At 67.9% G+C, this 226,426-nt stretch carries 219 protein-coding genes, 3 tRNA genes, 4 pseudogenes and 1 riboswitch (2 of these 227 running past the window's edge); of the genes and pseudogenes, 125 read left to right on the top strand and 101 right to left on the bottom strand.

What is annotated here, in order from left to right; genetic code table 11:
- The 5 genes from ssd to EV648_RS09295 all read left to right on the top strand — a co-directional run.
- Positions 1–828 carry the 3' portion of a septum site-determining protein Ssd gene (gene ssd / locus EV648_RS09315; protein WP_241994993.1) on the top strand. Its footprint begins 219 nt before the window's first position, so 828 of the gene's 1,047 nt are visible here — the last part of the coding sequence; the start codon falls outside the window, past its left edge; it ends in the stop codon at positions 826–828.
- The gene (locus EV648_RS09310; RefSeq protein WP_132287715.1) at positions 825–1,988 is read left to right on the top strand and encodes a TadA family conjugal transfer-associated ATPase; all 1,164 of its coding nucleotides are present in this window, start codon (positions 825–827) and stop codon (positions 1,986–1,988) included. The genes ssd and EV648_RS09310 overlap by 4 nt, the downstream gene beginning before the upstream one ends.
- 8 nt (positions 1,989–1,996) lie before the next feature.
- On the top strand, positions 1,997–2,842 hold the full coding sequence (locus tag EV648_RS09305; RefSeq protein ID WP_241994992.1) for a type II secretion system F family protein: 846 nt from the start codon (positions 1,997–1,999) through the stop codon (positions 2,840–2,842).
- Positions 2,843–2,903: 61 nt separating this feature from the next.
- The gene (locus tag EV648_RS43920) at positions 2,904–3,671 is read left to right on the top strand and encodes a type II secretion system F family protein (RefSeq protein WP_241994991.1); all 768 of its coding nucleotides are present in this window, start codon (positions 2,904–2,906) and stop codon (positions 3,669–3,671) included.
- 82 nt (positions 3,672–3,753) lie between these two features.
- Positions 3,754–4,542, top strand: coding sequence for a DinB family protein (locus tag EV648_RS09295; protein WP_132287709.1), 789 nt, complete (start codon positions 3,754–3,756; stop codon positions 4,540–4,542).
- Here the strand turns inward: EV648_RS09295 and EV648_RS09290 are convergent.
- Positions 4,539–5,606 carry a DUF5937 family protein gene (locus EV648_RS09290; protein WP_132287706.1) on the bottom strand — a complete coding sequence of 356 codons (1,068 nt, stop codon included), beginning with the start codon at positions 5,604–5,606 and terminating at the stop codon, positions 4,539–4,541. The genes EV648_RS09295 and EV648_RS09290 overlap by 4 nt on opposite strands.
- Positions 5,607–5,720: 114 nt before the next feature.
- Between EV648_RS09290 and EV648_RS09285 the strand changes: the two genes are divergently transcribed.
- The 4 genes from EV648_RS09285 (at position 5,721) to EV648_RS45135 (ending at position 7,806) form a co-directional block, all read left to right on the top strand.
- Positions 5,721–6,560, top strand: a complete 840-nt coding sequence (locus EV648_RS09285) for an aldo/keto reductase (protein WP_132287703.1) — start codon at positions 5,721–5,723, stop codon at positions 6,558–6,560.
- A gap of 100 nt (positions 6,561–6,660) precedes the next feature.
- Positions 6,661–6,870, top strand: coding sequence for a DUF4244 domain-containing protein (locus EV648_RS09280; RefSeq protein WP_132287700.1), 210 nt, complete (start codon positions 6,661–6,663; stop codon positions 6,868–6,870).
- Positions 6,871–6,952: 82 nt separating this feature from the next.
- Positions 6,953–7,423 (top strand): TadE family type IV pilus minor pilin, encoded by a 471-nt coding sequence (locus tag EV648_RS09275; protein WP_132287697.1) that lies wholly within the window; start codon positions 6,953–6,955, stop codon positions 7,421–7,423.
- Entirely contained in the window at positions 7,420–7,806 is a 387-nt protein-coding gene (locus EV648_RS45135; RefSeq protein WP_132287694.1) for an Rv3654c family TadE-like protein, read from the top strand. Before EV648_RS09275 ends, EV648_RS45135 begins: the two co-directional genes overlap by 4 nt.
- 75 nt (positions 7,807–7,881) lie before the next feature.
- Here EV648_RS45135 and EV648_RS09265 read toward each other — a convergent pair whose 3' ends face one another.
- The 9 genes from EV648_RS09265 to EV648_RS09225 all read right to left on the bottom strand — a co-directional run bounded on the left by EV648_RS09265 (position 7,882) and on the right by EV648_RS09225 (position 18,484).
- Positions 7,882–8,289 (bottom strand): NYN domain-containing protein, encoded by a 408-nt coding sequence (locus EV648_RS09265; protein WP_132287691.1) that lies wholly within the window; start codon positions 8,287–8,289, stop codon positions 7,882–7,884.
- A 67-nt stretch (positions 8,290–8,356) separates the two neighbouring features.
- Positions 8,357–8,977, bottom strand: coding sequence for a response regulator transcription factor (locus EV648_RS09260; RefSeq protein WP_132288693.1), 621 nt, complete (start codon positions 8,975–8,977; stop codon positions 8,357–8,359).
- Between the two features lie 204 nt (positions 8,978–9,181).
- Positions 9,182–10,432: a CehA/McbA family metallohydrolase gene (locus EV648_RS09255; protein WP_132287686.1), complete on the bottom strand. Its 1,251-nt coding sequence runs from the start codon at positions 10,430–10,432 to the stop codon at positions 9,182–9,184.
- A gap of 10 nt (positions 10,433–10,442) precedes the next feature.
- Complete coding sequence (locus EV648_RS09250) at positions 10,443–11,534, bottom strand: ABC transporter ATP-binding protein (RefSeq protein ID WP_132287683.1); 1,092 nt, start codon at positions 11,532–11,534, stop codon at positions 10,443–10,445.
- Positions 11,535–11,574: 40 nt separating this feature from the next.
- The gene (locus EV648_RS09245) at positions 11,575–12,396 is read right to left on the bottom strand and encodes a carbohydrate ABC transporter permease (protein ID WP_132287680.1); all 822 of its coding nucleotides are present in this window, start codon (positions 12,394–12,396) and stop codon (positions 11,575–11,577) included.
- Entirely contained in the window at positions 12,393–13,316 is a 924-nt protein-coding gene (locus EV648_RS09240) for a carbohydrate ABC transporter permease (protein ID WP_132190342.1), read from the bottom strand. Before EV648_RS09240 ends, EV648_RS09245 begins: the two co-directional genes overlap by 4 nt.
- On the bottom strand, positions 13,316–14,743 hold the full coding sequence (locus tag EV648_RS09235) for an extracellular solute-binding protein (protein WP_132287677.1): 1,428 nt from the start codon (positions 14,741–14,743) through the stop codon (positions 13,316–13,318). The genes EV648_RS09240 and EV648_RS09235 overlap by 1 nt, the downstream gene beginning before the upstream one ends.
- 908 nt (positions 14,744–15,651) lie before the next feature.
- Positions 15,652–16,134, bottom strand: coding sequence for a hypothetical protein (locus tag EV648_RS09230; RefSeq protein WP_132287674.1), 483 nt, complete (start codon positions 16,132–16,134; stop codon positions 15,652–15,654).
- Between the two features lie 43 nt (positions 16,135–16,177).
- Positions 16,178–18,484: a DEAD/DEAH box helicase gene (locus tag EV648_RS09225; RefSeq protein WP_132287671.1), complete on the bottom strand. Its 2,307-nt coding sequence runs from the start codon at positions 18,482–18,484 to the stop codon at positions 16,178–16,180.
- A 217-nt stretch (positions 18,485–18,701) separates the two neighbouring features.
- Between EV648_RS09225 and EV648_RS09220 the strand changes: the two genes are divergently transcribed.
- From EV648_RS09220 to EV648_RS09195, 6 genes are all read left to right on the top strand, one after another.
- Positions 18,702–19,031 (top strand): STAS domain-containing protein, encoded by a 330-nt coding sequence (locus tag EV648_RS09220; protein WP_132190555.1) that lies wholly within the window; start codon positions 18,702–18,704, stop codon positions 19,029–19,031.
- Between the two features lie 248 nt (positions 19,032–19,279).
- The gene (locus tag EV648_RS09215) at positions 19,280–21,583 is read left to right on the top strand and encodes a sodium-translocating pyrophosphatase (protein ID WP_132287668.1); all 2,304 of its coding nucleotides are present in this window, start codon (positions 19,280–19,282) and stop codon (positions 21,581–21,583) included.
- A 439-nt stretch (positions 21,584–22,022) separates the two neighbouring features.
- On the top strand, positions 22,023–23,024 hold the full coding sequence (locus EV648_RS09210; RefSeq protein WP_132287665.1) for an ABC transporter ATP-binding protein: 1,002 nt from the start codon (positions 22,023–22,025) through the stop codon (positions 23,022–23,024).
- Between the two features lies 1 nt (position 23,025).
- Positions 23,026–23,790: an ABC transporter permease gene (locus EV648_RS09205; RefSeq protein WP_132287662.1), complete on the top strand. Its 765-nt coding sequence runs from the start codon at positions 23,026–23,028 to the stop codon at positions 23,788–23,790.
- Between the two features lie 137 nt (positions 23,791–23,927).
- Positions 23,928–24,734: a DUF2785 domain-containing protein gene (locus tag EV648_RS09200; RefSeq protein ID WP_132287659.1), complete on the top strand. Its 807-nt coding sequence runs from the start codon at positions 23,928–23,930 to the stop codon at positions 24,732–24,734.
- A 5-nt stretch (positions 24,735–24,739) separates the two neighbouring features.
- Complete coding sequence (locus EV648_RS09195; protein ID WP_132287656.1) at positions 24,740–25,528, top strand: class I SAM-dependent methyltransferase; 789 nt, start codon at positions 24,740–24,742, stop codon at positions 25,526–25,528.
- Here EV648_RS09195 and EV648_RS09190 read toward each other — a convergent pair.
- The 3 genes from EV648_RS09190 to EV648_RS09180 form a co-directional block, all read right to left on the bottom strand.
- Complete coding sequence (locus EV648_RS09190) at positions 25,504–26,307, bottom strand: alpha/beta fold hydrolase (RefSeq protein WP_132287652.1); 804 nt, start codon at positions 26,305–26,307, stop codon at positions 25,504–25,506. The two genes, EV648_RS09195 and EV648_RS09190, sit on opposite strands and share 25 nt — an antisense overlap.
- Positions 26,308–26,314: 7 nt before the next feature.
- Complete coding sequence (locus EV648_RS09185; protein ID WP_132287649.1) at positions 26,315–27,550, bottom strand: serine hydrolase; 1,236 nt, start codon at positions 27,548–27,550, stop codon at positions 26,315–26,317.
- Positions 27,551–27,835: 285 nt separating this feature from the next.
- Positions 27,836–29,212 (bottom strand): hypothetical protein, encoded by a 1,377-nt coding sequence (locus EV648_RS09180; RefSeq protein WP_132287646.1) that lies wholly within the window; start codon positions 29,210–29,212, stop codon positions 27,836–27,838.
- A gap of 129 nt (positions 29,213–29,341) precedes the next feature.
- Here EV648_RS09180 and EV648_RS09175 point away from each other — a divergent pair, with 129 nt between their 5' ends.
- Positions 29,342–30,802: a methyltransferase gene (locus EV648_RS09175; protein WP_132287643.1), complete on the top strand. Its 1,461-nt coding sequence runs from the start codon at positions 29,342–29,344 to the stop codon at positions 30,800–30,802.
- 16 nt (positions 30,803–30,818) lie between these two features.
- Here EV648_RS09175 and EV648_RS09170 read toward each other — a convergent pair whose 3' ends face one another.
- The 4 genes from EV648_RS09170 to EV648_RS09155 form a co-directional block, all read right to left on the bottom strand.
- Positions 30,819–32,396, bottom strand: a complete 1,578-nt coding sequence (locus tag EV648_RS09170; protein ID WP_241994990.1) for a diguanylate cyclase — start codon at positions 32,394–32,396, stop codon at positions 30,819–30,821.
- Positions 32,397–32,419: 23 nt separating this feature from the next.
- The gene (locus EV648_RS09165) at positions 32,420–33,973 is read right to left on the bottom strand and encodes a diguanylate cyclase (RefSeq protein ID WP_132287640.1); all 1,554 of its coding nucleotides are present in this window, start codon (positions 33,971–33,973) and stop codon (positions 32,420–32,422) included.
- 728 nt (positions 33,974–34,701) lie between these two features.
- Entirely contained in the window at positions 34,702–35,919 is a 1,218-nt protein-coding gene (locus EV648_RS09160) for a cytochrome P450 (RefSeq protein ID WP_241994989.1), read from the bottom strand.
- Positions 35,920–36,273: 354 nt separating this feature from the next.
- Positions 36,274–39,969, bottom strand: coding sequence for an NPCBM/NEW2 domain-containing protein (locus EV648_RS09155; protein ID WP_158293950.1), 3,696 nt, complete (start codon positions 39,967–39,969; stop codon positions 36,274–36,276).
- A 355-nt stretch (positions 39,970–40,324) separates the two neighbouring features.
- On the opposite strand from EV648_RS09155, the gene EV648_RS09150 reads away from it, so the two are divergent.
- From EV648_RS09150 to EV648_RS09100, 11 genes are all read left to right on the top strand, one after another.
- Positions 40,325–41,581, top strand: a complete 1,257-nt coding sequence (locus tag EV648_RS09150) for a lipase (RefSeq protein WP_132287634.1) — start codon at positions 40,325–40,327, stop codon at positions 41,579–41,581.
- Positions 41,582–42,030: 449 nt separating this feature from the next.
- Positions 42,031–44,790: a type I DNA topoisomerase gene (gene topA, locus EV648_RS09145; protein WP_132287631.1), complete on the top strand. Its 2,760-nt coding sequence runs from the start codon at positions 42,031–42,033 to the stop codon at positions 44,788–44,790.
- The gene (locus EV648_RS09140) at positions 44,790–45,233 is read left to right on the top strand and encodes a Fur family transcriptional regulator (protein ID WP_132190326.1); all 444 of its coding nucleotides are present in this window, start codon (positions 44,790–44,792) and stop codon (positions 45,231–45,233) included. Before topA ends, EV648_RS09140 begins: the two co-directional genes overlap by 1 nt.
- A 708-nt stretch (positions 45,234–45,941) precedes the next feature.
- Positions 45,942–48,803, top strand: a complete 2,862-nt coding sequence (locus EV648_RS09135) for a glycoside hydrolase family 2 TIM barrel-domain containing protein (RefSeq protein ID WP_241994988.1) — start codon at positions 45,942–45,944, stop codon at positions 48,801–48,803.
- Between the two features lie 406 nt (positions 48,804–49,209).
- Positions 49,210–50,052, top strand: a complete 843-nt coding sequence (locus EV648_RS09130) for a hypothetical protein (protein WP_132287628.1) — start codon at positions 49,210–49,212, stop codon at positions 50,050–50,052.
- A 619-nt stretch (positions 50,053–50,671) separates the two neighbouring features.
- Complete coding sequence (tmk, locus tag EV648_RS09125) at positions 50,672–52,642, top strand: dTMP kinase (RefSeq protein WP_241994987.1); 1,971 nt, start codon at positions 50,672–50,674, stop codon at positions 52,640–52,642.
- Positions 52,639–53,808: a DNA polymerase III subunit delta' gene (locus EV648_RS09120; RefSeq protein WP_132287622.1), complete on the top strand. Its 1,170-nt coding sequence runs from the start codon at positions 52,639–52,641 to the stop codon at positions 53,806–53,808. The genes tmk and EV648_RS09120 overlap by 4 nt, the downstream gene beginning before the upstream one ends.
- A gap of 355 nt (positions 53,809–54,163) precedes the next feature.
- Positions 54,164–54,832 carry a DUF4190 domain-containing protein gene (locus EV648_RS09115; protein WP_132287619.1) on the top strand — a complete coding sequence of 223 codons (669 nt, stop codon included), beginning with the start codon at positions 54,164–54,166 and terminating at the stop codon, positions 54,830–54,832.
- A gap of 58 nt (positions 54,833–54,890) precedes the next feature.
- Entirely contained in the window at positions 54,891–55,904 is a 1,014-nt protein-coding gene (locus EV648_RS09110; RefSeq protein WP_132287616.1) for a DUF4190 domain-containing protein, read from the top strand.
- A 37-nt stretch (positions 55,905–55,941) separates the two neighbouring features.
- The gene (locus tag EV648_RS09105) at positions 55,942–57,051 is read left to right on the top strand and encodes a regulatory iron-sulfur-containing complex subunit RicT (protein WP_241995038.1); all 1,110 of its coding nucleotides are present in this window, start codon (positions 55,942–55,944) and stop codon (positions 57,049–57,051) included.
- A 20-nt stretch (positions 57,052–57,071) separates the two neighbouring features.
- Entirely contained in the window at positions 57,072–58,586 is a 1,515-nt protein-coding gene (locus EV648_RS09100; RefSeq protein WP_241994986.1) for an alpha/beta hydrolase, read from the top strand.
- A gap of 37 nt (positions 58,587–58,623) precedes the next feature.
- Here the strand turns inward: EV648_RS09100 and EV648_RS09095 are convergent, their stop codons facing one another.
- Entirely contained in the window at positions 58,624–59,241 is a 618-nt protein-coding gene (locus tag EV648_RS09095) for a hypothetical protein (protein ID WP_132287610.1), read from the bottom strand.
- A 127-nt stretch (positions 59,242–59,368) separates the two neighbouring features.
- Here EV648_RS09095 and EV648_RS09090 point away from each other — a divergent pair, with 127 nt between their 5' ends.
- The 6 genes from EV648_RS09090 to EV648_RS09065 all read left to right on the top strand — a co-directional run bounded on the left by EV648_RS09090 (position 59,369) and on the right by EV648_RS09065 (position 65,839).
- Positions 59,369–59,728, top strand: a complete 360-nt coding sequence (locus EV648_RS09090; protein WP_241994985.1) for a sterol carrier family protein — start codon at positions 59,369–59,371, stop codon at positions 59,726–59,728.
- A gap of 77 nt (positions 59,729–59,805) precedes the next feature.
- Positions 59,806–61,104 carry an MFS transporter gene (locus tag EV648_RS09085; RefSeq protein WP_132287607.1) on the top strand — a complete coding sequence of 433 codons (1,299 nt, stop codon included), beginning with the start codon at positions 59,806–59,808 and terminating at the stop codon, positions 61,102–61,104.
- A gap of 33 nt (positions 61,105–61,137) precedes the next feature.
- Positions 61,138–62,862, top strand: coding sequence for a thiamine pyrophosphate-dependent enzyme (locus EV648_RS09080; RefSeq protein ID WP_132287604.1), 1,725 nt, complete (start codon positions 61,138–61,140; stop codon positions 62,860–62,862).
- Between the two features lie 25 nt (positions 62,863–62,887).
- A complete protein-coding gene (locus EV648_RS09075; protein WP_241994984.1) occupies positions 62,888–63,862 on the top strand; it encodes a hypothetical protein in 975 nt (324 codons plus the stop codon).
- Positions 63,863–64,113: 251 nt separating this feature from the next.
- Positions 64,114–64,548, top strand: a complete 435-nt coding sequence (locus EV648_RS09070) for a CBS domain-containing protein (RefSeq protein ID WP_241994983.1) — start codon at positions 64,114–64,116, stop codon at positions 64,546–64,548.
- Between the two features lie 4 nt (positions 64,549–64,552).
- A complete protein-coding gene (locus EV648_RS09065; RefSeq protein ID WP_132287601.1) occupies positions 64,553–65,839 on the top strand; it encodes an ArsB/NhaD family transporter in 1,287 nt (428 codons plus the stop codon).
- On the opposite strand, the gene EV648_RS09060 is transcribed toward EV648_RS09065, so the two are convergent.
- Positions 65,812–66,336: an SPFH domain-containing protein gene (locus tag EV648_RS09060; protein ID WP_158293949.1), complete on the bottom strand. Its 525-nt coding sequence runs from the start codon at positions 66,334–66,336 to the stop codon at positions 65,812–65,814. The two genes, EV648_RS09065 and EV648_RS09060, sit on opposite strands and share 28 nt — an antisense overlap.
- Before the next feature lie 285 nt (positions 66,337–66,621).
- Between EV648_RS09060 and EV648_RS09055 the strand changes: the two genes are divergently transcribed.
- Positions 66,622–67,623: a histidine kinase gene (locus tag EV648_RS09055; RefSeq protein WP_241994982.1), complete on the top strand. Its 1,002-nt coding sequence runs from the start codon at positions 66,622–66,624 to the stop codon at positions 67,621–67,623.
- Complete coding sequence (locus tag EV648_RS09050; RefSeq protein WP_199234509.1) at positions 67,620–68,264, top strand: response regulator transcription factor; 645 nt, start codon at positions 67,620–67,622, stop codon at positions 68,262–68,264. Before EV648_RS09055 ends, EV648_RS09050 begins: the two co-directional genes overlap by 4 nt.
- 12 nt (positions 68,265–68,276) lie before the next feature.
- Here the strand turns inward: EV648_RS09050 and EV648_RS09045 are convergent, their stop codons facing one another.
- Positions 68,277–69,821 carry a PLP-dependent aminotransferase family protein gene (locus tag EV648_RS09045; RefSeq protein ID WP_132287595.1) on the bottom strand — a complete coding sequence of 515 codons (1,545 nt, stop codon included), beginning with the start codon at positions 69,819–69,821 and terminating at the stop codon, positions 68,277–68,279.
- A 28-nt stretch (positions 69,822–69,849) separates the two neighbouring features.
- On the opposite strand from EV648_RS09045, the gene EV648_RS09040 reads away from it, so the two are divergent.
- Genes EV648_RS09040 through EV648_RS09035 form a run of 3 tightly spaced genes read left to right on the top strand, consistent with a single transcriptional unit; the run spans position 69,850 to position 72,373 of the window.
- The gene (locus tag EV648_RS09040; RefSeq protein ID WP_132287592.1) at positions 69,850–70,680 is read left to right on the top strand and encodes a methyltransferase domain-containing protein; all 831 of its coding nucleotides are present in this window, start codon (positions 69,850–69,852) and stop codon (positions 70,678–70,680) included.
- On the top strand, positions 70,671–70,835 hold the full coding sequence (locus EV648_RS43110; RefSeq protein WP_199234508.1) for a hypothetical protein: 165 nt from the start codon (positions 70,671–70,673) through the stop codon (positions 70,833–70,835). Before EV648_RS09040 ends, EV648_RS43110 begins: the two co-directional genes overlap by 10 nt.
- A gap of 47 nt (positions 70,836–70,882) precedes the next feature.
- Positions 70,883–72,373, top strand: a complete 1,491-nt coding sequence (locus EV648_RS09035) for a CYTH and CHAD domain-containing protein (protein WP_132287590.1) — start codon at positions 70,883–70,885, stop codon at positions 72,371–72,373.
- Between the two features lie 163 nt (positions 72,374–72,536).
- Here the strand turns inward: EV648_RS09035 and EV648_RS09030 are convergent, their stop codons facing one another.
- The 9 genes from EV648_RS09030 to EV648_RS08990 form a co-directional block, all read right to left on the bottom strand.
- Entirely contained in the window at positions 72,537–74,171 is a 1,635-nt protein-coding gene (locus tag EV648_RS09030) for a cation acetate symporter (protein ID WP_199234537.1), read from the bottom strand.
- 8 nt (positions 74,172–74,179) lie between these two features.
- Complete coding sequence (locus tag EV648_RS09025) at positions 74,180–74,524, bottom strand: DUF485 domain-containing protein (RefSeq protein WP_132190308.1); 345 nt, start codon at positions 74,522–74,524, stop codon at positions 74,180–74,182.
- A gap of 202 nt (positions 74,525–74,726) precedes the next feature.
- Positions 74,727–76,262, bottom strand: coding sequence for a cation acetate symporter (locus EV648_RS09020; RefSeq protein WP_241994980.1), 1,536 nt, complete (start codon positions 76,260–76,262; stop codon positions 74,727–74,729).
- Between the two features lie 12 nt (positions 76,263–76,274).
- On the bottom strand, positions 76,275–76,655 hold the full coding sequence (locus EV648_RS09015; RefSeq protein WP_132287584.1) for a hypothetical protein: 381 nt from the start codon (positions 76,653–76,655) through the stop codon (positions 76,275–76,277).
- Positions 76,656–76,665: 10 nt separating this feature from the next.
- The gene (locus EV648_RS09010; RefSeq protein ID WP_132287581.1) at positions 76,666–77,412 is read right to left on the bottom strand and encodes a LytTR family DNA-binding domain-containing protein; all 747 of its coding nucleotides are present in this window, start codon (positions 77,410–77,412) and stop codon (positions 76,666–76,668) included.
- A gap of 10 nt (positions 77,413–77,422) precedes the next feature.
- On the bottom strand, positions 77,423–78,553 hold the full coding sequence (locus EV648_RS09005) for a histidine kinase (RefSeq protein ID WP_132287578.1): 1,131 nt from the start codon (positions 78,551–78,553) through the stop codon (positions 77,423–77,425).
- A gap of 17 nt (positions 78,554–78,570) precedes the next feature.
- A complete protein-coding gene (locus EV648_RS09000; protein WP_132287575.1) occupies positions 78,571–79,308 on the bottom strand; it encodes a metallophosphoesterase in 738 nt (245 codons plus the stop codon).
- Positions 79,309–79,368: 60 nt separating this feature from the next.
- Positions 79,369–80,556, bottom strand: coding sequence for a hypothetical protein (locus tag EV648_RS08995; RefSeq protein ID WP_132287572.1), 1,188 nt, complete (start codon positions 80,554–80,556; stop codon positions 79,369–79,371).
- Complete coding sequence (locus EV648_RS08990) at positions 80,553–81,794, bottom strand: hypothetical protein (RefSeq protein WP_132287569.1); 1,242 nt, start codon at positions 81,792–81,794, stop codon at positions 80,553–80,555. The genes EV648_RS08995 and EV648_RS08990 overlap by 4 nt, the downstream gene beginning before the upstream one ends.
- Positions 81,795–81,917: 123 nt before the next feature.
- Here EV648_RS08990 and EV648_RS08985 point away from each other — a divergent pair, with 123 nt between their 5' ends.
- The gene (locus EV648_RS08985) at positions 81,918–83,366 is read left to right on the top strand and encodes a serine/threonine-protein kinase (protein ID WP_132287566.1); all 1,449 of its coding nucleotides are present in this window, start codon (positions 81,918–81,920) and stop codon (positions 83,364–83,366) included.
- Between the two features lie 3 nt (positions 83,367–83,369).
- Here the strand turns inward: EV648_RS08985 and EV648_RS08980 are convergent, their stop codons facing one another.
- The gene (locus EV648_RS08980) at positions 83,370–83,978 is read right to left on the bottom strand and encodes a hypothetical protein (protein ID WP_199234507.1); all 609 of its coding nucleotides are present in this window, start codon (positions 83,976–83,978) and stop codon (positions 83,370–83,372) included.
- Positions 83,979–84,235: 257 nt separating this feature from the next.
- On the opposite strand from EV648_RS08980, the gene EV648_RS08975 reads away from it, so the two are divergent.
- From EV648_RS08975 to EV648_RS08955, 5 genes are read left to right on the top strand one after another with little or no spacing between them, the layout of a single operon-like run.
- A complete protein-coding gene (locus EV648_RS08975) occupies positions 84,236–85,561 on the top strand; it encodes a dipeptidase (protein ID WP_132287563.1) in 1,326 nt (441 codons plus the stop codon).
- Positions 85,562–85,613: 52 nt separating this feature from the next.
- Entirely contained in the window at positions 85,614–86,738 is a 1,125-nt protein-coding gene (locus EV648_RS08970; protein ID WP_132287560.1) for an NAD(P) transhydrogenase subunit alpha, read from the top strand.
- Positions 86,735–87,040 (top strand): NAD(P) transhydrogenase subunit alpha, encoded by a 306-nt coding sequence (locus EV648_RS08965; protein WP_132287557.1) that lies wholly within the window; start codon positions 86,735–86,737, stop codon positions 87,038–87,040. Before EV648_RS08970 ends, EV648_RS08965 begins: the two co-directional genes overlap by 4 nt.
- A complete protein-coding gene (locus EV648_RS08960) occupies positions 87,037–88,407 on the top strand; it encodes an NAD(P)(+) transhydrogenase (Re/Si-specific) subunit beta (RefSeq protein WP_132287554.1) in 1,371 nt (456 codons plus the stop codon). Before EV648_RS08965 ends, EV648_RS08960 begins: the two co-directional genes overlap by 4 nt.
- A 57-nt stretch (positions 88,408–88,464) precedes the next feature.
- Positions 88,465–88,803, top strand: coding sequence for a hypothetical protein (locus EV648_RS08955; protein ID WP_132287551.1), 339 nt, complete (start codon positions 88,465–88,467; stop codon positions 88,801–88,803).
- A 653-nt stretch (positions 88,804–89,456) separates the two neighbouring features.
- Here EV648_RS08955 and EV648_RS08950 read toward each other — a convergent pair.
- Positions 89,457–90,311: a helix-turn-helix transcriptional regulator gene (locus EV648_RS08950; RefSeq protein ID WP_241994979.1), complete on the bottom strand. Its 855-nt coding sequence runs from the start codon at positions 90,309–90,311 to the stop codon at positions 89,457–89,459.
- Between the two features lie 427 nt (positions 90,312–90,738).
- Here EV648_RS08950 and purF point away from each other — a divergent pair, with 427 nt between their 5' ends.
- Positions 90,739–92,301 (top strand): amidophosphoribosyltransferase, encoded by a 1,563-nt coding sequence (gene purF, locus EV648_RS08945; protein ID WP_132287548.1) that lies wholly within the window; start codon positions 90,739–90,741, stop codon positions 92,299–92,301.
- 75 nt (positions 92,302–92,376) lie between these two features.
- Positions 92,377–93,453, top strand: a complete 1,077-nt coding sequence (gene purM, locus EV648_RS08940) for a phosphoribosylformylglycinamidine cyclo-ligase (protein WP_199234506.1) — start codon at positions 92,377–92,379, stop codon at positions 93,451–93,453.
- A gap of 245 nt (positions 93,454–93,698) precedes the next feature.
- On the opposite strand, the gene EV648_RS08935 is transcribed toward purM, so the two are convergent.
- The 3 genes from EV648_RS08935 to EV648_RS08925 all read right to left on the bottom strand — a co-directional run bounded on the left by EV648_RS08935 (position 93,699) and on the right by EV648_RS08925 (position 95,848).
- On the bottom strand, positions 93,699–93,890 hold the full coding sequence (locus tag EV648_RS08935; protein ID WP_132287542.1) for a DUF3073 domain-containing protein: 192 nt from the start codon (positions 93,888–93,890) through the stop codon (positions 93,699–93,701).
- 215 nt (positions 93,891–94,105) lie between these two features.
- Complete coding sequence (locus EV648_RS08930) at positions 94,106–94,921, bottom strand: ABC transporter permease (RefSeq protein WP_132287539.1); 816 nt, start codon at positions 94,919–94,921, stop codon at positions 94,106–94,108.
- A gap of 39 nt (positions 94,922–94,960) precedes the next feature.
- Positions 94,961–95,848 (bottom strand): ABC transporter ATP-binding protein, encoded by an 888-nt coding sequence (locus tag EV648_RS08925; protein ID WP_132287536.1) that lies wholly within the window; start codon positions 95,846–95,848, stop codon positions 94,961–94,963.
- 143 nt (positions 95,849–95,991) lie between these two features.
- Here EV648_RS08925 and EV648_RS08920 point away from each other — a divergent pair, with 143 nt between their 5' ends.
- Both EV648_RS08920 and EV648_RS08915 read left to right on the top strand, forming a co-directional pair.
- Positions 95,992–97,155: a sensor histidine kinase gene (locus tag EV648_RS08920; RefSeq protein ID WP_132287533.1), complete on the top strand. Its 1,164-nt coding sequence runs from the start codon at positions 95,992–95,994 to the stop codon at positions 97,153–97,155.
- Positions 97,152–97,808: a response regulator transcription factor gene (locus EV648_RS08915; RefSeq protein ID WP_132287530.1), complete on the top strand. Its 657-nt coding sequence runs from the start codon at positions 97,152–97,154 to the stop codon at positions 97,806–97,808. The genes EV648_RS08920 and EV648_RS08915 overlap by 4 nt, the downstream gene beginning before the upstream one ends.
- Positions 97,809–97,981: 173 nt before the next feature.
- Here the strand turns inward: EV648_RS08915 and EV648_RS08910 are convergent, their stop codons facing one another.
- Positions 97,982–98,731: an NlpC/P60 family protein gene (locus EV648_RS08910; protein ID WP_241994978.1), complete on the bottom strand. Its 750-nt coding sequence runs from the start codon at positions 98,729–98,731 to the stop codon at positions 97,982–97,984.
- Between the two features lie 113 nt (positions 98,732–98,844).
- Positions 98,845–99,037, bottom strand: a riboswitch (cyclic di-AMP (ydaO/yuaA leader).
- A gap of 259 nt (positions 99,038–99,296) precedes the next feature.
- Complete coding sequence (locus tag EV648_RS08905; protein WP_132287524.1) at positions 99,297–100,259, bottom strand: threo-3-hydroxy-L-aspartate ammonia-lyase; 963 nt, start codon at positions 100,257–100,259, stop codon at positions 99,297–99,299.
- 118 nt (positions 100,260–100,377) lie between these two features.
- On the opposite strand from EV648_RS08905, the gene EV648_RS08900 reads away from it, so the two are divergent.
- Complete coding sequence (locus EV648_RS08900) at positions 100,378–100,740, top strand: YciI family protein (RefSeq protein ID WP_132287521.1); 363 nt, start codon at positions 100,378–100,380, stop codon at positions 100,738–100,740.
- Positions 100,741–100,797: 57 nt separating this feature from the next.
- Here the strand turns inward: EV648_RS08900 and EV648_RS43915 are convergent, their stop codons facing one another.
- The 3 genes from EV648_RS43915 to EV648_RS08885 all read right to left on the bottom strand — a co-directional run bounded on the left by EV648_RS43915 (position 100,798) and on the right by EV648_RS08885 (position 102,745).
- Entirely contained in the window at positions 100,798–101,418 is a 621-nt protein-coding gene (locus EV648_RS43915; RefSeq protein WP_241994977.1) for a DUF6058 family natural product biosynthesis protein, read from the bottom strand.
- A gap of 68 nt (positions 101,419–101,486) precedes the next feature.
- Positions 101,487–102,056: a GNAT family N-acetyltransferase gene (locus EV648_RS08890; protein ID WP_199234505.1), complete on the bottom strand. Its 570-nt coding sequence runs from the start codon at positions 102,054–102,056 to the stop codon at positions 101,487–101,489.
- Positions 102,056–102,745, bottom strand: coding sequence for a TetR/AcrR family transcriptional regulator (locus EV648_RS08885; protein WP_132287518.1), 690 nt, complete (start codon positions 102,743–102,745; stop codon positions 102,056–102,058). Before EV648_RS08885 ends, EV648_RS08890 begins: the two co-directional genes overlap by 1 nt.
- A gap of 89 nt (positions 102,746–102,834) precedes the next feature.
- Here EV648_RS08885 and EV648_RS08880 point away from each other — a divergent pair, with 89 nt between their 5' ends.
- From EV648_RS08880 to EV648_RS08870, 3 genes are all read left to right on the top strand, one after another.
- A complete protein-coding gene (locus EV648_RS08880) occupies positions 102,835–104,262 on the top strand; it encodes an MFS transporter (RefSeq protein WP_132287515.1) in 1,428 nt (475 codons plus the stop codon).
- 79 nt (positions 104,263–104,341) lie between these two features.
- Positions 104,342–104,545, top strand: a complete 204-nt coding sequence (locus EV648_RS08875; RefSeq protein WP_132287512.1) for a hypothetical protein — start codon at positions 104,342–104,344, stop codon at positions 104,543–104,545.
- On the top strand, positions 104,545–104,856 hold the full coding sequence (locus EV648_RS08870; RefSeq protein WP_132287508.1) for an aminoglycoside phosphotransferase family protein: 312 nt from the start codon (positions 104,545–104,547) through the stop codon (positions 104,854–104,856). The genes EV648_RS08875 and EV648_RS08870 overlap by 1 nt, the downstream gene beginning before the upstream one ends.
- On the opposite strand, the gene EV648_RS08865 is transcribed toward EV648_RS08870, so the two are convergent.
- The 3 genes from EV648_RS08865 to EV648_RS08855 all read right to left on the bottom strand — a co-directional run bounded on the left by EV648_RS08865 (position 104,786) and on the right by EV648_RS08855 (position 106,804).
- The gene (locus EV648_RS08865; RefSeq protein WP_132287505.1) at positions 104,786–105,358 is read right to left on the bottom strand and encodes a class I SAM-dependent methyltransferase; all 573 of its coding nucleotides are present in this window, start codon (positions 105,356–105,358) and stop codon (positions 104,786–104,788) included. The genes EV648_RS08870 and EV648_RS08865 overlap by 71 nt on opposite strands.
- 308 nt (positions 105,359–105,666) lie before the next feature.
- A complete protein-coding gene (locus EV648_RS08860) occupies positions 105,667–105,957 on the bottom strand; it encodes a DUF6247 family protein (RefSeq protein ID WP_132287502.1) in 291 nt (96 codons plus the stop codon).
- Positions 105,958–105,961: 4 nt separating this feature from the next.
- The gene (locus EV648_RS08855; protein ID WP_132287499.1) at positions 105,962–106,804 is read right to left on the bottom strand and encodes a phytanoyl-CoA dioxygenase family protein; all 843 of its coding nucleotides are present in this window, start codon (positions 106,802–106,804) and stop codon (positions 105,962–105,964) included.
- Positions 106,805–106,874: 70 nt separating this feature from the next.
- On the opposite strand from EV648_RS08855, the gene EV648_RS08850 reads away from it, so the two are divergent.
- The 3 genes from EV648_RS08850 to EV648_RS08840 all read left to right on the top strand — a co-directional run bounded on the left by EV648_RS08850 (position 106,875) and on the right by EV648_RS08840 (position 109,395).
- Positions 106,875–107,897, top strand: a complete 1,023-nt coding sequence (locus EV648_RS08850) for a helix-turn-helix domain-containing protein (protein ID WP_132287496.1) — start codon at positions 106,875–106,877, stop codon at positions 107,895–107,897.
- The gene (locus tag EV648_RS08845; protein WP_241994976.1) at positions 107,854–108,474 is read left to right on the top strand and encodes a formylglycine-generating enzyme family protein; all 621 of its coding nucleotides are present in this window, start codon (positions 107,854–107,856) and stop codon (positions 108,472–108,474) included. Before EV648_RS08850 ends, EV648_RS08845 begins: the two co-directional genes overlap by 44 nt.
- A gap of 117 nt (positions 108,475–108,591) precedes the next feature.
- A complete protein-coding gene (locus tag EV648_RS08840) occupies positions 108,592–109,395 on the top strand; it encodes an SDR family oxidoreductase (protein ID WP_132287490.1) in 804 nt (267 codons plus the stop codon).
- Positions 109,396–109,399: 4 nt separating this feature from the next.
- Here the strand turns inward: EV648_RS08840 and EV648_RS08835 are convergent, their stop codons facing one another.
- Complete coding sequence (locus tag EV648_RS08835) at positions 109,400–110,275, bottom strand: PD40 domain-containing protein (RefSeq protein WP_132287487.1); 876 nt, start codon at positions 110,273–110,275, stop codon at positions 109,400–109,402.
- A 114-nt stretch (positions 110,276–110,389) separates the two neighbouring features.
- Here EV648_RS08835 and EV648_RS08830 point away from each other — a divergent pair, with 114 nt between their 5' ends.
- Both EV648_RS08830 and EV648_RS08825 read left to right on the top strand, forming a co-directional pair.
- Positions 110,390–112,039, top strand: coding sequence for an FAD-dependent oxidoreductase (locus EV648_RS08830; protein ID WP_132287485.1), 1,650 nt, complete (start codon positions 110,390–110,392; stop codon positions 112,037–112,039).
- A gap of 2 nt (positions 112,040–112,041) precedes the next feature.
- Positions 112,042–113,433 (top strand): sensor histidine kinase, encoded by a 1,392-nt coding sequence (locus EV648_RS08825; protein ID WP_132287482.1) that lies wholly within the window; start codon positions 112,042–112,044, stop codon positions 113,431–113,433.
- A 26-nt stretch (positions 113,434–113,459) separates the two neighbouring features.
- Here EV648_RS08825 and EV648_RS08820 read toward each other — a convergent pair whose 3' ends face one another.
- Positions 113,460–115,121 carry a VWA domain-containing protein gene (locus EV648_RS08820; protein WP_158293948.1) on the bottom strand — a complete coding sequence of 554 codons (1,662 nt, stop codon included), beginning with the start codon at positions 115,119–115,121 and terminating at the stop codon, positions 113,460–113,462.
- 396 nt (positions 115,122–115,517) lie between these two features.
- Here EV648_RS08820 and EV648_RS08815 point away from each other — a divergent pair, with 396 nt between their 5' ends.
- Complete coding sequence (locus tag EV648_RS08815) at positions 115,518–115,709, top strand: hypothetical protein (protein ID WP_132287476.1); 192 nt, start codon at positions 115,518–115,520, stop codon at positions 115,707–115,709.
- A 62-nt stretch (positions 115,710–115,771) separates the two neighbouring features.
- Here the strand turns inward: EV648_RS08815 and EV648_RS08810 are convergent, their stop codons facing one another.
- Both EV648_RS08810 and EV648_RS08805 read right to left on the bottom strand, forming a co-directional pair.
- The gene (locus EV648_RS08810; protein WP_132287473.1) at positions 115,772–117,034 is read right to left on the bottom strand and encodes a zeta toxin family protein; all 1,263 of its coding nucleotides are present in this window, start codon (positions 117,032–117,034) and stop codon (positions 115,772–115,774) included.
- Positions 117,035–117,079: 45 nt separating this feature from the next.
- Positions 117,080–117,481: a VOC family protein gene (locus tag EV648_RS08805; protein WP_132287470.1), complete on the bottom strand. Its 402-nt coding sequence runs from the start codon at positions 117,479–117,481 to the stop codon at positions 117,080–117,082.
- A gap of 69 nt (positions 117,482–117,550) precedes the next feature.
- On the opposite strand from EV648_RS08805, the gene EV648_RS08800 reads away from it, so the two are divergent.
- Complete coding sequence (locus tag EV648_RS08800; RefSeq protein WP_132287467.1) at positions 117,551–117,856, top strand: hypothetical protein; 306 nt, start codon at positions 117,551–117,553, stop codon at positions 117,854–117,856.
- Here EV648_RS08800 and EV648_RS08795 read toward each other — a convergent pair.
- Positions 117,846–118,709 carry a nucleotide excision repair endonuclease gene (locus tag EV648_RS08795; RefSeq protein WP_158293947.1) on the bottom strand — a complete coding sequence of 288 codons (864 nt, stop codon included), beginning with the start codon at positions 118,707–118,709 and terminating at the stop codon, positions 117,846–117,848. The two genes, EV648_RS08800 and EV648_RS08795, sit on opposite strands and share 11 nt — an antisense overlap.
- A gap of 246 nt (positions 118,710–118,955) precedes the next feature.
- Between EV648_RS08795 and EV648_RS08790 the strand changes: the two genes are divergently transcribed.
- The 6 genes from EV648_RS08790 (at position 118,956) to helR (ending at position 125,862) form a co-directional block, all read left to right on the top strand.
- Positions 118,956–119,795: a pentapeptide repeat-containing protein gene (locus EV648_RS08790; protein WP_132287461.1), complete on the top strand. Its 840-nt coding sequence runs from the start codon at positions 118,956–118,958 to the stop codon at positions 119,793–119,795.
- A gap of 54 nt (positions 119,796–119,849) precedes the next feature.
- Positions 119,850–120,455 (top strand): TetR/AcrR family transcriptional regulator, encoded by a 606-nt coding sequence (locus EV648_RS08785; RefSeq protein ID WP_132287458.1) that lies wholly within the window; start codon positions 119,850–119,852, stop codon positions 120,453–120,455.
- A complete protein-coding gene (locus EV648_RS08780) occupies positions 120,452–121,825 on the top strand; it encodes a phenylacetate--CoA ligase family protein (RefSeq protein ID WP_132287455.1) in 1,374 nt (457 codons plus the stop codon). The genes EV648_RS08785 and EV648_RS08780 overlap by 4 nt, the downstream gene beginning before the upstream one ends.
- Positions 121,826–121,906: 81 nt before the next feature.
- Positions 121,907–122,191 carry a nitroreductase family deazaflavin-dependent oxidoreductase gene (locus tag EV648_RS08775; RefSeq protein WP_158293946.1) on the top strand — a complete coding sequence of 95 codons (285 nt, stop codon included), beginning with the start codon at positions 121,907–121,909 and terminating at the stop codon, positions 122,189–122,191.
- 283 nt (positions 122,192–122,474) lie between these two features.
- On the top strand, positions 122,475–123,680 hold the full coding sequence (locus tag EV648_RS08770) for a glycosyltransferase (protein WP_132287449.1): 1,206 nt from the start codon (positions 122,475–122,477) through the stop codon (positions 123,678–123,680).
- A gap of 1 nt (position 123,681) precedes the next feature.
- Positions 123,682–125,862 carry an RNA polymerase recycling motor ATPase HelR gene (helR, locus tag EV648_RS08765; protein WP_132287446.1) on the top strand — a complete coding sequence of 727 codons (2,181 nt, stop codon included), beginning with the start codon at positions 123,682–123,684 and terminating at the stop codon, positions 125,860–125,862.
- A 45-nt stretch (positions 125,863–125,907) separates the two neighbouring features.
- Here helR and EV648_RS08760 read toward each other — a convergent pair whose 3' ends face one another.
- Positions 125,908–126,279: a nuclear transport factor 2 family protein gene (locus EV648_RS08760; protein ID WP_158293945.1), complete on the bottom strand. Its 372-nt coding sequence runs from the start codon at positions 126,277–126,279 to the stop codon at positions 125,908–125,910.
- Between the two features lie 431 nt (positions 126,280–126,710).
- On the opposite strand from EV648_RS08760, the gene EV648_RS08755 reads away from it, so the two are divergent.
- The 3 genes from EV648_RS08755 to EV648_RS08745 all read left to right on the top strand — a co-directional run bounded on the left by EV648_RS08755 (position 126,711) and on the right by EV648_RS08745 (position 129,837).
- The gene (locus tag EV648_RS08755) at positions 126,711–127,700 is read left to right on the top strand and encodes a calcium-binding protein (RefSeq protein WP_132287440.1); all 990 of its coding nucleotides are present in this window, start codon (positions 126,711–126,713) and stop codon (positions 127,698–127,700) included.
- Positions 127,701–128,228: 528 nt separating this feature from the next.
- Complete coding sequence (locus EV648_RS08750; RefSeq protein WP_199234503.1) at positions 128,229–128,657, top strand: VOC family protein; 429 nt, start codon at positions 128,229–128,231, stop codon at positions 128,655–128,657.
- A gap of 745 nt (positions 128,658–129,402) precedes the next feature.
- Positions 129,403–129,837 carry a hypothetical protein gene (locus EV648_RS08745; RefSeq protein ID WP_132287437.1) on the top strand — a complete coding sequence of 145 codons (435 nt, stop codon included), beginning with the start codon at positions 129,403–129,405 and terminating at the stop codon, positions 129,835–129,837.
- 91 nt (positions 129,838–129,928) lie between these two features.
- Here the strand turns inward: EV648_RS08745 and EV648_RS44710 are convergent, their stop codons facing one another.
- Positions 129,929–130,183 (bottom strand): cadmium resistance transporter, encoded by a 255-nt coding sequence (locus EV648_RS44710; RefSeq protein ID WP_255512797.1) that lies wholly within the window; start codon positions 130,181–130,183, stop codon positions 129,929–129,931.
- Positions 130,180–130,488, bottom strand: a complete 309-nt coding sequence (locus EV648_RS44705; RefSeq protein ID WP_255512796.1) for a cadmium resistance transporter — start codon at positions 130,486–130,488, stop codon at positions 130,180–130,182. Before EV648_RS44705 ends, EV648_RS44710 begins: the two co-directional genes overlap by 4 nt.
- 215 nt (positions 130,489–130,703) lie before the next feature.
- Between EV648_RS44705 and EV648_RS08735 the strand changes: the two genes are divergently transcribed.
- From EV648_RS08735 to EV648_RS08725, 3 genes are all read left to right on the top strand, one after another.
- Positions 130,704–132,860, top strand: coding sequence for a hypothetical protein (locus tag EV648_RS08735; protein WP_132287434.1), 2,157 nt, complete (start codon positions 130,704–130,706; stop codon positions 132,858–132,860).
- Between the two features lie 470 nt (positions 132,861–133,330).
- Positions 133,331–134,404, top strand: coding sequence for a DUF2332 domain-containing protein (locus EV648_RS08730; protein WP_132287431.1), 1,074 nt, complete (start codon positions 133,331–133,333; stop codon positions 134,402–134,404).
- A 120-nt stretch (positions 134,405–134,524) separates the two neighbouring features.
- Positions 134,525–135,196 (top strand): DUF998 domain-containing protein, encoded by a 672-nt coding sequence (locus tag EV648_RS08725; protein ID WP_132287428.1) that lies wholly within the window; start codon positions 134,525–134,527, stop codon positions 135,194–135,196.
- Between the two features lie 197 nt (positions 135,197–135,393).
- On the opposite strand, the gene EV648_RS08720 is transcribed toward EV648_RS08725, so the two are convergent.
- Positions 135,394–135,624 carry a hypothetical protein gene (locus EV648_RS08720; protein ID WP_132287425.1) on the bottom strand — a complete coding sequence of 77 codons (231 nt, stop codon included), beginning with the start codon at positions 135,622–135,624 and terminating at the stop codon, positions 135,394–135,396.
- Positions 135,625–135,881: 257 nt separating this feature from the next.
- On the opposite strand from EV648_RS08720, the gene EV648_RS08715 reads away from it, so the two are divergent.
- The gene (locus EV648_RS08715; protein WP_199234502.1) at positions 135,882–136,787 is read left to right on the top strand and encodes an aminoglycoside phosphotransferase family protein; all 906 of its coding nucleotides are present in this window, start codon (positions 135,882–135,884) and stop codon (positions 136,785–136,787) included.
- Between the two features lie 56 nt (positions 136,788–136,843).
- On the opposite strand, the gene EV648_RS08710 is transcribed toward EV648_RS08715, so the two are convergent.
- Positions 136,844–137,080 (bottom strand): hypothetical protein, encoded by a 237-nt coding sequence (locus EV648_RS08710; protein WP_132287422.1) that lies wholly within the window; start codon positions 137,078–137,080, stop codon positions 136,844–136,846.
- 272 nt (positions 137,081–137,352) lie between these two features.
- Between EV648_RS08710 and EV648_RS08705 the strand changes: the two genes are divergently transcribed.
- Positions 137,353–138,273, top strand: coding sequence for an alpha/beta fold hydrolase (locus EV648_RS08705; protein WP_132287419.1), 921 nt, complete (start codon positions 137,353–137,355; stop codon positions 138,271–138,273).
- 363 nt (positions 138,274–138,636) lie between these two features.
- Here EV648_RS08705 and EV648_RS08700 read toward each other — a convergent pair whose 3' ends face one another.
- The 3 genes from EV648_RS08700 to EV648_RS08690 form a co-directional block, all read right to left on the bottom strand.
- Positions 138,637–139,026: a nitroreductase/quinone reductase family protein gene (locus EV648_RS08700; RefSeq protein ID WP_132287416.1), complete on the bottom strand. Its 390-nt coding sequence runs from the start codon at positions 139,024–139,026 to the stop codon at positions 138,637–138,639.
- 205 nt (positions 139,027–139,231) lie between these two features.
- Positions 139,232–139,639 (bottom strand): NUDIX domain-containing protein, encoded by a 408-nt coding sequence (locus tag EV648_RS08695; protein WP_132287413.1) that lies wholly within the window; start codon positions 139,637–139,639, stop codon positions 139,232–139,234.
- Positions 139,640–139,767: 128 nt separating this feature from the next.
- Complete coding sequence (locus EV648_RS08690) at positions 139,768–140,493, bottom strand: class I SAM-dependent methyltransferase (protein ID WP_132287410.1); 726 nt, start codon at positions 140,491–140,493, stop codon at positions 139,768–139,770.
- Between the two features lie 126 nt (positions 140,494–140,619).
- On the opposite strand from EV648_RS08690, the gene EV648_RS08685 reads away from it, so the two are divergent.
- The 4 genes from EV648_RS08685 to EV648_RS43910 all read left to right on the top strand — a co-directional run bounded on the left by EV648_RS08685 (position 140,620) and on the right by EV648_RS43910 (position 146,117).
- Positions 140,620–140,946, top strand: a complete 327-nt coding sequence (locus EV648_RS08685; protein ID WP_132287407.1) for a hypothetical protein — start codon at positions 140,620–140,622, stop codon at positions 140,944–140,946.
- Between the two features lie 476 nt (positions 140,947–141,422).
- The gene (locus EV648_RS08680) at positions 141,423–142,199 is read left to right on the top strand and encodes a hypothetical protein (protein ID WP_132287404.1); all 777 of its coding nucleotides are present in this window, start codon (positions 141,423–141,425) and stop codon (positions 142,197–142,199) included.
- Complete coding sequence (locus tag EV648_RS08675) at positions 142,199–145,111, top strand: hypothetical protein (RefSeq protein ID WP_132287401.1); 2,913 nt, start codon at positions 142,199–142,201, stop codon at positions 145,109–145,111. The genes EV648_RS08680 and EV648_RS08675 overlap by 1 nt, the downstream gene beginning before the upstream one ends.
- Before the next feature lie 274 nt (positions 145,112–145,385).
- Positions 145,386–146,117 (top strand): VOC family protein, encoded by a 732-nt coding sequence (locus tag EV648_RS43910; protein ID WP_132287398.1) that lies wholly within the window; start codon positions 145,386–145,388, stop codon positions 146,115–146,117.
- Positions 146,118–146,276: 159 nt separating this feature from the next.
- Here the strand turns inward: EV648_RS43910 and EV648_RS08665 are convergent, their stop codons facing one another.
- From EV648_RS08665 to EV648_RS08650, 4 genes are all read right to left on the bottom strand, one after another.
- Positions 146,277–146,669, bottom strand: coding sequence for a VOC family protein (locus tag EV648_RS08665; protein ID WP_132287395.1), 393 nt, complete (start codon positions 146,667–146,669; stop codon positions 146,277–146,279).
- On the bottom strand, positions 146,669–147,193 hold the full coding sequence (locus EV648_RS08660; protein ID WP_241994975.1) for an SRPBCC family protein: 525 nt from the start codon (positions 147,191–147,193) through the stop codon (positions 146,669–146,671). Before EV648_RS08660 ends, EV648_RS08665 begins: the two co-directional genes overlap by 1 nt.
- A complete protein-coding gene (locus EV648_RS08655) occupies positions 147,190–147,507 on the bottom strand; it encodes a helix-turn-helix transcriptional regulator (RefSeq protein ID WP_132287392.1) in 318 nt (105 codons plus the stop codon). Before EV648_RS08655 ends, EV648_RS08660 begins: the two co-directional genes overlap by 4 nt.
- 370 nt (positions 147,508–147,877) lie before the next feature.
- On the bottom strand, positions 147,878–148,552 hold the full coding sequence (locus EV648_RS08650) for an isochorismatase family cysteine hydrolase (protein ID WP_199234501.1): 675 nt from the start codon (positions 148,550–148,552) through the stop codon (positions 147,878–147,880).
- Positions 148,553–148,979: 427 nt separating this feature from the next.
- Here EV648_RS08650 and EV648_RS08645 point away from each other — a divergent pair, with 427 nt between their 5' ends.
- A complete protein-coding gene (locus EV648_RS08645) occupies positions 148,980–149,639 on the top strand; it encodes a class I SAM-dependent methyltransferase (protein ID WP_132287386.1) in 660 nt (219 codons plus the stop codon).
- A 243-nt stretch (positions 149,640–149,882) separates the two neighbouring features.
- Here EV648_RS08645 and EV648_RS08635 read toward each other — a convergent pair whose 3' ends face one another.
- Positions 149,883–152,126: an MMPL family transporter gene (locus tag EV648_RS08635; RefSeq protein WP_132287383.1), complete on the bottom strand. Its 2,244-nt coding sequence runs from the start codon at positions 152,124–152,126 to the stop codon at positions 149,883–149,885.
- A gap of 155 nt (positions 152,127–152,281) precedes the next feature.
- Between EV648_RS08635 and EV648_RS08630 the strand changes: the two genes are divergently transcribed.
- Positions 152,282–153,430, top strand: a complete 1,149-nt coding sequence (locus EV648_RS08630) for a sensor histidine kinase (protein WP_132287380.1) — start codon at positions 152,282–152,284, stop codon at positions 153,428–153,430.
- Entirely contained in the window at positions 153,427–154,083 is a 657-nt protein-coding gene (locus EV648_RS08625) for a response regulator transcription factor (RefSeq protein WP_132287377.1), read from the top strand. The genes EV648_RS08630 and EV648_RS08625 overlap by 4 nt, the downstream gene beginning before the upstream one ends.
- 1 nt (position 154,084) lies before the next feature.
- On the opposite strand, the gene EV648_RS42520 is transcribed toward EV648_RS08625, so the two are convergent.
- A complete protein-coding gene (locus tag EV648_RS42520; protein WP_158293944.1) occupies positions 154,085–154,222 on the bottom strand; it encodes a hypothetical protein in 138 nt (45 codons plus the stop codon).
- 116 nt (positions 154,223–154,338) lie between these two features.
- Between EV648_RS42520 and EV648_RS08620 the strand changes: the two genes are divergently transcribed.
- Positions 154,339–155,289 carry a CHRD domain-containing protein gene (locus tag EV648_RS08620; RefSeq protein ID WP_132287374.1) on the top strand — a complete coding sequence of 317 codons (951 nt, stop codon included), beginning with the start codon at positions 154,339–154,341 and terminating at the stop codon, positions 155,287–155,289.
- 106 nt (positions 155,290–155,395) lie between these two features.
- Here EV648_RS08620 and EV648_RS08615 read toward each other — a convergent pair whose 3' ends face one another.
- From EV648_RS08615 to EV648_RS08575, 9 genes are all read right to left on the bottom strand, one after another.
- Positions 155,396–156,310 (bottom strand): type II secretion system F family protein, encoded by a 915-nt coding sequence (locus EV648_RS08615; protein ID WP_132287371.1) that lies wholly within the window; start codon positions 156,308–156,310, stop codon positions 155,396–155,398.
- A gap of 1 nt (position 156,311) precedes the next feature.
- Positions 156,312–158,255 (bottom strand): VWA domain-containing protein, encoded by a 1,944-nt coding sequence (locus tag EV648_RS08610; RefSeq protein WP_132287368.1) that lies wholly within the window; start codon positions 158,253–158,255, stop codon positions 156,312–156,314.
- Positions 158,252–159,655 carry a CpaF family protein gene (locus EV648_RS08605; protein ID WP_132287365.1) on the bottom strand — a complete coding sequence of 468 codons (1,404 nt, stop codon included), beginning with the start codon at positions 159,653–159,655 and terminating at the stop codon, positions 158,252–158,254. The genes EV648_RS08610 and EV648_RS08605 overlap by 4 nt, the downstream gene beginning before the upstream one ends.
- Complete coding sequence (locus EV648_RS08600; protein WP_132287362.1) at positions 159,652–160,815, bottom strand: AAA family ATPase; 1,164 nt, start codon at positions 160,813–160,815, stop codon at positions 159,652–159,654. The genes EV648_RS08605 and EV648_RS08600 overlap by 4 nt, the downstream gene beginning before the upstream one ends.
- A gap of 10 nt (positions 160,816–160,825) precedes the next feature.
- Positions 160,826–161,653: a Flp pilus assembly protein CpaB gene (locus EV648_RS08595; protein ID WP_132287359.1), complete on the bottom strand. Its 828-nt coding sequence runs from the start codon at positions 161,651–161,653 to the stop codon at positions 160,826–160,828.
- Positions 161,654–161,678: 25 nt separating this feature from the next.
- The gene (locus tag EV648_RS08590; RefSeq protein WP_132287356.1) at positions 161,679–162,788 is read right to left on the bottom strand and encodes a pilus assembly protein TadG-related protein; all 1,110 of its coding nucleotides are present in this window, start codon (positions 162,786–162,788) and stop codon (positions 161,679–161,681) included.
- Entirely contained in the window at positions 162,776–163,198 is a 423-nt protein-coding gene (locus EV648_RS08585; protein ID WP_132287353.1) for a TadE/TadG family type IV pilus assembly protein, read from the bottom strand. The genes EV648_RS08590 and EV648_RS08585 overlap by 13 nt, the downstream gene beginning before the upstream one ends.
- A 110-nt stretch (positions 163,199–163,308) precedes the next feature.
- A complete protein-coding gene (locus EV648_RS08580; RefSeq protein ID WP_132287350.1) occupies positions 163,309–163,491 on the bottom strand; it encodes a Flp family type IVb pilin in 183 nt (60 codons plus the stop codon).
- Positions 163,492–163,594: 103 nt separating this feature from the next.
- Positions 163,595–163,780, bottom strand: coding sequence for a Flp family type IVb pilin (locus EV648_RS08575; RefSeq protein ID WP_132287347.1), 186 nt, complete (start codon positions 163,778–163,780; stop codon positions 163,595–163,597).
- A gap of 304 nt (positions 163,781–164,084) precedes the next feature.
- Here EV648_RS08575 and EV648_RS08570 point away from each other — a divergent pair, with 304 nt between their 5' ends.
- The 5 genes from EV648_RS08570 (at position 164,085) to EV648_RS08550 (ending at position 167,627) form a co-directional block, all read left to right on the top strand.
- Positions 164,085–164,795 carry an A24 family peptidase gene (locus tag EV648_RS08570; protein WP_132287344.1) on the top strand — a complete coding sequence of 237 codons (711 nt, stop codon included), beginning with the start codon at positions 164,085–164,087 and terminating at the stop codon, positions 164,793–164,795.
- Between the two features lie 220 nt (positions 164,796–165,015).
- A complete protein-coding gene (locus EV648_RS08565) occupies positions 165,016–165,714 on the top strand; it encodes a response regulator transcription factor (protein ID WP_132287341.1) in 699 nt (232 codons plus the stop codon).
- Between the two features lie 211 nt (positions 165,715–165,925).
- Positions 165,926–166,225: a UTRA domain-containing protein gene (locus EV648_RS45130; RefSeq protein WP_132287338.1), complete on the top strand. Its 300-nt coding sequence runs from the start codon at positions 165,926–165,928 to the stop codon at positions 166,223–166,225.
- Positions 166,226–166,552: 327 nt separating this feature from the next.
- Positions 166,553–166,777, top strand: coding sequence for a hypothetical protein (locus EV648_RS43905; RefSeq protein ID WP_241994973.1), 225 nt, complete (start codon positions 166,553–166,555; stop codon positions 166,775–166,777).
- 358 nt (positions 166,778–167,135) lie between these two features.
- Positions 167,136–167,627 (top strand): Hsp20/alpha crystallin family protein, encoded by a 492-nt coding sequence (locus EV648_RS08550; protein ID WP_132287335.1) that lies wholly within the window; start codon positions 167,136–167,138, stop codon positions 167,625–167,627.
- 33 nt (positions 167,628–167,660) lie between these two features.
- Here EV648_RS08550 and EV648_RS42515 read toward each other — a convergent pair whose 3' ends face one another.
- Entirely contained in the window at positions 167,661–167,831 is a 171-nt protein-coding gene (locus tag EV648_RS42515; RefSeq protein WP_158293943.1) for a hypothetical protein, read from the bottom strand.
- 563 nt (positions 167,832–168,394) lie between these two features.
- Here EV648_RS42515 and EV648_RS08545 point away from each other — a divergent pair.
- Together EV648_RS08545 and EV648_RS45125 are read left to right on the top strand one after the other, a co-directional pair.
- Positions 168,395–169,972: an alpha/beta fold hydrolase gene (locus tag EV648_RS08545; protein ID WP_132287332.1), complete on the top strand. Its 1,578-nt coding sequence runs from the start codon at positions 168,395–168,397 to the stop codon at positions 169,970–169,972.
- 158 nt (positions 169,973–170,130) lie between these two features.
- Positions 170,131–170,511: a hypothetical protein gene (locus EV648_RS45125; RefSeq protein ID WP_132287329.1), complete on the top strand. Its 381-nt coding sequence runs from the start codon at positions 170,131–170,133 to the stop codon at positions 170,509–170,511.
- 131 nt (positions 170,512–170,642) lie between these two features.
- Here EV648_RS45125 and EV648_RS08535 read toward each other — a convergent pair whose 3' ends face one another.
- Together EV648_RS08535 and EV648_RS08530 are read right to left on the bottom strand one after the other, a co-directional pair.
- Positions 170,643–171,398 (bottom strand): ABC transporter permease, encoded by a 756-nt coding sequence (locus EV648_RS08535; RefSeq protein WP_132287326.1) that lies wholly within the window; start codon positions 171,396–171,398, stop codon positions 170,643–170,645.
- Positions 171,395–172,294 (bottom strand): ATP-binding cassette domain-containing protein, encoded by a 900-nt coding sequence (locus tag EV648_RS08530; protein ID WP_132287323.1) that lies wholly within the window; start codon positions 172,292–172,294, stop codon positions 171,395–171,397. Before EV648_RS08530 ends, EV648_RS08535 begins: the two co-directional genes overlap by 4 nt.
- 266 nt (positions 172,295–172,560) lie before the next feature.
- Between EV648_RS08530 and EV648_RS08525 the strand changes: the two genes are divergently transcribed.
- On the top strand, positions 172,561–173,409 hold the full coding sequence (locus tag EV648_RS08525) for a fibronectin type III domain-containing protein (protein ID WP_158293941.1): 849 nt from the start codon (positions 172,561–172,563) through the stop codon (positions 173,407–173,409).
- Positions 173,410–174,007: 598 nt separating this feature from the next.
- Here EV648_RS08525 and EV648_RS42505 read toward each other — a convergent pair.
- Both EV648_RS42505 and EV648_RS08520 read right to left on the bottom strand, forming a co-directional pair.
- On the bottom strand, positions 174,008–174,157 hold the full coding sequence (locus EV648_RS42505; protein WP_158293940.1) for a hypothetical protein: 150 nt from the start codon (positions 174,155–174,157) through the stop codon (positions 174,008–174,010).
- 339 nt (positions 174,158–174,496) lie between these two features.
- On the bottom strand, positions 174,497–175,243 hold the full coding sequence (locus tag EV648_RS08520) for an MBL fold metallo-hydrolase (protein WP_199234498.1): 747 nt from the start codon (positions 175,241–175,243) through the stop codon (positions 174,497–174,499).
- Positions 175,244–175,763: 520 nt separating this feature from the next.
- On the opposite strand from EV648_RS08520, the gene EV648_RS43090 reads away from it, so the two are divergent.
- The 3 genes from EV648_RS43090 (at position 175,764) to EV648_RS08505 (ending at position 177,578) form a co-directional block, all read left to right on the top strand.
- Positions 175,764–176,039, top strand: a complete 276-nt coding sequence (locus tag EV648_RS43090; protein ID WP_199234497.1) for a hypothetical protein — start codon at positions 175,764–175,766, stop codon at positions 176,037–176,039.
- A 530-nt stretch (positions 176,040–176,569) separates the two neighbouring features.
- Entirely contained in the window at positions 176,570–177,187 is a 618-nt protein-coding gene (locus EV648_RS08510; RefSeq protein ID WP_158293939.1) for a DUF4386 domain-containing protein, read from the top strand.
- A gap of 133 nt (positions 177,188–177,320) precedes the next feature.
- Positions 177,321–177,578, top strand: coding sequence for a hypothetical protein (locus EV648_RS08505; protein WP_132287311.1), 258 nt, complete (start codon positions 177,321–177,323; stop codon positions 177,576–177,578).
- A gap of 80 nt (positions 177,579–177,658) precedes the next feature.
- On the opposite strand, the gene EV648_RS08500 is transcribed toward EV648_RS08505, so the two are convergent.
- Entirely contained in the window at positions 177,659–178,093 is a 435-nt protein-coding gene (locus EV648_RS08500; protein ID WP_132287308.1) for a hypothetical protein, read from the bottom strand.
- Positions 178,094–178,773: 680 nt separating this feature from the next.
- Here EV648_RS08500 and EV648_RS08495 point away from each other — a divergent pair.
- On the top strand, positions 178,774–179,472 hold the full coding sequence (locus EV648_RS08495) for a histidine phosphatase family protein (RefSeq protein WP_241994972.1): 699 nt from the start codon (positions 178,774–178,776) through the stop codon (positions 179,470–179,472).
- 208 nt (positions 179,473–179,680) lie between these two features.
- On the opposite strand, the gene EV648_RS08490 is transcribed toward EV648_RS08495, so the two are convergent.
- Positions 179,681–180,226 carry a hypothetical protein gene (locus EV648_RS08490; RefSeq protein WP_132287305.1) on the bottom strand — a complete coding sequence of 182 codons (546 nt, stop codon included), beginning with the start codon at positions 180,224–180,226 and terminating at the stop codon, positions 179,681–179,683.
- Between the two features lie 533 nt (positions 180,227–180,759).
- Between EV648_RS08490 and EV648_RS08485 the strand changes: the two genes are divergently transcribed.
- Positions 180,760–181,191, top strand: coding sequence for a hypothetical protein (locus EV648_RS08485; protein ID WP_132287302.1), 432 nt, complete (start codon positions 180,760–180,762; stop codon positions 181,189–181,191).
- 323 nt (positions 181,192–181,514) lie between these two features.
- Complete coding sequence (locus EV648_RS08480) at positions 181,515–181,994, top strand: potassium channel family protein (protein WP_199234496.1); 480 nt, start codon at positions 181,515–181,517, stop codon at positions 181,992–181,994.
- Positions 181,995–182,062: 68 nt separating this feature from the next.
- On the opposite strand, the gene EV648_RS08475 is transcribed toward EV648_RS08480, so the two are convergent.
- Both EV648_RS08475 and EV648_RS08470 read right to left on the bottom strand, forming a co-directional pair.
- Positions 182,063–182,473 (bottom strand): hypothetical protein, encoded by a 411-nt coding sequence (locus EV648_RS08475; RefSeq protein WP_132287299.1) that lies wholly within the window; start codon positions 182,471–182,473, stop codon positions 182,063–182,065.
- A gap of 473 nt (positions 182,474–182,946) precedes the next feature.
- The gene (locus EV648_RS08470; protein ID WP_132287297.1) at positions 182,947–183,327 is read right to left on the bottom strand and encodes a hypothetical protein; all 381 of its coding nucleotides are present in this window, start codon (positions 183,325–183,327) and stop codon (positions 182,947–182,949) included.
- Between the two features lie 1,127 nt (positions 183,328–184,454).
- Between EV648_RS08470 and EV648_RS08465 the strand changes: the two are divergent.
- Together EV648_RS08465 and EV648_RS43900 are read left to right on the top strand one after the other, a co-directional pair.
- Positions 184,455–184,781, top strand: a pseudogene (locus EV648_RS08465) (MarR family winged helix-turn-helix transcriptional regulator); the annotation flags it as partial.
- A 4-nt stretch (positions 184,782–184,785) separates the two neighbouring features.
- Complete coding sequence (locus EV648_RS43900; RefSeq protein ID WP_241994971.1) at positions 184,786–184,998, top strand: hypothetical protein; 213 nt, start codon at positions 184,786–184,788, stop codon at positions 184,996–184,998.
- Positions 184,999–185,148: 150 nt separating this feature from the next.
- Here the strand turns inward: EV648_RS43900 and EV648_RS08455 are convergent, their stop codons facing one another.
- Together EV648_RS08455 and EV648_RS08450 are read right to left on the bottom strand one after the other, a co-directional pair.
- Positions 185,149–185,793, bottom strand: coding sequence for a response regulator transcription factor (locus EV648_RS08455; RefSeq protein ID WP_132287291.1), 645 nt, complete (start codon positions 185,791–185,793; stop codon positions 185,149–185,151).
- Complete coding sequence (locus tag EV648_RS08450) at positions 185,781–187,724, bottom strand: histidine kinase (protein WP_132287288.1); 1,944 nt, start codon at positions 187,722–187,724, stop codon at positions 185,781–185,783. Before EV648_RS08450 ends, EV648_RS08455 begins: the two co-directional genes overlap by 13 nt.
- A gap of 135 nt (positions 187,725–187,859) precedes the next feature.
- On the opposite strand from EV648_RS08450, the gene EV648_RS08445 reads away from it, so the two are divergent.
- Together EV648_RS08445 and EV648_RS44695 are read left to right on the top strand one after the other, a co-directional pair.
- Positions 187,860–188,789: a hypothetical protein gene (locus tag EV648_RS08445; RefSeq protein ID WP_132287285.1), complete on the top strand. Its 930-nt coding sequence runs from the start codon at positions 187,860–187,862 to the stop codon at positions 188,787–188,789.
- 15 nt (positions 188,790–188,804) lie between these two features.
- Positions 188,805–188,924: pseudogene (locus EV648_RS44695) on the top strand (tyrosine-type recombinase/integrase); the annotation flags it as partial.
- Between the two features lie 142 nt (positions 188,925–189,066).
- On the opposite strand, the gene EV648_RS08435 reads toward EV648_RS44695, so the two are convergent.
- The 4 genes from EV648_RS08435 to EV648_RS08420 form a co-directional block, all read right to left on the bottom strand.
- Positions 189,067–189,139: transfer RNA gene (locus tag EV648_RS08435), tRNA-Phe, on the bottom strand.
- A 49-nt stretch (positions 189,140–189,188) separates the two neighbouring features.
- A tRNA-Asp gene (locus EV648_RS08430) sits at positions 189,189–189,265 on the bottom strand.
- A gap of 59 nt (positions 189,266–189,324) precedes the next feature.
- Positions 189,325–189,397, bottom strand: a tRNA-Glu gene (locus EV648_RS08425).
- A 244-nt stretch (positions 189,398–189,641) separates the two neighbouring features.
- Positions 189,642–190,841, bottom strand: a complete 1,200-nt coding sequence (locus EV648_RS08420) for a hypothetical protein (protein ID WP_132287282.1) — start codon at positions 190,839–190,841, stop codon at positions 189,642–189,644.
- Positions 190,842–191,024: 183 nt separating this feature from the next.
- On the opposite strand from EV648_RS08420, the gene EV648_RS08415 reads away from it, so the two are divergent.
- The 3 genes from EV648_RS08415 (at position 191,025) to EV648_RS08400 (ending at position 193,192) form a co-directional block, all read left to right on the top strand.
- Positions 191,025–191,375: a metallopeptidase family protein gene (locus EV648_RS08415; RefSeq protein ID WP_132287279.1), complete on the top strand. Its 351-nt coding sequence runs from the start codon at positions 191,025–191,027 to the stop codon at positions 191,373–191,375.
- Positions 191,376–191,775: 400 nt separating this feature from the next.
- Positions 191,776–192,483, top strand: coding sequence for a hypothetical protein (locus tag EV648_RS08405; protein ID WP_132287276.1), 708 nt, complete (start codon positions 191,776–191,778; stop codon positions 192,481–192,483).
- Positions 192,484–192,763: 280 nt separating this feature from the next.
- Positions 192,764–193,192, top strand: coding sequence for a hypothetical protein (locus EV648_RS08400; protein ID WP_132287273.1), 429 nt, complete (start codon positions 192,764–192,766; stop codon positions 193,190–193,192).
- A gap of 1 nt (position 193,193) precedes the next feature.
- Here EV648_RS08400 and EV648_RS08395 read toward each other — a convergent pair whose 3' ends face one another.
- From EV648_RS08395 to EV648_RS08380, 4 genes are all read right to left on the bottom strand, one after another.
- A complete protein-coding gene (locus EV648_RS08395; RefSeq protein ID WP_132287270.1) occupies positions 193,194–193,922 on the bottom strand; it encodes a polyprenol monophosphomannose synthase in 729 nt (242 codons plus the stop codon).
- Between the two features lie 311 nt (positions 193,923–194,233).
- The gene (locus EV648_RS08390; RefSeq protein WP_132287267.1) at positions 194,234–194,818 is read right to left on the bottom strand and encodes an SIS domain-containing protein; all 585 of its coding nucleotides are present in this window, start codon (positions 194,816–194,818) and stop codon (positions 194,234–194,236) included.
- Between the two features lie 22 nt (positions 194,819–194,840).
- A complete protein-coding gene (locus tag EV648_RS08385; RefSeq protein ID WP_132287264.1) occupies positions 194,841–195,872 on the bottom strand; it encodes a LacI family DNA-binding transcriptional regulator in 1,032 nt (343 codons plus the stop codon).
- Positions 195,873–195,968: 96 nt separating this feature from the next.
- Positions 195,969–196,352 (bottom strand): STAS domain-containing protein, encoded by a 384-nt coding sequence (locus EV648_RS08380; RefSeq protein WP_132287262.1) that lies wholly within the window; start codon positions 196,350–196,352, stop codon positions 195,969–195,971.
- A gap of 151 nt (positions 196,353–196,503) precedes the next feature.
- Between EV648_RS08380 and EV648_RS08375 the strand changes: the two genes are divergently transcribed.
- The 3 genes and pseudogenes from EV648_RS08375 (at position 196,504) to EV648_RS08365 (ending at position 198,417) form a co-directional block, all read left to right on the top strand.
- Complete coding sequence (locus EV648_RS08375; protein WP_255512831.1) at positions 196,504–196,932, top strand: DUF305 domain-containing protein; 429 nt, start codon at positions 196,504–196,506, stop codon at positions 196,930–196,932.
- Positions 196,932–197,674 (top strand): annotated as a pseudogene (locus EV648_RS45120) (SDR family oxidoreductase). The gene EV648_RS08375 and the pseudogene EV648_RS45120 overlap by 1 nt, the downstream one beginning before the upstream one ends.
- Entirely contained in the window at positions 197,626–198,417 is a 792-nt protein-coding gene (locus EV648_RS08365; RefSeq protein ID WP_370452708.1) for a DNA alkylation repair protein, read from the top strand. Before EV648_RS45120 ends, EV648_RS08365 begins: the two are co-directional and overlap by 49 nt.
- Positions 198,418–198,738: 321 nt before the next feature.
- Here EV648_RS08365 and EV648_RS08360 read toward each other — a convergent pair whose 3' ends face one another.
- Together EV648_RS08360 and EV648_RS08355 are read right to left on the bottom strand one after the other, a co-directional pair.
- Positions 198,739–200,238 (bottom strand): DHA2 family efflux MFS transporter permease subunit, encoded by a 1,500-nt coding sequence (locus EV648_RS08360; RefSeq protein ID WP_132287256.1) that lies wholly within the window; start codon positions 200,236–200,238, stop codon positions 198,739–198,741.
- Between the two features lie 53 nt (positions 200,239–200,291).
- Positions 200,292–201,011: a hypothetical protein gene (locus tag EV648_RS08355; RefSeq protein ID WP_132287253.1), complete on the bottom strand. Its 720-nt coding sequence runs from the start codon at positions 201,009–201,011 to the stop codon at positions 200,292–200,294.
- Positions 201,012–201,234: 223 nt separating this feature from the next.
- Here EV648_RS08355 and EV648_RS08350 point away from each other — a divergent pair, with 223 nt between their 5' ends.
- The 10 genes from EV648_RS08350 to EV648_RS08305 all read left to right on the top strand — a co-directional run bounded on the left by EV648_RS08350 (position 201,235) and on the right by EV648_RS08305 (position 210,034).
- Positions 201,235–202,047 (top strand): DUF4397 domain-containing protein, encoded by an 813-nt coding sequence (locus tag EV648_RS08350; RefSeq protein WP_241994970.1) that lies wholly within the window; start codon positions 201,235–201,237, stop codon positions 202,045–202,047.
- A 119-nt stretch (positions 202,048–202,166) separates the two neighbouring features.
- Positions 202,167–202,676 carry a class F sortase gene (locus EV648_RS08345; RefSeq protein ID WP_241994969.1) on the top strand — a complete coding sequence of 170 codons (510 nt, stop codon included), beginning with the start codon at positions 202,167–202,169 and terminating at the stop codon, positions 202,674–202,676.
- A gap of 71 nt (positions 202,677–202,747) precedes the next feature.
- Positions 202,748–204,139, top strand: coding sequence for a S41 family peptidase (locus EV648_RS08340; protein ID WP_132287247.1), 1,392 nt, complete (start codon positions 202,748–202,750; stop codon positions 204,137–204,139).
- An 89-nt stretch (positions 204,140–204,228) separates the two neighbouring features.
- On the top strand, positions 204,229–204,849 hold the full coding sequence (locus tag EV648_RS08335) for an L-threonylcarbamoyladenylate synthase (protein WP_132287244.1): 621 nt from the start codon (positions 204,229–204,231) through the stop codon (positions 204,847–204,849).
- A gap of 264 nt (positions 204,850–205,113) precedes the next feature.
- Positions 205,114–206,625, top strand: coding sequence for a carboxylesterase/lipase family protein (locus tag EV648_RS08330; RefSeq protein WP_132287241.1), 1,512 nt, complete (start codon positions 205,114–205,116; stop codon positions 206,623–206,625).
- Between the two features lie 115 nt (positions 206,626–206,740).
- Positions 206,741–207,712 carry a penicillin-insensitive murein endopeptidase gene (locus tag EV648_RS08325; RefSeq protein WP_241994968.1) on the top strand — a complete coding sequence of 324 codons (972 nt, stop codon included), beginning with the start codon at positions 206,741–206,743 and terminating at the stop codon, positions 207,710–207,712.
- Between the two features lie 39 nt (positions 207,713–207,751).
- Positions 207,752–208,396, top strand: a complete 645-nt coding sequence (locus tag EV648_RS08320; RefSeq protein WP_132287235.1) for a nitroreductase family protein — start codon at positions 207,752–207,754, stop codon at positions 208,394–208,396.
- Between the two features lie 77 nt (positions 208,397–208,473).
- Positions 208,474–209,016, top strand: coding sequence for a CGNR zinc finger domain-containing protein (locus EV648_RS08315; RefSeq protein WP_132287232.1), 543 nt, complete (start codon positions 208,474–208,476; stop codon positions 209,014–209,016).
- Positions 209,013–209,729: an AzlC family ABC transporter permease gene (locus EV648_RS08310; RefSeq protein WP_132287229.1), complete on the top strand. Its 717-nt coding sequence runs from the start codon at positions 209,013–209,015 to the stop codon at positions 209,727–209,729. The genes EV648_RS08315 and EV648_RS08310 overlap by 4 nt, the downstream gene beginning before the upstream one ends.
- Positions 209,726–210,034 carry an AzlD domain-containing protein gene (locus EV648_RS08305; protein ID WP_132287226.1) on the top strand — a complete coding sequence of 103 codons (309 nt, stop codon included), beginning with the start codon at positions 209,726–209,728 and terminating at the stop codon, positions 210,032–210,034. The genes EV648_RS08310 and EV648_RS08305 overlap by 4 nt, the downstream gene beginning before the upstream one ends.
- A 4-nt stretch (positions 210,035–210,038) precedes the next feature.
- Here the strand turns inward: EV648_RS08305 and EV648_RS08300 are convergent, their stop codons facing one another.
- The 3 genes from EV648_RS08300 to EV648_RS08290 form a co-directional block, all read right to left on the bottom strand.
- Positions 210,039–210,545, bottom strand: a complete 507-nt coding sequence (locus EV648_RS08300; RefSeq protein ID WP_132287223.1) for a DNA polymerase ligase N-terminal domain-containing protein — start codon at positions 210,543–210,545, stop codon at positions 210,039–210,041.
- 93 nt (positions 210,546–210,638) lie between these two features.
- Positions 210,639–211,466 carry a SigB/SigF/SigG family RNA polymerase sigma factor gene (locus EV648_RS08295; RefSeq protein ID WP_132287220.1) on the bottom strand — a complete coding sequence of 276 codons (828 nt, stop codon included), beginning with the start codon at positions 211,464–211,466 and terminating at the stop codon, positions 210,639–210,641.
- 267 nt (positions 211,467–211,733) lie between these two features.
- Positions 211,734–212,606, bottom strand: a complete 873-nt coding sequence (locus EV648_RS08290) for a LysR family transcriptional regulator (RefSeq protein WP_132287217.1) — start codon at positions 212,604–212,606, stop codon at positions 211,734–211,736.
- Between the two features lie 102 nt (positions 212,607–212,708).
- Here EV648_RS08290 and EV648_RS08285 point away from each other — a divergent pair, with 102 nt between their 5' ends.
- Entirely contained in the window at positions 212,709–213,530 is an 822-nt protein-coding gene (locus EV648_RS08285; RefSeq protein ID WP_132287214.1) for a trans-aconitate 2-methyltransferase, read from the top strand.
- 190 nt (positions 213,531–213,720) lie between these two features.
- On the opposite strand, the gene EV648_RS08280 is transcribed toward EV648_RS08285, so the two are convergent.
- The 3 genes from EV648_RS08280 to EV648_RS08275 are packed head-to-tail and all read right to left on the bottom strand — an operon-like array spanning position 213,721 to position 214,327.
- Positions 213,721–213,999, bottom strand: a complete 279-nt coding sequence (locus EV648_RS08280; protein ID WP_132287210.1) for a DUF4235 domain-containing protein — start codon at positions 213,997–213,999, stop codon at positions 213,721–213,723.
- A complete protein-coding gene (locus EV648_RS42500) occupies positions 213,996–214,154 on the bottom strand; it encodes a hypothetical protein (protein ID WP_158293938.1) in 159 nt (52 codons plus the stop codon). Before EV648_RS42500 ends, EV648_RS08280 begins: the two co-directional genes overlap by 4 nt.
- Positions 214,151–214,327, bottom strand: coding sequence for a phage holin family protein (locus EV648_RS08275; RefSeq protein ID WP_132287207.1), 177 nt, complete (start codon positions 214,325–214,327; stop codon positions 214,151–214,153). Before EV648_RS08275 ends, EV648_RS42500 begins: the two co-directional genes overlap by 4 nt.
- A gap of 193 nt (positions 214,328–214,520) precedes the next feature.
- Between EV648_RS08275 and EV648_RS08270 the strand changes: the two genes are divergently transcribed.
- Positions 214,521–214,892 carry a glyoxalase superfamily protein gene (locus tag EV648_RS08270; RefSeq protein WP_132189341.1) on the top strand — a complete coding sequence of 124 codons (372 nt, stop codon included), beginning with the start codon at positions 214,521–214,523 and terminating at the stop codon, positions 214,890–214,892.
- A 50-nt stretch (positions 214,893–214,942) separates the two neighbouring features.
- Here EV648_RS08270 and EV648_RS08265 read toward each other — a convergent pair whose 3' ends face one another.
- Positions 214,943–215,134: a hypothetical protein gene (locus EV648_RS08265; RefSeq protein ID WP_132287204.1), complete on the bottom strand. Its 192-nt coding sequence runs from the start codon at positions 215,132–215,134 to the stop codon at positions 214,943–214,945.
- Positions 215,135–215,508: 374 nt separating this feature from the next.
- Between EV648_RS08265 and EV648_RS08260 the strand changes: the two genes are divergently transcribed.
- Entirely contained in the window at positions 215,509–215,682 is a 174-nt protein-coding gene (locus tag EV648_RS08260; protein ID WP_241994967.1) for a hypothetical protein, read from the top strand.
- A 49-nt stretch (positions 215,683–215,731) separates the two neighbouring features.
- Here EV648_RS08260 and EV648_RS08255 read toward each other — a convergent pair whose 3' ends face one another.
- Together EV648_RS08255 and EV648_RS08250 are read right to left on the bottom strand one after the other, a co-directional pair.
- On the bottom strand, positions 215,732–216,841 hold the full coding sequence (locus EV648_RS08255) for a serine hydrolase (protein WP_132287198.1): 1,110 nt from the start codon (positions 216,839–216,841) through the stop codon (positions 215,732–215,734).
- A 238-nt stretch (positions 216,842–217,079) separates the two neighbouring features.
- Entirely contained in the window at positions 217,080–219,011 is a 1,932-nt protein-coding gene (locus EV648_RS08250; protein WP_132287195.1) for a BTAD domain-containing putative transcriptional regulator, read from the bottom strand.
- A gap of 114 nt (positions 219,012–219,125) precedes the next feature.
- Between EV648_RS08250 and EV648_RS08245 the strand changes: the two genes are divergently transcribed.
- The 6 genes from EV648_RS08245 to EV648_RS08220 all read left to right on the top strand — a co-directional run bounded on the left by EV648_RS08245 (position 219,126) and on the right by EV648_RS08220 (position 224,633).
- On the top strand, positions 219,126–220,004 hold the full coding sequence (locus EV648_RS08245; protein WP_132287192.1) for an alpha/beta fold hydrolase: 879 nt from the start codon (positions 219,126–219,128) through the stop codon (positions 220,002–220,004).
- 66 nt (positions 220,005–220,070) lie between these two features.
- Entirely contained in the window at positions 220,071–221,006 is a 936-nt protein-coding gene (locus EV648_RS08240) for a LysR family transcriptional regulator (protein ID WP_132287189.1), read from the top strand.
- Positions 221,007–221,106: 100 nt separating this feature from the next.
- Positions 221,107–221,856: an SDR family oxidoreductase gene (locus EV648_RS08235; protein WP_132287186.1), complete on the top strand. Its 750-nt coding sequence runs from the start codon at positions 221,107–221,109 to the stop codon at positions 221,854–221,856.
- A gap of 141 nt (positions 221,857–221,997) precedes the next feature.
- The gene (locus tag EV648_RS08230; protein WP_132287183.1) at positions 221,998–222,888 is read left to right on the top strand and encodes an SDR family oxidoreductase; all 891 of its coding nucleotides are present in this window, start codon (positions 221,998–222,000) and stop codon (positions 222,886–222,888) included.
- Positions 222,889–222,890: 2 nt separating this feature from the next.
- Positions 222,891–223,841 (top strand): amidohydrolase family protein, encoded by a 951-nt coding sequence (locus tag EV648_RS08225; protein ID WP_132287180.1) that lies wholly within the window; start codon positions 222,891–222,893, stop codon positions 223,839–223,841.
- A gap of 105 nt (positions 223,842–223,946) precedes the next feature.
- Positions 223,947–224,633, top strand: a complete 687-nt coding sequence (locus EV648_RS08220) for a GAF and ANTAR domain-containing protein (protein WP_241994966.1) — start codon at positions 223,947–223,949, stop codon at positions 224,631–224,633.
- Positions 224,634–224,781: 148 nt separating this feature from the next.
- Here EV648_RS08220 and EV648_RS08215 read toward each other — a convergent pair whose 3' ends face one another.
- Positions 224,782–226,185: an FAD-binding oxidoreductase gene (locus EV648_RS08215; protein ID WP_132287174.1), complete on the bottom strand. Its 1,404-nt coding sequence runs from the start codon at positions 226,183–226,185 to the stop codon at positions 224,782–224,784.
- 219 nt (positions 226,186–226,404) lie between these two features.
- On the opposite strand from EV648_RS08215, the pseudogene EV648_RS45115 reads away from it, so the two are divergent.
- Positions 226,405–226,426: pseudogene (locus EV648_RS45115) on the top strand (SWIM zinc finger family protein) (its annotated part continues 224 nt past the right edge of the window); the annotation flags it as partial.

The following is a 226,426-nucleotide window of genomic DNA, read 5'->3' as shown; positions in this document are numbered from 1 at the left end:
GAGGTCTATCGGCGCGCGCTCGCGATCGGCGCCGAGGGAGTGTTCCTGTTGCCCGATACGGAGGGCGCTCTGGGCGACAAGTTCGCGGACGCTCTGGACGGTGGTGTCCGCACTGCCGTCACCCTCGCCTTCGTCGGCGGGTGTGGGGGAGCAGGCGCGACGACCTTGGCATCGGCCGTCGCGGTGACCTCGAGCAGGCGTGGTCTTCGGACGATGCTGATCGATGGAGATCCACTGGGTGGCGGGATCGATCTCGTCTTGGGAAGCGAGAGCGGTCTCGGTACGCGATGGCCCGGGCTGCTCAACGCGGCGGGCCGGGTGAGCGCGGCGGCTCTCCGTTCCGCACTCCCGCTGATCGACGGACTCGCGGTGCTGTCGTGGGATCGAGGTGATGTCGCCGCCCTGCCGCCCGAGGCCATGCGTTCCGTGCTTGGCGCGGCCCAACGCAGCAGTGATCTGGTCGTCGTGGACCTTCCTCGCCGACCTGATCCCGCCGCTGAGGAAGCGTTCGTCCGCGCGACCGCCACGCTGGTGGTGGTGCCTCGCGACGTACGTTCTTGCGCCGCGGCGGCTCGTTTGGTCGCGCCGCTTCGCGAGGTTGCTAACGACCTGCGAGTTGTCGCGCGCGAGCCTGGACTCAACGGCCTGTCGGCGATCGATGTCGCGGATCACTTGTCGCTACCGCTGGCGGCGAAGCTGAGTGTCGAGAAAGACCTGCCGACGGTGATGGATCAGGGCCGCTTCGATCCACGGCCACGGGGAGCTCTCGGCCGAGCTGCGTCGGAGCTGCTCGATCTGTTCGGGCTCTACGGATTGATGGCAGCATGAAGTGGCTCGATGGCGGGGCGAGCGTCCCTGTCGATCTCCTCGAACGAGTCCGTGGAACCCTTGCTGCACAGGGATCCGAGCCAACCCCGGCACGGGTCGCCGCTGCCCTCCGAGTGGATGGCGCGGTCTTTGGCGACTCCACCGTGCTGGCTGTCGTAGCTGCCCTACGGCGTGAGGCTCTTGGTGCCGGTCCACTCGACGGACTCCTCTCGGAACCAGGAATCACCGACATCCTCGTCAACGGCCCGAACGAGGTCTACGTCGACCGCGGCTCCGGCCTCGAACGGATCGCCCTTCGAACCGGCGACGAGTCAGCAGTCAGACGCCTGGCCACCCGCCTCGCGGCCGCAGCCGGCCGCCGCCTGGACGACGCAACTCCCTACGTGGACGTCCGCCTGGCCGACGGGACTCGGTTCCACGCCGTTCTCTCACCGGTAGCGGCGCCAGGGACCTGCCTGTCTCTGCGGGTCCCTTCGCGCAAGGTCTTCGGCCTGGAAGACCTGGTCGCCTGCGGGTCGCTTCCTCCTGCTGGCGTAGGTGTACTGCGGGACTTGCTTGATGCCCGACTCGCCTTCTTGATCAGTGGAGGCACCGGCACAGGCAAGACAACTTTGTTGAATTCCCTGCTGTCCTTGGTGAGCACCTCTGAACGGCTGGTCCTGGTCGAAGACGCGAGCGAGCTCCGCCCCGAACACCCGCACGTGGTCCGCCTGGAAGCCCGTCCGCCCAATGTCGAAGGCACTGGCGAGATCACGTTGCGAGACCTGGTCCGCCAGGCCCTGCGAATGCGCCCTGACCGCCTGGTGGTCGGCGAGGTTCGAGGCGCGGAGGTGGTCGACCTCCTCAGCGCGTTGAACACCGGCCACGAGGGCGGCTGCGGCACAGTCCACGCGAACTCCGCATCCGACGTACCAGCCCGCCTGGAAGCTCTAGGCGCCCTGGCCGGCCTGACCCGCGACGCCCTCCACAGCCAGATCTCGTCTGCCTTGCAAGCGGTCATCCACCTGATCCGCACCCCCGACGGCCAACGCCGAGTCGCCGAGATCCGAACAATCACCCGCCTCCCCAACGGCCAAGCCACCACCGTCCCCGCCGTCGAATTCCTCCCCGACAACACCCTGAAACTCCACAACCCCAACCTCCTCCCCGGAGCAGCCTGATGCCAGTGATGGCCAGTCTGCTGGCCTTCCTAGCTGCCGTGGCCACCTTCTCCAACCCCACCCGAGGAATCCACCGCCTGAATGCCACTCCCAAACCCAACACCCTCGGCGACAGCGTGATCGAACGCCGCAAGGTGCTCTCGATCGGCGCCCCCGACCTCACCCGAACCGCCGGGCGCCGCTTGATCATCATCGCGGCACTAGTCGCCATCGGCATCTTCCTGGCCGCATCGGCGGGGCCATCGATCATCATCTCGACAGTCGCCATTGCCGCAGTCCTCGCCCTGATACTCACCCAACGCGCACGTCAAGCCCGCCAAAGAGCCACCACGAGCAGACGAGCGGCAGTCATCGAAGCGTGCGACGTCCTCTCCGCAGACCTAACCGCGGGCCGTCCACCCGCCGACGCCTTGGAAGCCGCCGCCACCATCTGCCCAGATCTACAAGTCGCCTCAGCCGCTGCCAAACTGGGCGGCGACGTACCAGCCGCTCTGGAGCTAGCCGCCGAATCTCCAGGAGCAGAAGGCCTAAAGGCCCTCTCCGCCGCCTGGCGAGTAGCCGAAGAATCCGGCGCCGCCTTCGCCCTGATCACCGAACGCCTCGCCGACTCCCTCCGAGCCGACGAAGCCATCCGTCGTCAAATCACCGCCAACCTGGCCGGCACCCGAGCAACCGCCCGCCTCCTAGCCGCCCTCCCCCTCTTCGGCACAGCCCTCGGCTACGCGATCGGCGCCCACCCCCTCGCCTTCCTCCTGACCACCCCCCTCGGCTACCTCTGCCTCCTAACCGGCCTCCTCCTAACCGCCCTAGGCCTCCACTGGACCACCACCCTCACCACCAAAGCCACCCCCTAGCCCGCCCGCACCAGACCATCCGGCTACCCACCCGTGTCGACTGTCCTTGGGAGTTCTGATCATGCGAGAGCCAAGCCTGCTAATGCCGGCGCTTGCGGCGGCAGTCGCAGTCGCGTTCCTCTTGCCCGGCCGTCCAGGACCTCGACGGCTCGGCAGAAGGCGTACGGTCCTCTCCGACTGGCAACTGCCGGGCCTCCTCAAGGCGAAGCAAGTGCCGCCCAAGACCCGACGGATGCATCGGGCGGCGGCAACAGCAGCGTCGGCAGGGCTGCTTCTCCTGCTCGGCATCCCGTGGGGAATGCTGCTAGCGCCCGTTGCCTTCGTCGGCATCCCCATCGCCCTGAGCCGCCTGGAACCGGCCGCAGCTCGACAGCGCACGGCTCGCATAGTCGCCGAACTACCACTGGCAGTGGATCTCCTCGCCGCCTGCCTGCGAGCCGGTCGCCCACCACAGGCCGCGATCGGCATAGTCGGCACTGCTCTAGGCGGCCCACTCGCCAACCTCTTCAATGAAGTCGAGCACCACCTCAACCTCGGCGCCGACCCGATCGACGCCTGGTCCTGCCTCATCGCCGAACCAGCCTGCGCCACCTTCGCCCGCACAACCCAACGGGCACTCCGTTCAGGCGCACCCCTCGCCAAGACCCTCGAACGTCAAGCCGACGACACCCGCCAAGCCCGCCGCTGGTCCGCCGAAGAACAAGCCCGAGCGGTCGAGTCCCGCTCCGTCGTACCACTGGGCCTCTGCTTCCTCCCCGCTTTCGTGGTCCTCGGCATCGTCCCCACCATCGCCGGCTCCCTCGCCGGCATCCTCGATCTCTTTGCCTGAAGCAACGAATTTCCAGCTGCAAGACCTGGCGAAGGTTGTCCGGGTTGTTGTCGCCGGCTGACTGATCCGTGAGAATGGCGCGATGGCAGCTCAGTACGGTCCCCACCGGTGGTCGGCCGGGTATCACGCCGACGACCAGCCCGACGCATTCCGCGGCGCGAAGTTCACCGTCACCGACCTCAGCGGCGCAAGGTTCGTCGACTGCGACCTGAGTCAGGTCAAGATCGTCGACTCCTGGCTCGTCGGCGTCGACATCTCCGGCTACATCGACAACCTCGTCATCAACGGCGTGGACGTCACCGAGTACGTCGCCACCGAGTTCGCGCGGCGGCACCCCGAGCGGGTGCAGTTGGAGCAGGTGCGCACAGCCGACGACTTCCGCGCGATGTGGGAGACCGTCGAGGGCCTCTGGACCGCCACGGTCGCCCGAGCCGAACGCTTACCCGAAGAGGCCCGTCACGAACGGGTCGACGACGAGTGGTCCTTTGTCGAGACGATGCGCCACCTTGTCTTCATCACGGACTCCTGGGCCAGCCGGACGATCCTCGACCAGGAGTTGCCGTACCACCGACTCGCCCTCCCGCAGACCGCCTACAACCCCACGGACGCGGCCGCCCTCGGCATGGAGGTCGACGCGCGCCCGTCGTACGACGAGGTGATGGCAGCGCGCGCCGACCGCATGTCCATGATCCGCGGAATCCTCACCGATCTCACCGATTCGGACCTCGGCCGCATCTGCACCCGCACCCCGGCGCCCGGTTATCCCGAGGAGGACCGCCCCGTCTGGGAGTGCCTCGCAGTGGTCATGGATGAAGAGTGCGAGCACCACCGCTTCGCAGTACGGGATCTGGCGATCCTGGAGGCTCGCTAGCCAGACTCGGGTTGATCGGCGGCCTCGAGCAGGGCCTCCGCCACAGAGGTTCGCGCGTAGAGCACCACTCGCCCGACGCGGTGAGGAGTGACGAGGCCGCCCGATCGGAGCGCGCCCAGGTGCTGCGACACCCCGCCTGCGGTCAGCCCCGTACGCCGGGCCAGCTCAGTAGTCGATCGAGGCGTGTCCAGCTGAGAGAGCAACTCCGCCCGAGATCGACCCAGTACTGCGCTGACGCCGGCTGAGGCGGTTCTCGAAGAGTCGTTCCACAGCGTGGCGACACCACGGGCCGGATAGGTGAGCGTGGGCTGCCACGGCGGGATTGTGCTCGAGTACACCATCGGCCAGACGAAGGCGGACGGCGTCAACAACAACCCCTCGCCCGAGAGATTCCGCAGCCCCTTGAAGCGGCGATGCTTGATGTGCAGAGCCCCGTCGCGCCATTTGACGGACTCGGCGAGATCCTCGAACAGCCCGGCGGGACCTGCCTGTCCCAGCCGCCGCCCGCGATAGAGCACATCCCCTTCGAGCAGCGCGCGGATCCTTCCCCAATGCGAAGCCATCGCCAACTCCCAGTACGCCTCGACCTGGTCGGCCAGGCGACTCATCCCGGCGTCCGGATCCGCGTAGAGGTCGGCAACTGCCTCGGTCGGCAGATCTTCCGCTCGCGCCGATCGGAGCCGGCGCGGTACCGACGCTTCCTCGAGCGACCCGATGGGATGCGTCCGCGCATAGGCAAGAACATCGAGATCGGCGCGGACCTGCTCGGCCGGCACCCGCCTCATCGCACTCAGATCGGTGGCGAGATCCGGTACTGCGCTCTGCGGCGGCGGTGTGAGGAAGTCCGCCAGGTACCAGGCGCCCGGATCGATGAGATCGAAGAGCAACTCGAGCTCGACCCCGGCCCGGGCGATCCGATCCTTCGTCGTGCGCGCCCACTCCTGGTGGAAGGTCTGTGCGCGCGGAGTCTTCAGAAGGCGGATGCTCGCCACCGTCTCCCACAACGGCGACACAGCCAGTCTCGTCCGCGCCAGATCCTCCACCGTGAACGTGATCGTCAGCATCTGCCCGTCCAGAGTCGATTCAGCTCAGACTAAATCATTTCGAGTCACTCTCCGATCGGCCCGAGCATGGCGGGGCGTCGTGCGCGGATGGCGCTGGAGAGATGGAGCAGTCAGATGACCATTGAAGCGACACTGAAGATCGGCGAGTTAACCGTTCGCAGGTTGGGGTTCGGCGCCATGCGGCTCACGGGCTACCGGCCGGAACCAGACCGCACCCAGGCGGTCCAGGTGGCGCGGCGAGCCGTCGAGCTCGGCGTCACTTTCATCGACACCGCCGACGCCTACGGTATCGGCGCCAACGAGGAACTCCTCGCCGAAGCACTACATCCGTACGCCGAAGACCTGGTGATCGCGACCAAGATCGGGCACACCCGCCCTTCGCCGGGCGAGTGGAAGCCGGTAGGTCGCCCGGAGTACCTGCGGCAAGCTGCTGAGCTGTCACTGCGACGGCTGAAGATCGAGCGGATCGACTTGTTGCAACTGCATCGGATCGATCCGGCGGTTCCTCTCGCGGATCAGCTCGGCGCCTTGGCGCAGCTTCGGCAGGAGGGCAGGGTCCGGCACCTCGGCTTGTCGGAGGTGACCGTAGAGCAGTTGGAGGAGGCGCGCCGGATGATCGACGTAGTCAGCGTGCAGAACCGGTACAACCTGACTGATCGGGAGCATGAGTCCGTTCTCGACTATTGCACGCAAGAGGGAATCGCCTTTATTCCTTGGTTTCCGATCGCCAACGGCAGTCACGCAACCTCTGTGGAACTGGCTGAGATGGCGGCTGAACTGGACGCGACTCCGGCCCAGGTGTCGCTGGCCTGGCTGTTGCATCGCTCGCCGGTCGTGGTTCCTATCCCGGGGACGAAGTCGGAGGCGCACCTGACCGAGAACGTGGCAGCCGCGCAGCTCCGGCTCTCCGCTGATCAGCTGGCGAGGCTGACGTCGATGGGCGGGCGGCGCTAGTTGTCCCCAGGTTGAAAACTCCTTTTCTACAAGGGCTTTGGCGACGGCACCTTTCTAGTAAGCCGTCCGGATCAGCCGGCGGCAGATCAGGAGGTTCGACATGTCCAAGGCGCTGGTAGCCGTCCGCCGCTTCCGCAACCCCGACGAACGCGGAGCCGCCACCGCGGAGTACGCGGTGAGCATCGTGGCGGCCTGCGGTTTCAGTGGCATCCTCATCGCGCTGCTCAAGTCGAGCACGGTGATGTCATTGCTCAAGGCAATCATCAACTACGCCCTCAAGTCCGCCGGTATCGACGGCGTCCAGATCTGACCACCCTCCTCGCTCCGGCCGCGGCATCCCCCTCAACGCCGCGGCCGGCGCGGTGGACCCACGATCCTCGAGGAGCCACGCCATGCGCACAGCCGACCACCCGACCAACTCCCGTACGCCGGACCGAGCTGTCCGGCCTCCCCGCGTACGACGGCGCCGGGGTGACCACGGCACGGTGACTGCCGAGGTCGCGATCCTCCTGCCGGTGCTGGTGGGCGTCATGATTCTCGGCCTCTCGATGGTCGGCGTGGTGACGGCCAACATCCGCTGCATCGACGCAGCCCGGGACGCCGCCCGCGCAACAGCCAGAGGCGAACCACTCGGGTCAGCCCAACAGTTGGGTCAACGCGCCGCACCACCCGATTCCACTGTCACGATCACCCAGCAAGACGCCGAGGTCCACGTCCTCGTCACCTCGAAACCCCACCTCCGCTTGCCTGTAGTAGGCGGTCTCCTGGAGATCCCGGTGAGAGCGGAGGCCACGGTTCAGACCGAGCCCGGCACCCAGACCGAGCCGGGTGCCCAGCCCGAACAGATGACGGTCGGGCAATGAAGGCGCGGCCGGATGCCTTCGGTAAGCGGAGACGGAGCAGGGACGAGCGCGGCAGCGGGACGATCTTGGCGCTCGGCATCGCGATGGTGCTGCTCGGAGCGGGAGCGGTAGGAGTTCTCTGGGCAGGAATCTCGGTAGGAATTCATCGAGCAGCCTCGGCCGCCGACCTGGTTGGCTTGAGTGCTGCCCAAGCGCTGCAATCGGGGGATGACCCCTGTGAGACGGCACAACGGATCGCAACCAACCACCGGGTGGAGTTGAAGAGGTGCGAGGTAGAAGGCGAAACCGTCTCGGTAGTGGTCGGCGTACAACTACGACTAGGCGCGCTCGGCACACCGACCCTCACCAGGCCTGCACGAGCAGGCCCGATCGGCACGCCCTGAACGCCCCCATCGCCGGTCCACACGTCGGGCTCGAATCGAGGTCGCCGGGGCCGAGTCCGTGGAGATCTCGGCGAACTACGACTCGATGCGGTCCCAGAGCCAGCGGGGGCCGACTGTGGTGGCGCCGTAGGCCTCGACTCGCTCGCGGAGGCCGCGGTCGGCGGTGACGACGGTGATCTGGCGGTTGTTGTCCTCTTCGACAGCCGCTGCCACCACCCCGACGATCGCGTCGTCTCCAGATCCGTCGGCCAACACCACGCGCACACCCTGGAGGTCAGGCTTGTCACTCTCGACCGCGGCTCGTGCCGCACCCTCGAGCACCACAGTCACCTCGACCGGTACCTCGAGCCGGAACGGAAGAACGGTCAGTTTCTGCAGTAGTCTCCGCGCGGCTCCAGCACGATCACGCCACCACCCATCGGGCCGCGACCCCACTACGTTCGCGGCATCCACCACAACCAGCCGACCCTCGTCACCCGTCACCCCCTCAGTCTCCACCTTCCCCGGGGCACGGTACGCAGGAGCATTACGAGCAAGAGGCGCTGGCAGGTCAGTCGAGGAGCCAGCCGTTGCGTTCGGCAATGGAGATGGCGTCGGCTCTGGTTCGGGCTCCCGTTTTGCCGATGGCGGACCAGAGGCGGGTTCGGACCACGCGTTCGGAGACGTCCAGCTTTCTGGCCATGAGTGCGACAGAACCACCTTCGCGAGCTGCGCGGAGGGTTCGCGTCTCGCCCTCGTTCAGGGGTGTGTCGGCGTACTGCAGGGTCTCCGCGGCCAGGTTTGCGTCGACGACACGGAGGCCGAGGTGGACGCGGCGTACGGCGTCGGCGAGTTGCGGCGCGGGACTGCCCTTGAGGGCGAAGCCCTTCGCGCCGGCTTCGAGGCCGCGGCGGAGGTGAACCGGCCGGCCATAGGTGGTGAGCATGACTACGCGGCACTCCGGCATCGAGGTGCGGAGTTCGGTGGTGACGTTGATGCTGTCGTACCCGGGACCGCCGGCGTCGAGCAGCGCCACGTTCGCGCGGTGCCGCTTGGCGGCGGTCACGACGTCGTCGGTGCGCTTGAGTTCGGCGACGATCTCCAGATCCCGCTCGCGTTCCAGACCGCTTCTGAGGACGCCTCGGCTGAGGATCTGGTCATCGACCAGCAGCAGCCGGATGCGGTCGGGCAAATGAGCCTCCGGGGTGTCCGTCCGGGCGCCGGGGAAGTGCGTCCGGGAGGAGTGAGCAGGACTTCGGTTCCAGATCATGAAGCCCCCAAACTCGCCCCGTCCACATCAACGCGGTATCTCTACCAGATTGCGACCAGATCGCGACCCACCCACCACCCACCCCGCCCGAACCGCCAACCCGCCCTGCCATCACAACAAACTCGGTTAGTTGGCGATGGAGATGAAGGTGCCCGTGTGGTCGACGAGGACGTGGCCGCCGGGGGTGTGGGCGGGGAGGGTTTCGTGGGAGGTGCGGATGGGGTGGCGGGTGCCTTCCGGGGTGATGAGGACGGTGTTGGGGGCGCCCAGAACTACGAACTCGTCCGCGTTGCGGAGGACGACCGGGCCGTTGTAGCCGGCGGAGATGGCAGTGCGACCAGCGGCCAGGCCTTCCAGTACTGCGGTGGGGAGTTCGTCGGGGCCTTCGGCGGCGGCGTCGATGGCGATCCAGGTGGTCGGGGTGCCGGGCGGGGTCAGGGAGGTGGGGTTGTGCCAGTCGCTGCCGCCGATGGGAATGGTGTTGGAGAGGCCCCAGGCTTCCCACCAGGCGACGGGACCGCCCCAGCGACGGTCGAGCCAGGAGCAGTGCCAGATCTCGGCCAGCGCGGGGCGCTCGGACAGTGGCTGCCGCCAGGAGCAGTCGCCGCCGAGCGGGTGGTTGATCGAGAGCAGGCCGCCGCGCCGGGCGACCTCCGAGACCCAGGTGGACGCCGGGCGGCGGAAGTCGATCACGCCGATGGCGCCAAACGCGTTCGCGTGCCCCGACTCCGTCGTCACCTCCTGCCCCGGGATGAGCCCGATGCCGAACTGGCGACTCAGTCCAGGCAGCTCCAGGTGATGCGCCTCGGTGTTGTGGTCGGTGATCGCCAGGACATCAAGACCAGCCGACACCCCGAGCGCGGCGAGGTTCGCGATCGGGGTCGACCCGTCGGAGTGCAACGAGTGCGCGTGGAAGTCACCCGCCACCCACCGAAGCCCATCCGCGGCCGGAAGTTCCCGCCGCGGCGGACGAGCCGGTACGCCGACAGCAGCCGTCGCCGCGGCGTACTCGGCAAGCCCGGGGATCACCGACACAGGACCAGTGGCCGCCTCGACGACGAGTTCGACGCCTTCGACGGGCACCCGGTGCAGGCCGATCACCACCCACCAGACACCCGCTTCGAGCTCACCGGCGAGGTAGCCGGGAGTGGCCGCAGTAGGGGTGATCGCGAAGGACCGCCGAGCACCTCCGGACCAACCACGCCAGCCACCGGCACCTTCGCAGCCGAGGTCGATCACCGCGCCCTCGACGTCGGGCACGGTCAGGGTGACGGACAGGCCGTCGCAGCCCGGCGGGATGTCGACCGGCAGCGAATGCCAGACCGAAGCAGCCCGGTCATCGAGAGTCCAGCGTTGCCGGTAAGTCGTGACAGCCATCAGCAGACCATCAACCGACCGGGGCAGGCTGCCGAGCCAGCAGTTCGCCCGACTCCTTGTCGTAGAGCAGCACCCGGGACTCGGAAGCGGTCAGCACCACAGTCGCACCCGGATCCGGCTCGTCCTCCTCAGGCACCGTGACCCCGATCAGCGTTCCATCGCACTCGACGCTGACCAAGGACTGCGTCCCCAGGTTCTCCGCGACCACCACCGAGCCGCGGATCGACGGACCGGACACGTCCCCGATCGACAGCGTCAGGTACTCCGGCCGCACACCGACCGTCACCTCCGCACCGACCGGCACGGAACCAGTAGCCGCAGGCAACGATCCGCCGGCGATCGACACGGAGCCACCGGAAGCGACCGAACCGGTCAGCAGGTTCATCGGCGTGGATCCGATGAAGTTCGCCACGAAGGTGTTCGCCGGCCGGGCGAAGACCTCGCGCGGGCTGCCCAGTTGACGGAGCTTGCCGGACTGCATCACCGCGATCCGGTCAGCCAGTGCGAGCGCCTCGGCCTGGTCGTGGGTGACGAAGACCGTGGTGATGCCCAGGTCCTTCTGCAGCTTCTTCAGGAACGTCCTGGCCTCCAGTCGCAACCGCGCGTCGAGGTTGGACAGCGGCTCGTCGAGCAGCAGCACCTTGCCCTTGGACGCGATCGCCCGGGCCAGCGCGACCCGTTGCTGCTGACCGCCGGAGAGCTGCCCGGGCCTGCGTTCGAGTAAGCCCTGCAAGGAGAGTTCACCTGAGGTCCGCTCCGCGACCGCCGTACGCGTCGCGGGCGCGACCCGGCGTACCTTCAGCGGGTAGGTGATGTTCTCCGACACGGTCATGTGCGGGAACAAGGCGTAGTCCTGGAAGACCATCGCCACGCCGCGCTTGCCCGGTTCGAGGCGAGTCACGTCCGCGGAGTCGATCCGTACCGTGCCCTCGCTCGCGGGCTCCAGTCCCGCGATCGTGCGCAGCAGCGTCGTCTTCCCGCACCCGGACGGACCGAGCAGGGCGAAGAACTCGCCGTGGGCCACGGTCAGGTCCAGCCCGTCGACGGCGCGGACGCCGTTCGGGTAGACAGTCGCCAGGCCTTCGATGTCGATGCCCGCCATCAGCCCCTCATCACTCCTTGATTCAGCATCACTCCGTGACTCAACTTTTGATCCCTCCGTGAAAGCGGAACCCGTAGCGCGAGTTCACCAACAGGTACAGCACAACGACCGGGATCGAGAACAGCAGCGAGAAGACCGGGATCACGGAGAGGTTGGCGCTGCCGCCCTCGTCGGTGAAGGTCTGCAGCAGTACCGCGCCCGGCTGCTTCTCGATCGACCGGATCAGCAGGAAGGGCACCAGGAAGTTGCCCCACGAGTTCACGAACGCCCAGACCAGGATCGTCGCCAGCCCCGGCCGCGCGACCGGCAGCACCACGTCCCGCAGGATCTGGCCGGTCGAGGCGCCGAACACCCGCGCCGACTCCTCGTACGACTTCGGCACCGCGTCGACGAAGTCCTTCAGGATGAAGATCGCCGCCGGCAACAGGCCACCGGTCATCACCAGCGCGACACCGAACCGCGAGTCGATCAGCCCCAGCTGGAACATCATCACGAAGATCGGCACCATCGCCGCAGTACCGGTGACCACCGACGACAGCAGCAACAGCCCGTACAGCAAGGCGTCCCGGCCCGGGAGCCGGACCCGCGAGAGCGCGTAGCTGGCCAGCGCGGCGAAGGCCGTCACGGCGACGGCGGTGGTGACGCAGATCAGCAGCGAGTTCACCATCGAGTGCATCGCATACGGATGCGCGAGCGTCTCGCGGAAGTTGTCCAGCGTCCAGTCGGGCCAGTGCACACCCAGGCCCGGGGAGGCGTCGAAAGGAGCCGACGCGAGCCACAGCATAGGTACCGCGAAGAACAGCGTGATCGCGCAGATCAGGACGTAGAAGCCGATCCGGCGGACGACATAGGCCGGAGTCACGAGCGCCTCCTCAGCAGCCGCAGGTAGAGCAGTGCCACCAGCAGGTTCGCGATCAGCAGCAGGAACGAGATCGCCGACGAGTAGCCGAGCTCACCACCCTGCAGCGCGACGTTGTAGATGTAGACCGGCACCGTCTCGGACTCGTGGTTCGGTCCGCCCTTGGTGAGCAGGAACGGCGAGAAGTCGTTCGCGGTCCACAGCGAGATCAGGAGCGTGTTCGTGAGCACGTGACCGCGGATGTGCGGGAACACCACGTCCCGCACCGTCTGCCAGCCCGACGCCCCGAACATCCGGGCCGACTCCAGCTGCGACGGTGGCACCGCCTGCAGCGCGGACGAGTAGAGCATCATCGAGAACGCGGTACCCCGCCAGGTGTTGAAGAGCACCAGGCAGACCATCGGGTAGTCGATCAGCCAGGCCGTGCCCTGCGTCCCCAGGATGCTGTTCAGCGTGCCCGTGTCCCGGTCGAAGAACGCGATCCACAGGTAGGCGACCACCGTCGAGGGCAGGATCCAGGCCAGCAGTACGAGCGCCTCGACCGTACGCCGGACCGCCGGGCGGGCGCGGCGCATCGTCCACGCCAGCGCGAAGCCGAGGATGTTCTGCCCGATGACGGCCGAGCCGAGGACGAACAGACACGTGAGCCAGAGCGCGTTGTGGAACAGCGCGTCGTTGAGGGCCTTGGTGTAGTTCGACAGCCCGACGATCGACGGGGAGACGGCCTCGACACCGGTCAACCGGTAGTTCGTGATGCCGATGTAGATCGTCCAGACCGCCGGGAAGACCAGGAAGGCCCCGATCAGCAGCAGGGCCGGCGCGACGAAGCCGAGGGCCCGGGAGATCCCGAGCCCCGCGACGTCCTGGGCCGGACCGCGTACCCGCGCCGGCTGCACCGGCGCGGGTTCGGTCGTGGTCGCCATCAGTTGCTGGAGACCTTGTCCTTGCTGCCGGCAGCAGCCTCGACGGCGGTCTGGTAGCTCTTCGCGGCTGCCTCGGTGGTCTTACCGCCGACCACGTCCGCCGTGGCCTGCTGCAGCGCCGCGGAGATCTTCGGGTACTCCGCCAGGCCCGGCCGGTACTGCGTGACCGGCAGCACCTTGGTGGCGATGAAGTTCAGCATCGGGTCGCCAGCCAGCACCTCGGAGTTGACGTCGCTGCGTTGGGTGATCTTGGCGGCGCCGTTCAGGGAGGCCTTGACCATCTCGGCCGAGTTCATGAACTGCAGCAACTCCCAGGCCTGCTGGGGGAACTTGGTGTTCGGGTTGATCGCGGTCGCGCCGCCGCCGGACATCGAGACGAAGTCCTGGCCCTTCACCCCGCCGCCGGCCTTGCCGGCCGGGATCAGCGCGTAGCCGACCGCGGTGTCGCGGTCCGCCATCTTGGCGACGCCGTCCTTCGGCTCCACCACGCTGCGCCAGAAGTAGTCGCCCTCGAGCAGGATGCCGATCTTGTTCGCGGCGAACTCGGCGAACGACTTGTCCCGGCCCTTGGCCTCACGCTGCAGCACCGGGTCGCCCAGGCCACTGCCGTAGACCTGCTTGTAGAAGTCCAGCACCTGCCGGATCTGCGGGCTGTCGCCCAGCCACTTGCCGTCGGTGTTGATGGTCGCACCGGTGCCCACCAGCAGCGGCAGGATGCCCTGCATGGTGGTCGCCTCGCCCATCGCCGTACCGGCGTTGATCTGGATCGGGGTGACGCCCTGCAGCTTCTTCAGGGCCTGGCCCGCGCTGATGATCTCGTCCCAGGACTTGGGCTGCCAGTCGGCCGGGAGCCCGGCCTGCTGGAAGAGCTTCTTGTTGAAGTAGAGCACCCGGCCGTCCGTACCAGCCGGGACGCCGTACCGCTTGCCCTCGAACATGCCGAGCTGCTGGACGGAGTCCTGGATCTGCTTCCAGCCGTCCCAGTCGTCCACCTTGGCCGTGTCGCCGACGGTGTCGGTGAGGGGCTTGATGTAGCCGGCCTGGGCGAACTCGCCGACCCAGATGCCGTCCACGCTGATCAGGTCCGGGCCGGCCTTGTTCGACAGGCTCAGCGCCAGCTTCTGCTTGTAGACCTCGTCGTCGGACCCGTCACCCTCGAACTTCACGGTGACGTCGACGCCCTTGGCCTTCTGTGCCTCGACGAACTTCGGGATCAGCACGTCCTGGGTGAACTCCGCGCCGGCGCTGTTCTTGCCGCCCTTCACGGAGTTGGCGCCGATCACGAGCTCGACCTTCTTGGCGTCGGCGTTGCGGTTCGCGTCGGTGTCCTCGGAGCCGGAGTCCGACGACCCGAGACAGCCGGTCAGCAGGACGGTGGCGGCGGAGCCGAGAACGGCCAGCCGGGACAAGCGCGAGATACGTCGCATCAGGGGGCTCCTTGCGGGGGGTCAGTGCAGCCAGTGCCGGTACACCTTGGCACTCGGAGCTGACTATGTGAAGACTTTTTAACAGCGGAGCAGAAAACGTTGTCAATTTCCTACCAGCCATCCGTACTGCGGGTCGCCGGTCCGGTACTCTGGGTCGTCGCGCCCACTCCTGGTTGCCCTCGGCTACTTCCCGGAAACGTCCCGGTGCCGTCAAATTGGATGCAGGCGGCAAACATTGCGAAAGAGTCAAAGCTCTCTCGCGCTTGGATCACAAAGAGTAGCTGACTAGGCACATACCGTCACGGTGTCAGGTAGCGTCAAAGCCGATCGGATCACTGGATCGGAGGTGACGGACATGCTTGGCGAACTGCTCCACGACCTTCTCGGTCACTGCCACCACTACTGCCACTGGCACTGCTGGTGGTGAGGCTCCGGCGGTGATCGACGGCGTTTGGACCCCGACGCGAGGAGTTCGCCGGGTCGCCCGGGAACCGCGACCAGTCCCCTTGCGCGTGGGGCATCGCGCGGGTCGATCCCCCATGAGGAGGTGGTGTGACCCGGATGGCCGATAGTGACTCAACGCGACGTTGACACCACGACCAGTAATGCACGGGAGGGTCGGTGGTGGTTATGGCCAACCTAGGGACGTTGATGCCAATGGCAACTAATTGCGAGCGGCAAACCGTTGCTCAAGGCATCGAAATCTGGCTGGGAGTTCGTTGTGCCGCGGCTGTGCGGCGGCTGTGCGCCGATCGAGATACTGCAATATACGACGGTGATGTGGGTCCCGGCGCTGTCTTACCTGGAAGCTTGTCCTCCTTCCCGGGAAGCGATCTCGCTCCCCGGGAAGGTGGGACGGACTCAGTTGCGACCGTCCCGACGGTTCTGGTGTAGCTGTCTGCGACGGATCAGTGCGGCTGCTTGGTATCGGTGCCGTCGGCAACGTTATGCCGCTCGCCCGCCAGTCGCTCGGCCTCCGTCGGGCCGCTCGCCACCTGCTCGTCGGAGCCGATCTCGACCGTCCGGCTGTCCGGATCATCCGCGGTCTCGCCGGCCGTCGCAGGGCCGGCCGTCGCAGAGTCGGCTGTCGCGGCGGTGGGCGAGGAGGCGGTGGTGGGTTCGGTCTCCGTGGCCGGAGCGGCGGCGACCTGCTGGCGGAGTTCCTTGACCTCCTTGTGGCGGCGGTAGCCGCGGCCGAGTCCCTTCTTCGTCAACCACAGTCCGATCACGAGAGCCACGCCGGCTGCCGCACCGATGAAGAACAGGGTCGGTACCACCATGCCGAAGTCGACTCCGAAGACGGACATCGTGGTCGAGTCGCTGGAGGAGACCGAGACGCCCAGGCCGAGGAGGACGGCCAGGACGATCAGGACGATTCCGAGGACCACCATGATTTGCTGCCTTTCTTCCAGTCACCACGGGGTGCTGGAGCGTTCAGGCCTCGCGTGCAAGTAATGCGGTGAGCAGCGCGACCGCGCCGCCCTTGTCGAGGGGACTGTTCCCGTTCCCACATTTGGGTGACTGTACGCACGACGGGCACCCGTCCATGCACTCACAGTGTGCAATCGCCTCACCTGTCGCGGTCAACCACTCGCGTGCCGCGGCGTACCCGTGTTCGGCGAAGCCGGCGCCGCCCGGGTGCCCGTCGTACACGAAAACGGTCAGGCAGCCGGTGTCCGCGTGCTTGGCGGTGGAGACGCCGCCGATGTCCCAGCGGTCGCAGGTGGCGAACAGTGGCAGCAGGCCGATCGAGGCGTGCTCGGCGGCGTGCGCGGCCCCCGGTACGTCGTCCAGGCCGAGCTCGGCGACCTGGGAGTCCGGCATGGTCCACCAGACCGCCTTGGTGCGCAGGGTGCGTTCCGGGAGATCCAGCGGCTGCTCGTCGAGCACGTCGCCGGTGACGAGTTGCTTGCGCTGGAACGAGATCACCTGGTTCGTCACCTGCACCCACCCGCGCGACAGTTCCGCGGCACCCCACCGCCGGGTGTCCTCGGTGGCCAGGATGCTGATCTCGGTGACGTCCCGTGCGAAAGTGGTGTAGTCCGGTGAGGCCTGCTCGACGATCGCGGCGTGGTTCTCGAGGTCGAGGGAGCGGACCAGGTAGGACTCGCCGGCATGCACATAGACCGCGCCGGCGTGCACGCTCGCGTGGGCGGAGCCGCCATCGACCGTGCCGAGCAGACGCCCGGTCTGGTCTTCCACGATCTGCACGGTCTTGCCGCCGGCCGAGCGGATGTCGATCGCGTCGACGGCCCGATCGCGCCTGGTCCAGAACCAGCCGTGCGGTCGCTCCCTCAGCAACCCCTGCCGGACCAACTGGCCGATCACGTTCTCCGTGGTGGCGCCGAAGATCTCGTAGTCCGCGGGAGTCAGTGGCAGCTCCTGTGCCGCGGCACAGAGCTGGGGGCCGAGCACGTAAGGGTTCTCGGGGTTGAACACCGTCGCCTCGACAGGCTGACCGAAGATCGCCTGTGGATGCCGGACGAGATAGGTGTCCAGCGGATCGTCGCGAGCCACGAACAAGGCCAGCGCGTCGCCACCCGACCGCCCGGCTCGTCCCGCCTGCTGCCACAGCGATGCCCGCGTGCCGGGCCAGCCGGACAGCAGTACTGCGTCCAGCCCGGCGATATCGATCCCCAACTCCAGGGCATTGGTCGCAGCGACGCCTGTGAGCTCCCCGCTCTGCAGCATCGCCTCGAGCCGCCGCCGTTCCTCCGGCAGATAACCGGCCCGGTACGCCGACACTTGCTCGGCCAACGCCGGATCCACCTCGGTGAGGTTGTCCCTCGCTGTCATGGCGACGGTCTCCGCCCCGCGCCTGGACCGGACGAATGCCACGGTCCTGACCCCGGACACCACCAGATCCGTCAGCAGGTCGGCCACTTCAGCCGTCGCGGACCGGCGTACAGGGGCTCCGTTCTCGCCGTGCAGGGCGGTCAGCGGGGGCTCCCAGAGGCCGAAGGAGATGCCGCCGCGGGGTGAGCCGTCCTCGATGACCTCGACCATCGGCAAGCCCGTCAGGCGCTCCCCGGACACCGAAGGCTCCGCGACGGTGGCAGACGCGCACACGAAGATCGGATGCGCGCCGTACTGCGCGCAGACCCGCCGGAGCCGACGCAGTACGCCGGCCACGTGTGCGCCGAACACACCTCGATAGTGGTGACACTCGTCGACCACGACGTACTGCAGGCAGCCCAGGAAGCGGGCCCAGCGCTGGTGGTTCGGCAGCACGGAGCGATGCAGCATGTCCGGGTTGCTCAGCACGTAGGTGGCGTAGTCGCGGGCCCAGTCCCGCTCGGTGCGCTCCGAATCCCCGTCGAGCGTTGTGGGCCGCAACCCGGGCACGGAGTACGCCGAGACCGCGCGTAACTGGTCGTGCGCCAGGGCCTTGGTGGGCGACAAGTACAAGACCGACGCCGTACGCCGGTGAGGTGATGCCGTCTGGGCGATGCTCAACGTGGCGAAGGCAGGCAGCAGGTAGCCGAGGGACTTGCCGGACGCAGTACCGGTGGCCACGACGACGTGCTTCCCGCTGTAGGCGGCCTCGGCCGTAGCCACCTGGTGACTCCATGGCGCGGAGATGCCGGCATCCGCCAGTTGACCGAGCACTTCCTCCGGCACCCAGCGTGGCCAGGTTCCGGTCTGGCCCAGTCGCGGGGGCACCGACTCCACGTGCGTGAGCCGCTCGCCGCGGCCCGGTCCGGCAGCGAGCCGCTTCAGCACCAACGCCGCCTCACTCATGCCTTCGACCCTAGTAGTTCCCTAGGACAAGGGATGTCTTCGCGCGGGCTGAGAGTGCACGGCCGGATGCGGAACGCGTGTGCGAATGCGGATGCACAGGTCTTTTTCACCAGGTGGGTCGACGCGGGGAGAGCCGGAATGAAAGAGTTTTCGCACACGGCCCTTCTCACGGTCCGTACATGGTTGAATGCAACAGTTCACGGGATCGGAGGCCGAAGTGGATCTGTCGCTGACGACGCGCACGGAGGGTGGGCGCACCGTCGTCGAGGTGGGTGGGGAGATCGACGTCTACACCGCACCGAAGCTCCGCGAGACCATCGTCTCGTTGGTCGACGCGGGGCAGTACCACCTCGTCGTGGACCTTGAAAGGGTGGAGTTCCTGGATTCCACCGCGCTCGGTGTGCTGGTCGGCGGACTCAAACGGGTGCGGACCCACGACGGCTCGCTGTCGCTGGTCTGTACCCAGGAACGGCTGCTCAAGATCTTCCGGATCACCGGCCTGACAAAGGTCTTCGAGATCCACCCCGACGTCGCCTCGGCGATCTGAGGCGGAGCGAAAAGGTGTCCTGAGGATCACTGACGGTGAGCGGGGTGACGGGGTGGAGAACGAATCCGGTGCCAGGTTTGCCGTCTGACGTGGGTATGGCGTAGACCACCCTGTCGTCAGGTCTGGTCGGATACCCGTTAGAGTGACCCACCGCGTCAGGCCATTGGCGCTGTGTCGTAATTCTCAACCCTATGGATGCGGCAGTACGGGGGCCGTTCAGCCCTGAGGGTTGCCAACAAGGAGGACGGATGTCCGCGCTGCTTGCTGTACAAGCGGTGGATCTTTCGTCGAGCAACACCACGCTGGTCATCATCGTCGGAGTGATCGCGATCTTCGCGGTCGCCATCGCGATGGTGTTCCGCGGTCAGGTGCTTGCCGCGAACGATGGCACCGAGAACATGAAGACCATCGCTTTGGCGGTTCAGGAAGGCGCCGCGGCCTATTTGTCCCGGCAGTTCAAGACACTGTCGGTCTTCGCCGTGGTGGCTTTCCTGCTGCTGTTCCTGTTGCCGGTGCACGGCGACGGCAACGAGACCACGCTGAAGATCTTCCGCTCGGTCTTCTTCCTGGTCGGCGCGGGCTTCTCCGCCACCATCGGCTACCTGGGCATGTGGCTCGCGACCCGGGCCAACGTCCGGGTCGCCGCCGCCGCGCGGGACGAGGGCCGCGAACCCGCCATGCGGGTGGCGTTCCGGACCGGTGGGACCGTCGGGATGTTCACCGTGGGGCTCGGCCTCTTCGGTGCCGCCCTGGTGGTGCTGCTCTTCAAGGGTGACGCCCCGACCGTGCTCGAAGGCTTCGGCTTCGGTGCCGCCATGCTCGCCATGTTCATGCGGGTCGGCGGCGGTATCTTCACCAAGGCCGCCGACGTCGGCGCCGACCTGGTCGGCAAGGTCGAGCAGAACATCCCCGAGGACGACCCCCGCAACGCGGCGACCATCGCCGACAACGTGGGCGACAACGTCGGTGACTGCGCCGGTATGGCCGCGGACCTGTTCGAGTCGTACGCCGTCATGCTGGTCGCCTCGCTGATCCTGGGCAAGGCCGCCTTCGGTGAGCAGGGCCTGATCTTCCCGCTGATCGTGCCGGCCCTCGGCGCCGTCACCGCGGTGATCGGTGTCTACCTGACCAAGCCGCGGGCCGGCGAGAACGGCCTGCGCACGATCAACCGGGCCTTCTACATCTCGGCGCTGATCTCCGCGGTGCTCTGTACGATCGCCGCCTTCGTCTACCTGCCGGCCAACTTCGGCGACCTGACGGGTGCCACCGAGGCGATCGCGGCCAACGACGGTGACCCCCGGGTCATCGCCACCGTCTCGGTGATCATCGGCATCGTGCTGGCAGCGATCATCCTGGCGCTGACCGGCTACTTCACCGGTACCGAGGACAAGCCGGTCCAGGACGTCGGCAAGACCTCGCTGACCGGCGCCGCGACCGTGATCCTGTCGGGTATCTCGGTCGGCTTCGAGTCCGCCGTCTACACCGCGCTGGTGATCGCCGCCGCCGTGTACGGCGCCTTCCTGGTCGGTGGTTCCGGTGTGGTCGCGCTGTTCGCGATCGCGCTGGCCGGTTGTGGTCTGCTCACCACCGTCGGCGTCATCGTCGCGATGGACACCTTCGGCCCGGTCTCCGACAACGCGCAGGGCATCGCCGAGATGTCCGGCGACGTGGACGGCGAGGCGGCCCAGATCCTGACCGAGCTGGACGCCGTCGGCAACACCACCAAGGCCATCACCAAGGGCATCGCGATCGCCACCGCGGTGCTCGCGGCGACCGCGCTGTTCGGGTCCTACACCGACTCGATCTACTCGGTGCTGAACGACGCCGGGGACGCCGCGTTCAACGCGGACGCGCTCGTCTTCGACCCGTCCACCCTGGTCGGCCTGATCATCGGTGCGGCCGTCGTGTTCATGTTCTCCGGGCTCGCGATCAACGCCGTCGGCCGCGCCGCCGGTGCGGTCGTCTACGAGGTGCGTCGCCAGTTCCGCGACATCCCCGGGATCATGGACGGCACCGGCAAGCCGGAGTACGGCAAGGTCGTCGACATCTGCACCCGCGACTCGCTGCGTGAGCTGGCCACCCCCGGTCTGCTCGCGCTCGCGGCCCCGATCGCGGTCGGCTTCGGTCTGGGCGCCTCGGCGCTGGCCGGCTACCTGGCCGGCGCGATCGCCACCGGCACCCTGATGGCCGTCTTCCTGGCCAACTCCGGTGGCGCCTGGGACAACGCGAAGAAGCTGGTCGAGGACGGCAACCACGGCGGCAAGGGTTCGCCGGCGCACGAGGCCACCATCATCGGTGACACCGTGGGCGACCCGTTCAAGGACACCGCCGGCCCGGCCATCAACCCGCTGATCAAGGTGATGAACCTGGTCTCCGTGCTGATCGCACCGGCCGTCGTGGGCATGTCCAGCATCGGCGAGGACACCAACACGCCGCTGCGGATCATCATCGCGGTCGCCGCGCTGCTGATCATCGTCGTGGCCGTGGTGGTCTCCAAGCGCCGGGAGTCGGTCATCTCCGACACCCCGGCCGAGGTGAACGCCGCAGCCTGATCGGCCCACGGCCTGATGGCCAGGATCGAACGACTGCTTGAACATTTGAAGCGAGGGCCCGCCGGATCACTCCGGCGGGCCCTTCGTCTTGTCCGCACAAGGTGGCGACCATCAGCTGACAGTGACCACCAGATCACTGCCGGACAAGCGGTTTCCCTGAGTCTCCGCCGTACTCCGGAACTGTTGCCGGCGTGGTCATTCGTCGATCGGCCGTCGACTTTGGTCGGATGTACCCGTCCCGCCGGTGAGGGATCGTGGGGGACGGGTCAGGGGGTTAACCGATGGCATCAGCACGATCACGGACGGCAGAATCCATCCACAGGTGGACACTGCGGATCCGCCCCGGGTTCGATGCTTTGACCCGGACCGACCTTGATACTGGGGTAGACACAGCCCGCCCGAGGACATACTGGCGCGCCACCGAACGAGGAGTACGGCGATGATCGAGGCAAAAGGCCTCACCAAGCGATACGGCGCAACCGTTGCCGTTGACAACCTGTCCTTCGAGGTCAAACCCGGCAAGGTGACCGGCTTCCTGGGCCCGAACGGGGCCGGCAAGTCGACCACGATGCGGATGATCCTGGGGCTCGACACCCCGACCGCCGGTGACGTCCGGATCGACGGGCAGCGCTACCGCGACCTGCGGCAGCCGCTGACCAAGATCGGCGCCCTGCTGGACGCCAAGTGGGTGCACCCGAACCGCTCGGCCCGCGCTCACCTGGCCTGGATGGCGGCCTCCAACAAGCTTCCCAAGGACAGCGTCGACAAGGCGCTCGAGATGGTCGGCCTGACCTCCGTCGCGAACAAGCGCGCGGGTGCCTACTCGCTCGGCATGTCGCAGCGGCTGGGCATCGCCGGCGCCCTGCTCGGCGACCCGGAGATCCTGCTCTTCGACGAGCCGGTGAACGGCCTCGACCCCGAGGGCATCGTCTGGATCCGGACTTTCATGCACCGGCTGGCCGGTGAGGGCCGGACCGTGCTGGTCTCCAGCCACCTGCTCTCCGAGATGGCGCTGACCGCCGAGGAACTGATCGTGATCGGGCGCGGCAAGCTGATCGCGCAGAGCTCGACCAACGAGTTCGTCGACCGCGCCAGCGGCACCACCGTCAAGGTGCGCAGCCCGCAGCTCGACCAGCTGCAGGGCATCCTGCAGCAGCAGAGCCTGGTGACCCGGATCGAGGACGTCGAGGACCAGGGCAAGGTGCTGTTCGTCGAGGGTGAAGTGACCACCGACAAGATCGGTGAGACCGCCGCCGCTGAGGGCATCGTGCTGCACGAACTGACGCTGCAGCGCGGCTCGCTGGAGGCCGCCTTCATGCAGATGACCGGTGACTCGGTCGACTACCACGCACATGACGAGATCGCCGCTGTCACGGACGTCGCCGCGGTTCCGCCGGTCTCCGGCGTCGAGGTGGCCGCCGGGCCGAAGGAGGACAACTGACATGTCGCTGATCACCGTCGAGCGCATCAAGCTCTTCTCCACCCGGTCGCCGTGGTGGTGCATGATCGTCGCCGCCGTGCTGTCCATCGGCCTGGCCGCCCTGGCCACCGGCTTCGCGTCCGGGCCGGACGAGTTGCGGGTGACCCCGGCCATGACGCAGTTCGGCGTCGGCCTCGGGCAGATGGTCATCATGGTGATGGCCGCGCTGGCCGTCACCACCGAGTACCGGTTCGGCACCATCCGGACCAGCTTCCAGGCCGTTCCGCAGCGTGCGGCCCTGCTGCTCAACAAGACCATCGTGGTCGCCACGCTGGCCGCTGTCGTAGGCCTGGTCGCCTCCTGGGGCTCCTGGGCGATCGGCAGCCTGCTCGCCAGCGGCGCGGACATGAAGATCGACACCGCGGCCGAGTGGCGGCTGATGTTCGGTCAGGGCCTGGTCTACGGCTTCGCCGCGATCTTCGCGGTCGCGGTCGGCATCCTGATCCGGCAGAGCGCCGGTGCGATCGCGATCCTGATCCTGTGGCCGCTGCTGGTCGAGAGCCTGCTGCCGCTGATCCCGAAGATCGGCGACGACCTGCAGAAGTGGACGCCGTTCACCAACGCGAACCAGTTCCTCAACGGTGGCCAGGACATGGGCCTGGCCGGTGCCGACGCCGCCGGCGCCAGCACCGCGCTGTCACCGTGGTGGGCGATGGCGTACTTCGCGGCCTGGAGCATCGGCATCCTGGTGATCGCCCTGATCACCGCCAGCAAGCGCGACGCCTGACGAACGGCCGCCGGGTCGCCTTGCGGCTCGGCGGTGCTGGGTCCGGCCGGGCTGAGGGGTCCTGGCCGCCACGGCCCGTGGAACATCTGGTTTTCTCAGATGTCCCACGGGCCGTTCTCTTTGTTAGCCTGCCGCGCATGACCGACTGGGCGCAGGTCCGCGCCGACGGCTTCGCCGTACCGACCGATCGTCCGCTCAGCGATCTCATCGCCGAACTCTCGGTGCTGCTCCGGTCGCCCGACCCACTGGTCCGCGACGGCCAGGCGTACGCGACGCTGGCCACCTGGATCGGCACCGGCGTACTCAGTGCCGACCAGTTGCGCTCGCTCGGCGACGAGATGGTCGCCCGGTTCGCCGACGAGGAGATCCAGGCCCGGACGTTCGCGCCGTTGATCCTGGACTCGATCGTGTCCGCCGGGGTCTTCGAGCCGAACTGGGTGCCGCCCTTCGAGCGCTGGTACGTCGCCGAGGAGGACCTGCGCGGGTTCGACCCCAAGCTGGGCTGGTTGCACGCCGTGGCGCACGGGGGTGACCTGCTGGCAGCCCTGGCGCGGATGCCTGCCGTCGAGCCGGTGGAGATGCTCCGGCTGGGCATCGGGCGGCTCCTGACGCCGACTGAGCACGTCTTCCGGGATCTGGAGGACGATCGGCTGGGGTATGCCCTCTCGGTCGCGCTGACTCGCTCTGATCTGGCCGAGGAGGAAGCGACCGCCTGGCTCGATCCCGCGATCCGGGCCGCAGCCGCGGGCCGCGCCGGCGGGTATCCCGACGGCATTCCCGCGGAGATGTCGAACACCCTCCGCACCCTGCGCGTCGTCTACCTGATGCTCGACCACGGCGTACACCTGGACGATGACAACCCGCGCACCGAGGTTCCCCATCGCGACGTGGTCAAGGCCCGCCTGGTCGAGTTCTTCCAGACCGTCACGCCGTACTACTTCTGACCGGCATGAGTACGGCTTCGATCCGGGACAACTACAGCCGCGTCGCGACGACGTACGACGGGAAGTGGGCCGACGTGCTCGCGGTGCACGCTCGGGCGGTGGCGGATCGGTTGTCGCTCGAACAGGCGCGACGGGTGGCCGAGGTGGGGTGTGGTCCGGGTCGTCTGCTGTCGCATCTCGCCGCCCTCGCGCCGCAGGCCGAGGTGATCGGGGCTGATCTGACCGAGGCGATGCTCAGGCAGGCGCCGGCTCGGTTCGACCGGGTGGTCGCCGACGCACAGGCGTTGCCGTTCCGCGCCGGAGTCCTCGACGCCGTGGTGATGCCGTTCGTCCTCTTCCATATCCCCGATCTACCTGCGGCCCTTGCCGAGGTACGCCGGACGCTGGTGCCGAGTGGTTCCTTCGCGGCGGTCACCTGGTCCGGGCACGACCCGCATCCGGCGTACGACGTGTGGGTGCGGGTGATCGACGATTTTCAGGCGCCGCCTGATCCCTCGCCCCAGATGCCGTCGAACGACACCACGTCGGATCCGGCGGAGCTCCGGATCGCCTTGCAGGACGCTGGATTCGTGTCTGTTGAGATCACGGTCGAGCGGTTTCATCACCAGCCGACTGCTGCCGAGTTTCTGGCTCACTCGCAGGTGATCGGGGCGATGGCTCGGCGGATCGACCTGCTGGCGGCGGATCGGCGTACAGAGTGCTTGGTGGCTGCCGAGAGGGAGTTGAGCAAGCTCTCGCCGGAGGCGTTCGTAGAGTCCGGCACGGTCCTCTACTCAACCGCCGTTGCGCCGTAGGCAGCCTGTCGGAGTAGGAAGGCGCGGGTGAGTCGTCGGAAGCGCTCCGGGTTTTCGAGCCACGGGTAGTGGGCTGCGTCGGGGAGGATGGCGCGCTGGGCGTTCGGTAGGGCAACCAGCAGGGAGTCGGTGACGGCTGGCGGTCGGAGGTCGCGAGCGCCGTGAATGATCAGCGTCGGCGAGGTGACCTTGCAGCAGGGCGTGATGCGGTCGGGCAATGCCCGTACTTCGGCGAGGAGGGCCTCGGCGCATACCTTGTTCGGCTCGAATCTGGGGGTGTTGAGCTGGCGCGCTTGGCTGAGTGCGGTGGAGCGATCGGCGAATCCAGTGGAGATCCGCGCTAGCCACTCGTCCTCGCAGGGCTCCGCCGCGAGGATCTCCGCAACGCGCTGCCGGTACGACGGAGGTGGTCCGTCCAGGCCGACGCTGGAGACGAGGAGGAGGCGGTCGACTCGATCCGGGTGCGCCTGGGTGTACTCGAGGGCGAGGACGGCGCCCCAGGAATGGCCGAGCAGGTGCACCTTCTCCTCGCCGGTGTGGTGGCGGATCGTCTCGAGGTCGGCCACGAATCGCGCGAGCGTGTAGGGGCCGCGGCGATCCGATCGGCCCGCGCCGCGCTGATCCCACTGGTAGACGGTGAAGTCGTCGGCCAGCATCAGCGCCAGGTCGTCGAACACGTCCCACCAGCCGGGTCCGCCGTGCACGAGCACCACCGGTGGACCCGTCCCGCTGACGCGACTCCAGAGGGCACACCCGTCGTCGGTGATCACCTGCTCCACGGCGTACTCAGTCGGTGAGGGAGGCGTAGACGGCGGCGCGGAGTTCGCGGCGGATCGGGTACGTGGCTGAGGGGCGGAGTTGGGTCAGGAAGATCGTGATCAGGTCGTCCGCCGGCGACACCCAGAAGGCGGTCGAGGCTGCGCCGCCCCAGAAGTACTCGCCTTTGGTGCCGATCGTTTGGGCCACGGTCTGGTCGAGCAATACGCCGAAGCCGAGACCGAATCCCTGGCCCTCGCGACGCGTCTCGCCACCGAAGTCGGCCATCGAGGCGAGATCGCGGCCGTCGGGCAGGTGGTTGGCGGTCATGAACTGCAAGGTCCGCGGGCCTATCACCCGAACCCCGTCCACGGAGCCGCCGCCCGCCAGCATCCGACAGAACCGCAGATAGTCACCCGCGGTCGACACCAGCCCCGCAACCCCCGACAGAAAGCTCCGCGGCCTCGTGTAGTCACTGGTCCAGGGATCATCCGCCAGCGCGAAGGCGCGGGACTGCTGCCCACCGGGTTCGGCGTACGTGTAGGCGGCGGCGAGGCGGTGGATGTTTGGTTCGGGGACCGAGAAGCCGGTGTCGATCATGCCGAGGGGGTCGAAGAGGCGGTCCTGGAGGTACTGGTCGAGTGGTTGCCCGCTGATCACCTCGCAGAGCAGGCCGACCAGGTCGGTGGAAATGCCGTAGATCCAGCGCGAGCCGGGATCGGCCTGCAGCGGGAGTTCGGCGAGTTGACGCGGTAGTTCGGCCAGGGAGGCGGTGGAGTCCATGCCGGTGAGGCCTGCTCGACGGTAGAGCTCGCCGACCGGGTTCTTCCCGTTGAGCGCGGCGAGGCCGGACGTGTGCATCAGCAGATCCCGGACCGTCATCGGCCGAGCAGGCTCCCGTACTTCGAAGCGGTCCGCGTCGCCGCCGGCGAAGACCTTGAGGTCTGCCAGCTCCGGCAGATAGGCCGATACCGGGTCGTTGAGCTGGAACAGGCCCTGCTCGTACAGGAGCATCAACCCGACGCTGACGATGGGCTTGGTCATCGAGTAGATCCGGAAGATCGTGTCCGGGCGCATCGCCTGACCACGCTCGACGTCCATCAATCCGTTGGCCTCGAAGTGCACCACCTCGCCCCGCCGCGCGACCACGCTGACCGTCCCGGCGTACCGGCCCTGGTCGACGTACCGGCGTACGAGGCAGGTGACGTTCTCCAGCCCGGCCGAGGACATCCCGACCTCCTCAGGCTTCACGGTGGCCGTCGACATCGAGCCTCCTTGTAATGATCGTTTCACGTAGGAGAATATGTGTCGCAAACGCTACAGGGCAATGCCTAGCTGGATCTTCGGGGGTCGGGCGGTGTCCGGGGAGCATGGTGGCGACGACGTTGCTGGTGCGCTGGGCGGATTCAGCCTGTCGGTTGGCTCGCCTGGTTCGAAGGAACGTGCGGACCGTCTCGTCCGCCTCCTGGTCGACGGACTGCGCTATGGAGCACCAACGACCTGACCTGCGGCTCGATCGGCATCTCCACCGACCGAGCCACTTTGGGTGGGTCAGCGGAAGGTGGCGGTGGCGGTGAGGGGTGGGTAGGTGACTGTGCCGGACTTGGGGGTGGCGCTGAGGGCGTAGCTCTTGGCGGCGAACTTCAAGTGGGCGGTGGCCGTGAGTTGTACGACCTTGGTGTGGGCTGGGACCTCGAGGGTGAGGATGTCGAAGTCTGGCTTGCCGGGAGCGGCGGGGACTGGCCGGCCGTCTGCGGTGGCGGTCAGGAACGGGGCGGTCCAGTCGATCTGGTACTGGATGGACTCGTACTTGAGGGTCGAGGCGAGTTGCACCCTGACCCACGCCTTGCCCTGCGGCGCCCAGCCGCGGGTGGGATCCCAGGGAGCCAGGACAGCCTTCTGCAAGGCGAGCGAGAAGGTGCTGGTGAAGTCGCGGCCTTGGTCGCCAGGGGTGTTCGGCAGGGACTTGTTCAGGTCGGTGAGGGTCCCGGCGCGGTAGTAGGTGGCCGCCGTGTCGGTGGTCCGCTTGCCGGTGGTCAGTGACAGTGACTGGACGACTGAACCACTGGTCGCCGTCAACAGGACGTCAGGGGTCTCCTTGGGGACTGAGACGAGCAGCATCTGGTCGCCGGTCATCGCGGAGGCGTCGCCGCGCGGCAGTACGTCGACCGGGCGCTGCTCGCCGCCGACCGTCACGGTCCACTTGGTGGTGGCGGTTGTCCCGGACGCGTTCGCGTCGAAGCCTGGGCGCTCCGTCAGCGGGTCGATGGTCGGGCTCGTGCTGAAGATCGCGGCGATGAACTTCTCACCGGAGGCTGGCGCCTTCACCTCCGTGCCACTGCCGATGGTCTCCGGTGCGGCGAGTCCCTTGATAGTCACGGTGCCGTCGGGCAAGACGAGCTTGTCCGAGGCCGGCTTCGGCTCTAAGGTCTCGCTCTTCGCGGTGACGGTGATCAGGCCCGAGGTCGCCGCTGGTGCAGGAGGAGCAGCCAGGTTGTCGGCGTTGTCGTCGGTCACCATGTCGTCCGGTCGCCACAAGGAACTGCTGTCCGGGCGAAGCTGGGACTGCTTCCAGGGCTCGTTCTCAGGGACTTCCAGGCCGGGCTTGTCGCCACCGGTGGTGGTGATCCGGACGAGGTCCCAGACCTGGCGCTCCGCAGTACCGAGGCGGCGGAGGGGGCCGCAGGCTACGGTCCCCAGCGATTGGTTGCCGTCGGCACCGGTCACGAAGTAGCAGCGGCCGTCCGCACTGAGGTTCTTGTTCGGCTCGGTGTCTACTCGTTGGTGCCAGTCGGACTCGACCGTGGTCAGGAACGCCTCGGTGGTCTTCTTCTCGACCGTCCCGGCGCCGGTCTGCAGCCCTGATGCCCCGCACCCGGTCACGAGCACCAACCCCGCGGCCAGGACGACCCCCGTTCGCATCATCATCGCGATTCCCCTTCATTTGCTGACGTCTGATGCCTGAGATCCTGTCAGGATTCGACCCCTCGCAACGGGCAGATCCGGAACCTGTGGAAAACTTCCGGGCTGGTTCCGGCGGCCTGCGAGGATGGGGTCATGGACGAGCAACAGCTGAGTGGTTCCCTGGTCGAGCGGCTCCGGGACGCCTTCGAGACGGCGGGCTACACCGTGGAAGGTGTCGCCGCGCGGCTGGGTGCCCAGGCCAACAACGCGCTCGCGCGCAACGAGACGACCCTGGCCCATCAGCGCACCACCGGCGGCGACCCGCTCGACATCATGATCCGGCTGTTCCTGCTCCAGCGCCCGGTGCCGAAATCACTGACCGCGAAGGCATTCCACGGCATCGACGACGATCTGCTTGCCCTGGGCATCTTGACGCCGCGGGGCGACGAGATCAGTGCGGCGATCGATCTGCGACCGTATGCGGAGGACGACCGGCAGTCGTGGGTGGTCGCGGATCTCACGCCCGGGCTGGATGGCCGGCGAGAGCCGATGCGGCCCGACTACGTGCTCGGCATAGCGCCCGCGAGCCTGAGTCTGGTCAAGCTGACCGTGCCGATCAAGGCCGAGAAGGCGCTCGACATCGGCACCGGCTGCGGCATCCAGGCTCTGCACCTCGCCGACCGGGTCGGCCACATCGTCGCGACCGATGTGAACCCGCGAGCCCTCCAGCTCACGCGCTGGACCGCCGCGCTGAACAGGATCGACCTCGACGTCCGCGACGGCAGCCTCTACGAGCCGGTCCGAGAGGAGAGGTTCGACCTGATCGTCAGCAACCCGCCGTACGTGATCGCGCCGCCGAGTGACGGGCGGTTGACCTATCGCGAGACGGGTTTCGCGGGCGATGCCGTGGTCGAGCAGCTCGTTCGGCAGGCACCGAGACACTTGACGGACGGCGGCTGGTGTCAGTTGCTCGCGAACTGGACCTGTGTGCGCGGCCAGGACTGGCGAGACCGGATCGCGAGCTGGACAGGTGACCGCTCGAGCTGGGCGGTCCAACGCGAGCAGCTCGACCCCGCCGAGTACGTCGAGCTGTGGTTGCGCGACGCGGGCCTGCAGGGACGACCGGAGTACACGAGCCGGTACGACGCTTGGCTGCGGTGGCTCGACGAACAGCAGGTGGAGTCGATCGGCATGGGTTGGATCAACCTCCACAACGTCGAGGGGAGCACGCTCGCGGAGGAGTGGCCGTTCGAGATCGAGCAGCCGATCGGGCCGCACGTGCTCGACAGGTTCGAGCGAACCGAAGGGCTGCCGGCGGATCTGACCCCGCTCTACCTGACGACGGCGGACGACGTGGTTCAGGAGACCGCGGGGCAGCCAGGTGCCGAAGACCCGGCGACGATCGTGCTGCGGAGACAGCGAGGGATGCGCCGGGCCGAGCAGGCGGACACCGTGCTCGCCGGGTTCGTGGGTGCGTGTGACGGAGACCTGAGCGTCGGGCAGATCCTCAACGCATTGGCCGAGCTGCTGGATCGCCCGGTCGAGGAGGTCCACACGGAGTACCTGCCTCAGATCAGAAACCTCGCCGTAGAAGGGTTCTTGACGATGGCGTGACCCCGAGCCAGCAGGACTACTGGCGAGGCAGTCCACCCGCACGACGGTGGCGCTTCTCGGCGTACATGAGGCGGTCCGCTTCGGTGAGGAGGTCCGCGACCGCGGTTCCGTCCGTGGTGGCGGCGTGGCCGATGCTCAGCCGGAGCATCGCGAACCACGGCTCCTCCGCGTCCGTGGCGACCCGCTCGGCAGCGGCTCTGATCCGCTCGACCAGTTCCCGCGCGCCACGCTCGTCCGGGTTGTCCAGCACCACCACGAACTCATCGCCACCGGCGCGGGCGACCACATCCTCGGCGCGGCACTGCTCGGTCAGCAGGTGCGCGACCCGGCGGAGTACCTCGTCGCCGCAGGCGTGACCGTGGCTGTCGTTGACCACTTTCAGGTTGTCCACGTCGATCGCGAGCACTGCGACGGAGCGACCCGAGTCGAGTGCGGCCGCCATCCGCTCGTCCAGCGCACGGCGGTTCCCCACGCCGGTCAGCGGATCTTCCCGAGCGGCCCGCCACTCGGCGTCATGCCGGATGGAGAGGTCGTGGGTGGCCAGCGCGCTGCGTACGGCGTACAGGCCGCGGAGGCGTTCGGCCCACCAGCCGCGGGTGATGGCGCGGGCGTACTGCAGGCCGGAGGCCGCGCCGGTGTCGCCGGAGTCCGCGATGATCTGTACGGCGGTGTGCCGCACCAGCGCCTCGACCGGCGGATCGGAAGTGGGGGGCAGGTCGGTGTTCGCCCGTTCGGCGGCTTCCATCGCGTCGTCGAGTTGACCCATCGCGGCATAGGCCTTGGCCAGATAGGCCCCCGCGATCGCTGCGACCTCGAGAGCACCCAGCTTCGCCAACTGGTCGCGGCAGTCCTTGAGGATGACCGCGGCCCCGCCGGGATTGACGTCGTACTCGCTGGCCGCGAGCCACATCCGTCCGGTCATCGGCCAGTAGCCGATCAGGCGGGCCCGGACGATCACCTCGTTCGCCTCGGCGGCCCACCGCTTGGCCTCGAGCCGTCGCCGCCGGATCTCCCCGTCGTGCGACGAGTCGCCCAGCCGCTCCATCTCGTGCGCCCAGCGGAGGTTGGACTCCGCCAGGTTCAGCCGGTTGATCACGGGGGACTCGGGCAGGCCGAGCGGATCCGCATCGGCCTCGGCGGCGAGTTCGAAGTGCGGGATGCACAACTCGAACAGCCGCAGCAGGTCGTAGGCGTAACCCAGACCTGTGTTGCCCCAGCTCAGCAGGCCGGGGTCGCGCGTGCGGGCGAGCGCGTTCTCGGCAGCGACCAGGTCGGCGACGGAGTCACCACCCTCACCGGTGCGGATCAGAGTGACGATGCGGACCGCGAGGGCGTTGGCCTCCCAGCCTGGTTCCTCGATCGCGCGAGCCACCCGGATGCAGCCGTCGACGGCGTCCAGGGCCTCCTCGGCGTCCATGCCGTGGTGTGCGGCGACCGCGCGGACGTACTCGGCGGCGGCGCGTTCGCTGCTCGGGTCGGGGCCGAGCTCAGCCAGCAGCCGGCGGACGTCCGCCGCGGCCTCGGCCGGGTGACCGGACTGGGCGCGGGTCATCGCCGCGGCTATCCGCGCGGTCACGCCCGACGTCTCGCGCACCCGACCTCCCCTGCCGCCGACCCTCACCTGACTCGGCGCTTGTCTTCGTACAACCGGTGGTCCGCCACCGGGACCAGGAGTTCCACCGGTACCCCTTCCGCGGTCGCGGCGTACCCGATGCTCAGGCTCAATCCGCGCAGCCACGGTTTCGCCGTCGTCCCCGCGACGATCGCGACGGCGGCTCGGACCCGCTCGGCCAGTTGGGCGCCGCCCTCCGCGTCCAGCTGATCCAGCACCACGAAGAACTCGTCCCCTCCCGATCGAATCACGGCATCGGTCGCTCGCGCCTGTTCCACCAGCAGGTTTGCCACTAGTTGCAGCAATTCGTCCCCACAGGCATGCCCGTAGGTGTCGTTGACCACCTTCAGGTCGTCGACGTCGATGGCCAGCAATGTCACCGCCCGCTGGGAGTCCCGCGCAGCCGTCAATCGCTCGTCCATCGCCCGGCGGTTGCCGATGCCGGTCAGAGGATCCTGCCGTGCCGCGTGCCATTCGGCATCATGACGCGCCGACAGATCATGCACGACCAGCGCATGCCGTACTGCGTTCAGCGCGCGCTGGCGTTCCTTCCACCAGCCACGGGCCACCGAGCGCGCATAGGCCAAGCCGGTGGCGGCACCGAACTCGCCGTTGGCCGCCGCCAGCTCCGATCTCGTTTGCAGGACAAGGATCTGGGTCGCCGGATCGGCCAGCGGGATCAGGTCGTCGGCCGCGCGTTCGGCGGCAGCCCTTGCCTGGTCCAACTTGCCCTGTGCCGCCAAAGCCCTTGCCAGGTAGGCGCCGGCGATCGCCAGCCGCTCGGTCTCGCCGAGCTTGCTGATCTGATCGCGGCAGTCCTCCAACTCCTCAACGGCTGCTGCGGGATCCCCGGCGGTCACTGCCGCGGCGAGCCATAGACGCGCGCTCAACCGCCAGTACTCCTGGCTCTCGTCGTCGACGACCACCAGCGCCGCTTCGCTGGCCCAGTAAGCCGCCGAGGCAAGTCTTTCCTCGATCTCCGCCTCGTACGCCGGGTCGCCGAGCCGCTCGAGCTCGTGGGCCCAGCGCAGGTAGGTCTCCGCGAGGTTGAGCCGGTCGATCGCGGGCGACTCCGCGAGCTCGAGCACGTCGGCGTCAATCCCGGTGGCGCTCTCGTAGTGCGGGATGCACAGCTCGAACAGCCGCAGTACGTCGTACGCATATCCGAGTCCGGTGTGGGCCCAGCCGCGCAGGCCGGGATCAGTGGTTCGTTTGAGCGCGTGCTCGGCGGCGACCATGTCGTTCACGGTGTCGCCACCGCGTCCGCTCCGGGCCAGGTTGATGATCCGGATCGGCAAGGCGTTCGCTTCCCAGCCCGGCTCGTCGATCGCGCGGGCCACGGCGAGGCACTCATCCACCGCCGCCAGCGCCTCGTCGGCGTCGCTGGCATGGTGCGCAGCCACGCCGCGGACGTACTCCGCGGCCGCCAGCTCGTAGCTGGGCACGCCGCCGAGCTCGGCGCGGATCACGTCGATCTGGTCCGCCGCGACCGCGTGTCCGCCTGATTGGGCCAGCGTCATCGCGGCGGCGATGCGTGCGGTCAGCTGCCCCGCGTCCATCCCCGCCCCTCCCGTCCGTCACCCGCTGTTCGGGTCGGACCGCCCATTGTGGTCGCGGAGGGCCCCGCTGTCACGGCCTGATCACCAGTACTCCGCTCAGCGTGGTCGTCGGTACTATTGTCAGGACAAGGAACCCTGGACGAGAACCGCCGGATCAGCCAGCCGCTGCTGGGTAAAGCATCCGGGCATCCCCGAATCGCAACCTACGACTGGAAGCGATGGGACGGCGTCGGGGTGATCTCTCCCCGCGAATCCCACATCCCCTGATCGACGGGCTCAGGTTGATGGTCGATTGGTTGGCTGCGAGTACCGTCAGACTCCGGCTCGCCCAGAAATTCCTCGGCGTATTCGCGCGCGGTATTCCGCCAGATCGGGGCGTCTGTACTCCGATCCCACCAGGCAGGTGTCGACGGCTGGAAACCGGTCGGCCGGCGTTAGGAGGTCGTACACACCGGCCGCCATCGCCACCTTGCACGGATCACGCCATTTGGATCGCCCTGGCAGGACTATCCGCTCGACGGGCTTTGCATCCGAGAGATGCGTCGGGGAACGTCTGAGCGGACACCACAGCGGCGGGACATCCCAGATGTGTGCAGCAACCACCGCGGGCGTTTTGAGCAGGCGACGGAGGAGCAGACGACCAGGGGTGAGTCGGAGCAGGCCACGAGCGAGCGACGAAGGAAGGGAGTACGTCGGCCCGTGCGGACCGACGTACAAGCCTCGTCGGATCAGCCGGCTGCCTGCTGGGTTTCGGCGGCGCGGAGCTGGACCGGGAGTGACTCGACTCCGTAGACGATGGAGAAGTCACGGAATCGCAGTTGGTCCTCAGAGACAGCGAGGGACAGGTCCGGAAAGCGGTGTGCCAGGGCGGTGAAGGCGGCTCGCAGTTCCATCCGGGCTAGCTCGGCGCCGACGCAGCGGTGCATGCCATGCCCGAACGCGAGGTGCGCGGCAGGTGCTCGCTGCGGGTAGAAGGACTCCGCGTCCAGCCCGAACACCTCCTTGTCCCGGTCCGCGCCGGACAGCGAGACGGCGACCAGGTCGCCCTTCTTGACCTGCTGGCCGAAAAGGTCCTGGTCGTGCTTGGCGAACCGCGGGAAGGCGACCTGGACGACCGTCAGGTACCGCAGGAGTTCTTCGACGATCGCGTCCACCGCGCCCGGCTCGTTGCGGATCCGGGCGAAGTTCTCCGGGTCGCGCATCAGTACCAGGGTGCCGAGGGCCAGCATGCTGGCCGAGGTCTCGTAGCCGCCGAGGAAGACGCCGTCAGCGAGCCCACCGAGCTCGATGTCGTCGATCCCGTCGCCGTGCTCGCGGATGATCGAGCCGATCAGGCCGTCGCCGGGGTTCTGGCGCTGCTTGCCGACGATCTCGAAAAGGAATTCGCGCGACTCGCTGGCCGAGCCGAAGACGCCGATCCCGCCGCCGGAGAGGTCGAAGCGGGCCGGACCCAGGGCCCGGAACCTGTCCCGGTCGGACTCCTCGACGCCGAGCAGGTCGGCGATCAGCAGGAACGGAACGTTGAAGGCGAAGTCCGCGACGATGTCGACGACCGGGCCCTTGGCCTCCATCAGGTCGAGCTGGTCGTTGACGATCTTCTCGATCGCCGGTTCCAGCCGGGCCAGCCGGCGCTTGGTGAACTCGGGGGTGAGGAGCTTGCGCAGCCGGGTGTGGTCCGGCGGATCGGTGAAGCCGAGGCCGCCGATCCCCTCGGACGGCTTGCTCGGGTCCGAGCCGACCAGCGGCCGGATGTCGTTGCTGAAGTTCGTGGTGTCCGCGAGCACCGCCTTGGCCTCGGCGTGGCCGCTGACCACCCAGACGTTCAGCCCGAACAGGTGGGCCAGTTTGTGGACCGGCTCGGTCTCACGGACCTCGCCCAGTTCCGGGGTCGGGTCCAGGCCTTCGCGGCGCAGCGGCATCGAGAGCTGGCGGGGGACGATCCGCATCTTCGACAGATTGAGACCACCTTTGCGGGTGGTTCTGCTCAAGACCCGGCTGCCGACCCATCTCTTCACATATGTCGCAACCATGACTCCCACGCGCCCTCTCTGAACAGCTGCCCCGACGGCTGCATCCCTACTTCGAAAGTAGTCGCCCCGGGGACCAGATCTGATGGTGTTGGCACTACTTCCGCAGTGGCGTTGGCACCACCATGGGAGGGGGCCATGGTCCTGCCAGGTCAGACCCTGTCATGGACGAGGGGCGGGTTACCACCGGAACCCACCTGTACCGTCCCCTGGGACGGCGATCAGGTGGGTTCCGGGGGTGCTCAGGGAAAGTCCAGCCGAAAGTCGGATGTGTCAGTTGCTCCCGCAGGTTAGGCGGGCGTCCGCCCAGTCGGCGTGGTCGCTGGTGACACCGTCGCCGGCGTCGGTCACCTGCAACGTCAGTAGCTGACCACCTGTCACATCAACCGTGACAGGCACCGTGGGCGACGTTCCGGTGAGCAGATCCGATGTGTACTTCGCCACACCGTCGACGGCGACCTTGAAGCTCACCTTGCCACGATCCTCCATCTCGTCGTCCACCCCGACCTTCGCGGTGAAGGCCGAACAGTTGCCACCGAGCCGGACGCTGACTAACGACGGCGCGTGGGTACCGAGCCCCTTGGCGTACTGCGTGCCGTCCAGCGTGAGTGGGCCGCCGTCACCGGCGCCGTCCTCGCCGTTGCTCTTGTCCCGCTCGACCGGTCCCCAGCCGTTGCTCGAGTCGATCCACTCCAGGTCGCTCACCCAGGGCTGTCCGGTGGGTGCCGGCGGTAGCGGCTTGTCCGCGATGGTCGCGGCGAAGAACCCGAGGCCGCCGCCGGGCAGCTTGATCGCCTTCACCGTCTTGCCCGGATCCAGTGCTACAGCGGTGTAGAAGACCCGGTAATCCGTTGTGGTGTTGGCCAGACCGGCCGGTGTGTACCGGCCCTTCACCGAGACCGCGAGCTTCGCGCCGCCGGTGGTCGGGTCCTGGCAACACCAGTTCGGCAACTGGAACGGAGCCTGCGACTCGGACCCATCGGTGTAGATGACGGTGACGCTCCCCTTGGCGTTCAGGCTCGCTCCCGCGCCCAGCAGGGCAAGGTGAGAACCGGTGCCGGAGACGAGGATCGGGGCCGGCTGGTTCTTCACCAGGTTCGGCGTTCCCGGAGCACCCGTGGGCCAGGTGAACTCGGCGTCCTGCACGGTGACCTTCGCGCCCGGCGTGTAGCCCGCCGCGGCGAGGGCCTCGCCGTTGAAGCTGTTGCCCGATCCGTCGAAGTTGCCCTGGGCAAAGCTCGACGCGTCGCTCACGCCGACGACGTTCGCCGCCTGCGACAAGGATGCGTAGGGCAACTGTGCCGTGGCCACCGTGCTGTTGGTGTACGCGGCGTCGTCCACCTTGTACGACGCGTCCAGCCGCAGAGTGAAACTGGCCGGTTTCACCGCAGCGGCGGGGGTCACCGCCAGCTTGGTGCTGACCGTCTTACCCGGGTCGACCTTGGCGAAGGTGCTCGAACCAGTGGCCGTCCACCCGTCCGGCAGGTCGAGAGCCAGCCGTACGTCGCGCATCGCCGTCGTACCGGCGTTCTTGAAGGTGGCGGTGACCTCGGTGGCCTGGCCCGGGGCGTTCCACAGGGACGGCGAGGAGAGCTCGGGGGTGCCGAAGGTGTCGGAGACCGCCTTGCCGCCGCCGACCGAGGTGGTGTCGTCCAGTCGCACGGTGGCATCACGAGAGGTCGACAGCGATGCCGTCTTCACCAGCACCACGCCGTTCTCGTAGTACCAGCCGGTGGAGGCCGCGAGGTACGCGTTCTTGCTGACCAGCTTGGTGAGCTTGCTCCCGTCCACGGTGACGTCGCGCGGTGCGGTGCCGGTGTGGACGGTCAGCTCGTACGGGCGGGCGCCTGGCTTGCCCGCGTACGAACCGCGGCTGGCGCCGATCTTGACGGTGACGTCGCCGCGAGCCGAGACGGGTGCCGCGACCTCCAGCAGTTGGCTGGCGGACTTGTCCAACTTGTAGTCACGGGTGACGCGGTCGTCCTCGTAGAGCGAGAAGGACGACTTGCCCTGGGGGTAGACGTCGACGGTGAGCCGGTCGCCGAAGCCCTGCTCCGCGGCCGAGTTGATGCCGCTCTTCCACATCGGGACCACCGCGCCGGCCTTGACGAACAAGGGCAGCGTGTCGAGCTTCGCGTGGTACCCGTTGACGGTCGTCGGGCCCTGGTAGACCTTGCCGGTCCAGTAGTCCACCCAGTTGCCCTTGGGCAGGTAGATGCCGCTCTTCACCTCGTCGGCGCCCCACATCGGCGCCACCAGGAACTCCTTGCCGGCCAGGAACTCGTACTTCGTGGTGTCGTCCCAGGTCTTCGGGTCGTCCGGGTACTCCAGCACCAGCGAGCGGTTCAGCGGAGCACCGGTACGGTGCGCCTCGGCGGCGTACGAGTAGAAGTACGGGAGCAGGCGCTCGCGCAGCTTGAGGTACTTGCGGTTGATCGAGGTGTACGGCTCGCCGTACGTCCACGGCTGCTTGTACGCCGGGGTCGCCCAGCCGGACATCGTCATGAAGGCCGGGTTGAACACCTTCCACTGCAGGTCCCGGGTGTAGCTGGTCGGGGAGCCGCCGAAGATGCCGTCGACGTCACCCGCGCTGTAGGCGATCCCGGAGTTGCCGGAACCGGTGATGGCCGGGATCTGCCACTTGATCGCGTCGAGGGAGCCGCTGTGGTCGCCGGTCCACTGCACCGCGCACCGCTGCGCACCCGCCCAGCCCTCGACCATCCAGGCGTAGCCGCGGGCGTTGCTGTACTGCTCGATGCCGTCATGCGCGGTGTCGCAGGCGCTGAGCGCGTACCGGTAGCCCGGGCCGACCCAGGCGACGTCCAGCTTGCGCACCCGGACTCCGGCCTCGCCCACCTCGGCCGGCTGCCGGTCGAGGGACGACTGCGTCCACAGGCCCATCTGGATGTTCCGCTGGCGCAGTTCGTCGCCGGTCTGCTTGAGCGCGGGGATCTCCCGCTTGCCCCACCAGGTGCCGTCGACCTGCTCGGAGTCGGTGTCGTCGGAGTACCCGCAGCCGTAGTCGTCGTTGACCAGCATCCAGCCGCCGGGCATGTCCTCGTCGCGGAACTTCTGCGCCACCTTGACCGCGTCCAGCGTCGTCACCTTCTCCGGGTGGACCTTCCAGTCGTTGCTGGTATCCGGGTCGGTGGCGTAGTGCCCGCGGTTGTAGCAGTCGGAGTCGCCGTACTCGAGGCCGTAGATCGGAGGCATGAACGGGCGGCCGCTCAGCTCCGTGTAGCGGTCCAGCGAGGTCTTGAGATCGCCGACGAAGTAGTACGCGTCGAACCGCTTCTCGTCGTGCTTGGCGACGACGGGGTCGGCGAAGCTGTAACTGCCCGGCGCGAACGTGTTCCGCAGTACGCCGTAGCCGGCGGTGCTCATGTAGTACGGAGAGGCGTTCGGGTTGCCGCCGTCCTCCCAGTTGAAGTCGCGGGCGACCGTGATGGTCTGGTCGCGGTGCGAGAAGCGGCCGTTCTGCATCCCGCCGCCGAAGTACTGCTCGTTCGCCCCGCGGCTCAGGGACTGGGTGGTGGAGGTGTCGTTCCAGGACAGCGGAGCCGTCTCGGACCAGATCTGCTGCCCGTTCGCCCGGTACAGCGAGAAGCGCAGCGGCGACTTGTTCGCCCGTACCTCGATGGCGCCCGTCTTGAGCGAGTAGTAGCTGCCCCGGTCGCGCCAGGACGTCTTCGGCTTCGCGTAGTCGGTCTTGGTGACGATGTTCGACGCCGGGGCGGTCGGGTCGGTCGGCGGGGTGTTGGCCGGGTCGGTGAAGGTGCCGTCCGGCGCGAGCCAGATCCGGAACACGTCGTCCTTGAGGAAGACCACGCGGACCTTCGCGGTCCCGGCGGTCAGCGTGTACTGCGCTGTCTCGGCGGCGAAGGCGGTCACCGCGCCGAGGGAGGTGTCGCCGGCAGAGGCCTCGGTGGAGCCGGCGGCAGCGGGTCCCGCGCCGACTGCGTTGACCAAGGCACCCGCGACCAGAGCCAGGGATGTTCCAGTGAGAAGGGCTGAACGTTTAACGCGGACAAAGATGCTCACGAGTGCCTCACTTCACGCATCTATGAACAGGATTGCGCTATTGATAACTCACAAGGTCGGGCTTTGTCACTAGATCGGACCCGATCCGTCGCCGAGTGGTCGTCATGAAGTCGAGACGGGTCTCCATCACACGGTGGCTCCGCGTCGGCGGTGGGGGGCGGCTTCGCGAGGAGTCGCCGGACCTCCCCGAGATGACGTTCGTCCGCTGAATCCATCTTGAGGAGGGTGTTGGTCCCTCTCCCGGGTGATCCGTGCCTGCAGCAGCGGCGGGCAGGGTCGGGGGATGACCACAGTCAAACGCCGTACCTTGCTCGCTCTGCTTGCTGCCGGGGTGACAGCCACCGCCGTTCCACAGACCGCCGGTGCGTCGCCGCCGGCATCAACCACCGCGGCGCCCACGGCGTACCGGCTGGTGTTGCCGGAGCCGACGGGGCCGTATCGGATCGGGACTACCGAGCTGCACCTGGTCGACAACTCCCGAGTGGACCCATGGGTGCCCGGCCGAAAGCGCGAGCTGATGATCAGCGTCTGGTACCCGGCAATGCCCGGCGCTCGTGGTCCACGCGCTCCGTACGCGCCCCCACATGCTGCGGTGCCGCTGGCCGACCAGGTGGGCGCTGTGATCGGGCTGAAGCCGGGGCAGATCGACTACGCCGGTACGCCGACGCACGCGCGGACGGGTGTTCCCTCCCTCGGCCGGCACCCGGTGATCCTGTACTCCCCGGGCATGGGGACTTCGCGGTTGATGGGCACGAACCACGTCGAGGACCTGGTCAGCCGGGGCTATGTGGTGGTGACGATGGACCACACAGGCGAGGCGCCGGTGGAGTTCCCAGGCGGTCGAGTGGCGCCCGCCGCCATGCCGAACTCGCAGGACGTCATCAAGCCCGCCACGGCGGTCCGGGTCGCCGACACCCGGTTCGTGCTGGACAACCTCCAGCGGCTCGAGGCGGGTGCCAACCCTGACTCCGACCACCGTCGCCTGCCGAAGGGGCTGGGGCGCGCGCTCGATCTACGCCGGACCGGGATGTTCGGCTACTCGCTGGGTGGCTTCGCTGCCGCAGAGACGATGCTGGTAGACCGTCGGATCGATGCGGGCGTGAACCTGGACGGCACGCTGCAGTACGGCCACCCGGACCTCGAGCTGAGCGAGGTGGCCAAGCAAGGGCTGGATCGTCCCTTCCTGCTGTTCGCAAGCCAGCACCACACCCACCTGCCGCAGCCCGGCTCGCCGTACGAGGACCGGTCCTGGGTCAGCTTCTGGCAGCACCAGCGAGGCTGGAAGCTCGACCTGCGGCTACCCGAGGGGACTCACGGGGCCTTCGCGGACTTCCAGTTCGCGGTCCCTGGCGCGGCGAAGGCGTACGGCGTGCCGGCGGCGGAGGTCGAGGCGCTGCTCGGCAACGTCGACCCGGACCGGAGCGTGGCCGCGCAGCGTGCCTACCTCGGTGCGTATTTCGACCAGTTCCTGAAGGGGCGTCCGCAGCGACTGCTGGTGAAGGAGTCGCCGAGATATCCGGACGTGGAGTTCGTCCGCTGAATGGACCCGGAGCGGAATGTGGCTGCGCAGCGGGCGTATCTCGGCGCATACTTCGACCAGTTCCTGAAGGGGCGCCCGCAGCGACTGCTGGTGAAGGAGTCCCCGAGGTATCCGGACGTGAAGATCGTTCGGTGACCAGGTTTCCGCGGGCCGAGGTGCATCTCACACCCCGGTCCGCGGCCGGACCGCGAGCGCGGGAAACGGGGGTGGATTTCGGGCGTCCGGCGGGGCGCGCGCGACGCGCGGGAGACGGGGTTGGTGACCACTTTCTGAAACTCTGATGAGGGTCTCGACGCTCCGAGCGGTTACCGTGCGTTGAGAAATGCGTTGCTGTCGGCCGTACTCTGTCCTCGGACGGGTCGGTCTGTGTCAAAGGTCTGCCTGGGGAATGGGCGGTCCGGCCGCAGACGTTGTGGGGCAGGACGAGAGTGGCAAGAGCAAGGAGCGCAGTGGCAGGGGCATCTGGGACCAAGGCAGCACCCGGGTCGGCGGCGACGTCGACCGGACGACGGCTGGTGATCGTCGAGTCGCCGAAGAAGGCGCGGATGATCGCCGGCTTCCTGGGGTCCGGGTACGTGGTGGAGTCGAGCTTCGGCCACATCCGGGACCTGCCGAAGGGCGCCGACGAGATCCCGGCCAAGTACAAGGGCCTGCCCTGGGCGCGGCTCGGGGTCAACATCGAGGACCACTTCGACCCGCTGTACGTCGTACCGGCGGACAAGAAGGCGCAGATCCGCAAGCTGAAGGACCTGCTCAAGGACGCCGACGAGCTCTACCTCGCCACAGATGAGGACCGCGAGGGCGAGGCCATCGCGTGGCACCTGCTGGACGAGCTGAAGCCGAAGATCCCGGTCAAGCGGATGGTCTTCCACGAGATCACGCCGAAGGCGATCCAGGACGCGGTCGGGAGTGCGCGCGACATCAACGACGCGCTCGTCGACGCCCAGGAGGCCCGGCGGATCCTGGACCGGCTGTACGGCTACGAGGTCTCACCGGTGCTCTGGAAGAAGGTCATGCCGAAGCTGTCGGCGGGCCGGGTCCAGTCGGTCGCGATCCGGATGGTGGTCGACCGGGAGCGCGAGCGGATCGCGTTCCGTAGCGCCTCGTACTGGGACCTGGACGCCACCCTGGACGCCGGCGAGGGCAAGACGCCGCGGCTGTTCCCGTCCCGGCTGGTCTCGGTGGACAGTCGTCGGGTCGCACAGGGGCGTGACTTCGCCTCGACCGGTGAGCTGAAGAGCGGGAACACCGTCCACCTGGACGAGTCGACCGCCACCGCGCTGGCCGCCGCGCTGCGGGACTCCTCCTTCACCGTCCGTTCGATCGAGTCCAAGCCGTACACCCGCAAGCCGTACGCGCCGTTCCGGACCACCACGCTGCAGCAGGAGGCAGGGCGCAAGCTCAACATGTCCGCCTCGCAGACGATGCAGATCGCGCAGCGGCTGTACGAGAACGGCAACATCACCTATATGCGTACCGACTCGGTGACGCTGTCCGACACCGCGATCACCGCGGCCCGGGCGCAGGTCCGCGAGCTGTACGGCGCGTCGTACCTGCCGGACAAGCCGCGGGTCTACACCTCGAAGGTGAAGAACGCTCAGGAGGCGCACGAGGCGATCCGGCCGGCCGGCGAGCACTTCCAGACGCCGGCGCAGACCGGGCTGAGCGGCGCGGAGTACCGGCTCTACGAGCTGATCTGGATGCGGACGGTCGCGTCGCAGATGAAGGACGCGGTCGGCAACAGCGTCTCGATCAAGATCGACGCCAAGGCCTCGTCGGGCGAGAACTGCGAGTTCACGTCGTCCGGCCGGGTGATCACCTTCCACGGCTTCCTGAAGGCGTACGTCGAGGGCGCGGACGACCCGTCCGCGGAGACCGACGACCGCGAGACGCAGATCCCGGACGTGAGCGAGGGCGACGTACTGCCCGCGACCGAGGTGCTCGCCTCCGGTCACGAGACGAAGCCGCCGGCCCGCTTCACCGAGGCCACGCTGATCGCCCAGCTGGAAGAGCGCGAGATCGGCCGCCCGTCGACGTACGCGTCGATCCTGGGCACCATCCAGGCTCGCGGCTACGTCTACAAGAAGGGCAACGCGCTGGTTCCGGCGTGGCTGGCCTTCGCGGTGGTCCGGCTGCTGGAGGAGCACTTCACGCGGCTGGTGGACTACGCGTTCACCGCGTCGATGGAGGACGTGCTCGACGACGTCGCGGCCGGGAATCTGCAGCGCGAAGGCGTGCTGGGCCGGTTCTACTTCGGAGACGACGGCATCGAGGGCCTGCAGTCGATGGTCAGTGATCTCGGTGACATCGATGCCCGGGAAATGTCGACCTTCCCGGTCGGCTCCGACGGCAGCGGGATCGTGGTCCGCGTCGGCCGCTACGGCCCGTACGTCGAGGACAAGGACGAGCAGCGCGCCAACGTTCCGGAGGACCTGCCGCCGGACGAGCTGACCGTCGAGCGCGCCCGCGAACTGCTCAGCCAGCCCTCTGGGGTCGAGCTGGAGCTCGGCCAGACGCCGGACACCGGTCTCAAGGTGGTCGCGAAGGCCGGCCGGTTCGGGCCGTACGTGACCGAGGTGCTGCCCGAGGACGCGCCGAAGTCCGCCAAGCCGCGGACCGGTTCGCTGCTCAAGTCGATGTCGCTCGACTCGGTCACGCTCGACGACGCGCTGAAGCTGCTGTCGCTGCCGCGGGTGGTCGGTAAGGACCCGGAGTCCGGGGACGAGATCACCGCGCAGAACGGCCGCTACGGGCCGTACCTGAAGAAGGGCACCGACTCGCGGTCGCTGCAGACCGAGGACCAGATGTTCGACATCACCCTCGAGGAAGCGCTGAAGATCTACGCCGAGCCGAAGCAGCGCGGCCGCCGCGCCGCGGCGCCGCCGCTGAAGGAGCTGGGCGAGGACCCGGAATCCGGTCAGCCGGTGGTGGTGAAGGAGGGCCGCTTCGGCCCGTACGTCACCGATGGCGAGACGAACGCGACGCTCCGCAAGGACGACTCGGTCGAGACGATCTCCCTGCTGCGCGCGGCCGAACTGCTCGCCGACAAGCGGGCCCGCGGACCGGTGAAGAAGATCGCCAAGAAGGCGGCGAAGAAGACGACGGCGAAGAAGACCGCCACCAAGAAGGCGGCGGCCAAGAAGACCCCGACGAAGAAGGCCGCTGCCAAGAAGACGACGGCGAAGAAAACCGCGGCCAAGAAGTCCTGATGTCCGGTACTGCGAAGGGCCCGGCCGAGGTCACCGCGCAACGGCTCCGCGAACGAGGCGAGCGGGTCACCCCGGCCAGGCTCGCCGTCGTGGAGGTGCTGGCGAGCACCGAGGAGCACCTGAGCGCGGAGCAGATCGGTGAGCGAGCCGAGCAGCTGCGGCCAGGCATCCACCGCGCGACGGTCTATCGTGCGCTCGACGCGTTGGGTGAGTTCGGCCTGGTCACCCATGTGCACCTGGGGCGCGCCGGGACGACGTACCACCTGGCAGGCGAGCTGGCGCCGCGTCACCTCCACCTCCGCTGCAGCGAGTGCGGCACGGTGGTCGACGTGGCCGGCGACATCCTGGATCCGGTGCGCCGGAAGCTATCCCGCGAACTCGGCTTCCAGCTGGCCCCGGAGCAGGTCGCGCTGGTCGGCCTCTGCCGCAACTGCGCGGGATAGTTCCTTCCCACGCAGCTCCTCCGTCGCTCGCTCCCTCCCACCCCTCGCTCCCGCTCTTTCGTCGCGGCTCATGAACCCGCGGTGGCGCGCCTCGCCTACACGCCTGAGACACCCGCTGGGGGAGACCACTCGACGGGCCCCGCGTGCAGCTGGCTTGGCGATCTGTGCTCATGCGGCCCTGGACACCCTCACCGAGTACAACCGAGCAGCGATCGGCCTATCGATTGGGGCGTTGCAACCCGCCGTCTTCTGGCTGGAGCAACAGATCCGGTTCGAGCCAGCTACCCACGGACACTCCGGTATTTCAGAAACCCCTGGAGCATGCTCGAGGGGTTTCTGCTTGCCAGGCCGATCACAGCGCATCGCTGAAGCTGCCGATCCAGATTTCCTTGACCGTGGTGGTGCCGGCGGCCAAGGTGAACAGGTGACCGACTCCCCGTACGTGAGGATCTGCTCGTCGAGGCTGGCCCAGGCCGATCACCACTGCCGGTCGTAGCCGGGACGGGGGTATTGCTGCTGCGGTGTGTCGCCGAGGTCGCAAGGGGCGGGACGATGCCGTTGCGGACTCGCAGATACCGCTGCCGTTCGCGCCACCGCGGCGTAGCTGAGCCGCGACGGAGGAGCAGTTTGGGGCTTCTTTCGCAGTACGAAGGACTGTCCATATCTGTTCATCGGTGTGGATTCGTGAACGGATCGGTCGTAGGGTCGATGTCTGTGACCCATGACCACAGTTACGTCGAAGACTTCGCGCCCGGTGCTGGTGTGCTGCCCCCGCGGGCGCGGCTGGACGATGATTCCGCCCGGATCTCCCTGAGCGGCGACTGGAGCTTCCGGCTCTCGCCGAGTCTGGCCGATGCGCCGGACGACCTGAAGGACCCGGATACGTCGGCCTGGGACACGATCACCGTGCCCGGTCACTGGCAGCTGAGCGGGTACGGCGCCCCAGCGTACACGAACATCGTCTATCCCTTCCCGCTGGAGCCGCCGCACGTGCCGACGGCGAACCCGACCGGGGACTACGTGCGCACCGTGACGGTCCCGGCGGACTGGGACGGGTCGCGGGTGGTGCTGCGGTTCGAGGGAGTCGACTCGCGGTTCGCCGTCCACGTCGACGGCAACCTGGTCGGCTGGTCCTCCGGCTCGCGGCTGCCGAGCGAATTCGACCTCACCGAACTGGTTGCCCCTGGCAAGGAGATCCGGATCGCCGTCCGGGTGCACCAGTGGTCGGCGGGCAGCTACGTCGAGGACCAGGACATGTGGTGGCTGTCCGGGATCTTCCGCGAGGTGAACCTGCTCGCGCTCAAGCCGTCCGCTCCGACCGACGTCTTCGTGCACGCGTCCTATGTGGACGGCACCGGCACGCTGAAGGTCGACTCGGACGTGGCCGGCACCGTCGTCGTACCGGAGCTCGGGCTGGAGTTCCCGACCGGCTTCGAGACTCCGGTGCCTGAGGTCGAGCCGTGGAGCGCCGAGAGCCCGCACCTGTACGACGCAGTACTGCGGAGCGAGGGTGGTGAGGTCCGGTTGCGGATCGGGTTCCGCACGGTCGCGATCGCGGACGGCGTGCTCACCGTGAACGGCAACCGGGTGCTCTTCAACGGGGTCAACCGGCACGAGTTCCACCCGGATCGCGGCCGCGCCCTGACCGAGCAGGACATGCTCGACGACGTACTGCTGATGAAGCGGGCCGGGATCAACGCGGTCCGGACCAGCCACTACCCGCCGCACCCGCACTTCCTCGACCTGTGCGACGAGTACGGGCTGTACGTGGTGGACGAGTGCGACCTGGAGACGCACGGGTTCGGGTACGAGCCGGAGCCGCCCGCGCTGCCGAACCCGGTGATGGACCCGCGCTGGCAGGATGACCTGGTCGAGCGGATGCGCCGGATGGTCGAGCGGGACAAGAACCACCCGAGCATCGTGATCTGGTCGCTCGGCAACGAGTGCGGGATGGGCGACAACCTGCGCGCGATGTACGAGTTCGCGCACGACCGGGATCCGTCCCGGCCGGTGCACTACGAGCGGGACACGCAAGCGGAGTTCGTCGACATCTACTCGCAGATGTACACCTCACCTGAGGGCGTCACCGCAATCGGCGAGGACCCCTCGGCGTACCGGGGGTTGCCGTTCATCCTGTGCGAATACGGGCACGCGATGGGCAACGGGCCGGGCGGGCTGTCGGACTACCGCGCGCTGTTCGAGAAGTACCCGCGCTGCCAGGGCGGTTTCATCTGGGAGTGGATCGACCACGGCCTGCGGACCTCGGTGGTCGGCCAGGAGTTCTACGCGTACGGCGGGGACTTCGGCGAGGAGATCCACGACGGCAACTTCGTCTGCGACGGGCTGCTGTTCCCGGACCGTACGCCGTCACCCGGCATGCTCGAGTACACGAAGGTGATCGAGCCGCTGGTGATCACCGCGGACGGCAATGGCGGCATCAGCATCACCAACCGCTACGAGGTGATCGACACGGGCCACCTGACCTTCCAGATCGTCACTGAGGCCGGCGGCGAGCAGGTCGGTAGCGGGAATCTCCCGGTACCTGCGATCGCGCCGGGCGAGACTGTCTCGGTAGAGCTACCCCCGGGCATCGCCGAGCAGCAGAAGGCCGGACTGCCGGACACCTGGTTGACCGTGACGGCTGAGCTGACCGAAGGAACTTCCTGGGCCGAGGCCGGTCACCGGGTCGCCTGGGGCCAGGTGCGGCTCGACGTACCGACTGCTGACCAGCCACGTCACGCCGGCGGAGCTGCTGAAGCTACTGGGGTCAGTGGCGAGGCCCGGCACGCCAAGGCCGAGGCAGTGGGTGAGGGCGGTACTGCAACCGCTGCAGGCATCAGCCTGGGCGAACTGCCGATCCGGAACCTGCGGCTGGACGTCTGGCGCGCTCCAACGGACAACGACGCGATCCCTGGAGTCGCAGACGCCTGGAAAGAGGCCGGCCTGCACCGCGTGCAGCACCGGGTTGTCTCCGAAGGCGTCCACGACGGCGCCTGGGAGGTAGTCACCCGTACTGCGCCGCCCGCGCTCCAGTGGGGTCTAGTGGCCACCTGGCGCTTCACCCACATCGCGGACGGCTCACTCGGCCTGGACCTCTCCATCGAGCCCGAAGGTCAGTACCCGGCAACACTGCCGCGCCTAGGCATCACCTTCGAGCTACCAGGTGTAGACGCGGTCGAGTGGTTCGGCACTGGCCCAGGAGAGGCGTACGTCGACACCCGCGCCGCCGCGGCCGTAGGCAAGTACTCCGCCTCCGTTGACGAGCTCCAGACCCCCTACGTCCGCCCCCAGGAAAACGGCCACCACATCGACACCCGCTGGGCAGCGGTTGGTCCCCTCCGCATCGAGGCGGCCCCCACCCTGTTCGGCCTAACAGTCCGCAACTGGACCACCGCGGCCCTGGAGTCCGCCAAGCACGCCCCCGACCTGGTCGCAGGTAACACCACGTACGTCACCCTCGACCTCGCTCAGGCCGGCATCGGCTCCAACTCCTGCGGCCCGGCCCTCGCCGACCAGTACAAACTGACAACCGCCCCGGCCGCCCTGTCGGTGAGGTTCACGAAGATCTAGGTACGGCGGACGGCCCTCGCCGCTCCTCCGTCGCCGCTCCCACCCACCCAGGGCCGCCGCTCCTGCGTCGCGGCTCAGACGATGGTGCTGGTGGTGCGCCCCTGCCCGAGGCACTCGCCTTTGGGCAGGGGTGACTTCCTAGACCACACGCTCGCGACTATTGGCGCGTGCGGTCACGGGGAGTGGCTAGAGTTGGCCGCAGCCCTGGCAATAGCCCTAGGGAAGTGAACCCGGCAGCCAGCCGGACGACCCGTGAGCCGGTCTATGGGCAAGTCGAGACCATCAGACGCGGCTTGGGTGGACCTGTAATCTCCGTTGACTTCCTGTCTACCCACAGGCAAGTACGACCGTTTAGCTTCGGCGCACGGAATGTTCTACGGTTTCTCCGGAATATTGAGGGGGAAACGTGGTCAACGCGGTGGTTCGGTTCGCTGATTACCGAACGTATGAAGCCAAGCGGATCGAAGCCAGCAACGCGATGATGGGTCTCCTGGCTGGGGCTCAACTGGCCTCACACCTGCTGCAGTTGACGGCAGGTTCCGAGCGACTTCTGCCCGAGGTGTTTCCTCGGGTTCGGCACATCAGGCGGTTCAACCTAACGACCGAAGACGCCCGCCAGATTCTCGATGCTGCCGATGCGCACCTGGGGGCGATGAGCGTCCCGTACTCGCTTGCTCTGCACGAGGATTATCTGAAGACCTGCCTGGATCTCCTAGTGCGCGGTGGCTGCTGCAGCCGGGCGCGAGCTGCCGCGGCGAAGGGAGCATTGGCCAGGCAGCACGCCGGTATCGCAGACGCCACGGGTGGCGCGTTCAATCCCGACAGTCTCGCCCAGTTGGACACGTTGCGGCTGATGCGGAACTGCATGATTCACGACGGTAGCCGTGCCAGCAGGCCCCTCATCGATCACATCGCTACTTGGACCGCCTCTACCGAAGCGGGTTGGGTCAAGCTGACAGGTCGAACACTGAAGGATCTGCAACTCAACGCTCGAATCCAGTTCGGCCACCCGGAGTTGATCCTCAGTCTTGCGGTCACCAAGTCTCTGGCCAGGGAGGCGAACTGCCTTTTGCAGGTGGCGCTGGCGCCGGAGATCTGGGCGGATCTTCTCATCGAGGACGTGCGCACAGAGCACCCGGATCTCAAAGGCGAGAAGCTTCTGCGGAAAGCACGAGGGTTCGCGCGTTTTCATTACGGACCGCTGCGGTTGACCGATGCCCTCTTGGCAGACGCGATCGCGAGGGATTAGGCCAGGTACAGGTCAGGCGGCCTCGCAACGCGGGCCGCCTGATAATAAAAGCGGGGCTCTTCCTATTGAGCTACATCCTCCGACTGGAGGGGCCAGGACTCGAACCTGGGTCACCGCGCTTCTGTGGAGTGCCTGGCTGCGAACCAGCAGGACCAAGTCCCACTCCTACTTCGCTACCAACCGTAGCAGATTCCATGACCACGCACCGGTGAGTCCGGTCGCGGCGACGGGTGCGCGTCGGACACCAGAGCACTGTGCCGAACACGTCTTCCCAGAGGCGCGCAGGAGGAGCCGCATTGCGGGGTGGGCGGGAGCCACGACGCAGGAGCTGCGTGGGCAGAAGAATCCCCGATCCGCTGATGACCAGCAGACCGCGGAGCGGTCAACGAGCGGCGAGGGAGGAGCCGCGGCCTGGGGTGGGTGAGAGCTGTGACGGAGGAACGGTGTGGGCTAGACGGTCGCCCCAGCTCGCAACCGATTACGAGCACCTCGTAGCCGTCAGTGAGCGGCGACGGAGGAGGAGCGACCGTGGGTGGGTGGGAAGGGCGACGGAGGAGTGGCGTGGGGACTGTCCTACCGCCCGACTAGGCTTTGTCGCGTGCCGGAGGTGTATGACCCCTTGACTGATCCTGCACCGGCGCATGATCTGCGCGCGGTGTTGCGGATTCGGGCGTTCCGGCGGCTTTGGATCGCGTTCGGGTTGTCCAGTCTGGGGGACTGGATCGGGCTGCTGGCGCTGACCGCGATGGCGAAGGCGTTCGCGGGTGACGACTATCAGGCGGCCAACTTCGCCATCGGCGGCGTGCTGTTCCTGAGGGTTCTGCCGGCCCTGGTGATGGGTCCTGTGGCCGGCTGGGTCGCGGATCGGCTGGACCGGCGCTGGACGATGATCGTCGGCGACCTGATCCGGGCCGCCTTCTTCGTCAGTATTCCGATCGTCGGCACGTTGACCTGGGTGCTGGTTGCCACCGTGCTGATCGAGATCGTGAGCCTGATCTGGGGGCCGGCGAAGGACGCGAGCGTGCCGAACCTGGTGCCGCGGCACCGGCTGGAGGCGGCCAACCAGCTCAGCCTGATCACGACGTACGGATCGGCGCTGCCGGCGGCGGTCATCTTCACGGCGATCACGCTGGTCACGCGAGGGTTCGGCGACTTCTTCTCCATCAACCTGGCCGTGTACGTGAACGCGGCCACGTTCCTCATCTCCGGCCTGGCGATCGTCTCGGTCGCGGAGATCGGCAGGGCCGGCAGCCACGACCACGAGGAACACCCCACGATTTGGCGGACGATGGTCGAGGGCTGGTCCTACGTCACCGGTACTCCGGTCGTCCGCGGCCTGGTCGTCGGGATCTCCGGCGCATTCGCGGCCGGCGCGGTAGTGATCGGGCTCGGTCGCACGTACGTCGAGGACCTGGACGCGGGTGATCCTGGTTACGGCGTGCTGTTCGGTGCGGTCTTCGGTGGTCTCGCGCTCGGCATGGGCTTCGCGCCGCGGTTGTTCTCCGGCCTCTCCCGCCGGCGCCTCTTCGCCGCGGGACTGGTCGGCTCGGGGATCGGGCTGGCCGGGCTCGCGCTGATCCAGCAGATCGAGATCGCCACGATGATCGCGATCGCGCTCGGCTTCTGCGCGGGAGCTTCCTGGGTCTCGGGCTACACGCTGCTCGGGCTCGAAGTACCGGACAACGTGCGCGGGCGGACATTCGCGTTCGTCCAGTCCGCGGTCCGGACCGTGCTCGCGGTCACGCTGGCGGTGGCTCCGTTCGTCGCGGGCGCGATCGGCCGGCGCACAGTTTCGGTGGGCGACAAATCCATCACCTACAACGGCGCCGCGATGACGATGTTGATCGCGGCGGTGCTCGCCACCGTGATCGGGCTGGTCGCCTGGCGACAGATGGACGACCGGCCGGGGGTGCCGTTCTGGCGAGACGTGCGGCGCAGCTTCGGCAAGACTACCGGTGTGTATCCGACCACCGGCCTGTTCATCGCGCTCGAAGGCGGTGAGGGCGCGGGCAAGTCAACCCAGTCCGCGCTGCTGGTGAAGTGGCTGAAGGACCAGGGCCAGCAGGTCCTGCTCACCCGCGAACCGGGCGCGACCGACCTCGGCAAGACGCTGCGGCAGATCGTGCTCGATCCCGCCACCGGCGACATCTCGCACCGCGCCGAGGCGCTGCTCTACGCGGCGGACAAGGCCGAGCACGTGGACTCGGTGATCAAGCCCGCGCTGAAGGCCGGCGCCGTCGTGATCACCGACAGGTACGTCGACTCGGCGCTCGCATACCAGGGATCCGGCCGGGACCTCGACCTCACCGACGTCGAGCGGGTGAACCGTTGGGCCACGGAGGACCTCCGGCCCAACCTGACGATCCTGCTGGACCTGCCGCCGAAGAGCGGGCTCGGGCGGTTCGAGGAGCGGGACCGGATCGAGGGACAGTCCGCCGACTTCCACGAGCGGGTCCGGGCCGCGTTCCTCGACCTGGCGGCCACCGAGCCGCAGCACTACCTGGTCCTCGACGCGACCCTGGACCGCGAGCAGCTCGCCGCGCAGATCCAGGCCCGCTTGCTGCCGATGCTGCCGAAGGTGGGGCTATGACTGTTTGGGACGACCTGGTCGGGCAGGAGCCCGCGGTCGCAGTACTGAGGAAGGCTGTCGACGGGGCCACTGCACGGCTGCAGGGCGCGAGCGGTGCGGCGACGGCCGGTATGACGCATGCCTGGCTGATCACTGGTCCTCCTGGATCCGGTCGGTCCAACGCGGGTCGGGCCTTTGCCGCGGCGTTGCAGTGCGAGAACCAGGGCTGCGGTGAGTGCGCGGTCTGCCGTACTGCGCTCAACGGGGCGCACCCGGACGTGTCGCTGATCCGGACCGAGTTGCTGTCGATCCGGGTGAGCGAGATCCGCGAGTTGGTCCGGCGGGCGGCGATGAGGCCCACGCAGGGTCGCTGGCAGGTGATGGTGGTCGAGGATGCGGACCGCCTCACCGAGCAGGCCGCGGATGCCCTGCTGAAGAGCATCGAGGAGCCGTCGCCGCGCACTGTCTGGGTGTTGTGCGCGCCGACGGTCGAGGACGTCGTACCGACGATCCGGTCGCGCTGCCGCCTGCTGGTACTGCGGACGCCGCCGGTCGGAGCGGTCGCCGAGATGCTGACCCGGAAGAACGGTGTCGAACCCGAGCTCGCGGGGTTCGCTGCCCGGGCGGCGCAGGGGCACATCGGCCGGGCGAAGGCGCTGGCGCGTGACGGGGAGGTCCGCAGTCGCCGGAGCAAGGTGCTCGAGGTGCCGTTCGAGCTGCGCGACATCGGGGCCTGCCTGAACGCGGCCCAGCGACTGGTCGACGCCGCGAAGACGGAGTCCAAGGCGAGTGCGGCGAAGGTCGACGAGCAGGAGCGGGCCGAGCTCGAGCAGGCGCTGGGGATGGGGACGAAGGGCGCGAAGCCGCGAGAGACCGCTGCGGCGCTGAAGGAGCTCGAGGACCAGCAGAAGGCCCGGGCCAAGCGCTGGGAACGCGACGTGCTCGACCGGTCGCTGGTCGACATGATGGCGCTCTACCGCGACGTGCTGGTGCTGCAGACCGGCGCGGGGTCCGAGCTGATCAACGCCGAACTGCGCAAGGACATCGAGCAACTGGCCGGCCGCACAAGCCCGGAGCAGACGATCCGCCGCATCGACGCCCTCACCGGCTGCCGCGAAGCAATCGAAGGCAACGTAGCCCCCCTCCTAGCCCTCGAAGCCATGACAATCGCCCTCTTCGAAGGCTGATTCGGCGCCGTTCCGTTCGAGGATGATGGACCGCTGTGGAGGCTTGGGTTGGCTTCACGGGTCCTTGGAAGTGGTGCCGGGCAGTGGGATGAGGGTGTGAGCTGTCTCTCTCGGTAGTGGGAGTGGTGACCCGCGGTACCGGTTGAAGTTGGGGCCTTCTCAGGGCAGGGCGGTAGCGGGTTCTGCGGGGGCGCGCACGGGGTGTTCAGGGGATTGTTGAGTGGTGTTCGACGGGTGAGACACGCGTCTGGGTTGCGGACTGGGATGTAACGAAGGTAGTGGGCGTTGCGATGTGTGGGTGACCGGGTGAAACGGAACCCGGGCGTATTCATTTGTTTGATGCTGAAGGATCTGGATGACCCAACCGCCCTCCCCGATCCAGCCCGGTCGGAACCCGCTTCCGCCGGCCGAGTCCTGGCTGGAGGGCGTGCCGACCCCAGCACAACGTCGGCTGGATCGTTATGCCGTGGCGGCGTTCGTGTTCAGCCTGCCGGGGCTCGTGCCGGTTGCCGCGGTGCTGGCGTTCATCGCGCTGCCGCGGATCCGCAAGTCCGGGGCGCGGGGACGCACGCTGGCGATCAGCGCGCTGGTGATCAGCGGGTGCTGGCTGATCGCGATCGGGGTCGCGGTGGGCCTCAACCTGTACGGCGAACAGCGCGCGGGCATCGGCCGGACCACCGTGATCAGCGAGGTCCAGGTGGCGCAGTGCTTCGACGCGGACCTGGAGGCCCAGACTCCTCGGGTGGTCCGGATCGCCGACTGCGGCGCGCTGCACAGCGGTGAGGCGTTCGCGAAGGTCCGCGCGACGCTGACCGGGATGTCCAGCGAGCAGAAGGGCCAGGTCGCCACCCTGCAGTGCGCGGCCGCCTTCGTGACGTTCATCGGCAAGTCCTTCGAGACCTCGGACCTGGACATGTACTACGTCGTGCTGGAAGATCGTGCCGTTGCTGACGGCAACGTCTTGTGCATGGTCGGACAACCCGGCAAACAACTGACCGGCACCATGCGCGGATCCCAGCGCTAGAGCCTGCGTCGCAACCACTCGAACACCATCCGACGCAGAGCCCCTGGGGGGAGCAGCCGTGAGCCAACCGCCATCCGGTCCGGACCAGTACCGGCCTGAGCAGAACCGGCCTGAGCAGAACCGGCCGCAGGACATCCGGCCGCAGGACACACCCCGCGACTTCCCCACGTACGGACGCCCGCAGCCGCCCGCCCAGCCGTCCTACCCACAGCCCTCGCCCTACCAGCAGCCCTCGCCCTACCAGCCGTACCAGCAGCCCTCGGCGTACCAGCAACCTCAGCATCAGTCGCCGTACCAGCCGCAGGGCTCGCCGTATCAGCCGGCGCCTCAGGGCTCGCCGTACGGGCAGCAGCCTTCGCCGAACTGGCAGCCCTACCCGCAGCAACCCGTGTATCCGCCTGCGTACGGATACGGCTATGGGTATCCGGGCGCCTTGCAGGACAAGACGAACGCGCTCGCGATCGCCGCGCTGGTCACCGGTCTGGCCGGGCTGTTCTTCGGCATCACCGCGCCGATCGCGATCGGGCTGGGCATCGCCGCCCTGGTCCAGATCAAGAAGCGCCGGGAGAGCGGTACCGGGCAGGCTGTCGCCGGGCTGGTGATCGGCAGCCTCGTCACCACGGGCTGGGCCATCATGCTCGTGATCGTGTTCGCGATCGACTCGACCGGCAGCGGCGAGGAGTACTACGGAGCGCCGCCGCCCACCTCGTCCGTGCCGGCGACGTACGTCGACGAGCTCGCGGTCGGGGAGTGCTTCGACGAGGTCGGTTCCGACGACGAGGTCGAGCGCGAGGTGTGCCTCGAGCCGCACGATGCCGAGATGTTCGCGGTCGAGACGCTCCCGGCCCGGCCGTGGCCCGGTGAGTCCGCGGTCGTGAAGGCGTCCGAGGCGGCCTGTGACAAGGCCTTCCTGTCCTATGTCGGCATCGAGATCGGCAAATCCCGCCTGGACTCCGACTTCTGGTATCCCGACTCCGCGAGCTGGGACGAGGGCGACCGGAAGGTGCTCTGCATCGCCTACGGCCCGGACGGCGACCAGCTCGACGGCAGCGTCAGAGGCACGAAACGATGATCACGCTCTGATCGCCACGTAGGCTGACGGCGTGGGCATGGTGATGGCAGTGTCGTTCGAGCGGTACGGGCGGCTGTACTACCTGGACCCCGGCCCGCACAGACCGCGGGTCGGGGACAAAGTGCTGGTCCCGACCGACGACGGGCCGGAGGTCGCCGAGTGCGTCTGGGCGCCGCAGTACGTCACGGAGGAGATCGGTGGGCTGCCGCAGTGTGAGGGCGTCGCGACCACGGCCGACCTGGACCGCGACGAGCAGAACCGGCAGCGCCGGGCCGACGCCCGGCTGACCGCGAAGCGGCTGATCCGCGAGCACGGCCTGCCGATGAAGGTGGTCGGCATCGACTTCGTGGACCGGCGCGCGGACGTCGACCAGTTGGTCATCGTGTACTTCTCCGCACCGCACCGGGTGGACTTCCGCGACCTGGTCCGCGATCTCGCCCGCGGTCTGCGGGCCCGGATCGAGCTGCGCCAGGTCGGCGCCCGCGACGAGGCCCGCCTGCAGGGCGGAATCGGGCCGTGTGGTCGCGACCTGTGCTGCGCGACCTTCCTGAAGGACTTCGAGCCGGTGAGCGTCCGGATGGCGAAGGACCAGGACCTGCCGCTCAACCCGCTGAAGATCTCCGGAGCCTGCGGGCGGCTGATGTGCTGCCTGAAGTACGAGCACCCGCTGTACCAGGAGTTCAACGCGAAGGCTCCGGCCACCGGTACTGCGGTCGAGACGCCGGCGGGGGACGGCGTGGTCGTCGGACACAACGTGCCGAGCGACACGGTCGTGGTCCGACTGGCCGCCTCCGGACGCAGGTGTGCCTGCAGCCGGGCCGACGTGTGCTCACCGCGCCAGCAGTACGAGGCCTCGTCCACCACTACCCCCGACGCGCCGCTGCCGGTGGACCTCCAGGACCCCCAGCGCCTGCCAGACTCCCCGGAGATCTCCGAACCGGTTGCAGACTCGGCAGAAGCTGCTGAGCCGGCACAGCTGGATACGCCGGAGCCGGACCAGGTGAGCCCGACCACTCGCAGGCGGAAGCCCCGCAGGCGTCGGCGGGTGGGCCACGAGGACGCAGCGCCGGCTCCGGATGCTGCGGCGGGTGCCGGAGATGAACGGGATGCAGGAGCAGGCGACGGTACGGGAGACGGCTCGCAGTGAAGACGCGCAGGACAACAGCAGTGCTGGCAGCCCTGGCGCTCCTGACCGCGGGCTGTGGTGTGGCCGGCCGGGCGCAGGACGCCGACGGTGGGGGCCGTACGCAGCCGGGCGGCACCTCGACCAAGGGGCCGGCCGGACCGATCCCCGTGGGGCTCGAGAAGTTCTACCAGCAGCAGCCCAACTGGGAGCGCTGCGGCTCGGGCAACCAGTGCGCGACCATCACCGTGCCGCTCGACTACGAGAACCCCTCCGGCAAGACGATCGAGCTGCGCGCCCGCAAGGTGCCGGCCCGGGACCGCACCGGCAAGATCGGCACGCTCTTCATCAACCCGGGCGGTCCGGGCGCCTCCGGTCAGGAGTTCGCGGCCGCGGCCGGGTTCGTCCTGGGCGCGCCGCTGCTGCGGAAGTTCGACGTGATCGGCTGGGACCCGCGCGGAGTCGGCGAGTCGACGCCGGTCCGCTGCCTCGACACCGAGCAGCTGGACCAGTTCATCGCCGCGGACGGCAGCCCCGACAACGAAGCCGAGATCAACCAGCTGAACACCGAGGCCAAGACACTGGCCGACGGCTGTGAGCAGCGCTCAGGCGAGCTGCTGCCGCACGTCTCGACCAAGGACGCCGCCCGCGACATCGACGTACTGCGAGGCATCGTCGGCGACTCCGAGCTTTACTACCTCGGCATGTCCTACGGCACCTTGCTCGGCGCGACCTACGCGGAGCTCTTCCCGAAGAACGTCGGCCGGCTCGTGCTGGATGGCGCGGTGGACCCGTCGAAGTCGTCCGAGTCGAACAACATGGCTCAGGCCAAGGGGTTCGACACCGCGCTGGAGGCGTTTGCGGAGGACTGCGCGCAGCGTTCCTGCCGGCTCGGCAGCAGCAAGGCCGAGGTGCTCGCCAAGGTCGACAAGCTGCTCGACGACAGCGACGCCAACCCGCTTCCGGGTGATGGCAAGCGCGAGGTGACCCAGGCGATGGTCGTGCTGGGCGTGATCTATCCCCTGTATCTCAAGGACTACTGGCCGCGGCTCGAGGATGCGGTGCTCGACGGGCTGGCCGGGAAGGGCGCCCGGCTGCTCGCCCTGGCCGACGAGTACACCGATCGCACCCCGCGCGGGTACTCGAACAACGCCAACGAGGTGATCTACGCGGTGAACTGCGTCGATCGCCCCGACATCGGCTCGGTCGCCCAGGCGAAGTCGCAGGAGGCGGCGTACCAGGCGGCCTCGCCGCGGTTCGGGTCGTTCCTGCTCTGGGGATCGCTGGCCTGTGCCAACTGGCCGGTGAAGCCGGAGGACAGGCCGCACGCCATCAAGGCACCCGGCGCCAAGCCGATCGTGGTCGTCGGGACCACCCGCGACCCGGCGACGCCGTACGCGTGGGCGGTCGGGCTGGCCGGGCAGCTGGAGAGCGGCGTGCTGATCACCCGCGACGGCGACGGCCACACCGGCTACAACGAGGGCAACGCCTGCGTCGACAACGCCGTGGAAACCTACCTCCTGAAAGGCACCGCCCCCACCGCCGACCTGAACTGCTGACCCCGCAGCTCGCACCACGCTCCAGGTGAACGACCTGCTAGCTCGGGCGGTTGTCGTTGTTGGTGGGGAGTTGGAGGGTGTCGGTGGCGTGGTCGAGGACTGCGCGGAGGCCGGCTTCGTCCTGGGGGCGGCCACCGACGGTGATCTCGATCGCGGAGCGCTTGCCGTCGTCGGCCGGGAGCCAGCGGGACAGGCCCATCCGGGGACCGCGGGTCTTGTCCACGTAGGTGTAGATCAGCGTCCCGCCGTCGCGGCTGATCACCTTGAGGTCCTTCTCGTCGATGCTCCGGACGCGGGCGTCCACCTGCTTGTCCGGCGACTGCTTGCTGCCGCGGGCGTCGAAGCGGATCTGCCAGACGCCGGTCGGATCGGCGTACCGCGGGCGGAGGCCGCCCTGGGTGCTCTTCCACCCCGCCGGCACCTCGGAGGTGATCGGGGCCTGGTCGGAGCCGAAGCTGGCCGCCGTGAACTGCAGCGAACCGGGCTGCAGGCCGTCCGTCGCGGAGGGCTTCGGCGTCGGCGAGGGCTGCACGATGCCGGCGGGGGTGTCCGGGCTGGATGCGTTGTTGATCGCCAGAACCGTGCCGAAGACGGCCACACCGACGGTCATTCCCGCCAGTGTCGCCAGCAGCGCCTGGTGCCTGGGCGTGAGCATCCGACCTCCGCTTCCGTTCTCTCGGTCGCCATCTGATTATCAGGTACGAAGGGGGCGTCGGCGAAACCAGATCCCGAACAGACGCTGAAACCTCTGCAATAGCAGGCGCGGCGTACGCTGGCCCGTCGTGGAGAAGGACGAAACCCCTGACCAGGCACTGGAAGCGGCACTGCGCCGGTACGACGCCGGCGAAGCCGGACGGGCCGACCTCAAGCTGCTGGTGAAGGGTCTGCTGAAGCTCCTGGTGGCCAAGGCTCCGGGCCACGCGGTGGAGGTGCGAGTACCGCCGTACGGCGCTGTGCAGTGCATCGAGGGACCCCGGCACACCCGCGGCACCCCCGGCGCAGTGGTGGAGCTGCCGGCCGAGCTGTGGATCGACCTGGCGCTGGGCCGGATCGGCTGGACCGAGGCCCGCGCGACCGGCAAGGTTCGCGCCAGCGGCGAACGCACCGACCTCAGCGGCCTGCTCCCACTGCTGCCCAGATGACCAACGGGACGACCACAGCGGTAACCAAGGGGTAAAACAGGTTCGTCCCGCCGGGACGCCGGTGTCACCATGGGCCGGTGGCAACCACTTTCCGCGCCAGGCTGGCCCGGCTCCGCGTCGATCTGACCCCGTGGCACGGTTCCCGCGACTTCCGCATCCTGGTGGTCGCCGGGTCGGTGTTCTTCCTCGGCGGCATGGTCGGCTACGTGGCGCTGCCGTTCCAGCTCTACCAGCTGACCGGCTCGAACTTCGCGGTCGGCGCGATGGGCCTGGTGACGATCGCGCCGCTGGTCGTCTTCGGCCTGTACGGCGGGGCGCTGGCCGATCACGTGGATCGCCGGAAGATGCTGATCGCGACCGGGATCGCGCAGGCCCTGATCTGCGCGTTGATGCTCGGCAACTCACTGCTCGACAACCCGCAGGTCTGGCTGATCTACGTCTGCGGCGCGCTGAACGCGATCGCCACCTCGCTGCAGCGACCCAGCCGGGAGGCGTTGTTCCCGCGGGTGGTGAAGCACGAGGAGATGGCCGCGGCGGTGGCGCTGACCTCGCTGACGATGCAGATCGGCCAGCTCGCCGGGCCTGCGCTGGGCGGCGTACTGGTCGGGACAGTCGGCGTGACCTGGGCGTTCGGGGTCGAGCTGACCGGGCTGATCATCGCGACCGCCCTGTACCTGCGGCTCGGCTCCTACAAGGCGAGCGAGCACAGTACGCCGCCCAGCCTGCGGGGGATCGGCGACGGGATCGTCTACGCGTTCCGCCGCAAGGATCTGCTCGCCACCTACCTGGTCGACATGGTCGGCATGTTCCTGGCGATGCCGATCGTGCTGTTCCCCGCGTTCGCCACCGAGGTACTGAAGGAACCGAAACTGCTCGGCCTGCTCTACAGCGCCGAGGCGATCGGCGCGATGGCTGCCAGCTTGACCAGTGGCTGGGCCAAACGGGTGCACCACCAGGGCCGGGCGGTGGTGATCGCCACCATGACCTGGGGTGCCGCGGTCGGGATCGCCGGGCTGGCGCCGAACATCTGGTTCGCGATCGCCTTCTTCGCGGTGGCGGGTGGCGCGGACATGGTCTCGGTGCTGTTCCGCTCGGTGATCTGGAATCAGACCATCCCGGACGAGATGCGCGGGCGGCTGGCCGGCATCGAGATGCTCGGCTACTCGCTCGGCCCGCTCGGCGGTCAGGCCCGCTCCGGCCTGGTCGCGGACCTCGCCGGCGTCCGTACGGCGATCGTCAGCGGCGGCATCCTCTGCGTCGCCGGCGTGATCGGCACCTCGGTCTGGCTGCGCGAGTTCTGGCGGTACGACTCGCGCACCGACGAGCACGCCGTCCGTGAGCGCGATCTCCGAACCGGGGTACAGGCGTCGGGGTAGCGTCGAAACAGACCCTCGGCTCCAAGGAGCGGCATGACCACCATCGCTGAGTTGCTCGTCGAATCGCTGGCCGATCATGGCGTCACCACCGTCTGGGGTGTCGTCGGCGACGCCTTGAACCCAGTCACCGACGCCATCCGCCGCGAGGACCGCGTCGAGTGGATCGGCGTCCGGCACGAGGAGGCCGGAGCCTTCGCAGCCGGCGCCCAGGCGACGCTGACGGGCCGGCTCGGGGTCTGCATGGGGACGGTCGGACCGGGCGCGATCCACCTGCTCAACGGCCTGTACGACGCGGCGAAGTCCGGCGTCCCGGTGCTCGCGATCTGCGGCCAGGTCCCCCGCGAGGAGATCGGCAGCGACTTCTTCCAGGAGGTCGACAATGACGCCCTGTTCGCGGACGTCGCCGTCTACCGGCAGACCATCACCACCCCCGAGCAGGCGCCCGCGTTGATCGAGCAGGCTGTGAACGCCGCCCTGACCGAGCGCGGGGTCGCCGTCCTGTCGATCCCTGGCGACGTCGGTGGCCTCGAAGTACCGAGCGGCACGCCGGTGCCGAAGTTCCTCGAGCCGGCGTCGCACACCGTTCCCGACCCGGCCGCGCTCGAGCAGGCCGCGGCGGCGCTGAACGCGGCTGAGAAGGTCACGCTGCTGGTCGGGATCGGCGCCCGTGAGGCGCTCACCGAGGTGCAGCAGCTGGCGACCAGGCTGGCAGCGCCGGTGGTGCTCACGCTGAAGGCAAAGGAGGGCTTCGAGGAGCAGGTGCCGCAGGAGGTCGGTCAGTCCGGCCTGCTCGGCAATCACGCGAGCAAGGTGGCGTTCGACGGTTGCGACGCGCTGTTCCTGGTCGGCACCGACTTCCCGTACCGCGAGTTCCTGCCGGCCGGGAAGACCGTCATCCAGTTGGACCTGCGCGGTGAGCACATCGGCCGGCGGGTCGCGGTCGACCACGGGCTGGCCGGGCACGCGCGCCCGACGCTCGCCCAGCTGTTGCCGTTGCTCCACCAGAAGACCGACACGAGCCACCTGGACAAGGCCAGAGCGTCGTACTCCGCCTGGCGGGAGCGGCAGCAGCAGTTCACCGACCCGAAGTTCGACCGGAAGCCGAAGGGTTTGCTGCGCCGCAAGGTGGACAACCCGGACGCGCGGATCCGGCCCGAACTGCTCGCGGCGGCGATCGACCGGCACGCGGCGGACGACGCGGTCTTCACCAGCGACACCGGGATGTCGACGGTGTGGCTCGCGCGGTTCCTCCGGCTGCGGGGCGACCGGCGGCTGGTGGGGTCGTACAACCTCGGCTCGATGGCGAACGCGATGCCGCAGGCGCTCGGCCTGGCCGCGGTGGACCGGGACCGCCAGGTGATCGCGTTCTGCGGTGACGGCGGGCTGTCGATGCTGCTGGGCGACCTGATCACCGCGGTCTCCTACGAGCTGCCGGTGAAGCTGGTGGTGTTCGACAACGAGCGCCTCGGCATGGTGAAGCTGGAGATGGAGCAGGTCGGCCTCCCGGAGTACGGGACGAAGTTGCAGAACCCGGACTTCGCGGCTGTCGCCGTGGCGATGGGCCTGACCGGGATCCGGGTGACCGCGCCGGGCGAGGTGGACGAGGCCGTTAAGCGGGCGCTCGCGACGCCGGGGCCCGTGCTGCTCGACGTCCTGACCAATCCCGACGAGGTGGCGATCCCACCGGAGCCCACGGTGAGCCAAGGCTGGGGCTTCGCCATCGCCAAGACCAAGGAATTCCTCGAAAGCCGCGAGTAACACCCGGCGGCTAGTCTGGGTCACCATGCGTATCCGTCCGGTTGCCTTCGTCGTCGCGGGCGTGCTCGTCCTGGCCGGTTGCGGGGGCTCGGGGGCTGAGGATGCGCCGAACGTGCCGCCGTTGGTGCCCGTCAGCACTACGCCTACCGAGACGCCATCCGAGACCCCCTCGCAGACGCCGAGCGGGCCGCCGACGTCCAAGGTCGCGGACACCCTGTGCGTGCGGATGGACCAGACGCTCGTGCAGAAGACTCTCGCCGTGCCGGTGGTCCAGATCCAGCCGAAGGGCGTCCCGGCCGAGTTCGGCCTCCCGACGTACGACGTGTGCCAACTGGGCCTCAGCACGAGCCCCAGCGGCCCGGTACTGCGGGTCGGCATCTCCGTGCTCCCCGCGACCCCGGCGACTCTTGCCGCGGCGCGGAAGGCCTACGACGCCACCAAGGCGGAGCCGGCGAAGCCCGTCACGCTGGGACAGGGTGGGTTCGGCACGAGCCGGTTCGTGGTGTTCCTGCTGGACGGGAAGCTCCTGAAGATCAGCGGACCACCCGCCACGGTCGCGAAGTACGTAGTACTGGGGCAGGACGCGCTGCAGCAGGCGCCCGGCCTGCCGGAGGCGTCGCCGCTGATCACCCGAGAGGAGTGCGAGCGTGGCTCGTCCAGGGCGGACAAGGTGCTCAGCGCACCGGCGATGATCCGCCGGGACAGCGAGACCGACGCGGGTGACCTGGTGTGCGGCTGGATCACCGCGACCGGCGTGCTCTACACCAGCGTCCGGCGGGTCGCGGACGCCGAGAAGGTGATCGCGCCAGCCCGCAAGGCCGCGACCTCGGAGTCCGTCCCGCTGGGCGACGAGGGCTACGTCGACACCGCCTCCGGCCGCGGCATCATCCGCGTCGGCACCGACAAGATCATCGACCTCGTCCCCCTGCCGCCCGGCAAGGCCGACAAGGACGACCTGATCGCCTTCACCCTCGCGATATCCCCGCTCTACACCCGCTGACCTCGCGGCCCCGCAGCTCCCCGGCACCCGGGGAGATGGGTGCTGGAACCCATTCAGCCGCAGCTCTCGCGCAGCAAGACTTTCTGGACAAGCCGCCTCGTCGATGTGAGGCGGCCGAGCTCCAGTGCAGAGGTGAGGTGCGCGACATGGGAGTCTCTCCGACGGTCACGGCCGGGGTCCCGGCGAGGCCCGCCTCGGAACGACGGGACGGTGCCATGCAGGCTGGTGATATCGCTGTCAGTCTCCCGACCGTGACCAGCGCGGACCCGGTGGCGAAGGCGGTCCGGATGATGGCCGTCGGACGGCTGCCCGGGCTGATCGTGGTCGACGCGGACTCCCGGCCGACCGCGGTGCTCCCAGGTTCGCAGGTACTGCGGCTCGCGATCCCCGGGTCGTTCCAGGAGGACCCGATGCTGGCCCGCACGGTCGACGAGGCTCGGGCGGACTCCTTCTGGCGGGAGTTGGGTGGACTGTCCGTCGGCGACTGCCTGCCGCGCCAGCCGCTCAGGCCGGCCACGGTCTCCGCCGATGCCACCCTGCTGGAGATCGCCGCCGTGATGGCGCGACTGCGCAGCCCGTTGGTGGCCGTGGTCGGGCCGGACGGCGTACTGACGGGGACGATCACGCTGGAGCGGCTGCTGACCAGTCTCGCGGTCACCGGGCCCGGCGAGCCGCCGCCGGGGTGACCCGGTGAGACAGGCTCTCGCGCTGGCGATCTTCGCGCTGGCGTTCTTCTTCATCGCCACCGAGAAGGCGAACAAGGTCAAGGTCGTGCTGATCGCGGCCGCCGCGATGGTGCTGCTCGGGCTCGCCCCGGGCGCCGAGGTGTTCTACTCCGAGCACGAGGGGATCGACTGGAACGTCATCTTCCTGCTGCTCGGCATGATGATCATCGTCGGCATCATCAAGCAGACCGGGGTGTTCGACTACCTCGGCATCTGGGCGGCGAAGCGGTCCCGCGGCGAGCCCTACCGCCTGATGGTGATGCTGATGGTGATCACCGCGATCGCCTCGCCGTTCCTGGACAACGTCACCACGATCATGCTGGTCGCGCCGGTCACCGTGGTGGTCTGCGACCGGCTCCGGATCCCGGCCCAGCCGTACCTGATCGCCGAGGTGCTCGCCTCGAACATCGGTGGTGCCGCGACCCTGATCGGCGATCCGCCGAACATCATCATCGGCAGCCGGGCGGGCCTGACGTTCAACGACTTCCTGGTGCACATGGCGCCGATCGTGGTGATCGTCTTCGTGGCCTTCGTCCTGCTCACCCGGCTGCTGTTCCGCCGCTCGTTCCGCTACAACCCCGAGCAGGTGGCGGCGGTGCTCGCGCTGCAGGAGCGCCGGGCGATCAAGGACGGCCGGCTATTGGCGCGCTGCCTCGTCGTACTGGCCCTGGTGGTGGTCGGATTCGCCCTGCACTCGGTGTTGCATCTGGAGCCGTCCATCGTCGCCCTGGTCGGCGCCGGCGCGATGGTGCTGGTCTCCGGGGTCGACGTGCCCGACGTACTGCGCGAGGTCGAGTGGTCGACCCTGGTCTTCTTCATGGGCCTGTTCGTGATGGTGGCCGGACTCGTGCACACCGGAGTCATCTCCGAGATCGGTCACTGGGCGGTCGCCCAGGTCGGCGACAACTACCTGGTCGCGGCGACCGCGCTGCTGTTCGGCTCCGGAGTACTGGGGGCCTTCTTCGACAACATCCCATACGTCGCGGCGATGACGCCGGTGGTGGAGGGCGTGGTCGCCGAGGCACCGGATCCGGACACCGGGCAGTCGCTGTGGTGGGCCTTCGCCCTCGGCGCGGACTTCGGCGGCAACGGGACGGCGGTGGCCGCCAGCGCGAATGTGGTTGCCCTGGGCATCGCTTCGCGGACCGGGCACCACATCACCTTCTGGCAGTTCACCCGGTACGGCATCGTGGTGACGGCCCTCAGTATCTCGATGGCTTGGGTCTACGTCTGGTTGCGGTACTTCGTATGAGTCGGCGCCAGGCCCAGCAATCCAGGGGTGAGCTCGGTTTCGATGCCGTCGACAACGATCATGTCCACGGCCAGGCCGAACTCGGCGGACAGCCGACTGGACTCCTCCGTGACAGGTTTCGTCCGGAATGCCAGCAGGTCTGCAGTCTCGACACGGGAGATCAGCTGAGCGAGCGCGGTCTGGACCGTGCCCGCCGCGGAGCCGACCGGGTCCGCGCAGCCGGCGGCGACGGCCGGGTCCACGATCCGCACGACCGCGGTCGCGAGCAGATGAACCGGTACTGCGTCCCGCGTGCGGGCGGACACTGTGATCGGCAGGTGCAGCGAGGTCCGAGGAAGGGAGTTGCAGCGCTCGATGAATGGCAACCGCAGGACGAGACCGGAGTCCGCCACCCGAACAACCCGCCCGAACCGGCTGACGACCAGCCAGCAGCCGCTCGGAGTCGTCCGGACGGCCAGAACCGCCAGGACGGCCAGCACGATGACTCCGGCAACCACCCATCGCCAGCCTCCATCGGGCGGGAGGACCGCCGCGACCTGTGCCGCTGCGGCGTCTGGGCCCGTGCCTGTGGCTGTGCCTGTGGTTGTGGCTGTGGTGCCTGGGGTGGAGGGCATGGCCGGCTCCTCGGGTGCCGACGCGACGGGTGCCGTCGGCGGTGGGGGTTGCTGGTGCGGCGGACGGTCGGCGAACCCCACGTCTGCCGGCCGTCCGTCGCAGGACCAGTCTGTGTCGGCAGGGTGGTGTGGGGGTATGAGTGCTGCACCCCAACTTCGGCTGGATGCGTGGACAGTCCGATCGGCGTGGGTGAGGGTGGAACGGTGAGCTCGGGAATGGGAATGCCCCTGTACTGGCGGGTCTGCCTGATCAACGGGCTGGTACTGGTGACCGCGACAGTTGCGCTCGCGTTGCTGCCGGTCACGGTCTCCGCCCGCGTGCTGGTGTCCGAGGCGATCGTGCTGCTGCTCGGGCTCGCCGGCATCGTGGTGCTGAACTCGCTCCTGCTGCGCACCAGCCTGGCGCCGCTGGACCGGTTGATCCGGCTGATGGAGCAGGTCGACCTGCAGCGTCCGGGCCAGCGGCTGCCCGAGGACGGCAGCGGGACGGTGGCGAAGCTCGTCAAGAGTTTCAACGCGATGCTGACCCGGCTGGAGATCGAGCGAGGAACCAGCAACGCGAAGGCACTGGCCGCCCAGGAGGCCGAGCGGCACCGGATCGCCCAGGAACTGCACGACGAGATCGGCCAGAGCCTCACCGCGGTTCTGCTCGGCCTGAAGCGGCTGGCCGACCGGGCTCCCGAGGAGCTGCTGGACGAGATCACGCTGGTCCAGGAGACCACCCGCGCCGGGTTGGACGAGGTCCGCGAAGTGGCCCGGCGGCTGCGGCCCGGAGTACTGGAGGATCTGGGGCTGCACAACGCGCTGGCCGCGTTGGCGACGGAGTTCTCCGCGCGCGGGATGCACGTCCGCCGGGTCTTCTCGCCCGGCTTGCCGCCGGTTGCTCCGGAGACCGAGCTGGTGATCTACCGAGTCGCTCAGGAGGCCTTGACCAACGTGGCGCGACATTCCGGAGCTGATCTGGTCGAGCTGTCGCTGCGCCGCCAGGGCTCGCACCTGGTGCTGGGCATCGAGGACAACGGCCGCGGTCTGCGAGGAGCCGAGGAGGGCACGGGCATTCGCGGGATGCGGGAGAGAGCTTTGCTGATCGGTGGCGAGCTCCAGGTCGACGACCGGCCCGGTCGGGGTACTGCGGTCCGGTTGCTCGTCGCGGCGGAGGAGCTCTCGTGATCCGGATCCTGCTCGCCGACGATCACGCGCTCGTCCGCCGGGGCGTCCGGCTGATCCTCGACAACGAGCCCGACCTGACCGTGGTGGCCGAGGCCGGCGACGGTGCCGAGGCAGTGGAGATCGCTCGTACTACGCCTGTCGATCTGGCGGTTCTCGATGTGGCGATGCCCCGGATGACCGGGTTGCAGGCCGCCCTGGAACTGTCCCGGCGGCGCGAGCCACCGCGCATCCTGATGCTGTCGATGTACGACAACGAGCAGTACTTCTTCGCCGCGCTGAAGGCGGGGGCCTCGGGGTACGTGCTGAAGTCCGTCGCCGACCGCGACCTGGTGGACGCCTGCCGCGCGGCCGCCCGGGGTGAGTCCTTCCTCTACCCGGGCGTGATGAGCACGCTGGTGCGTGACTACCTCGAACGGGTACGCCGGGGCGAACGGCTGCCGGGTCAGGTGCTCACCCCGCGCGAGGACGAGGTGGTCAAGCTGATCGCGGAAGGCCACTCCTCCAGGGAGATCGCCAACGCGCTGACCATCAGTCCCAAGACGGTCGAGCGGCATCGCGCCAACATCCTGCAGAAACTCGGCATGCGCGACCGCACCGAGCTGACCCGCTACGCCATCCGCGCCGGCCTGATCGAGCCCTGACCCGCCGCGGCGTCAGCGCAGTACTTCGGCGATGGTGGCGATCGCCTCGGTGATCTCGGTAGGAGTGCGGGCGGCGTAGCCGAGTACCAGGCCTGGAGAACGGGGTTCCTGGTAGTGCCAGGACAGTGGCTCGGTCTTCACGCCGAGGTCCAGGGTCGCCGAGGCCAGCCGGCGGTCGTCGAGCTGCTGGTCGTCGAACGTGATGGTGAGGTGCAGCCCGGCGGCGGCGCCGTGCACGGTGGCGCCGGGGATGTGGTTGCTGATGGCATCGATCATGGCGTCACGGCGCTGCCGGTGGCGCCTGCGGACGAAGCGCAGCTGGCGTTCCAGCTCGCCGGACGCCATCAAGTGGGCGATCACCAACTGTGGCAGGGTCGCATTGCCCAGATCCGCAAGGCGTTTCGCGCCGACCAGGGCTCCCCGGTACTGCGCCGGCGGCAGCATCCAGCCGATCCGCAGGGCCGGGGCGAGGATCTTCGAGAGGCTGCCCGCATAGATGACGCGATCGGTCAGCATTGCCCGCAGAGCGGGAACCGGCGGCCGGTCGTACCGGTGCTCCGCGTCGTAGTCGTCCTCCAGGATCACCCCGCCCTCGGTTGCCCACTGCATGAGCTCCCGCCGCCGCTCACCGTCCAGTACGACGCCCGTCGGGAACTGGTGTGCGGGTGTGACCACCACGGCCCGTGCACCGCTCTCGCGGAGGGCGTCCACCCGGAGTCCATCAGAGTCGACCGGGATGGGTGGGGTCCGCATTCCCCAGGCCTGCAGGTGCAACCGGGACCCGAGTGAACCGGGGTCCTCGACGGCGATCTCGTGGATGCCGTCGTTCTGCAGCACCTGTGAGACCAGGCTCAGGGCCTGGGAGACGCCCGCCACGATGATGAGGTCAGCCGGGTCGGCCTTGATGCCGCGGTTGCGCGCGATCCAGTTCGCGACGGCCAGCCGCAGTTCCGGAGTACCGGCTGGGTTTCCGTAGCCGAAGGCTGAGGCGGAGAGGTCGGTGAGGACTGCCCGCTCGGCCTTGAGCCAGGCGGCGCGCGGGAACGCGGCCAGATCAGGCACCCCGGGCGTGAGGTCGATCCGTGCGGGGAGCGCCCGCATCGCGTCGAACACCTCCAGCCCAGGCTCCGGAACAACACCATCAGTCGGTCTGGTGCGGCCGCGGGAGGTGGCGGACGCCGTACTGGAGCCGGCGGGAGCGCCGGAGGTGCTGTCGGAGTCGGTGCGGGAGGTGCTGATCGGGGCGGCGACCACAACCGTCCCCCCGCGACCCCGACCGGCGACGTGGCCGTCCTCGGTCAGGCGTTGGTAGGCCTCGGTGACGACGCCGCGGGAGATCTGGAGCTCGACGGCCAGCACGCGGGTGGCAGGGAGGCGGCTGCCGATCGGTAGCCGCCCGTCGGAGATCGCCGCGCGGAAACGCTCGGCCAGCCAGTCGGCCAGCCCGCCTGCCGGCGCATCCTCCGGACGCAGTTGGAGGAAGTCCGCGCCAGGCGGCTGAGGGACGGTCTCGCCAGGTATGGACCTACCAATCTTGGCTTGATTGGACCTGTTCACCGGACCATTGTGGCGGCACCTTGGGCTTATGGGAACTGACTACGTGCACGGGTACACCGCCGACGAGACGCGCCGGCTCACCGACCAGGCGAGGACTCTGGCCGACTCGCTGCACGGCAGCACCAGGTATCCGGCGGGCAGCCGGGTGCTCGAGGTCGGCTGCGGTGTCGGCGCGCAGACCGTGCAACTGGTCACCGGCAGCCCGGGGATCGATCTTGTCTCGGTCGACATCTCCGAGGAGTCGCTGGCGCTCGCCAAGGCCCGGGTTGCCGCTGAGGCGCCGGGTGCACGAGTCGAGTGGCACCACGGCGACCTGCTGGAGCTGCCGTTCGAGGACCGATCGTTCGACCACCTCTTCGTCTGCTTCGTGCTCGAGCATCTCCCCGAACCCCAGCAGGCGCTCGCCGTACTGCGGAGGCTGGTGCGGCCGGGCGGCTCGATCACGGTGATCGAGGGCGACCACGGTTCGGCGTTCTTCCACCCGCGCAGCGACGACGCGCAGGCGCTCATCGACTGCCTGACCGACTTGCAGGCACTGGTCGGCGGTGACGCCCTGATCGGACGGCAGTTACAGCCGCTGCTCGCGGGCGCCGGCTACGACGACGTCCGAGCCTGGCCGTGCACCGTGTACGCCGACGAGACGCTGCCGCACCTGGTCGACGGGTTCACCCGGAAGACGTTCATCGCGATGGTCGAGTCGGTCCGGGAGCGCGCGCTCGCCGCCGGACTGCGGACACCGGCGCAGTGGGAGCAAGGGATCCGTGCCCTGGAGCGATCGGCCGAGCCCGGTGGCACCTTCCACTACACGTTCTTCAAGGCTGTCGGCCTCGTCCCGGGAGGAGCCGGACCATGTGGCTGATCGTCGTGCTGGTGTTGGTCGTCGCGGGGCTGGAGTGGAACCGCCGCCGCCAGCCCTGTCCGAAGGACCCGGTGACCCGACGGACCGGTGAACAGGACCGGGACCTTGAGCGTCTGTTGGATGAACTGAGGGCTGCCGCCGGTCGGGAATCTTGACACGCATCGGGGTAGGACCGATTGGTCGCGACTGGTAGACAAGGGACATGTCGCCGACTGAGCAGGTTGAGATCGAGAGCAAGTACGACGTCGACGAGCACGCGACCCTGCCCGCGCTGCACGAGTTGCCCGGAGTCGCGAGTGTCGCGCCGCCGGTCGAGCTGCAGCTGGAGGCGGTGTACTTCGACACCGAGGCTTTCGATCTCGCCGCGGCGAAGGTGACCTTGCGCCGGCGTACCGGTGGTGAGGACGACGGCTGGCACGTGAAGCTGCCGATCTCGTCGGGCGAACGGCTGGAGATCCGCCACCCGCTCGGCCGGGCGGTCCGGAAGGTGCCGATCCAGGTGGTGCGCACGGTCCGGGTGCACGTCCGCGACAACGAGCTGGTGCCGGTGGTGACGCTTGCTACCCGCCGGATCGTGCACCGGTTGCTCGACGCCGACGGCGAGGTCCTCGCCGAGGTGAGCGACGACGAGGTGACCTCGACCGTCGACGACGTCACCGAGAGCTGGCGCGAGTGGGAGGTCGAGCTGGTCAACGGCGAGCAGGAGCTGCTGGAAGCCGCGACGCCCTTGCTGCTCGCAGCCGGTGCCTCGCCCGCGTCCGGCCCGAGCAAGCTGGCCCGCGCGCTCGGCGATCGCGTTCCCGCTCCCGACTCCTGGGAGCTTCCTGCCAAGCCGGTCACGGCCGACCTGTTCCACGCGTACGCCGCGGCGCAGGTGAAGGCGATCTACCTGCGCGACCCCGAAGTACGGCGGGACCTGCCCGACTCGGTGCACAAGATGCGGGTGGCGACGCGGCGGCTGCGGTCCGCCCTCGCGACGTACCGGCCGGTGGTGGATCGCGAGGCGGGAGACCTGATCCGCGAGGAGCTGAAATGGTTCGCCGGTGAGCTCGGCGGCGCACGCGACGCCGAAGTACTGCGCGAGCACTTCGATACTGCGGTCGACGCGCAACCGGTTGAGCTGGTGATGGGCCGCGTCGCCGGCACCATCGACGACCACCTGCGGGGCGTCTACAAGGCAGCCCGGGTGCAGGCGCTGGCGGCTCTCGAGAGCGAGCGATACTTCCGGCTGCTCGACACCCTCGATGAGCTGCTCACCCAGCCGCCGCTCACCGAGGAGTCACCGCGCAAGGCGGCCAAGCAACTCCCCGAGCTGCTGAAGCACGACTGGAAGCGGATGCGGAAGGCGGTCCGCCGGGTGGAGAGCGCCGAGGACATCACCGAGCGGGATCACGAGCTGCACGAGGTCCGCAAGGCCGCCAAGCGACTCCGGTACGCCGCGGAGTCGGCCGAACCGGTGCTCGGCTCGAAGGCGAGCGAGCTCGCCGCGCGGGCCGAACAGGTGCAGGAAGTGCTCGGCGAGCACCAGGACAGCGTGGTCGCGAGGGAGCTGCTCAGGCAGCTCGCGGTACAGGTCCACCTGGATGGCGGTAACGCGTTCACCTTCGGGCGGCTGCACGCGGCCGAGGAGCATCGCGGCGAGACTTCGTACTGGCAGTTCCTCGAACTCTGGCCCAGCCTCCACGTCGGCTGACCACCCGCCCGCGGCCGCCTGCCCGGCGGCTATCCGATTTGGGGTGGAACGCCGGACGGGCCCGGCTGGTTTGCCGGGCCCGTCGCGGAGGGCGGAAGTGGTGCTGTCAGGCAGGTTCGCAAGAACGCAGCAGGGCCTGCCTGGCAGGTCTCGGTGAGCTGGACTAGTGCTGGACCGCCTTCTCGGCGCCCGCGCCGGTCAGGGAGCGGACCTCCATCTCGGCGAACTTGTCGATGTTCGTGCCTTCCTTGCTGGTCAGCGTGCCGACGATGCCGAGCACGAAGGCGAGCGGGATCGAGACGATTCCCGGGTTGTCCAGCGGGAACCAGTGGAAGTCGATGCTGGTGTCGGTGATCATCGACAGGCTGGCGCCGGTCTTGGCGTCGACCTTGCCGGAGACGACCGGGGAGAACGCGATCAGGATGATCGCGGAGGACAGGCCGCCGTAGATGCTCCAGAGCGCGCCGCGGGTGTTGAAGCGCCGCCAGAACAGTGAGTAGAGGATGGTCGGCAGGTTCGCGCTCGCCGCGACCGCGAAGGCCAGGGCGACCAGGAACGCGATGTTCTGGCCGTTGGCGAAGATGCCGCCGATGATCGCGACCACACCGATCACCAGTACGGTGATCCGGGCGACCCGGACCTCGCCGTCGCCGCTGACCTGGCCCTTCTTGATCACCTGGCCGTAGATGTCGTGGGCGAACGACGCGCTCGCCGTGATCGTCAGGCCGGCCACCACCGCGAGGATCGTGGCGAAGGCGACCGCGGAGATCACCCCGAGCAGGAGCTCACCACCCAGTTCGTACGCCAGCAGCGGGGCGGCCGAGTTCGCCTTGCCGGGAGCCGCCCGGATCGCGTCGGGTCCCACCAGCGCGGCCGCGCCGTACCCGAGCACGAGGGTGAACAGGTAGAAGATGCCGATGATCCAGATCGCCCACGAGACACTGCGCCGGGCCTCCTTGGAGGAGGGGACCGTGTAGAAGCGCATCAGCACGTGCGGCAGACCGGCGGTGCCGAGCACCAGGGCCAGCGCGAGCGAGATGAAGTCGAGCTTGCTGATCCCGGTCGCGCCGTACTGCAGGCCCGGGTTGAGCAGCTTCTCGCCGGCGGCCGGGCTCTTGTCGACCGCGGCACCGAGCAGGTCGGAAAGGTTGAAGGCGTACTTCGCGAGCACCCACAGCGTCATGATGCCGGCGCCGATGACGAGCAGCACCGCCTTGACGATCTGGACCCAGGTGGTGCCCTTCATGCCGCCGACGAGCACGTAGGTGACCATCAGCAGGCCGACCACCGCGATCACCAGGCTCTGACCGGCGCGGCCCGAGATGCCGAGCAGCAGCGCGACCAGACCACCGGCGCCGGCCATCTGGGCCAGCAGGTAGAAGAAGCTGACGACCAGGGTCGAGATCGCCGCGGCCATCCGGACCGGGCGCTGCTTCAGCCGGAAGGACAGTACGTCGGCCATCGTGAAGCGGCCGGTGTTCCGGATCAGTTCGGCGACCAGCAGCAGGGCAACCAGCCAGGCGACCAGGAAGCCGATCGAGTAGAGGAAGCCGTCGTAGCCGTTCAGCGCGATCGCGCCGGCGATGCCCAGGAAGGACGCGGCGGACAGGTAGTCGCCCGCGATCGCGATGCCGTTCTGCGGGCCGGTGAACGACCGGCCGCCGGCGTAGTAGTCGGCCGCGGTCCGGTTGTTCCGGGAGGCCCGGATCACGATCGCCAGGGTGGCCACCACGAACAGCGCGAAGATCGCGATGTTGACCGTCGGGTTGCCGATCTCGGTTGCCAGCGGCAACATCATTGGCGCGCTCACTGGTGTTCTCCCTCGATCAGGTGCCGCATCTTCTCGGCGGCGGGGTCGATCTCCTTGTCGGCCCAGCGGACGTAGATCATCGTGATCGCGAAGGTCGAGACGAACTGGCCGAGCCCGAACAGCAGCGCGACGTTGATGTTGCCGGCGACCTTGTGCGACATGAAGTCGGGGGCGTAGGCGGCGAGCAGGACGTAGAGGAAGTACCAGGCCAGGAACAGGCCGGTCATCGGGAACACGAAGCGCCGGAAGCGGCGACGCAGCTCGGAGAAGTCCGGTGACAGCTGGACATCTCGGTACGTCGTCAGTTCAGGGTCGCCGTCCGCGCGGCGGGTTTCGCTCATCGCGGTGACCTCCAGACGGGATTCGGGCCGGGCGGAGTCCGGCGCAGGGGCGTTGCTGCCCGTACTGTGCGCCACGTCACTCCGGCTCCGACACCTCCCGCGCGGACCCTGCGCCCAGCGGCCGTCACCCCTCGGTCGGCGGGTCCCACCCGTGCGACGAGCGGTCGGAACCGCACGACGAACGGCTTCCTGCGGACAAACGTCAGGGCTGGGGGAAGCTGCGGTCGACGTCGACGGCTTCGGGGGTGTGCAGGCGGACCAGACTGCGGGCGGTGCCGGCCGGGATCCGCTGCGGGGTGAGCCTGGAGACGACGATCATGGTGAGGAAGGCCAGCGGCATCGTCCAGGCCGCCGGTTGCCCGAACAGAGCCTTCGGCCAGCCACCGCTGGGTGGCCCGATCACGTTCACCAGCACCGCGGTGATCGCCGCGACCCCGCCGACCAGCAGCCCGGCCGCGGCGCCTACCGTCGACATCCGGCGCCACCAGATACCGAGCACCAGCAACGGGCAGAAGGTCGACGCCGCCACCGCGAACGCGAGCCCGACCGTGTCGGCCAGGCTCAACCTCCCGGTCAGCTCGAACGCCAGATAAGGAAGTGCGATCGCCAGCAGAGCGGCGATCCGGAAGCCGTTGACGGCCAGGTAGTCCCCGCCGGTCACCCGGTTCAACCTGCCGCGCAACAGGTCCTGGTCGATCACGCCCGCGATGGCGACGGTCAACCCGGACGAGGTCGACAGGAACGCCGCGAACGCACCGGCAGCCACGAGCGCACCCAGCAGATCCCCTACTGTGCCAGGGAAAATCCTCCCCGGCAGCTCGAGAACCACCGTGTCCGCGCCCGCACCGATCAAGTCCGGCGCGAAGCTCCGCCCCAGTACGGCGTACATCGGGGGGAAGAGGTAGAACGCGCCGAGCAACGCCAGCACGACCACCGTCGTACGGCGGGCGGCTCGTCCGTCCGGGTTCGTGTAGAACCGGACCAGCACGTGCGGCAGGCCCATCGTCCCGAAACAAAGGGCCAGGAGCAACGAGTACGTCGCATAGAGCGGGTGGTCGCGGCCGCCCGCGGTGGACAGTGGCTCGGCCCACTCGGCCCCGGCGCCGTGCAGGGAGTCCAGCAGGCCGACCGGGTGCTCCGACGAGCGCCAGGCGATCAGGATGACGAAGATCGGCGCGGCCAGGGCGGTCAGCTTCAGCCAGTACTGGAACGCCTGGACGAAGGTGATCGAGCGCATCCCGCCGGCGGCGACGTTGATCACCACGATCACCGCGACCACGGCCGCACCGACCGAGGACGGGGCGCCGGTCACCGTGCGGAGGGTCAGTCCGGCGCCACGCAACTGAGGCAGCAGGTAGAGCGTGCCGATGCCGACCACCAGGAACGAGCAGATCCGCCGGACCACCGCGGACTCGAAGCGGGTCTCAGCGAAGTCGGGCAACGTGTAGGCGCCGGATCTGCGCAGCGGTGCCGCGATCAGCACCAGCAGCATCAGGTAGCCGACGGTGTAGCCGACCGAGAACCAGAGCATGTCGGCGCCGTTCACCAGCACCAGTCCGGCGACGCCGAGGAAAGATGCCGCCGACAAGTATTCGCCGCTGATCGCGGAGGCGTTCCAGCGTGGGGTGACGGCCCGGCTGGCGACGTAGAAGTCGCTCGTGGTGCGAGAGATCCGGAGACCGAACAGGCCGATCCCGATCGTCGCGGCGATCACCAGCCCGATCGCCGTCAGACTCATTGCCGGGGACATCTATTTCCGTCCCACGAACTCGGTGAACTCGGCTTCGATCCGTTCGGCGTTGCGGGTGTAGACGCGGGCGGCGACGTATACCACCGGGTAGACGACCACGCCGAGCAGGAGCCAGGGCAGCGGCAGGCCGACGACGGAGAACGTCCGAGTGGCCGGAACCAGCCAGAAGAGCAGCGGCAGACCGCCCAGCATGACCGCGGCTCCGAGGATCACCGCCAGCGCGAGCCGGAGCTGGGACTGGATCAGCGAGTGCATGTAGACCTCGCCGACGCGGGTCTGCTCGTCGATCTCCCGGGTGCCGGTGTGGCTGGTCGAACGCCGCGCCGCGCTGGTCCGCGGGCTCGTCACCCGGATCCGCCGCGGCGCGTCCGGCGTACTCATCCGGTCTGCTTCATCCGCGCAGCGAGGTCGAGCGGACCAGCAGGTCGCGCAGTTCGCGGGTGTGCCGGCGGCTGACCGGCAGCCAGTCGTCGCCGACCCGGACCGCGCAGCGGCCGCCGTCCACCCGCATCTCGTCCACGTGGGCGAGAGCGACCAGGGTGCTGCGGTGGATCCGGGTGAAGCCCGCGTCGCGCCAGCGTTCCTCCAGGGTGCTGAGCGGGACCCGGACCAGGTGCGAGTTCTGGCCGGTGTGGAGTCGCGCGTAGTCACCCTGCGCCTCGACGTACCGGACGGTCGAGCGCTGGACGAACCGGGTGACGCCGGCCAGCTCGACCGGGATCGTCTCGTCGTCGGAGTCGTCCTGCGGCTGCGTCGCGGTCGGAGTCCCCGCGTTGACGACCCGGCGTACGGCCTCGGTCAGGCGCTCGGCCCGGACCGGCTTCATCACGTAGTCCGTCGCGTCCAGGTCGAAGGCGGCGACCGCGTGCTCGTCGTACGCGGTGACGAAGACGATCTGCGGGCGGCTGGCGAACTTCGACAGCACCCGGGCCAGGTCGATGCCGTCCAGCCCGGGCATCTTGATGTCGCAGAACACCACGTCGAGGTCGGCCGCCTGCAGGATCTTCAGCGCGTCGGGTCCGTTCGACGCGGTCCGGATCTCGCCGATCCGTTTGTCCTGCGACAACAGATAGACCAGCTCGGCCAGCGCGGGCTCCTCGTCGTCAGCGACGAGAACCCGGAGCGGAGAGTCGGTCATGGCCGACAGACTAAGCGGATGCGTGCACCCCTGAGGAGTATTTGGGGACCCGGAAGCTGACCTTTGTGCCTGCCTCGGGCGCGGTCTCGACCACCAGGCCGTAGTCGTCGCCGTAGACCTGCCGCAACCGGGCGTCGACGTTGCCGAGGCCGACGGAGTCGCCCGCGGACTCGCCGGCCAGCGCCGCGCGGATCACCTCGGGATCGCTGCCGGCACCGTCGTCCTCGACGCTGATCTCCGCCTCCAGCCCGCGGTCCTGCGCCCGGATGGTGATCCGCCCGATGCCGGTGGTGCCGTCCAGACCGTGCCGTACCGCGTTCTCCACCAGCGGCTGGACCACGAGGAAGGGGATCGCGACCGACAGCACCTCGGGCGCGATCAGCAGCGACACCTTGAGGCGTTCGCCGAAGCGCGCCTGCTCCAGCACGAGGTACCGCTCGACGTTGCGGAGCTCGTCCGACAGCGTGGTGAACTCCCCGCCCCGGCGCAGGGCGTAGCGGGAGAAGTCGGCGAACTCGAGCAGGAGCTCCCGGGCCCGCTCGGGATCGGTCCGGACGAAGGAGGCGATCGCGGCCAGCGCGTTGTAGATGAAGTGCGGGCTGATCTGCGCCCGGAGCGCCCTCAGCTCGGCCTCCATCGCGCGGGTGCGCTCCTTGTTCAGCTCGGCGAGCTCCACCTGGCCGGAGACCCAGCGAGCCACCTCCTCGGTGGCCCGGACGAGTGCGGCCGAGGAACGTGGGCTGTAGGCGACCAGCACGGCCACCACGTGATCCTCCGTCACGATCGGAGCCACCACCGCAGTACGGACGGGGCATTGCGGGTCACCGCAGGCGACGTCGTGCGGGCCGAGCACCGCGGTACGGCCGGTTCGCAGGGTGACGGCGGCGATCGCCTTGGCGTCGCGGCGGTGGTTGCTCTCGTACGGACCGCCGACGCCGTCCCAGGCCAGTACGCCGGAGGAGTCGCAGATGGCGATGGCCGCGGTACCGAGGAGGTCGCGAAGGTGCTTGCTGGCCTTGCCCGCCGCGGCCGGGGTGAGTCCTTCGCGCAGGCTCGGCGTGGCCAGCGAGGCGGTATGCAGGGTCGCATACGTCGCCTTGTCGGCCGGAGTTCCGAAGTGCTTCCGACGCCGCGCGAACATGCCCCGACGGTAGCCGGTCAGCCCTTCGAGCGCGGCCTGAACGCGGCGAGGGCGTCGGTGTCGGAGTAGTTGGAGCGGAGGTACTCGTCCATCCAGGTCTCGATCCCTGGGTACGACGACTGCTTGGCAAGCTGCTGCGTGGCGGCTGCCGTGTCAAAGTGAGTGCGCCTGAGCTCGACGCCGTCGGCCGTCAGCAGAGCCCAGCTGGCTCCGGGGGCGCCGTACGGCATCCCGACGCTGCCGGCGTTGACCACCAACCGCCGATCGACCTGCCGGGCGAACGGCATGTGCGTATGTCCGCACACGATGGTCCTGACTTCCTCCGGTACGCCGCTTAGGACGTCCGCCCACCGCGAGATCGGGCTGTCCACCAGCACCATCTCCTCGTCGTCGCGAGGAGTCGCATGGCAGAACAGCGTGTCCCCGATCGTGACGCTGGCCGGCAACTCGTCCAGCAGCTCGACCTGATCCGCCCGCAACTCCCCGGCCGCCCACGGACTCACCTCGTCCGGCGCCTCCCCGCGGAACTCCCCCCGAGCCATCGCCACCAATTCCCGGTCCGCGTTCCCCCGAACCCAGACCGCCCGTTCCCCCAGCCCCACCAGCAGATCCAACGTCTCCACCGGCAACGGCCCACTGGCGATATCCCCGGCCAGCACGATCACATCCGCGCCCGCGACGTCGGCCTCCCCGAGCACCGCCTTCAAAGCAGGCAACACCCCGTGCACATCCGCCAGCACCACAATCCGTTCCATATAGGCAGTCTCCCGCCTGCTGGGCGCGAGGGGCTGCCAGTTAGCTGCTGGCAGACGCCGTCAGTCGCCGATCCTCAGTGAGCTGGTGCTGGACAGCGGCGTCGCCAGCTCGCACGCGCCGGTGCTGATGTCGCAGCGGATGATCGCCCGCCTGCCGTACCCGTCCTCGCCGCCACCGTCGCTCGCGTCGGCGATGATCAGGAAGTGCTGGTCGTCCTCGGCCTCGCTCTGGTGGAAGCAGCTACTCCATTCGCGGATCAGTCGTCCGGTGCTGGCATCCAGGGCGGCGACGGTGGTGTCGCAGTACCCGTCGAGGTACGACGGGCGGCCGATCGCCGTGGCGCCGTCCGGCGTGAAGGCGGACAGCTGGTTCTCGCAGGTCCGCCAGAGCTTCTTGCCGGTCGCGACGAGGGTGACGTCGGAGCAGGTGCCGCTGTCGTTGAGCAGTCCGATCGACGCGGCGACCCGGCCGTCGTCCGACAGAGCCGTCGGTGATTTCACCGTCGTGATCTCGGTCGCCTTCGCGGCGCCCGGCGTCCACTCGTACAGGTTCCAGTTGCTGCCGGTCTCGGTGGCTGACGCCCGGAAGTAGACCTTGCCGTTCCGGTAGGCGAGGGGGTAGACGTCCCAGCTGTTCGGCAGTTGGAGTGACTTCACCGACTCAATCGTCTCGGCGTAGACGATGCCGCCCCTGAGCGCGCCGCCACCTTCCGTGGTCCGCGTGGCCGCATAGGCGACCGCGGTCTGGTCGTCGGTGGAGACCAGGTCGGTCACATCCGGGACCCGCTCGACCGCGCCGTAGTCGATCTTGACCAGTTCCGTGCCGTTGCCTTTGGAGACCACGGCCAGCACTCTGCTGCCGAGCCGGGCGATCGCGTGGATGTTGCCGCTGCCGGGGATCTTGGTCGGATCGCCGGCACCGCCGCGGACCTCGCGGCCGACCAGGTACGGGATCTGGGGTGCGCGGCCCTTGGGGAGCTTCGCGAGGTTCAGCTTGATCCTGGTCGGGCCGGTGGACGTCGTCTGGGGTGCGGACGGCGTCCGGGACGGCGTCGTCGACGGGGTGACTGACGGCGTCGGCGTCCGGCTGGGAGTAGGGGTGGCCGGGCTGGTCGGTGCGAACAGCGGAGCCGCAGCGGAGTCGTTCCCGCGAGGCCCCTGCTGGTAGGCGAACACCCCGCCCAGGGCGACAGCCGCGACCGCGACCGCCGCGACCAGCACGATCAGCCGGCCGTTCTTCTGCCTCATGCCTGAGCTCCTAACAGCCGTAGGTCGTACCGCCGGATCTTGGTCAGCGGCGTCGCGAGCTCGCAGCCGCCGGTGGTGATGCTGCACCGGATGATCGCGCTCTTCGTCCCCTCGCCATTGTCGGCGACCATCAGCAGGTGGTCGTCGTCCTCGGCCAGCGCGTGCAGGAACAGCGCCCCGACCCACTTCCGCCGCAGCTCACCCGTCCGGGCGTCCAGCGCGGCGGTGAATGGGTCCGAGCCGCCGGCCCGGAAGTCCGGGGTCGCGTAGACGGTCCGGCCGTCGGGCGTGAAACCGTTCAGTGCGTACTCACAGGTCCGCCAGAACTGCTTGCCGTTGTCCACTTCCCTGAGCGCCGAGCAGAAGGTCTGGGCCGCCCCGGCGATCTGGTCGACGCCGGTCCGGCCCTGGTAGTCGACGCGGAACGGGGACTTGAAGCTGCGCAGCCGGGTCACCTTGCCGGACTTGGAGTTCCACTCGTTCAGAGCCGAGGTGATCCCGTTCGGGTCCGTGTCGGAAGCGAAGTACACGGTGTCTCCGACGACCGCGAGCACAGTCGAGCCCCAGTCGTTCGGCCGCTCCAGCTTCCGCGATGGCAACTCCTTCTCGTCCGGCAGCGGGAGACTGTTCGACCAGTAGACGGCGCTGCCCCTGGCCCGGGTGTGGTCTGGGTTCTGGGGCGCGGTCGCGAACGCGTACTCGGTCACATCCAGGGAGCCCACCAGGCTCGCGACGTCCGGGATCCGCACGGGACCGAACCCGGGATGGCCGGCGTTCGTGTCCACGGTGACGAGTTCGCTGCCGCCCTCACCGACCTCCAGCAGTGCGACGAGCTGGGTCCCGAATTGCAGTGCTTGCAGGATGTTCTGCTTGCCCGGGATGGTGTGGTCGGTGCCGGGCCCGCCCTTCACCACCCGGCCCTCGAGGTACGGCTGCTGAGGTGCCCGCCCGAGCTGCAACTTGGCGAGATCGATGGTCACCGTGGCCGGGATCCCCGGTCGGGACGGCGTCGGCGTCGGCTTGGGCTTGGTGCTCGGCGTGGAGCTGGGAGTGGCTGAGGGTTTGGGTGACGAGGCGGTCGGGGACGGCCCGGCCGGCAGCGGCGCGGCACCTGTACCGCCCGTAGCAGGGCCGCGCTGGGCCGCCAAGGCGCCACCGCTGACCACTGCCAGTACCGCGGCTGCCGCCACGCCGACGGCAAGCGCACCGTTCTTGTGCTTCACGTTCGGTCGTCCCATCGATTCGTCCCCGTCGGCGATGGGACGACGGCCGGCCCCGATTTGTTCGTCACGAGCCGCGTTTCCGTCTCGTTGCCCCGCTCCGGCGACCCGGTCGCAGGAGCGATCGAGCATAATGCGGGCATGGACCAGCCACCGCGGATCGGCCGGTACTCCCTGGTCCGCCGGGTGGGTGCTGGTGGTTTCGCGACCGTCTGGCTGGCCCGGGACGAGCAGTTGGACGCCGATGTCGCGGTCAAGATCCTGTCCGACAACTGGATCGACGAGGACGACGTCCGCCGCCGGTTCCTGGCCGAGGGCCGGTTCCTGCGCCGGGTCGACTCGCCGCACGTGGTCGGCGTGCACGACATCGGCGAGACCGAGGACGGCCGCCCGTACCTGGTCCTCACGTACGCCGACGGCGGGTCGCTCGCGGACCGGATCAAGGCCGGGCCGCTGGAGATCGACGAGGCCGTCGACGTGATCACCCAGGTGGGCAGCGGGCTCAAGCAGCTACACGCCCGCGGCGTCCTGCACCGCGACGTGAAACCCGCGAACGTGTTGTTCCGCACCGACCCGGCCGGTGATCGCGCGATGCTCGGCGACCTCGGCCTGGGCAAGTCCCTGGAAACCGTGTCCCAGTTGACGATGCCGGGCGGTACTCCGGCGTACGTCGCGCCCGAGCAGGTGATGGGCGACCGGCTGGACCAGCGCGCCGACCTGTACTCCCTCGGCGCGGTCGCCTACGCGGCCTTCACCGGCCAGGCGCCGCACGGCGTGATCAGCCTCGGCGCGGTGATGCGGATCGACGCCCCGCCGCCGTCGATGACCACACTGCGCGCGGACGTCTCGGACGCGATCGACGTGGTGGTCCGGCGGGCCCTCGAGCCGGACCGGGACAAGCGCTGGCCAGACCTCGACAGCTTCCTCAACGCCCTCCGCGAGGCCCACACCACCGGCGAGATCCCCGCCAATCTGGTCCCCGCCGAAGAGCTTTCCGCCCCCGCGAGTCCGGTTGCCGTCGACCAGGAGACCGCCCCCTCGCCGGCCAACGTCGCGACCATCGCCGCCGTCCCGCCCACCGAGGTGGCCCCCGAACCCCGCCGCTTCACCCGGGCCCGCGTGATTGCCGTGCTCGCAGCGGTGGTCCTGGCCGCAGTTGGGGGCTTGGGCGGCTATGCCTTGGTTCTGAGCCGCCCGGTGACAGTCACCGACGACTCTGGGCGGCTGTCGGTGCAGGTGCCGCGGGACTGGGATGAGAAGTCGACCAAGGCGGCGGACGGCTCGAAGGCGCTGCTGGTCAGCCCCGACTCCGCCGGCTGGCAGGCGAACAACGGCGCCTACGGTGTGTTCATGGGCGTGCTGCCGATGTCGACCCTGCCCACGGTGCAGACCGTCACAGCTCCCCAGGGGTGCAAGCCGACAGGCGCGGTTACCGAAGAGGTCGACAAAAGGCCGTCCGTGACCATCGCCTACGACTGCGGCGTGGTGGAGCGCTACTCGAAGCTCTCACAGACGGAGATGCTCCGAGTCCAGGTGCGAGCCCTGGACCCGGAGCGCGACGACGTCCTCAACTCCGCGAAGTATCAGTAGGTACTACGGCACCAGCGAGGTCAGCGACATCACCGACGCCTTGTGGAGGCGGGGGATGACGTTGAGGGTGGCGGGGTCCGAGGCGTAGAGGTGGGAGCCGGACTCGTAGACGAGGTACGCGGTGCCGTTGTACTCGGTGATGCCCTCGGTCATGCTCGGCGCGCGGAAGCAGCTCAGCTGGGCCGCGTCGAGATCCTTCTGACCCCGGCGTACGACGTACAGGTTGCTCCGGTTCCCGCGTCCGTACGACGTGCTGTAGACGAAGTGTTTCGCCGTGATCATCAGGCCCTGCGTCTTGGTCGGCACCTCCCAGGCGCCGGCGACCGTGGTCAGGGTGCCGTCGTCGGCGATCTTGTACTCGTACATCGTGCCGCGGCCGGTGTCATTGAAGGAGCCGGACCACAGGGAGTCGCCGTAGCTGCTCAGGAAGGACGCCGACGCCACCTCGCGGGCGGTGCCCACCTGCGTCAGGTACGGCGTACCGGCGGCCTTCATTGCGTCGCGGAGCTCGGTCAGCCGGTACTTGCGGATGGAGGTGCCGGCGCCGGAGACGAAGGCCCATCCCTTGCTGGTGGTGATTCCCCCGACGTGTGACTCCGCGATGGCGACCACGCCGACGGTGGCGCCGGTGGCCGGGTCGATGCCGTAGATCTGGGAGTCGGCGCCGGTGCGGTACTCGGTGCGCTGACGGTGGTGAGCGCCGCGGCGGTGCTGATGAAGGCGGTCAGGATGGCTAGGGGGCGGGCCATGAGATCCTCTCGGGTTCGGGCGATAACCTTCGGGATGCCTACCCTAAACCGTAAGATCCTTACTGCCCCTCCTTTTGACCGGCATGGGGTCTCGAGCGGGACCGCCGTACCGTAGGGCGCATGTCTGACTTGTCTGCGGCGATCGACCGCGTACTGCCCTCCGTCCGCGCCGACCTCGAGGACCTCATCCGGATTCCCTCGGTCAGCGCCGACCCGGCCCGCGCGGCCGACGTCCAGCGGTCCGCCGAGGCGACCGCCGCCCTGTTCGAGGCCGAGGGCTTCTCGGTGAAGATCGTCCGGGCCGGTGAGGGCGCGCCCGCCGTGATCGCCAAGAAGCCGGCCCCGGAGGGCAAGCCGACGGTACTGCTCTACGCGCACCACGACGTGCAGCCGACCGGCGCGCTGGACGAGTGGACCTCGCAGCCGTTCGAGCCGACCGAGCGGGACGGCCGGCTGTACGCCCGCGGCGCCGCCGACGACAAGGCCGGCATCGCCGCCCACCTCGCCGCCGTACGGGCCTTCGGCAACGATCTGCCGGTCGGCGTGACGGTCTTCGTGGAGGGCGAGGAGGAGATCGGCTCGCCGACCCTGCTGGCGCTGCTGGACGAGTACGCCGACGACCTGACCTCCGACGCGATCGTGATCGCCGACTCCGGCAACTGGGCGATCGGCCAGCCGGCGCTGACCGTGTCCCTGCGCGGCCTGGTCGACTGCTACGTCGAGGTGCGGACGCTCAAGCACGCGGTGCACTCGGGCCTGTTCGGTGGTGCCGTGCCGGACGCGCTGTCGGCTCTGTGCCGCCTGCTCGCGACCCTGCACACGGACAACGGTGACGTCGCCGTCGACGGGCTGCACGCGACCCGCGCGGCCGACCTGGACTACCCGGAGGACCGGTTCCGGGCCGAGTCGAGCGTGCTGGACTCCGTCCGGCTGATCGGCACCGGCACGCTGGTCGACCGGCTGTGGACCCGCCCGGCGATCGCGGTACTGGCCATCGACGCGCCGCGCGTCGCCGACGCGAGCAACACCCTCGTACCGGTCGCCCGGGCGAAGGTGAGCCTGCGGGTGGCGCCGGGTGACGACGCGGTCAAGGCGATGGAGGCCCTGCGCAACCACCTCGAGCAGAACGCCCCGTGGGGCGCCCAGGTCACCGTCACGGATGGCGATCTCGGCCAGCCGTGCAGCATCAACGCCCGCGGTGGCGCGTACGACGCGGCCCGGTCCGCCTTCGCCGCGGCCTGGGGCGTGGAGCCCGTCGACACCGGGATGGGCGGCTCGATCCCCTTCATCGCGGAGTTCCAGCAGGCCTTCCCGCAGGCCGCCGTACTGGTCACCGGGGTGGAGGATCCGGATACCCGCGCGCACGGCATCGACGAAGGCCTGCACCTGGAGGAGTTCGCCAAGGTCTGCCTGGCCGAGGCGCATCTTCTTCAGAACTTGGCATGATCGGTGGGACCGGGCTTTCCGGGCACCCAGGGTTTGGCATAGGTTTCGGCGAGTGAAGATCGCAGTAGTGCGAGAGACCAGACCGGCGGAGCGCCGCGTGGCGCTGGTGCCGGAACAAGTCGTGAAACTCGTCCAGCTCGGCTACGAGGTCGCGGTCGAACCCGCGGCCGGCGAGCGCGCGCTGTATTCCGACGACGCCTACCGCGACGCGGGGGCCGAGGTGGCCTGGGGTGCCGACCACGCGGCCACCGTGGTGGCGTCGGTGCAGCCGCTGGAACGGGAACGCCTGCAACGGCTGCACGCCGGTACGGCGCTGATGTCGTTCCTGCCGACGAACCCGCCGGACGTGATCCGGGCCGCGACCCGGGCCAAGCTGACCGCGTTCGCGATGGAGCTGATCCCGCGGATCTCCCGGGCCCAGTCGATGGACGCGCTATCCTCCCAGGCCCTGGTCGCCGGGTACCGCGCGGCGATCGTCGCGGCGGAACGCCTGCCCAGGTTCTTCCCGCTGAACATGACCGCCGCCGGCACGGTGCCGCCCGCCCAGGTGCTCGTCCTGGGCGCGGGCGTCGCCGGTCTGCAGGCGATCGCCACCGCCAAGCGTCTCGGCGCGGTCGTGAAGGCGTACGACGTGCGCACCGCCGCGGCCGAGGAGATCGCCTCGATGGGCGCCCAGCCGATCGAGCTGGAGCTCGGCACCCTGGACGGACCGGGCGGCTACGCCCGCGAGATGACCGAGGAGCGGGCCCAGTTGCAGCGCGACCTGCTCGCGCCGTACGTCGCGGGCGCGGACGCGCTGATCACCACGGCGGCGGTGCCCGGGCGGACCGCGCCGATCCTGGTGTCGCGGGCCATGGTCGAGCAGATGAAACCCGGCTCGGTCGTGGTCGACCTGGCCTCGGAGTCCGGCGGCAACGTCGAGGGCTCGGTGGCCGGGACCGAGCTGATGATCGGCAACGCGCTGGTCTGGGGTGGCGCGAACGTGCCCAGCCAGATGGCCGGACCGGCCAGCCGGCTGTACGGGCAGAACATCGCGAACCTGATCACCCTGATGACCCGGGATGCCGAGTTCGCCCCGGACTTCAACGACGAGATCGTCCGCGGCTGCTGCGTCACCCACGACGGCAGCGTGCTGCACGAGCCGACCCGCGAGTTGCTGGAAGGACCGATGGCATGACCGAGACCATCGCTTTGCTGACGATCTTCGTGCTCGCGGCCTTCGTCGGCGTCGAGGTGATCAGCAAGGTCAGCTCGACCCTGCACACCCCGCTGATGTCCGGCGCGAACGCGATCCACGGCGTCATCCTGGTCGGCGCGATCATCGTCACCGGCCAGGCGGATTCCGCGCTGGTCGTGGCGGTCGGCCTGCTGGCCGTCGTGCTGGCGACCGTGAACATGGTGGGCGGTTTCGTCGTCACCGACCGGATGCTGCAGATGTTCCGCGGTCCGGCGGGTCGCAAGAAGGAGCTGCACAAGTGATCGCAACCTGGGCCCAGATCGGTTACCTGATCTCGGCGGTCTGCTTCATCGTCGCGCTGAAGGCGTTGTCGTCACCGCGCAGCGCCCGGACCGGCAACCTGCTCGGCGCGGCCGGCGCCGCCCTCGCCGTGGTGATCACGTTCGTCGCCTACAAGCCCGATCACCTGGTGCCGATCCTGATCGCCCTGCTGATCGGCACGGTCGCCGGGGTGGTCGGTTCGCGCCGGGTGCAGATGACCCACATGCCGCAACTGGTGGCGCTCTTCAACGGTGTCGGTGGTGGCGCGGCCGCTCTGGTCGCCTTGATCGAGCTCGGCGAGGTGCGCGACGGCCAGACCATCGCCGCCATCGCGACCGCCTTCACCATCCTGGTCGGCGCGATCAGCTTCTCCGGCTCGGTGGTGACGTTCGCCAAGCTGCAGGAACTGATGACCACCCGCCCGGTCACCTTCCCGGGGCTCCCCGTGCTCTTCGTGGCGGGCCTGCTCGGTGGCATCGCGCTGTCGGCGTGGCTCGTCTCCGACCCGCGCGTGTGGGTCGGCGTCCTCCTCTGCCTGGTCGGACTGGCCGTCGGTGTGATGCTGGTGCTGCCCGTCGGCGGGGCCGACGTACCGATCGTCATCTCGCTGCTGAACGCGTTCACCGGTCTGACCGTGGCCGCGGGTGGCTACGTGCTCGGCAACAGCCTGCTGCTGATCGCCGGAACCCTGGTCGGCGCGGCCGGTACGTTGCTGACCAAGCTGATGGCCGACGCGATGGGCCGCTCGGTCTTCAACATCCTGTTCGGCGCGGTCCGCGGCGGCTCCACCCTGGGTGCCGGGACCGCCTCCGAGCGCCCGGTGATCTCCGGTGGCGCCGAGGACGTGGCGATCCTGCTGGGATACGCCCAGCGCGTGATCATCGTCCCCGGCTACGGCCTCGCCGTCGCCCAGGCCCAGCACACCCTCCGCGACCTGGTCGAGGAGTTGCAGGGCCGGGGTGTGAAGGTCGACTACGCGATCCACCCGGTCGCGGGCCGGATGCCCGGCCACATGAACGTCCTGCTCGCCGAGGCCCAGGTCCCGTACGACCAGTTGCGCGAGATGGACGAGATCAACGGCGACTTCAAGTCCGCCGACGTGGCCCTCGTGGTCGGCGCCAACGACGTGGTCAACCCGGCCGCCCGCAACTCCCCGAGCGCCCCGATCTACGGCATGCCCATCCTGAACGCCGACGAGGCCCAGCGCGTCATCTTCCTCAAGCGCTCCATGCGCCCAGGATTCGCCGGCATCGAGAACGAACTCCTCTACGACCCCCGAACCACCCTCCTCTTCGGCGACGCCCGAGACTCCCTCACCAAACTCCTCGCCGCCGTCAAGAACGTGTGACCGGGGTTGGGGATCGCGTCCAGGAGTTCCTGGGTGTAGGGGGCCTCCGCGTGCTGGATGAGGTGGAGGGGTGATCTGACCGTCGAGAATGTCGCGGATCTCTATGTGGGCAACGCTTTCATGGCCGCCGTGCACGATGCCGACCAGCCGCTGACGTCGCTGGAGTTGCTGGTCGGTGCTCTCCCTTCCCGCGACACCGACGGCACTCACTGCACGCTCCTGGCCGACGCCCTTGGCCTGGCCTCGGGCGCTCTCGTCAACGGCACGGCCGAGTACTTCCCATCAGTCCGAGCGTCCTCCTGGGCGCCCGCCAAGGCCGAGGTCCGGGTCGGTGTGCTGCAACCGGTCTCCGGCGGTGGCGAGGTCTTCGCAAGGCCGAGTCCTCCGACACCCTGACCCTCAAAGCAGCGGGGCGAGCCCGCCCGGGCGGTGATCCGAACCACCGGTGAGATCGATGCCCCCGGCGCCGAGATCACCCGCGACGGCCCGCTCGCCACCCTCACTGGAGCACGCCAGACTCCGTTGTCATCACAGTCACCTGACCGGCAGGTCACTTCAGCCGACAGTCGTGTTACAAGCACTAATCCGTCGGACAATGCACCGCTCCGACCTTTCGATCGCTTTGTGCTGCCCGAAAGTGGCCGATGACAACGTTCCTCCTCCGTCGTTGTCCGTGCGGCACTGATGAACCGAATGGAACACCCAACAAGCAGATATCTGGCGAAATCTCAAGCTTTTGGCATCTTCTGGCCACCAATCCCACCAAGTGGCCACCTCGGACCTGAAGTGGTCTAGTCCGCCGAGCGGAGGATGCGGCGCAACCCCATCCCTGCTGGACGTTTCGGCGTTCCGGGCGCCGGCCCATCGATCTGTGCCGCGATTTCCGCGTTTCCCGCAGAAGCTCGAAGCGGCTTCTGCGTGGTCGCCCGGCGGTCGAAAGTCAGTCGCGTCGTGCCGGCAGGAGGGGCCACCCAGCAGAATGAATAGCAGCTGCATTCTTCACATTTACTACGACCGCATTTCCAGTAATTCAGGGAATTCGGCGAAGCTCAGACCCAGCCGCGTTTTGCGGCGGCTACACCCAACTCGAAGCGGCTGGTGGCGTCCAGGCGCTCGGAGAGGTTGGCGGTGATGCGGCGGGCCGTGCGCAGTGAGATGCCGAGGAGGCGGGCGACCTGCTCGTCCTTGGCGCCGCCGGCCAGCAGGCGCAGTACCTCGGCCTCGTGCGGGGACAGCGGGGTGTTGTTGTCGCGGTCCTCGGGAGCGAACAGTTCCGTGGCGCGGGACCAGTACGAATCGAAGAGGGCGAGCGCGACCGAGACGACTGCGGGGCTGCGGTGGATCACCGCGCCGGCCGTCGGGTTCTCCGGGTCCATCGCCATGATGGCGATCTCCTGGTCGAAGATGAGCAGCCGCATCGGCAGGGTCGGGGTGGCGCGCACCTCGCCGCCCATCCGGTGCAACGTCGCCGCGTAGTCGAAGCCGGGCTTGGACACCGTCATGCTCTGCAGGTAGATGGTGCGCATCTTCAGGCCGCGCTCGAGCAGCGGCATGTCCGGGGAGCCCTCGACCGGGTGGATGGTGTCGTCGATGTGGGCCGGCACCATGCCCCAGAAGGTGTCCTTGGCCTTCATGCCCAGCTCTTCGATCCGGCGGGACGCGTTCGCCCGGCCCTTCAGCACCTCGACGTCGCCGCTGCTGCGCGAGGTGAGCAGCTCGTTGTACTGCTCGGCGATCACCTCCGCCGACGATTCCGCCTGGCGGAGCGCGTTGAGCTGCGTGGTCAGCTCGCCGCGACGGCGCTCGACCAGCCCGGACAGGCCGACCCGCGGGTGCACCGCGTGCTCGGAGTCGGGGTCGGTCCAGGTCGGCACCAGCAGGTCGAGCTTCCGCAGGTGCTCCATGACCTGGAGGACTTCATCGAGCGGCGAATTCAGTCGCGCGGAAATCTGCTCCGGCGTACTGTCTGGATGGCTTAAGAGGGCGTGGTAGACCGCAAAGGTGGCTTCGTCCACACCTAGCGGTTCCAGCACGGCTGTTCACTCCTTCAGCGCTTGTTTGGAACCGACCATATACAGAGTGCGTCGACATTGAGCGCTTGTTTGGGTGGTTCACATTATTCGGAGGAACGTGTCGTGATCAAGAAGTGGCTAAAAGTAGTCGCCGGCGGCCTGATGGTGGCCGCTCTCACCGTGATTCCGTTCGGTGCCGGGACCGTCACCCAGTCCGCCGATCAGCCGGCATCCGATCACTGTCCCGCGATGACGTGTTGGTAGCCCGCGGCCGGTAGCGCGGCGAGGAGCGCCGTAACGGTCCCGTAGACTGTGCCGCGTGGCTCGTGGCGATGGTCGGCTCACTCATGATCTTGACCCGCAGGATCTAGGCCCGCAGGACGCTTGTGGCGTCTTCGGGGTCTGGGCACCGGGGGAAGAGGTCGCCAAACTCACCTATTTCGGGCTCTACGCTCTGCAGCACCGGGGGCAGGAGTCGGCTGGCATCGCGGTCAGCAACGGCAGCCAGATCCTGGTCTACAAGGACATGGGTCTGGTCAGCCAGGCATTCGACGAGGCCACCCTGGCGTCCCTGCGGGGGCACATCGCGGTCGGCCACTGCCGGTACTCGACGACCGGATCGAGCGTCTGGGCCAACGCCCAGCCGACGTTCCGGTCGACCGCGACCGGCTCGATCGCGCTCGGGCACAACGGCAACCTCACCAACACCGGTGAGCTGGCCGCCACGCTCGACGGCAGCGACGACCTCGACCTGGGGCTGGACCTCGAGGTCGAGCACGCCAAGGCGAACGCCAAGCACGGCGCCTCCTCGGACACCGACATCCTCACCTCGATGCTCGCCGGGTACCCGGACCTCACCATCGAGGAGGCGGCCGCCAAGGTGCTCCCGAAGGTCAAGGGCGCCTACAGCCTGATCTTCATGGACGAGACCACCCTGTACGCCGCTCGCGACCCGCAGGGGATCCGCCCGCTGGTGCTCGGCCGGCTGGAACGCGGCTGGGTGATCGCCAGCGAGACCGCCGCCCTGGACATCGTCGGCGCCAGCTTCATCCGGGAGGTCGAGCCGGGCGAGATCGTCGCGATCGACGAGGAGGGCCTGCGCTCCACCCGGTTCGCCGAGGCGGACCCCAAGGGCTGCCTGTTCGAGTTCGTCTACCTGGCCCGCCCGGACACCCAGATCTCCGGCCAGCGGATCCACTCCACCCGGGTCGAGGTCGGCCGCCGGCTCGCCCGCGAGCACCCGGTCGAGGCCGACCTGGTCATCGCGACCCCGGAGTCCGGCACGCCGGGCGCGATCGGGTACGCCGAGGAGTCGGGCATCCCCTACGGCTCCGGCCTGGTCAAGAACGCCTACGTCGGCCGGACCTTCATCCAGCCGAGCCAGACCATCCGCCAGCTCGGCATCCGGCTGAAGCTGAACCCGCTGCGCGAGGTGATCGAGGGCAAGCGGCTGGTGGTCGTGGACGACTCGATCGTGCGCGGCAACACCCAGCGCGCGGTGATCCGGATGCTGCGCGAGTCCGGCGCGGCCGAGATCCACGTCCGGATCTCCTCGCCGCCGGTGAAGTGGCCGTGCTTCTACGGCATCGACTTCGCCAGCCGGGCCGAGCTGATCGCGAACGGCCTGAACACCGAGGAGATCTGCCGCTCGATCGGTGCGGACTCGCTCGGCTACGTCAGCCTGGACGGGCTGATCGAGGCCACCACGGTGCCGAAGGACAAGCTCTGCCGGGCCTGCTTCGACGGCGTCTACCCGGTCGCCCTGCCGAACCCGGAGCACCTGGGCAAGCACCTGCTCGAGCTCCCGGTCAGCACCGACGTCGACGGGCTCGCCACGGTCTCCGGCGGCGCCGGCGCCGCGGACGCGCTGGCCCGGCCCTAAGCAGTTCGGGGCCCGAGCAGTCGGCCCCGGCCAGCCGGCTCTTCAGGAGCCGGCTCTGACCCAAGGAGAAACATCGTGAGCCAGGGCGCCAGCTACGCCGCCGCGGGAGTCGACATCGAGGCCGGTGACCGGGCCGTCGAGCTGATGAAGGAGTGGGTGGCCAAGGCGACCCGCCCCGAGGTGGTGGGCGGCCTCGGCGGATTCGCCGGGCTGTTCGACGCCACCGCGCTGACGGCGTACCGGCGGCCGTTGCTGGCGACGTCCACCGACGGAGTCGGGACCAAGGTCGCGATCGCCCAGAAGATGGACCGGCACGACACGATCGGCTTCGACCTGGTCGGCATGGTCGTCGACGACCTGGTGGTCTGCGGCGCCGAGCCGCTGTTCATGACCGACTACATCTGCACCGGCAAGGTGGTCCCGGAGACGATCGCGCAGATCGTCAAGGGCATCGCCGAGGCCTGCGTCGAAGCCGGCACCGCCCTCGTCGGCGGCGAGACGGCCGAGCACCCCGGCCTGCTGAAGCCCGACGAGTACGACGTGGCCGGCGCCTCGACGGGTGTCGTGGAGGCCGACGAACTCCTCGGCGCCGAGCGGGTCAGGGCGGGCGACGTGGTGGTCGCGATGGCCTCGTCAGGGCTGCACTCGAACGGGTACTCCCTGGTCCGGCACGTCTTCTTCGACCGGGCCCGCTGGGAGCTCGACCGGGAGGTTCCCGAGCTGGGCGGCACCCTCGGCGACACCCTGCTGATCCCGACCCGGGTCTACGCCAAGCACTGCCTGGAGCTGATCCAGGAGCTGAACGGGAACGACGACAAGCCGCTGCACGCGATGTCGCACATCACCGGCGGTGGGTTCGCCGCGAACCTGGCCCGGGTCGTCCCGGACGACCTGGCTGTTCGGATCGACCGGTCCAGCTGGACACCGGCGCCGATCTTCGGACTGGTCGGGCTGCTCGGCGATGTGCCGCTGCTCGAGCTGGAGAAGACGCTGAACATGGGCGTCGGCATGGTCGCGGTGCTCGACCCGGCCGCGGCCGACCGGGCGATCGCAGTACTGGCCGAGCGGGAGATCCCGGCGTGGGTGTGCGGTGAGGTCACCGCGGCCGACGGCCGGACCGGCGTGGAACTCCAGGGCGACTACGCGCACTAAGGCCCAGCCACGGCACAGCCACGCGGGCCGCTGTCGGGCAGGACGAAGGCAGCTCGCGCGCGACGTCGGAGGAACCTCAGATCAGGACCTGAGATTCCTCCGACGTCGTGCTGAGTTCTGCTGCCGGCAAAAAGGCAAGCAAACATCACCTGTAGTGCCGTGTGGTGAAACTCGTCGGCCGAGCACGGGCGATCTGCTCACGCACCTAGGTGCGTGAGCAGATCATCCTGAGTGCTGCTGCAGCTTTACCGACGGGGGTGGTAGTCGTCGGCGTCATCGCCGGCGTCTGTGTCGTTGTTGCCGTTCGCAGATCGGCTGCCGCCCTCGTCGCCGCCGGACAGCTCACGCTTGAGCTGGTCCAAGTCGGTGTCCCAGGTGCGGTACTTCAGGTCGCGTGCGACCTTCGTCTGCTTGGCCTTTGCACGGCCGCGCCCCATAGCGTCGACCCCCTCGCACAAGTCAACCGGGTACGCAGCGTGGCGCCCACGGATCAGTCGTCAGTAATCGTGGTTCTAGGTTACCCGGACCAGGGGACAGACACACGCACCGCCCCCTGACTGGATGCACCGAGAGGTCCGATGACAGGCCGGAAGGCCTGTCCGATCCCCTCAAATCGGCCAGGCCCTCCGCGTCTTTGCCGCCTTTAGCGGTGTTACTTCGCCTCGCGACGTGAGCTTGCCCACAGTCCGGCGATGGTCGGCAGCACGATCCAGACCCCGATCGCGGTCAGCGTCTCGGGCACCATCCCGTGCAGATCACGCTCGGCGATCCGGCCGAAGGCGCCGAACACGTCCAGCCAGTCGGCGTTGGCCTTGAACAGCGCCGGGCCGGCCAGCGCCCAGGCGGTCGGGGCGACGAAGAAGACCAGGATCGCGACCGCGGTCTGGGCGATCACCGCACCGAAGGCGGCACCCATCACGACGTTCAGCGCGGTGGTCAGGTAGGCCCCGGCCAGCGAACCGCCCAGCCCGGCGTACGTCGCTCCGTCGCCGCCGGTGGCACCACCGATGGCGGTGGCGGCCAGCGCGAGCACGGTGGTCGCGGTCAGCACGACGACGCTGAGCACGATCGCCGAGACGAACTTGGCCAGCTGGACCCGGACCCGGCGGGGCGACAGCGTGAAGGTGGTCAGCGCGGTCCGCTGGGTCCACTCGCTCGTCATCGCCATCACGCCGATCACCGGCAGCAACAGCTGGACACCGGTGGAGGCGGCCGCCAGGTAGCTGTCGAAGGCCTGCTGACCGGATTCCATGTGAGTGAGCTGCCAGGTCAGGGCGGCGACGGCCAGCGCCAGGATGGCCAGGATCAGCACCCGGCCGCTCCGGGTGTCGACGGACTTGCGCAGCTCGGTCGTGACGAGCTTGAGGAACGACTGGCCTCGGGCGGGCGGCAACGAGGTGGCGACGGCCGCCCGGTGCTTGCCCGGGGCCGCGGTCGCGGCCGGGGAGGTGATTTCAGTGACTGCCATGGTGATGAGCTCCAGGAGGTAGCAGGAAGAAGAAGGTGATCAGGCGGCGACCGCGGTCGGGCTGGTGAGCTGGAAGAACAGCTCCTCCAGACCGGCGCCGTCGCTCTCGCGCAGTTCGAGGAGGATCTGTCCGGCAGCAGCGGCCGCACGGCCGACCTGCTCGGCGGTGGCGTCGACCCGCAGCGCGCCGTCCTGCAGCGGCTCGAGGCCGAGACCGGCGGCGGTCAGCGCCTCGTTCAGGCCGATCGGGTCGAGCCCGCGGACGAGCGTGCCGCTCCCGGCGAGCAGCTCCTCCAGCGAGCCGTTGGCGACGATCCGGCCACCCCCGATGACGACCAGCTGGTCCACCGTCGCCTGGACCTCGCCCAGCAGGTGGCTGGACAGGATGACGGTGCCGCCGCGCGACGCGAAGTCCTGCAGCAGACCGCGCATCCACCGGATGCCCTCGGGGTCCATACCGTTGGCCGGCTCGTCCAGGATCAGTACCGCGGGGTCGCCGAGCAGGGCGCTCGCGATGCCGAGGCGCTGCCGCATGCCCAGGGAGTACTGCCCGACGCGGCGCTTCGCGGCCGAGGTGAGCCCGACGGCCTCCAGCATCTCGTCCGCGCGGCTGTTCGGGACGCCGAGCAGACCGGCGTTGAGCAGCAGCGTCTCCCGGCCAGTGCGGCCCGGGTGCTGAGCGGCCGCGTCCAGCATGACCCCGACGACTCGCCCGGGGTTCGGCAGTTCGGCGTACTTCTTGCCGGTGATGGTCGCGCGGCCCGAGGTGGGTGGAGTGAGGCCCGTCAGCATGCGCAGGGTGGTGGACTTGCCGGCGCCGTTCGGGCCGAGGAATCCGGTGATGCTGCCTGGCTCGACGGTGAAGGACACGTCGTGGACGGCCGTGGTGCTGCCATATCGCTTGCTGAGGTTCTCGACGGTGATCATGGCCGCAACTCTTCCGTTCGCGACCCCCTCCGCGCATCGACCGACCGGCTGCTCCGACCCCCTACGAAAGTCGTCAGGATCCTGGCCCGACCCCCACCGGAAGAGGGACGAAAGTCAGGGTCGGGGGCAACTACGCTGACGCAATGGGACGGTTGCGGCGCTGGTACGCCTGGTTCATCCGGCGCGCGCCGCGCATCCGCGACCTGATGTTCATCGGCTTCAGCCTGCTCACCATCGTGGCGCAGTCCGCCTCCGGCCGTGCGGGCTGGGACGCCCGGGACTGGTTCGTCCTCTCCGTCGGCATCGTCGCGTCGCTGGCCCTGTGGTGGCGCCGGCGCTATCCGGTGACCGTCACGGTCATCGCGGTACTGGCGCTCGGTGTCGGGCAGATCTTCGTTCCGATGGGCCTCGCGCTGCTGACCCTGGCGATCCGCCGCCGGGACGCCGCGCTCGCTATCCTGAGCGCGGCCGCCTACGTCGCCTATGTCGTCGGCAGCTGGTCCAACAACACCGATCTCTTCGTGCTGCTGTTCACCGGACCGTTCCTGATCGGGACGTGGGTCGCGGTCGGGGCGTACATCGGCGCCCGGCGCGACCTGATGGTCTCGTTGCGGGACCGGGCCGAACGCGCCGAGGCCGAGCGGGAGCTCCGGGCGGAACAGGCCCGGCTGGGCGAGCGGGCGCGGATCGCGCAGGAGATGCACGACGTTCTCGCCCACAAGGTGTCGCTGATCGCGCTGCACGCCGGTGGACTCGAGGTGAACCCGGCCGTCGGCCCGGAGAAGGTGGAGAGTTCAGCGGGACTTATCCGCGAGACCGCCCGGCAGGCGATGGAAGACCTGCGCGAGGTGCTCGGCGTACTGCGGACCGATCAGAGCCTCGACGGCGCCGACCTCTCCCCGGTACCGCGGGCTGCGGACCTGGTCCGGCTCGTCGAGGCGTCGCGGGCGGCCGGGGTGAACGTGACGAGCGAGCTGACGTTGCCCGACGACGTACCGGCTTCCGTGGGGCGCACGGTGTACCGGATCGTGCAGGAGGCCTTGACCAACGTGCACAAGCACGCGCGCGGGGTCTGGACCGAAGTGGTGGTCAAGGGCGCGGCCGGGGCGGGCGTGACGGTGCGGGTGACGAACGTCCGGCCGGTGGCGGCTGATTCACTGTTGCCCGGATCCGGCGCGGGCCTGGTCGGTCTGAGGGAGCGAGTGACCTTGTCCGGCGGGCGGCTGGCGGTCGGACCGACCCAGGACGGCGGCTGGCGGGTCGAGGCCTGGCTGCCCTGGTCCGACGGCAAAGAAGGACAACGATGACGCGGCTGCTGATCGTGGACGACGAGGCGCTGGTCCGGGCGGGACTGAAGATGATCCTGGAGTCGGCCGACGACCTCGAGGTGGTTGCCGAGGCCGACGACGGCGCGGATGCGGCCGCGATGGTTCGCCAGCACCGGCCGGACGTGGTGCTGATGGACATCCGGATGCCGCGGCTGGACGGACTGGCCGCGACCCGGGAGGTCCAGGCGCTGCCGGATCCGCCGAAGGTCGTCGTACTGACCACGTTCGACCTGGACGACTACGTGTTCCGCGCGCTGCAGGCGGGGGCGAGCGGCTTCCTGCTGAAGGACACCCCGCCGCGGGAGTTGGTGCAGGCGGTCCGCGTCGTGGCGGCGGGGGACGCGATGCTGTCCCCAGCGGTGACTCGGCGGTTGATCGGGCACTTCGCGGCCGACCCGCGGACGGATCGGCAGCGGACCGCCCGCGAACGGCTGACCATGCTGACCGATCGGGAGCGGGAGGTGCTGGGCGCGGTCGCGCGCGGGTTGTCCAACGCCGACATCGGCCGGGAGCTGTTCATGAGCGAGGCGACCGTGAAGGCGCACGTCTCGCGGGTGCTGGTGAAGCTGGACGCCACCAACCGGGTGCAGGTCGCGATCCTGGCGCACGACGCCGGCCTGCTGGACAACTGAAACAGGCCCGGAGCCAGCGCTCGCGGGCCTGACAGCGCCGGGAAACGCGCTGGCGGTTCCGGCAGAGGAGTGAACCGGTCGCGCACCGTCGGAGGGGGGTGGGGGTTGACGGCGCGCGACCGGTTTCAGGTCAGCGTCCGCCGGGGGGAGGTGGACGCTGACGGGCTGGAGCATCAGCGGCGGCCGAAGGCCACCCTGCTGGTCCAGATCTTGGCCTTCGCGACCGGGCGACCCGGCTTCGAGGCGTGCCACAACATGTTGCCACCGGCGTAGATGCCGACGTGGTACACGCTGCCGCCACCGCTCTTGAAGAAGACGAGGTCTCCCGGCTTGGCAGCCTTGCGGCTCAGGTGCTTGGTCGCGCTGTACTGCGCACGCGACGTGCGGGGCAGCTTCTTGCCGGCCTTCTTGTAGACGTAGCCGGTGTAGCCCGAGCAGTCGAAGCCCCTCGGAGTGGTGCCGCCGTAGCGGTACGGCGTGCCCTTCAGCTTCGCGGCCTCACGCAGCACCCTGGCCTGGAAGGTCGACGCCTTCGCGGCGGTCGTCCCGTACGGGCCGTAGAAGCGCTTGTGGTTGTAGGCCCAGGTCAGCCGACCCCACGTCAGCTTGTCCATGTAGCCGGTCGGCCGGAGGCCCCACGACCTCTGGAACTTGACCAGCGCCGCGACTGTGGAGTTGCCGAACCAGCCGTCCTGGCGAATGCGCAGGACCTTCTGGATGTACTTGACGGTCTTGCCGGAGTCCCGGAACCGGATCAGCGGCCGGCTGGAGATCGGCGCGTTACCCCGGACCTGACCGGCGGTGAGGGCCTTGGTGGTGCTGGCGGATGCGGCCTGCGGTGCGGTGGCCACGGTGATCGCGGCTCCACCTCCGACGGTGAGGCCGACCGAGAGGACTGCGGCCGCGGTACGCGGTGCGGCCACGGACTTGCTGGCTTTGCGGTGCTTACCCCGAGTGCGCCCAAAGGGCCTCGTACTGGACTCGCTGGAGTGACTGACGACAGCAGGCAGCGCTGTCCGTCCGGCAGTGACGGGCATGGTTGTCTCCCGACGCCTGCGGAGTTAGCTGTCGGGTTCGGGCGGAGAGTCAATAGCCCGGTCCGCTCCCGCGGACTTCACCCCAGGGTTCCGACCACTCACGGTCGAGACCCAACCTCCTGGGTCCCCCACCCCTGCCTTGGTTGTTCGAGGGGAGCATGTGGGCCTGGCAGGGCTCGGCGTTGACACACATGCGGCTCGTTGTATTTGTCGAACCGCCGACGACTGTATAACAGAACGATCACGACGCAAACCCTCAGATCGACAGAGACCCTCCGGAAAGCGGCTGAACGGGTCCCTGACGGCTCAGGGACCTGTGGTGAACAGGTGGTGTCCTGAGCGCGTCTGAGCGTGCCTCAGGCGGGCGCGTAACGGATTCGTGTGACCTCGGTCACATCGACCGGTGGCTCTGTGTGACAACGGGCACAGTGCGTACGCAGGCTCCCCGAGTTCAGCCCCGGCCGAGCAGTTCGAGGAACCGCTCGAGGCCCACGTTCCCGCCTGAGATCACCACGCCGACGCGGTCCGGGAGCGCCTTCATCCGGCCGTTCAGCAGCGCGGCCAGGGCACTCGCGCCACTCGGCTCGACGACGATCTTCAGCCGCTCGAACGCGAACGCCATCGCCGCCCGGATCTCGTCGTCGCTGACCAGTTCGACGCTGTCCACCAGTTCCTTGTTCACCGCGAAGGTCAGCTCGCCAGGGGTGGCGATCGCCTGGCCGTCGGCGATCGTCCGCGGTACGGCGATCTCGATCCGCTTGCCGGCGGCGAGCGATCGGGCGGTGTCGTCACCCGCGGCCGGCTCGACCCCGATCACCCGGATCCCCGGGGACAGGGCGGTGGCGGCCGTCGCGCAGCCGGCGATCAGCCCACCGCCTCCGATTGGGACGAGCAGCGCGCCGAGCGGCCCGACCTCCTCGATCAGCTCCAGCGCGACCGTGCCTTGCCCGGCCATCACGTCGTAGTGGTCGTACGGCGGAATCAGCGTCAGGCCGCGCTCGACCGCGAGCTGCTGGGCAAGAGCCGCCCGGTCCTGGGCATACCGGTCGTAGGTGACCACCTCGGCGCCGTACCCGCGGGTGGCGGCCATCTTCGTCGGCGGCGCGTCCGTCGGCATCAGGATCACCGCGCTGGTGCCGGCCAGCCGCGCTGCCAGCGCGACCGCCTGGGCGTGGTTCCCGGACGAGTACGCCGCGACGCCGCGTGCCAGTTGGTCCTCGGTCAGCCGGCTGATCGCGTTGAACGCGCCGCGGAACTTGAACGCCCCGATCCGCTGGAAGTTCTCCGCCTTGAGGAAGACCTCGGCGCCGACCCGGTCGTTCAGGGTGCGCGAGGTGAGGACGGGCGTACGGTGTGCGGTGCCTGCGATCCGCTCCGCCGCGGCGCGGATGTCGTCGAGAGTCAGCTCAGCCATACGCAGACGCTACTTGGCCCGGCGATCTTCGTAGCATCGCGATGTCAAGGGCGCGGAGTCGGCTCCGTACTGATGACGAGAGGTTCCCGAACCGGGAGCCGACGGCTAAGGAGACATCGTGAAATACCTACTGGTCCTGAACATCAATCCCGACGTGCTGGCGGCGCTGAGCGAGGACGAGCAGCAGGCGATCTTCAGCGGCCACGAGAAGTTCATGGCTCTGGTGAAGGAGTCGGGCGAGTTCCACAGCACGGTCGCGCTGGCCGAGCCGGCCAAGACGGCGGTGGTGAAGGTTCGCGACGGCGTGCCCGCGGTGACGGACGGGCCGTTCCTGGAGGCCAAGGAGTTCCTGGCCGGCTACTACCTGCTGGACTGCGCGACCCCCGAGCGGGCCCACGAGCTGGCGGCGATGATCCCGGACGCGAGCATCGAGGGACTCGGCGTCGAAGTACGGCCGGTCGTCTTCGAGGTCGGTCTCTGAACGACGGAACCGGCAGGAGCTCCGCTGGGAGGTCCTGCCGGTTCGGGTGACGCCGCTTCAGGAGGTCTGGTCGTCGACGTTCGCGTCGGCGGCGTTCTTCTTGATCGACTCGATCCCGTTGAGCGCGGATGAATGGAGCCGAGCCCGGACCGCGGTGATGTGGGTGTCGCGGGAGACCGGGCCGTCGAAGCGCAGCCGGTCGTAGGCGGCGAACTCGGGCTCGAGTTCGTCCAGTTCGTCGACGAGGGGCTTCAGGTCGGCCGGATTGGTCGTCGCGTCGATGGCCCGCATCAGTTGGTCCTTGCGCTGGATGGTGGTCGGCGTCACCGAATGCAGGCAGACGTACTGCCCGCTCAGGTATGAGTCCCACTCTTCGTTGCCGGCGGCAACGTCAGACCACTGGCCGACGAACCACTCACGGAGGCCTTCGCCGTGCTCGTCCGCGAGTGCGAACAGGTCGGCCGGGACCATCTCGGCGCCGTCCGAGCGGAGGTAGCCCGGCATCGGCAGTTCGCCGTCGAGCATGAGGCGCCGGACCGCCTCGACGTCACGACCCTGCTCAGCGCAGAGCTCCTCGAGAACCCTGAATTGCCTTGTCACATAGGCGTCGTCGGCCCGGCTCATCGGGTGGACACCGTTGATCTCCAGGTAGCGCTGCCGAAGTTCTTCTCTGCTCATGGCCGCAACGCTAAGCCCGTGATGCTTCGGTGGCCGGCGAACTGTGGCCGCCAACTGTGGCTGGGGAACTATGGGCGTTCGGCGCCGGGCCAGGGGCCGGGTGGTGGGCCGTCGGCGTCCGGGCGTTCCTCGTCGACCGACTTGTACTGGCGGAGGCCGCGGGCCTCGTAGTTTGCCAGGGCGTAGGGGCCGTCGAGGGTGTTGGTGTGCAGCCAGACGCGGGTGACCGGTTCGAGTTCGGGGTGACGGTCGGGCATCGTCCAGGCGTGTAGCAGCCCCGCGGTGAGAAGGTGGCCGCCGATTCCGCGGCCGATGAACCCCGGCAGCAGTCCGAAGTTCTCCACCTCGACCTCGGTGCCGTCCGCCTTCAGCGCGATGTAGCCGGCGGGCGTACCGCCGACCCAGGCCACCCAGGTCTCGAAACCGGGTCGGCTGAGGTGCTCGACCCAGCGGGACCAGGTCCAGGTCAGCTTCTCGGTCCAGTGCCAGTCGCCGCCCACCGATGCGTAGAGGAAGCGGCTGAACTCAGGGGAGATCTCCTCGACCCGCCTGATCTCCAGGGGTTCTTCGGGAAGTCGCGCCGGCACGATCTCGTCCGCGCTGGTCATCTCCAGGTAGGTGACAGTGCTGACGACCACTACTTCTTCTCCTCTTGCAGATCGGTCAGTACTCCGCGGATGCCGGCCACGACCAGGTCCATCCCCAGCGAGTAGTAGCGATCTGTCGAGGACGGGCAGATCAGGGTATCCGCGGCGGCAGAGATCAGCGGGTAGCGCCTAGGGGGCAAGGCTGCCAGAGCCGCGCGCTTGACCCGGAGTGCGTCCTCCCGGGCGATCGGATCCGTGTCCTCGTTCGCGCCCGGCTCGGTCGTCACCAGGGTGATCAGCGAGCACAGCGACTGCCGGCCCACCTCGGCCGCGTCGTCGACGGAGAAGCCGCCCGAGGTGAGCAGTTCCATCGTCCGCTCGGCCATCGCCAGGCCCGCCTCGGACACCAGGATCCGGTACAGCGTCAGGTCGGCCGCCTTCGGATGCGGTCGGAGCGCGTCGACGAAGGCGGTCAGGACGGCCCGGAGCTGGAGATCCCAGCGGTCGTCGTTCGGCTCCGGCAGCCGGATGTCGGCCAGCAGCCGGTCGCCGATCGCGGCGAGCAGGTCGTTCTTGTCGCTGAAGTGCCGGTAGAGCGCCATCGGGGTGACGTCGTGGAGCTGGGCCAGCCGCCGGATGGTGACCGCGTCCAGGCCTTCGGCATCGGCGATCTCCAGCGCGGTCGCCGCGAGCTTGTCCGGGTCGAGCCGCTTAGCGGTCTCCTTGCTGATCGTCGCCACGTTGACAAGTTTACAACGTAGACCTAGCGTGTACTAGGTACGCATACGGCGTATACATACAACGTAGACAGATCTCCTGTGAGGTAGTCATGCGACGCAGTCCCTGGGCGACACTCGCGGTGTTGGCCCTAGCGCAGTTCATCGTGGTGCTCGACGTGACGATCGTGAACGTCGCGCTGCCTGAGATCCAGGCGGACCTCAACTTCTCCCCCGACTCCCTGCAGTGGGTGATCAACGCGTACACCCTGTTGTTCGGCGGCTTCCTGCTGCTGGGCGGCCGGATGGCGGACCTGCTCGGCCCCCGCCGGGTGTTCATCGCCGGCCTGCTGCTGTTCGGCGCCACCTCGCTGATCGCGGGCCTCTCGAACTCGCCGGAATTCCTGATCGGCGCCCGCGCAGTACAAGGTCTCGGCGGTGCTCTGCTGTCACCGGCGGCGCTGGCGATCCTGACGGTCACCTTCGCCCACGGGCGCGAGCGGAACATCGCGATGGGTGTCTGGGGTGGTCTCGCCGGACTCGGCGGCACCCTCGGCGTCGTGGCCGGCGGCCTGCTGGTGGATTCGCTCAGCTGGCAGTGGGTCTTCTTCGTCAACGTGCCGATCGTGATCGCCCTGGTCGCGGTCATCCCGGTCTTCGTCCGCGATACCCGGCACGGTCAGAACGGCAACCGCGCCTTCGACACCGCGGGCGCAGTACTCGGGACCGCAGGTCTGCTGTCGGTCGTGTACGGCGTAGTGCGGTCGGAGCCGAAGGGGTGGGGTTCGGCCGAGGTGATGACCTTCCTGGTTGGCGGTGTGGTTCTGCTGGCTGCCTTCGTGATGGTGGAGGCGCGGTCGAAGGCTCCGCTGGTTCCGCTGCGGTTGTTCCGATCACGGGCGCTCAGTGTGTCCAGTGGTTCGCTGGCGCTGAACGGCGCGGGGTTCCTCTCCATGTTCTTCCTGACCGCGATCTACCTGCAGCAGGTGCGCGGTGACTCGGCGCTCGAGGCGGGCGTGCACTTCCTGCCGATGGGTGGCGCGGCGATCCTCGGCGCGGCGATCGCGTCGCAAATGGTCCAGCGGGTCGGCACCCGAACTGTGCAGTTGACGGGAGCAGTGCTCAGTGTTGTGGGGTTGTTGCTGCTGTCGCAGGCTGACGCGACGGGTAGCTACGCGAGCCAGTTGCTGCCTGGGCTGATCATCTTCGGCTTCGGCATCATCGGAGTCGGCGTGCCCGGGCAGATCACCGCGGTCTCCGAGGTCGAGCACCACGAGGCCGGCGCAGCGTCCGGTGTCGTCAACGCGATGTACCAGGTGGGTGGCGCGCTCGGTCTCGCGATCGTGACCACGCTGTCGATCACCCGTACTACGGACGCTCTGGCGCACGGAGTCGCCCAGCAACAGGCTCTGGTGGACGGCTTCCAGCGAGGCCTCGTGGTCGCCGCCGGCTTCGCCGCAGCCAACGTGTTCCTGACTCTCGCGTCGCCGCAACTGCAGCCCGACGCCGAAACCATCACCGAAGCCGCCGTCGCTGCCTGAACCCCCGGGCCAGCTGGCCTGCGCTTTCTGCGGGTCCTCCTAGAGCACTTGACCTGCCGAGCCTGCCTAGAGTGGGCGGATGATCCCCGCTGCCTTCGCCTCGACCATCATCGAGCGCGAAGGCAGCGTCGGTCGTTCCTGGATCGCTGCGCTGCCAGGCCTTGTCGAGCGCTACCTGTCCCTCTGGTCCTGCATGGTGGAGGGTCCGTGGACGCACGGGCAGGTCGACCTGATCGTGCCGGTCGACCGCGGGCTTTCGGTGTTGATGACACCGCGACCTTGATGCATGGGGATCTGCATTTCGCCAACGCGCTGCGCTCGGATCGTGAACCCTGGTTGGCGATCGACCCCAAGGGCTACGCGGGGACGGCCGCCTTCGACGCCGCGACGATCGCCGAGGTCGACCGCGATCTCGCAGTACGGGCGACGCAGGCTCGCATGGTGAGCTCAGCCTTCTGGGAAAGGCTGCATGGCCAACCGCGGATGGGGATTGAGACGGCTGATCGGATCGCTGCGGATTGGTTTAACGGTTGGCTGTGTAGATCGCGGCGGTGGAGGCCAGGCGGCCGGGTGGGTCCCACGTGGTTGAGGTGACGTTGGTGAAGCCTGCTGTGGTGAGTTCGGTGGCGAGGTTGGTGGGTGCCCACTTCTGATGGACGGCGATGAGCAGCCGGCCGTTCGGCTTCAGGATGCGGCGGATCTCGGCGTACGCGGCCGGCCGGTCCTCCCAGAGCTGCACGTTGTTGACCGACAGGACCACGCTCGCCGACTGCTCCGGCTGGTGCGTGTCGCCGGCAGCCCCGCGGACGAGTTGCACCTTCCCGATCTCCACCAGGTCGGAGCACCGCTCCCGCGCGGCCAGCAACATCGTGTCCGAAGGATCGATCCCCACCACGATCCCGCTGTACTTCGCCGCCGCCCGCAGGCCCACTCCAGGCCCGGGCCCGAGCACCACCACATGCTCCTTCGACTGCAACCCCGCCAGCTTCACCAGGTGCTTCTCGATCGGCCCGTTCCCCCGAACCATCAACCACCCGCCGACCCGCCCCAACACCCCCTCAGGCAGCCCGAACCCCTTCCGCACCAATTCACCCATACCCAATCTCACCACGCCTTGCCCCGGGAAGTGGACAACCCGCAGGTGTTGGGCCTCTGACGGCGGCTCAGCCGACCCAGGTCACGTCGAAGATCCTCAGCACGCTGTTCTGGTCGTCGACATGGAAGGACAGCAGACCGAACTCACCGAACAAACTCTGACGGAACTCGGCTGGTCGAGGTAGAGGGGCTGTGCCTCCCAGGGAGCGTCCACCAGCTTGCTGACCCGGTCGACCAAGGCGTCGAAAGCCGTCGGCGGAAGTCCTTGCAGCTGTGCCAGTGCGGACGCGTGGAACTCCACGCGGTAGGTCACTGCCGATCGGCCCAGCCGGGAAGGACGTGATCGGCAGGCACGAACTCATCGGTGCGGTTCTCACGGACGGCCTGAGCAGCCTCTTCGAAAGCTGGATTCGAGTAGGCGACGGCCCGGAGATGCCAGATGTGCAGTACTTCGCGCAACTGCTGGAACCGCCAGACTTCATGCGCGGCCTCGAGCGCACTGTGATATTCGCTCAAGAACTGCTCGTGCCACTGCTCCGGCAGCGCGCGCAGGATCTCCGCCGGATCATCCGGTGACCCATGTAACGGCTGAGCAGTCATAGCCTCAGGCTACCCCGTGGGCGACTCGGTCTGCCGTCGTTTGTCCACAGCCCCGGTCACTGGCGGGTCGCGGGAAGGTGGGGGCGTTGAGGGGGGCGTTGGGGGGCAGGTTGAGGGGGTCGGTGATGACGTGGGGGGTGTTGTTGTAGGTGGTGTTGGCGTCCATGTAGATGTTGACGTGGGCCAGGCGGGCCAGGTCGGTGGTGTTGGGTAGGGCCATATGGCCGGTGTAGCTGTTGTGGAAGGTGCAGTCGCCGGCGCGGAGGGGGACCGTCACGCGGGGGAGCCAGCGGAGTGAGGGGTCTACTTCGAAGAGGTCGTCCTCGGAGTGGAGGTCTTGCGGGCGGAGGCCTGTGCGGTTCTGGGTGCCGGGGAGGAAGGTCATGCAGCCGCGCTCCGGCGGTACGTCGACCAGCGCGATCCATGCCGACAGGGACTGCCGGTCGTTCGCGTGCGGCCAGTACGGGCGGTCCTGATGGAACTCGGTCGCCGCGTTGTTGTGCGGCTCCTTCACCAGCATCTGGTCGTGCCAGATCCGCAGCGGGATGCCTGCCAGTTGCTCGGCCACCGCGGCCAGTCCCGGGTGCAGGGTGAGCTCCCGGATGGTCTCGTCACGCTGCCAGACGTTGACGAGCTGGCTGAAGACCCCGCCTTTCTCGAGGCTCTCGGCCCGGTGCTGTTCCAGGTACGCCGCCGCAGCGCCGCGGAAGTGCTCGACCTCCTCCGGCTGCAGGACGCCACGGACTCGGACGAATCCGTTCTGCCGGTAGGAATCGACGAGCTCGCCCGGGATACGGCCGGCGCTGTCGAGATCGGACTCCGTGGCCAGGGATGCTGTTTTCTCCATGAATCCAGACTGCTCGGCGATCGCGGCCAGAGGCTAGGCCGATCGCGGCAAGCACTCGTACGATCACGACATGCCGGAGACTCTGCACGAGCACGCGTTGTTCGACGGGCGGCCGGTGTTCGGTGGGATCCACGAGTTGAGCGCCGACGTCGCCGCGCACACCCATGACTTCGTCGAGATCGCCGTTGTCGGGCCGGGGCGAGGTCGCCACCTGACTAGTCGAGGCGAGCGACGGCTGCGGCACGGCGAGGTGATCGTGCTGCGGCCCGGCGCGTGGCACTCCTTCACGGGGTGCGTCGAGCTGACGGTGGCCAACTGCTGCATCTCCACCCAGGCCCTGCGTGCCGAGTTCGCGGCGCTGCGGGACATCCCGATGTTCCGTCGGCTGCTCTGGACCGATCCCGTCGCGGCCGGAGCACACGGCGTCCACGTGGCATCCGTCGGCGCGGCTGCGGCGACGGAGGCGATCGCCGCGATCACCGACCTGAACCTCACCGGCCGTACCCCGGGCCGCGTACTCGGCCGCCTGGTCACCGTCCTCGGCGTTCTGGCGGACGCCCGGGACGCCCACGAGCGGCGGAGCAGGAGTGGAGAGCGGGGCAGCGGGCCGGGGCGGAGTGCAGGCGGTGCCCACGGCTCGGCGGGTGGTGAGGCGTTCGTTCATCCTGCGGTTACCGATTGCATTGCCCGGATCGAAGCCGAGCCCGCCCAGCCGTGGCGGTTGGATGAGTTGGCCAAGGCCGTGAGCCTCGATCCGGCCTACCTCGGCCGGCTGTTCCGCAGGTCGGTCGGTCTCTCCCCGCTGGACTTCCTCGCCCGCGTCCGCTCCGAGCACGCTGCCGCGCTGCTGACTCGCACGCAGCTACCGGTCGCGCGCGTCGGCGCCACGGTCGGCTGGCCCGACCCCACGTACTTCGCCCGCCGCTTCCGCACGTTGTCCGGTCTCACGCCCAGCGAATATCGCCGGCGCAGTGTGGAGTCGTCGGTAGGATCGCCAGCCCATGGACCCCACCGGAACACCCGAGATGATCGCCATCCCGTCGGGCCGGGTGACCCTCTCCGACCGGCGGACCCAGCGGACCTGGGCGGTTGACCTCGCGCCGTACGAACTCGCCGCCGCGCCGGTGACGCAAGCGCAGTACGAGCAGGTCCTCGGTGAGCGGCCGAGCACTGCGGTCGGCGGGTATCTGCCGGTTGAGAGCATGCCGTGGCTGGATGCGGTCCGCTTCTGCAACGCGCTGTCGCAGAGCGAAGGTCTCACTCCGGCCTACCGCATCGAGGGCGAGACCACCGAGTGGGAGCAGGCTGCCGACGGCTACCGCCTGCCGACCGAGGCCGAGTGGGAACACGCCTGCCGAGCCGGTACGACGGCCGCGCGGTACGGCGAGCTCGACGAGATCGCCTGGTATCGCGGCAACTCGGACGAGCGGATCCACGAAGTACAGGGCAAGCTGCCCAACGCCTGGGGTCTCTACGACATGCTCGGCAACGTGTGGGAGTGGTGCTGGGACTTCTACGACCCCGAGGTCTACGGCACCTATCGCGTACTGCGCGGCGGCGGGTGGTTCGACGAGCCGTGGAGCTGCCGCGCGTCGGTCCGCCGCCGGACCCACCCGACCTCCCGACTGGACGACCTCGGCTTCCGCCCGGCCCGCTCGCTCACCGTGTGACCCCGGGGTAAGAGGTGTGACCCACGGCATACCAGGTCGCCAGTCACATTCGCCCGAGTCGATCCGTCGGCCAAGCAGAGACGGATTCTCCAGCAGACGGACGAAAGAGGTCGTGTGATGACATCACCCATCCTGGTCACCGGCGGTACGGGAACACTCGGGCGGCTCGTGGTCGCCCGGCTCCGGGACGCCGGTCGCGACGTACGGGTGCTCAGCAGGCACGCCAAGGATGTTGCCGACGGCATCGAGTACTACGCCGCCGACCTGGCCACCGGCGAAGGGGCCGAGGCGGCGCTCGCGGGCGTCGAGGTCATCGTGCACTGCGCGGGCAGCTCCAAGGGCGACGACGACAAGGCGCGCAACCTGGTCAAGGCGATCAAGAAGGCCGGCACGTCGCCGCACATCGTGAACATCTCGGTCGTCGGCGCCGAGCGGACGCCGATCGCCAGCGGGATCGACCGGACGATGTTCGGCTACGTCGGCGCGAAGATGGCGGCGGAGAAGATCATCGCCGAGTCCGGGCTGCCCTGGACGACGCTGCGGGCCACCCAGTTCCACGAGCTGATCCTGCTGATGGCCCAGGGAATGGCGAAGCTGCCGGTGCTCCCGATGCCGACCGGCACCAGCGCTCAGCCGATCGCGGCGGCGGAGGTGGCCGACCGGCTTGTCGAGCTCGCGCTGGGCGAGCCCGCGGGCCTGGTCGCCGAGATCGGCGGACCGCGGATCTACCCGATGGCCGACCTGATCCGCGACTACCTGCAGACCGTCGGCAAGCGTCGCCCGGTGCTGCCGATCCGGCTGCCGGGCAAGGCCGCGAAGGCCTTCCGTGCAGGGGCCAACCTGACCCCGGACCACGCAACCGGCCACGTGACCTGGGAGACGTTCCTGGCGAACCAGCCGGCGGCCGCCGCCCGTTCCTAGTTCCCTAGCTCAGTGGATAGGCGACGTAGGCGAACCGAGTGCTGTCAGGGGACCAGCTCGGAACGTTCATGGTCCCCTGACCGCCGAACAGCGTCACCAACTCCCGGATCCGGCCGTCGGCGTCGAGCAGCCTCAGCCGGACGTCCTCCACATCGGCGGGATGCCCGAGCGTGCCCGGCGGGAAGCTGACATAGGCGACGACCGATCCGTCGGGCGCCTGGTGCGGGAACCAGTTGACCCGCTCGTCGTGGGTGAGCTGCTCGAGCGTGCCGCCCGAGATCCTGAACAGCTGCGCATGACCCGGCACGGACGACGCCCGCTCGGAGTTGAAGTAGATCCACTTCCCGTCCGCGCTGTACTCCGACCCGTCGTCGGCGTACTCGTCGTCGGTGATCTGGGTGTCCGATCCACCGGCGGCCGGGATCGTCCACACGTTGGTGATCCGCCTACCGTCGGGCAGAGCCTCCAGCCCGATGTAGGCCAGCGTGCTCCCGTCCGGCGAGATCCCGTGCAGATAGTGGTGGAACTGTTGCCCACGGTCGTTGCTCACCCGGCGCGGAGCTCCGCCCGCCAGCGGTACGGCGTACAGGTGGCCGTCCTCGGCGGAGACGTAGATAGTCCGGCCGTCGGGGCTGAGCACGTGGTCGTTGTTGATCGCCGGCACGCCGCCGAGGTCGATCTCCTCGAGCTCGGTGCCTCCGGCAACGGGGATGCGGAACAGCCGGCCGTCACCATTGATGATCAGCCAGTCACTGTCCGGACTCCAGTTGGGCGCCTCGAACAACAATTCCGTCGAACTGAGGACGAGCCGCTGCTCGCCGGTCCCGACGTCGATGACGAAGAGCTCTGCTCGCTGACCCGGGCGAAGAGTACGTGGCATAGCTCGAAACCTATCCGAGCCGCCGGAGCCGCGGTTACGCTGGCCAGGCTGGTTCACTGGATTCCTCGAGCTTCCTGTGGGGGCGGCGAAGAGGCGGGCCCGAAGGCTGGCTAGATGAGCAAACCCACCATCCTGACCGTCGACGACGATCCCATGGTGTCTGCCGCGATCTCGCGGGACCTGCGCAACCGTTACGGGGACGACTACCTCATCGTGCGGGCGAACTCCGGTGCGCAGGCACTGGCTGTGCTGACCAAACTCGCCCTGCGTAACCAGCCGGTCGCGCTCATCGCTGCAGACCAGCGGATGCCGGAGATGACCGGCATCGAGATGCTGGAGCAGGCGCAGACCCACGCACCCGGTGCGAAGTACCTGCTACTCACCGCGTACGCCGACACCGACGTCGCGATCAAGGCGATCAACGACATCGGCCTCGACTACTACCTGCTCAAGCCCTGGGATCCGCCCGAGGACCGGCTCTTCCCGGTCATCGACGACCTGCTCGACGACTGGCGGCAGGCGAACCCGGACCACACGTCCGACGTACGGGTGGTCGGCAACCGCTGGTCCGACCGCAGCCACGAGGTCAAGACGTTCCTGGCCCGCAATTACGTGCCGTACCACTGGTACGACGTCGAGCGTGATCCCGAGGCGCAGCGGTTGACCGGCCTCGCCGAGGCGGCGGCGGGTGATCTGCCTCTGGTGCTGCTGCCCGAGGGGGACACGCTCCGGTCGCCGACGACGCTCGATCTCGCGGGCGCACTCGGTCTGCGGACCAGGGCCGAGCAGCCCTTGTACGACGTGTGCATCGTCGGCGGTGGTCCGGCGGGGCTGGCGGCTGCCGTGTACGCGGCGTCCGAAGGGCTGAGCACCGTCATCGTGGAGCGTGAGGCGCCCGGGGGACAGGCCGGGCAGAGTGCGTCGATCGAGAACTACCTCGGGTTCCCACGCGGGCTGACCGGCTCCGATCTCACCCAACGGGCCGTCGCCCAGGTCTCCCGGTTCGGCGCGGAGATGGTGCTCGCCCGCCCGGTGGTCGGCTTCGAGAACCGAGGGCCGGTGCATGCCGTGCTCTTCGAGGGCACTGGGGAGATCGAGGCTCGCGCGCTCATCGTGGCGACCGGTGTCTCCTATCGGCGGCTGGTCGCGCCGGGGCTCGAGGAGCTCACCGGTCGCGGCGTGTACTACGGCGTGAGTGCGAGTGATGCCGGCCAGTGCGAGGGGGATGACGTCTACCTCGTCGGTGGCGCCAACTCGGCCGGGCAGGCGGCGCTCAACCTCGCGCGCTATGCGAAGCGCGTCGTACTGCTGGTCCGTGGCTCGACGCTCGAGGACACGATGTCGCGCTACCTGATCGACAAGATCGCCTCCATGCCGAACATCCAGGTGCGATGCCGCAGCGAGGTGGTGGGGTGTCGTGGCGAGGGTCACCTGGAGGCGCTCACGCTGACCGACCGGGATTCTGGCCGGGTCGAGGAGGTGGAGACGAGTTGGCTGTTCGTCTTCGTGGGCGCGTCGCCCCGGACCGACTGGCTGGGCCCTGACGTGATGCGGGACGACAAGGGGTTCGTGGTGACGGGCCAGGATCTGTTGCTGCGGGATGCCTGGCGGTTGCCCAGGGCACCTTTCGCCCTGGAGTCCAGTGTGCCTGGGGTTTTCGCGGCCGGCGACGTACGGCTCGATTCGATGAAACGGGTCGCCTCCGCCGTGGGCGAGGGCGCGATGTCGGTGTACCTCGTGCACCGCTACCTGGCGATGGTGTGATCATGCGCGTCGACGATCTCCGTGGACTCGGCCTTTTCCACGGGCTGGACGACCTACAGCTCGGGCAGCTGATCGAGGGCGGCACCGAAGTACCGATCGAACCGGGCGTCGAGCTGTTCCGCGAGGGTGAGCACGCGGAATACTGGTGGGTGCTGGTCGACGGCGCTCTCGACCTCGTGCGGCACGTCGGCCGTGAGGACTCGGTCGTCGGGCGGATGGACGTGCCGGGTCGCTGGGCAGGTGGGTTCAGAGCCTGGGATGAGCGCGGTGTCTACCTCGCGACTGGTCGTGGGGTCTTCGAAGGGCGAGTACTGCGGGTGCCGGCACAGGTGTTGCGTGAGCTGACTGACTCGTGGTTCCCGCTCGGAGGACATCTCATCCAAGGTGTGTATGGCACAGCACGGTCCATCGAGGCGACCGTTCGGCAGCGCCAGTCCCTGGTCACACTCGGAACTCTCGCGGCCGGGCTCGCGCACGAGATCAACAACCCAGCAGCTGCCGCGGCGCGTGCGGCAGACTCGCTCGAGGGCGCCTGCCAGACGCTGATCACCTCGCTCGACCGGCTGGCGCAGGGAGAGATCTCGGCGACGCAGTTGGCCGCACTCGACAAGCTGCGCCGGGAGATCAAGCCCCAGGCCGTCGGACTCGATCCACTCGACATCGCCGACCAGGAGAACGCGATCGCGATCTGGCTCGCGCGCCACGGGGTGGAGCGGGACTGGATGATCGCGCAACCGCTGGCAGCTGCCGGCGTCGACCTCGCCTGGTGTGAACGCGCTGCGGCCGTGCTCGATGTGGACAACCTCGAGCCTGGGCTGGAATGGGTGGCGAGCACCATTGCCACAGCGACCTTGCTGTCCGAGGTGAAGGTCTCGACCCGGCGCATCTCCGACCTGGTCGCGGCCGTTCGGTCGTACTCGCAGATGGACCGCGGCTCACTCCAGCCCACGGATGTGGAGGCCGGGCTGGAGAGCACCCTGGTGATGCTCGGCCACAAACTCCGCGACGGCGTCGAAGTGGTCCGCGATTATGGCGAACTCCCACGGATCGAGGCGTACGCAGGTGAGCTCAACCAGGTCTGGACCAACCTGATCGACAACGCCGTCGACGCCATGGACGGTGTCGGCAAGATCCACATCGCCACCCGCGCCGAAGGCACCGACGTCATCGTCCTGATCACCGATACCGGTCCCGGCATGTCCCCCGAGGTAGCAGCCCGAGCCTTCGAAGCCTTCTACACCACCAAGGACGTCGGCAAAGGCACCGGCCTAGGCCTCGACATAGCCCAACGCATAATCACAGAACGCCACGGCGGCACCATCACCATCCTCCCCACCCCCACCGGCACCACCCTCCAAGTCACCATCCCCATCCGCCAGAACTCTCACCGCTGATTCGCCCCGCCTCGCGTGCCTGACGGTTAGTGGTGGAGGCCGCCGGCGGCTACGTGGATGAAGACTGCGGCGACCTGGTCGGGGGTGGTCAGGAGGTCTACGTAGCCGCCGATGGGTTCGATGGCTTTGCCGACTACTTCGGCTGCTTGGCGGTCGCCGAAGGCCACCACGCTGAGTTGGACCGGGCGCTTGGGGTCTTGTGCCGCTTGGAGTCTCGTGGACAGCTGGCCTGCGGAGGCTCCGCCGGGATCGTCCTGGTTGCGGCCGTCGGTGAAGACCATCACCTGGTTCGGTACTCCGGGCCGGTAGCGGTCGCGCGCGCTGGTGTACGCGGCCAGGATCGTGTCGTGGAGGCCGGTCCCCGTGGGTCTCGCGTTCATGGTGTTCAGCGCGGTGGTCAGTGCCCGCCGCTGACCGGGGCTCAGCATCGCCTCACGGAGTAGTTCGCGATGATCGCTGGTGCCCTGGAGTCTCACGCCGAATTCCCACAGGCCCAGCCGCGCATCGTCGGGCAGCATGCCACCCAGCGATCGCACACCCTCGCGCACCAACCCGATCAGGGGAGTGGTCGAGCCGGGTGCGGGTTTCGCCATCGAGCCGGACACATCGACCACGATGAGCGCATCGGTACGCCGGTCCTGCGCGTACCACGTGGCGAAGACGTGATCGACGTGGTGACCACCCAGGACAGGCAGAGCCTTCGCGAGGTTCGTCGTGAGCAGGCCGGCGTTCGGCGTCGCAGTACCGTTGGCGTCGCGTAGATGCGCCATGGCACGGGCCTCTGCGGCGTCGTCTCCGCTGAGCGCCGCCTGCAGGCGCTTCAGGCCAGCCACACTCTTGGGGTCCGCAAGTCCTGTTGCGGTGGGCTGCCAGGTGTAGCGGAGCATGGCTGCGAAGTCACGTCCCGGCAGGGCGCTCCGGCCCGGCACAGGCGCTCCCGCCAACGCGTACTCGGGTACTAGACCGACCTCGCCGGCCTTGGTCCGCAGTACTTCGCTGGAAGCTGTCACAGTGCGAGTGCTGCCACGTGCCCGGGACAGCCACAGCGCAGACGCGTCCATGTCCTGGGCCTCCCAGACAGCCTCCGCCACGGCCCCAGTACCGACAAGGCCGTCACCTGACCCAGCAGGATCCCGTACGACGAGCCGCACCGTCCGGGCGTCCACCAGGTTCGCAAGCGCCATCCACGAACCACCGGCCCGTCGCAACCGCGCACCGGTGGCTGCGTCGCTCACCATGTACAGCGGGCTGGTCGCGAGCACGGTACCCGCGCCAGCGGTGTCCTTCGCCAGCTTGACCTCAGCAGCGGCAGACGACCAGGAAGGGTCGTCCGGGATCCACACGTGGGCTTGAGCTTTCGCCACGGCAGCTGCTGCGGCCCGGCCGTCGGAGTACGTCGTGGCGAGGCGCACGCAGTCCGGCCCCTGCAGCAACTTCGAGGCGACGCTGTCGAGCATCGGCCGGAACGAGGTGGCGGCAACCGCCCGCAGCGCAGTACACGATCCAGCAGGTGATGTCGCGGTCACACCCGGAGCTGTGGCCACACCTGGAGCTGGAGTTTCCCCGCTCTGTGGAGGGCTCTGGTCATCGGGCCGCAGCATCAGCATGCCGACCACCACCGCCACCGCGGCCATGGCAACGCCAGGCAACCATCGACTCGCGGCATGGACCGCCCGATGCTTGGCCATGTAGAAACCCCCCAAGGGTCGTGCCGCTGCGCGTCCCCCGCCAGCGACCTTTGTTCTACCTGTGCCCCGTGTCGGCGCCAGCATGCCAGCGAAAACCCCACCCGATAAGGGTTAGGCCCAACTACTACCCACCGCTGTCCGCCAGCTACCCATCGTCGAACAGCCAATTAGTTGCCCAGAGCATCGACCCTGACAAGTCTCGTAATTCACTCGCACCGCAAAGCGGCGACCCGTAACTCCCAGATCGCGGAACACGGCCTGCTCCTGCGAACCACGCCGGCCGTCTCCACTCATCTCGGCGGATGGTGGATGAGCCTCTTCGCCAATAGCATCCGGTATGGCGTTTGCAGGACCACGGGGACTTCGTTTCAGGACACCCGGAGGAGATGAAGGCTCATGGCATTCAGGAAGAAGTCAGAGGTCAAGCAGGACCCCGAGAACGGTGGCTGGATGTCGGGTCGCAAGGCCAAGCGTGCGGCTGGGTCCGGCGGCGGTATGAAGGGCGACAAGGTCGTCGACCCTAAGGGGCGGGTCATCGGAGACTTCAGAGGTCGCGAGCGCAGGAAGGGCAACGAGAACGACGTCTAGCGATCCTGCTGTTTTCCCGAGTGTCGGGCCGGACGTCTGCTCTGCTTGGCGATCACCTCTGCTCAGGCGTCCGGTCTGGACACTCCGGCTGTCGCGATGTGGAGCGTGACGGCGTCCGGATGGAGCCGCGGTGCTGCCAGCGTGTTGGCCGTTCTCGCTCCTTCGATCGCCTCGCTCCGGATCCACGGGATGGGCGCGGAGAGACCGATCTGCTGGAACTCCAGCACCGCGTCGAGGAAGAGCCGTGACTCGGCGACCGTCCACGGACGGCCCCGCTCCCAGTTGATCGCCTCGGCCGTACTTGGCGGCTGCTGCCATCCGCCGCCGGCGATTCGCTGGTTGCGGTAGACCAGCCGCCCGTCGGGACGGAGTACGGCGACTCGGTCGGCGAACTCGTCGCGATCGACCACCTCGGCCCCGCGCAGTACCCCTTGATAGCAAGCATCATGCACCTCGGTCTCCGCGAGCCGGCCATAACCGAACACCTCCAGCGCGCGGAGGTGGCGATCCAGTACTCCGAACCGGCTGGCCGCCTCATGCACCGCGACCAGTGCCACCTCGACCTGGTATCCGGCCGCCTTGAATTGCCGACCCTGCTCCGCGAAGGCCTCCGGATCTCGCAGTACCGACTCCAGCACGACGTCGAAGCGCTGCGAGCGGGCGTACGCCGCCGCCCTCGTCGTCCACCTCATGGCGTCCTCGTCGGCGCCGCCGACCAGCCGTGGTTCTTCGGCCATCAGCGCGTGGAAGCTGGGATGGTGCGGCTCGTAGCGGTCCGGGCTGATCGTCACCGACCGGCCGCGGTTGTTCAGCACGTCCTGCACGAGCGCGGTGATCGCCGCCTTGCCGTCTCCGGGTTGACCAGCGACGATCACGACCACCGGCTGGATCTGCGACGTCCCGGTCAGCTCGACTGGGGCGATCCGGTCCCGGAAGATCCGCTCGCTCTCGGTCTCCTCGAGCACCTGCATTCGCAGTGTGTTGGCGGCCAGGGCAGCTGCCGCGCGATGCGCAGTACTGGGCCCTTCTTGCTCGTTATCCTGGTCAGACGGATCCGCGAGCAGATCCTCGCCCGCGATGTGGATGGCGGCGATCTCCCGGGCATCGTGCGGCGTCAACTCCCGTCGCCGTACAGCCCACGCTCGCTGCTCCGCTCGCCAGCCTGCCATCGCTTCCGTGTCCGGCTCAGCGGCGGCTTCCTGGCCCGCGATCAACCCGGCATAGAAGCCGATCAGCTGACTGGCGCCTTCCAGCGCAACCTCGTATGCGACCGCTTCCGCGCCGGCCACACTCCCCGGACGCACCCCAGCCAGGACATTCACCACGCCCGGACGATAGCGGTCAACCGCCTCCCACCGCGATGCCCAATCTCATCCGGCATGGCCACTCAATCGATCGCCCGGCTGCGGCGGGAGCCAGCACAGGCAGAAAGGGTGGCCGGCCGGGTCGGCGTACACCTGTGCGCCTGACACCGCGCTGCGATCTTCGGCAGCCTTCAACAGCCTGCCGCCCAACCCGATCACTTCGTCATGGGCCGCGTCGAGGTCGTCGATGTAGAGGTCGAAGTGGATCTGCTGCGGGGTTCCGTCGGGCCACTCGGGCTGCACGTGGTCAGGCGCAAGCTGTACGCCGAGCTGCCACTCCCCATCGACCCAGATGTTGTGCCACCGGTCGCTCGCCATCACCGTCCCACCCAGGAGCCCGGCCCAGAACGCACTCTCCGCCTCGAGATCCGCGGCGTCCAACACGATCATCCGTCGACTGATCTGCATCGGCCCAGTATCCAGGCTCGATCTCGAATACGCTGCTGAGATGCGACGTCGAGGCTTTCAGCGGGCGTCATGAACGGTTTCGGCGGCACCGAGATCGGCTGCGACCCCGCCAGGGCTGCCCAGGAAGAGTGGCTCAAACGGCTGCTGCTGGACAAGCCGACCTGGAAGCTCGAGGGCGACCTCCTCACGATCACCAGAGGCAGTACGACGCTGGTCCTTCAAGACCGGAAGATCGCCGAACCAGACAAGCCGCTCGAGGGCACCAAATGGGTCCTGGAGTCAGTGATGTCAGGACAGTGGGCCTTCCAACATTTCCCGGAGGCGGATTCGGCGTACTTCACCATCAAGGCGACCGAAGTGAGAGTCATCCATTGATCACCGGGCTGATCTCGTGCCGCACAAGACTCCGGTAGGTCTCGACGTCGAGGACTCGGGCCCGTACGCCGTGACGCAGTCGACGTGCTCGCACGAGCTGCGGCCCGCCGGCGAAGAACTGAAGCGCGGCCTCCTTGTCACGCCGTAGCGCGGGCTGCATGAACGCCGGCCGACGGCCCGCAGCCTCGAGTAGCTCCTCAGCCAGCCGAGCCCTCGTTCCCGAGAGGAACCGGTGCAGCCCATCCCGCACCTCCGCCGAAACCGCCACCGTGAATGACTCGGGTGCAGACTTCGTGATCGAAGCGGGCGTATGGCTGCCCTCGCCTGCGGCCGCCCAGAGAAGTCGCAAAAGCGCGGTGTACCCATCACTGCAAGCGATCCCGAGCCGGGACGCGACGCCCTTGCCCAGATGAGGAAAGCACCCATACGCCTTCCCGATCGAAGGAACAGCAGGCTCCAAGCTGAAGCCGAGCGTCCCCGGCGCCAGCTCACGCACCACGACGTACGGCGCCCGCGGGTCCATCCCGACCGCGGCGGCCCCACGGAGCCCGGTGTTGGCGTTGAAGGGCGGCCGAAGCGCGAAGATCAACTCCGCCTCCCGCCAGACCGCAGCCGCCTCGTCGACAGCGACCTCCCACACCACTCGCCGGACAAGGTCGTACCGCTCATCCAGCCCCGACCCAGGCACCCTCACCCCCGCATGCTGCCGAAGCCGCTGCCTCAGCTCCCCGGCCTTCCCCACGTAGAGAACCTCGCCGCGCTCACCGAGAAACAGGTAAACCCCAGCCTCCCGAGGAGCCTCCGCAGCCGCGGCCCGCAGTACGCCGAGCCCTACCTCACCCCACTCACCCACTACGGATCTCCCACCCGCACGACAGCCGCTTCGCCCGCTGAGCCTACCGAAAAGCGCGGTCCTGATTGACATCGTTGAGACGATGGAAGGGTCCTACACCAGCGCCGGTATGTCGCTGCCGGCGCTTGCTTCATCGGAGCCGCCGTGGCCCGCCGTAGCGGATCTCGAACCGCAGGCCAGCGCTCGCCATCCGCAGGCGCGTCTCAGAGCCCGTGGCCCGTTCGCGCGGCCGTCGCCGGTGCTGTCGTGCTGCTTCTCGCGTTGTTCGGTGGTCTGGTCTTCTTCGGCCAGGCGGTCCGGCAGTCAACTGAGCAGGAACGTCAAACCCAGGTCGCGCAGACATCTGAGCGACTCTCGCGCTCCGTCGAACAGCTAGGGGCGGACACGATCGCGGTACGCCTGGGGGCGGTGCATTCGTTCGCCCGTCTGATGCGGGAATCGCCAGGTGATCAGCGCGCCATCTCCGAAGTCCTCAGCGGATTCGTCCGCGAACAAGCAGCTCAGGCACCACACCCACAAGGGCTCCAATCCGTTCAGACTCCGCCCGACGATGTCCTTGCCGCGTTGAAGGTTCTGGTCGAACAGCCACGACCGCGCGGTACCGACCAGAACGGCACCGAGTTGCCGACGGTGCTGCTCCAGGGCGTCGACTTCTCCGGCTTCGACCTCAGATCGGTCGTACTGCGTAGCGCGGACCTGACCGACGCGGACCTGTCTCGCGTGGACCTGTACCGCGCGGATCTGACCGACACGAATCTGGCCAACGCGAACCTGACCGGCGCGAACCTGTTCCTGACGACCTTGACCTCCGCGAACCTGGCGAAAGCGAAGCTGACCAACGCCACCCTGGAGTTCGCGGCGCTGGAAGGCGCGCAACTGTTCGCCACGGACCTGACCGGCGCCAACCTGCGCGAAGTGAATCTCACCGGGGCATATCTGATAGGCGCGCAACTGACCCGGGCAGACCTCACCGGCGCAAACCTGACCAACACCGACCTGGCCGACGCCGACCTGACCCACACCAAGCTGGCCGCCCTGACCTGCAACAGAACCACCTGGCCCGAGGACTTCCATCCCCCGTGCTGAAGTGCGTCCAGACGGAGCGTTGACATAACGACGTTCTCTGAATAACGTCACTATATGAAAGCACGGCTGACTCGGGCGGAGAGCAAGGCTCGGACGCGCGCTGACCTTGTCGACGCGGCCCGGCGGGTGTTCCTGGAGCGCGGGTATCACGCTGCGAGCGTCGCCGATGTCGCCGCGGAGGCGGGCTTCTCCACCGGTGCTCTGTACTCGGCGTTCCGTGGCAAGGCCGACCTCTTCCTCGCCGTGCTCGACGCTCACCTGGCCGAGCGGATCCGCGGGATGGAGGCTGTGGTTGCCTCGGCGACGACCGCGGCCGAGCATGCCGAACAACTCGCCCGGCAGTTCGCGACGGTCAGCGGCAACGACAGCGGCTGGTCGCCGCTGGTCATCGAGTTCTGGGCGCACGCAGCCCGCGACCCGGAGCTCCGCAAGCAGTTCGCCGAGCGCCACGACTCGCTGAAGCAGGCCATCGCCGGGATGCTCGACGAGATGCTCGCGCGTACGGGGGAGCGTCTCGTGCTGAGTACCGACGAGGTCGCCATGGCCGCCGCCGCGCTCGCCAACGGGCTGACACTCGAGCGGCTCGCGCATCCCGACGGGGTGTCCGACGAACGGTTCGCCGACCTGGCCGCATTCATCATGAAGGGTCTATCGCGATGAGCACCTTGAGGCAGTTGGCCGACGTGGCCGTCGCCTTCCCCCGCTCCCGCGAGCTGCTCAGCCGCGACGGCTGGAGCCGCGAGCAATTGCAGGAACACCAGCGCACCCGGCTTGCCGAGCTCATACGTCATGCCAAGGAGCAGTCGCCGTTCTATCGCAAGCTGTACGCCGGCCTCGACGACGAGGTTTCGCTGGATCAGTTGCCGGTCATCGACAAGGCAACGCTGATGGATCACTTCGATGACATCGTCACCGACCAACGCTTGCGGCTGACCGACCTCGAGGCACACCTGGCCGGGCTGGCGACAGACGACCTGTACCTCGGGCAGTACCGGGTGGTTGCGACCGCCGGCAGCACTGGCCGGAGGGGCATCTTCGTCGCCGATCCCGACGAGTGGCGGACGTTCCTGGCCGGCCTGTTGCGATCCAACGAGTACATGGGGTTGCGCCCCCACCTCCCGCGAAGGCGGGTGGCCACGGTTGCTGCGGCGAGTTCGGTGCACGTGACGTATCGGATGTCTCGCAGTCTCGACTTCGGTGTCCACCGCGTACTCCGGCTCGACGCGACGGCGCCGATCGAAGTGCTGGTCCAGCGACTCAACGCGTTTCAGCCCGAGTTCCTCTACAGCTACCCGTCTGTGCTCGGGTTGCTGGCGACGGAACGTGCCGCCGGTCGCCTGCGGATCGATCCGACGACGATCGTCTCCTCGGGTGAGACCCACACCGACGAGACGGTCCGCGCGGTCCGAGCCGTGTGGGACGTGCCGTGGTACCAGATCTACGGCACGACGGAGGTGCCGATGCTCGGCGCGCACTGCTCCCAGCACACGGGTGTGCACCTGTTCGAGGATCTGGCGATCGTCGAGGTTGTCGACGGCAACAATCGCCCGGTGCCGGCCGGACAGCGCGGCCACCGACTGCTCGTCACCAACCTCGTCAATCGCACGCTTCCGCTGATCCGGTACGTCGTCACCGATCTCGCGACAGCGGCGGAGGAACCCTGCCCATGCGGCCGGCCCTTCGCCGTACTGAGTGCACTCGACGGGCGCAGCGATGACATCCTCCATCTCCCTACCGCCGGTGGCGGCAAAGTTGCCGTCCACCCGCTCGCGCTGCGGAGCGCCATGGCCACGGTCGCCGACCTCGCGCAGTACCGGATCCTCCACGAGGGAACGAAGTTGACCGTCTCGGCGACGCTGCGCGCGGATGCCGCGCCCGAGCCCGCCGTCGCTGCCATCACTGAGCGGCTAGGTGCAAAGCTCGCCGCGCTCGGCGTCGAGGGCATGCAGCTTGACGTGCGGTTGGTACCGCGAATCGAGGAGGGTCGCGACGCCGCCGGCAAGTTCCGCATCATCGAATCGAGGCCGTGATGGTGGACAGCTATCGCGATGCTGGTTTGCTGCGGCGGGTTGTCCGGCGGGTGGTCGCAACCCGCGTGGGGGCCTGGATCTGTGCGCGATGGCTGCATCGCGTCGACCACGTCGTGTTCCGCGCAGCGGCACAACCCGGCCTGGTACTACAACCTGCGCGCTTACGGACACGCCGCCGTACGAGTCGGCAGCCGGAGCGTCGCGATGACGGCACGCGAGCTGGCCGGTGCCGAGCGGGAGCGCTACTTCCAGCGCGGCCTCGACATCTATCCGGGCTGGGCGCACTACCGCAGCCGCGCGTCCCATCGCGACATCCCGGTGATCATGCTCGAACCGACCAGTTATGAGGAGGGCGGAGCGAAATGACTACGACATCGCAGCTGCTGTCAGCACGAAGGCCGAGACGGCCACCGCCAGGCCACGGTCGCACTCACGCCTAACTTCAGCGGCAACTCCGACGACGCCGTCAACGCGTTCCTGGACAAGGCCATCTGCACCTGACCAGGGGAAGGCAAAGAGAAAGGCAAGGAGAGTATCCACTCCTTGCCACTTCTAACTTATAGCGCACGGGGGGACTTGCCGCAAGGCCCTGTTCGTGCCGCAGAATCGTCGACCGAAGCCAGAATCGACGAAACGGGGATCGCGAAAAATGCGGATGTTGTTGTCGACGTACGGGTCACGCGGGGACGTCGAACCGGTGGTGGCTCTCGCGGTGCAGTTGCGGGCGCGCGGCGCGGAGGTGCGGGTGTGCGCGCCGCCGGACTTCGCGGAGTTGCTGGCCGGGGTCGGTGTGCCGATGGTGCCGGTCGGTCAGTCGGCGCGAGCGCTGACCAGAGCGGCGCCGCCGCCGTCATCCATGCCGCAGCGCGCGGCCGAGTTGATCGCCGACCAGTTCGTCGCGGTCGCCGCGGCGGCCGAGGGATGCGATGCATTGGTGGCGACCGGCATGATGCCGGCCGCGGCCGGCGCGCTGTCGGTGGCCGAGAAACTCGGCATCCGCTCCGTGTACGTGACCTTCCAGCAGCTCACCCTGCCATCGCCGTACCACGCGCCGCTGGCGTATCGGGGCCGGCCGTTCCCGCCGGACGTGACCGACAACCGGGTGCTGTGGGAACTGGATGCCCAGAGCAACAATGTGCTGTTCGGTGAGGCGCTCGACACCAACCGGGCGTCGATCGGCCTGCCGCCGGTGGACAACGTTCGCGACTACGTCATCGGCGACCAGCCGTGGCTGGCGACGGACCCGATCCTGGACCCGTGGCAGGAGCCGGCGGACCTCGACGTCGTACAGACCGGCGCGTGGATCCTGCCGGACGAACGCCCGCTGTCGGACGAGCTGGTGGCGTTCCTGGACGCTGGCGAACCACCGGTGTACGTCGGCTTCGGCAGCATGCCCATGCATGCCTCGACGGACGCCGCCGAGGTGGCCATCGGGGCGATCCGCGCTCAGGGACGCCGTGCACTCGTCAAGCGCGGCTGGGCAGACCTGGCCCTGATCGACGATCAGGACGACTGCTTCGCCGTCGACGAGGTCAACCAGCAGGCGCTGTTCCGCCGAGTGGCCGCCGTCGTACACCACGGCGGCGCGGGTACTACGACAACCGCCACCCGGGCCGGCGTACCTCAGGTGGTGGTACCCCAGGCGACGGACCAGCCGTACTGGGCCGGCCGCGTGGCTGACCTGGGCATCGGCGTTGCACACGACGGTCCGACTCCGACCTTCGAGTCCCTGTCGGTCGCCCTCAAGACGGCCCTGGCCTCCGAGACCGGCGTACGGGCGACCGCCGTGGCCGGCACGATCCGAACCGACGGCACAACGGTGGCAGCGAAGCTGCTGCTCGATCGGAGCTGCTGAAGTGAACCCCCAGACCACCAGCACGTTCGACCTTCCCGACCACCTCGCCCCCAAGGCCGACCCGGCGCTGATCGCCGGGGACGAGCAGCACTTCGCCGCGATCGCGGAGAGCCTCGAGCAGTCGATCGCCGACCTGTCCGACCGTCTCGATACGGCCCGCAAGGCGCCTGGCGGCAGCGGCCAGGAGGCGTTGGATCGAGACCTGGAGATCCACCGGCTGACCGCTCGCTTGCGCGCCCTGCGTCGCTTCGGTTTGGACCTGTGCCTCGGACACATCGTCAGCGCGGACAACCCCGAGCCCGTGTACGTCGGACGGCTCGGCCTCACGGACAGTACGGGTCGTCGCCTGCTGATCGACTGGCGCTCTCCCGCGGCCGAGCCGTTCTTCGGAGCGACCCACGCCAACCCGATGGGGCTGGCAAGCCGCCGCAGGTATCGCTGGACCCGCGGCCGGATCAGCGACTACTGGGACGAGGTGTTCACCTCGGACGGGTTCGAAGGGCACCACGCGGCGCTCGACGACCAGTCCGCCTTCATCGCCAGCCTGGGAAGCAGCCGGTCGCCCCAGATGCGGGACGTGCTCGGCACCATCCAGGCGGATCAGGACGCCATCATCCGCGCTGGTTCGCGCGGCGCTCTCGTCGTCGACGGCGGTCCGGGTACGGGGAAGACCGTCGTCGCCCTGCACCGCACCGCCTACCTCCTGTACTCCGATCCGCGCCTGGGTCACCGCCGGGGCGGCGTACTGTTCGTCGGTCCGCACCAGCCCTACTTGGCCTACGTCGCCGACGTTCTCCCCAGCCTCGGAGAGGAGGGCGTGCTGACCTGCACCCTGCGGGACTTTCTCCCCGAGGGTGTCTCGGCGCCGGACGAGCTCGACCCGAGTGTGGCCCTGCTCAAGTCGTCCGCGGACATGGTGAAGGCGATCGAACCGGCCGTCAGGCTGTACGAAGAGGCGCCCACCAAGGGGATGACGGTCGAGACCCATTGGTCCGACATCTGGCTCAGCCCTGCTGATTGGGCCGAGGCGTTCGGATCAGCAGACTCCACTACTCCGCACAACGAGGCTCGCGACCAGGTCTGGGAGGAGCTGCTCACGATCCTGCTGGACAAGCACGAGGAGGAGTACGAAGACGACGACGTCTCGGTCGACCTGGTGCGCAGATCCCTTGAGCAGAACGAGGAACTGGTCGATGCCTTCGGCAAGGCTTGGCCGCTGATCGAACCGACCGATCTCGTCGGCGATCTCTGGTCGGTGCCCGCCTACCTGCGCATGTGCGCTCCCTGGCTCAGCGCTGAGGAGATCAAGAAGCTGCAGCGCGCGGACCCCCAGGCGTGGACGGTGTCCGACCTGCCGCTCCTGGACGCGGCGCGGCAGCGACTCGGCGACCCGGAGGCCTCCCGCCGGAAGCGTCGGCAGAAGGCCGCCGCCGCAGCCGAACGCGAACGCATGGCCGATGTCATCGACAACATTCTGCAGGCCGATGACGACAACGAAGGCTGGGTGCCGATGCTGCGCGGGCAGGATCTGCAGGAAGCCCTGGTCGACGAGACCGCACTGCCCACCGCGGACCCAGACCTGCTGGCCGGCCCGTTTGCGCACATCGTCGTGGACGAGGCGCAGGAACTGACCGACGCGGAGTGGCAGATGTTGCTGCTCCGCTGCCCGTCTCGAAGCTTCACCATCGTCGGGGATCGCGCCCAAGCCAGGCACGGGTTCACGGAGTCCTGGCAGGAGCGGCTCGAGCGGATCGGGCTCGACCGGATCAACCTGGCGTCCCTGAGCATGAACTACCGGACGCCGGCGGAGGTCATGGCGGAAGCCGAGCCTGTCATCCGGGCCGTGCTCCCAGACGCCAACGTGCCGACCTCCATCCGCAGCAGCGACGTACCGGTCGTCCACGGATCTACCTCGGATCTGAGCTCGATCCTCGACGCCTGGCTTGCCGAGCATGCCGACGGGATCGCCTGCGTCATCAGCGCGAATGGCCTTGAGGATGCCAGGTTGGAGGCAACTGCGCGTGTCCGGTCGCTCACCCCGGAGCTGTCGAAGGGGCTCGAGTTCGACCTGGTCGTCCTCATCGACCCAGAGACGTTCGGCCAGGGCATCGAAGGAGCTGTCGACCGCTATGTCGCAATGACCCGAGCAACCCAGCAACTCGTCATACTCACAAACTCCTGATCTCAGCCGCGGCCTGCTGTCGAGCTCGCCCTTCCACAGCAGGCGCTACACCTCTACCGGACACTTGTGGCTGAGCACGCAGAGCCAACGGCCGTCACTCCGCACGTACACCTCGCTGATCCACTCGTCCGCCGTGTAGGCAACCCCGTCCCAGGTGCCGGAGCTCTGCTTCCGCGCGGTGACGATGACGGAGTCGCCGTACGAAACGACTCGTGCGTCTCCAACGGTCTCCATCGTGTGGTGAGCCAACTGCCCGGACGCAATCCAGCCAACGATGTCGGCCTTCGGCGTAGCGCCTGTAGATCCGACGTAAACCCACCCATCGTCCATGACTGCGCCAACCGCCTCGGCATCGTTGCGCACGAGCGCAGCATCCCAACCGACGGAGACCTCAAGAACTTCAGACTCGATGCTCATGCCGTCACCATAAGCAGAGGCCTCGCCACGCATCGTCAAGTCCGCGACTGTAACCGCGGATGGCAGGGTCAGGTCCGCCACATCGCGTTGCCCGACGGGTGGCAACGATGGGAGCTTCCCGCGGACGAGGAGCAGCAAGTCATCAAGGTGCTCTTCGAACTACTTGACGAGTTCCTCGCAGAGCGAGAAGCGAAGTCCGACACGGTTTGACTTCTCAACGGCAGGCGGCTCACCGGTGACAGTTGTGTCCACTACTTAGCCGCTTTGCTGGACAAGCTGAAGGGTTCCTCTGCTGCGCGCGGTCAGTTGCACATTTCTCGGGATCGGTTGAACCGATCGCGGGCCGGGGCCGTGTCGGTGGGCACAGGACAACCGAGCACGGTGCGCGGGGGAACCGGCAGCAACCGTGACCGACAAGGAGGAACCACATCATGAATCACGCAATTCGACTTCGGCGGGGCCTCAGCTCGGCCGCAGTGGCCGCCATCGCCACCGGCATCGCCTTCAGTCTGGCTGGTCCAGCCGCCGCGACCGCGCCGAGGGGGACCGTGCAGATCGACAACCGGCAGTTGATTGTCACAGGCACCAATCATGCCGACAACATCGCACTCCGGGTACCTGCGGCCGATCCCACCGTGCTCGAGGTCGACTTCGGAAACGACGGCCACGCAGACGAAACGGTCAAGCTCGCCGACTTCGGCCAGATGCTGGTGAACAGCCGGCGCGGCGACGACGACGTACGGATCGACTTCGGCACGCTGACCCAGCCGTTCACGGTCGTGGACACGGGTGATGGCGATGACGTCGTATCCGGTGGCAGCGGCAACGAGCTGTTCCGTACCGGCAATGGCAACGACCGCGTCGACGGCAACCGTGGTACCGACACAGCATTGCTGGGCAACGGAGACGATGCGTTCACCTGGGATCCGGGCGACGGCAGCGACGTGATCGAGGGCGGCCGCGGTACCGACAAGATGCTCTTCAACGGAAGCGATGGTGCGGAGAAGTTCGCCGCCACTGCCAACGGGGCGCGGCTGCGGTTCACCCGCGACCTCGGCAACATCGTGATGGACACCGATGACGTCGAGCGGGTCGTGCTCAAGGCGCTGGGAGGCGCTGACTCCACCACGATCGGCGACCTGCGCGGTACCGACGTCCGCAAGGTCGACGTCGATCTCGGCAGCCAGACCGGCGGTGGCGACGGCGCGATCGATTCGGTGACCGTCAACGGTACAGCCGGCCGGGACTTCATCCGCGTCTCCGGGTCCAGAGGCACCGTGAACGTCAACGGTCTGAAGCCGGACGTCCGGATCACCCACGCAGAATCCACCGACCAACTGATCGTGGACACGCGCGCCGGCAACGACACCGTCAACAGCCGCAACCTGGCCCCAGGCACCATCGGCCTCACCATCCTCTGAGACACCGATCCGACCTACAACCTCAGCTCGGTACGTGGGCAACCCCCACGTACCGAGCTGTCGCCCTGCCACTGGGGAAGTGCGGAGGAACTTGCCAGCCTGAAGGTTCCGGGTGTCGAGCTCGAGCCGGATCTGTTGCGCCGTACCTGGCAGGCTCCCGACTGGGACGACCACGCGTCGGTACTGCGCCGCGTCCTGCGACTCTTGGCGATCCCCAGCCCCACCCGCTGGGACGACCCAAACTGGCCGTTCCCGCCCACGACTCGAAGGGCTAACCTCGCACCGTAACGCCAAGAGGGCCACACGGCTGATGAGTTTCGCGCGCGCTGTCCGGATCCGGCTTTCTGGTTCGTCGTAGGGGTAGCGGGCGGAAAGCGAGGCGTGGACGTGCGCCACGAGCGCGCCGCGGCCGGTGAGGTCGGTGCGTCCGTCCGGTTAGGCCGAACGACAACAGTGCGAGAAGGGACAGGCTATGCAATACGGAACGGCCACGGCTGAGGTGAAGTATGTGAAGTTGGTGCCGACTACATGAGCTACGAACAAACAACCGTGACGATTGCCCTGCCGATCGCAGACCGCCAGAGGTCCTACGCGTTCTACCGTTCCGGACTCGGATTCGCCGTACCCGGGGAGCCCGCGGACGACGGCGTACCCGAGCCTCTGCGCCTCATTCTCGGCGACAGCGTTCGGGTCATGCTGATCCCTACGGGAGGCTTCGGTTGGGTACTCAGCGGACGTGACCAGGCGCCGGCCGGTCAAAGCGAGTGCATCCTCGCTCTCAGCCTGCCGACAAGCGCGGACGTAGATGACTTGATCACACGTGCTGCAACGGCAGGAGCCGTGATCATCCGACAGCCCGGCGAGCAGACGTGGGGGTACGATGGTGCCTTCGCCGATCCAGACGGCCACGTCTGGCAGGTCGCGGTAACGGACCAGTTCATGACCACCTGGCCCTAGCCCAGGTTCGTCCAAGAACGCGGGAGAGTTGAGCCGCCATCGTGCAGTCGTGCCAGGTACTGCGCCGCGTCCGTTGCTCTTCCTCGATGTCGACGGACTCGCCCGGGGCGAGCGGATACTCGGCCCAGGACGGCCGAGGCAACGATTTCGCCAGGACTTGCGTGTCTCAAGCATGATGCCCATCAACCGCGGCACGCGGTCTCGTGCGTACTGGGGTCCTGTTGTCGTTCTCATCGGTTTCGCCCTGTCGGCGTGTGGGACCGAGGCACTGCCAACCGCTGGAGTGAGTAACACAACGCCTATCGCCGGGCCGACCGCGCCCCGGGCCTCCGGACCAGCAAGCCCCGGCGCGGCGGTTCCGACGATGATTCCGTCGGCTCCTGCGACTCCGGCATTTCTCGACCGGGCGCGCGCCGTGGCCGAAGCTGTACGGGCTGCGGGGATCCCGAAGCCGCCTTCAGGGATCTTCCTGTACTCATCGCGGACACCGGGCCTTGCATTCGACACCACCGAGCAGAAGCTCGCGTGGACGGCCGGTCAGGTCTCCGTCGCACCGGGGGTTCAACTCGGATCAGGCGGGACCTCCCGCATCGATTTCGCGGACGGATCGAGCCTTCCAGTCAGCGTCCTCGACGCCCAGCCTGCCCTGACTGGAGAGATCGGAACCACTCGCAGCAACTGCAGAGGTATACCGGCATCGTCGTGCAAGCTCACGATCACCCGCGCTTCCTTGGGAACAGCCGAGGTGGTCACGAGCAGCGGTACTGCGACCGTGCCCGCCTGGTCCTTCACTGCGAAAGGCTTGTCGAGACCGATCGTCGTCGTCGCAGTCTCCAAAGATGTACTCAAGCCTCGAGTTGAGCCGGTCCCACCGCCCGGGCTCGCCGAGCTGGAGCCCGGCCTCCTCCAAGGCGCGAGCCTCAACCGGATCGACGACCGCACGCTTACCTTCACCCTCAACCATGGGGCCTGTGAGGCCGACCTTCGAGCTCACGTCATCGAGTTCGAGGACCTGGTGGTCATCGGAGGGAGCCACGGTCCGGTGCCGGCCGGTACTGGCTGCCCGGACGTCCTGCTGAGGAAAGCCGCGGTCGTCACCCTGGCCGCGCCGCTCGGAGACCGCGCTGTCATCAGCGCCGCCACCGGCGTCAGGCTCACACTCGACCGCCCTCCCAAATGATGGCATGGGTCCAAAGCCTCCGATGTCCGCCGACTGGGATTTGGTGGCGCGCTTCTTCGTGGGCCGTGGATCGCGATGACTGATCACATGGTCAGAGGCCGAACGCGTGGCCTTCGATCAAGATGAGTAGGCCGATGCCGATCAGCACGGCCGGCAACACGATGTAGCCCCACCGAGACAGCGCACGTGCGATCACCGGGCGGGTAGCGAAGTACCGACCGGCGGCACACCAGACTGCGACGCCGATCAGGAAGACCACCACGTACACGGCCATGCCGTCCACGCCCGCCACTGCGAAGACCGGCACGTAGACCCCGATGTTGTCGCCACCGTTGGCGAACGTCACCGCGGCGACCTGCCAGGTGCTCGGGCCGCGGTCGGCTTGGCTTTGTCCTCGGCCTGGTCGTGGTGACCGCGCTCGCGCCATGCAGACCAGCCCGCGCGCAGACCGAGGTACAGCGGCAGAAGACCCAGATACGGGATGACCGATTCGGGCAGCAGACCGGCACCCAACGCACCGACGATCGAGGCAGCAAGGATGGCGGCAAATCCCAGATACTGGCCGACCACGACCCGGATTGCGCCGGCTCGTCCGTGCTCGTGAGCGTGGCCGAAGAAGAGCGCCAACACCACGATGAAAGCGCCAAACAAGCTGTTGGTTGTTCATTGATTGGGAACGTCGCGGGCATAGAGGCGGTTGGACGAGGATGAGGTGAGGTATACACCAATAGACGCACCGGAGGGCGAGCGAGGACTGCGTGGTCTCGCCCTTGCCTGGGTCTGGATGCTCGCGCACTATCGAGAGAAGGGGAAGTCACGTCGCACTCGGTGCGTCGGGCGACTCCGGTGCGGTGAGGGGGTGCGCTGTGGCGCTGCCGTCGTGGATCGAGGATCTGCTGTTCGGTCCGAAGGTTTATGTCAGCCCGTTCGGAAATGACGACAACCCGGGCACGTTTGCGCTCCCGAAACGGACGGTCGCCGGTGGCCTCGCCGCACTTCCCAGGGCGGGTGGCGGGCGACTTCATCTTCGTGGCGGAACATATGTGGAGAATGTCGAGGTCTCCGGATACAAGGGTCTGCCGTGGCGACCCTTGGTGATCCGCTCGCATCCGGGTGAGCAGGCGTCCATCGACGGCTCGGTTGCCGAGTTCCGCGAGGTTGGCAACGAGCAATGGTCCCCGGTACCGGAGCACCCAGGCGAGTTCATCTCGAACGTCTCCTATCCGCGGACAATGGCCGATGAGCACGCCGAGTCGGTGGCTCGCGGGGCGTTCATCGACCGTGTTCCCTACACCCGACTCGTCACCTATTCACGGTTGGAGGATCTTCGCGCTCAAAACACGACCTTCGCCAAGATCTCGGCTGCCGACCCCCGGCCCGGTCCGGAGGTCGTGCCTTGTAAGGACCTGGCCGAGTCTGATCAGGACGACCAGACCAGCGAGGACCAGTTAGCGGATGAGGAGCCGGAGGGCGGCGACGAGCCAGTCGGCGACGGGCCGGAGCGGCGTCCCTGGGTGTACATGGGACCCGGGATCTACTTCGACGAAACCTCGCGCCGGGTACACATTCGGTTGTCCCACACATCGAACGGCATCGAAGGATTGGCCGAGTATGTCGGTGAGACGGACCCCGGCGAGGTCAGGCTAGCGCTGTCGGCGGGCCAGGACACCGCCCTCCGGATCACCGACTCGGCCTTCATCAAGGTCACGGATGTGATGCTCCGGTTCGGTGGTGAGAACACTGTCGTCCTCAGGGATACCAACGACGTTGTGTTCGACCACGTCCGGGTCCTCGCCGCCAGCCGGGCCATTCGTCTGGGCGATGGAAACGCACGCACGGAGTTCCGTCATTGTGAGGTCCGTGGCGGCTGGCCGACCTGGCTGTTCCGCGGCGACCGTAAGAACGAGTACTGCTTCATGGACAACGGACAGCGGGTGCGCAACGAGCTGGGTAAGCACACCAGTTCTGTGATCCTTTCGGGTCAGGGGAGCAATACCGATACGCAGGTCCACCACTGTGAGTTCGTGGACGGCCATGACCTGTACATGTTCGGAGCAGGGATGCGCTTCCACCACAACTGGGTGCACAACCTCAACGACGACGCGATTGCACTGAACGCGGTCGCGCCGACGGTCGACGCCCGAGTCTGGCAGAACGTCATCACCAAATGCCTGATGGCGATCAGCTACGGCAACCAAAACCACGTCAGTGGGCAGTGTTCGGTCTACCGCAACCTCATTGACCTGCGCCAACCGACGGCGGGCGTTCGGCGCCGATATGAGGGAGACCAGGACGTCTGGCGGCAGGGCGCCTTCTACAAGAGCAACAACGTCGACGGCCCTCTCGACCTGTTCCACAACACCGCCGTCACGCTGGCGGCAGGCGCCATCATGCCAGCGGGGACGGGCCTTACGAACGCTGCATTCAACCACTACGGCCACCACGCGATCGGGCGACTGCGGTCCTTCAACAACGTGTTCGTCGCGGTCACCCCGGAGGGTTTCACCGACAGGCCCGTCGCGTTCATTCCGAGTGAGCTGTTCCCAGGACCGACGGACGGAAACTGCTACTTCCGCACCGGTCACCTTCCGCCGTGGACCCCGCCGATGTTCCACATCAATGCGTTCCCGGACCCCAACGATACGGAACCCCCGATCGGCTTGTTCCCCGGGCACGATTACAACTCGCTCGACATATATCGCGGGAGCCCGCAGTTCGAACTGAGCAAGGTGCAGTACCCGCCGGGCTACGAGCACGAGAGCATCGACGTGGACCCGGAGTTCCGCTCGTGGCAGCCCGTTGGGACATCCGATGAGGATCACGACGACCTACGCCTGTCCGAGGGCAGTCCCGGTCAGAAGCACGGCGTCACGCTGCCGGACAGCCTGGATGAACTAGATCCGCTCTCGATGTCCTGGCTGCCGGACTTCGCGCGCCCACTGCCGGACATGGGCTGCTACGGGAACCTCGGCCAACCGCTGGCCGTAGGAGTCGATAGCAGGCGTCGCTTTCCGAACCCGTGAGGATCACGGTCAGGCGATCGAGGAACCGGTACCGCGGTCGCATTGGCTCGCACCGAAGGGTCCGATGATCTAGACCGTCCGCCGTCCCGGAAGCTCCGTTGTTACAGCTATGCGGTCAATAGCGGCGGCAGACACGACAAACCTGCACGTCAGAAGGTGGTCAGGGGCGGTCACGAACTGCCGACCTCGGCTTCTTAGCGCGACAGCGTTACTTCTCCTGACATGCGCCGGCCGCTGCTGGGTAGGGTTCGACGTCGAGCCGCTGCGGCGTGTGGCGCAGCATGTTGCTGGACCGATTGCCTGAGGCCACCTAGTGTCCTGTCAGGTTGGAGCGCGCTATTTGTTGGGGGAGTGGCAATAGCAGGCGAGTCGGTCGAGGATCTTCTCGGCGCTCCTGTGCCAGTAAAGGGTCGTTCCAATGGCTAGAATCGCCGGGATGCCAGAGCCGATTGAAGGAAGCTCCGTACCCCGTGGGTAGGGCCCGCACGCTCGCTCAGGCCTACCGGCACTTCGGTGAGGTCGACGCCGCCGAAACCTCGCCGCTGTACGCGCGCGTCGCTGTCGCCCTGAGTGAGTCCGACGAGGCGCTGCGCGCCATCGAGGCGGCGCCGGCCCGCAAGCGACACCCCACGGTGATCCTCGCCGCGCTGCACGACCTCGCCCTCGCCGGACGCGCCCCGGCGCTTGCCGCGGCCTATGCCGCTGCGGACGGCGACGCTGCCGCGGGCGCGGCGATCGACACGCTGCAACGAATGACCGACTCGGTCGTGGCCATCGCCGTACACCGGAAGGTGCGGTCCAACGAGACCGGACGCTGCGCAGTGCTGTACCCGGCCATTGCCGAGGCGGCGCGCCGGGTAGGCGCGAATGCGATCGGGATGATCGACGTGGGCTGTTCGGCTGGGCTCAATCTCAATGTCGATCGCGTCGGCATCACGTACAGCAACGGACAATCGCTGGGCGACCCGTCGTCTCCCGTGCAACTGTCGTCTTCGATCGTGGGAGACCGGCCCATTCCGACGAGGGCAATGCCCGAGGTCGTCGCCCGGGTCGGCATCGACCTCGATCCGGTCGACGTGACCGACGCGGATGACGCCCGATGGCTGCGCGCCTGCCTGTGGCCGGATCAGCAGGAGCGGGTCGCGAGGCTCGAAGCGGAGATGGCGTTGGCAGCGACGGACCCTCCGCTGCTGTTGCAAGGTGACGCCGTCGAGGTGCTGCCCGATGCCTTCGCGCATGTGCCCGCAGACGCCCTGCCTGTGGTCACCACGACCTGGGCACTGTCGCAGTTCCCCCTCGAGAGCCGCCTGCGCTTCCTGCACCGCCTCGACGAAGCGGCGGCCGGCCGGGCGGTGGCGTGGGTGTCAGCGGAAGGAGTCGGAGTCGCGCCCGCGATCCCGACACTCGGCGATCGCCGCGCCTCCGGCCACAGCATGATCGGCCTGGCGGTACTCGACGGATCGGCTCAGCACGCCGAGGCCATCGGCCGCTGCTGGTCCCAAGGCCGCATGCTGGCGTGGCTCGCGAGAGATACTGCTCGCTAGATAGCCACGGTGCTGGACAGGGGGAAGGTCGGCGGTTCTCAGATTGAGAAGCCGGCTGGTCCGGGAAGTGACTTCTCCGAAGAGCCGGCGTGGGGATGAGAGTCGCGTAGCGTTCGGTGCATGACGAGTGTGGATACCCGTCTGTTGTTGGGCCGGGTTGCCGTGATCGGCCCGATCGCTTTCACCATCGCGTGGATTGTTGGGGCTGTACTGCAGGACGAGTACAGCGTCCGGCGGGAGGACATCAGCGCGCTAGCGGCTTTAGACGCCCAGAACGCGTGGATCATGATCACGGGTTTCCTGCTGCTCGGCGCCGGGATCGTCGCGCTCGGGGTCGGACTTGCAGGCGCGTTGAACGGCAGGCCCGCGACGGTCGGCTCGATCCTCGTTGCAGTCGCCGGCGTCGGCATCATCGTCGCCGGCCTGGCCCGCAACGACTGCAGCAGCCAGCTAGAAACGTGCGCCGACCGCGTCGACGCCGGCGACGCGTCTTGGCACCACGCCACCCACGACCTGGTCAGTCTCGTGGTGTTCCTCGCCCTTGTGGCCGCAGCACTGGTGTTCGCCCGTGCCTTCCGCGGCGACCAGTCGTGGCGCGACCTGCGTACCTACTCCCTCATCACCGCGGTCCTGGGTCTCGTGTTGCTGGTTCTGTTCATCACCGGTGTCGCAGGCTCGTGGAACGGACTGCTGCAGCGGGTATTCGTGACGGTGCTGTTCCTCTGGATCGCAGTTCTCGGCGCCCGCCTGATCCGACTCTCCCGGGCCCAGTCAGCCGAGCCCGCAACCTGATCCCCCGAAGAAACCAAGGGGCCGGAAGTTCGACGTTGCAGCAAGGACAGGCCCAAGCCGTTGGGGACATTCCCGCCTCAACTCGGCGGACGGTGTCAGCCCAGGTCTTCAGCTTCATCTGGACGAGACTCTCAGTGCGCGGCCTGCGAGGCCGCTGCGGCTCTCTATGTCGTGAATCCGCTCGTAGTGCTGAGGAGTCACGGCGGGTGTCGCTCGGCGAAACTGGACACGGATCCGATCTCGAAGGGCCTGTCCGCATCGAGCTGACTTGGGGCGAGCACCGTGGCTGCCTCCTCAAGCAGCCGAGCATCGTTCGGCATCCCAATGGACCGGAGGGCATCAGCGACGAGCCGGAGGTCGTCCGATGCCGCGTTCTCCCACCAGCCCAGGAATCCTTCCATCTGCAGGTGGGTGACGAAGTCGCACACCACCAGGACTTCCCGAAGCCAAGGTGGGATGTCAGGTCGCGCCGCGATCGCCCTCGTCGTACATGCGCAGCGGCAGTTCATCGATGACCCGAGCGCCGGTCCAGGCAGCTGGGCGAGGGCCCATGCGGCCTGCCGGCCGAACGCTCGGTCTGTCTGTCGTGGAACAGGTCCAGGGAGGCAGGGCAGCTCGGGTGGTGTGTGTTGAGTAGCGTCCCCTTGAACCGAGCCCGCTAGTTCGAACGAAAGGTGCTCATGTCGTGGCGCCCAAGATGAATCCCGAGGAGATCGATATCAGCCAGACTCTGGTAAGCGGGCTGATCACTAGCCAGTTTCCGGACTGGGCGCACCTGCCAATAGCGAAGGTCAGCTCGGCTGGTACTGACAACGCGATCTACCGGCTGGGCGATGCGATGGCTGTACGCCTGCCGCGCCGAGACGGAGCCGCCGCCACGGTGGCCAGAGAGCAACGGTGGCTGCCGCGACTCGCTCCACAGTTGCCGTTGTCCATCCCAGTGCCGCTCGCCGCCGGCATCCCTGAAGGCGAGTTCCCCTATCCCTGGTCGGTGTATCGGTGGTTGGCTGGCGAAGATCTGGCCGCCCGGACGGACGTGGACCTCTGCGACGTGGCCAGCCGGCTTGGCGAGTTCATCGCTGCACTCCGGCGCATCGACACCGCTGCCGCGCCGGTATCACCGCGGGCAACTCCGGTCGACTCCCGTGACGACGACGTGGTTCGCGTCACCATCCGACAGTTGAGCGAAGAAGGCAATCTCGATGGGGATGCGGCGGTCGCGGTCTGGGAGTCGGCCCTTGCTGCTCCCGTCTGGAACCGCCCGCTGGTATGGATCCACGGCGATCTGTTTCCCTCTAACCTGCTCGCCGTGCTCGGTCGATTGGCAGCAGTCATCGACTTCGGCCTGCTAGGTCTTGGCGATCCGGCGACCGACATGATTCCGGCCTGGACCTTGTTGACTGCTCGGAGCCGTGAGTTGTTCCGTGCAGCTGCGGAAGTTGACGATGCGACCTGGGGCCGAGGCCGTGGCTGGGCGCTCAGTGCCGGGTTGGGGGCGGTGCGCGTCTATCGCAAGACCAACCCTGTCCTTGCGGCTGCCGGTCAGCATGCCATTGACCAGGTGGTAGCCGATTACCAGAACTCGACCTGATCAAACCAGCAGCACGACCTGCAAGCCGCGGTCTCGAACCGCCGACCTTCCGCATTTCAGTTCGACAGCAGCTCGTCGACGGACGGCCGCTGGCTGCGCAGTGCAGGCCGGGACCGCAAGCGTGTGTCAAGCAGGCCGATGTCCTCTGTGACGCACTCGATGTAGCGGTAAGCCACCCCGTGCTTGGCCGCGAGCGCCTGCCCGGCCGCCAGTAACTCGTCGTAGAAGCATGGGCTGTCGATGACCACGCCGAGCCCCTGCGCCAGGACGTCGTCGGCTATCGCCTTCAGCACGCTGCAGCTGGCGACGCGGGCGATGGTGAAGGCGCCGTCACGTTCCAGGGTGTATGCGCCGTCAGTTTCCAGCAGCGCGCGCAGGTCGCGCTGGTAGTCATGCGAGCGGGTATGCCATACGCTCGGCCACCGCTCCCAGGCGCGGCGGCCCGGAAGCCCGGTCCGGGAACGGTTCGATATGCAGCACCTGCCGGGGTGCTGCCGGTGGTGGGGGACCAAGGCGACCGCGACCGCGGTGCTCGCTCGACTGGGTGATCGTGTAAACCAGGTGCATGGCCCTTCCTGCTGACGTCGTTGCGCCCGTGATGATCGAAGTCCGCCAGGGACACCGCCTGGCGGTGCGGCGTCGTGGGGATGGCGGCGTACCGCTTCTGCTCATCCACGGATTCCCCTGTACGAGCCGCATCTGGTCGCACAACCTCGTCCCGCTCGCCGAGGCGGGGTTCGACGTCGTCGCGCCGGATCTGCGCGGCTACGGCGACTCCGACTTCGCCCCGGACGACTTCTACGACCTCAACGCGTTCAATGCCGATCTGACCGGCCTGTTCGACATGCTCGGTTGGGAGCGCGTAGTCGTCGCCGGGCACGATCTGGGCGCAATGGTCGCCATCGACATGGCCAACCGCCACCCCGAGTGGGTGGACCGCCTGGTGATCCTGGACGACTCCATGCCCGATCTGGGTGAGGCGTTCGCAGCGGCGGGTATCCCGCCGACCCGGCCCAAGCCCGCCGTCTTCGAGTACCAGCGCCGCCAGGGACACCACGCCGACGCCTTGGTCGCCGAGTTGGACACGCCCGAGCGGCGGAGGGGTTATGTGGGTGAGTTCTACGGGCACCGCCTGTGGTCTCCGCCCGATGCCTTTGACGAGGAGGACTTGGCCTTCCTGACCGAGCCCTACGGGGACGCGGGCCGGCTGCGTGCCGCCTTCGCCGACTACGAGGTCGTCATGGGCACCCGGCCGCTGTCGGCGCCGGAAATGATCGACCGGCCGGTCCGGCAGCGAGCCCTGGTGCTCATCGGCACCGACCAGGCGACGATAGGCGACCACATCGAGCAGCGGTGCGCGCTCGCCTTCCCCGAAGCGGTCGGTCCGTTCTGGGTCAACGGCGCTGGACACTTCATGCCCTGGGAGCGGCCCGAGACGGTCAACCGCGCCATCCGTTCTTTCTGCGGCGACCTGTTGGTGGCCTGAACCGCTGCGAGCACTACGGCGCGGACTCACATTGCTCGCCAATTCCTCCAGCAGATGAGCGCGCCGGCGGGCGCGGCGCAGACCCTACTAGACCAGCGGAAGGCGCCCGATCAACTTGCGGAACTGGTCGCCGGGTAGGCATTGCGGTCCATGCGGGAGGATCGGCGGTTCTTAGATTAGGAAGCACAGATGAGCCAGCGCGAGGCTTCCGATGGTCGGCAACCCGCAAACGCAATGCGCGAACGGGGTTAGCGCTCGCGGCCCCGTGCGGCTACTCTTGGCCAACTTTCTGTCATGGCGTTCCTGGGGTGGGTAAATGAGTTTCGCCAAGATCTCTTCAGGCTCCCAGGCTCCTCGAACCGGTCAGTGCTGTTCCTCGACCTCCAGGAGCAGGCACTCGCGGGTGCGCACGAAATGACGTAGTCCGAACGCGTACCAACGTGGAAATACTGGAGGCAGGCTGTCGAGTGGCACGACCTTGGGTCGCGCGAGGTGCAGCAGGTCGTGTCTGAGCAGCATCTCGCAGTCGCCCGCGTCAACCACGTTCTTCACCCACTGGGAGTCCGCGCCGAAGTTGGCCCCGACGGCGACCCAGTGTCCGCGTCTGAAGGCGCGGACGGGAGTGCGGTACGTGCGCCCGGTTCGCCGCCCCGTGTGCACCAAGACGGCAAGGGAGCCTGCTCGACCCGCCAGCCGCAACGCAACCGGGTTGATCGCTGCGTGCGCGGGTCTGAGGAACGCCGACCAGGGCATGAGGCTCTACCTCCGCCTGCATGGTAACGGTGTTGTGGCGGTCTGGGCCTGGAGCCCGAGGACGTTCTCGCATCGTGCCAGGTCGGGCTCCTCAGCAGGTGCAGCGACGCCTCGCCCAACTGGGCGATCTCTTGGATCGGCACGACCCCAAGGTTCCAGTTCCCACAACATCCTCAACTGCCGATGAGCGGACGGTTCGTAGCGGCTAACCGGTTGCGACCTGGACGGCGCGCAGGAGGCTCGACAGGCTCTCCGGGTGGGCCATCTTCAACTCTGCGAGATCGCTGGGCCGGAACCAGCGAAGATCGTCGTGCTCCTCGGGTGCGGCGTTGACAGGTTCCCCGTCCCAGCGCGTGACGAGGAACGCGTGCACGTCGAGGGTGGGGTCGCTGACCGTCACGGGAATGGGCAGGGGGTCGTGGACGTGGACACCGAGTTCTTCGAGGCATTCCCGACTGACGGCCTGGTGAGGCAACTCGCCTGACTCGACATGCCCGCCGGCGGAGAAGCTCCAGCAGTCGGGATACCACCGACGCGATGGATGGCGATGCACCAGGAGCACAAGACCGTCGCGCACAAGCACAGCGACTGAGATCGGAATCTGGGCGACCATGGCGACACACTAGACGCGAACGCACTCTCATGCCGCCGAGAGTGAAGCGCGGCCATGCCGATGAGAGTGCGCTCCATACCGGGACATCGCGCAACTGAAGAGAGCCCCCATTGTTGGGTCCGTTCCAGTCAGGGGAGGCGCGCTTCCAGCTCGAAGAACAGGAAGCAGATAAATGAGCGACCGTCCGCGGTGGGCAGCAGTTCCGCTGGGGTGTTGGCCGCGGGCGGCGGCTCAGTGACCGTCTTGATGCCGAACCCCGCATCGATGAACGTGTTGATGACGTCCTGCAGGGGTCGGTGCCAGTAGGTCATCCACACGGTCCCTTCGCCGAAGTCGTAGTCCTCGGAGTACTGCGTGAGCGCGAAGTAGTCGGCCTCGGGGTACACAATCGCGTAGACCGTGGGGTGGATGATCGAGCCGATGAGCCGACCGCCGGGTTTGAGCACACGCCGCAGCTCGGCCAGTGCCGCGGCCCAGTCCTTGACGTAGTGCAGGGACAGCGATGCGACGACGAGGTCGAACGCGTCGTCGGGATAGGACAGGGGCGCACCAAGGTCTGCGACTCTCACGTCCGCGTCCTCGCCGAGCCTTTGGCGGGCGAGTTCGACCATCGCGGGGCTCAGGTCGAAGCCCGACACGACCGCATCCTTGCTACGCAGAGCTTCCATCAAGGGGCCTGACCCGCATCCGGCGTCGAGAATCTCCAGGCCCGCGACGTCCCCGGCGAGACGAATCATCTCCGGACGCGCGTAGTAAGCATTGAAGAGGTTGCTCTCGTTACTGGCCGAGTACGCGGCCGCGAAACTGTCGTAGTCAGCGACTGGGGCAGCGGACTTGCTCACCGAATCTGGCATGACAGGTTTCTACCCGGGTCGCAGGTGTGCGCCAACCAGGCGCGCGGTCCAGTCGGCGACGCACTCATCTGCCGCTGTCCGGTGCACTCACGACGAGTGGACTCCGACCTGAGCTAGCGTGTCGGCGTGCTCCTCACAAGCGGCAACATCGAAGAGGAGTTCCTAAGGACCTTTCCGCAGGCAGCCGGCGCTCTTGAGGCCGACGCCGGCGCAGATCCCGCGGGGCGCGTCGACTGGGTGTTCCGCCACGATGTGATGCCCCACGCCATTGGCGACCCGGCTGCCCTGCGCGATGTCTTCGCCTGGATTGAGCGATTGCTGCAGTCCACTGACAGCATGATCGAGTACTGGACTGCAATACGCCTCCTTGGTCGGACATTGGACTGGCCGGAATGGGTACCTCTCGTCGAGGAGCACGCAGGGCCACTGCTTGCGACAGCCATGAGCAGATAAACCTACGCCTTAGCCGCAACGCTCACAGCCGCCATCCGCACGGACATGCCGATGAGCGTGCGTCGCAGCGCCCACCATGGGCGCCCCACTTCGCCCAGATTGACGCGTCGTCGAACATGACCCGATTGCGTCGGAGACTTGCGGACCTAGGTGGCGCGTCTGGGAAGAATGCTCCCAGCCGCGACAAGAGAGAGCGGACACTGGAGTCGCGGGCTCCCAGGGAGTGAAGCTCAGCCATTTGCAGGGACAGGCCGGCGGAGATCGGTCGACCCCGCAAGCGGTCTCCACCCCTCGAGCACGGTCGTTCCAGGGCAACAAGGAGTGAGCTGGGCCCGGTCCGAACGCATCCGAACGACTTGGAAAACCGTGGCAGGATGTCGTCCAGTAGTCACTGGCGGTGGGGCCTGCTCAGTTCGGGCCAAATAGCCCACCATCCGGTGCTCGCGATCCGGGCGGTCCGATAGGAGGTACGCGGCGTGGTTGAACCCGGCACGGCCGAGCTGCCACCTGCGTCCCCATTAGGTAAGCCCGCGCGCGAGCCACAGCAACCGCGCGAGCCGGACCCTCCTCTGACGGGGATTTGGACGCCGGAGCGGCAATCACTGCGTGCCGCGCTGCTCAAGCAAGATGCAACTATCGGCGGGTTGTACGAAATGGCCGTGGATGGCATGGACCCCGCGGGGTGGTCGATGCCGAGGCTCGTAACCGTTGCGCACTGTGTCCGCGAGATCTGTGGTGCGCTGCCGCACATCCTCGGGATAGACGGGCTGCCGCCGCGTTCGGACACATCAGCCGCCGGTCGTGAGCTATCGCGAGTCTGGGGTGAGCACCTCGACGAGTTGGGTGCGGCCGAGGAGGCGGCGGCCGTTGCCGATGACACGGCCGAACCGCAGCAGCCGAAGGCGCTTGTGCGGCGAACTGTTCCCGACGCGCTGGTCGTTGCCGCGGCCGCCTACGTCGTCGCCGATGTCGAGGGGTCGCGCAACGCGCGGAAGGTGCGCGGCGCGCTTGTGACCGGGATCGTCACCGAGAATCACGCCAACATCGCTACATTCGCGAGAACGCAGAGCTTCTTCATGGGTTACGTCCACCTCAGCCGGCCTGTCCGTGCGCTGCCTGCACATGGAGCGGCGTTGGCGCATTTCGAGCGAGTCGAGATCGTCCTGCGTGCGCGCGTCGAGCAGTTCTTCAAGAGCCTCGCCGCAGTTGAGACAATGCTCGTGGCAGCTAACCGAAAGAGGGGCGACGCGTAGTGCGTGCCGACGACGACCTCGGCTACGAGGCACCCACGAAGCAGCAGGTGGCGGACGCCCTGCTCGTGCTCGGTGCCGACGAGCAGCATCGGCGACTCTTCTACCAGGGATTGCAGAATCCGTTGTGGGTGGAACCGCTGGACAAGCTCGGTGCGTTCGACGATGTGCCCGCGCCGTTCGAGGACGCCGAGGGCAACCTCAGATCGAAAGTGTGGTCCGAGGGTGAGTACCTCGTCCGGATGGCTGAATTTGTCCCGTCGAAGGTCACGCCGATCCTCGTCAGGATGGCAACCACGGAAGACCCCTTTGCTCGACGCATGGTCGTGTCAGCCACCGCCCGGCTCGATGGCGAGAACGCAGCCAAGCTGAGCAAGATTGTTGGCGAGTACCTGAGCACCGATCGTAGCCGCTTGGTGCCGCCGCAGGAGATCGTCCGAATCATGGAGGCACTCATGACGGACGGCAAGTGGAAGCAGGCGCTGCATCTCGCGTCCTGCGCCTTTGGTCCGCGCGAGGCGACCGGCACTGATGGAAAGGCGGTTGGCTTTGGAGAGGGCCGCGTAGTTGTAGGGATCGATGATTTCGCCTATAGCGAGACGCTTGCCTCGGTGTCGATTGCGATGGCGCCGCTTGGTGCGAGATGGCTCGCCGAGCTTCAGCGGTGGCTCCAGCGTTATCAGGTACTTGCGCGAGGTCTCGAAGCGGCTGGCGACGACTCAGGCGCGGTTGAAACCGACCGTAGTTACGTTTGGCGTCCTTCGATCACCGCTCACGAACAGAACAACCACTTCGATGATGTCGGGAACGGTCTAGTCGACGCCCTTCGTGATGCTGCGATCCGTGCGCTCGCCGACGGACTGCCGGTAGTCGATGTGGTCCGACCTCTCATGGAGAGCCGCCAGCCGCTCCTACGTCGCGTTGGCATCCACCTCATCACGGTTGCAGTTGGCCTGGGCCTGGATAGTGCGCAGTCGCTTGCCGCTGATGTCCTCGGTGATGAGCAATACCTCGATGTCGACTACCGCCACGAGTACGCAGAGTTCGCAAGGCGCGTGTTGCCGGTTGCGGCGAGTGATGTCGCCGCCGCCTGGACGCGGACTGTGCTCGACGGCCCGACTGCCACGGACGACGAGATCAGGGGATGGCTTTCGTGGCGGTTCCCGGAGACTGACGTACCGCAGGAGGCTGTCGACGAGCGTCGGCGCGTCTGGCAGATGCGAATCTTGAGCTCCATCGCAACGGATATGCCTGAGGCCGCTGTTGCTCGTCTGACGGATCTGCAAGCGGAGTTCGGTGAGTGGGAGCACACCGACTTCCCGAGGTTCGTTAGCTCCGGGGTTGGCGAGAAGGCGCCGGGTGAGGTCGACGACATCGCTTCATGGAGCCTCCCGGAGGTCGTCGCCTTCCTGCGGTCGTGGAGCGAGCCGGTGGAGCGGGTCTTCCATGGGCCCACTTACGGCGGCGTGACGTTCGCACTCATGCAAGACGTAAAGGCTCGACCTATCGAGTATGCGAAGGCGGCGGGTATCTTCGCCGACACGGACCTTCGCTACATCGCGGCGCTGTTTAACGCGTTCCGCGAGATCGCCGACTCGGGGGCGGAGTTTCCGTGGGCGTCCTTGGTGCGATTGGGCGCCTCGCTGGTAGAGATGCAGCCGGCCGAGGCAATCGATGGCGACATTCATGGTCGGGGGTCCGATCTCGCATCGGTGCACGACTCGTTGTTGTCGATGCTCCTGGGCGGCCTGTCAGCCGGTGGCGACACGAAGCCCGTCGTCGATGTTGACGCTTGGCCCGATGTGGTTCGGATCGTCTCTGCACTGTCACTCGACCCCGATCCGACTCCGGAACACGAGGCCGAGTACGGCGGGTCCAACATGGACCCGCTCACCCTCTCGATGAATACCGTCCGCCCAAATGCCCTGCGTGTCGCCGCACGCCTCGCCCGGTTCAGCAGTGGAATGGATGAGCGGGGTACGTCTGTCCCCGAGGTCAACAAGGCAGCATTGGACGTACTTGATGGGCGGCTCGGATCGGAGCGGGACTCGAGTCTGACCGTCGCTGCCGTTTACGGCGAGGCTCTCAGTTCGTTGGCCTGGAGCAACTCGGCCTGGACTCGCGAGCGTCTGGCTCGGCTATTCGAGGGGGATGGCGACTACACCAGCGTCGTTATGTCGACCGTCCTCGCGGCGTACACCCCTTCGGCGTTCTTGCTCGACCTCCTCCGTCCGTGGCTAGCGCAGTGGCTGGACCGCCTTGCAAACGATGAGCCGGTCAAAGTCGGATATGAGTCACACCGGTCGGCGACGGAGTCGCTGGGTGACCACCTCACGTTGCTCGCTGCGCGCGGAGAGATCGAGCTCGACGACACGTTGCTTCTCGCGTACTACGCGCGCGTCGATGTGGCCGCTCGCTCCACAGTGCTCGGCCACCTCGGGTGGATGCTCCTGCACGAGAAGGCCCCGGAAGAGTTTCTTGCTCGCGCCCGGGCTATCTGGGACTGGCGGGCGAACGCGGTTGAGGGCTCGGAGGACCAGTCGCGTGAGCTAAGCGGCTTCTACTGGTGGGTGAGGTGCGGTCAGTTCTCACCGACGTGGTGGATGCCGAGATTGGTCGTTGCCAGCCAGGTTCCCGGGTTCGACGGGCGCGGGATGATTGGCGAGCAGATCGCGGAAGCTGCGCAGGCTGACCCCCGCGCTGCATTCGGTGTCCTCGCTGCGTTGTTGAAGTCGGGTGAAGGCGACTTCGAGCGTTACGACTTGATCGAGAACGCACCTGCCGTGCTTGCCGCTGCTCTCGATGTCGACGACGTCGATCTGACAGCGAGGGCCGAGGCACTTCTCAACGATCTTGGCCGGGCAGGACACCTCACGATGCTCCAGCGGGTCAACGAGCTGCGGGCACGCGGCTGAGAGCCGCCTATACACCTAGCAATGGTTCGGCAGAAAAGTCACAGTGTCATTTCCCTGAAACTGACAACGCCTTTCAAGCACTCCTACGGCACTACCGATGCGTCTGCGACCACGACAATGGAGCATCTCGGCGAGAGCGCAACCACACCGACGGCCGGCATCATCCCGTCGCGAGTGGGCGCACACCGAACGTCCGGATCTGCCGCGATCCGGGCTCATGCCGAGATCAGTACGGCTGATCTTGATGTGCCAGACTGCCGCTAGCATCGTCGGCATGGCAACGCGGCTTGTTCAAATCAACATGAAGGCTCGGGACGACTCCGCGCTGGGCGGTTTCTGGGCGGAGGCGCTCGGCTGGAGAGTCTCCAGCGAGGGACCCGGCGTGACCAACCTCGAACCCGACGGCTTCGTCTACCCCGACCCCGTCGCCGTCTGCCTCGACCTCATCGCCTCCCCGGAACCCAAGACGGTGAAGAACCGCGTGCACGTCGACCTCGCCACCACCTCGGCGGCCCATCAGGCGGAGGTGGTCACGCGCCTGAAGGATCTCGGCGCAACACCCGCCAACGTAGGCCAGGGCGACGTCCCATGGACGGTCATGGCCGACCCAGAGGGCAACGAGTTCTGCGTGCTGGACTCGCTCTACCAAGACACCGGCCCGATCGCCACGGTAGTGGTCGACTGCACGGATCCGCGAGCCATGGCCCGCTTCTGGGGCAAGGCGATGGACTGGACCCTGTACAAGGTGACCGACCACAACGCGGTACTGCGCTCCGCCAAGGGCGTCGGCCCATATCTGCAGTTCCTCCGCACACCCGACGTGAAGACCGTGTGGAACCGAGTCCATCTCGACCTCCGCCCATACCCAGCTGACGACCTAGAGGCAGAGGCGGCCAGACTGCGGACTCTCGGCGCCACCGCCATCGACCTAGGCCAGAGCGACGTCCCGTGGACGGTTCTGGCCGACCCGGAAGGCAACGAGTTCTGCCTCCTCGCCCCAGGCTGACCCAAACCCTCTTCATCCGCTCAATACGGCCACGAGCCCGGATTTTGCGACGCGCCCTAGCCGGCTTTACCTACGACTAATTCGGCACGTCCGGATTTGCCGCTGTCCGGTGCGCGCTCATGCAGATCACTGTGTGGTGAGCCCTCGTGCTGTCTGCGCCTACTCGTCGGGCTCGTCGTCCACGTGCGGCCCGTCCCAGGTGGACAGGCAGAAGGGATGGCCGGCCGGGTCGGCGTACACCAAGCAGTGGTCGGAGTTCGGCTGGAAGTCGAGCCGGGTGGCGCCAGCAGCGACTGCGCGGGCTCCGGTTGCCTCGAGGTCGTCGACGAAGAAGTCGAGGTGCATCTGCATGGGTACGTCGGCGCCGGGCCACACCGGTGGGCAGAAATCGTCGACCTGCTGGAAGGCGATGAAGCCGTTCGGCCCGGAGACGGTCGCCCAGTGCTCGCTCCCCTTCGTGACGCCGCCGGTGAGCTCGGCGTAGAAAATCGCAAGGGCGAGCGCGTCGGGCGCGTTCACCGTGGTCACGCTGAGTCTGATCTCGTCGGACATCACTCGATCTCCATCGCTTCGTAAGCCGGGGACAACTCGTCCCAGCGCCGGCGCCACGCCGGTGCCGGAGTCTGCTCCGTCCAGCGCTCGGGGTGGGCCCCGGTGTCCTCTGCCAGCGACCGCCCCAGATCCTCCAGATGCGCCTGCCACCCGGCCCCGTGCAAGTACAACTTGTCCACCGGCAGTCCACGCTCCTCGACCACCAGCCTGGTCTGCGATCCCTCCTCGGTCAGCCATGCCTCCATCTGAGACTCATCGTCCGTGCCCGGCTCCATCGTGAGGAGCAGATGATGCGGTCCGTCGCACACCTCGACCCGCCCCGGACCGGTCCAGGTGCTGGTGAAGACAGCATGGATCGTGCCGCCCACCCGCAGGTCGCCCGAGACTTCAGCGAGCCAGCGCGCGAGCCGCTCCGGTGTCGTACATGCCTCCCACAGGTCGTCGATGTCCGTGTCGTAGATGTCCTCGACACGCACCGCGCCGCGGGTCTCGTCAAGCGCCCGCATCGTCCCGATGATGTTCACGTTCGCGCCTTCTTCCCTCGAGCGATCTCTGTATGAAGGGCGTCGAGCCGGCTCTGCCAGAGCACGCGGTACTCCGCGAGCCACTCGTCCACCTCGATGAGCGCCTCCGGACGGAGGCTGTAGATCCGGCGCTGCGCCTCCCGGCGTACGTCGACCAGTCCGGCCTCCCGCAGCACCCGCAGATGCCGGGACACGCCCGGACGAGCGATCGGGATCGCCTCGGCCAACTCTCCCGCGCTCGCCGGATGATCGCGCAGGATGCCCAGGAGCGTTCGCCGGCTCTCGTCCGCCAACGCGTGCAGCACCGCATCCATAGCCCTAACGTAACGGCTCGGGTACGTATCCGCAAGGTTACATACGACTCGTCGATGTGCGGGGTCCGACGTTGTGAGCCGCCCAGGCGGTTCGCCGATGTCCTCAACCGATAGACCGCAGACGCGCGGCAGGGCATCCGCTCGTAGCCGCGTTCCGGGCGGTCATGCCGATGACAACCATCAGCTGGCACACGACTGTCAAGCATCAGCCGTCAGAGGACACCGGCTGACTCGCCTTCTGCCGAGTTGACCTCATATGGATCAAGGGCGCGCCTTCGGCGCGTGCCCCGGCCGTGCGCATGCGCCCTCCGGCCGTTCACCGGCCAGCCCCGCCCTCGGAGTTCTTCACCAGAGCCCAACGGGTGGGATTTCAGGAAGTGAGGAGGGTGAGCACTTCGGCGGTGGGGCGGACGTCGCCGAAGGTGCGGTAGACGGTGTGGAGGGTGGCGTTGAGGTCCTGGTCGCGGCGGGCGGCGTTTGCGTCGGCGACCATCAGGACGCGGTAGCCGAGGGTGCTGGCGTCGCGGGCGGTGGACTCGCAGCAGACGTTCGCCACGGTGCCGGTGATCAGGACGGTGTCGATGCCACGCGCCTCGAGCAGGTCCGGTAGATCGCAGCGGCCTGGGAAGAAGGCGCTCGCTGCCGTCTTCTCCACGATCAGGTCTTCGTCTTGTACGTCGAACTCGCGCCAGACCCGGTCCCGCAGCGGCCCGGTGCCGCCCGATTCGCTGAACATCTTCGCCACGTCTGCCCCGAGGAACTCCTCTGTCACCGCGGTGATCTCGGTTCGTCCCGGCAACATCCACGCGACTGTCCCACCCAGGTCGCGCAGGGTGCCGGCAAGCTCCTGGATGTTCGGCACGATGCCGCGCTCGTAGTCCCCTTCCGCGACGAAGAACGAGACCATGTCGACCACCACCAGCGCGGTACGCTCCGGCACCAGCTCCTGGTAGGCATGCCGCTTCCCGCGCCGCGTCTCCTGCCGCGCGTACTCCCGCGCCTCGATCGTCCACTGGTGCAGTTTGGGAACCACCGTCTCCGTCACTCGCAGCACCCTGCCAGCCTCCACCGACATTGCGTCCGGCGAGCGCCTCACGACTCCGGGAAGACGGTCGAATCGGCCGGCCTATCTGGATGGGGACGCAGGCACTGACTCTGTGTAGATGCACCAACGACAAACCCGCCCTCGATCCCTTGGCGGGAAGAGGACGGGCGTGCGTGCAACCAACGTGCAACATCTAGCGGTGTTTGAGGGGGAGTGGCGGGATATCGCTATCGCCGGGATCCCCGCTCAAATAAGGGTGGTCAGGGGCGGTCTCGAACCGCCGACCTTCCGCTTATCAGTTCGACAGCAGTGTCCTGGGCACGTGGCTGCGCCGTTGTCCGGTAGGCCCCGCCGAGCGGGCTCGGCGGTACCTCGGTGCGCGGATCCGGGGTCAGTGTGTCGGCGGTGTCGTCTAGTCTCCGTGGCCGTGACGGATGCAGCTTTTGTCGCCGCTACGCGGGACTCCTACGACGCACTGGCCGACGAGCACGCCGACGTGGTGGCCTCAGGTCTGGACGACAGGCCCCTCGACCGAGCGCTGTTCGCCGCTTTCGCAGAGCTGGTGCGAGCCGGCGGCAACGGACCCGTCGCCGATGTCGGCTGCGGGCCGGGTCGGGTGACGATCCTGCTTTCCGGGCTGGGGCTGGACGCGTTCGGCATCGACCTGTCGCCCGGGATGCTGGCGCTGGCCCGTCGGACCTACCCGCAGTTGCGGTTCGAGGAGGGGTCGATGCTGGCGCTGGATCTGGCGGACACCTCACTCGGCGGACTGCTTGCCTACTACTCGATCATCCACATCCCGTGGGAGCAGCGACCGCAGGTTTTCGCTGAGTTTCACCGGGTGCTCGCGCCAGGCGGGCTGTTGCTGCTGACCTTCCAAATCGGCGACGAGCGGAGCCAGTACAGCGAGTTCTTGGGAACGTCTGTCTCCCTCGACTTCTACCGACAGCAACCGGACGAGGTCGTCGAGCTGCTGCGCGAAGCAGGCTTCGAGCTGTCGATGACGGCAGTACGCGAGCGTGAGGGCACGGAGAAGACCACACAGGGCTACCTCCTTGCCCGCAAGGCCCCCAGCCTGAATGCTTGACGGCAATGCCGCAGCACCGATGACGGCCGGGCCAGCTGCGGCTCGGCGCGCCGCCGCACATCGTTGAGGCGATCGTGGGCCATGCCGACATCCACGTCACGATGACGATCTACGACCATGCATCCCTGGAAGACCAGCGGAAGGCGCTCGATCAGCTCGCGGAGCTGATTGCCGGGTAGGACTGCGGTACTCGCAGGAGGTTCGGCGGATCTCAGACCGAGATCCACGCTCAAGAAAGGGTGGTCAGGGGCGGTCTGGAACTGCCGACCTTCCGCTTTTCGGTTCGACCGCGGTCCCCGCGCTGTCAGGAAGCACCATTGCCCGGTTGGACTCTCCAGTGGGTCCGGTTGGTCGCCGTCGCCGGCCAATGCGGTCCCGGTTGCGGTCGCCTATGACGCCGACGCCGGTCACCAACCGCCGGTTGAGCCAGGCAGGCATCCACCAGTTCGCGTCGCCCAACAGCATCATCAAGGCCGGTACGAGAACCAGGCGCACGATGGTCGCATCGATGAGGACGGCAGTGGCCAGGCCCAGGCCGAACATCTTGGCCGTTGGGTCGTCGGCAAGGGAGAAGCTGACGAAGACCGCGATCATGATGAGCGCTGCCGAGGTGATCACGCGGCCGGTGGTGGTGATGCCGTGGATGGTCGAGGCGGTGTTGTCACCAGTCCGGACGTACTCCTCCCGGATCCGGGTGAGCAGGAAGACCTCATAGTCCATCGACAGCCCGAACACCACGGCGAACATGAACATCGGGATGAACGGGAGGATCGGGATGGTCGACTCCAGTCCGATCAGGTCCGCGGCCCAACCCCACTGGAAGATCATCACCATGACGCCGAAGGACGCGCCGATGCTGAGCAGGTTCATCACAGCGGCCTTCAGTGGTACGACGACCGACCGGAAGACCACCGTGAGAAGCACGACGGACAACAGGATCACCGCGCCGATGAACCACGGCAGCCGATCGTTGACCTTCGCACCCACATCCGCCAGGGTCGCCGTCTGACCACCGACATGGGCCTTCGCCGGACTGTCCCGCAGTACCGAGGGGAAGACCTCCGCGCGAAGCCGCTCGACCGTTGTCATCGTGGCATCGTCCTGTGGTCCGGTCGTCGGTACGGCGATCAACGTCGCGACGCCCGCCGCGGTATTCACCTGAGGAGGTGCGACCGACGCGATGCCACGATCGGCCCGGACGGCGTTGAACAGGGGTTGTACGACCCTCGGATCTCGAGAGACGTCGACGGCGATCACCAGCGGACCGTTGCTACCGGCACCGAATCCCGCGGCAACCAGGTCGTACGCCCGGCGCTCGGTGCGTTGCACGGGAAGCGCGCCGTCATCGGGCGTACCGACGCGGAGTGCGAGCACGGGTGCGGCCAACGCCAGCAGCAGGACGGTGGCGCCGACGGCGTACGCGGCGGCGTGCTTGGACACGTGCCCCGCCCACCGCTGCCAACCCGAACCAGGGGAGGCCTGCACCCGCCGTACCCGAAGGCGGTTGATCCAGTGCCCGGCCAGACCCAAGAACGCGGGCAGCAAGGTGAGCGAAGCGAGCACCATGGTCAGCACGATCAGCGAGATGGCAATCCCACCGGCGGTCATGAACGGTACGCCGGCCACCACCAGCCCGAGGATCGCGATCACCACTGTGCCGCCGGCGAAGAGCACAGCCTGCCCGGCCGTGGAGACAGCACGCCCGACCGACTCCTCGACATCCATCCCGCGGGTCAGGTTCTCGCGGTGCCGGGTGACGATGATCAGCGCGTAGTCGATGCCCACGCCGAGCCCGATCATGCTGCCGAGTACGGGCGCCCAACTGGGCAGATCGATGAGATAGGTGACCAAGGACAGCGAGCTGACCGCCAGCGCGAGGCCGAACACAGCCATTCCGACCGGCAGCCCCATCGCGATGATCGATCCGAACGCGAGCAGCAGGATGACCATCGCGGCGATCAGCCCGAACGCCTCGCCGAGACCCGCCTGGGCTTCCTCGAACGCATAGAAAAGATCCCCGCCCAGCTCGATCCGCAGCGGCGATTCCACCGCCGTCAGGGTCTTGAGCTGCTCGAGGTCGCTCGGCTCGAGCTTGTCGAGCACCGGGTACTGAAGCCGGACGAGTCCGACCCGGCCGTCGGGCGAGATGACGGGATCGTCCGCCCCCAGCACGTGTGGCAACGAAGCCGCAGTCGAGCGGATCTGCGTCAGCGCAGCCCGCAGCTCGGGTGCGTTGAGCGTCGCCTGCTCGTCGAGCGGAGTCACGACCACCTGCGCGGTCAGCCCGGCCTGATCCGCTCCCGCGGCCGACAGCAGATCGGTCGCGTACTGCGAGTCGACACCAGGTGCTCCGAACGATTCCTCGAGTTTCTTGCCGAAGGCGCCGGATGCCGCGACCACGAGCGCCGCCACCACCAACCACGCCCCGATCACCACCCAGGGCCGACGTGCGGCGTACCGGCCCAGTCTGTACAGATTCGACCTCATCATGGATCCCTTCAGCGAGAGTTGGACTCATCGTGTGGCCGAGGGGCCAGCCCCCACCTCAGGCGATGAGACGGACTTCCCTCGGCCGATCAGCCGGGTCGCGTACCGTACTTTGAGCCGATCCGCTCGGCGCCCGGAGTCCCTACGCTGTGGGCATGGTGAGAAACGCCGTCCGCTCGCTGCTGGCCGAGCCGCGAGCACCCGACCCACCCAAGCGGGTGTGGCGCGACTGGGTGCTCGTCGCCGGCCTGCTGACGGCGGTCGTTCTCGAAGGCGTTCTCCGTGAGGACGTGGTCTGGAGGCCCGTCGCACTGGTGCTCGCCGTGGCAACCGTGTGCGCTCTCCTGTGGCGTCGTATCTACCCGCTGGCCGTGGTGGCCGCCGTGTTCGGCGCCCTGATCGTGGTCAACCTCGTAGCCCTGATCAGTGGAGAAGCGACCTTCGGCCTGTACACGATGATCTGCGTGGTGTTGCTGCCGTACTCACTCGTTCGCTGGGGATCCGGCCGCGAGATCCTCATCGGCCTGGCGTTCATCCTGGTGGCGCTGGTGCTCGGAATCATCAGTGACTTCACCGGGTACGGCGAAGCTGCCGCCGGCAGCATGTTCCTGCTGTTCCCGGCGACAGTCGGGGCCGCGGTCCGCTATTGGTGGTCCGCCCGGGTCCGCGAGCTGGACCAGGTGCGACTCCGGGAGCGCGAGCAGTTGGCCCGGGAGCTGCACGACACGGTCGCTCATCACGTCTCGGCCATCGTCATCCGGGCCCAGGCCGGCCGAGCCGTCGCGGCCACCCGCCCCGAAGCCGCGGTCGATGCGCTCGCCATCATCGAGGCCGAGGGCACGCGTACTCTCGCCGAGATGCGGACGATGGTCGGCGTACTGCGCGATGACGGAACGGCGGCGCTGGCTCCACAACCGGGAGTGGCCGACCTGGAGCGGCTCGCCCGGAGCGTCGGGGACCGGCCGCGGGTCGAGGTCGAGGTGTCGGGCGACCTCGACGACCTCGGACCAGCGGTCGGCGCCGCGATCTATCGCATCGCGCAGGAGTCGATCACGAACGCCGTACGGCACGCTCGGCAGGCAACTCGCATCGACGTTCGGCTGACGTCGTACGACGACTCCGTGCGTCTGACCGTCCGCGACGATGGAGAGGCCACCTCGGCGCCCCGGAACCCGCTCGGGTACGGCTTGGTCGGGATGACCGAGCGGGCCACGCTACTTGGCGGCACGTTCGCCGCGGGACCCGATTCGGACCGGGGCTGGTCCGTCGACGTGGTTCTGCCGCGAACGGCGGTCGGCCGATGACGATCCGCGTACTCGTCGCCGACGATCAGGATCTCGTCCGGACGGGACTCGCGATGATCCTCGATGCGCAACCCGGTATCGAGGTGGTCGGTCAGGCGGCCGACGGTCTGGAAGCAGTCCAGTTCGCCCGCCGGCTGCGGCCCGATGTGTGCCTGCTCGACATCAGGATGCCCGGCCTGGACGGGATCGCGGCGACCCGCGAGCTCGCCGGGCCCGATGTCGACGACCCACTGGCGATCGTGGTGATCACCACCTTCGATCTCGACGAGTATGTGTACGGCGCTCTGAAGGCCGGCGCGCGTGGATTCCTGCTCAAGGATGCCGGCCCCGACCTGCTGGTCCAGGCGATCCACGCCGCCGCCAACGGTGATGCATTGATCGCGCCGAAGATCACCGCACGGCTGCTGGCCGCGTTCTCCGAACCACCGAAGGGCCGCACACCAGTCCAACCGGTCGATCCGCTCACCACTCGCGAGGAACAGGTCCTGATCGCCGCGGCCACCGGCCGGACCAACGCCGAGATCGCCGCGGAGCTGCACATCAGCCTCAGCACCGTGAAGACTCACCTGACCAGCGTGATGGGCAAGGTGGGTGCCCGGAACCGGGTCGAGATCGCCATGTGGGCCTACGAAACCGGCCGCATCAAGCTCTAGGTCACCTCGTGGGTGAGGCGGGTGCGGACTTGAGGCCGGTGATGGCGGCAACCATCGCCGCGTCGAAGCCCGCCTCGACGGTCTCATCCTTCGCCATCAGGCCCCCGCGCGGTACGTGTGCGGCATCGGTTCGGTTCACCTAGGCGGCTGTGAGCTTTGCCTCAGGTTTCGGTTGGGCGCCGGCCGGCAAATCGCCGTACTACCTGACGTGGGCCGTGCACAAGCGTCGGCCGCAGATCCGGAAGGACAATCGTCATGTCTAGCAGCACAAAACGCCGCCTGGCCCGCGGCATCGGCGCCGCTCTCCTCGCGACTGCCGCATCCGCCACACTCGCCATCAGCGCGGCGTCAGCGAACAGCCAGGCGACACCGCCGGCGGGGATCACCGTGCCCGGCGACCCGACCGCAGCCCCCGCCGTCCTGATCGCGAGCCTGGAGGGCCGCAACGAGGTGACGGGCGGCGATCCGGACGGGCGGGCGCTGGAACTCATCGGCATTCAGGGCAACACGCTCAGCTATTCGGTGTCATGGCGCGGAATCGCCACCCCGACCGAGGCAGCCATCCACGCCGCCGGTCGAGGAGCGGACGGCCCTGTCGTCGTGCCTCTGTTCACCACGAGCCGTCCATCGGGTAGCTTCGCCACCGGTAGCGTCACCGTCACCGACCCGACCGTGCTTGCCGCATTGAGGTCCGACCCGAACGGCTTCTACACCGACCTGCGCACCAACGAGTTCCCGAACGGCGCTGTACGTGCCCAGCTACACCAGCTCAGTCACGCGGTCAGCACGACCGGAGTGGCCGCAGTGCAGGAGTCGGTGGTCTTTGGCAGCCAGATCTACGCCTGCACCGTGCAATTCGACGGCTCCTTCGCCTTCACCCAGAACAACGTCGAGGCACGCCTCACCGGCGGCATCCACCACACCTTCGTCCAGCCGGCCGCCGGCCCGCCGCAGTGGCAGGCAGCCGACGGCAGCGCTGTCACCGGCAAGGTCGTCACCAAGAACGCCAACGGCGCGGGCAACATCGCCGAGCTGGACCTCGACGCCACCCAGATCGGCGACTCCTCCGGACTGCTGTCGAACGCCGTCGAGGTGCTTCGCCTCAACACAGTCGGCGGCGTCGCGCCGACCGGCACCTGCGACCCGCACGCCACGCCACTCGTCAACGTCCCGTACCAGGCCGACTACGTGTTCATCAACGGCTAGCCACTGCGATCTGAAGGAGTCGCCACGCGCCCACATCTGACGCGACGCTGGTTCGATCGGCAGGATGGCCTCGACCCCCCGAGCTAGAAGGGGTCGAGGCCATCGTCTAATTCCCGAAGAAGACGTTGATGATGCTGATCACGCCTGGGCCGATGATGACGACGAACATGGACGGGAACAGGCAGAACACCAGCGGGAACAGGATTTTCACCGGCACCTTCTGCGCCTTCTCCTCGGCACGTTGCCTGCGCCGCAGCCGCATCTCCTTCGCCTGTTCACGCAGTACGTCGGCGATGGTGATGCCCAGCTCGCCGGCCTGCACGAGCGCGGACACGAACGACCGCAGCCCGGGCACAGTCGTCCGGTCCGTCATCGCGCGCAGAGCCTGCGAGCGCGACTTGCCGATCTGGATCTCCTGCAGCACCCGGGAGAACTCCGCAGCCAGCGGGCCAGTGGTGTTACGAGCGACCTGCGCCAGCGCCGCGTCGAATCCGAGCCCGGCCTCGACGCAGACCGTGAGCAGGTCGAGCGCGTCGGGCAAGGCCTTCTGGATCTTTTCCTGTCGCTTGATCCCGGCGTTGTACAGCAGGACGTCGGGCAGGAAGAAGCCGACGGCCGCCGCCACGGCAGCGCCCACGATGAGCAGGCCGATCGTCCGAAGCCCGTACAGGCCGCCCAGGCTGCCCAGAATGAACAGCCCGAGGCCCTTTGCCGCCAGGACTCGGTCGGGCGTCAACCCCGACGGGTTGCCGGCCAGGTCGAGCCGGCGCTGCAGCGTCGTACTGATGCCCGAGGGCGACAGGCGTACGGCGACTCCGCGCAGCCAGCCTGGCAGTGCGGCGAACGGATCGCGCTTCGGCTCGACCTCCACCGGTGCGTGCCGCGTGTAGTGACTGTCGATCGTGGCGAGTGCCCGGGCCACGCCACCTTGGGCAGTTCGCGCGGTGATGCTGATGACTGCCATGACGATGGCGAGGCCGAGCGCGGCGACTCCCGCGATCAAGAGCACGGTCGGGTTCATCTCATGCCTCCACCTTGATCAAGACGCGGATCCAGAACGCGCCCACGATGATGAGCCCGACGCAGGTGGCGACCATCATGACGCCGATCGGTGTGGTGAACAGCGGGCTCATGTACTGCGGTTTGCTCAACGTCAGCCACGCACCGAGCGCAATCGGCAGACTGACGATGATGTAGCCGGACAGCCGCCCTTCGGCACTGAGCGCCCGGACGTGGCGGCGGGTCTGTGCGCGTTCGCGCATGGTGTCGACGGTGTTCGTCAGTACCTCGGCCAGGTTGCCGCCGACCTCCCGTTGGATCCGGGTGGCCATCACGACCCAGCGCAGGTCCTCGCAATGCATCCGGTCCGCAACGTGGGTGAGACCGTCCTCGAGATCGACACCGATCCTGGTCTCCGCGAGTGCCCGGGAGAACTCACTCGCGGCCGGTTGCGTGCCGTCGCGTACGGCGGCATCGATGGCCTGCGCCAGCGAGAACCCGGAGCGAAGCGATCCGACGATCAGCTGAAGCACATCGGGGAGTTGTTCGCCGAAGGCCGCGCGGCGGCGCCCGATGCGGATGTTGAGGAAGACATGTTGGGCGAGCCATCCGACGAGAAGTCCGATCGGCAAACTCAGCAGCCCGTTGACGCCTGCGAGCATCAGTGCGACCCCCAGCGCCGCACTGCCGCAGAGGACCAGCAACGCCCACTCGGCGGGCTTGCGCTTCACGTCCGCGAGATCGAGCCGCTTGGCAAGTCCTTGTTCGACGCCACTGGACCGCAGGACCTGGGCGACGAGTCCGACCGCGGTCCGCGCGGAAGCGCCCTCCACCTCACCGGTGTGGTGCTCGTCGCGGCGAGGTCCGTACTGGCTGACCTTCTGGACCAACCGACGCGCAGTGTCTTCCCGGGAGCCCTGCCAGCGCAGTAGTACGACGGCGAGCACCACGATCAAGAAGACGCCGGCCAGCAGCGCGAGAAGCTGCCATGACCAGATGGTCTGGTGCGACCGAGCCGGCTGTACGGCGTTCGTCGGCGCCGGTGGAGGAGTTGGCAGAGTGACCGCGGCAAAGGTCACCATGGTCTTGGCGCTGACCGAACCGATGGCGACCCGCAACATGACGCTGCGGCCGGCCAATGCGTCGGGCACAGTGACGTCGACCTCGGCGCGCGCAGTGAAGTTCCGCGCCACGGCAGCGAAGGCTGCCGTCAGCTCACTGGCGTTCTGCGCGGTCAGTATCCGTCCGCCCGCAGCCGACGCGATCTCCTGTGCCGCGGATGCGTCACCGCTGCCGTACCGGAATGCGACGACGTCAGCCGGGACGCGATCCGCCGCGAGCTGCCTGGTCACCGACGTGAGATTCGCCTTGCTGGACGTGTCGACACCGTCCGACAGCACGACCAGCCTGCGCTGGGCTGACGAGCCGAGGCGGGCGGCATCGAGCGTGGCGACGGCTGCGCGGACAGCGTCGTACAACGCTGTGTCGCCTGTGGCCTGCACGTGAGCCAAGGCGTTACGAACCAGGGTGCGGTTCGTCGTCGGCGTGACCGCGAGACGAGGCCGGTCGGAGAAGGTGAGCAGGCCCGCCTTGACGTCGTTCGGCAGGCTGGCGAGGTAGCTCAGCGCGGCCTGACGCGCCGCAGCAAGCCCCGAGCCGGCCATCGAGCCACTGGTGTCCAGCGCGATGACCACCGCGCGCGGCGGAGCTGCTGTCACGGTCGTGCTGCTCACCGGCGTCACCCGTGCCGGCAGTGAGGTGCTGCCGACCTGGACGCGCACCGACTTCGAGTCCAGCTTTCCTGACACGTTGGCGGTCGTGAGCACGAAGCTGGCATGGCCTTGGCTGACCTGCACAGAGTCGATCCGTGCCGACGGATCGCCGTCCGCGTGCGCGACTCCCGGCACAACCACTGCCAAGCCGAGGGTCACGGCACCCAGCCATCGGATGCGTCGCGCGATCGTCATCGGGAGACCTCTTCCAAGCCGAACATCCGCGGCGGCAGATAGACGCCGCGATCAGCGAGCCGATCGAGGAAGCCCGGGCGCAGGCCGGTCGACCGCAGCGCGCCGCGGAAACTGCCGTGCTCGTCGACGCCCGCGTGGAAGTCGAACTGGAACACGTCCTGGAGGGTGATGACCTCACCCTCCATGCCGGTGACCTCGGTGATGTGCGTGATGCGACGTGTCCCGTCCTTGAGGCGGGCCTGGTGGACGATGAGGTCGAGCGCGGAGGACATCTGCTCGCGGATCGCCCGCTGCGGCAGGTCGACGCCGGCCATCAGCACCATGGTCTCCAGCCGGGACAGCGAGTCGCGTGGCGCGTTGGAGTGCACGGTCGTGATCGAGCCGTCGTGGCCCGTGTTCATGGCTTGCAACATGTCCAGCGCGGCGCCGTCGCGGACCTCACCGATGATGATGCGGTCGGGGCGCATCCGCAGGGAGTTGCGCACCAGTTCGCGGATCGCGATCTCGCCGCGCTTCTCCACGTTCGCCGGACGCGACTCGAGCCGCAGTACGTGCTCCTGCCGCAGCTGTAGCTCGGCGGCGTCCTCGATCGTGACGATGCGTTCGTCATCGGGAATGAACGACGACAGCACGTTCAGCGTCGTCGTCTTGCCGGAGCCGGTGCCGCCGCCGATCAGGACGTTCAACCGGCCCCGCACACACGCCTGCAGCAGTTCCGCGACCGGCCCGGTCAGCGTGCCGAACGAGATCAGATCGTCGACCGTGAAGGGGTCGGCGGCGAACTTCCGGATCGTGAGCAGTGACCCGTCCAGCGCGATCGGCGGTACGACGGCGTTCACCCGGCTGCCGTCGGGCAGACGCGCATCCACCATCGGGCTGGCGTCGTCGACCCGGCGGCCGACTCTGGAGACGATCTTGTCGATGGTGCGACGTAGGTGGCTCTCATCGGTGAACGCCGCGTCGACCGGGAGCAACCGCCCGTCGCGTTCGACGTAGATCTGGTCGTGGCCGTTGACCATGATCTCGGAAACGCCGGCATCGCGCAGATAGGGCTCGAGCGGGCCGTGGCCGAGGATCTCGTCGGCGACCTCCTGCGCGACGCGCGCACGGTCGGCTGCGGTCATCGGGGTGTCGTCGCGCTGCAGTACTGCCTGCAGGGTTTGCGTGACCTGCTGTTCGAGCTCGTGCTGGTCGAGGTGAGCGTCGTACAGCTTGGGCCCCAGGCTCTCCAGCAGACCCTGGTGCACGCTGCGCTTCACGCCGGCGAACGGGTCCGCGTTCCGTGCCGCACGGCGCGGTACGTCGGCCGGCGCCTGCGGACTCGGTGAACTCGAGGAGACCGTCTGGGGCTGTTGCCCAGGGGGTGCCTGACGCCGGGCCAATCGTTCGGACAGGGTCATGATCGCCTCCCCGCAGCACGGCGTGCGAACGCCCTGGACCTCGCCGCAACCGGCCGGTTGAGCAGACGTTCGTGGGCGAACCGGGTGATTGCCTGGCTGACCGGATGAGCCGGGGTCGCGATCACGATCGGGGTGCCCTTGTTGATCGAGATCGGGACGTTGCGGCTCGACGGCACGTGCCCGTTGACGGCACTGCGGACCACGCGCTCGACATCGCCCGAGGTCAGTCCGACCTTCGAATCGGAGCGATTGAGCACCACTGAGCGGATGTCGCGCGAGTAGGACAGCAGGTCGAGCATGTCCAGCGTGATCCGCAGGTTCTTCAGTGCTGGTGTGTCCGGCGTGGTCAGCAGGACATGGTGATCGGAGACGTCCATCGCGGTGAGCACGTGCTCGCTGAACTGCGCCGGCGTATCGACCACGACGAAGTCGAACATCCCACGCAGTACCGTGAGCAGCTCGCCGACCAGCGCGGCGGGAATCTTCTCCGCATCTCCGGGGGTCACCGGCGCCAGCAGCATGTCCAGCCCCGGCCGGTACGACGTGAGCAGCGAGACCGCACCTGTCGTGTCGAGATGGCCGGCCATCGGCAAGGCGTCGCTGATCGTGCGGACCGGGTCGAGCTGAACGCTGATCGCCACGTCACCGAACGAGAGATCAAGGTCCACCAAGCAGACTCGGTTGCCGTCGCCCGCGGACAGCGCCGCGGCCAGGTTGATCGCAATGGTGGTCTTGCCACACCCGCCCTTGGCCGCGAACACCGTAACGATCTTGCCCTGGTGTACCGGTTCCGGCTCGTCGTTGACACGCACCCGGCCCGACAGCGTCCGCGAGCGCTCGCACGCGGCAACCAGTGCCACGGTGTCGCCGGCGGCAACCACTTCCCGCACCCCGGCTCGAAGTGCCTCCGTGAGCAGCGCGACGTCCACGTGCTCGCGGACCAGGATCAGGCCGGTGGCCGGTCGCTCCAACCGCAGCTCCGCGGCGAACCGCAGAGCGTCCCCGGCGTCGGCTTCGGGTCCGACCACGACGAGATCCTCGGCGGGGTCGTGGTTCAAGGCGCGGAGCGCGGCGTCGAGGTCGTCGACCGACCGCACGTCCCCACCGAGGTTCGAGATCAGGTCGTGCGGCGCGGCGGCCGGCTGGCAAAGGATGGTCATCGCGGTGCCCTCACTTCTTCGTGGTCTTCGGCGCCACCGGGAACAGCGGCTCGTCGTGGTCTTGGACCTTGACCTGGGCGGACGGACCGAGCAGTGCCAGGTACGGCAGCGAGGTCTGGGACAGCTGAATCAGGCGCTCGGCGTCAATCTGATTCGCGGCGAAGGTCACCAGCGTCAGGTCGTTCTGCGCCGACGCGGCGCCCTGCGAGAAGGAGCTGTCGCTGGTCTTGGCATCGTCTTGCGGCGTACGGGACGTGGCCGGGCCGATCGCGATCACGCGCACCTTCGGGATGACGACCGCGGTCTTGGCGACGGCCTTGCCGCCGCCCTGTTGCTTGTGCTGGCCGGTGCAGTTCGGCTGCGCGCTGACATCGCCGGTGCTGCCGGCGACGACCGTACCGAAGACGGCGACGTCCGACCCGGCCTTCACGTTGCCGGCAACCGCTTCTGGGCTGCAGAGCGTGATAGTGACGGCCACCTTGCCTTCGGGAATCGCCAGTCCGCCGGTGGCCTGTGCGGCCGTCACCAGCATCGACTTCAGGAGCAGCTGGCCCGGGCTGAGGTCGGACGACGTGACGAGCGACGCCTGCGCTGGCGTGATCTCCGTGACGGCGTCCGCCGACACCGACGAGGCCGGCAACGTCTCCTGGTGCAGTGATGCCTTCGCGTCAGCGGCGGAGGTTCCGGACGGAATCGCCTTGCCTACAACGAGGACGGTCACCGCTTGCTGTCCGGCGACCGCGCGGGCGTCCGCGCGATCGACGTACACCAGCACGGCGGCTGTCCCGAGTGCGGCCAGCGCGACCGCCAGCACGATGGTCAAAACTCGACGTTTCATGGTTCTCTCTCTTCTGCTGGCGGTACTAGCCGGCGAGCTTGACGGCCGTGGCGCCGAAGTACGTGCCGGTGCCGACGGTGGTGGACACAGGCACCAGGGCCTGGGTGAAATGTCCGTAGATGCAGGACGGAGTGGTTGCCCCGTTCGGGCACGAACCCTTCGTGAACGGCGACGGGATGGCGTCCTTGAGGGGGTTCATGTTCGCGTATCCGGTGAGGATGAAGGCGGCCAGTCCGACCAGGTGATACGTCGCGCCGCTGCCCGAACCGGTCGACGTGTCGAAGATCGGGATGAAGATCGGTGTCCCGCTCGCGACGTACGACGTCAACGCGTCCCCACACGCTTTGGTGATGTTCTTGCCCGGATCGCTCCCCGCGGCGTATCCGCTCTGCGTGAGGTCGATCGCTGCTGTGCACCCGCCGATGTCGTCCAGCCAGCCGAACTCACCGGGTGCGCTGAGGCCCGCACACGTGGGCGCGCTGGGTGCGTCTCGCACGAAGATCCTCGTGTCGACGCCGAAGGTAGGGGGAGTGCCGCCCGTTGCCTGGGTCCAGGCGCACATCGAGAGCGTCATCGCCAGCGATTGCGAGCTCTTGACTGCCGGTCCCCACATCGCGCGAGCACAGGCGTGGACCGTACTGCCTTGGTAGCCGGCGTTGCCGGTCAACGCGCGGGCGAACACCGGCGGCAACAGCGAGGAGCCGCCTGAGGTCCTCGTCGCGGTGTGCACATCGACATAGTTCGTCCCAGCTTCCGGTGCGCTCGGGCAGTCGACCATGGTTCCCGTGGACCCGGGGCAACCCGACAGACCACCTTTGACGTCGTGGCCGCAGACCAGGGTCACCGCCGACACACCGTCTTTGGCGTTGAGGTTCGCATAGGTGGCCGCCGTACCGGGTGTGCACGCCGCGCCGGCGACGCAGCTCTTCGCGACGGCGAGCGAGCCGGCGTCGGCGCCGTTCTGCAACTCGGCACGCTCCTGGTACAGCCGTCCGACATCGACGGTCAGAGCGGCCATGCCGAGCAGTACGCCGGTCCCGAGCAGCATGCCGACCAGGACGCCGAAGGCACCTCGGTCGTCGGCGCCGAGCAGCCGCATCATCGGACGGACGATTGGTGGGATCAGGTTTCGCATGGCATGACTCCCCGGGCGGACAACGTGGTCTGGCCGCTCAGGCCGGTGCCACCGAAAAAGCCGACAAGATATCCGAGGCCCGGCGTGAACTGAAAGGTAAAGCTGGTTTGCACGGCGCCGTTGATGCCTGGGCCGGCGCCGACCGGGCAGGCCGACTGGATCGACACGCCCACGGGGCTCAGCCCGGATGCGGCAGCCTGCGTGCGACTCGCCACATTCGGCTGTGCGAGTGCGACGAGCCGAGCGCCTTCGCGCGCGGCTTGGGTGAGCGTCTGCTGTGCGTTGAGCATCCGGCCGAAGTCGATGATGCCCATCACGATCAGCAGCAGCAGGGGAAGCAGAAGCGCGAACTCGACAGCGGTGGCGCCGCGGTCCGCGCCGCTGCCCCCATGTACCGACGAGGGCAGCATGCGGCGTACCCATGCCGCTGGCCGGATGCGAGATACGCGGCCGTGGTGAGTTTCCCCGCCGCGATGCCCTCGTCTCGGATACATGAGCTCTCCCGGTTCGTGAAGATCGGTCAGAAGGCCCCGATGACGCCGGTATACAAAGCGGCGACCAAGGGGCCGAGGATGATGACAATGGGTAGGACGACGAGCACGATCAGCGTTGCCAGCAGGCCGTACTCGATCAGGTTCGCGCCGCGATCGTCGCGCATCACCTTGCCGGCAAGGGCTTTGACGAACCCCGCGAGACTGAGCATCGGAACTCCCACCTGGGCGGGGGCAGCGGCGGCCCGGCCGTCCGGCCGGGCCGCACCACCCCCCCGCGATCGAACGGAGTGGATCGGCAGATCGCTCGATCGGTCAGAGGTTGCCGGCGACGTCGGTGAACAGGCCGACAATGGCCGGGCCCAGGATCAGCAGCGCGGGAACCACGATCATGGCGATCAGCGCGACCATCAGGCCGTACTCGATCATGGTGGCGCCGCGCTCGTCGCGACGCGTCTGCTGAACGGCGGTCTGCACGTAGGTGAGCAGGTTGTTGAGCATGGGAACTCCTCCAGTTGGTGGCGGGTGTGGGACCCCACCCGTTGATCGAACGGCGACCTGCCGATCGGTACCGAAACAGTGCGGGATCGCCGGTCCGGCCCGGCATCGGTCAACCGGCCAGATAGCGAAAGACGATCGACCGACAACGGCGGAGACCACCCGCCGACCGACCGACAGGAGATGACAGGCCTGTCGGTCGTTCGGCTGACACCGTCGGCCGGTCAGCCGGCTTCGCGGCTCCGGTCGGTCGGTTCTGCGGTGACGTGGTTCCTTCGCACGCCAGGTGCGCCGTACCTTGGCGGGCATGGACATCGCGTGGACAGTTGCCGGGGGCATCATTGGCTTCGTTGCCGGACTGCTGCTGCGCAGCACGGTCTTCCGGCTGTCGGTAGCTTCCGGCGAGCCGGCCCCCACCAGCTGCGCGCGCTGCGGGACAGGGGTCAGCGGACGTTTCGCGATCCGGTGTACGCAGTGTCGTGGCTGGTTCGGCGTTCCGTTCGTCCTCGAGCTGGTGACCGCTGCGGTGATTGCCCTGCTGCTGTGGCGGTTCGCCGGTCTTCCGGATGCGGCCCCGTTCGCCTTCATCGGCGCGCTGGGGGTCGCGTTGGCCGCCATCGACATCGCGGTCCAGCGGTTACCCAACCGGTTGACTCTGCTGCTGTACCCGGGTCTGATTGCGCTGTTCGGACTCGTGACGGCGGTCGACGGGCATCCGTCGTACCTGCTGCGCGCACTGCTGGGCGGACTGGTGCTCGGTGGCGGTTACTTGGTACTGGCGGTGTTGAGCCGGGGGCAGCTCGGTGGCGGGGACGTCAAGCTCGCCGGCGGAATCGGCATCGCGCTCGGCTGGCTGGGCTGGCCGACTCTGCTCGTCGGGGCGTCCCTGGGCTTCGTCCTGATGGGTGTCGTGAGCCTCGTGCTGCTGATCGCACGCCGGATCAGCCTCCAGCACAGCATGAGCTTCGGCCCGTTCATGCTCGGCGGCGCATTGGTGGCCATCCTGGCCGTCGCCTGATGGGTGGAATCCCGCCGTACTAAGGGCACGCGGCCGTCGTGGCCGGCTCGCTCGGCGCCGGTGTTTCTGGAATTTTGTCACCAAGTGTTCAATTGTTTCGGCGAAAAGCACCCATCCGGATTCCGTAACGGACTGTAGGTGGCTGCCGATCATCGGTTCAGTAAGTGACATTTATTCATCTCCGGCTGGGGGCCACAGAAGAGTCCGGCGGGGGCAAGCAATGCAGAGCTCGATCAAGGTCGTCGTCATCGACGGCCACACACTGACCAGGTACGGACTCATGAAGCTCGTCAGCATTGACGCCGACATCACCGTCGTCGGCGAATGCGGCCTCGCCGCGGAGGCGCCGGCACTGGTCGAGTCCGCCCGGCCGGACGTCGTGGTCCTGGATGTAGCTCTGCCTGACGCGGACGGCCTCCAGTTCGCCCGTGAACTCCGCGACCGGTACGCCGAGCTCGGCATTGTCGTACTCACGGCCCAGGCGGAGGACGACGTACTGTTCAGGGCGCTCGAGACCGGTGTCTCGGCTTTCGTCGACAAGACCGCGCCGAACACCGAAGTCCTCGGGGCGATCCGGCACGCCGCCGTGGCGGCCGCTTCCTTCACCGCGACCGGCCTGATGCACGCGTTGGCCCGTCGCGGCCAGGTCGCCGGCGTGCAGCCCGTCGGTGGGCAGTCTGTCAGTGGTCCGATGGCGGTTGGTCTGGCGCTCAGCCCGCGCGAGCAAGAGGTCCTGTCCCTCCTGGCCACCGGTCGTTCTGTGCCTGAGATTGCCGGCGCGATGTTTGTCAGTCTCTCGACGGCCAAGACCTATGTTTCCCGCGTGTACGAGAAGCTGGGCGCCGTCAATCGCGCGAACGCGATCATGATCGCCCTCGGGCTGGGCCTGATCACGCCGGAGCTTCCTGCCTCGGCCTAGGGCACCAGCACCAGGCGTCCGCGGACGCCGCCTTTCGCCAGCCACTTGTACGCGGCGGCCCCTGGCTTGCCTCGTGGGAGGCGATCCGTCATCCGCTGGCCGACCAGCGCCTCGCCGAAGCCCTCGCCCAATGGGATTTCGACTGCTGCAGGACATCCCCTGGTGGAGCCGGCGCCTCCGTCGCTGTGCGCGCATGGCCCGGCGGTGAACGGTGGCGCGTGAGGTTGCCGGCTGTCACTGGTCGCGGTACCGGGCAGAATCGGCTGCGTACAGCCAGCCTGGAACCCTCGGGGCAAAGCAATGTGATCGGCCTTCGCGCCTGCGGAAGAAACCGCAGGTGAGAGAGGTGTGGTCAGGGGCGGTCTCGACTCTGGAACTCTCGGCTGGCGAACCGGTCATGATCCTGCAGCGCATCACGATGACCAGCACAGGCCGCGTCGTCGAGTTCGCGCGCGGTGTCCACGCCGCCAGTCGATTCTCGTGGTCCTACACGTTCACGATCCCCGAATGAGCCCGACCGCGACCATTCCCGGCGACGTACTCGAAGCTACCCGGGTGTTGTGGGACTACCACGACTTGCACCAGGAGCTGCGGCCAGCCGATGTTGGTGTCGGGCCTCGGCAGTCACGACCTTGGTGTCGCGGACTACACCGCAGACCTCTAGGCGACCAACACCGGGAGAACATCGTCCTCACGCGTGCTGCCCTGGCCGAACGAGGCATCTTCCCCAAGACCGTCGTTCTGATCTCCCGGCCGTACCAACAGCGCCGCGCCTACGCGACTTGTCGCAAGATCTGGCCCCGAGGTGGATCCGATCTGCGCGTCTCTGCCGCTGCCCTTGGCCGAGTACGTCCAGACCATCGGGGACGCAGACCGCGTGCTCAACACGCTCGTTGGCGACACCCAGCGCATCGACGTCTTCGCACGCCGCGGCTTCGCCATCCCGCAGCCGATGCCGGCCGATGTGAAAACCGCCCACGACGAACTCGCTGACCGCGGCGACACCACCCGTCTCCTGGACTGTGATCCGCCAGCAGATCCGCGACACACGTCCGCCAACTGATTCGCGACGGGCTAGCAGCGTGGCGACCACCTGGGACGCAGGGCCAACGCACGCAGCCGAGATCCGGTAGAAGCGCAGGCGTGTGTAGGGACGGCGAGCAACTGGAGGCGGTCCGGTCCGCCAACGACACGTCGGTTCTGCCCAAGGAGGTGCCGACCGGCGCCGGAGGTGGTGCTTGAGGGGACTCCGCCTGCCCTTGGGTTGTCGAGGTGCTGCACAGAGCCTCGCCGTTCCTGACATCCGAGGCCGAGAGCCATGAATGCGGAGTCCCAGGAGGACTACTATGTCCCGAGAGAGACAGCGTCGCCCGAGGCGGTATGTGGTCCCCGAGCCGACACCTCACGAGGAGGGGCCAGCGATGTCCGTGTTCAGGTTTGAGCCGTTCCGTGACCCTGCCCGGGAGCTCGACCGGCTCATGTCGATGGCAGTAAGCGGGACGCGCGGCCCCCTCGGGATGCCACTGGACGTCTACCGCGGCGAGGACGGCAGCTACCACGTCGAGGCCGACCTGCCCGGCGTCGACCCTGAGAGCATCGAGGTGACCGTCGACTCCGGCGCCTTGACGATCCAGGCCGAGCGCACCCCGCCCTACCGCGATAGCCAGCAGGTCATAGTCGCCGAGCGATCCCAGGGCTCGTTCGCCCGGCAACTCTCCCTCGGCGAGGGCGTGGACTCGCAGAACCTCACCGCCGACTACGCCGACGGTGTCCTGCACGTGACCATCCCGGCGTCGCCGCGGAGTCAGCCACGCCGGGTCGAGATCACCCATGCGACCGGCGGTAGCCGCACCATCTCGAGCACCGTCGAACAGGGTGACACGTCAGCCGGTAGCACGGGCGACGCCGGCTGAAGGCGCGGCGCCCCCTCGACGTCATCCGCACGATCACCCGTCCGGGTCCGATCGAGGTCCAGCCCGAACCGTTTGCGGACCGTCGTACCGATCGCTCACAGAGGCCCCTTCGTCGCTGGGACGGACCACCATGTCGCCTTCGGCCGCGGGGTGCACTTCTGCCTCGATGCCGCCCTTGCCCGCATGGAAGGCCAGAACCGTCATCAGCACCATGCTGCATCGCATACCTGACTGGAACACCGAGCGGATCGGGGGCACCGCGGGGGCACAGAACCATTCCGCGGCTACGCCTCCTCCCCACCACGTGAACCAAGGCAGCACAGCCGGGGTTTGAGCACCGACCGACTCCAACGGGCACGGGCTTGCGCTGGATGCCGAAGACATCGGCTTAGGGGAGGGCTCGGTCGTCGCGGAAGGCGGACCCGAAGTCACAGACCTTCTCCTCGACGGGCTACGCCAGCGCTGACCCGCGCAAGCACCCGTTCGTGTCTAGGTACGGTCGTGGATCCGGCGACTGCGGAGTAGGCTTGCAGGAGCGGCCCTTCAGTGGACGTGTGCGGGCAGTACGCGCGCATCGTTCGCCACTGAGGGGCCGTTTCTTGCGTGGTCTGAGGCTGCGGAAGAACGCTCGCTCTGCCGCCGAGAGTAAAGGCGCGGAACTGCCGATGACAGGACGTCCACTCGGACGGGCTATGCCGGTGATCTTTCGGATATCCCGATTGCAGAGGGTTCTGGCGGCGATTGACCGTCGGGGCTAGCCTGAACTTATGTCGGTGCTGGTGCGCCTGATGGGCACCTTCAGCGTGGAGGTCGATGGTCGGATCGTCGATCAGGTCCACTTCCAGCGTCGCAGCGCCGCTGCGGTGGTGAAGATGCTCGCGCTGGCCCCGAGCCGTCGGATGCATCGCGAGCAGATCATGGACGCACTCTGGCCGACGCTTCCCTTGCATGAAGCGGCCAACCAGCTGCACAAGGCCGCGCACTACGCGCGCAGAGCCACCGGCGCGACCGACTGTGTGACCCTACGGAACGAAATGGTGACACTGTTCGACGCGCGCATCGTGACCGTGGACGTGCATAGTTTCGAGTCCGCCGCGTCGGCCGCGCTGGCCGACGACGGGCCGCAGGCCGTGGACGCAGCCCTCACTGCCTGGACGGGCGATCTGCTGCCCGACGATCGGTATGCCCCCTGGGCATTTCAGCCTCGCCAGCGAGCCGAGTTGCTGCACCGCGAGCTGCTTCGCCGGGCCGGGCGCTGGGCGGAACTGGTCATGATGGACCCGACTGACGAGCAGGCCCACCTGGGAGTCGCGCAGGGGCTGTTGGCTGCGGGGGACCGTGCCGGAGCGGTGCGGCAGCTGAACCTACTCGAGCAGACGCTTAAGGACGAGCTGGGCATCGGCCCGAGCCCGGAGGCCTACCACTTGCGCGCTCAGGTCCTCGACACGCCGGTCACCGCGCCGGTCCCAGCGCAACCTGCAGCGCCCCGACACGCCGGACTCGCCAAGCAGATGGTGCACTTCTGTCGCACCTCCGACGGCGTCCGACTCGCCTACGCCACCAGCGGACAGGGGCCTCCGCTGGTCAAGGCGGCCAACTGGATGACTCATTTGGACTATGACTGGGCGAGCCCCGTCTGGTCGCACTGGTGGCGCGCGCTGTCAGAAGGGCGGCTTCTCGTCCGATACGACGAGCGCGGGTGTGGGCTGTCCGACTGGGCTGTGGACGTCTCCTCGTTCACGCTGGATGCCTGGGTTCACGACCTTGAGACGGTCGTCGACACCTTGGGCCTGGAACGATTTCCCCTGCTCGGCATCTCACAAGGCGCGCCGATCGCCCTCACCTACGCTGCCCGGCATCCGGAGCGAGTCAGCCACCTGATCGTCTACGGAACCTGCACGCGAGCCATGTGGGCAAGAGCCAGCCAGACCGAACGGCGATCGATGGCCGCGCTGGGTGAACTGATCCGACTGTCCTGGGGATCCGACCAGCCGGGGTTCAGGCAGATCTATGACGCGAAATTCCTCCCCGACGGGCCGCTGTACATGTGGCGGGCGTTCGATGAGCTCCAACGCCGCTCCACCTCGGCAGAGAACGCATTCCAGCTCTGGCGCGCCTTCTGCGACCTCGACGCCGGCGAAGCAGCCCTCAGCGTCCACCTACCAACCTTGATCCTCCACAGCCGCCGAGACCACGCGTTCGCCTTCACCGAAGCCGAGGACCTCCACGCATCGATATCCGGTAGTCGGCTCGTCGCACTCGACAGCTCCAACCACATCCTGCAGGCAGACGAGCCCGCGTTCGCCACCTTCACTAATGAACTGTGCAGATTCCTTAAGCCCTAATTTCTTGACCCGGGGAGTGTCACCGGCACTGACGTCCTCTTCTGCCGCGATCCGCTCGCACCGATGTGCCGTGCCGGGTCAGTCACCTCGCCGTAGATTGGTGAGATGGGTAGGTCATCTCATTGGGCCAAGACGCCACAGCAGGGCGTCCAAGAGGAATGCACTCGGCGCGGCGCCGCGTCAGTCGTCGCCGGTTGCGTCGACCTGCTGAACGGAAAGCTGGCAGACGACGACCTGGTCCTGGCACTCGGCGGACCCCCTGCGGACTGGGTCCGCACCGGCGAACCTTCCGGTCCGCCGTACTGGCTGCGTGTGTGGGCCGCGCGGGACTGTTGTACGCCTGGGACGACTCGGCCCGCCCAGCAGTTTTGAAGGCGCTTCATGATGACGTGTGGCGGGTGCGGGAGATGGCTCTGAAGGTGGTTGCCCGCCATTGTCTGCAGGCAGCGTCCGAGCAAGTCGATGAGCTCCGGAGTGACCCGTCTGCCCGAGTGCGCGCTGCAGCCTCTCGCACAAGCCGAGCCCTCGGCGGCGATTGATCCGTACGGAGAGGTCGGGTCTTCGACGCACTGACATGCCGCAGATAGCGAAGGCGTGACCCTGCCGAAGAGCGTGCGCGGCTGATCGCTCTGTTCCCCCATTCTTGCTGCGGCCACGCATACCGGTTTCGCTATGTGATATCGCGGCGGATGGCCACGCGGGTGCCCAGAGTGGCAAAGGCGAGCGCCCAGGCAAGCAGCACCAGCCCGCCCGCGGCCTGGCCAAGCATCGCCGCGTCGACCGAGGAAGTGAGCCGGCCCAGCGCGTTGCCGGCCTGGTAGGGCAGGTACTGCGCCACCTCGGAGGTGGCCTCGACCCCGCTCAGGATCGGGCCTACGACGAAGATGTAGACGACGAACCCCACGATCGCTGCGATCTGGTTGCGCATCAGGCAGCCCACGGCGACCCCGAGCACGGCGTACAGCGCCACCTCGATGCCAACCCCGCCGAGGGTCCGGGCGAGGTCGGCGCCGGAGAGCACGATGTCGACGTGCTTGGCGGCGAACCACGGGAAAGCCACCGCGAGGAGGACGACGGTGCAGGCCGCGGCGTACCCGAGCCCCGCCACGGCGTAGGTGACGAGCTTCGCGACGACCACCCGCCCTCGGCGAGGCGTCGCCAGGAACGTCGGCGTGGCCGTCTGGTGCGCGAACTCGCCGGTGACCGCGATGATGCCGAGGATCCCGACGACGACCAGCGTCGCGGTGGCCTGCGCGAAGACGGTGCGTTGCCCGGGAGCGGTGTCGAGGCCGAGCCGACCCGGCTCGGCGAAACCGATCGCGGCGCTCGTGGTGCCTCCGACCATGGCCAGGCCGAGGACCAGCATCCACAGCCAGAGCCTGGTGGTCGTGAGCTTGCGGAGCTCGGCTCGGACGAGCGCGGTCACGGTTGCTCCTCCACGCCGGTGAGCGAGAAGAAGATCTGCTCGAGGCCGTTCTGCCGGGTCTCGAGGGCGTGCAGCTCCACCCGGTGCTCGAAGGCGAGACGGCCGACGTCCCGCGCGCTCAGGCCGCTCGTCTCCAACGTGTACCCGGAGTCCCTGCTCACGGCTGCCCCAGCCGCCTCCAGGACATGGGCGAAGCGCTCCGCATCGGGAGTCGCGACGAAGACCCGGCCACCGGCGGTGAGCTCGCCGAGCCTCCCCTCACGGACCAGGCGGCCCTGGTCGATGATCACCACCCGGTCGGCGATCTGCTGTACCTCCGACAGGGCGTGGCTGGAGACCAGCATCGTGCGACCCTCGCCGGCGAGCCGCTTCAGGAACCCTCGCAGCCAGGCGATGCCCGCCGGATCCAGCCCGTTGGCCGGCTCGTCGAGCACCAGCACGCCCGGGTCGCCGAGAAGCGTCGTCGCCAGACCGAGGCGCTGCCGCATGCCGAGCGAGTAGCCACGGACCTGCCTGCGGGCTGCGTCCGTCAGGCCGACCAACGCCAGCACCTCGTCGGCGCGGATGTCGGCATAGCCATTCACGGCGCAGTAGACCCGCAGGTGGTCGCGGCCGCTGCGACCCGGGTGGAAGCTGCTGGCCTCGAGTGCGGCCCCGACGACGTTCGCCGGACGGGCGAGATCTGCGTACGCCGTGCCGCCGATGGTCGCCGTACCGCCGGTCGGCTCGACCAACCCGAGCAACATCCGCAGCGTCGTGGTCTTGCCCGCGCCATTCGGCCCGAGGAACGCGGTGATCTCACCCGGCTCAGCGGTGAAGGAGAGCGCATCGACCGCCCGGACGTCGCCGAAAGACTTGGAGAGCCCGTCTACCTCGACGCGATGCCCGTTCGCCACAAGCCAAGGCTAACTTCGTCGATGTCTCAGGAGCCATCCTGGCCGGAACAAGCAGCCGATGTGCGGATGCTAGGAGCGAACTACGCGAGAGGCTGATACGAGTCGTGCTCCCCATAGAAGATGACCGCCTGCGTGGCTCGTCCGAAGTCGGCACTGCACCATCTCGCCACTCACTCCAGACCCCTATGACCTCCTTGGCCAGGTCGACCTCCAGGACATACGTGTTTCGGGCGAGCGGGTACTGGCTGTACCAGCGAAACGCCACCATGAACGGCGCCTGGGAACGAACAGCAGCAGCCCTCCCGGCTGACCGCTGGAAGATCAGCTGGGTTTTCAAGACGCATACCTACGAGTTCAAAGTCTCGACCGCACACGGCGATTACGAAAGCCCGCTGTCGGACATCGCGTCCGCGGTCGCGAATCCGAAGACCGCCAACGGTCCGAACGTGACGAGCGTGCTGCCCGGCGATTCGTACATCGATCTCGGCTGGGTACCGCCCACCGGTGATTACAGCGACACTGTCGCCTCCTACATCGTCTACTGGCGAGATGACTTCGACCCTGATGCCTGGATCTCTAGCCGCACGACGACAGGAACGACCCTCCGCCTCACTGGTCTGATCCCGGGACACCGGTACAACATCGCCGTCGCTTCTGTAAATGCGGCCGGAGACGGCCTACCGAGTGGAGCAATGCCGGCGATTCCGGGCAGCGGTACGCCGACCGTCCCGCAGAACTTCACGGCAACTGTCGCTCCAGATAACGACTTCTCGGCCTTGCTGGCATGGTCGCCCGTCAATGGCGCCGCCGGCTACGTCGTGCAAATGCGTAATTGGTGGCAGGGTGAGGCCTACCATGATCTCTTCCTGCCCATCGTCGGAAGAACCACGGAGCGTGTCGACTTGCTGATCTGGGACGGGGCTCGCGCTCATCAGTTCTGCGTCAAGGCATTCAACGGAACGCTGTACTCGGCGTGGTCGCCCTGCCTCATCCCGAGCGCCAGCGCACCACAGGCCTCGGAGATGGTGTCGATCCTCCCAGCCACGCCAGCGCCTCTGGCTCTGAAGGAGAGCTACTGGCGGCTGCGGTCCGTCGAGAGTGTTCCCCGCAGATGAGGAATAGATGGAGGCTGGCGGTAAGTGTCGGGCTGGTGGCCGTCGTCGCAGCATGCGCGAACACGGTCAGCTGCAGCCCGTGCGCACCGCCAGCCCAAATCGAGGTGTCGTCGTTGAGACCTGCCGTGGACTCGGTCCGAGTGTGCCTAGACGGTGAGTGTGGTGACGTCTCGGTCCTTCAACCGAATCAGGAAGCCATAGCAGTCAGCGGCAGCGCGATCTACGACCACTCATCAGTCACATTCGAGGCCTTTGGCGATGGCAGGCGGCGCGGCTCCTACGTCTTGACTGGTCTCGCTCTCAGACGCCCCAGCGGCAAGGACTGCGACTGTGGGGAGAGTGTCTACCTGATCCCCCAACCCGGTGGACAGCTAGTTCGCAAGCAGTTGGGCCCCCCCGGACCGGGCGGATCACCGTCACCGATCGGTACGCCGAGAGCAACCGGTTCGCCGACACGTTGAGCATGGATCAGCCGGTACGCGGTCCATGGTTTACAAGGCTGTGGCGGAGCAGGCTCCGCCACAGCCTATTCGATGATCGCCAGCCGACGACGATACCGTCGTATGCCGAACCTCAGGAATGTGCGCTGACCTGCTGATCAGCTCGGCTCGGCTGACGTCTTTCCGAGCCGGCGGCGGGCGACGCTGAGTTGCTGGATCTGCTGCGTACCTTCGGAGATGTCGACGATCCTGGCACGCTCGCACGCCTCGAACGTCGGTTGCTGCGAATGTGCGTCGGCCTCGGACATGGAGCGGCTCGCCTGACACCCGGTTGAGGGCGACCCGGCTGCATCTGATGGTTGCCTGGAGCAACTGTCGACGATAGCGGTGATCGGCCTTGATCAGGGGAATCGCGCCCCGATTAGTGCGCAAGTTCGCGACCAGCTCATCGCAAACCTGCAGGTCAGCGCGCTGCCCGGCGCACGCCTGCCCGAACGTGACCCAAGTCAGGCACCCAACAATGACGCACTCTCATGCCGCGTTCCGCGCACTGTCATGCCGATGAGGGGTCGTCAGTAGAGGGTGCCTTCGTCGCCGCCGATCGGAGGCCCACCGGGTGGCGACCATGAGCGCGATGACGCCGAAGTTCATCTGGATGAGTGTCGGGCCTGCTCCAGGTTCGACTGGTGGGGGCCGGAGAGCCAGTCTTGACCCAGACGCGCGTCGACCGGTTCCTCTCCTCGCCGCAGCGCGTCGATGTAGGAATGATCGGCTGCAAGGCGGGCCGCCACCTTGGGACCCTCGGCAACGGCCCCGTGGCCGGGGACCAGGACATCGACGTGCCGGGCAGCCTCACCGAGCCGGTCGAGTGCCGTCTCATATGCGCCCACCTGATCGGGGCGGCGAGGGTCGAGGAGCGGGATCAGGACGTCGGAGAGCATGTCGCCGGCGAGCAGGACGCCACGGTCGGCGAGGAGGACCGCGGCGTGGCCGATGGCGTGCGCCTGATGCTCGACGATCTCGCCCGGCACGGGTCCCCCGTCCGCGGGCAGCGGGGAGAGGAGCCCGATCAGCTCGAGAGGGATGCCCGACGCGCTCTCCGCCGCCATCTGCTGCGCCCGCTCTCGGGCTTCACTGGCAGCCTGGGCGCCGCCAGGGGTGGCGTAGCGCGGCACGTCGCCGAAACGGGAATGCCAGAGCAGGTGGTCCCAGTGGGGATGGGTGGAGAACCCGGCGGCCACCGGAATGCCGAGCCGGTCCACGTCATCGGCGAGCTGGTTCAGATCGGAACCGTCGATGCCGGGATCGACCAGGATCAACCCACCCTCGCCGCGCACCACGATCGCATTGCTCCAGACCCACTCGCTCTGCCGGACCCAGACGCCGTCGGCCACCTGATTCAGCATCTGTTCACTTTGTCAGGTGTCTCCGTCCAGCGCGAGTTGCGACGCCCTTCGGGTCCGGATTCGGGACCGGCGGGCGTCCCCCCGAAACGCACTCACATGCCGCTGTCGGGACGGGCGTCCGACCAGCCGCGATTGCCGCGGCGAACGTCGTCCAGGTGTGTTAGTTAGGCAGATACCACTTCCGGGGGCGACCAGAGGAATGACGATGACACCTGCACACCTTGCCGTCGAGAACGAGGACCTACCGAGGCTGCGGGAGCTGCTTGATGGCGGTGTCGACGCCGAAGAGATCGACGGGGTATGACCTTGCTCCAACATGCGGTCGAGGTCGAACTTGATGGACACACTCAGACGGGCGTGCCACTTCACGTTGACGTCACGGCGTACCTCCTCGCCCGGGGCGGAGATCCGCTTGCGTCATCCGTAGGCGGCGGGGTGGGCTCTGCTCTCTACATGGCTCGAGTTGGCGGTCGTCTCCGGCAGACGGCTGTTCCAGCAGGACCCGATCGTGCCTCTCGAGAACCTGACGATCGACGAGGACGCGGTCGTCACGTTCAGGACCGAGCAGCAAGGCTGCGTCGAGTGGGGCTACCGGGTGGGACCGGACGCGGATCCCGCAGTGGTCATCAGGAACTACATGACCACGGGCATGCCCCGCTGGGAGCCATTCCAGAGCGGGCTCTCGATCCATGTGCTGGAGGGTGTGCTCAGCGGGGCGATGTTCTGCTCAGGAACACACAACCGCCAGCCTCGACCCGACACCGCAAGCCCTCGGCGCACTTGAGCAGCTCGCGGCCCTTGGAATCCCGCCGCACCGCTTCTGGGCCGCTGTGGAGGGCGAGCCTCTTGTCAGGTGGTGCGGACGTCCAGAGGCGGTGGTTCGAAGCGACGCCGGCGACTGGCTATGGGCACTCGGCCGGACCAAGGAAGACCTGTATCGATTGATGGACCGCATCCCGGGTGACTGGCAGGTGATGAACTCCTAGCCGCAGTTCCGCTCTGTCATGCCGCGATCCGCGCGCCTGACGACCTGCGTCTTTCCGCCGCGCAAGCGCTCCGTACGATCCTCGCGCGGGCGCTGGCGGCCGGGCAGAACAGGACCAAATGCTCTGTGCGCCGGCAGCCGCGCGAGTGAGGCTGGAGTCGTCGGCCGGGCCCAAGGAACGTGGTTATTGGCGAGAACCATGGAGATGCGGCCGGCCCCGTCGCGAAGGAGAGATCAATGACGGATCGAGCAACGTCGCGGGTCGTCGGAACCTTGTTCCTCCTAGCCACCATCGCAGGCCTGATCGGGCTGCCCCTGCAAGAGTCCGCGTGGGCGGCGACCACGACCTGAGCGCAGTATCTGCACACTCGGATCGGCTGGCCACCGGAGTGCTGCTTCAGCTCATCATGGGCATCGCGGTGGTGTCGATCGCAGTCGTGATCGACCCGGTGCTCCGCCGACACACCGAGCGCCTCGCGATGGGCTACGTCGTGGCTCGAGCGCTCGAGGCCGTGATCTACATCCTCGGCGGGGCCGGGCTGTTGGCCCTGATCACCGTAAGTGAGGAGTCCGTCGCCGCAGCCGACGGCACTCCGTACGCGGCGCTCGGCGACCTGGTGCTGGCGCAGCGGGACTGGGCTGGGCACGCGATCCTGGACGCCGCCGTGTTCAGCATCGGCGCACTCGTCCTCAACACCGCGTTCTTCCGTTCCCGCCTCGTCCCCCGGTGGCTGTCCTTGTGGGGCCTCGCTGGCGCCGCGGCGTACCTGACCGCGGGACTGCTGGTCATGTACGGGCTCGAGCCGCTCTCCACTCCGCAGGTCGTGCTGGAGGCGCCTTTGGGTCTGCAGGAGATCGCCCTGGCGCTCTGGCTGATCGTCAAGGGCTTCGACACCCAGGCAGCGGCCCGCACCGTCGCCTTGAGTGCCGGCCTGACCACGTACTGATCCGTTTCCGCGGCGGGCGGAAAAGCAGCCTTATAGGGGCACCCATACCTCGAAATCCATCCGATGAGCGAGCCCTTTGCTCGCTTGCGCATGCACCAACTCGGGTCGGTGGGCGAGCGACGACGGGACGATCGTGAAGGACATCGTCACGCTTGATGGCTTCGTCGAACGAGGGCGCTCCGTGCGAGCGAGTTACCAACCGGGCGGTCCGATGGGAGACGACGAGATCGCCATCGTGCACACCCGGCTCCTGCTCGAAGGCTGGGCTCTGGTTTCCTTGGGTCGCCGCAGCAGTGAGCGCGGCTGCGATCTGGTACCAGCACCGACGGTGGCCTCTTTCTACAGAGCCAAGAGCATTGCCTCCGGCGGGGGCCTCACGACTCCGGGATGACGCAAGCTCTGAGCCTGTGCAGGTGTTGGCGGCCAGGTGCGGCTACGTGTCGTGCGCGGCCATGCATTCGTAGTGAGTGCTCATGACCTGTCTTCCCATGCGGGCCCTTCGAAGAGGATCGTGTTGGCGACCTCGAGGGCATCCACGAATCCGCCCTCGTCTGGGGAGTTGGCGTCGACCTGGACGACGAACACCCATCCACTGTCGCCCCACCAGATGTGTACGTCGTAGGCGTAGCGCGACCCGCGCTTCTCCTTGTTGATGACCCGATAACGCCAGTCGCCGATTTGGAATGGCCAGCTCCAGTACTGGGTGCTGCCGGTGTCGTGGAGGCAGAGTGGCGGCGGTATCACTATTTCCGCCGGGGTTTCCCGCTGTTCGGTGGCCCGCGCCTTCCAGGCTGCGGCTTCCTTTGCTACACGGTTCACCCGCTCGACCAGGGTTTCCTCGACGCCAGCGGCAACGAGGAGGTCGAGAGTCTGCTGGTCGTACGGGTCGATCTGCTGCTCGGCCATTGGGGTCAGTTTCCTGGTTGTCGGGTGCTCACGGCTGGTGCGGGTCACGCTGTCCACCGGCTTCGAGACGTTCCTGCCATCCGTGATGAGGTGGGTCAGGGATTGCATGTTCGTCGTGGAGTACTAGGTGCGCGCCTGGCTCGAGTGTGAAGCTTCGAGCAGTCGATGTCGTGGGACTGGCATCGGGAATCGAGTCGACAAACCTGGCCGACAGCGACACCTGGGACTCCCAAGGTGGGAAGGACCCACCGACCGCTCACTCTTCGTCATCACTGCGCTCGAGACCTGGTGGCCGCGAGCGGGCAGATTCCGATGGCCGCCAACATGCAGGTGACCAACGACAAACCCGCCCTCGATCCCTGGGTGGGAAGAGGACGGGCGGCGTGCAACCAACGTGCAACATCTAGCGGTGATTTGCGGTGATTCAGGGGGAGTGGCGGGATGTCGTGATCGCCGGAATCCCCGCTAAACAAGGGTGGTCAGGGGCGGTCCCGAACCGCCGGCCTTCCGCTTTTCAGTTCGACAGCGGCCCCCGGGAGGCTAGACAGAACCGTTGCCAGCACGTCCTTCCGTCGGGTCCTGACGCCCACTAGCGGTGGGTGTTGGTGTCCTGGTTGCGGTCACTCCTCCACCGTCACCATGGGAAGGCTTGTCATCTCTGACGGACCCAGGTGGGACCCGTGCAGAGCGTGAGAGGCTCTGAGCCTGCAAAGGTGGGTCGAAGGAGGGTAATGAGACACATCTACCTCGTCACGCATCCCGAGGCACAGCATCACGTTGACGGCATCGTTGGAGGCTGGCACGACTCAGATCTGACAGCCCGTGGGCGCCTGCAGGCCGAACGCATCGCCGAGGTCCTGGTGAGCAGGATCGGACTGCAGCCGGTCGAGGTCTACTCCTCTGATCTGAGTCGAGCCAGCCAAGCGGCAGAGCGAATTGCTCGGAGGTTCTTCGTCGAGGTTCAGACTGATGCGCGGCTTCGCGAGAGGTCCAACGGTGAGGCTGACGGGCGCCCCCAAGCGTGGCTCGCCGAGCGCCGCATCCCACTTCCGGAGTACGGCGATCGACTCGGCCACCACGACGGACCAGTTGGTGCGGAGACACGAATGGCATTGGTCGAACGCCTGTACCCGGCCCTCGATGACATCCTCCGTCGACCAGTCGCGAACCAGATAGTGGTGTCTCACGGGTCCGCATCGAGCTATCTGATTGCTGCCTGGATCGGCATGCCGATGACGTCGACAGACCGGGTCTTCTTTCCTCTGACTTCAGGCGGTATCACCACCCTCCTCCGCAACGACACCCACTTCAGCCATCAGGTTGTGTCTCTGAACGAGACCCAGCACCTGCAGGATCTTGGAGAGCCGCCGCTGGTGTGATCTTGGCCCCTCGCGCAGCATCTCGCCCGTATTGCCGTCAGACGGTGGTCGTCACAACAACACTGAAGCGGCTGACAGGCACGTGCGCTGGCGAGCGCCGGTCGCCGCGGCCCGGGCGGAACGGTGCTGACGTCCGATTCGGAAGGTTCCGGCCGGATCCGACGTCGTGGTCACTCCTCCAGCCACGACGTCGGATCCAGGGCAGCTGCTAGCTCAGCCCCAATGCGTCCGTCACGACGTCGCAGAACAGGGCGAGGTCGCTCTCGAGGTTGGGGTGAGGTCCCCTGTTGACGATGATCTCTCTGCTGACGAACTCCTCGCCGTTGAAGACCTCATGGAAGACGATGTAGCCCGCTCCCAGCAGGACGCTGCCGTCGGCCGTGCGGAGCTGTCCGGAAAGCCCGCTGACGATGAGCTCGTGCGTGTTTACACCCTGCGGGTCACCCGAGATGATCGTGTCGGAGACGGGCCCGGCGAAGTGCCGGATGACGGTGGTGTCGTTCAGCGGGTTTGTGTAGACGACGTTGCCCTGGCTGACATTGCGGTAGCCGACCGGCTGGTTGGGTGAGAGGAACTCCGTTCCCCTGATGGAGATCGAGACGTCCACCGCCTGACCGGTCCCGCAGAAGTCGCCGTCCGTGAACGACTCCGTGATGGTGAAGTGGTTGACGCCAGGTTCAGCCGCAACGGCCGACGGCGCTCCGCCCAGTCCGAGCGCGACGACGATCCCGACCACCAGTGCGAATCTACGCATTGGTCCCCTCGATTCTTGCTTCTGTCCGGGCGGCAGGACGCGTTCGGTCGCACCGAAGCCCGGCAGTATGAGTACCCCTCCCGAGCAGTGCGCGATCCAAGCGCCTCTGCCCGTGTTGATTCCACCCCCAGTGGCATCTTCTGCCATTGCACGATCACCGCGGCAGACATCCGCCGGTGGTCCTCACTCCAGCAAACGCCCGGCCGCGCGTCCTGTACACCGATCGAACCGGACAACCTTGGCCGGCTCCGATACCGATCGCAGGAGACAGCCTGGCTGGGCGAGGTGGTTGCACGATCTGCGGCACAGCCGGACAGGAGGTTACGGTCCTACCAGAAGGCTCGGCGGTTCTCAGAGAGATACCGCAGGTACGAAGTGTGGTCAGGGGCCGTCTCGAACCACCGACCTTCGCTTTCAGTTCGACAGCGCGCCCCGTCGTCGGTGGCAGCTACGTTGCTGACGCACTGCTTACCGTCGTACGGCGGTTGCCGCGGGCGGCCGGTGTTGCTGGACCCGTCGCGGAAACTGGACGCATGGATCTCAGCGGCATAAGTGAGCGCGAGTACTGGGCTGACGTAGCGAAGCGGCCCGGGATGTTGATGGGTCGAGTCACTCTCACTGACGCAATTTCCAAGGCCCGAATCAAGAGGGTCAGCGACGACGCGCGCAGCTGGTCGGAACCGTCGCGCCGGCATAGCGTTGAGGTCATCGCCCGCATCTACACCGCCTCGCGAGACATCAACGGGTACGTGCGATTCGTAGACGTGGAAGGTTGCGGCTGGGTTGCTAACAGTCAGACAGCGGTCGAGAGCGACGACGAGTTGGAGCAGTGGATCGAGGACGGCTTCGAGTTCGCACAGCGTGATCTTGATCCACATCAGCGAAGCACGCTGACGCAAACTGATGACCGAGCGATGCCGGACTTCAACGGCTGGGCTGCCGAGATCGATAGCCGCGACGACTGATCGACGGACGCAGTGACGGCCTCGACCAGTCCGCCATCCGCTTGGCTAGCAGTGATCCGCCAACAGATCCGGGATGTATGTCGGCCAGCTGACGTGCGACAGGCCTAGGAGCCCTGCAGACCACCTGAGGAGCGACCAACGCACGGATCTGACGATGAGCGGACGGGCATTGGAGGGTGCGGACCCGTCGTTCGCTACCTGCCGCGGCGTGGTGGTCATGTCGCCGAGAACCACATCGAACTTGACCGGGTTTCCCGCCGATGCCATTGCCGGTTAGCGGTGGGACGATCGTGGTTATTGCGTTCCAGGAAGGAGCGGGCGTCATGGCTCGTTTGTTGGTGATGCGCCGGTTCGACGCGTTCCGGCGCGACCCGCTGTCGGTGCGCAAGGCGATGGCGGTGATCGTGGCCGCAACGCTGGTGAGTGTGCTGGTCGGCGGCGTGCTGATCACCGTGGTTGATCCGGAGGAGTTCCCGGACCTGGGTAGGGGGCTGTGGTGGGCGTTGCAGACGGTGACCACGGTCGGGTACGGCGACGTGACCCCCGAGAACACGGCTGGGCGGTTGGTGGGGGCGCTGTTCCTGCTGGAGGCGATCGCGTTCGTGACGATCGTGACCGCGGTGATCACCTCCAGCTTCGTGGAGCGGGCGCGCCAGGAGCGGATCGCTGACTCCGAGACCGCGGAGGCGGTGGGTATCGAGCAGTTGGCTGCCCAGCTCGCGGAGATCACCTTGAGGCTGGAGCAGATCCAGCAAACCCTCGACCCCAAAGGATCGGCCGGAGCGCCCACCACGCCCAGATGAGCGTTCGCGCCTTCGGGTGGCGCGGTTGCCCTTCGCTGCGACCCGCAACGATCGGCAGGGAGGTCCCGTCAGTGCCCGGCCAGCAGGTTCTTCAGGGCGGCAATGATGACCGCGCACACAAGCACGGCGAGCGAGTACACCACGGCCCGGAAGAGGGACGCGCCAGCGCCTCGAGCTACGGCGAACCCGATTAGGGAGATCAAGGCGGCGAGGAGGAACTCGGCGCCCTCGAGTTCCACGGAGTCGGGCAGCAGGAGCACACCAACGGTGACCACCACTGCGACGCCGGCCGCGCCGACCAGCTGGGCACCAGCCAATTCGACATCGGAAGAGCGGACCTCGCCAGCCCCTGCCATCCGTGCCGAGACACGGAAGGCGAACCAGTGCGCGATCGCGAGGCCGAGCGTGATCCCCCAGACGAGTCCCCACACGTTGGTGTGCTCGACGGCGCTCTCCGGTATCGCGATCAAGGAGGCCATCAGGCAGATCGCACATAAAGGGCCATGGTCAAGGCTTCCTTGCGGAGCTCCAACCCGTGCTCACCCACGTCCGACAACCGGCCGGCAGGTCCGTCTGCCATGGCGCAATCGTCCCACTCAGGTCCGCGACCGTCCACGCAGCAGCCTGTTCAAGAATGGTTTGACATCCCCTCCAGACGCCGAGCATGCGATTCATCAAGAGGCGGCGTCTGATCAAGGCGGCCGAGACGGAAGTCGAGCGGCAGATTGAGGCGGATGCCCTGGCGATGGAGGTAGGCCAGCCAAGTGAAACAGGTACGGTCGAGCCTGATCACCGTATAGAAAACCGTGCCCCTGCGGTGCCCCCGAAGGGCCCTGAACAGCCGTCAACGACCCCTGACCAGTGAGCACGATCATTGCCCACGGTCGAGGGTCGTCGCGTGGTTCGGGCTTAGGTGAACGGCCTCGTAATGAGTAGGTCGTCGCCGGCCACGCTAGGTCGTTTGCTCGACGGAACGGGCCCGGTAGGCGGCCCAGGCGGCGGCGCCGGCCGCCAGCGGTAGCGCGATCACCACGCCGAGCCAGTCGGCGAGGAAGATGGACAATCCCACGTAGAGCGCGGTTCCGAGCAGCAGAATAGTCAGCCCTGCGTTCACGACCGGGTGAGCTCGCAACCAAGCGTTGAACCGGCCGTCGTACAACCCGCGCGGTGCGACCGCTTGGAGCCCCAGGCTTCCGCAGAAAAAGACCCTAAACACGACGTCGCTCGGTTCGTCCGCGGTGATCAGCCCCAGGGCCCAAATCACCGCGACCGCGCCAAGTACGATCCGAACCCAGCGCGGCGGTCGACTCGCCCGGCTCTTCTCCAGCGCCATGCCGTTCCCTTCTACCCGCCCCGACCTGGACCGGATCATCCCACGGCGGCGCAGTCACCAAAGCCCGCGAGGCCAGTGCTCATGGGCCAGGGTGTGCCTGCGTCCGCTCAGGCAATCGGACTCGCAATGGGAGGGCCGATGGTCTGGGTGACGGTGCGCGTGCCCTCCACGTGCCCTAATGGGTAGGCGACAACGGGCCCAGCCGGTCACTCACGGGGAGGACTCACCCACGTCCAGCGCTTGCTCTTCGCCGCTCAGCTGCACCGAGAAGCTGAACTGCCTTTGCAAGGCAGGACGCGTGAGGCCCAGAGACACGAACCAGCGCGTGCGATATCCGTGCGACAAGGGATGGTCGCTGAGGGGGACTCACGGGCAATGGCGGTCGGCCCAGGAGGGCCGGATTCACGCTTAGAAAGGGTGGTCAGGGGCGGTCTCGAACCGCCGACCTTCCGCTTTTCAGGTCGCTGGAATGTCGCACTCGGCTCTGTTGCCGAGCGCACTAGTCGGTGCTCGACGCCTGCCCAGGGCGGCGGCTGTAGCGACATGTTGCTGCACTGACTGCTACACCGCCCGCCCTGCCTCCCGTATGTTCCAGCCCTCTGCAATTCGGCTCGTGGCGGCTGGAGCAGACGGAAGTGATGGATGCCGTGCCACCTGACTTGGCTCACGATCGGGCTCTGATTCCGGATGTAGGCCTTGTGTTGGCGGCCGTCGGAATCTGCCCGCGCGCGTGGTCAGCGGCTGCGTGGAGACGGCCAGGCTCGTCACGGAACCGGCTCCGGGCAGGGGAGGACCGGCTCTGCCTGCCGGTAGCCCGACTAGGCGTATGGCATGGACGTGCTGGAAGCCGACACGTCTGACCTGACTCGTGCCACGCCGTGGTGACTTGACGGTCGGCAGGCCGGTGACCTGCGTCTTTGTCGCTGAGGTCGGGCTGTTTTGGTTACTAAGAACGCTGCTTGGATAGCCTGCTTGCGTGGCGTCGCGGTTTGTGCGGAGGGTTTGGACCGCGTCCGGGGCGGTCGCGGTGCAGATCGTGTCCAAGGTGCCTGGCGTCGTGGTGGGGTTGAGCACACCGGTTCGGCGCAGACCGATGCCGAGTTGGGGCTGGTGCTCGCGATCACGGGCCGCTCACCCTGAGCGCACTCGGCGGGATGCTCGTCTGCGAGACCGGTAACAGCCCCAGCCGACTGGTGGATCGCCTGGTCAGCCAAGGGCTGGTCCAACGAGACACCGATCCGGACGACCGGCGCTACCTGGCGCTGAGCCTGACCGCTGAGGGCAAAGCGCTCAGCAAACGCATCGTCGTGGCCGAGGACGCACTGCACGACGCCATCGATCAACTGGTCGCCGGACAACCGGTGGACGAGACCATCACCACACTGCACGCGGTCGCAAATGCCTTTTCCGCGGGACAGGCTCTGGCTCGGCGGCGTGCTGCCCAGGAGGGCTGAACCCATGGAACAAGCGAGTCTCGCCATCAACGGATCACCTGCCGACGTACTGCTCAACCCGCTCGCTCTGCCGTTGTGGAACGAGGCTTTCCTCAGCTTCGACGGTCCTGCCACCCCCGCTGTCGGCGTGCGGTACACACTGCCGGCTCGCCCCGGCCTGAGTGGTTGGCTGGAGTACACCGCGATCACGCCGGGCCGGATCGAGATGAGCTGGTAGGTTCCGGTGCTTCCGTGAGCGCGGTGAGTAGCTGCTCGAGGACGGGTGGTCACTCACTCGTTCGAACACGCCGGCCCGTTGGCCGCAGTACAGCGCTCCGCCTACCGCGGAACCGCCGCAGTACGCCTGGAGCGGTTGCGGGACAGGGTCCTAGGCGTTGCCTGAGGCCCGTAAATAGGTGAGCACCGCATGCACCCGGCGATGCGTGGCCGCCGATTCGTCGAGCGCCAGCTTCTGGAAGATCGAGCGCAGGTGACTCTCGACCGTGCGGTCGGTGACGAAGAGCTTGCCGGCGATCGCGGCGTTCGAGTGCCCCTCGGCGACCAGACCGAGTACCTCCAGTTCCCTTGGTGACAAGGGTTCCAGCTCCGATCGCCGGGGAGCGAGCAGCGCCGAGACGACGGCCGGGTCGAGCGCAGAACCACCGGAGGCGACCCGTTCGAGAGCGTCGAGGAAGTCCTCGACCCGGAGCACCCGATCCTTGAGCAGATATCCGAACGCCCCGGTCGACACCAACTGCACGGAGTGCCGGGTCTCGAGATGCTGCGACAGCAACACGATCGGCTGCTCCGGTCGACGCCGCCGGATCTCGCGGGCCGCGTCTGCTCCGTCGTCGGTCATCGTCGGCGGCATCCGCACATCGATCACCGCGACCGAGGGCTCGTGCTCAATGACCGCGTCGACCAGGCCGTCCGCGCCGGCCAGGGACGCCACCACCTCGTGCCCCGCGGCGGTCAGCAACCCGGCGAGGCCTTCCCGGAACAGCGCCGAGTCCTCCGCGATCAGGACGCGCACGGCAGCACCGCCTCGACCGTCGTACCGCCCGTTGGTCCACAGATCACAGTCAGACGGCCGCCGACGGAACCGACGCGATCCCGCAAGGCGGTCAGACCGGCGTCGGCCGGGACGCCGCCGATCCCGTCGTCGATCACCGCGACGTGCAGGCGGTCGCCCTGACGTTCGACGGTGATGCCGATCCGGGATGCGCGTGCATGCTTGAGGACGTTCGCCATCGCCTCCGCGACCACGAAGTACGCGGTCACTGTGACGACCTCGGAGCTTGTCGTCTCCTCGACGACGAAGTCGACCGGCAACGGGCACTTGGCGCCGAGCCGGGCCAGCGCGGCCGGAAGGCCGTCGTCGAGGCTGGCGGGCCGCACGCCGTGGGCAAGTCGGCGGAGCTCGGCGACCGTGGCCTCCAGCCGTTCGACGGCGAGGTCGAGATCGCCGGAGACCGGGTCGTCCGGCCGCAGCCGGTACTGCGCAGCCCGCAACTGCATGCCGATGGCAACAAGTTGCTGCTGGGCGCCGTCGTGCAGGTCGCGTTCCAGCCGGCGGCGTTCGTCGATCGTGGCCGAGACCAGGCGGCGACGGCTCTCGTCCACCTCGGTCAGTGCCCGCCGCAGCCCGATCCGGAGCCGGCTGACCTCGATCGGCAACCGCGCGGCCGACGCGGCCAGCTTCGCCCGGCGCAGGCGGCGCATCGAGCCGGGACGAACCAGGATGACGCCGATGTCCGCACTGGCGGTCCGCAGCGGCACCCTGACCCAGTCGCCGCCCGCCACCTGCCCGGTGCCCGTCAGATCCACCAGCCCGGTCCCGGCGGGATCGGCCAGCAGCAAGGTCAGCTGGGGATCCCGGACCGCGGACCTCAGCACTTGCTCGACCTCCTCGGGCTCGGCCGATCCATCACGCACCCGCATGACGAATCGCTCGATCTGCGCGACCAGAACCGTCCGGTCGCGGTCGAGCACCTTTCCGACCGCGCCATGAATCCTTCGATACAAGGGCAGCACCAGGACAGCGACCAGGAACACCGAGCCGGTCAGCCCGATCACGGAGTCCCGCCCGGCCAGGTACCCGGTGAGAACGACACCACCCGCCAGCAGCGCGGCGGCGATCAGCGTCGTCAGCACCCAGGCCACCGAGTCGCTCAGGATCCGGTCGATCTCGAACAGGTCGTACCGTAGTACCGCGATGGCGACGGCGGCCGGGACGAGGACCAGAATGCCCAGCAGGAAAGCCCCATAGGCCGCCTCGCCGATCAATCCGAAGGAGTTGACGATCCAGCTGGCCACCATCAAGGCCACCACGGCACCGGTCGCCAGGATCAGCCAGCGCAACTGTTGCTTCGTCCGCTCGTTCCCGCGCCGGTAGCGCAGTACGATACTGATGCTGCAGGCAACTACCACGGCCAGGAGGAACGTCAGCGCACCGATCATCAGCGGCATCGCGATCGGCTCCGGCACAAGCACGGGAGCCGTGAAGGCGTGGGGCTCGCCGTAGTCCATCGTGACGGTCATCGCCACGCCGACAACGAGGGCCGACACCGGGACGCCGACGGCGATGACCATCCAGCGGCGACCGGCGAGCAACCCGTCCGGGAAGACCAGCAGCAGCGCCAGAAAGCCGGTGAGCTGCCACGGCCAGCCGACCGCGCTCAGCGCATTGGCGAAGCCCGCTGCAGACCAGGACATCTGGCCCCAGGCATTGAGCGCGGGGATGACGAGCAGGGACGCGGCCAGCCAAGCCACTGCCGCGCCGACAGGTGAAGCAGGCGCACGTACTGCGAGTAGCCAGGCCAGCGCGAGAGGTACCAGCGCCAGCAGATAGACGGTCGTCGGCCATCCGTCGCCGGCCGGGTGGAGCGCGCTCAGGGCAAGGACCAGTCCGGCAGCGGCGCATACGGCGGTCGCGAGCCAGATCGACCCGAACCTGGGGCTCATACCCGCATTGTCCACTGGATTCGCCCATCCGGTGATCAGTGCCAGTACGGACCGTCGGATCAGGGCAGACCTCGATGCGCCGGACGACGTCGGCAGGTGACCTTGGAGTCTCCACCAAACTCCGGAGGGATCTCCATGATCGCCATTCTGACTATTCTCGTCGCCTTGCCACTCGGACTCCTGGTCCGCAATCGGCTGGCCGCCCACCTGATCTACGCGATCCTGTTCGCGCAGGTCTTCACCTTCCAGACAGCCACCCTGATGATGGAGTGGGTCAAAGGCTCCACTGAGGCCTTCCCCGCCGACCCGACCAAGGGCTCCTTCGGCTACCTGGCCTTCACCAGCACCATCTACGCCGTCGGCTTCGGCCTCATCACCCTCGGCCACTGGCTCCGCAACCGCCGCCGTACAGGCACGGACGCGAGCAATGCGGTCCACGCCACGACATCAAGACATTCGGGGAAAAGGGGAGGCAGTTCCATGGAACTGAAGCGCAGAGCAGCGATCGCCAGCGGAGCCGTTCTGCTCGCACTGGCGACATCGGCGGGCCTGGCCGGCCCGGCCGCGGCCGAAACGCTGGAGCACGAGCACTTCACAGACTCCAGCACCGACGTGGAAGAGGACTTCTGCGGTGCGGGCATCACCGTCCAGATCGACTTCCAGGTCGAGGGGAACTTCGTGCTGCACGCGAAGGGCCCAGAGGGACTCGTCTACTCCCAGGCGGCCAGCCACGGCACCGCCACGTTCACCAACCTGGCGAACGGCAACCAGATCACCAACGTGTTCAACTCGGCCGACAAGGACAGGAGAGTGACGGACAACGGCGACGGCACCCTGACGATCCTGGTCGCCCCGACCGGTGGCGACAAGTGGTACGACTCCGACGGCAAGCTGGTCTTCCAGGACAGCGGTGGCCTCTGGACCGAGATCCTGGTCGACGACGGCGGCACACCGACGGACCCCTCGGACGACGAGTTCATCTCCGCGCGGGAGGTCAAGGATCCCGGCAAGGACGACCTCACCAACGACAACTTCTGCGATCAGATTCTCTCTGTCATCGGATGAGGCGAGCTGGGGGAGATGCGCTTCCGTGACCTCCGCCACAGTTGCGTGACGCTGCTCCTGCTGCTCGGAGTGCCGCCGCACATCGTCCAGGCGATCGTCGGGCACGCTGACGTGCACGTGACGATGACGATCTACGCTCACGCGTCGCTGGAGGACCAGCGGAGGGCCCTCGACAAGCTGGCGGTCCTGCTCGCCGGATGGGGGCGTTCCTGGACCTGTTGCTGGACTAGCGGGAGGATCGGCGGTTCTCAGACTGAGAAACCGCAGGTCAGAAGGGTGGTCAGGGGCGGTCTCGAACCGCCGACCTTCCGCTTTTCAGGCGGACGCTCTACCAGCTGAGCTACCTGACCGGGAGAGAAAATTGGCGGCGGTGTGTGTTGACACCCGCCGCCACTCTCCTGGCGACCCAGACGGGACTCGAACCCGCGACCTCCGCCGTGACAGGGCGGCACGCTAACCAACTGCGCTACTGGGCCAGATTGCTCGATGATGTTACACCATCGTTCGAGCGGTGCTGACATCGGTCTTTCGACCGTATCCCCAACGGGATTCGAACCCGCGTTACCGCCTTGAAAGGGCAGCGTCCTAGGCCACTAGACGATGGGGACTCGGACCCGCGGGAGCCGAAGCTCCAGGGACAGCCGTAAGCATAGAGGAGACCGGCCCAGGCTCCAAAACGAGTTCCTGGCAACGCGAAAGACGGGGCGGGGAGGAGCGCGAAGGTCGGGGTGGAGCAACGCGAAAGACGGGGCGGGGAGGAGCGCGAAGGTCGGGGTGGAGCAACGCGAAAGACGGCCTGACCACGTGGTGCGCCGGGGGAGGGGGCCGGCGCACCACGTGATCAGGGGGTGATCAGTTGGCCGCGTCCGGGGCGATCAGCTGGGAGTACTGGGTGGCGAACAGCTGGTAGAACGACATCGCCGGGAGGATGTGGCCCTGCGGGCGAGCGCTGGCCGCCAGGCCGTAGGCCCAAAGCGCCGTACCCATCCGCTGGTTCGGTGTGCCGTGGTGGCCTTCCGCGGAGAAGCCGCAGTCGCCGAGCTGGTAGAACATCTGCCCGAACAGCTGGACGCGCTTCCACTGCATCGAGGCGCCGCGGGCGTGGGTGAGGAAGTACGAGCTGAACGCGTCCGCCATCAGCTCCGCCCAGCGCGAAGCCTCGGGGCCCGGCAGGTCCGTCCGCATCAGGTCGTCGGCGAACTGGATGTGGTGGCCGAACTCGTGCGCCAGGATGGCCTGCGGCGCCACGTCGCCGAGTCCCACCTTCGCGAAGCCGTCGAAGACGCCGTCGCCCAGGGCGATCCGCTTCGGTGCTGTGCCGTAGCTGCCGAGGTCTTCGCCGCCCGACGTCGCGTACGCGTTGAACGTGAACACCGGCAGGTCGCCGTACCCGAGGGCGGCGCTGTTGAGCTCCTTGGCGACGAGGTCTGCCGAGACTCTGGACTGCGCCGGGTTGAGGCCGTAGACGACGGTGAAGACCCGGTAGTTGACCTCGGCGTCCAGCATCGAGCGGCCGTGGGCCGGCACCATCTGGATGTCGCCGGACGGAATGTCCCAGAAGCCCTTCAGATCGCGGAAGGTGCGGTTGGCCTGGTTCGTGAACTCGCCGTGCGCCCCGTACGTGAACGGCCCGGTCTGCGGGAGGTAGGCGGCGTCCACGAGCGCCATGTTGAACAGCAGCACGTGCAGTACTGCGAGCCGCTGCTCGAACGTCCAGCCAGTGGTGTCCGGCAGGATCGCGTCGACCACCGGCGGGTTGGCGGCGGGGCAGTCGTACTGGGTCGGGTCGATCGCCTCGATCAGCGCGTCCTGCACCGCGTTGCTCTCGAGTCCGAGCTTGACCCTGACGGCGGCGGCGCGCTCGCGCAGAGCGGGCAGGGCATCCACGATCTGCTGGACCTCGGGGGAGAGGTTCTGCGGGCCGGAGGCGCTAGGCGCCGCGGCGACGGTCGCCACGGTCGGTACGGCGGCGGCTGGGAGCGGCGCGGTGGCCAACCCGAGGGCGAGGGCTGCGGTGGTGACCGCGGATGCCCAGAACGTGCGCTTTCTCATACTGATCTCTCCTGGAACCGGGGGACGGAAGAGCCGGCCGCCGGGACGCGACCGATGGCCGTCAGTATTCGCGGGGGTAGCGTTCGCTACGAGATCTCACCGTGTCAGAAACCGGCAAGTCAGGAACCTGTCGCGGCGGTGCGGAATGACAGGCTTGTACTCCGACCTGCCTACGCTGGCCGGGTGATCGAGATGAGCCGGGCTGATTTCGAGGTGCTGGTGTCCGAGGCGCTGGACCAGGTTCCGCCTGAGCTGGCGGCACTGATCGACAACGTGGCCGTGTTCGTGGAGGACGACGCCCCGGACAGCGACCCGCACCTGCTCGGCATCTACGAGGGCATCCCGCTGACCGAGCGCGGGAACTACTACGGCGGCGTGCTGCCGGATCGGATCACCATCTACCGCAACCCGACGCTCGAGATCTGCGAGACCGTCGAGGAGGTCGTCGACGAGGTGAACATCACAGTGGTGCACGAGATCGCGCACCACTTCGGCATCGACGACGCCCGCCTGCACGACCTCGGCTACGGCTGAGCGATGTCAGTTGCTGCAATCCTCCGGTGTCGGGGAGCAGCGGGGTCTCGCGTGTTATAACCTCTGCCGGTCGGAACCGGGGACCGACGCGTTCGACCCGCGCCGATCCGATGAGGCCTCCACCGTGAGCGACCAAACACCCCTGCCCCCACCCGAGCAGTACGGACCTCCGCAGTACGGACCTCCGCCGGGACACCCGCAGTACGGACCTCCGCCCGGCGCTGCGCCGCATGGTCCGCCTCCCGGACCCTCCCAGTACGGTCCTCCACCGGGGGCTCCGCAGTACGAGCCGGTGCCTGGGCCTCCGCAGTACGGACCGCAGTACGGGCCGCCGCCTGGCTACGGGGATGCGCAGGGGTTCGTGGGCGTGCCTCCGGTGCGGAGGAGAGGGTCATGGCTGTTGGCTGGGGCGATCGCCCTGGTGGTGGCGTTGATCGGCGGGGCGGGTGTGTTGGTCGCGAGCCGTGGGAGTGGGGACGATGCCGCGGCTCCGGCGCCCACCGGCTCTTTCACCGACGGTCTCTCCTCGGCAGAGCCGACGCCGACGCCGTCCGACGAACCCACAGATACGACCGAGCCCACCGAGCCGCCCAGTGAGCCGCTGCCCTCGCCGACCCCGCCGGAGAAGCGCCGCACGGTGAAGGACGTCGACAAGGGGCTGGAGGTGTACGACGACGTGTACGTCGATCCCGCGAAGGGATGGCGGAAGCTCCACACGACGAAGTACTCGATGACGCTCGCGGCGCAGGGCCGGGGCGTCGCGTACGTCGTCGTCTCCCCGGTCGGTTACCCGGCGGCCGCCGCGGCGCCGGCCATGGTCGGGATGGTGAAGACAGCCGACAAGCTGGTCGGCGTGCAGAGCGGGAAGGTGAAGACGCTCAAGCCGGTCAACTCGAATATCGGCAGCCAGGCCCAGGTGTCGTTCACGGGACGGTTCAAGCAGAGCGGCGCGACGTTCTCGGTCGCCGGCCGGTGTACGACGATGACCGGCGTCGAGTCGATCCACAACGTCACCGTGGCGGTCTGCGTCGAGGCCCGCAAGGACGACACCGCGGCCGCGTACCGCGACGCCAGCCGCATGCTCGCCTCGGTCGCGCGGTCCATCTGATGCACGAACCACCCGACCGGCAAACAGAGAACCGGCAACCGGAGTACCGGCGGCCCGGAGATTCCATCAGCAACACCAGGATCGCGCTGCTCGCCCTCGGCCTGCTCGTGCTGGTCGTAGGGCTCTTCGCCGGGGCCGGCGTCCTGGTCCGGCAGACGGACACCTCCGCCCAACCGGTGGCGGTCCGGGCAACACCCACCCCCGCCGAAGTGATCCCCTCCCGGACCCTCGCCGCGAGCCGGACCTCGATGTCGGTACGCCGGTCGAACAAGGCGTCTTCGTGCAGATCGCCAGAGGCTGGACGAAGCAGACCTACGACCACCTCGGTATCCGGGTCACTTCCTTCGAGCGAGGCGCCGAGGCTAGGTTCTACGTGGTGACGAACCCGGTCACCTCGCTACCGCTACTGCGCCCGGACGTGGATGCGTTCGCCGAGACGCAGGACCTGCGCGACGTCCGGTACGGGCGGGTGGCGTCCGTACCGCCGCCCAACCTCAACGTCGTGGAGGCAGCCCGGATCAGCTTCACCGGGCGGCGCACCGAGGACTACCTGGTCTACTCGCTCGCCGGCGAGTGCCTGCGGCTGCGTGGCGCGCCGACGGTCAACGACGTGAGCGTCAGCATCTGCTTCGCGGCCTATGTTCAGGACCTCGACACCGTGCGCGCCGAGGTCCGGCAGATGACCGGGTCAGTGGCCCGGTCGATCTGAGTCAGGAGCGCTTGAAGCGGAGTTTCCAGGGCATCAGGGCGGACTCGAGTTGCACCTTCAGGCTCATCTTGGACGCGCCCACCGTGCGCTCCTCGAACCGGATCGGCACCTCGGCGATCCGCATCCCCTGCCGGACGGTCCGGTAGTTCATCTCGACCTGGAACGAGTACCCGTTGCTCTGGATCGTGGCGACGTCGATCTTGCGCAGCGTCTCGGCCTTCCACGCCTTGAAGCCGGCGGTGGCGTCCTTCACGTGCAGCCGCAGGATCGTGTTCACGTAGACGTTCGCGAAGGCTGACAGCAGCCGCCGGTGCCAGGCCCACTCGGCCGCGGCGGAACCACCAGCGACGTACCGCGAGCCGATCACCACGGCCGCGTCCGTCGTACGGAGGGTGTCGACCATGGTCGGGATCACCGAGGCGGGGTGGGACAGGTCCGCGTCCATCTGGATCACGATGTCGGCGTCCTCGGACAGCGCGCGGCCGATTCCGGCGATGTAGGCGCGGCCAAGGCCGTCCTTCTCGGTACGGTGCAGTACGCCGACCTGGTCGGGCGACTCCTTGGCCAGTTGGTCGGCCACGTCGCCGGTGCCGTCCGGGGAGTTGTCGTCGACCACCAGCATCTGCAGGCCCGGCACCTTCAGGTCGGACAGCAGACCGGCCAGCACGGGCAGGTTCTCCCGCTCGTTGTAGGTCGGCACGACAACGACGATCTTGGCACTCTCACCCATGAACTTTCCTTCTTCGGGGGGACTCAGTGCGCCGCGCCGGTCGTACTCCGGCTTGCGGTGCCCAGGCACGCACCTCGCGGCGTTGGAGAAACGTCCACGATGCTCCGCATCGAGGACGCTTCTCCGCCTCGCGATGCACGCACCTGGACTCCGCAATCACTCGGAGTACGACCGGCGCGGCGCACTAGGACGCTATCGCATCAACCGGTCCGCGCCGGACAAGGCGCGAGGGCCCAAGGATGCCAGACCGGCCGGTACGTCGGACGGCCCGGTCGCGGTGGAGAGCGCCCGGGCCGTGGGGAGGGTGGGGTTCAGCAGGCGGCGGCCCACTGGTCGACCAGCTCGCTGACGAGGTGCAGCGCGACCAGGTGCATCTCCTGGATCCGGGCCGTCTCCTCGGCCGGTACGACGATCGCGAGGTCGGCCGCCGCCGCCAGGGCGATCCCGCGGGTCGAGGTGAACGCCACGGAGCAGGCGCCGGCCGACCGCGCCGCGGCGAGCCCCTTCACCACCGTCGGGGAGGTCCCGGAGGTGGTGAAGCCGATCACCATGTCCGCCGGCCGGGCCAAGGCCTCCACCTGGCGCGAGAACACGTCGTCGTACCCGTAGTCGTTGGCGATGCAGCTCACCACCGCCGCGTCCCCGACGAGCGCCACCGCGGCCAGGGGACGGCGCTGACGGAGATACCGGCCGATGAGTTCGCCGACCAGGTGCTGGGCGTCGGCGGCGGATCCGCCGTTGCCGTAGGTGTAGAGGACACCGCCGGATTCGAGGCGGCGGATGAGCTCGTCGGCGACCGCTTGGATCGCGTCCAGTTGGCTGTGCATCGCGTAGGCGACCTCGGCGTGACGGTCGAGCTGCCTGGCGATCACTCGGTCTACTTGAAGTTGTGTCATAGGCCGGTGGTACGCCAGAAATTCACTTTCTGGGAGCGGGTCCGGTGGATCCGCGGATAACAAGGCGTGGCGCGACCCTGATTACGCGCCGTCTAGCGGGAAGTTCGTCCCGAATCCTGGCCAGGAGGAGTTGCGCACAGCTACGGCCCAGATCCACTGTGTGCTGGTCCACGGTGGTGATTCCGGGCTGGACCAGTGACATCCATGGCACGTCGTCGTACGCCGCGAGGCTGATCCGCTGCGGGATTTTCAGCCTGCGAGCCTTCAATTCCGCCAGTGCGCCCTGGGCGAGCACGTTGTTCGCGGACAGGATCGCGGTGACGTGCTGCTGGTCGAGGAGTTCGCTGGTGGTCTGGCGGGCCGCCTCGGCGTCGAAGCTGGTGTAGACGATCAGGTTCTCGTCGAGCTCGATTCCGGCCGCCTCGTACGCTGCCCGGAATCCGGCGAGCCGGCCCGCGCCGGTGGACCACTTCGTCTCGTCGATCAGCAGGCCGATCCGCTCATGGCCGAAGCCGAGCAGGTGCTCGGTGAGCTCGCGGGCGCCGAGTTTGTTGTCACTCAGTACCGCGTCGCTGCCCGCCCGGCCGAGTTGCCGGTCGGCGCAGACCACGTGGATCCCGTTCTCCGAGAGCATCTTCGGGCAGCCCGCTGCTACCGGGGTCACGATCACCCCGGCGACCTGCATGGCCAGCAGGGTCTCGGCCGCGTGCATCTCCTCTTCGGGGTCACCGTTGTCGTTCACCAGGATCATCTGGTAGCCCTCGGACCGCAGTACTTCCTCGATCCCGGCGGCGAGATCGGCGTAGAAGGGGTTGCGCAGGTCGGAGATCAGCACGCCGATGGCGGTGGAGGTGCGGCTGCGCAGGTTCCGGGCCATGTGGTTCGGAACGTAGCCCAGCCGCTGGGCTACCTCCTGGACCCGCTCACGCACCTCGCGGGAGGCGTAACCGCGGGTGTGCAGCGCTCGCGACACCGTGGAAGCGGAAACGCCGGCTTCCCGGGCCACGTCCTGCACGGTGGGCCGGCTTGGTTGGCTCCGGGATTCCCCAGTCACGCCGTCATCGTAGGGGCAGGATCGGTCGATCGAGGAGCGCCGGGCCGATCGTGACGCTCTGGCAACGATTTCACCGGGCTCGGAGAGATCCGCGGGTCAACGCTCGCGCAGCGCTTCCTCGGCCGAGGAGAAAATCCGGAACTGGCCGCCAAGTCCGGTGACGGCGAGTGGCCGGTCCACCGGACGTCCGACCCCGACCAGGGCGAGGTCGATACCGTGCCGGCCGGCCAGGGTGCGGGCCTCGACCAGATTGCCGAGTCCCGCGGAACTGCAGAACGTCACCGCGGAGACGTCGATCAGGACCAGACGGGTGGGTGGCGCGATGGCCGCGCGGATCGCCTCGGCGGCGAACTCTGTGGTCGCGATGTCGATCTCGCCGGACAGCCGGACCAGCAGGACGCCGTTCTCCAATACCTCGGTGACTGTGCTGAACGTGGTCCGGATCATGCCCCCGTCGTTTGATTCGGGCTGGCTGGTCACGCGTCTCTCCCCCGGGGTGTCTCTCGCGGACGCCGGGCGGTCCTGGCGTGGTGGAAAACAGCCCTGAGGGCAACCGTATGCCCGAAGGCTCCGAGGCCACAACGGTTGTCACCGCAGTGACCCCGGAGCGTGACGTAGAACGTTTGCTGCAATAGTCCACCACACCCAGGCCCTGCAGATGGCCGAGTGGGCCCGGACCTCGGGGGCGAACCCGAAGGTCAGGTCATTGGCCGAGCGGATCCGGGTCGGCCAGAAGCCCGAGATCGAGGCGATGCGGCAGATGCTCACCGCCCGCGGCCAGACCCCGCCGAACCTCGAGCACGTCCAGCACCTGGATCACAGCGACATGCCCGGGATGGCGACTCAGGTCCAGCTCGCGGCGCTGCGGAAGGCGACCGGGACGGCCTTCGACGCCCTGTTCCTGAACCTGATGATCAAGCATCATGAGGGCGCGGTGACGATGAGCGGTGCGCAGCTCGAGAACGGCTCGGACCTCCGGGTCGGCGAGACCGCGGAGGAGGTCAGCGTCACCCAGACCAAGGAGATCGCGACGATGAGGCAGCTACTGAAGGAGTTGTGATGGGCGTACTGGACGGCAAGGCAGCACTCGTCACCGGCGGATCGCGCGGCATCGGTGCAGCCATCGTCCGCCGCCTCGCCGCCGACGGCGCGACAGTCACCTTCACCTATGCGTCCAATGAGCAGGCCGCGGACGAGGTCGTCGCCTCGGTCAAGGAAGCCGGTGGACAGGCCGTCGCGGTGCAAGCCGACCAGGCCGACCTCTCCGCGCTGTCCGAGGTCTTCGACACCGCCTGCGAATCGACGGGCGGCCTGGACATCCTCGTGTGCAACGCGGCCAGCGCCATGGTGACCCCGATCGCGGACGTCACCGAAGCGGAGTACGACCGGATGATGGCCACCAACGTGAAGGGTCCGTTCTTCGCGCTGCAGAAGGCCGGCCCGGTACTGCGGGACGGAGGGCGGGTGATCAACATCTCCACCTCAACACCGCGATGCCCGGCCCCGGGATCTCCCTGTACGCCGCGAGCAAGGCGTCGCTCGAGCAGTTCGCCGCCGTCGCCGCCCGGGAGCTCGGTCCGCGCGGGATCACGGTCAACTGCGTGTCTCCCGGCGCCACCGAGACGGACATGTTCCGCGACTCGAACCCGCCGGAGGCGGCCGACATGCTCGTCGGCATCACCGCCCTCGGACGTGTCGGCGAACCGGCCGACATCGCCGACGTGGTCGCGTTCCTGGCCGGCCCCGACAGCCGCTGGATCACCGGCCAGAACATTCGCGTCACCGGAGGGCTGCTGATCTGAACGCCGTCGGCGAACTGCTGCAGGCGATCGACGACGCGGCGGATCCGGCGGTCGCCGAAGTCCTGGCGCGCTACTTCCAACTGGGCCCCGGCGGCTACGGCCATGGCGACCAGATGATCGGCGTCAAACTCTCGTCCCTCCGCCCGCTCATCAAGCCCTTCGTCCGCGCGGGGTTGCCGCTCGAGGATCTGGAACAGGCTCTCGCCAGCCCGGTCCACGAACACCGGCTGGCAATCCTGTGCCTGCTGGCGGACCGTGCCTCGCTAGCCCTCAAGCCCCGTACTGCGAACCCGGCGGAGCTGGCCGCGATCTACGACCTGTACCTCCGCAACACCGCGTTCGTGAACAACTGGGACCTCGTGGACTGCAGTGCCGCGCAGATCGTCGGTGCCTACCTCCTGGACAAGCCCCGCACGATCCTCTACGACCTGATCGCCTCACCCGACCTGTGGGAACGCCGGATCGCTCTGGTCTCCACCCACCGGCTGATCACGGCCGGCGAGACCGACGACACCTTCGCCCTGGCCGCCTTGGTCCTCGACGATCCCGAAGACCTGATCCACAAAGCCTCCGGCTGGATGCTCCGCGAGGCCGGCAAACGAGTCTCCCCGGAAGCCCTGCTCACCTTCCTCGACACCTACGCGCCCGCCATGCCCCGCACCATGCTCTCCTACGCCGTAGAACACCTCCCACCCGAAAGCCGCAAGCACTACCGCTCCCTTCCCCGCAAGATCCAGCGCTAGACAGAGGCCACGACGTTGGTGACACGTCGGCCGGAGCAGTGACGGCTGTAGCCGATTCGGCGGACCTCGGACAGAAAATGGGGACCTCGGCCAGGAAATGGGGGCCTCGGACAGGAAAGGGGGGCTCGGGCAGGAAATGGGGGCCTCGGACAAGGAATAACCTGTCCGAGGTCCCGTCTTGGTGTCCCACCCCCCACAACCAACCCAACCACCGCTGCCATCTCTGCCATCGGTTGGTCGGGAGGTCCTGGCCGGCTACCGACATCGTGCCGATCCAGTTGGTGAAGCTCGGCCAGTTCCACCTGGTCGCGGTGCGGACCTTCACCGTGACGCAGTAGTCGAAGGGCTGTTGGCCAGCGGCGGCGCGTCCAGCGAGCAGTGCCGGCGGTTGACCTGCTCGGGGACGCGGGGCGTCGGCTGCGGCTGTCGCAACGTCACCCAGGCCACTGCCGCGCCCGCGGCCGCGAGCGCCGCCGAGATCCACATCGCCATCTGGAATCCCTGGTCGAAGGCCACCGGATCGCGGTAGGAGTCGCCGGTGATCCCGGCCGCCAGCGGGATCGCCGCGACCGCCATCAGCTGGGCGGACCGGGCGACCGCGTTGTTCACGCCGGATGCGATCCCGGCATGGTGGTCCTCGACCGAAGAGAGCACGGTCGCGGTCAACGGTGCGACCGTGGACACCAGACCGAGGCCGAGCACCACCACCGACGGCAGTACCGCGGTGAGGTAGTCGGCGCCCGGAGTGACCCGCATCATCAGCAGGAAGCCCGCGGCCATCAGGAGCGGCCCGATCGTCATCGGGATCCTCGCGCCGATCCGCTCGGAAAGCCCGCCCGCGTAGGTCGACAGACCCAGCATCAGCAGCGTCATCGGCAACAACGACGCGCCGGCCTCGAGCGCCGAGTAGCCGAGTGCCGTCTGCAGGTAGACGACCAGCAGGAAGGTCGCGGTGCCCAGTGAGCCGTACACGGCGACGGTGACGAGGTTGGCGCCGGTGAAGCGGATGTTGGCGAAGATGCCGGGCGGCAGCATCGGGTGCGAACTGCGCCGCTCGACCTCGACGAACGCCGCCAGCCCGGCGACCCCGATCGCCAGGGCCGAGATCACCACCGGATCACCGAAGCTGCGATCGCCCGCGCTGATCAGGCCGAACGTCAGCCCGGCGAGGCCGATCGTGGCCAGCGCGGCGCCGGCGAGGTCGAGTTTGCCGGTCGCCGCCTCGTCGCGGCTCTCCGGGACGTGGCGCATCGTGATCAGGACGGTGGCGAGCGCCAGCGGCAGGTTGAGCAGGAAGATCAGCCGCCACGAGCCGCTGTCGACCAGGTAGCCGCCGACGAACGGGCCGATGGCCGCGGCGACCGAGGTCAGACCGGACCAGGCGCCGACCGCCTTGGCCCGATCGGAGTGCTGGAAGCTGGTCTGCAGGATGGCCAGGCTGCCGGGGGTCAGCAGGGCGCCGCCGATGCCCTGCAGGATCCGGCCCGCGATCATCACTTCGAGGTTCGGCGCCACCGCGCAGATCAGCGAGGCCAGCGCGAACCAGATCACGCCGGCGACGAAGGTCCGCCGCCGTCCGAGCCGGTCGCCGAGCGAGCCGCTGAGCAGGATCAGCGACGACAGCATCAGCATGTATCCGTTGACGATCCACTGGAGTCCGGAGATGTCGGCGTTGAGGTCCTCGCCGATCTTCGGCAGCGCGACGTTGACCACCGTGCCGTCCAGGAACGCCATCCCGGAGCCGAGCGCCGTCGCGGCCAGCACCCACCTGGCCCGGGCGGTACCGAAGGCGATCCGATCCTCAGGTTGTGCGGCGACCATGACGACAGACTAGGGCCACAACCGCTCCCGGAGGACCCAGCCGATCGCTCCGGCTATGGCTGCATCGGAAGGTTCAGTTGCAGTACTGCGAGCGCCCGGTCGGCGGGAAGGCCTTGCTGGACGCCCATGCCGGGTGGCTCGCCGACCGCGCAGCGGGTCTCGGTCAGTTGCGGGCAGACCACGTTGAGCAGGCCGTCGCCGGACACCACGATGTTCGTCGGCAGGGTGCCGTCGGTCCCGGCGGTGAGCGGGCTGAGCGCGGAGGACGCGCGCCCGGCCTCCGACGGGATGCTGCGCACGGTCGAGCCGGAGAGCCGGTAGGTCAGTATCAGCTTGGTGGCGGGCTCGACCAGTTGCAGGTCGCGGGCCTGGGTGACCTTGGGGTCGTCCACCGCCACGAGTTCGTCGTCGGCGGTGACCTGCAGGCTGCTCGCGACCGGTTTGGTCTTCGTCATCATCCCCACCAGCCGCTCGCCCGTCTGGGGCAGGCGCAGGTGCAGGGTGCTGGTCGCGTCGCGCAGCATCACCTCTTCGGTGACGTCGAAAGACCCGTCGCCCTTCGGTACCGCGGACAGCCGGATGCCGGGCGCGGTCAGGCCGGGGCCCTCGGAGGTCGGCGGCGCGACCACGGGTCCGGCACCGCCTCCACTGGGCAGCGGACCGGGACTGGGCGCGGTCGGGCTGCCGGCGAGATCCGGAGAACAAGCGGCCAGCCCCAGTGCCAGCGTGACGGCCGCCAGCACCGTGCCCGCCAGGGGTCTTCCTGTGGACATGCGACATCGCCCCCAAAGGACCCGGCCACTTCCTCTGGTGGCCGGATCGACTTGGGCATACGATACGCCGGAATTAGCCCTGTGAGGCAATTACGGGGGCATTTCCGAAGGGGTGGGGAAAATGCGGGGACAGAGCGTATCCGGCCAATCTCGAACGGTTAATGGGACTCTGGGGAATATCAGGACGTCGATTTCGAGAATTCGAGGTCCGCATTATCGCAGGGTGATTTCGCTGGCGCTGGCGGTGACTGTCGCCGGCTTCGGCGGCCTGGTCACGGTGCCGGCGCATGCCGCGGGCAACGGTTCCGTCTACTTCGTCCAGGGGCTGCCCGGACAGACGATCGACATCCTCGTCGACGGCAAGGCCGTGGCCGGCGGGGTCAAGGCGACGGCGGTCGTCGGTCCGCTGAAGCTGGCCGCCGGCAGTCGCAAGATCACCGCGCGGGGCGGGGGGAAAGTCCTGGTCGAGCGGCAGGTCACAGTAGGTGCCAACAGCAACTCCGACGTGGTCATCCACCGCCCGGCATCGCCGACGGCGGCTCCGGTGATCACCACCTACGCCAACAAACTGACTGCCGTCCCCAAGGACAAGGCGTCCCTGCGGGTGGCTCACACGGCCGCGGTCGGACCGGCTGACATCAAGGTGAACGGCAAGGTGCTGTTCTCGAACGTGGCCAACGGGGAATCGCTCAGCGTGGTGGTTCCGGCCGCCACCTATCAGGTCGAGATCGTCCCCACCGGTGCGAATAGCCCGGTTGTTCTCGGTCCGCTCCCGTTGCCGGTCAAGGCCGGCGAGCTGACCCGGGTGTACGCGGTCGGCGAACCGGCCTCGAAAACCATGAACGTCGCGGTGGCGACGCTCAAACTGCCCGCTACCGGCAGTGACAAGCCGGGCATGGTGAACACCGGGACCGGTGGACAGGCGGCCGGCCTGATGGACGGCCAGGACTCGCAGTCGCCGTGGCCGCTGGCGGCTCTGCTGGTCGCGCTTGGTTTGCTGTTGACAGTCACCGTCCGGAAGGCGGTCCGTCGCTGACGAAGTACTTGCTCGGACTACTCCTGTTCTGCGTGGTCCTGGAGGGGTGTGCCACGCAGAGCAGCGGAGCAGTCCCGAGTCCCGGCGCGGACGGCGGCACGCCGGCTCCTGTGGAGTCGGTGTCGCCGTCCGTGCTGCCTGGCCGCGTCGGTACGCCTGCCGCGAGCCAGCGGATCCGCTTCGTCCCGACCGAGGTGGTCCTGCCCGGGGGCTCGCATGCGCCGGTCCTGCCGGCGAGCACTGTGGACGGGCAGTTGGTCGTGCCGGAGCGTGTCCGGCGGGTGGGCTGGTGGGACGGCGGCGCGGAGGCCGGCGACCCGTTCGGCTCGGTGGTGCTGGCGGGTCATGTCGACTCCGCGACCGACGGGATCGGGTATTTCGCCCGGCTCCTGAAGGTCAAGGCCGACGAGGTCGTCGTACTGCGCGGCGACGGCCACAGCGCATCGTACAAGGTGAACTCGGTGGTGTCGGTGCCGAAGAACGCGCTGGCGACCGAGAGCGGCGCCTTCGACCAGACGGGTGATCACCGGCTGGTGCTGATCACCTGCACCGGTGCGTACGACCGGGCGCGCGGCGGTTATGAGCAGAACCTCGTGGTGTCGGCTGAGCCGATGGGGCTGGCGCGGTAGACCTAGGTCCACCCCCTCGTGGGGTGGTCGCTCCCTGTCTGGGGCAGCTCGCCGCGGCGAGAGTTGTCGGCATGGACTTTCACAGCCTCCGCCCCACACGCAGGTCGTTGCTCGCCGTCGGGGTCGCTGTCGGTCTCGTCGCGGCCCCGCTGTCGGCTCCCCTCGCGGCCACCGCCGCGACGTCGATCGACGGGATCTGGCAGACCGACGGCTACGGCACGATCGTTGCTATCGACAACGGTTCGGCCCGGCTCTACTCGACCACCAGGATCAGCTGTACGCCGGCCGGCGAGTTCGTGCGGGACGGCAGTCGGTTCACCGCTGAAGGCGAGCAGGCCTTCACCGTCCGGCCGACTCGGGGTCGTGCGGTGTTGCACGTCGAGGGGAACGTTGGTGAGAAGCGCCTGAACTCGTTGAAGAGACTGCCTGCCCGATGCACCGTGCCCGGGCCAACGGGTCCGCTCGCGGTGTTCGACCAGTTCTGGACCGACTACGCCGAGAACTACCCGTTCTTCCGGGCTAAGGGGATCGACTGGGACGCGGTACGCGCGCAGTACCGGCCGTTGGTGAAGGCGGACATGTCGGAGGAGGCGTTGTTCGGTCTGCTGTCGGCGATGATCAAGGCGCTGGGTGACGCGCACACGGGGATCCGTACGCCGTCGGGGATGCAGTTCGCCGGCGTCCGCCCGGGGACCACGCTGCCGGACGAGGAACTCGAGGCGCGGATCCGGCCGTACATCGAGCAGACCGCGTTGAAGGGCGTGAAGTTCACCTCCTACGCGAACGACCGGATCGGGTACGCCGACGTGCCGGGGCGGATCGGCTATCTGCGGGTGATCGCGTTCCTCGGCTTCGGCAACATCCCGGACTACAACGCCGAGCTGAACACGCTGAACCGGACGCTCGACCGGATCCTGACGAAGGACCGGACCAGTGGTCCCGGGAAGTTGCGTGGGCTCATCGTCGACCTGCGGATCAACGGCGGCGGCTCGGACCAGCTAGCGCTCGACTTCGCCTCGCGGCTGACGGACAGCCCGTTCTTCGCCTACTCCAAGCGCGCCCGCAACGACCCGGACGACCCGGCCGCCTTCACCACCCCGCAGCCGATCACGGTGCACCCGTCACGCGGTACGAAGTACACGGGTCCGATCGCAATGCTCACCGGCGGCTCCCAGATGAGCGCCGGCGAAACCTTCACCCAGGCGATGATGAACCGCTCGCCCCGCCCGGTCCGCATCGGCGAGAACACCCAGGGTGTCTTCTCCGACGTCCTGGTCCGGACCCTCCCCAACGGCTGGCAGTACATCCTCCCGAACGAGGAGTTCCGCACCCGCACCTGGCAAACCTACGACGGCCCCGGCATCCCGCCCGACCTCCACCGCCCCGTCTTCACCCCCGCAGACATCACCCACCACCAAGACCCCGCCTTCACCACAGCCCTGAAGCTCCTCAACAACCGCTAGTACTGCGGGAGAAGATCCCACCGACTCCTTTGTCGCAGCCGGGCGCGGGCGATCCGGGGTGTGGGTGGAGTGGGCACTAGGCTCGGGGGATGGCGAGGTATTTCGATGTGCATCCGGAGAATCCGCAGAAGCGTGCGATCGGGCAGGTTGTCGACCTGATTCGCAACGACGGGCTGATCGCGTATCCGACGGACTCCTGCTTCGCGCTCGGGGTGCAGTTGGGGAACAAGGACGGGATCGACCGGATCCGGACCATCCGGCACCTCGACGACCGGCACCACTTCACGCTGGTGTGCCAGGACTTCGCGCAGCTCGGGCAGTTCGTGCACATCAGCAACGCGGTGTTCCGCTCGATCAAGGCGGCCACGCCGGGCAGCTACACGTTCATCCTGCCCGCGACCAAGGAGGTGCCGCGCCGGCTGCTGCACCCGAAGAAGAAAACGGTCGGTGTCCGGATCCCCGACCACGTCGTCACCCAGGCGCTGCTCGAGGAGCTCGGCGAGCCGCTGCTGTCCAGCACGCTGCTGATGCCGGACGAGGAGGAGCCGATGACGCAGGGCTGGGAGATCAAGGAACTGCTCGACCACCAGATCGACGCGGTGATCGACTCCGGCGACTGCGGCACCGAGCCGACCACGGTGATCGACTTCTCCTCCGACGTCCCCGAGATCGTCCGGATCGGCGCCGGCGACCCCAAGCCGTTCGAGTAGCCAGTTCCATCCGGCGCAGGGCCGGCTCGCGGGATCCGTCGAGTCCAGCGCGAGCAGAATCATTGCCGACGGCATCATCCGCGCCGACGGCATCGTCATGCCTGCTGGCGAGCCGAGCAGGACGAGCTGTGGGCTCAGCTGGAGCCGACCCTCATGAAAATGGCTGGCACGCATCTCGTCGCGGCGGAAGAATCGGCGGTGCCCTGGGCCAGGAGTATGTCCCTGTGCCCTCGTAGCCGCTCAGACGGAACCCGGAAGGGAACCATGACGCTGTCTGAAGTCCGTACGGCAGCCGGGGTACTGCGTGGCAGGCGTGAGGCCGGCGTGGCGGTGTTCCGTGGCATCCCGTTCGCCGAGGCGCCGGTCGGCGAACTCCGCTTTGCCGCACCGCGGCCGGTACGAGGCTGGAACGGGGTACGGGCGGCCGTGTCGTACGGTCCGCCGCCCCCTCAGCCCGAAGTGTTCGGCAGGGACGAGCTGTCGGGGGGCGCTGCGGGCGACGACTGGCTGACGGTCAATGTCTGGTCGCCCGATCCCGACCCGGACGCGAAACTTCCGGTCATGGTGTGGGTCCACGGCGGCGCCTACACGATCGGCAAGTCCAGCAGTCCCGAACTTGACGGTCGCCGCCTCGCGCGGGACGGCGGCGTCGTCGTGGTGACGTTCAACTACCGCGTCGGTGTCGAAGGCTTCGCGCAGATCGAGGGGGCGCCGTCCAACCGGGGGCTGCTCGACCAGATCGCCGCGCTTGAGTGGGTGCACGACAACATCCAGGTCTTCGGCGGGGACCCGGGCCGGGTCACCGTCTTCGGCGAGTCGGCGGGCGCCGGCTCGATCGCCGCCCTGCTGGCGATGCCGCGGGCGGCCGGGCTGTTCCGCCGGGCCATCGCACAGAGTGTGCCGGGCACGTTCTTCTCGACGGAGCTCGCCGCCGACATCGCCACTGCCTGCGCCGGTGAGCTGGGGTTGCGCCCCACAGTGGCGGAGCTGGCCACGGTGGATCCGGCGCTGCTGGTCGTCGCTGGTGACGCGGTCGCCGCCACGATGACCGAGCGGGCGCCGCGGTGGGGCCAGGTGGCGCACCGGTCGATCCTGTTCGCCCCGGTCGTCGACGGTGACGTCCTGCCGGTCATCCCATGGCGGGCAGTCGCCGACGGCGCCGACCGGGACATCGACCTGCTGGTCGGCCACACACGCGACGAGCAGCGGCTGTTCACCGCCCTCGGCAGCCTGCTCGGCGAGGTGACGCAGGAGCAGGCGGCCGCCGCCCTGCGTGTCTTCGCCCCCGGCTCGGACGGGGAACGCCGCTACCGGGACGCGTTTCCGGACGCGGGCCCTGACGAACTCTACGAACTGGTCCATTCGGACTGGCTGTTCCGCATGCCCTCCTTGCACCTCGCCCAGGCACAGACCGCCGGCGGCGGCCGGGTCCACGTCTACGAGCTGACCTGGCCGGCCCCGGGCATGGGCGGCGTCCTCGGCGCCTGCCATGGCCTCGACGTGCCGCTCGTGTTCGGCAACCTGGACAGCGGCCAGACCGCCATGCTCATCGGCGAAAGCCCATCCCCCGAAGCAGAAACGCTGTCGGCGGAGATGCGCACCGCATGGACAACGTTCGCCGCCCACGGCGACCCCGGCTGGCCTGCCTACGACACCGAGAAACGCCTCACCCAGATCTTCGATGCCCACTCGGTCGTCACCGCCTACCCGGAGGAGACCTCCCGCCTGATCTGGCAGGACCACACCTTTCCCGTGGTGCCGCTGATCGGCCGGTGAATTGCCCGAACGGGAGGGTGAAACCTTGCGGATAGGAAGTTTCTCCCCGAAAGTGGCGCGCAGAGGACAGTCACTCACGGAGATCAGCCGCTCACCGCCCCGAATGGAGACAACCGTGCCCTCCCTCAAACGCATCGGACCGGCCCTGCTGGCCGCGATCCTCCTGGCCGGCCTCATCCCCGGTACCGCGCAGGCGTACGCGAACGCGTTCTTCCCGACCCAGAGCAGCGGAAACCGCGGCGCCGACGTACTGGCGATCCAGTACCTGCTGCAGCACAACGGCCAGTCAACGGCCGCGGACGGAGTCTTCGGCGCCTCCACGGTGGCCGCCGCGAAGGCCTTCCAGACCGCCAAGGGCCTCGGCTCGGACGGCATCGTCGGTCCGCAGACCTGGGGTGCGCTGGTCCCGACGATCCGCTCCGGCGACAACAACGCGGCCGTGAAGGCGCTCCAGGTCGAGCTCAACGCGAAGCGCCGCCTCACCCTCCCCGTCGACGGCGTCTTCAATCCTGCGGTCCGCGACGCGGTGGTGTCGTTCCAGTCGCACGCGGGCATCGGCGCGGACGGCATCGTCGGCCCGATCACCTGGCGCAACCTCACCTGGCACTACGACTACCCGGACTTCAACGCGAACCTCTGCGACCAGGACCCGGACGGCAACGGGACCGCCGCCAACTGGGCCGCCGCTGCCGCCATTGCTCAACTGGAGCAGGGCACTCGCTCCTTCGGCAGCACGAACCAGGGCAAGGTCGGGTACGGCGACGCCGGGTTCGAGCACGGCGGCGACATCCCCGGTCACGGCAGTCACGAGAGCGGCATGGACATCGACATCTGGCCGATCCGCACCGACAACGCGCAGTGCACCGCCGGCCGGATCACCTGGCAGTCCACGACGTACGACCGGGTCGCGACCCGGCAACTGGTTCAGGCGATCCGTGCGGCCGCCCCCGGCCACGTCAAGTTCATCTGGTTCAACGACCCGACCTTGATCAGCGAGGGCCTGACCGCCGAGTGGCCCGCGCACGACAACCACCTGCATGTCCGGTACTGCGAGAAGGTGCACCCGAACAGCATGTATGTCTGCTGACCACAGAGAACGCCGCAAACGGCCTGACAGACTACCCGGGTGACGACACTCGACCTGACCCCCGACGAACTGCTCACCACCACCAGGACCGTCCGCAAGCGGCTCGACCTCGAGCGGCCGGTGCCGCCGGAGGTGATCCGCGAGTGCATCGAGATCGCACTCCAGGCTCCCTCCGGCAGCAACCGGCAGACGTGGCACTGGCTGGTGATCACGGACCCGGAGAAGCGGGCGGCGATCGGTGAGTACTACGGCCGCTCGGTCGCGGCGTACCTGAAGTCCTCGGGTGCGGCCGGCCGCCTGTACGCCGACGACCCGGACCGGGCGCCGGTCCAGCAGCGGGTGGGGTCGAGTGTCGAGTACCTGGGTGAGCGGATGGGCGAGGTTCCGGTCCTGGTCATCCCGTGCCTGCAGGTGAGGTCGCTGGGCGCGGTCAACCAGGCCGGCACCTGGGGCTCGATCCTCCCGTCCGCGTGGAGTTACTGCCTCGCGGCGCGGGCGCGCGGCCTGGGCACGGCCTGGACCACGCTGCACCTGACCTATGAGCAGGAGATCTCGGAGTTGCTCGGGTTGCCGGAGCACATCCGGCAGTCCGTGCTGATCCCGACCGCGTACTACACCGGCGACACCTTCAAGCCGGCCGCGCGCCAGTCCGTCGACGAGGTCCTTCACCTCGACGGTTGGTGAGTCGCGGGATTCAGGCGCGCCCGGCATTGCCTAACGAGCAAAACAGCTTTAGCTTGTTAGGGGTGAGGTGATGCCCAATGGGCTACCTGCCCGAACTGATCGGCGGACAGCTGCTGCTGGACCTGCTGAACACGGTCTCGTGGCGGCTCGACGACTCCCGGTGGATCGACCGGCTGTCCACCCCGGCAGCCTTGGACGACTGGTGTGCGGCGGTCGGGCTGAGCGCGCCCAGGTACACGAAGCTGGAAGACGTCACCAGGGTGCGCGAGACGGCGTACCTGGTGGCTCTCCCATTGGCGCGGGGCGAGGCGCCCGCAGAGGTCGAGCTGGAGGCCTTGCAAGAGTTGCTGGTTGATGCGTTGTCCCGGGCGAAGCCGACGGGGGTTCGGCCTCTCGATTGGACGACGGACGACCTGCCCGCGACGCTGGCGCTGTCAGCGGCGAGATTGCTGGAGCATGAGGATCTCAGCCGGCTCCGTGAATGCCAGGACGACGACTGTGGCTGGCTGTTCATGGATCGCAGCAAGAACGGCTCGCGGCGCTGGTGCAGTTCGCGGGATTGCGGCAACCGGGCCAGAGCCAAGCGCCACTACCAGCGAGTCCGCGCGGTGCAGTCATGAGCCGGGCGGTGTCCAGCATGTTCGGCGGAGCCGCCTCCGGCGACCGGAGAGCGGAGTTCATCGACGGGATGCGGCTGGGCATCGGCCCCGGCAGTGCTGCCTTCGTGCTCGCTCTCAGCTTCGGAGCCGAGGCACAGGCGCGGGGCTGGGGATTCGCGCTGCCGGTGCTCTTCTCGATGTTCGCGTTCTCCGGGTCGGCCCAGTTCACCCTGCTGACGACGCTGGCCACTGGCTCCGCCCTGGCCGCGATCACGTCCGCGACGCTGATCAACGCCCGGTACCTGGTGATGAGCGTGGCGCTCAACAACAGCCTGCAGGGCAGTCGGTTCTCCCGGGCGCTGCAGGCGCAGGCCCTAGTGGACGCCTCGTTTGTCGTTGCCCACCGCAACGATGGTGGCTTCGACGTGGCTCGGCTGATCGGTGCGAGCGTGCCGCAGTGGCTGCTCTGGGTGAGCGGTACCGCGATCGGCGCCCTGACCTCGCCCTCGCCGGACCTCATGCACAAGTTGGGGATCGACGTCGCGTTCCCGGCGTTCTTCCTGCTGCTGGCGCTGGACGAGCTCAGGCGGTCCAGGCGCGCACTCGTCGCAGGTTTGCTCGGCGGAGCCATCGCTGGGGCTCTGCTCTTCGTGACCAGCCCTGGCTATGCGCTGCTCGGAGCAACCGCCGCCGCGCTGCTCGGCGTACTCCCGGAGGATGGTGAGACGGCATGAAATTGTGGCTCTCGGTGCTGGCCGTGACGGTGATCAGCTGGTTGATGAAGGCGAGTGCGCCGCTGGTGATCGGCAAGCGCAAGTTGCCGCCGACGGCGATCAGGATGACCGCGTTGACGGCGCCGGTGCTGCTGGCAGGGCTGATCGTCACCGAGCTCGGGGGTGAGGGCTGGAGTGAACTCGACTGGACCCAGTTGGTTGGAGTCGGTACTGCGGGAGGTCTGTTCCTGGTCAAGGTGCCGATGCTGCTCGCGGTCGCGGGCGGCATCGCGGTGACAGCCCTGATCCGGCTCGGCCTGGCCTGACCGATCAGTCCTTCGTGGCAGCCATCTCCTCGATGGTGAGGCCGCTGAGGATCGACTGTGGTTCGGCGCTGGTGAGGTCGAGCGAGGGATTCGCGGCGTCGTCGCGGACCTTCACCAGCAGCCAGTCGCCGTCACGTCCGGTGCGGGTGAAGGCCCAGGAGCCACTCAGCTTGACGCCCTGCAACCGGAACCGGAAATGGCCGCCCTCGATCGCGTCGGCCGGAGACACCGGCTTGCCCCGCTTGTCGCTGGTCTGGTTCTGGTAGACGCCGGCGTCCCAGACGATCACCGCGCCACTGCCGTACACGCTGCCGGCGATGACGCCCTCGTACTCGGCGTACTCGATCGAGTGGTCGCCGGTCGGGACCGCCAGTCTCTTGACGGTCGGGTCCAGCGACGGCCCGCGCGGCACCGCCCACGACTTCAGCACGCCGTCCACCTCGAGCCGGACGTCGTAGTGCAGCCTGCGCGCGTCGTGCAGCTGGACCACAAAGATCGGTGCCGTTGGCATCTAGTGTGCCTGCTCCTCCGCTGGTGGTCCGCTGAGTCAAGCTTACGGCGGACCACCGCGGGGGAGGGCGCTACCGGGCTGATCGGGAGGGGATCAGGCCGCGGCAGCGGCGGGGGGCTCGATCTGGTCGCGCAGGCGGTCGAGAATGCCGCGCAGCAGGCGGGAGACCTGCATCTGGCTGACGCCGATCTCGGCGCCGATGTCGGCCTGGGTGTGACCCTCGACGAAGCGCAGTTCGAGGATCCTGCGTTCGCGCGGGGCGAGCTCGTTCAGCACCGGCTCGAGCACGGCGACCGCCTCGGTCTGCTCGAACGCGCTGTCCTCCTCGTCCGCGATCGTGTCGGCCAGGCTGGCGGTCGACTCACCGTCGACGGGACGGTCCAGCGACAGCACGGAGAAGCAGCCGTCCGCCGCGATCGCGGCCTCGACCTCGGACGCGGTGGTGCCGAGCTCCGCGGCGAGCTCCTCGAGGGTGGGATCGCGCTGCAGATCCTGCACGAGTTGCGGCCGCACGGAGGCGATCGAACCCTGCAGTTCCTGCAGTCTGCGCGGGATGCGAACGGTCCACGAGCAGTCGCGGAAGTACCGTTTCACCTCGCCGCGGATGGTCGGTACGGCGTACGCCAGGAACGGCGTCTCCGTGTCGGGGCGGTAGCTCCGGGCCGCTTTGAGCAACCCGAGGTAGGCGACCTGGTCAAGGTCGTCGGCTTCGACACCGCGGCCGCGGAACCGGCTCGCGATGCTGTGGGCGATGCCGAGGTTGAGCTCGATCGCCTGCTCCAGCAGAGACTGCCGGAGTGTTTCGTCTGTGCTGCCGGCTCGCCGCTCGAGAAGGGAGCGGGTGGCGTGGTCGCGGCGCTGCTTCGGATCGGTTGCTGCAGTCTGCTCGTCGACGGTGGTGCGTGCAAGTACGGTAACCATGATTCTTGACCTCGCGACTGTTAGTCACGGCGCGGCACATGTCTGGACCGCGGTCAATATCTGTGAGGTCATTCCTACCCCATGGATTGGGAAGTTATGCATCCGACCTCCGAACGAGACTAACTCGCAGGGTCAAGACGCGCCGGAAACACCGCCTTGGTTGACGAAACCCGCCCGCCAGGCGCAGTCCGGTATCCGGCGTCGCCACTGTCCGTCACCTGACAGAAGCAAGCTTGAAGGCCCGTGTCCTGGTGACGGAGAGTGGAGCTAGTCGAGCGACCGGAGCGCGGCCAGGGCCGCGGCCGGAACGCGCGAAGAGTCACGCCAGCGCAGCGACCACCCGTACGGCGGGACGCCGGCCGCGAGAGGTTTGACCACGACCCCGTCGGGGAATGGCGTGGAAAGCAACCCGAGCGCGACGCACTCGCCGGCTCGCACGAGCTCCAGCGCGGAGCTCGTCCCGTCCGTGCTCGCGGGGTGCCGCCGCGGCGCGAATCCCGCAGTACGGCAGCAAGCCAGGATGAACTCGTTCCACTCGGGAGCGAAGTCGTCGCGCGGGAGATAGTGCGTCTCGTTCGTCAACTCCCGTACTGCGACCGCGTCCGACGTCGCGAGCGGGTGGTTCCTCGGCAGCGCGACTCCCAGAGCCTCGCGGCGGATGACCCGCTGCATGACGCCGTCCGGGCAGGCGGCCGTGGAGCCGCACAGGGCGAGGTCGAGCTCGCCGGTGAGCAGGCGCTTCTCCTGATCGCGGCTGCCGCGGCTGCTGACCTCGAGGCGGAACCCGGGCAGCCGTTCCCGGAGCCGGGCGAGCACCGCGCGCGGCGTGACCAGATCCGTGTGCAGGACGTCGATGCGGAGCACCTGGTCCCGACCGGCCGCGGCGGTTGCCTCGGCGACACCCGACCTGATCGCGGCGAGCGCGCCCTGGGCGTGCGGCAGGAAAGCGTCGCCTGCCGCGGTCAGAGTCACGCCGCGCGGTGACCGGTTGAAGAGCTGGGCTCCGAGCTGCGCCTCCAGCCGACGGATCTGGTTGCTGAGCGCCGGCTGTGACACGTAGAGCCTGCGCGCTGCCGCGGTGAAGTGCAGTTCCTCCGCCATCACCAGGAAGTACCGCACCAACCGTAAATCGACGTCCATGCCTTTCAGGACCTTCCCCACCTGCGGTGATAACCAGAAGTTGTGACCGTAGTGCGACTCTGTCTTGGACGTCGAGGCCTGAGCGCACGGAACGTGATTCCTATGACGACATCGCCTGGGGAGCTGCGGTCCAGCTGGGAGCAGCAGCAGAGTGTTCACGCGCCTGACCGCGAGCTCCGCTTCGCGCTGATGCTGGATTACATCGAGCGTTTGAGTGAATCCGCTGTGACTGCTTCGCGCTTGCGGGTTCTCGACCTGGCCTGTGGTCCGGGGTCGATCAGCCGCCGGGTGCTCGACCGGTTCCCCTCGGCCGAGGTAGTTGCCCTTGACATCGATCCGCTGCTGCTGGAACTCGCTCGCGACGTCTTCGCGGGGGATGCGCGGGTCGAGGTGGTGACGCGGCAACTCGCCGAGGCCGAGTGGTGGAAGGACCTCGGCGGGGAGTTCGACGCAGTACTGACTGCGACGGCGATGCACTGGTTGCCGCCGTGCGCGCTGTCCGGGGTCTATGCCGGCGTCGCGCGGTTACTCCGGCCCGGCGGGTTGTTCGCCAACGCGGACCACCTGCCGCTGGCCGATCCCGTACTGCGGGACGCGGCGGACGGGTTGCACGCGGACTTCCTGCGGGAGACCTTCGGGACCGGGGTGGAGAGCTGTGACGAGTGGTACGAACGCGCCTACGCCGATCCGCGGTACGAGGGTTGGTGGGAGGTGAGGCGCGAGGTGTTCGCGCATTGGTCTGGCGATCTGCTCGAACCGGAGGAGTGGCACCTCGCCCTGCTGCGGCGATCCGGCTTCGAACGAGCCGGGGTGGTCTGGCGGCGCGGAAACGACGCGCTGCTGATCGCGCTGCGCGGGCTGAGTGCTCAGGCGATGGTGGACGACCTGCTCGACGAGACCCGCAGACCTGATGTCACCCCTTGAGCCGCCCGGCCTGATACCGGTGCGACCCCGGCGCAGTCTGCTCAACGCCGGGGCCTTGGGCAACCAGTACTTGCACCCTTCAAGTGCCCCTGAAGTGCCGTTTCATGCGCCCGGACGGACTGATCCCCGGCCTAAGGGGGGTGGAGGGGCCGGGGATCAGCCTAGGGGTGTTGCTGTGGTTCTGTGGGCGTCAGCTGCCCGGCCATTCGCCGGTCCAGCGTTCAAAGGCCACGGCGCCGCCGCGGTCGATCGCTGCCTTGACGACGGCGTACACGGCTCCTTGGAGTGCGGCGGCGAGCAGGAGCTCGCGCCAGGGATACTCGGACTGCAGCGCGTCGGGGGCGTCGTCCTTGTCGCTGATCCGGCGCCAGACCTGCTTGAAGATCGCGCCCGCGACCAGGCCGCCGGCGATGCCGGAGATCAGGCCGAACGGGCGGTAGGCGAGTTTCACTGCTTTGTTGCTACTCATTTGCTCCGTCCCATGATCCAAGCCGTCGCGCCGACGGCGAGTGTCGCGACCCCTCCGACGGCCGCTGCGGCCTTCGGGTGCTGCCGGGTGAGTTCCAGGTCTTCGCGCAACGCCTCGGTCTCGCTCAGCTTGGTATTCGTCTGCGTGGTGGTCATGCTCTGACCTTCCCTTCCGGCTGATGGCCCTTCAGCTCGGCCTTGGCCAGTTGGAGCTCGTCACGAACCAACCGGCTCACGTCAGTGCTGAGCTGGGCCACCAGGGCGCCGATGTGCTCGTCCTGTCCGGCCTGGTGACCGTCCTCCCGGACGGCCCGTGGATGCGTCGTCATGGTGTCTCCCGGATGCCGGCTGTTCACTGCGATGCCGCCCCGGTACCCACGGACCGTCACGCCAAGCAACCGCACAGGTTCCACCGGTACCCGCAGGTGGATTCGCAGTGGCTTCTGGGGGGTGGTGGGCGTTGGCTTCTGGTGGCACTGTGGCGGGTTAGGTTGCGGGGAGGCGAACTCCTGGAGGGGAACTATGGACTGGAAGCTCGAGCTGGTGTCGGTGCCGGTGTCGGACGTGGACCGGGCGAAGGCGTTCTACACCGAGAAGATCGGCTTCAACGCCGACCACGACCACAAGGTCACCGACGAACTCCGGTTCGTCCAGCTGACCCCGCCGGGCTCGGCCTGTTCGATTGCCATCGGCACCGGTATGCCGCAGGCGGAGCCGGGCTCCGTTCGCGGTCTGCAGATCGTGGTGGCCGACGTGGCGGCCGCCCGCGCGGAGCTGGTCGGGCGTGGCGTCGAGGTCACCGAGGTCCAGGAGATGCCCTGGGGCAGCTTCGTCTTCTTCGAAGACCCCGACGGCAACGGCTGGGCCCTCCAGCAGGTCCCCGTCTACAACTGAATTCAGACAGGTTCGAAAGTTGTTGTCCGGTTGAGGATTCGATCGGTAGGTCACTCGCGAGGAAGCTGCTCGTTCGGGTCCTCGTCGGCGTCGGGCTCCGGTTCGGGCACGGTCAGCGGGCTGTCGTCGCCCGGCCGGGTACCGATATCGGGGTTGCCGAGGCCGGGATCGACCAGATCAGGGTTCTCCGGATCGCTGCCCGGACCCATCGGCGACACCGGCGGAATCGGATTGGTGCTCATCACTGCCTCCTTCACCGTCGATCCGCGCTCTCACGGACCGTCGCCGCCCCGGTACCCGCCGATCAGACCTCGAACCGCCAAGCCCGAACCGCCATGTCTGCAAGGGGTCTGGGGTTAACCGTTGTCGTTCAAGGGGTGAAGACAGGGGGCTCCAGCCGGGATCCGCTTCCGAGGATCGGACAGTTCGAGATACCGCTGGGTCAGCACTGGTCACCGGTTGTAGGGTGGCCTTTGGTTGAGCAGCCAGCCGGCGTTGGATGCGCCGACGACTGCGGTTTCTGCCGAGGACGACTATGGCCGATCTGCATCACCACACCAAACCCGCTGCACGACGTCGCAAATCCGTTGCCGCCCCTGCTCAGAATGCTGGTGCCATGCCTGTTGCCACTTCCCCGCGGCCGGACACGACGCGGCCGGAAGCCGTCCAGGTCCACATCGGCGGCCGCTGGATCGCCGGTCAAGCCCTCGCCCGCCGCAGCGGCGAGGTCCTCGTCAGCCACCACGGCCACCTCGTCTGGGTAGACCAGCAGTCCGTCCGCACCCCCTGACACCCGCGCACGCACCCCGCGCATGTGGTGGTGTGCTTTGCGCCGGGCTCTACCTGGCGAAGGAATCGGCTACGAGGGTGCCGAGCTGGATGGCGGCGTCGGCCTGGGTCGGGTTGAAGTGGTTCTTGGTGAGGGCGAAGGTGGTGCCGGTGGCGTGGTCGGCCCAGGCGGCGCTGCCACCCATGCCTGGGACGCCGAAGACCGTGGGAGTTTCCTCGGCGGTGGAGCCGAGCCGGCCGATCGGGTAGCCGAGGGCCCAGGTGGCCGGGTTGCCCATGAACTCGTCGTTCGCGACCAGCGCCGGGCTGGAGATCTGCGCGAACCGCTCCGGGCCGACCAACCGAACCCCGTCCACCTCGCCGAGCAGCGCGGCGTACAGCTTCGCGATGCCGCGGGCGGTCAGCGTGCCGCCGGAGGGTAGGTCCGCCATCAGCACGTCCGGGCGGTTGGCGAAGTCGGCCGTCGGCATCACCGCGGCGGGGGCGACCTTGGCGAACAGCTGACCCACCATCGCCATCATCTCCTCGATCCCGTCGGCCTCGTGCAGCGTGGCGACCCGGGGCAACTCGCTCGCCGGTACGCCGAAGTACACCTCGTCCGCGATGCCGAGGGGCTCGGTGATCTCCTCGCGGAGGACCTGGGAGATCGGCTTGCCGGCGGCCCGGCGTACCAGTTCGCCGACCAGGAAGCCGAAGGTCTGCGCGTGGTACGTCATCTTGGTGCCCGGCTCCCACCACAGCTCCGAGTCCGCCAGCGCCTCGGTCATCGTGGTCCAGTTCGTCAGGTCCTCGATCGTGGTGGTCAGCGGGATCGCCGGCAGCCCGATGGAGTGGGTCAGCACGTGCCGCAGGGTGGCCTTGTCCTTGCCGTGCGCGGCGAACTCCGGCCAGACGTCCGCGATGGGCGCGTCGTACTCGAGGACGCCGCGGTCGACCAGCACGTTCGCCACCGTCGCGGTGGCTGCCTTGCCGGTCGAGGCGGCGTAGAAGAGCGTGTCCGAGGTGACCGGCCGGCCCGTATCCCGGTCAGCCGCGCCCGCGACGGCGTCGACGACGAGTTCGCCCTGGTGGTAGACCGCGACCTGCAGGCCGATCTCGGCTCCGGACGCGGCCAACTCGTCGATGGCGTGCTGGACCCGGTCCTGAAGGTTGTCGCTCATGGGTTGTCCTTACTGTGCAGAGAGGCATCTGTCAGGAGTAGGTCGGAGCCTCCAGACGGTCCTTGACATCCTTCACCGGCTTTCCCGGACATGGCCGGAGGGCCCTGGGTGATCAGGCCAGGGCCGGTCCGGGGGTCGCTCTCAGAGCGTCAAGTTGTTGCCGGCTCAGTAAACGACGTGCAGTTCGTAGTCGTGGCCGGGGAATGCGCTTTCGGGTTGTGTTGCGCGCGCGGCTACCTCAGCGCAATGCGAGGGCCAGTTCGTCGAGCTGTCGCGATACCGGGCCGAAGGCAACTAAGCCGCTACCCGCGCCTGCGAGTTCCGTTGCCGCGGGGCCGAGAGCGGCCGAGGCCCGCTGCATGACCCGACGGTTGCCTAGCGCAATCGCTGCCCGGGCGGTCAGGCACCACATTGCCTCGAGCAACAGATCTCCAGGTGGATCCGGAGTCTCTTCCAGAGCCGCCGCGGCCTCGGCGCGACGACCCTCAGCCAGGAGCGCCAGCGGCCGCACCCACGGCTCGTACGGTCCCCATTCCTCGCCTGCGGGTGATCCGTTCAGGGACAGCAGCGCGAGGGGCAGGAGTCCCCGCTCCAGCCCCGGCATGCCCGAGCCATCCAGCAGTACTGCGGCCTCCCGGTACGCCGCCTCCGCGCCGGGCTGGTCGAACACGGCGAGGCGGAGGGCGCGGTACCACTGGGTGAACACGCCGACCAGTGGAAGCTCATGCCGCTCCGCGAGCCGGTCGGCCGCTGCGGCGTGCTCGTCGGCGCCGGCGAAGTCCCCCGCAGCGCTGCGGGCCTGCAGGCGGACGAGGTGGCCGAGGACCTCGTAGGTCACCAGCCCGTGCCGGGCGGACAACGCGATCAACTCCTCGCCGATCGCATCCCGCTCGGGCGCGAGTCCCGCGCGGTGGAAGCTCTGCATAAACAGCCCATTCAGCGCGAAAGCCAGCAGTGCCGGGTCCTCCAACTGCCGAGCCAATCGCACCGCCTCCCGAGCCGCCTCACCACCACGCTCCGCGCTCACACCACGGGACTCGATGGCGATAGTGGCCAGCAGGCGGGAGCGGGCAGCCTCGTGGCCGTCGGGCGGGAGCGCGGTCAGCGCCCGTTCGGCCGCTGCGACGAGTTGGTTCGCTTGGTTCTGGTCGTCCGAGCGGGTCCAGATGGCCGGGACGTCGTAGGCGCCGATGACGCGAGCGGTGAGTTCGACATCGCCCAGTTCCTCCGCTGCTTTGACGGCCGCCAGGCGGTGCTCGCGAGCCGCCTCCAAGCCGCCGCCACCCGTCACCGCGAGATTGCGCAGCAGCCCGACGGTCGACTCCAGCCGCGCACGGGCGCCAGAGGCCACGGCCCGGTCGTACGCCGCCGTGGCCTGCGCCCACACCTGCCCGGCGGCTCCACCAGCTCCTGGATCGAGGTGATCCGCCTGGTTGAGGATGTCCGTCTCGAGCCGGCGCAGTGCCGGGCCGGGATCCACCCCCAGCTGCTCGACGAGCAACGCCCGCGCCCTCCGCAGTACGGCGAGCGCGTCGCCCTGGCGGTCCGAGCGATACAGCGCGAGTGCCAGCAGGCGCCAGGCGTCCTCACGCCACGGGTGTTCGGCCACATGCGCGTCCAGGTCCGGTATCGCCTCAGCGTCGAGACCCAGCGCCAGCCTCGCCTCGGCCTGCCGTTCGACCGCGAGCAGGCGGACCTCCGCCAGGCGGGACCGCTCCGCGTGGGTCCACGGAGCGTCGGCGAACTCGGCGTACGCGGGTCCACGCCACCAGCCCAGTGCCTCCTCGAGCCGGATGAGCATGTCCCGCGGCGGCATCTCGGCCGTCGCCTCCATCACCTGCTCGAAGCGCCAAGAGTCCACCTCCCACGGCTTGGCCCGCAACGCATAGCCCGGGCCTTCGGTGACCAGCAGTTCGGCCGGAGTACGGGCTGGTCGGTCGGGTTCCAGCGCGCGGCGAAGTGCGGACACAAAGGTGCGGACCGCGCTCACCGCTCCGGCCGGCGGGCTGACCCAGAGGTCGTCGACCAGGACCTCGACCGGTACGACGCGGCCGCGGGCGACGATCAGCCGGGCGAGTACCGCGCGGTGCTGTGGCCCCTTCAAGGCGATCGCGCTGCCGTCGGCCGCCCAGGCCGTCACCGGCCCGAGTACTCCGAACTCGACCTGCACCCCGTGATCACCTCTCTCCGCGGTCTCCCGGGTCACGGTATCGCCGTGCTCATCGGATGCTCATCGGCGCGCGGCAGGCTCTGAGGTGACCCCGACGAAAGGAAACCGAACACCATGGCACCGACGATCCCCGGCTTCGACTACCAGCGCGTCAGCGTCGCGGACGGAGTCTCCCTGCGCGCGGCCGTCGGCGGCACTGGCAGTCCGATCATGCTGCTGCACGGCTTCCCGCAGACGCACCTGATGTGGCGGCACGTCGCCGCCGACCTGGCCGCCGACCACACCGTGATCTGCCCGGATCTGCGCGGCTACGGCGCCAGCGACAAGCCCGCAGAGACCGACGGAAGCGTCTACTCCAAGCGCACGATGGCGGCCGATGTGGTCACCCTCGCCCGGGCGTTGGGGCACGAACGGTTCGCCCTGGCAGGGCACGATCGCGGCGCACTGGTCGCCTTCCGGGCCGGGCTCGACCACCCGGACGCGATCACCCACCTTGCCAGTCTGGACGTGCTGCCGACGCTGGACATGTGGGACGCGCTCCACGGCGTCACCGCGTCCGTTGCCTTCCACCTCTACCTGATGGCCCAGCCGGCCGGTCTGCCCGAGCAGTTGATCGCAGCGAGCCCAGATCTGTTCTTCGGCTACTTCCTCGACCTCTGGACGAACGACCCGCAGGCGATCCCGGCCGACATCCGCGCCGCCTACCTGGAGGCCTGCCACAACGCCGTACCGTCGATCGTCGCCGACTACCGCGCCTCCGCCGGGATCGACGTCGAGCACGACCAGGCAGACCGTGCCTCGGGCAACCAGTTGCGGATGCCGGTGACCGTTCTCCAGCAGGACTGGGGTTCCGCCCTCGGCTTCGACGCCGTCGCCCTCTGGAGGGCCTGGTCTCCCGATCTCCACCATTCCACTGTCACCACTGGCCACTTCATGGCCGAGGAATCACCCGCAGACGTCGCCAAGTCCCTCCGCGACCTCCTCAGTCGGTAAACCCGTCGCCGCCGCCCGGTCCGCAGTACTGGCCTCCATGCGGTGAGGGGATGCCAGACTCTGGGGGTGGAGTTGCGGCAACTGGAGTACTTCGTAGCGGTGGCGCACGAGCGGAGTTTCACGCTCGCGGCGCGGCGGCTGCATGTGGTGCAGAGCGCGGTGAGTGCGGCGATCGCCTCGCTGGAGCGGGATCTGAAGGTGACCCTGTTCGAACGAAGTGCCCAGCGCGTCGTCCTGACCGAAGCCGGTACTGCGCTGTTGCCCGAGGCGCTCGCGGTGATGGACGCGGTCCAGGGTGCGCGTGATGTCGTCGACGAGTTGGGCGCGGGGATGCGTGGGTCGGTACGGGTCGGGCTGCTGCCCGGGCTCGGGTTGATCGACCTGCCGGCGGCGGCCGGGGAGTTCCGCCGGCGCCACCAGAACGTCGAGCTGCAACTGCGAGTCGAGCCCGAGGGATCGGCGGGGGTCGTCGTCGGGCTGCGCAACGGGGACATCGACGTCGGGTTCCTCGGGGTCGCCGAGGGGAGTGTGCCGAGGGAGCTGACGGCCTGGGAACTGCTCCGCGTGCCGCAGGTGCTGGCCATTCCTACTGGTCACAGGCTGGCCCGGCGCCGGTCGATCACCCTCGTCGAGCTCGCGGATGAGGCGTTCGTGGACTTCCCGCCGGGCTTCGGCACCAGGACGCTGATCGACCAGAAGTTCGAGGCGGCCGGGATCGAGCGGCAGGTCGTGGTGGAGGCGCTCGGCATCGACAACGGCGTCCAGTTCGTCCAGCACGGCGTCGGCCTCGGCATCCTGCCCGGCTACGCGGTGGCCGGGATGGAGGGGATCCGTGCGGTGCCGATCTCGGACCACACCTTCCAGTGGTCGCTCTACATGGCGACGCTGCGGAAGCGGAAACCGACCGCCGCCCTGCGCGCGCTCCTCGGTCTGGTCACCGCGCATCTCCGGCACCCCGAGGGGACCGAGCTGGGCCGCGATCTGATGGATCACCAGAACTGATCCATCCATCGACTTGAGTCGTTGGACTTGATGCATCGCCCGGAGCAGGATCTAGGTGTCAGCAAGAAACGCAGCACCTGATCTGAAGGAGCAAAGGGCGATGACGCAGAACGACACCACCACCGAGCGGGTCGCGATCGTGACCGGCGGTTCCCGGGGCATCGGCCGCGAGACGGCGACCCGACTGGGCCGCGACGGCTACGCGGTCGTGATCAACTACGCCAGCAACCAGGCCGAGGCCGAGGAAGCGGTGAAGGAGGTCGAGCAGGCGGGCGGCCGGGCGATCGCGGTCCGGGCCGACGTCGCCGACGAGACCGCGGTGGCGAGTCTGTTCGACCAGACCGAGGAAGCCTTCGGCGGGGTGGACGTCATCGTCCACGCGGCCGGCATCATGCCGCTGGCGCCGCTGGTGGACCTCGACCTCGCGGTCTTCGACAGTGTCGTCCGGACCAACCTGCGCGGCACCTTCGTGGTCGACCAGCAGGCCGCCCGCCGGCTGCGCAACGGCGGCTCGATCATCAACATCTCCAGCTCGCTCACCAAGCTCGCCCGGCCGAACTACTCGGCCTACGCCGCGACCAAGGGTGGCGTCGAGGCGATCACGCTGATCCTGGCCCGCGAGCTCCGCGGCCGCGACATCACCGTCAACGCCGTGGCCCCCGGCCCGACCGCGACCGCGCTGTTCTTCGAAGGCAAGCCGCAGGAGCTGATCGACCGGATCGCCGCCGAGCCGCCGCTGGAGCGCCTGGGCCAGCCCGAGGACATCTCCGAGATCGTCGCCTTCCTGGCCGGCCCGGCCCGCTGGATCAACGGCCAGGTCATCTACGCCAACGGCGGCTCGGCCGCCTGACCCTCGTCGCCTCGAACCACCCCGGCGGCCTGGCCGCCTGGCCCACCGGCGAACCGTGGCCGGCTCACATCCTCCGAAAACCTGGGCGGCGTCCACCGCCGGACACCCTGATGCCAGATTCCCGAGAAATGGAGACCTGAGATGAGCAAGACGATCCTGATCAGCGGTGCTTCCAGTGGCTTCGGCGCCCTCACCGCGCACGCCTTGGCCGACGCCGGCCACACCGTGTACGCCGGGATGCGCGACGTCGCCGGCCGGAACGCGGCTGCCGCGGCCGACGCCAAGCAGTACTCCGACGAGCACAACGTCAACCTCCGCACGGTGGAGCTCGACGTCAGCTCCGACGAGTCCACCCGGCAGGCAGTGCAGACGGTGCTCGCGGAGCAGGGCAAGCTCGACGTCCTGATCCACAACGCCGGCCACATGGTCACCGGTCCGGCCGAGGCCTTCACCCCGGAGCAGCTGGCCGACCTGTACGACACGAACGTGCTCGGCACGCAGCGCCTCAACCGCGCCGCTCTCCCGCATCTCCGTGAACAGCACGACGGCCTCCTCCTGTGGGTAGGCAGCTCCAGCACCCGCGGCGGCACTCCGCCGTACCTGGCTCCGTACTTCGCGGCGAAGGCGGCCATGGATGCGCTGGCGGTCAGCTACGCGCTGGAGGTGGCGCGGTTCGGCATCGAGAGCACGATCGTCGTCCCGGGTTCCTTCACCCACGGCACGAACCACTTCGCGCACAGCGGTAAGCCGGCCGACGCGGACATCGTCGCGGCCTACGAGACCCGGTACGCCGGGCTGATGGACCAGGTCGCGCAGAAGCTGCGGGAGCTGGAGCCGGAGTGGGCCGACGTTGCCGAGGTGGCGACGGCGATCGTGACCGTGGTCGACACCGAGAAGGGCAAGCGGCCGTTCCGGGTCCACATCGACCCCTCCGACGACGGCGCGGCCGTGGTGAACGCGGTGGCCGACCGGGTCCGGACCGAGTTCCTCCGCCGGGTCGAGCTGGACGACCTGCTGCACCCGACGGCGTGACCATGAAACCGACGATCGACGTCCACGCCCACTTCCTGCTGCCGGAGTACGTCGCGGCGGCGGAGCGGGCCGGACACCTCCGCCCGGACGGGATGCCGGGGTGGCCGGAGTGGAACGTCCGTCGGCAGCTCGACCTGATGGACGACACCGGGATCACCAAGTCGGTGCTCTCGGTGTCGTCCCCGGGCGTGCACTTCGGGGACGACTTCCGGGCCCAAGTGCTGGCCCGCCGGATGAACGAGGCGGCCGCCGAGCTGGGCAAGGACCACCCGGGCAGATTCGGGTTCTTCGCCGGCCTGCCTCTCCCGGACGTGGACGGCGCGCTGGTGGAGCTCGAATACGCCTACGACAGCCTGCACGCCGACGGCGTCGTACTGATGAGCAACGCGGGCGGGCAGTACCCGGGGGATCCGTCCTGGGATCGCCTCTGGCGCGAGCTGGACGCGCGGTCCGCAGTCGTCTTCCTGCACCCGACCTCGCCTCCACAGTGGCGACAGGTCGCGCTGGACCGCCCCCGGCCGATGATCGAGTTCCTCTTCGACGAGGCCCGCGCGGTGGCCGATCTGGCGCTGACCGGGATCTTCACCCGCTACCCGAACGTGCGGTTCGTCGTCACCCACGCAGGCGACGTACTGCCGCTGCTCGGTGATCGCCTGGATCTCTTCCGGCACACCTACTCCACCGCCTCGGTGGACGAGGTGCCCGCCGTCAGTTCCCAGTTGCGGAAGCTCTGGTACGACGTGGCCGGTACGCCGGTGCCGGGGCAACTGCCGATCCTCGAAGCAGTCGCAAGGGCGGACCGCCTGCTCTACGGCAGCGACTACGGTTTCACCCCGAACGAGGCGATCGCGGAGCAGGTGGCGGCCCTGGACGCGTCACCCGCGGCTGACGGCTGGAGAGCCAGGACCACAGAGAACGCGGTACGGCTGCTGCCGGCGCGGGTCGATGCCTGAGAGCGCAACGAGTTGACGTGAAAGCCACGGGCTGAGCGACCATAATCGGAAGCGGCGGTCAGCCTGCCTGCAGAAGCGATGCGGACGAGAGGTGGCTTGGTGGACGTGAGTGATGACGGAGCGGACGTCGCGGACGTCTTCGCCCGGCTGGCGGTCGAGCTGCACGAGGAGACGGGTCTCACCGAGACCGTCGAGGCGGTCGTCCAGTTCGCGTTGCAAGCGGTCAGCTGCACCCATGCGGGCGTGGCCCTGGCGCAGCGCGGGCGGCACTTCGAAACCATCGCCGTCACCGATCCGCTCGTCGAACAGTCCGACCAGCTCCAGCTCGACTGCGGCGAGGGCCCTTCGCTTGCTGTGCTCGCGAACCGCGACACCGTCGTGATCGCCGACACCGAGAGCGACGATCGCTGGCCGGTCTGGGGTCCGAAGGCCGCGGCGCTCGGTCTGCGGAGTGTGCTTACCGTCCGGCTACATACCAGCGGCTCGACGCTGGGTGTGCTGCAACTGTTCAACACGGAGCCTCACGCGTTCGACGCGGACGACGACGCGGTCGCGCACATCCTCGCCCGGCACGCCTCGGTGGCGTTGTCGAACGCGCGCCAGGAAGCCTCGCTGTGGCACGCGATCGACGCGCGCAAGCTGATCGGCCAGGCCCAGGGCATCCTGATGGAGCGCTTCGGCATCGACGGCGACCAGGCGTTCGCGGTCCTGCGCCGCTACTCGCAGGACAACAACATCAAGCTCCGCGACGTCGCCCAGCGGCTGATCGAGACCCGGAAACTCCCGTCCTGAAGGGATACCGCGCGCGATCCTCGCGCTGAGTCAGCGAATTGTCATCCTCCGTCCCTACGGTGAGGAACGTCAGTGGGGGCTGAGAAAGGACGCACTCGATGATCGACGAAACGATCACGTCCGGCTCTGCCCGGCTGCCAGTGTCCGCTCAGGCGGCCGGCGCCACGTTGTGGTTGATCCGGAACATGTTCGTCGGGTCGTAGGTCTTCTTGACGGCCGCCAGGCGCTTGTAGCGCTCTGGGCCGTAGATCGCGGCGGCGTCGGCTGCCTCGTCCGGCGCGAGGTTGTTCACCAGCCGTCGGTCGCCCCGCCAGGGCTCCATACCGTCGAGCAGCACCGCGACCGACTCCTTGAGTTGCTGTTCCTCCGACACCGGACCGCCCGCGACGCCCAGCAGGACGTACGGCAGACCCCTGGTCGCCACGGCGTTGGGCACCGCCGGCTCCCGGTCCCACGCCCCGCCCAGGGCACGCAGTTCAACCATCGTCAGGGTGTTTGCGGAGTCCGGGCCGGCGAGTTCCACCAGCTTGTCCAGTGCATCTGCGGGGAACTCCCGTAGCATGATGCTCCGTTCGTAGTAGGGCACTGGTTCGGTCGACTCGTTGTGGATCGACGCGACCTTCGTGTACGGCATGTCCGCCACGGTGTCCAGGAGTGCCGGAGCTACCGCCCGAAGCGGCGCCACCATACGCTCGCCGTCCGCGGCCGTGCCGTTGTAGGCGATCCGCAGGTGCACCACGAACTCCCCGTGCAGGGACTCGGGCAGTTGGGGCAGCGCTCGTAGCCGCAGTACGGCGAACGACGAGATCATGGTCTCCGGCGTGCCCGGGTGCCAGGCGGTCCAGGCGCGCAGCACGTCGGCCGTACGCTCACCGGGGAAGTAGATGCCGCCGCCGTAGAGGCGGGGCACCGGGAACAGGTCGAATTCAAGCGCGGTGACCACGCCGAAGTTGCCCTTGCCGCCGCGCAGCGCCCAGAACAGGTCGGGTTCGGACTGCGCGTTGACATGGCGCAGTTCGCCGTCCGCGGTCACCACGTCAAGCGAGCGGACATGGTCGGCGGCGTAGCCGTGGGAGCGGCCGAGGGTCGGGCTGAGCCCGCCGCCCAGGGTGTAACCGGAGACTCCCACCGTGGGATTCGACCCGTTCAGCGGAGCCAGCCCAGCCTCGGCAGCCTTCTTGACGACCTCTGCCCATCTCGCTCCGGCGCCGACCCGGGCCGTGCGGCCGACCGCGTCGATGGCCACGTCATTCATCCGGTGGGTCGCGATGACGACGGCGCCGTGCGCGGGGCCGACCATCTGGTGGCCGGTGGTCTTCACCAGGACCGGCCGGTACTGCCCTGCCGCGAAGGCGACGGCGGCCCGGACATCGGCCGTGCTCTCCGCCACCACGATCACCGCGGGTACCAGGTCGTGATTCAGGTTGAAAACGGCGCGTTCGTCGTCGTATCCGGCGTCGCCCGGCAGCAGAACCGAACCCGTCACCGCGGCCACGAGGGACGCGGCATCCTCCGGCAGGACCGGCGGCAGGGACGAATCATTGAAAGTCATCACATACATGCTATTGCGAATGCGAATAGCGCGAGTCAGCGCACGGCGGGACCACCTGCGCGAGGTGGCGAAGGCCGAGGCCGACGAACTGCTGGCGACCGCTCGTGCGGAGGAAGGCGCGATCCGCCGGCGCTCGCCGAACTCGATGCAGTCGAGGAGTAGGGCACTAGCGACCGGCTCGGGAGTTGAGCTGTCGGCGACAGGTGGCATGCTCTCGGGGTGGCTTGGGAACTGGAGCGGG

The sequence above is a fragment of the Kribbella sp. VKM Ac-2568 genome, assembly GCF_004345365.1.
Classification (GTDB): Bacteria; Actinomycetota; Actinomycetes; order Propionibacteriales; family Kribbellaceae; genus Kribbella; species Kribbella orskensis.
Note: the sequence above shows the minus strand (reverse complement) of the source record. Positions and strands in the feature narration are given on the sequence as shown.

What these genes read in the sequence shown, in the direction of transcription:
- EV648_RS09310 (WP_132287715.1), top strand. Translation starts at nt 825, where the DNA reads ATGAAGTGGCTCGATGGCGGGGCGAGCGTCCCTGTCGATCTCCTCGAA.
- EV648_RS09305 (WP_241994992.1), top strand. Translation starts at nt 1,997, where the DNA reads ATGGCCAGTCTGCTGGCCTTCCTAGCTGCCGTGGCCACCTTCTCCAAC.
- EV648_RS43920 (WP_241994991.1), top strand. Translation starts at nt 2,904, where the DNA reads ATGCGAGAGCCAAGCCTGCTAATGCCGGCGCTTGCGGCGGCAGTCGCA.
- EV648_RS09295 (WP_132287709.1), top strand. Translation starts at nt 3,754, where the DNA reads ATGGCAGCTCAGTACGGTCCCCACCGGTGGTCGGCCGGGTATCACGCC.
- EV648_RS09290 (WP_132287706.1), bottom strand. Translation starts at nt 5,606, where the DNA reads ATGCTGACGATCACGTTCACGGTGGAGGATCTGGCGCGGACGAGACTG.
- EV648_RS09285 (WP_132287703.1), top strand. Translation starts at nt 5,721, where the DNA reads ATGACCATTGAAGCGACACTGAAGATCGGCGAGTTAACCGTTCGCAGG.
- EV648_RS09280 (WP_132287700.1), top strand. Translation starts at nt 6,661, where the DNA reads ATGTCCAAGGCGCTGGTAGCCGTCCGCCGCTTCCGCAACCCCGACGAA.
- EV648_RS09275 (WP_132287697.1), top strand. Translation starts at nt 6,953, where the DNA reads ATGCGCACAGCCGACCACCCGACCAACTCCCGTACGCCGGACCGAGCT.
- EV648_RS45135 (WP_132287694.1), top strand. Translation starts at nt 7,420, where the DNA reads ATGAAGGCGCGGCCGGATGCCTTCGGTAAGCGGAGACGGAGCAGGGAC.
- EV648_RS09255 (WP_132287686.1), bottom strand. Translation starts at nt 10,432, where the DNA reads ATGGCTGTCACGACTTACCGGCAACGCTGGACTCTCGATGACCGGGCT.
- EV648_RS09250 (WP_132287683.1), bottom strand. Translation starts at nt 11,534, where the DNA reads ATGGCGGGCATCGACATCGAAGGCCTGGCGACTGTCTACCCGAACGGC.
- EV648_RS09240 (WP_132190342.1), bottom strand. Translation starts at nt 13,316, where the DNA reads ATGGCGACCACGACCGAACCCGCGCCGGTGCAGCCGGCGCGGGTACGC.
- EV648_RS09235 (WP_132287677.1), bottom strand. Translation starts at nt 14,743, where the DNA reads ATGCGACGTATCTCGCGCTTGTCCCGGCTGGCCGTTCTCGGCTCCGCC.
- EV648_RS09230 (WP_132287674.1), bottom strand. Translation starts at nt 16,134, where the DNA reads ATGGTGGTCCTCGGAATCGTCCTGATCGTCCTGGCCGTCCTCCTCGGC.
- EV648_RS09225 (WP_132287671.1), bottom strand. Translation starts at nt 18,484, where the DNA reads ATGAGTGAGGCGGCGTTGGTGCTGAAGCGGCTCGCTGCCGGACCGGGC.
- EV648_RS09215 (WP_132287668.1), top strand. Translation starts at nt 19,280, where the DNA reads ATGTCCGCGCTGCTTGCTGTACAAGCGGTGGATCTTTCGTCGAGCAAC.
- EV648_RS09210 (WP_132287665.1), top strand. Translation starts at nt 22,023, where the DNA reads ATGATCGAGGCAAAAGGCCTCACCAAGCGATACGGCGCAACCGTTGCC.
- EV648_RS09205 (WP_132287662.1), top strand. Translation starts at nt 23,026, where the DNA reads ATGTCGCTGATCACCGTCGAGCGCATCAAGCTCTTCTCCACCCGGTCG.
- EV648_RS09200 (WP_132287659.1), top strand. Translation starts at nt 23,928, where the DNA reads ATGACCGACTGGGCGCAGGTCCGCGCCGACGGCTTCGCCGTACCGACC.
- EV648_RS09195 (WP_132287656.1), top strand. Translation starts at nt 24,740, where the DNA reads ATGAGTACGGCTTCGATCCGGGACAACTACAGCCGCGTCGCGACGACG.
- EV648_RS09185 (WP_132287649.1), bottom strand. Translation starts at nt 27,550, where the DNA reads ATGTCGACGGCCACCGTGAAGCCTGAGGAGGTCGGGATGTCCTCGGCC.
- EV648_RS09180 (WP_132287646.1), bottom strand. Translation starts at nt 29,212, where the DNA reads ATGATGATGCGAACGGGGGTCGTCCTGGCCGCGGGGTTGGTGCTCGTG.
- EV648_RS09175 (WP_132287643.1), top strand. Translation starts at nt 29,342, where the DNA reads ATGGACGAGCAACAGCTGAGTGGTTCCCTGGTCGAGCGGCTCCGGGAC.
- EV648_RS09165 (WP_132287640.1), bottom strand. Translation starts at nt 33,973, where the DNA reads ATGGACGCGGGGCAGCTGACCGCACGCATCGCCGCCGCGATGACGCTG.
- EV648_RS09160 (WP_241994989.1), bottom strand. Translation starts at nt 35,919, where the DNA reads ATGCGGATCGTCCCCCGCCAGCTCTCGATGCCGCTGCGCCGCGAAGGC.
- EV648_RS09150 (WP_132287634.1), top strand. Translation starts at nt 40,325, where the DNA reads ATGACCACAGTCAAACGCCGTACCTTGCTCGCTCTGCTTGCTGCCGGG.
- EV648_RS09140 (WP_132190326.1), top strand. Translation starts at nt 44,790, where the DNA reads ATGTCCGGTACTGCGAAGGGCCCGGCCGAGGTCACCGCGCAACGGCTC.
- EV648_RS09135 (WP_241994988.1), top strand. Translation starts at nt 45,942, where the DNA reads ATGTCTGTGACCCATGACCACAGTTACGTCGAAGACTTCGCGCCCGGT.
- EV648_RS09120 (WP_132287622.1), top strand. Translation starts at nt 52,639, where the DNA reads ATGACTGTTTGGGACGACCTGGTCGGGCAGGAGCCCGCGGTCGCAGTA.
- EV648_RS09115 (WP_132287619.1), top strand. Translation starts at nt 54,164, where the DNA reads ATGACCCAACCGCCCTCCCCGATCCAGCCCGGTCGGAACCCGCTTCCG.
- EV648_RS09105 (WP_241995038.1), top strand. Translation starts at nt 55,942, where the DNA reads ATGGTGATGGCAGTGTCGTTCGAGCGGTACGGGCGGCTGTACTACCTG.
- EV648_RS09095 (WP_132287610.1), bottom strand. Translation starts at nt 59,241, where the DNA reads ATGCTCACGCCCAGGCACCAGGCGCTGCTGGCGACACTGGCGGGAATG.
- EV648_RS09080 (WP_132287604.1), top strand. Translation starts at nt 61,138, where the DNA reads ATGACCACCATCGCTGAGTTGCTCGTCGAATCGCTGGCCGATCATGGC.
- EV648_RS09075 (WP_241994984.1), top strand. Translation starts at nt 62,888, where the DNA reads ATGCGTATCCGTCCGGTTGCCTTCGTCGTCGCGGGCGTGCTCGTCCTG.
- EV648_RS09040 (WP_132287592.1), top strand. Translation starts at nt 69,850, where the DNA reads ATGGGAACTGACTACGTGCACGGGTACACCGCCGACGAGACGCGCCGG.
- EV648_RS43110 (WP_199234508.1), top strand. Translation starts at nt 70,671, where the DNA reads ATGTGGCTGATCGTCGTGCTGGTGTTGGTCGTCGCGGGGCTGGAGTGG.
- EV648_RS09035 (WP_132287590.1), top strand. Translation starts at nt 70,883, where the DNA reads ATGTCGCCGACTGAGCAGGTTGAGATCGAGAGCAAGTACGACGTCGAC.
- EV648_RS09030 (WP_199234537.1), bottom strand. Translation starts at nt 74,171, where the DNA reads ATGATGTTGCCGCTGGCAACCGAGATCGGCAACCCGACGGTCAACATC.
- EV648_RS09025 (WP_132190308.1), bottom strand. Translation starts at nt 74,524, where the DNA reads ATGAGCGAAACCCGCCGCGCGGACGGCGACCCTGAACTGACGACGTAC.
- EV648_RS09020 (WP_241994980.1), bottom strand. Translation starts at nt 76,262, where the DNA reads ATGAGTCTGACGGCGATCGGGCTGGTGATCGCCGCGACGATCGGGATC.
- EV648_RS09015 (WP_132287584.1), bottom strand. Translation starts at nt 76,655, where the DNA reads ATGAGTACGCCGGACGCGCCGCGGCGGATCCGGGTGACGAGCCCGCGG.
- EV648_RS09010 (WP_132287581.1), bottom strand. Translation starts at nt 77,412, where the DNA reads ATGACCGACTCTCCGCTCCGGGTTCTCGTCGCTGACGACGAGGAGCCC.
- EV648_RS09005 (WP_132287578.1), bottom strand. Translation starts at nt 78,553, where the DNA reads ATGTTCGCGCGGCGTCGGAAGCACTTCGGAACTCCGGCCGACAAGGCG.
- EV648_RS09000 (WP_132287575.1), bottom strand. Translation starts at nt 79,308, where the DNA reads ATGGAACGGATTGTGGTGCTGGCGGATGTGCACGGGGTGTTGCCTGCT.
- EV648_RS08995 (WP_132287572.1), bottom strand. Translation starts at nt 80,556, where the DNA reads ATGAGGCAGAAGAACGGCCGGCTGATCGTGCTGGTCGCGGCGGTCGCG.
- EV648_RS08990 (WP_132287569.1), bottom strand. Translation starts at nt 81,794, where the DNA reads ATGGGACGACCGAACGTGAAGCACAAGAACGGTGCGCTTGCCGTCGGC.
- EV648_RS08985 (WP_132287566.1), top strand. Translation starts at nt 81,918, where the DNA reads ATGGACCAGCCACCGCGGATCGGCCGGTACTCCCTGGTCCGCCGGGTG.
- EV648_RS08975 (WP_132287563.1), top strand. Translation starts at nt 84,236, where the DNA reads ATGTCTGACTTGTCTGCGGCGATCGACCGCGTACTGCCCTCCGTCCGC.
- EV648_RS08965 (WP_132287557.1), top strand. Translation starts at nt 86,735, where the DNA reads ATGACCGAGACCATCGCTTTGCTGACGATCTTCGTGCTCGCGGCCTTC.
- EV648_RS08955 (WP_132287551.1), top strand. Translation starts at nt 88,465, where the DNA reads ATGAGGTGGAGGGGTGATCTGACCGTCGAGAATGTCGCGGATCTCTAT.
- EV648_RS08950 (WP_241994979.1), bottom strand. Translation starts at nt 90,311, where the DNA reads ATGGAGCACCTGCGGAAGCTCGACCTGCTGGTGCCGACCTGGACCGAC.
- EV648_RS08935 (WP_132287542.1), bottom strand. Translation starts at nt 93,890, where the DNA reads ATGGGGCGCGGCCGTGCAAAGGCCAAGCAGACGAAGGTCGCACGCGAC.
- EV648_RS08930 (WP_132287539.1), bottom strand. Translation starts at nt 94,921, where the DNA reads ATGGCAGTCACTGAAATCACCTCCCCGGCCGCGACCGCGGCCCCGGGC.
- EV648_RS08925 (WP_132287536.1), bottom strand. Translation starts at nt 95,848, where the DNA reads ATGATCACCGTCGAGAACCTCAGCAAGCGATATGGCAGCACCACGGCC.
- EV648_RS08920 (WP_132287533.1), top strand. Translation starts at nt 95,992, where the DNA reads ATGGGACGGTTGCGGCGCTGGTACGCCTGGTTCATCCGGCGCGCGCCG.
- EV648_RS08915 (WP_132287530.1), top strand. Translation starts at nt 97,152, where the DNA reads ATGACGCGGCTGCTGATCGTGGACGACGAGGCGCTGGTCCGGGCGGGA.
- EV648_RS08905 (WP_132287524.1), bottom strand. Translation starts at nt 100,259, where the DNA reads ATGGCTGAGCTGACTCTCGACGACATCCGCGCCGCGGCGGAGCGGATC.
- EV648_RS43915 (WP_241994977.1), bottom strand. Translation starts at nt 101,418, where the DNA reads ATGAGCAGAGAAGAACTTCGGCAGCGCTACCTGGAGATCAACGGTGTC.
- EV648_RS08880 (WP_132287515.1), top strand. Translation starts at nt 102,835, where the DNA reads ATGCGACGCAGTCCCTGGGCGACACTCGCGGTGTTGGCCCTAGCGCAG.
- EV648_RS08875 (WP_132287512.1), top strand. Translation starts at nt 104,342, where the DNA reads ATGATCCCCGCTGCCTTCGCCTCGACCATCATCGAGCGCGAAGGCAGC.
- EV648_RS08870 (WP_132287508.1), top strand. Translation starts at nt 104,545, where the DNA reads ATGCATGGGGATCTGCATTTCGCCAACGCGCTGCGCTCGGATCGTGAA.
- EV648_RS08865 (WP_132287505.1), bottom strand. Translation starts at nt 105,358, where the DNA reads ATGGGTGAATTGGTGCGGAAGGGGTTCGGGCTGCCTGAGGGGGTGTTG.
- EV648_RS08860 (WP_132287502.1), bottom strand. Translation starts at nt 105,957, where the DNA reads ATGACTGCTCAGCCGTTACATGGGTCACCGGATGATCCGGCGGAGATC.
- EV648_RS08855 (WP_132287499.1), bottom strand. Translation starts at nt 106,804, where the DNA reads ATGGAGAAAACAGCATCCCTGGCCACGGAGTCCGATCTCGACAGCGCC.
- EV648_RS08850 (WP_132287496.1), top strand. Translation starts at nt 106,875, where the DNA reads ATGCCGGAGACTCTGCACGAGCACGCGTTGTTCGACGGGCGGCCGGTG.
- EV648_RS08840 (WP_132287490.1), top strand. Translation starts at nt 108,592, where the DNA reads ATGACATCACCCATCCTGGTCACCGGCGGTACGGGAACACTCGGGCGG.
- EV648_RS08835 (WP_132287487.1), bottom strand. Translation starts at nt 110,275, where the DNA reads ATGCCACGTACTCTTCGCCCGGGTCAGCGAGCAGAGCTCTTCGTCATC.
- EV648_RS08830 (WP_132287485.1), top strand. Translation starts at nt 110,390, where the DNA reads ATGAGCAAACCCACCATCCTGACCGTCGACGACGATCCCATGGTGTCT.
- EV648_RS08825 (WP_132287482.1), top strand. Translation starts at nt 112,042, where the DNA reads ATGCGCGTCGACGATCTCCGTGGACTCGGCCTTTTCCACGGGCTGGAC.
- EV648_RS08820 (WP_158293948.1), bottom strand. Translation starts at nt 115,121, where the DNA reads ATGGCCAAGCATCGGGCGGTCCATGCCGCGAGTCGATGGTTGCCTGGC.
- EV648_RS08815 (WP_132287476.1), top strand. Translation starts at nt 115,518, where the DNA reads ATGGCATTCAGGAAGAAGTCAGAGGTCAAGCAGGACCCCGAGAACGGT.
- EV648_RS08805 (WP_132287470.1), bottom strand. Translation starts at nt 117,481, where the DNA reads ATGCAGATCAGTCGACGGATGATCGTGTTGGACGCCGCGGATCTCGAG.
- EV648_RS08800 (WP_132287467.1), top strand. Translation starts at nt 117,551, where the DNA reads ATGAACGGTTTCGGCGGCACCGAGATCGGCTGCGACCCCGCCAGGGCT.
- EV648_RS08785 (WP_132287458.1), top strand. Translation starts at nt 119,850, where the DNA reads ATGAAAGCACGGCTGACTCGGGCGGAGAGCAAGGCTCGGACGCGCGCT.
- EV648_RS08780 (WP_132287455.1), top strand. Translation starts at nt 120,452, where the DNA reads ATGAGCACCTTGAGGCAGTTGGCCGACGTGGCCGTCGCCTTCCCCCGC.
- EV648_RS08770 (WP_132287449.1), top strand. Translation starts at nt 122,475, where the DNA reads ATGCGGATGTTGTTGTCGACGTACGGGTCACGCGGGGACGTCGAACCG.
- EV648_RS08760 (WP_158293945.1), bottom strand. Translation starts at nt 126,279, where the DNA reads ATGAGCATCGAGTCTGAAGTTCTTGAGGTCTCCGTCGGTTGGGATGCT.
- EV648_RS08755 (WP_132287440.1), top strand. Translation starts at nt 126,711, where the DNA reads ATGAATCACGCAATTCGACTTCGGCGGGGCCTCAGCTCGGCCGCAGTG.
- EV648_RS08750 (WP_199234503.1), top strand. Translation starts at nt 128,229, where the DNA reads ATGAGCTACGAACAAACAACCGTGACGATTGCCCTGCCGATCGCAGAC.
- EV648_RS08725 (WP_132287428.1), top strand. Translation starts at nt 134,525, where the DNA reads ATGACGAGTGTGGATACCCGTCTGTTGTTGGGCCGGGTTGCCGTGATC.
- EV648_RS08705 (WP_132287419.1), top strand. Translation starts at nt 137,353, where the DNA reads ATGGCCCTTCCTGCTGACGTCGTTGCGCCCGTGATGATCGAAGTCCGC.
- EV648_RS08700 (WP_132287416.1), bottom strand. Translation starts at nt 139,026, where the DNA reads ATGCCCTGGTCGGCGTTCCTCAGACCCGCGCACGCAGCGATCAACCCG.
- EV648_RS08695 (WP_132287413.1), bottom strand. Translation starts at nt 139,639, where the DNA reads ATGGTCGCCCAGATTCCGATCTCAGTCGCTGTGCTTGTGCGCGACGGT.
- EV648_RS08690 (WP_132287410.1), bottom strand. Translation starts at nt 140,493, where the DNA reads ATGCCAGATTCGGTGAGCAAGTCCGCTGCCCCAGTCGCTGACTACGAC.
- EV648_RS43910 (WP_132287398.1), top strand. Translation starts at nt 145,386, where the DNA reads ATGGCAACGCGGCTTGTTCAAATCAACATGAAGGCTCGGGACGACTCC.
- EV648_RS08665 (WP_132287395.1), bottom strand. Translation starts at nt 146,669, where the DNA reads ATGTCCGACGAGATCAGACTCAGCGTGACCACGGTGAACGCGCCCGAC.
- EV648_RS08655 (WP_132287392.1), bottom strand. Translation starts at nt 147,507, where the DNA reads ATGGATGCGGTGCTGCACGCGTTGGCGGACGAGAGCCGGCGAACGCTC.
- EV648_RS08635 (WP_132287383.1), bottom strand. Translation starts at nt 152,126, where the DNA reads ATGAGGTCGAATCTGTACAGACTGGGCCGGTACGCCGCACGTCGGCCC.
- EV648_RS08630 (WP_132287380.1), top strand. Translation starts at nt 152,282, where the DNA reads ATGGTGAGAAACGCCGTCCGCTCGCTGCTGGCCGAGCCGCGAGCACCC.
- EV648_RS08625 (WP_132287377.1), top strand. Translation starts at nt 153,427, where the DNA reads ATGACGATCCGCGTACTCGTCGCCGACGATCAGGATCTCGTCCGGACG.
- EV648_RS08620 (WP_132287374.1), top strand. Translation starts at nt 154,339, where the DNA reads ATGTCTAGCAGCACAAAACGCCGCCTGGCCCGCGGCATCGGCGCCGCT.
- EV648_RS08615 (WP_132287371.1), bottom strand. Translation starts at nt 156,310, where the DNA reads ATGAACCCGACCGTGCTCTTGATCGCGGGAGTCGCCGCGCTCGGCCTC.
- EV648_RS08610 (WP_132287368.1), bottom strand. Translation starts at nt 158,255, where the DNA reads ATGACGATCGCGCGACGCATCCGATGGCTGGGTGCCGTGACCCTCGGC.
- EV648_RS08605 (WP_132287365.1), bottom strand. Translation starts at nt 159,655, where the DNA reads ATGACCCTGTCCGAACGATTGGCCCGGCGTCAGGCACCCCCTGGGCAA.
- EV648_RS08600 (WP_132287362.1), bottom strand. Translation starts at nt 160,815, where the DNA reads ATGACCATCCTTTGCCAGCCGGCCGCCGCGCCGCACGACCTGATCTCG.
- EV648_RS08595 (WP_132287359.1), bottom strand. Translation starts at nt 161,653, where the DNA reads ATGAAACGTCGAGTTTTGACCATCGTGCTGGCGGTCGCGCTGGCCGCA.
- EV648_RS08590 (WP_132287356.1), bottom strand. Translation starts at nt 162,788, where the DNA reads ATGCGAAACCTGATCCCACCAATCGTCCGTCCGATGATGCGGCTGCTC.
- EV648_RS08585 (WP_132287353.1), bottom strand. Translation starts at nt 163,198, where the DNA reads ATGCTGCCCTCGTCGGTACATGGGGGCAGCGGCGCGGACCGCGGCGCC.
- EV648_RS08580 (WP_132287350.1), bottom strand. Translation starts at nt 163,491, where the DNA reads ATGCTCAGTCTCGCGGGGTTCGTCAAAGCCCTTGCCGGCAAGGTGATG.
- EV648_RS08575 (WP_132287347.1), bottom strand. Translation starts at nt 163,780, where the DNA reads ATGCTCAACAACCTGCTCACCTACGTGCAGACCGCCGTTCAGCAGACG.
- EV648_RS08570 (WP_132287344.1), top strand. Translation starts at nt 164,085, where the DNA reads ATGGACATCGCGTGGACAGTTGCCGGGGGCATCATTGGCTTCGTTGCC.
- EV648_RS08565 (WP_132287341.1), top strand. Translation starts at nt 165,016, where the DNA reads ATGCAGAGCTCGATCAAGGTCGTCGTCATCGACGGCCACACACTGACC.
- EV648_RS08550 (WP_132287335.1), top strand. Translation starts at nt 167,136, where the DNA reads ATGTCCGTGTTCAGGTTTGAGCCGTTCCGTGACCCTGCCCGGGAGCTC.
- EV648_RS42515 (WP_158293943.1), bottom strand. Translation starts at nt 167,831, where the DNA reads ATGACGGTTCTGGCCTTCCATGCGGGCAAGGGCGGCATCGAGGCAGAA.
- EV648_RS08545 (WP_132287332.1), top strand. Translation starts at nt 168,395, where the DNA reads ATGTCGGTGCTGGTGCGCCTGATGGGCACCTTCAGCGTGGAGGTCGAT.
- EV648_RS45125 (WP_132287329.1), top strand. Translation starts at nt 170,131, where the DNA reads ATGCACTCGGCGCGGCGCCGCGTCAGTCGTCGCCGGTTGCGTCGACCT.
- EV648_RS08525 (WP_158293941.1), top strand. Translation starts at nt 172,561, where the DNA reads ATGAACGGCGCCTGGGAACGAACAGCAGCAGCCCTCCCGGCTGACCGC.
- EV648_RS42505 (WP_158293940.1), bottom strand. Translation starts at nt 174,157, where the DNA reads ATGTCCGAGGCCGACGCACATTCGCAGCAACCGACGTTCGAGGCGTGC.
- EV648_RS08500 (WP_132287308.1), bottom strand. Translation starts at nt 178,093, where the DNA reads ATGGCCGAGCAGCAGATCGACCCGTACGACCAGCAGACTCTCGACCTC.
- EV648_RS08490 (WP_132287305.1), bottom strand. Translation starts at nt 180,226, where the DNA reads ATGCGTAGATTCGCACTGGTGGTCGGGATCGTCGTCGCGCTCGGACTG.
- EV648_RS08485 (WP_132287302.1), top strand. Translation starts at nt 180,760, where the DNA reads ATGGATCTCAGCGGCATAAGTGAGCGCGAGTACTGGGCTGACGTAGCG.
- EV648_RS08480 (WP_199234496.1), top strand. Translation starts at nt 181,515, where the DNA reads ATGGCTCGTTTGTTGGTGATGCGCCGGTTCGACGCGTTCCGGCGCGAC.
- EV648_RS08475 (WP_132287299.1), bottom strand. Translation starts at nt 182,473, where the DNA reads ATGGCCTCCTTGATCGCGATACCGGAGAGCGCCGTCGAGCACACCAAC.
- EV648_RS08470 (WP_132287297.1), bottom strand. Translation starts at nt 183,327, where the DNA reads ATGGCGCTGGAGAAGAGCCGGGCGAGTCGACCGCCGCGCTGGGTTCGG.
- EV648_RS43900 (WP_241994971.1), top strand. Translation starts at nt 184,786, where the DNA reads ATGGAACAAGCGAGTCTCGCCATCAACGGATCACCTGCCGACGTACTG.
- EV648_RS08450 (WP_132287288.1), bottom strand. Translation starts at nt 187,724, where the DNA reads ATGAGCCCCAGGTTCGGGTCGATCTGGCTCGCGACCGCCGTATGCGCC.
- EV648_RS08445 (WP_132287285.1), top strand. Translation starts at nt 187,860, where the DNA reads ATGATCGCCATTCTGACTATTCTCGTCGCCTTGCCACTCGGACTCCTG.
- EV648_RS08420 (WP_132287282.1), bottom strand. Translation starts at nt 190,841, where the DNA reads ATGAGAAAGCGCACGTTCTGGGCATCCGCGGTCACCACCGCAGCCCTC.
- EV648_RS08395 (WP_132287270.1), bottom strand. Translation starts at nt 193,922, where the DNA reads ATGGGTGAGAGTGCCAAGATCGTCGTTGTCGTGCCGACCTACAACGAG.
- EV648_RS08390 (WP_132287267.1), bottom strand. Translation starts at nt 194,818, where the DNA reads ATGACACAACTTCAAGTAGACCGAGTGATCGCCAGGCAGCTCGACCGT.
- EV648_RS08360 (WP_132287256.1), bottom strand. Translation starts at nt 200,238, where the DNA reads ATGGTCGCCGCACAACCTGAGGATCGGATCGCCTTCGGTACCGCCCGG.
- EV648_RS08355 (WP_132287253.1), bottom strand. Translation starts at nt 201,011, where the DNA reads ATGTCCACAGGAAGACCCCTGGCGGGCACGGTGCTGGCGGCCGTCACG.
- EV648_RS08340 (WP_132287247.1), top strand. Translation starts at nt 202,748, where the DNA reads ATGGACTTTCACAGCCTCCGCCCCACACGCAGGTCGTTGCTCGCCGTC.
- EV648_RS08335 (WP_132287244.1), top strand. Translation starts at nt 204,229, where the DNA reads ATGGCGAGGTATTTCGATGTGCATCCGGAGAATCCGCAGAAGCGTGCG.
- EV648_RS08330 (WP_132287241.1), top strand. Translation starts at nt 205,114, where the DNA reads ATGACGCTGTCTGAAGTCCGTACGGCAGCCGGGGTACTGCGTGGCAGG.
- EV648_RS08315 (WP_132287232.1), top strand. Translation starts at nt 208,474, where the DNA reads ATGGGCTACCTGCCCGAACTGATCGGCGGACAGCTGCTGCTGGACCTG.
- EV648_RS08310 (WP_132287229.1), top strand. Translation starts at nt 209,013, where the DNA reads ATGAGCCGGGCGGTGTCCAGCATGTTCGGCGGAGCCGCCTCCGGCGAC.
- EV648_RS08305 (WP_132287226.1), top strand. Translation starts at nt 209,726, where the DNA reads ATGAAATTGTGGCTCTCGGTGCTGGCCGTGACGGTGATCAGCTGGTTG.
- EV648_RS08300 (WP_132287223.1), bottom strand. Translation starts at nt 210,545, where the DNA reads ATGCCAACGGCACCGATCTTTGTGGTCCAGCTGCACGACGCGCGCAGG.
- EV648_RS08295 (WP_132287220.1), bottom strand. Translation starts at nt 211,466, where the DNA reads ATGGTTACCGTACTTGCACGCACCACCGTCGACGAGCAGACTGCAGCA.
- EV648_RS08290 (WP_132287217.1), bottom strand. Translation starts at nt 212,606, where the DNA reads ATGGACGTCGATTTACGGTTGGTGCGGTACTTCCTGGTGATGGCGGAG.
- EV648_RS08285 (WP_132287214.1), top strand. Translation starts at nt 212,709, where the DNA reads ATGACGACATCGCCTGGGGAGCTGCGGTCCAGCTGGGAGCAGCAGCAG.
- EV648_RS08280 (WP_132287210.1), bottom strand. Translation starts at nt 213,999, where the DNA reads ATGAGTAGCAACAAAGCAGTGAAACTCGCCTACCGCCCGTTCGGCCTG.
- EV648_RS42500 (WP_158293938.1), bottom strand. Translation starts at nt 214,154, where the DNA reads ATGACCACCACGCAGACGAATACCAAGCTGAGCGAGACCGAGGCGTTG.
- EV648_RS08275 (WP_132287207.1), bottom strand. Translation starts at nt 214,327, where the DNA reads ATGACGACGCATCCACGGGCCGTCCGGGAGGACGGTCACCAGGCCGGA.
- EV648_RS08270 (WP_132189341.1), top strand. Translation starts at nt 214,521, where the DNA reads ATGGACTGGAAGCTCGAGCTGGTGTCGGTGCCGGTGTCGGACGTGGAC.
- EV648_RS08265 (WP_132287204.1), bottom strand. Translation starts at nt 215,134, where the DNA reads ATGAGCACCAATCCGATTCCGCCGGTGTCGCCGATGGGTCCGGGCAGC.
- EV648_RS08260 (WP_241994967.1), top strand. Translation starts at nt 215,509, where the DNA reads ATGCCTGTTGCCACTTCCCCGCGGCCGGACACGACGCGGCCGGAAGCC.
- EV648_RS08255 (WP_132287198.1), bottom strand. Translation starts at nt 216,841, where the DNA reads ATGAGCGACAACCTTCAGGACCGGGTCCAGCACGCCATCGACGAGTTG.
- EV648_RS08245 (WP_132287192.1), top strand. Translation starts at nt 219,126, where the DNA reads ATGGCACCGACGATCCCCGGCTTCGACTACCAGCGCGTCAGCGTCGCG.
- EV648_RS08235 (WP_132287186.1), top strand. Translation starts at nt 221,107, where the DNA reads ATGACGCAGAACGACACCACCACCGAGCGGGTCGCGATCGTGACCGGC.
- EV648_RS08230 (WP_132287183.1), top strand. Translation starts at nt 221,998, where the DNA reads ATGAGCAAGACGATCCTGATCAGCGGTGCTTCCAGTGGCTTCGGCGCC.
- EV648_RS08225 (WP_132287180.1), top strand. Translation starts at nt 222,891, where the DNA reads ATGAAACCGACGATCGACGTCCACGCCCACTTCCTGCTGCCGGAGTAC.
- EV648_RS08215 (WP_132287174.1), bottom strand. Translation starts at nt 226,185, where the DNA reads ATGACTTTCAATGATTCGTCCCTGCCGCCGGTCCTGCCGGAGGATGCC.